General features: G+C 58.8%; 209 protein-coding genes, 3 tRNA genes, 3 rRNA genes, 4 pseudogenes, 1 CRISPR repeat array and 2 riboswitches (1 of these 222 cut by a window edge). Of the genes and pseudogenes, 94 read left to right on the top strand and 125 right to left on the bottom strand.

What is annotated here, in order from left to right; all coding sequences use genetic code 11:
- Both CGERO_RS01080 and CGERO_RS01075 read left to right on the top strand, forming a co-directional pair.
- Positions 1–1,431, top strand: the 3' portion of a protein-coding gene (locus CGERO_RS01080; RefSeq protein ID WP_123932970.1) for a YhgE/Pip domain-containing protein. It extends 714 nt beyond the left edge of the window; 1,431 of the gene's 2,145 nt are visible here — the last part of the coding sequence; its start codon lies beyond the left edge, outside the window; the stop codon is at positions 1,429–1,431.
- A gap of 18 nt (positions 1,432–1,449) precedes the next feature.
- Positions 1,450–2,232, top strand: coding sequence for a potassium channel family protein (locus tag CGERO_RS01075; RefSeq protein WP_123932968.1), 783 nt, complete (start codon positions 1,450–1,452; stop codon positions 2,230–2,232).
- Here the strand turns inward: CGERO_RS01075 and CGERO_RS01070 are convergent.
- Positions 2,229–3,845, bottom strand: coding sequence for a VanW family protein (locus tag CGERO_RS01070; RefSeq protein WP_245998845.1), 1,617 nt, complete (start codon positions 3,843–3,845; stop codon positions 2,229–2,231). The two genes, CGERO_RS01075 and CGERO_RS01070, sit on opposite strands and share 4 nt — an antisense overlap.
- A 21-nt stretch (positions 3,846–3,866) precedes the next feature.
- Here CGERO_RS01070 and CGERO_RS01065 point away from each other — a divergent pair, with 21 nt between their 5' ends.
- On the top strand, positions 3,867–4,067 hold the full coding sequence (locus CGERO_RS01065; RefSeq protein WP_123932966.1) for a DUF2613 domain-containing protein: 201 nt from the start codon (positions 3,867–3,869) through the stop codon (positions 4,065–4,067).
- Entirely contained in the window at positions 4,022–6,709 is a 2,688-nt protein-coding gene (locus CGERO_RS01060; protein ID WP_342768157.1) for an alpha-(1->3)-arabinofuranosyltransferase domain-containing protein, read from the top strand. The genes CGERO_RS01065 and CGERO_RS01060 overlap by 46 nt, the downstream gene beginning before the upstream one ends.
- A 168-nt stretch (positions 6,710–6,877) precedes the next feature.
- Here the strand turns inward: CGERO_RS01060 and CGERO_RS01055 are convergent, their stop codons facing one another.
- Positions 6,878–7,249 (bottom strand): hypothetical protein, encoded by a 372-nt coding sequence (locus CGERO_RS01055; RefSeq protein ID WP_123932963.1) that lies wholly within the window; start codon positions 7,247–7,249, stop codon positions 6,878–6,880.
- A 435-nt stretch (positions 7,250–7,684) separates the two neighbouring features.
- On the opposite strand from CGERO_RS01055, the gene CGERO_RS01050 reads away from it, so the two are divergent.
- Entirely contained in the window at positions 7,685–7,879 is a 195-nt protein-coding gene (locus CGERO_RS01050; protein ID WP_123932961.1) for a hypothetical protein, read from the top strand.
- 238 nt (positions 7,880–8,117) lie between these two features.
- Here CGERO_RS01050 and CGERO_RS01045 read toward each other — a convergent pair whose 3' ends face one another.
- The 5 genes from CGERO_RS01045 to CGERO_RS01030 form a co-directional block, all read right to left on the bottom strand.
- On the bottom strand, positions 8,118–9,263 hold the full coding sequence (locus CGERO_RS01045; protein WP_245998843.1) for an MFS transporter: 1,146 nt from the start codon (positions 9,261–9,263) through the stop codon (positions 8,118–8,120).
- Positions 9,244–9,573: a thioesterase, FlK family gene (locus tag CGERO_RS10860; RefSeq protein ID WP_425455490.1), complete on the bottom strand. Its 330-nt coding sequence runs from the start codon at positions 9,571–9,573 to the stop codon at positions 9,244–9,246. The genes CGERO_RS01045 and CGERO_RS10860 overlap by 20 nt, the downstream gene beginning before the upstream one ends.
- A 17-nt stretch (positions 9,574–9,590) precedes the next feature.
- The gene (locus CGERO_RS01040) at positions 9,591–10,019 is read right to left on the bottom strand and encodes an acyl-CoA dehydrogenase family protein (protein WP_245998842.1); all 429 of its coding nucleotides are present in this window, start codon (positions 10,017–10,019) and stop codon (positions 9,591–9,593) included.
- Complete coding sequence (locus tag CGERO_RS01035; RefSeq protein WP_123932957.1) at positions 9,956–10,303, bottom strand: beta-ketoacyl-[acyl-carrier-protein] synthase family protein; 348 nt, start codon at positions 10,301–10,303, stop codon at positions 9,956–9,958. Before CGERO_RS01035 ends, CGERO_RS01040 begins: the two co-directional genes overlap by 64 nt.
- 965 nt (positions 10,304–11,268) lie before the next feature.
- Positions 11,269–12,270: an acyltransferase family protein gene (locus CGERO_RS01030; protein WP_245998841.1), complete on the bottom strand. Its 1,002-nt coding sequence runs from the start codon at positions 12,268–12,270 to the stop codon at positions 11,269–11,271.
- A 30-nt stretch (positions 12,271–12,300) separates the two neighbouring features.
- Here CGERO_RS01030 and CGERO_RS01025 point away from each other — a divergent pair, with 30 nt between their 5' ends.
- Together CGERO_RS01025 and CGERO_RS01020 are read left to right on the top strand one after the other, a co-directional pair.
- On the top strand, positions 12,301–13,023 hold the full coding sequence (locus tag CGERO_RS01025) for a porin PorA family protein (protein WP_164470207.1): 723 nt from the start codon (positions 12,301–12,303) through the stop codon (positions 13,021–13,023).
- Positions 13,008–14,267: a hypothetical protein gene (locus tag CGERO_RS01020; protein ID WP_123932951.1), complete on the top strand. Its 1,260-nt coding sequence runs from the start codon at positions 13,008–13,010 to the stop codon at positions 14,265–14,267. Before CGERO_RS01025 ends, CGERO_RS01020 begins: the two co-directional genes overlap by 16 nt.
- On the opposite strand, the gene CGERO_RS01015 is transcribed toward CGERO_RS01020, so the two are convergent.
- Positions 14,168–15,238, bottom strand: a complete 1,071-nt coding sequence (locus CGERO_RS01015) for a glycosyltransferase family 4 protein (protein WP_123932949.1) — start codon at positions 15,236–15,238, stop codon at positions 14,168–14,170. The two genes, CGERO_RS01020 and CGERO_RS01015, sit on opposite strands and share 100 nt — an antisense overlap.
- 19 nt (positions 15,239–15,257) lie before the next feature.
- Here CGERO_RS01015 and CGERO_RS01010 point away from each other — a divergent pair, with 19 nt between their 5' ends.
- Positions 15,258–15,938, top strand: a complete 681-nt coding sequence (locus CGERO_RS01010; protein WP_123935818.1) for a class I SAM-dependent methyltransferase — start codon at positions 15,258–15,260, stop codon at positions 15,936–15,938.
- Here the strand turns inward: CGERO_RS01010 and CGERO_RS01005 are convergent.
- Complete coding sequence (locus CGERO_RS01005; RefSeq protein WP_123932947.1) at positions 15,916–17,703, bottom strand: phosphoenolpyruvate carboxykinase (GTP); 1,788 nt, start codon at positions 17,701–17,703, stop codon at positions 15,916–15,918. The two genes, CGERO_RS01010 and CGERO_RS01005, sit on opposite strands and share 23 nt — an antisense overlap.
- Positions 17,704–17,922: 219 nt before the next feature.
- Between CGERO_RS01005 and trmB the strand changes: the two genes are divergently transcribed.
- The 5 genes from trmB to CGERO_RS00980 are packed head-to-tail and all read left to right on the top strand — an operon-like array spanning position 17,923 to position 22,755.
- Positions 17,923–18,648, top strand: a complete 726-nt coding sequence (gene trmB / locus CGERO_RS01000) for a tRNA (guanosine(46)-N7)-methyltransferase TrmB (RefSeq protein ID WP_123932945.1) — start codon at positions 17,923–17,925, stop codon at positions 18,646–18,648.
- On the top strand, positions 18,645–19,247 hold the full coding sequence (locus CGERO_RS00995) for an NYN domain-containing protein (RefSeq protein WP_342768123.1): 603 nt from the start codon (positions 18,645–18,647) through the stop codon (positions 19,245–19,247). Before trmB ends, CGERO_RS00995 begins: the two co-directional genes overlap by 4 nt.
- Complete coding sequence (locus CGERO_RS00990; protein ID WP_123932941.1) at positions 19,237–21,414, top strand: MMPL family transporter; 2,178 nt, start codon at positions 19,237–19,239, stop codon at positions 21,412–21,414. The genes CGERO_RS00995 and CGERO_RS00990 overlap by 11 nt, the downstream gene beginning before the upstream one ends.
- A 25-nt stretch (positions 21,415–21,439) precedes the next feature.
- Positions 21,440–22,453, top strand: a complete 1,014-nt coding sequence (locus tag CGERO_RS00985) for a lysylphosphatidylglycerol synthase transmembrane domain-containing protein (protein ID WP_123935816.1) — start codon at positions 21,440–21,442, stop codon at positions 22,451–22,453.
- Complete coding sequence (locus CGERO_RS00980; RefSeq protein WP_123932939.1) at positions 22,450–22,755, top strand: DUF3054 domain-containing protein; 306 nt, start codon at positions 22,450–22,452, stop codon at positions 22,753–22,755. The genes CGERO_RS00985 and CGERO_RS00980 overlap by 4 nt, the downstream gene beginning before the upstream one ends.
- Here the strand turns inward: CGERO_RS00980 and CGERO_RS00975 are convergent.
- Positions 22,685–23,554 (bottom strand): SLAC1 family transporter, encoded by an 870-nt coding sequence (locus CGERO_RS00975; protein ID WP_123932937.1) that lies wholly within the window; start codon positions 23,552–23,554, stop codon positions 22,685–22,687. The genes CGERO_RS00980 and CGERO_RS00975 overlap by 71 nt on opposite strands.
- 79 nt (positions 23,555–23,633) lie before the next feature.
- Between CGERO_RS00975 and CGERO_RS00970 the strand changes: the two genes are divergently transcribed.
- Positions 23,634–24,449: a LysR family transcriptional regulator gene (locus CGERO_RS00970; RefSeq protein WP_206423906.1), complete on the top strand. Its 816-nt coding sequence runs from the start codon at positions 23,634–23,636 to the stop codon at positions 24,447–24,449.
- On the opposite strand, the gene CGERO_RS00965 is transcribed toward CGERO_RS00970, so the two are convergent.
- The 21 genes from CGERO_RS00965 to glf all read right to left on the bottom strand — a co-directional run bounded on the left by CGERO_RS00965 (position 24,446) and on the right by glf (position 50,650).
- Entirely contained in the window at positions 24,446–25,729 is a 1,284-nt protein-coding gene (locus CGERO_RS00965; protein ID WP_342768122.1) for an MFS transporter, read from the bottom strand. The genes CGERO_RS00970 and CGERO_RS00965 overlap by 4 nt on opposite strands.
- Before the next feature lie 139 nt (positions 25,730–25,868).
- A complete protein-coding gene (locus CGERO_RS00960; RefSeq protein WP_123932931.1) occupies positions 25,869–27,422 on the bottom strand; it encodes an acyl-CoA carboxylase subunit beta in 1,554 nt (517 codons plus the stop codon).
- A gap of 47 nt (positions 27,423–27,469) precedes the next feature.
- A complete protein-coding gene (locus CGERO_RS00955; protein ID WP_123932929.1) occupies positions 27,470–32,083 on the bottom strand; it encodes a type I polyketide synthase in 4,614 nt (1,537 codons plus the stop codon).
- 27 nt (positions 32,084–32,110) lie between these two features.
- Positions 32,111–32,944 (bottom strand): prenyltransferase, encoded by an 834-nt coding sequence (locus CGERO_RS00950; RefSeq protein WP_123932927.1) that lies wholly within the window; start codon positions 32,942–32,944, stop codon positions 32,111–32,113.
- Positions 32,941–33,198: a lycopene cyclase domain-containing protein gene (locus CGERO_RS00945; protein WP_123932925.1), complete on the bottom strand. Its 258-nt coding sequence runs from the start codon at positions 33,196–33,198 to the stop codon at positions 32,941–32,943. Before CGERO_RS00945 ends, CGERO_RS00950 begins: the two co-directional genes overlap by 4 nt.
- Positions 33,195–33,494: a lycopene cyclase domain-containing protein gene (locus CGERO_RS00940; protein ID WP_123932923.1), complete on the bottom strand. Its 300-nt coding sequence runs from the start codon at positions 33,492–33,494 to the stop codon at positions 33,195–33,197. Before CGERO_RS00940 ends, CGERO_RS00945 begins: the two co-directional genes overlap by 4 nt.
- Complete coding sequence (crtI, locus tag CGERO_RS00935; RefSeq protein ID WP_123935812.1) at positions 33,494–34,963, bottom strand: phytoene desaturase family protein; 1,470 nt, start codon at positions 34,961–34,963, stop codon at positions 33,494–33,496. Before crtI ends, CGERO_RS00940 begins: the two co-directional genes overlap by 1 nt.
- Positions 34,964–34,965: 2 nt before the next feature.
- Positions 34,966–35,829 (bottom strand): phytoene/squalene synthase family protein, encoded by an 864-nt coding sequence (locus CGERO_RS00930; protein ID WP_342768121.1) that lies wholly within the window; start codon positions 35,827–35,829, stop codon positions 34,966–34,968.
- Entirely contained in the window at positions 35,781–36,467 is a 687-nt protein-coding gene (locus tag CGERO_RS00925; protein WP_123932921.1) for a glycosyltransferase family 2 protein, read from the bottom strand. Before CGERO_RS00925 ends, CGERO_RS00930 begins: the two co-directional genes overlap by 49 nt.
- Positions 36,468–36,509: 42 nt before the next feature.
- Positions 36,510–38,288 (bottom strand): FadD32-like long-chain-fatty-acid--AMP ligase, encoded by a 1,779-nt coding sequence (locus CGERO_RS00920; protein ID WP_123932919.1) that lies wholly within the window; start codon positions 38,286–38,288, stop codon positions 36,510–36,512.
- Positions 38,289–38,350: 62 nt separating this feature from the next.
- Positions 38,351–39,250: a cutinase family protein gene (locus CGERO_RS00915; RefSeq protein ID WP_123932917.1), complete on the bottom strand. Its 900-nt coding sequence runs from the start codon at positions 39,248–39,250 to the stop codon at positions 38,351–38,353.
- A complete protein-coding gene (locus CGERO_RS00910; RefSeq protein ID WP_123932915.1) occupies positions 39,247–39,699 on the bottom strand; it encodes a hypothetical protein in 453 nt (150 codons plus the stop codon). Before CGERO_RS00910 ends, CGERO_RS00915 begins: the two co-directional genes overlap by 4 nt.
- Positions 39,700–41,601: an alpha/beta hydrolase-fold protein gene (locus CGERO_RS00905; RefSeq protein ID WP_123932913.1), complete on the bottom strand. Its 1,902-nt coding sequence runs from the start codon at positions 41,599–41,601 to the stop codon at positions 39,700–39,702.
- A 98-nt stretch (positions 41,602–41,699) separates the two neighbouring features.
- The gene (locus CGERO_RS00900; RefSeq protein ID WP_123932911.1) at positions 41,700–42,722 is read right to left on the bottom strand and encodes an alpha/beta hydrolase; all 1,023 of its coding nucleotides are present in this window, start codon (positions 42,720–42,722) and stop codon (positions 41,700–41,702) included.
- Between the two features lie 104 nt (positions 42,723–42,826).
- The gene (locus CGERO_RS00895; protein WP_123932909.1) at positions 42,827–43,801 is read right to left on the bottom strand and encodes a decaprenyl-phosphate phosphoribosyltransferase; all 975 of its coding nucleotides are present in this window, start codon (positions 43,799–43,801) and stop codon (positions 42,827–42,829) included.
- Complete coding sequence (locus tag CGERO_RS00890) at positions 43,802–44,305, bottom strand: phosphatase PAP2 family protein (RefSeq protein ID WP_123932907.1); 504 nt, start codon at positions 44,303–44,305, stop codon at positions 43,802–43,804.
- Complete coding sequence (locus tag CGERO_RS00885; RefSeq protein WP_123932905.1) at positions 44,298–46,217, bottom strand: glycosyltransferase; 1,920 nt, start codon at positions 46,215–46,217, stop codon at positions 44,298–44,300. The genes CGERO_RS00890 and CGERO_RS00885 overlap by 8 nt, the downstream gene beginning before the upstream one ends.
- A gap of 99 nt (positions 46,218–46,316) precedes the next feature.
- Positions 46,317–47,465, bottom strand: coding sequence for an alpha/beta fold hydrolase (locus CGERO_RS00880; RefSeq protein ID WP_123932903.1), 1,149 nt, complete (start codon positions 47,463–47,465; stop codon positions 46,317–46,319).
- A 134-nt stretch (positions 47,466–47,599) separates the two neighbouring features.
- On the bottom strand, positions 47,600–48,103 hold the full coding sequence (locus CGERO_RS00875; protein WP_123932901.1) for an LppP/LprE family lipoprotein: 504 nt from the start codon (positions 48,101–48,103) through the stop codon (positions 47,600–47,602).
- Entirely contained in the window at positions 48,100–49,434 is a 1,335-nt protein-coding gene (locus CGERO_RS00870) for an LssY C-terminal domain-containing protein (RefSeq protein WP_123932899.1), read from the bottom strand. The genes CGERO_RS00875 and CGERO_RS00870 overlap by 4 nt, the downstream gene beginning before the upstream one ends.
- Positions 49,435–49,483: 49 nt before the next feature.
- Positions 49,484–50,650, bottom strand: coding sequence for a UDP-galactopyranose mutase (gene glf, locus CGERO_RS00865; protein ID WP_123932897.1), 1,167 nt, complete (start codon positions 50,648–50,650; stop codon positions 49,484–49,486).
- Positions 50,651–50,841: 191 nt separating this feature from the next.
- Between glf and CGERO_RS00860 the strand changes: the two genes are divergently transcribed.
- On the top strand, positions 50,842–52,866 hold the full coding sequence (locus tag CGERO_RS00860) for an N-acetylmuramoyl-L-alanine amidase (RefSeq protein WP_123932895.1): 2,025 nt from the start codon (positions 50,842–50,844) through the stop codon (positions 52,864–52,866).
- On the opposite strand, the gene CGERO_RS00855 is transcribed toward CGERO_RS00860, so the two are convergent.
- The 3 genes from CGERO_RS00855 to serS are packed head-to-tail and all read right to left on the bottom strand — an operon-like array spanning position 52,859 to position 55,664.
- Positions 52,859–53,674: an HAD family hydrolase gene (locus CGERO_RS00855; protein ID WP_123932893.1), complete on the bottom strand. Its 816-nt coding sequence runs from the start codon at positions 53,672–53,674 to the stop codon at positions 52,859–52,861. The two genes, CGERO_RS00860 and CGERO_RS00855, sit on opposite strands and share 8 nt — an antisense overlap.
- Positions 53,671–54,402 carry a lysophospholipid acyltransferase family protein gene (locus CGERO_RS00850; protein ID WP_123932891.1) on the bottom strand — a complete coding sequence of 244 codons (732 nt, stop codon included), beginning with the start codon at positions 54,400–54,402 and terminating at the stop codon, positions 53,671–53,673. Before CGERO_RS00850 ends, CGERO_RS00855 begins: the two co-directional genes overlap by 4 nt.
- Positions 54,403–54,404: 2 nt before the next feature.
- Positions 54,405–55,664, bottom strand: a complete 1,260-nt coding sequence (gene serS / locus CGERO_RS00845; protein WP_123932889.1) for a serine--tRNA ligase — start codon at positions 55,662–55,664, stop codon at positions 54,405–54,407.
- Positions 55,665–55,701: 37 nt separating this feature from the next.
- Here serS and CGERO_RS00840 point away from each other — a divergent pair, with 37 nt between their 5' ends.
- Positions 55,702–56,679, top strand: a complete 978-nt coding sequence (locus CGERO_RS00840; RefSeq protein ID WP_123932887.1) for a septum formation family protein — start codon at positions 55,702–55,704, stop codon at positions 56,677–56,679.
- A gap of 1 nt (position 56,680) precedes the next feature.
- Positions 56,681–57,022: a metallopeptidase family protein gene (locus CGERO_RS00835; protein WP_245998840.1), complete on the top strand. Its 342-nt coding sequence runs from the start codon at positions 56,681–56,683 to the stop codon at positions 57,020–57,022.
- Here CGERO_RS00835 and CGERO_RS00830 read toward each other — a convergent pair.
- On the bottom strand, positions 57,019–57,630 hold the full coding sequence (locus CGERO_RS00830; RefSeq protein WP_123932883.1) for a histidine phosphatase family protein: 612 nt from the start codon (positions 57,628–57,630) through the stop codon (positions 57,019–57,021). The two genes, CGERO_RS00835 and CGERO_RS00830, sit on opposite strands and share 4 nt — an antisense overlap.
- Positions 57,631–58,542, bottom strand: coding sequence for a prephenate dehydratase (gene pheA, locus CGERO_RS00825; RefSeq protein WP_123932881.1), 912 nt, complete (start codon positions 58,540–58,542; stop codon positions 57,631–57,633).
- Between the two features lie 24 nt (positions 58,543–58,566).
- On the opposite strand from pheA, the gene CGERO_RS00820 reads away from it, so the two are divergent.
- The 3 genes from CGERO_RS00820 to CGERO_RS00810 are packed head-to-tail and all read left to right on the top strand — an operon-like array spanning position 58,567 to position 61,683.
- A complete protein-coding gene (locus CGERO_RS00820; protein WP_123932879.1) occupies positions 58,567–59,703 on the top strand; it encodes an amidase in 1,137 nt (378 codons plus the stop codon).
- A complete protein-coding gene (locus tag CGERO_RS00815) occupies positions 59,700–60,380 on the top strand; it encodes a CPBP family intramembrane glutamic endopeptidase (protein WP_123932877.1) in 681 nt (226 codons plus the stop codon). Before CGERO_RS00820 ends, CGERO_RS00815 begins: the two co-directional genes overlap by 4 nt.
- A gap of 4 nt (positions 60,381–60,384) precedes the next feature.
- Entirely contained in the window at positions 60,385–61,683 is a 1,299-nt protein-coding gene (locus tag CGERO_RS00810) for an LCP family protein (protein ID WP_123932875.1), read from the top strand.
- On the opposite strand, the gene CGERO_RS00805 is transcribed toward CGERO_RS00810, so the two are convergent.
- From CGERO_RS00805 to betA, 3 genes are all read right to left on the bottom strand, one after another.
- Positions 61,667–63,214 (bottom strand): alanine/glycine:cation symporter family protein, encoded by a 1,548-nt coding sequence (locus CGERO_RS00805; RefSeq protein WP_123932873.1) that lies wholly within the window; start codon positions 63,212–63,214, stop codon positions 61,667–61,669. The genes CGERO_RS00810 and CGERO_RS00805 overlap by 17 nt on opposite strands.
- A gap of 80 nt (positions 63,215–63,294) precedes the next feature.
- On the bottom strand, positions 63,295–64,188 hold the full coding sequence (locus tag CGERO_RS00800) for a DUF5926 family protein (protein WP_123932871.1): 894 nt from the start codon (positions 64,186–64,188) through the stop codon (positions 63,295–63,297).
- 33 nt (positions 64,189–64,221) lie between these two features.
- Complete coding sequence (gene betA, locus CGERO_RS00795; protein ID WP_206423924.1) at positions 64,222–65,994, bottom strand: choline dehydrogenase; 1,773 nt, start codon at positions 65,992–65,994, stop codon at positions 64,222–64,224.
- A 271-nt stretch (positions 65,995–66,265) separates the two neighbouring features.
- Here betA and betT point away from each other — a divergent pair, with 271 nt between their 5' ends.
- Positions 66,266–68,416: a choline BCCT transporter BetT gene (gene betT, locus CGERO_RS00790; protein ID WP_123932869.1), complete on the top strand. Its 2,151-nt coding sequence runs from the start codon at positions 66,266–66,268 to the stop codon at positions 68,414–68,416.
- A gap of 28 nt (positions 68,417–68,444) precedes the next feature.
- Positions 68,445–70,013: an aldehyde dehydrogenase family protein gene (locus CGERO_RS00785; protein WP_123932867.1), complete on the top strand. Its 1,569-nt coding sequence runs from the start codon at positions 68,445–68,447 to the stop codon at positions 70,011–70,013.
- Here CGERO_RS00785 and CGERO_RS00780 read toward each other — a convergent pair.
- Positions 69,991–70,644, bottom strand: coding sequence for a glycerophosphodiester phosphodiesterase family protein (locus CGERO_RS00780; RefSeq protein ID WP_123932865.1), 654 nt, complete (start codon positions 70,642–70,644; stop codon positions 69,991–69,993). The genes CGERO_RS00785 and CGERO_RS00780 overlap by 23 nt on opposite strands.
- Positions 70,645–70,732: 88 nt before the next feature.
- On the opposite strand from CGERO_RS00780, the gene CGERO_RS10740 reads away from it, so the two are divergent.
- On the top strand, positions 70,733–71,515 hold the full coding sequence (locus CGERO_RS10740; protein WP_123932863.1) for a phosphatase PAP2 family protein: 783 nt from the start codon (positions 70,733–70,735) through the stop codon (positions 71,513–71,515).
- Here the strand turns inward: CGERO_RS10740 and CGERO_RS00770 are convergent.
- Together CGERO_RS00770 and CGERO_RS00765 are read right to left on the bottom strand one after the other, a co-directional pair.
- Positions 71,444–71,758, bottom strand: a pseudogene (locus CGERO_RS00770) (GtrA family protein); the annotation flags it as partial. The gene CGERO_RS10740 and the pseudogene CGERO_RS00770 overlap by 72 nt on opposite strands.
- A gap of 11 nt (positions 71,759–71,769) precedes the next feature.
- Positions 71,770–72,723, bottom strand: a complete 954-nt coding sequence (locus CGERO_RS00765) for an L-lactate dehydrogenase (protein WP_123932859.1) — start codon at positions 72,721–72,723, stop codon at positions 71,770–71,772.
- 133 nt (positions 72,724–72,856) lie between these two features.
- Here CGERO_RS00765 and CGERO_RS00760 point away from each other — a divergent pair, with 133 nt between their 5' ends.
- Positions 72,857–73,495, top strand: a complete 639-nt coding sequence (locus CGERO_RS00760; RefSeq protein ID WP_164470205.1) for a phosphatase PAP2 family protein — start codon at positions 72,857–72,859, stop codon at positions 73,493–73,495.
- Here CGERO_RS00760 and CGERO_RS00755 read toward each other — a convergent pair.
- From CGERO_RS00755 to msrA, 8 genes and pseudogenes are all read right to left on the bottom strand, one after another.
- A pseudogene (locus CGERO_RS00755) lies at positions 73,460–73,627 on the bottom strand (peptide-methionine (S)-S-oxide reductase); the annotation flags it as partial. The gene CGERO_RS00760 and the pseudogene CGERO_RS00755 sit on opposite strands and share 36 nt — an antisense overlap.
- Before the next feature lie 31 nt (positions 73,628–73,658).
- Positions 73,659–74,851: direct repeats of the CRISPR family, unit length 36 nt; unit sequence GCCTCAATGTAGGACTGCAGCCGAAGCTGCAGCGAT.
- 181 nt (positions 74,852–75,032) lie between these two features.
- Entirely contained in the window at positions 75,033–75,335 is a 303-nt protein-coding gene (gene cas2, locus CGERO_RS00750; RefSeq protein WP_123932855.1) for a CRISPR-associated endonuclease Cas2, read from the bottom strand.
- A complete protein-coding gene (gene cas1 / locus CGERO_RS00745) occupies positions 75,332–76,948 on the bottom strand; it encodes a CRISPR-associated endonuclease Cas1 (RefSeq protein ID WP_123932853.1) in 1,617 nt (538 codons plus the stop codon). Before cas1 ends, cas2 begins: the two co-directional genes overlap by 4 nt.
- A complete protein-coding gene (locus CGERO_RS00740) occupies positions 76,938–77,993 on the bottom strand; it encodes an aldehyde dehydrogenase (RefSeq protein WP_123932851.1) in 1,056 nt (351 codons plus the stop codon). Before CGERO_RS00740 ends, cas1 begins: the two co-directional genes overlap by 11 nt.
- Complete coding sequence (gene cas3g / locus CGERO_RS00735; RefSeq protein ID WP_123932849.1) at positions 77,993–80,737, bottom strand: type I-G CRISPR-associated helicase/endonuclease Cas3g; 2,745 nt, start codon at positions 80,735–80,737, stop codon at positions 77,993–77,995. The genes CGERO_RS00740 and cas3g overlap by 1 nt, the downstream gene beginning before the upstream one ends.
- Entirely contained in the window at positions 80,737–82,281 is a 1,545-nt protein-coding gene (gene csb2 / locus CGERO_RS00730; protein WP_164470203.1) for a type I-G CRISPR-associated protein Csb2, read from the bottom strand. The genes cas3g and csb2 overlap by 1 nt, the downstream gene beginning before the upstream one ends.
- A 1-nt stretch (position 82,282) precedes the next feature.
- Positions 82,283–83,488: a type I-G CRISPR-associated RAMP protein Csb1/Cas7g gene (gene cas7g / locus CGERO_RS00725; protein WP_123932845.1), complete on the bottom strand. Its 1,206-nt coding sequence runs from the start codon at positions 83,486–83,488 to the stop codon at positions 82,283–82,285.
- Positions 83,489–83,868: 380 nt separating this feature from the next.
- A complete protein-coding gene (gene msrA, locus CGERO_RS00720; protein WP_123932843.1) occupies positions 83,869–84,528 on the bottom strand; it encodes a peptide-methionine (S)-S-oxide reductase MsrA in 660 nt (219 codons plus the stop codon).
- Between the two features lie 137 nt (positions 84,529–84,665).
- Here msrA and CGERO_RS00715 point away from each other — a divergent pair, with 137 nt between their 5' ends.
- The 3 genes from CGERO_RS00715 to CGERO_RS00705 are packed head-to-tail and all read left to right on the top strand — an operon-like array spanning position 84,666 to position 89,117.
- Positions 84,666–85,268 (top strand): superoxide dismutase, encoded by a 603-nt coding sequence (locus CGERO_RS00715; RefSeq protein WP_123932841.1) that lies wholly within the window; start codon positions 84,666–84,668, stop codon positions 85,266–85,268.
- 42 nt (positions 85,269–85,310) lie between these two features.
- Complete coding sequence (locus CGERO_RS00710) at positions 85,311–86,498, top strand: MFS transporter (protein WP_123932839.1); 1,188 nt, start codon at positions 85,311–85,313, stop codon at positions 86,496–86,498.
- Positions 86,499–86,531: 33 nt separating this feature from the next.
- On the top strand, positions 86,532–89,117 hold the full coding sequence (locus CGERO_RS00705) for a multicopper oxidase domain-containing protein (protein ID WP_123932837.1): 2,586 nt from the start codon (positions 86,532–86,534) through the stop codon (positions 89,115–89,117).
- A gap of 2 nt (positions 89,118–89,119) precedes the next feature.
- Here CGERO_RS00705 and CGERO_RS00700 read toward each other — a convergent pair whose 3' ends face one another.
- Positions 89,120–90,571, bottom strand: coding sequence for a TM0106 family RecB-like putative nuclease (locus CGERO_RS00700; RefSeq protein WP_123932835.1), 1,452 nt, complete (start codon positions 90,569–90,571; stop codon positions 89,120–89,122).
- A 72-nt stretch (positions 90,572–90,643) separates the two neighbouring features.
- Between CGERO_RS00700 and CGERO_RS00695 the strand changes: the two genes are divergently transcribed.
- On the top strand, positions 90,644–91,276 hold the full coding sequence (locus CGERO_RS00695) for a DUF6474 family protein (RefSeq protein ID WP_123932833.1): 633 nt from the start codon (positions 90,644–90,646) through the stop codon (positions 91,274–91,276).
- Between the two features lie 39 nt (positions 91,277–91,315).
- Here CGERO_RS00695 and CGERO_RS00690 read toward each other — a convergent pair whose 3' ends face one another.
- Both CGERO_RS00690 and CGERO_RS00685 read right to left on the bottom strand, forming a co-directional pair.
- Positions 91,316–91,954 (bottom strand): response regulator, encoded by a 639-nt coding sequence (locus CGERO_RS00690; RefSeq protein ID WP_123932831.1) that lies wholly within the window; start codon positions 91,952–91,954, stop codon positions 91,316–91,318.
- A gap of 62 nt (positions 91,955–92,016) precedes the next feature.
- Entirely contained in the window at positions 92,017–93,207 is a 1,191-nt protein-coding gene (locus CGERO_RS00685) for a sensor histidine kinase (RefSeq protein ID WP_123932829.1), read from the bottom strand.
- On the opposite strand from CGERO_RS00685, the gene CGERO_RS00680 reads away from it, so the two are divergent.
- Positions 93,206–93,727: a DUF2020 domain-containing protein gene (locus CGERO_RS00680; protein ID WP_123932827.1), complete on the top strand. Its 522-nt coding sequence runs from the start codon at positions 93,206–93,208 to the stop codon at positions 93,725–93,727. The two genes, CGERO_RS00685 and CGERO_RS00680, sit on opposite strands and share 2 nt — an antisense overlap.
- Here the strand turns inward: CGERO_RS00680 and CGERO_RS10655 are convergent.
- The 5 genes from CGERO_RS10655 to CGERO_RS00660 form a co-directional block, all read right to left on the bottom strand.
- Entirely contained in the window at positions 93,724–93,876 is a 153-nt protein-coding gene (locus tag CGERO_RS10655; RefSeq protein WP_164470201.1) for a hypothetical protein, read from the bottom strand. The genes CGERO_RS00680 and CGERO_RS10655 overlap by 4 nt on opposite strands.
- Entirely contained in the window at positions 93,877–94,632 is a 756-nt protein-coding gene (locus CGERO_RS00675; RefSeq protein ID WP_123932825.1) for a class E sortase, read from the bottom strand. It lies immediately after the preceding gene.
- Entirely contained in the window at positions 94,632–95,273 is a 642-nt protein-coding gene (locus tag CGERO_RS00670) for a TetR/AcrR family transcriptional regulator (RefSeq protein ID WP_123932823.1), read from the bottom strand. The genes CGERO_RS00675 and CGERO_RS00670 overlap by 1 nt, the downstream gene beginning before the upstream one ends.
- Before the next feature lie 124 nt (positions 95,274–95,397).
- Entirely contained in the window at positions 95,398–95,658 is a 261-nt protein-coding gene (locus tag CGERO_RS00665; protein WP_123932821.1) for a GlsB/YeaQ/YmgE family stress response membrane protein, read from the bottom strand.
- A gap of 235 nt (positions 95,659–95,893) precedes the next feature.
- Positions 95,894–96,784, bottom strand: a complete 891-nt coding sequence (locus CGERO_RS00660) for a universal stress protein (protein ID WP_123932819.1) — start codon at positions 96,782–96,784, stop codon at positions 95,894–95,896.
- A gap of 72 nt (positions 96,785–96,856) precedes the next feature.
- On the opposite strand from CGERO_RS00660, the gene CGERO_RS00655 reads away from it, so the two are divergent.
- Complete coding sequence (locus CGERO_RS00655; RefSeq protein WP_123932817.1) at positions 96,857–97,855, top strand: pseudouridine synthase; 999 nt, start codon at positions 96,857–96,859, stop codon at positions 97,853–97,855.
- A gap of 57 nt (positions 97,856–97,912) precedes the next feature.
- Here the strand turns inward: CGERO_RS00655 and rrf are convergent.
- From rrf to CGERO_RS00635, 4 genes are all read right to left on the bottom strand, one after another.
- Positions 97,913–98,029 (bottom strand): 5S ribosomal RNA (gene rrf / locus CGERO_RS00650).
- Positions 98,030–98,159: 130 nt separating this feature from the next.
- Positions 98,160–101,298: ribosomal RNA gene (locus CGERO_RS00645) — 23S ribosomal RNA — on the bottom strand.
- Positions 101,299–101,838: 540 nt separating this feature from the next.
- Positions 101,839–103,354: ribosomal RNA gene (locus CGERO_RS00640) — 16S ribosomal RNA — on the bottom strand.
- Together the 16S, 23S and 5S rRNA genes form the textbook arrangement of a ribosomal RNA operon.
- A 483-nt stretch (positions 103,355–103,837) precedes the next feature.
- A complete protein-coding gene (locus CGERO_RS00635) occupies positions 103,838–104,212 on the bottom strand; it encodes a GntR family transcriptional regulator (protein ID WP_123932815.1) in 375 nt (124 codons plus the stop codon).
- A 203-nt stretch (positions 104,213–104,415) separates the two neighbouring features.
- On the opposite strand from CGERO_RS00635, the gene CGERO_RS00630 reads away from it, so the two are divergent.
- Positions 104,416–105,606 (top strand): NYN domain-containing protein, encoded by a 1,191-nt coding sequence (locus tag CGERO_RS00630; RefSeq protein WP_123932813.1) that lies wholly within the window; start codon positions 104,416–104,418, stop codon positions 105,604–105,606.
- Here CGERO_RS00630 and CGERO_RS00625 read toward each other — a convergent pair.
- On the bottom strand, positions 105,603–106,346 hold the full coding sequence (locus CGERO_RS00625) for a PspA/IM30 family protein (RefSeq protein ID WP_123932811.1): 744 nt from the start codon (positions 106,344–106,346) through the stop codon (positions 105,603–105,605). The genes CGERO_RS00630 and CGERO_RS00625 overlap by 4 nt on opposite strands.
- Positions 106,347–106,403: 57 nt before the next feature.
- The gene (trxA, locus tag CGERO_RS00620; protein WP_123932809.1) at positions 106,404–106,769 is read right to left on the bottom strand and encodes a thioredoxin; all 366 of its coding nucleotides are present in this window, start codon (positions 106,767–106,769) and stop codon (positions 106,404–106,406) included.
- A 100-nt stretch (positions 106,770–106,869) separates the two neighbouring features.
- On the opposite strand from trxA, the gene CGERO_RS00615 reads away from it, so the two are divergent.
- Entirely contained in the window at positions 106,870–107,067 is a 198-nt protein-coding gene (locus tag CGERO_RS00615; RefSeq protein WP_123932807.1) for a heavy-metal-associated domain-containing protein, read from the top strand.
- Positions 107,068–107,174: 107 nt separating this feature from the next.
- A complete protein-coding gene (locus CGERO_RS00610; protein WP_123932805.1) occupies positions 107,175–109,358 on the top strand; it encodes a heavy metal translocating P-type ATPase in 2,184 nt (727 codons plus the stop codon).
- 15 nt (positions 109,359–109,373) lie between these two features.
- On the opposite strand, the gene CGERO_RS00605 is transcribed toward CGERO_RS00610, so the two are convergent.
- From CGERO_RS00605 to CGERO_RS00585, 5 genes are read right to left on the bottom strand one after another with little or no spacing between them, the layout of a single operon-like run.
- Positions 109,374–112,679, bottom strand: coding sequence for an arabinosyltransferase domain-containing protein (locus CGERO_RS00605; protein ID WP_123932803.1), 3,306 nt, complete (start codon positions 112,677–112,679; stop codon positions 109,374–109,376).
- A gap of 27 nt (positions 112,680–112,706) precedes the next feature.
- A complete protein-coding gene (locus tag CGERO_RS00600; RefSeq protein ID WP_123932801.1) occupies positions 112,707–114,605 on the bottom strand; it encodes an arabinofuranosyltransferase in 1,899 nt (632 codons plus the stop codon).
- 31 nt (positions 114,606–114,636) lie between these two features.
- A complete protein-coding gene (gene dprE2, locus CGERO_RS00595; protein ID WP_123932799.1) occupies positions 114,637–115,395 on the bottom strand; it encodes a decaprenylphospho-beta-D-erythro-pentofuranosid-2-ulose 2-reductase in 759 nt (252 codons plus the stop codon).
- Between the two features lie 12 nt (positions 115,396–115,407).
- Complete coding sequence (gene dprE1 / locus CGERO_RS00590) at positions 115,408–116,874, bottom strand: decaprenylphosphoryl-beta-D-ribose oxidase (protein ID WP_123932797.1); 1,467 nt, start codon at positions 116,872–116,874, stop codon at positions 115,408–115,410.
- 56 nt (positions 116,875–116,930) lie between these two features.
- On the bottom strand, positions 116,931–117,179 hold the full coding sequence (locus CGERO_RS00585) for a hypothetical protein (protein ID WP_245998839.1): 249 nt from the start codon (positions 117,177–117,179) through the stop codon (positions 116,931–116,933).
- A 35-nt stretch (positions 117,180–117,214) separates the two neighbouring features.
- Between CGERO_RS00585 and CGERO_RS00580 the strand changes: the two genes are divergently transcribed.
- The 3 genes from CGERO_RS00580 to CGERO_RS00570 all read left to right on the top strand — a co-directional run bounded on the left by CGERO_RS00580 (position 117,215) and on the right by CGERO_RS00570 (position 119,490).
- A complete protein-coding gene (locus CGERO_RS00580) occupies positions 117,215–117,655 on the top strand; it encodes a hypothetical protein (RefSeq protein WP_123932795.1) in 441 nt (146 codons plus the stop codon).
- Between the two features lie 9 nt (positions 117,656–117,664).
- Positions 117,665–118,108, top strand: a complete 444-nt coding sequence (locus CGERO_RS00575; RefSeq protein ID WP_245998838.1) for a GtrA family protein — start codon at positions 117,665–117,667, stop codon at positions 118,106–118,108.
- 119 nt (positions 118,109–118,227) lie between these two features.
- Positions 118,228–119,490 carry an HNH endonuclease signature motif containing protein gene (locus CGERO_RS00570; RefSeq protein WP_123932793.1) on the top strand — a complete coding sequence of 421 codons (1,263 nt, stop codon included), beginning with the start codon at positions 118,228–118,230 and terminating at the stop codon, positions 119,488–119,490.
- Here the strand turns inward: CGERO_RS00570 and CGERO_RS00565 are convergent.
- From CGERO_RS00565 to CGERO_RS00555, 3 genes are all read right to left on the bottom strand, one after another.
- Entirely contained in the window at positions 119,487–120,356 is an 870-nt protein-coding gene (locus tag CGERO_RS00565; protein WP_123935804.1) for an ABC transporter substrate-binding protein, read from the bottom strand. The genes CGERO_RS00570 and CGERO_RS00565 overlap by 4 nt on opposite strands.
- Before the next feature lie 85 nt (positions 120,357–120,441).
- Positions 120,442–121,335, bottom strand: coding sequence for a PrsW family intramembrane metalloprotease (locus tag CGERO_RS00560; RefSeq protein WP_123932791.1), 894 nt, complete (start codon positions 121,333–121,335; stop codon positions 120,442–120,444).
- Positions 121,332–121,886 (bottom strand): hypothetical protein, encoded by a 555-nt coding sequence (locus CGERO_RS00555; RefSeq protein ID WP_123932789.1) that lies wholly within the window; start codon positions 121,884–121,886, stop codon positions 121,332–121,334. Before CGERO_RS00555 ends, CGERO_RS00560 begins: the two co-directional genes overlap by 4 nt.
- A 44-nt stretch (positions 121,887–121,930) precedes the next feature.
- On the opposite strand from CGERO_RS00555, the gene CGERO_RS00550 reads away from it, so the two are divergent.
- Together CGERO_RS00550 and CGERO_RS00545 are read left to right on the top strand one after the other, a co-directional pair.
- Positions 121,931–123,871, top strand: coding sequence for a M13 family metallopeptidase (locus CGERO_RS00550; protein WP_123932787.1), 1,941 nt, complete (start codon positions 121,931–121,933; stop codon positions 123,869–123,871).
- A gap of 6 nt (positions 123,872–123,877) precedes the next feature.
- A complete protein-coding gene (locus CGERO_RS00545; protein WP_123935802.1) occupies positions 123,878–124,744 on the top strand; it encodes an alpha/beta hydrolase in 867 nt (288 codons plus the stop codon).
- Here CGERO_RS00545 and CGERO_RS00540 read toward each other — a convergent pair.
- The 9 genes from CGERO_RS00540 to CGERO_RS00500 all read right to left on the bottom strand — a co-directional run bounded on the left by CGERO_RS00540 (position 124,689) and on the right by CGERO_RS00500 (position 132,109).
- Positions 124,689–125,012, bottom strand: a complete 324-nt coding sequence (locus CGERO_RS00540) for an MGMT family protein (protein WP_123932785.1) — start codon at positions 125,010–125,012, stop codon at positions 124,689–124,691. The genes CGERO_RS00545 and CGERO_RS00540 overlap by 56 nt on opposite strands.
- Positions 125,002–125,802 carry a VOC family protein gene (locus CGERO_RS00535; protein ID WP_123932783.1) on the bottom strand — a complete coding sequence of 267 codons (801 nt, stop codon included), beginning with the start codon at positions 125,800–125,802 and terminating at the stop codon, positions 125,002–125,004. Before CGERO_RS00535 ends, CGERO_RS00540 begins: the two co-directional genes overlap by 11 nt.
- Complete coding sequence (locus CGERO_RS00530) at positions 125,802–126,092, bottom strand: RNA-binding S4 domain-containing protein (protein ID WP_123932781.1); 291 nt, start codon at positions 126,090–126,092, stop codon at positions 125,802–125,804. Before CGERO_RS00530 ends, CGERO_RS00535 begins: the two co-directional genes overlap by 1 nt.
- Before the next feature lie 18 nt (positions 126,093–126,110).
- Positions 126,111–126,827: an SDR family oxidoreductase gene (locus CGERO_RS00525; protein WP_123932779.1), complete on the bottom strand. Its 717-nt coding sequence runs from the start codon at positions 126,825–126,827 to the stop codon at positions 126,111–126,113.
- Entirely contained in the window at positions 126,827–127,429 is a 603-nt protein-coding gene (locus CGERO_RS00520; RefSeq protein ID WP_123932777.1) for a DNA-3-methyladenine glycosylase I, read from the bottom strand. The genes CGERO_RS00525 and CGERO_RS00520 overlap by 1 nt, the downstream gene beginning before the upstream one ends.
- Positions 127,430–127,483: 54 nt before the next feature.
- Positions 127,484–128,521 (bottom strand): hypothetical protein, encoded by a 1,038-nt coding sequence (locus CGERO_RS00515; protein WP_123932775.1) that lies wholly within the window; start codon positions 128,519–128,521, stop codon positions 127,484–127,486.
- Positions 128,522–128,599: 78 nt separating this feature from the next.
- A complete protein-coding gene (merB, locus tag CGERO_RS00510) occupies positions 128,600–129,163 on the bottom strand; it encodes an organomercurial lyase (RefSeq protein ID WP_123932773.1) in 564 nt (187 codons plus the stop codon).
- A 25-nt stretch (positions 129,164–129,188) separates the two neighbouring features.
- Entirely contained in the window at positions 129,189–130,172 is a 984-nt protein-coding gene (locus CGERO_RS00505; RefSeq protein WP_123932771.1) for an LCP family protein, read from the bottom strand.
- A gap of 17 nt (positions 130,173–130,189) precedes the next feature.
- Positions 130,190–132,109, bottom strand: a complete 1,920-nt coding sequence (locus CGERO_RS00500; protein WP_123932769.1) for a GNAT family N-acetyltransferase — start codon at positions 132,107–132,109, stop codon at positions 130,190–130,192.
- A gap of 128 nt (positions 132,110–132,237) precedes the next feature.
- Between CGERO_RS00500 and CGERO_RS00495 the strand changes: the two genes are divergently transcribed.
- Genes CGERO_RS00495 through CGERO_RS00450 form a run of 10 tightly spaced genes read left to right on the top strand, consistent with a single transcriptional unit; the run spans position 132,238 to position 143,322 of the window.
- Positions 132,238–133,407 carry a DegT/DnrJ/EryC1/StrS family aminotransferase gene (locus CGERO_RS00495; RefSeq protein ID WP_245998837.1) on the top strand — a complete coding sequence of 390 codons (1,170 nt, stop codon included), beginning with the start codon at positions 132,238–132,240 and terminating at the stop codon, positions 133,405–133,407.
- The gene (locus tag CGERO_RS00490) at positions 133,408–134,034 is read left to right on the top strand and encodes a sugar transferase (protein ID WP_123932767.1); all 627 of its coding nucleotides are present in this window, start codon (positions 133,408–133,410) and stop codon (positions 134,032–134,034) included.
- Positions 134,031–135,161 carry a polysaccharide biosynthesis C-terminal domain-containing protein gene (locus CGERO_RS00485; protein ID WP_123932765.1) on the top strand — a complete coding sequence of 377 codons (1,131 nt, stop codon included), beginning with the start codon at positions 134,031–134,033 and terminating at the stop codon, positions 135,159–135,161. The genes CGERO_RS00490 and CGERO_RS00485 overlap by 4 nt, the downstream gene beginning before the upstream one ends.
- A gap of 3 nt (positions 135,162–135,164) precedes the next feature.
- Positions 135,165–136,298, top strand: coding sequence for a non-hydrolyzing UDP-N-acetylglucosamine 2-epimerase (gene wecB / locus CGERO_RS00480; protein WP_123932763.1), 1,134 nt, complete (start codon positions 135,165–135,167; stop codon positions 136,296–136,298).
- Entirely contained in the window at positions 136,295–137,377 is a 1,083-nt protein-coding gene (locus tag CGERO_RS00475; protein ID WP_123932761.1) for a glycosyltransferase family 4 protein, read from the top strand. The genes wecB and CGERO_RS00475 overlap by 4 nt, the downstream gene beginning before the upstream one ends.
- Positions 137,377–138,594 carry a hypothetical protein gene (locus CGERO_RS00470; RefSeq protein WP_123932759.1) on the top strand — a complete coding sequence of 406 codons (1,218 nt, stop codon included), beginning with the start codon at positions 137,377–137,379 and terminating at the stop codon, positions 138,592–138,594. The genes CGERO_RS00475 and CGERO_RS00470 overlap by 1 nt, the downstream gene beginning before the upstream one ends.
- 18 nt (positions 138,595–138,612) lie before the next feature.
- On the top strand, positions 138,613–139,935 hold the full coding sequence (locus CGERO_RS00465) for an oligosaccharide flippase family protein (RefSeq protein WP_123932757.1): 1,323 nt from the start codon (positions 138,613–138,615) through the stop codon (positions 139,933–139,935).
- Positions 139,936–139,966: 31 nt separating this feature from the next.
- On the top strand, positions 139,967–140,884 hold the full coding sequence (locus CGERO_RS00460; protein WP_123932755.1) for a glycosyltransferase family 25 protein: 918 nt from the start codon (positions 139,967–139,969) through the stop codon (positions 140,882–140,884).
- 3 nt (positions 140,885–140,887) lie between these two features.
- Positions 140,888–142,246 (top strand): phenylacetate--CoA ligase family protein, encoded by a 1,359-nt coding sequence (locus tag CGERO_RS00455; RefSeq protein ID WP_123932753.1) that lies wholly within the window; start codon positions 140,888–140,890, stop codon positions 142,244–142,246.
- Positions 142,246–143,322 carry a glycosyltransferase family 4 protein gene (locus CGERO_RS00450; RefSeq protein WP_123932751.1) on the top strand — a complete coding sequence of 359 codons (1,077 nt, stop codon included), beginning with the start codon at positions 142,246–142,248 and terminating at the stop codon, positions 143,320–143,322. Before CGERO_RS00455 ends, CGERO_RS00450 begins: the two co-directional genes overlap by 1 nt.
- Before the next feature lie 1,003 nt (positions 143,323–144,325).
- On the opposite strand, the gene CGERO_RS00445 is transcribed toward CGERO_RS00450, so the two are convergent.
- From CGERO_RS00445 to CGERO_RS00430, 4 genes are read right to left on the bottom strand one after another with little or no spacing between them, the layout of a single operon-like run.
- Positions 144,326–145,264 (bottom strand): glycosyltransferase family protein, encoded by a 939-nt coding sequence (locus CGERO_RS00445; RefSeq protein ID WP_123932749.1) that lies wholly within the window; start codon positions 145,262–145,264, stop codon positions 144,326–144,328.
- Positions 145,261–146,529 (bottom strand): nucleotide sugar dehydrogenase, encoded by a 1,269-nt coding sequence (locus tag CGERO_RS00440; protein WP_123932747.1) that lies wholly within the window; start codon positions 146,527–146,529, stop codon positions 145,261–145,263. Before CGERO_RS00440 ends, CGERO_RS00445 begins: the two co-directional genes overlap by 4 nt.
- A complete protein-coding gene (locus CGERO_RS00435) occupies positions 146,529–147,647 on the bottom strand; it encodes a polysaccharide biosynthesis protein (RefSeq protein WP_123932745.1) in 1,119 nt (372 codons plus the stop codon). Before CGERO_RS00435 ends, CGERO_RS00440 begins: the two co-directional genes overlap by 1 nt.
- A complete protein-coding gene (locus CGERO_RS00430; RefSeq protein ID WP_123932743.1) occupies positions 147,647–149,425 on the bottom strand; it encodes a nucleoside-diphosphate sugar epimerase/dehydratase in 1,779 nt (592 codons plus the stop codon). Before CGERO_RS00430 ends, CGERO_RS00435 begins: the two co-directional genes overlap by 1 nt.
- A 30-nt stretch (positions 149,426–149,455) precedes the next feature.
- Here CGERO_RS00430 and CGERO_RS00425 point away from each other — a divergent pair, with 30 nt between their 5' ends.
- Positions 149,456–149,971, top strand: coding sequence for an arsenate reductase/protein-tyrosine-phosphatase family protein (locus CGERO_RS00425; RefSeq protein ID WP_123932741.1), 516 nt, complete (start codon positions 149,456–149,458; stop codon positions 149,969–149,971).
- A 124-nt stretch (positions 149,972–150,095) separates the two neighbouring features.
- Here CGERO_RS00425 and CGERO_RS00420 read toward each other — a convergent pair whose 3' ends face one another.
- Positions 150,096–151,655, bottom strand: a complete 1,560-nt coding sequence (locus CGERO_RS00420) for a tyrosine-protein kinase domain-containing protein (RefSeq protein WP_123932739.1) — start codon at positions 151,653–151,655, stop codon at positions 150,096–150,098.
- Positions 151,656–152,140: 485 nt separating this feature from the next.
- Here CGERO_RS00420 and CGERO_RS00415 point away from each other — a divergent pair, with 485 nt between their 5' ends.
- Positions 152,141–153,226, top strand: a complete 1,086-nt coding sequence (locus CGERO_RS00415) for an S-(hydroxymethyl)mycothiol dehydrogenase (protein ID WP_123935798.1) — start codon at positions 152,141–152,143, stop codon at positions 153,224–153,226.
- Complete coding sequence (locus tag CGERO_RS00410; protein WP_123932737.1) at positions 153,223–153,864, top strand: MBL fold metallo-hydrolase; 642 nt, start codon at positions 153,223–153,225, stop codon at positions 153,862–153,864. Before CGERO_RS00415 ends, CGERO_RS00410 begins: the two co-directional genes overlap by 4 nt.
- 19 nt (positions 153,865–153,883) lie before the next feature.
- Here the strand turns inward: CGERO_RS00410 and CGERO_RS00405 are convergent, their stop codons facing one another.
- On the bottom strand, positions 153,884–155,449 hold the full coding sequence (locus CGERO_RS00405; RefSeq protein ID WP_123932735.1) for a DUF885 domain-containing protein: 1,566 nt from the start codon (positions 155,447–155,449) through the stop codon (positions 153,884–153,886).
- A gap of 103 nt (positions 155,450–155,552) precedes the next feature.
- On the opposite strand from CGERO_RS00405, the gene CGERO_RS00400 reads away from it, so the two are divergent.
- Positions 155,553–156,851 carry an ATP-binding protein gene (locus CGERO_RS00400; protein WP_245998836.1) on the top strand — a complete coding sequence of 433 codons (1,299 nt, stop codon included), beginning with the start codon at positions 155,553–155,555 and terminating at the stop codon, positions 156,849–156,851.
- Positions 156,852–156,904: 53 nt separating this feature from the next.
- Here CGERO_RS00400 and CGERO_RS00395 read toward each other — a convergent pair whose 3' ends face one another.
- On the bottom strand, positions 156,905–157,561 hold the full coding sequence (locus CGERO_RS00395) for an 8-oxoguanine DNA glycosylase OGG fold protein (RefSeq protein WP_123932733.1): 657 nt from the start codon (positions 157,559–157,561) through the stop codon (positions 156,905–156,907).
- A 111-nt stretch (positions 157,562–157,672) separates the two neighbouring features.
- Positions 157,673–158,362: a type 1 glutamine amidotransferase domain-containing protein gene (locus tag CGERO_RS00390; RefSeq protein ID WP_123932731.1), complete on the bottom strand. Its 690-nt coding sequence runs from the start codon at positions 158,360–158,362 to the stop codon at positions 157,673–157,675.
- A gap of 130 nt (positions 158,363–158,492) precedes the next feature.
- Between CGERO_RS00390 and CGERO_RS00385 the strand changes: the two genes are divergently transcribed.
- The 4 genes from CGERO_RS00385 to CGERO_RS00370 are packed head-to-tail and all read left to right on the top strand — an operon-like array spanning position 158,493 to position 161,751.
- Positions 158,493–159,221 (top strand): amino acid ABC transporter ATP-binding protein, encoded by a 729-nt coding sequence (locus tag CGERO_RS00385; RefSeq protein ID WP_164470312.1) that lies wholly within the window; start codon positions 158,493–158,495, stop codon positions 159,219–159,221.
- 11 nt (positions 159,222–159,232) lie between these two features.
- Positions 159,233–160,111, top strand: a complete 879-nt coding sequence (locus CGERO_RS00380) for a glutamate ABC transporter substrate-binding protein (RefSeq protein WP_123932727.1) — start codon at positions 159,233–159,235, stop codon at positions 160,109–160,111.
- A 15-nt stretch (positions 160,112–160,126) separates the two neighbouring features.
- Positions 160,127–160,813, top strand: a complete 687-nt coding sequence (locus CGERO_RS00375; protein WP_164470199.1) for an amino acid ABC transporter permease — start codon at positions 160,127–160,129, stop codon at positions 160,811–160,813.
- A complete protein-coding gene (locus CGERO_RS00370; protein WP_123932725.1) occupies positions 160,813–161,751 on the top strand; it encodes an amino acid ABC transporter permease in 939 nt (312 codons plus the stop codon). The genes CGERO_RS00375 and CGERO_RS00370 overlap by 1 nt, the downstream gene beginning before the upstream one ends.
- A 65-nt stretch (positions 161,752–161,816) precedes the next feature.
- On the opposite strand, the gene CGERO_RS00365 is transcribed toward CGERO_RS00370, so the two are convergent.
- Complete coding sequence (locus tag CGERO_RS00365; RefSeq protein ID WP_123932723.1) at positions 161,817–162,029, bottom strand: hypothetical protein; 213 nt, start codon at positions 162,027–162,029, stop codon at positions 161,817–161,819.
- Between the two features lie 450 nt (positions 162,030–162,479).
- Between CGERO_RS00365 and CGERO_RS00360 the strand changes: the two genes are divergently transcribed.
- Together CGERO_RS00360 and CGERO_RS00355 are read left to right on the top strand one after the other, a co-directional pair.
- Positions 162,480–163,601, top strand: coding sequence for a CE1758 family FMN-dependent luciferase-like monooxygenase (locus CGERO_RS00360; protein WP_123932721.1), 1,122 nt, complete (start codon positions 162,480–162,482; stop codon positions 163,599–163,601).
- A 2-nt stretch (positions 163,602–163,603) separates the two neighbouring features.
- Complete coding sequence (locus tag CGERO_RS00355; RefSeq protein WP_123932719.1) at positions 163,604–164,161, top strand: CE1759 family FMN reductase; 558 nt, start codon at positions 163,604–163,606, stop codon at positions 164,159–164,161.
- Here CGERO_RS00355 and CGERO_RS00350 read toward each other — a convergent pair.
- Positions 164,130–164,426 (bottom strand): hypothetical protein, encoded by a 297-nt coding sequence (locus tag CGERO_RS00350; protein WP_123932717.1) that lies wholly within the window; start codon positions 164,424–164,426, stop codon positions 164,130–164,132. The two genes, CGERO_RS00355 and CGERO_RS00350, sit on opposite strands and share 32 nt — an antisense overlap.
- 249 nt (positions 164,427–164,675) lie before the next feature.
- Positions 164,676–166,397, bottom strand: coding sequence for a phosphomethylpyrimidine synthase ThiC (gene thiC / locus CGERO_RS00345; protein ID WP_123932715.1), 1,722 nt, complete (start codon positions 166,395–166,397; stop codon positions 164,676–164,678).
- Positions 166,395–166,514, bottom strand: a riboswitch (TPP riboswitch). It overlaps the preceding gene by 3 nt.
- Before the next feature lie 106 nt (positions 166,515–166,620).
- Positions 166,621–166,725: riboswitch (TPP riboswitch) on the top strand.
- Between thiC and thiO the strand changes: the two genes are divergently transcribed.
- From thiO to CGERO_RS00325, 4 genes are all read left to right on the top strand, one after another.
- A complete protein-coding gene (gene thiO, locus CGERO_RS00340) occupies positions 166,718–167,752 on the top strand; it encodes a glycine oxidase ThiO (protein WP_164470198.1) in 1,035 nt (344 codons plus the stop codon). It overlaps the preceding riboswitch by 8 nt.
- Positions 167,749–167,949 (top strand): sulfur carrier protein ThiS, encoded by a 201-nt coding sequence (gene thiS, locus CGERO_RS00335; protein ID WP_123932713.1) that lies wholly within the window; start codon positions 167,749–167,751, stop codon positions 167,947–167,949. The genes thiO and thiS overlap by 4 nt, the downstream gene beginning before the upstream one ends.
- A gap of 4 nt (positions 167,950–167,953) precedes the next feature.
- Positions 167,954–168,724, top strand: coding sequence for a thiazole synthase (locus CGERO_RS00330; protein WP_281271033.1), 771 nt, complete (start codon positions 167,954–167,956; stop codon positions 168,722–168,724).
- Positions 168,711–169,388, top strand: a complete 678-nt coding sequence (locus tag CGERO_RS00325) for a HesA/MoeB/ThiF family protein (RefSeq protein WP_123932709.1) — start codon at positions 168,711–168,713, stop codon at positions 169,386–169,388. The genes CGERO_RS00330 and CGERO_RS00325 overlap by 14 nt, the downstream gene beginning before the upstream one ends.
- Here CGERO_RS00325 and CGERO_RS00320 read toward each other — a convergent pair.
- Positions 169,354–170,022 carry a thiamine phosphate synthase gene (locus CGERO_RS00320; protein ID WP_123932707.1) on the bottom strand — a complete coding sequence of 223 codons (669 nt, stop codon included), beginning with the start codon at positions 170,020–170,022 and terminating at the stop codon, positions 169,354–169,356. The genes CGERO_RS00325 and CGERO_RS00320 overlap by 35 nt on opposite strands.
- 20 nt (positions 170,023–170,042) lie before the next feature.
- The gene (locus CGERO_RS00315) at positions 170,043–170,729 is read right to left on the bottom strand and encodes an alpha-ketoglutarate-dependent dioxygenase AlkB (protein ID WP_245998835.1); all 687 of its coding nucleotides are present in this window, start codon (positions 170,727–170,729) and stop codon (positions 170,043–170,045) included.
- Positions 170,730–170,808: 79 nt separating this feature from the next.
- Between CGERO_RS00315 and CGERO_RS00310 the strand changes: the two genes are divergently transcribed.
- Positions 170,809–171,699: a ketopantoate reductase family protein gene (locus CGERO_RS00310; protein WP_164470197.1), complete on the top strand. Its 891-nt coding sequence runs from the start codon at positions 170,809–170,811 to the stop codon at positions 171,697–171,699.
- On the top strand, positions 171,696–174,059 hold the full coding sequence (locus tag CGERO_RS00305; RefSeq protein WP_123932701.1) for an ATP-dependent RNA helicase: 2,364 nt from the start codon (positions 171,696–171,698) through the stop codon (positions 174,057–174,059). Before CGERO_RS00310 ends, CGERO_RS00305 begins: the two co-directional genes overlap by 4 nt.
- A 16-nt stretch (positions 174,060–174,075) precedes the next feature.
- Here CGERO_RS00305 and CGERO_RS00300 read toward each other — a convergent pair whose 3' ends face one another.
- Together CGERO_RS00300 and CGERO_RS00295 are read right to left on the bottom strand one after the other, a co-directional pair.
- Positions 174,076–174,507: a hypothetical protein gene (locus CGERO_RS00300; protein ID WP_123932699.1), complete on the bottom strand. Its 432-nt coding sequence runs from the start codon at positions 174,505–174,507 to the stop codon at positions 174,076–174,078.
- Between the two features lie 237 nt (positions 174,508–174,744).
- On the bottom strand, positions 174,745–175,503 hold the full coding sequence (locus CGERO_RS00295; protein ID WP_123932697.1) for a TSUP family transporter: 759 nt from the start codon (positions 175,501–175,503) through the stop codon (positions 174,745–174,747).
- Positions 175,504–175,534: 31 nt separating this feature from the next.
- Here CGERO_RS00295 and CGERO_RS00290 point away from each other — a divergent pair, with 31 nt between their 5' ends.
- Entirely contained in the window at positions 175,535–176,614 is a 1,080-nt protein-coding gene (locus tag CGERO_RS00290) for an AbrB family transcriptional regulator (protein ID WP_123935791.1), read from the top strand.
- Here CGERO_RS00290 and CGERO_RS00285 read toward each other — a convergent pair.
- Complete coding sequence (locus CGERO_RS00285; protein ID WP_123932695.1) at positions 176,611–176,967, bottom strand: MarR family winged helix-turn-helix transcriptional regulator; 357 nt, start codon at positions 176,965–176,967, stop codon at positions 176,611–176,613. The two genes, CGERO_RS00290 and CGERO_RS00285, sit on opposite strands and share 4 nt — an antisense overlap.
- 88 nt (positions 176,968–177,055) lie before the next feature.
- The gene (locus CGERO_RS00280) at positions 177,056–178,123 is read right to left on the bottom strand and encodes a TIGR00730 family Rossman fold protein (protein ID WP_123932693.1); all 1,068 of its coding nucleotides are present in this window, start codon (positions 178,121–178,123) and stop codon (positions 177,056–177,058) included.
- A 161-nt stretch (positions 178,124–178,284) separates the two neighbouring features.
- On the opposite strand from CGERO_RS00280, the gene CGERO_RS00275 reads away from it, so the two are divergent.
- Both CGERO_RS00275 and CGERO_RS00270 read left to right on the top strand, forming a co-directional pair.
- Positions 178,285–179,169, top strand: a complete 885-nt coding sequence (locus CGERO_RS00275) for a formate/nitrite transporter family protein (RefSeq protein WP_123932691.1) — start codon at positions 178,285–178,287, stop codon at positions 179,167–179,169.
- A 128-nt stretch (positions 179,170–179,297) separates the two neighbouring features.
- Positions 179,298–180,257, top strand: coding sequence for an ROK family transcriptional regulator (locus CGERO_RS00270; RefSeq protein ID WP_123932689.1), 960 nt, complete (start codon positions 179,298–179,300; stop codon positions 180,255–180,257).
- A gap of 33 nt (positions 180,258–180,290) precedes the next feature.
- On the opposite strand, the gene CGERO_RS00265 is transcribed toward CGERO_RS00270, so the two are convergent.
- The gene (locus tag CGERO_RS00265; protein ID WP_123935789.1) at positions 180,291–180,845 is read right to left on the bottom strand and encodes a gamma carbonic anhydrase family protein; all 555 of its coding nucleotides are present in this window, start codon (positions 180,843–180,845) and stop codon (positions 180,291–180,293) included.
- A 152-nt stretch (positions 180,846–180,997) separates the two neighbouring features.
- Here CGERO_RS00265 and CGERO_RS00260 point away from each other — a divergent pair, with 152 nt between their 5' ends.
- From CGERO_RS00260 to thiD, 3 genes are all read left to right on the top strand, one after another.
- A complete protein-coding gene (locus CGERO_RS00260; protein WP_123935787.1) occupies positions 180,998–181,768 on the top strand; it encodes an esterase/lipase family protein in 771 nt (256 codons plus the stop codon).
- Positions 181,769–181,885: 117 nt separating this feature from the next.
- The gene (locus CGERO_RS00255) at positions 181,886–182,599 is read left to right on the top strand and encodes a VIT1/CCC1 transporter family protein (protein ID WP_123932687.1); all 714 of its coding nucleotides are present in this window, start codon (positions 181,886–181,888) and stop codon (positions 182,597–182,599) included.
- Positions 182,600–182,645: 46 nt separating this feature from the next.
- Positions 182,646–183,485, top strand: coding sequence for a bifunctional hydroxymethylpyrimidine kinase/phosphomethylpyrimidine kinase (gene thiD / locus CGERO_RS00250; RefSeq protein ID WP_123932685.1), 840 nt, complete (start codon positions 182,646–182,648; stop codon positions 183,483–183,485).
- Here thiD and CGERO_RS00245 read toward each other — a convergent pair.
- From CGERO_RS00245 to bioB, 4 genes are all read right to left on the bottom strand, one after another.
- Positions 183,462–183,929: a methylated-DNA--[protein]-cysteine S-methyltransferase gene (locus tag CGERO_RS00245; protein WP_377017493.1), complete on the bottom strand. Its 468-nt coding sequence runs from the start codon at positions 183,927–183,929 to the stop codon at positions 183,462–183,464. The genes thiD and CGERO_RS00245 overlap by 24 nt on opposite strands.
- Before the next feature lie 7 nt (positions 183,930–183,936).
- Positions 183,937–185,349 (bottom strand): hypothetical protein, encoded by a 1,413-nt coding sequence (locus tag CGERO_RS00240; RefSeq protein WP_123932683.1) that lies wholly within the window; start codon positions 185,347–185,349, stop codon positions 183,937–183,939.
- A 100-nt stretch (positions 185,350–185,449) separates the two neighbouring features.
- A complete protein-coding gene (bsaP, locus tag CGERO_RS00235) occupies positions 185,450–185,701 on the bottom strand; it encodes a biotin synthase auxiliary protein BsaP (protein WP_123932681.1) in 252 nt (83 codons plus the stop codon).
- Positions 185,701–186,699, bottom strand: coding sequence for a biotin synthase BioB (bioB, locus tag CGERO_RS00230; RefSeq protein ID WP_123932679.1), 999 nt, complete (start codon positions 186,697–186,699; stop codon positions 185,701–185,703). Before bioB ends, bsaP begins: the two co-directional genes overlap by 1 nt.
- A 98-nt stretch (positions 186,700–186,797) precedes the next feature.
- Here bioB and CGERO_RS00225 point away from each other — a divergent pair, with 98 nt between their 5' ends.
- Together CGERO_RS00225 and CGERO_RS10650 are read left to right on the top strand one after the other, a co-directional pair.
- Positions 186,798–188,129, top strand: coding sequence for a M20/M25/M40 family metallo-hydrolase (locus CGERO_RS00225; RefSeq protein ID WP_123932677.1), 1,332 nt, complete (start codon positions 186,798–186,800; stop codon positions 188,127–188,129).
- 688 nt (positions 188,130–188,817) lie between these two features.
- The gene (locus tag CGERO_RS10650; RefSeq protein ID WP_164470195.1) at positions 188,818–188,976 is read left to right on the top strand and encodes a hypothetical protein; all 159 of its coding nucleotides are present in this window, start codon (positions 188,818–188,820) and stop codon (positions 188,974–188,976) included.
- Positions 188,977–189,506: 530 nt separating this feature from the next.
- Here the strand turns inward: CGERO_RS10650 and CGERO_RS00220 are convergent.
- Positions 189,507–190,016: a DinB family protein gene (locus tag CGERO_RS00220; protein WP_123932675.1), complete on the bottom strand. Its 510-nt coding sequence runs from the start codon at positions 190,014–190,016 to the stop codon at positions 189,507–189,509.
- Positions 190,013–191,218, bottom strand: a complete 1,206-nt coding sequence (locus tag CGERO_RS00215) for an MFS transporter (protein ID WP_123932673.1) — start codon at positions 191,216–191,218, stop codon at positions 190,013–190,015. The genes CGERO_RS00220 and CGERO_RS00215 overlap by 4 nt, the downstream gene beginning before the upstream one ends.
- A gap of 118 nt (positions 191,219–191,336) precedes the next feature.
- Here CGERO_RS00215 and CGERO_RS00210 point away from each other — a divergent pair, with 118 nt between their 5' ends.
- The 4 genes from CGERO_RS00210 to CGERO_RS00195 all read left to right on the top strand — a co-directional run bounded on the left by CGERO_RS00210 (position 191,337) and on the right by CGERO_RS00195 (position 194,514).
- Positions 191,337–192,143 (top strand): ABC transporter ATP-binding protein, encoded by an 807-nt coding sequence (locus tag CGERO_RS00210; protein WP_123932671.1) that lies wholly within the window; start codon positions 191,337–191,339, stop codon positions 192,141–192,143.
- A complete protein-coding gene (locus CGERO_RS00205) occupies positions 192,140–192,775 on the top strand; it encodes an ABC transporter permease (protein ID WP_123932669.1) in 636 nt (211 codons plus the stop codon). Before CGERO_RS00210 ends, CGERO_RS00205 begins: the two co-directional genes overlap by 4 nt.
- Entirely contained in the window at positions 192,772–193,425 is a 654-nt protein-coding gene (locus CGERO_RS00200) for an ABC transporter permease (protein ID WP_123932667.1), read from the top strand. Before CGERO_RS00205 ends, CGERO_RS00200 begins: the two co-directional genes overlap by 4 nt.
- Positions 193,426–193,626: 201 nt before the next feature.
- Positions 193,627–194,514 carry a replication initiation protein gene (locus CGERO_RS00195; RefSeq protein ID WP_123932665.1) on the top strand — a complete coding sequence of 296 codons (888 nt, stop codon included), beginning with the start codon at positions 193,627–193,629 and terminating at the stop codon, positions 194,512–194,514.
- Positions 194,515–194,784: 270 nt separating this feature from the next.
- Here CGERO_RS00195 and CGERO_RS00185 read toward each other — a convergent pair whose 3' ends face one another.
- Positions 194,785–195,027, bottom strand: a complete 243-nt coding sequence (locus CGERO_RS00185; protein WP_123932661.1) for a hypothetical protein — start codon at positions 195,025–195,027, stop codon at positions 194,785–194,787.
- Positions 195,028–195,040: 13 nt separating this feature from the next.
- Positions 195,041–195,499, bottom strand: a complete 459-nt coding sequence (locus CGERO_RS00180) for a hypothetical protein (protein WP_123932659.1) — start codon at positions 195,497–195,499, stop codon at positions 195,041–195,043.
- Positions 195,500–196,761: 1,262 nt separating this feature from the next.
- Between CGERO_RS00180 and CGERO_RS10855 the strand changes: the two are divergent.
- Positions 196,762–196,920, top strand: a pseudogene (locus tag CGERO_RS10855) (DUF6440 family protein); the annotation flags it as partial.
- 75 nt (positions 196,921–196,995) lie between these two features.
- Here CGERO_RS10855 and CGERO_RS00175 read toward each other — a convergent pair.
- A tRNA-Leu gene (locus tag CGERO_RS00175) sits at positions 196,996–197,080 on the bottom strand.
- A gap of 206 nt (positions 197,081–197,286) precedes the next feature.
- Here CGERO_RS00175 and CGERO_RS00170 point away from each other — a divergent pair.
- The 8 genes and pseudogenes from CGERO_RS00170 (at position 197,287) to crgA (ending at position 206,533) form a co-directional block, all read left to right on the top strand.
- The gene (locus CGERO_RS00170; protein WP_123932657.1) at positions 197,287–198,162 is read left to right on the top strand and encodes an FHA domain-containing protein; all 876 of its coding nucleotides are present in this window, start codon (positions 197,287–197,289) and stop codon (positions 198,160–198,162) included.
- Between the two features lie 77 nt (positions 198,163–198,239).
- On the top strand, positions 198,240–198,713 hold the full coding sequence (locus tag CGERO_RS00165; RefSeq protein ID WP_123932655.1) for an FHA domain-containing protein FhaB/FipA: 474 nt from the start codon (positions 198,240–198,242) through the stop codon (positions 198,711–198,713).
- Positions 198,713–200,155 (top strand): PP2C family protein-serine/threonine phosphatase, encoded by a 1,443-nt coding sequence (locus CGERO_RS00160; RefSeq protein ID WP_123932653.1) that lies wholly within the window; start codon positions 198,713–198,715, stop codon positions 200,153–200,155. The genes CGERO_RS00165 and CGERO_RS00160 overlap by 1 nt, the downstream gene beginning before the upstream one ends.
- Positions 200,152–201,471 carry an FtsW/RodA/SpoVE family cell cycle protein gene (locus CGERO_RS00155; protein WP_123932651.1) on the top strand — a complete coding sequence of 440 codons (1,320 nt, stop codon included), beginning with the start codon at positions 200,152–200,154 and terminating at the stop codon, positions 201,469–201,471. Before CGERO_RS00160 ends, CGERO_RS00155 begins: the two co-directional genes overlap by 4 nt.
- On the top strand, positions 201,468–202,910 hold the full coding sequence (locus tag CGERO_RS00150) for a penicillin-binding transpeptidase domain-containing protein (RefSeq protein WP_123932649.1): 1,443 nt from the start codon (positions 201,468–201,470) through the stop codon (positions 202,908–202,910). The genes CGERO_RS00155 and CGERO_RS00150 overlap by 4 nt, the downstream gene beginning before the upstream one ends.
- Positions 202,911–203,877, top strand: a pseudogene (locus CGERO_RS00145) (serine/threonine-protein kinase); the annotation flags it as partial.
- Positions 203,878–204,244: 367 nt separating this feature from the next.
- Positions 204,245–206,218 (top strand): Stk1 family PASTA domain-containing Ser/Thr kinase, encoded by a 1,974-nt coding sequence (pknB, locus tag CGERO_RS00140; RefSeq protein ID WP_123932645.1) that lies wholly within the window; start codon positions 204,245–204,247, stop codon positions 206,216–206,218.
- A gap of 45 nt (positions 206,219–206,263) precedes the next feature.
- Positions 206,264–206,533 carry a cell division protein CrgA gene (crgA, locus tag CGERO_RS00135; RefSeq protein ID WP_123932643.1) on the top strand — a complete coding sequence of 90 codons (270 nt, stop codon included), beginning with the start codon at positions 206,264–206,266 and terminating at the stop codon, positions 206,531–206,533.
- A 72-nt stretch (positions 206,534–206,605) separates the two neighbouring features.
- On the opposite strand, the gene CGERO_RS00130 is transcribed toward crgA, so the two are convergent.
- The 3 genes from CGERO_RS00130 to CGERO_RS00120 form a co-directional block, all read right to left on the bottom strand.
- On the bottom strand, positions 206,606–207,199 hold the full coding sequence (locus CGERO_RS00130; protein WP_123932641.1) for a hypothetical protein: 594 nt from the start codon (positions 207,197–207,199) through the stop codon (positions 206,606–206,608).
- Between the two features lie 335 nt (positions 207,200–207,534).
- Positions 207,535–208,203 (bottom strand): rhomboid family intramembrane serine protease, encoded by a 669-nt coding sequence (locus CGERO_RS00125; protein WP_123932639.1) that lies wholly within the window; start codon positions 208,201–208,203, stop codon positions 207,535–207,537.
- Between the two features lie 81 nt (positions 208,204–208,284).
- Positions 208,285–208,821, bottom strand: a complete 537-nt coding sequence (locus CGERO_RS00120; RefSeq protein WP_164470311.1) for a peptidylprolyl isomerase — start codon at positions 208,819–208,821, stop codon at positions 208,285–208,287.
- A 71-nt stretch (positions 208,822–208,892) separates the two neighbouring features.
- On the opposite strand from CGERO_RS00120, the gene CGERO_RS00115 reads away from it, so the two are divergent.
- Positions 208,893–209,579, top strand: coding sequence for a hypothetical protein (locus CGERO_RS00115; RefSeq protein WP_123932635.1), 687 nt, complete (start codon positions 208,893–208,895; stop codon positions 209,577–209,579).
- Positions 209,580–209,646: 67 nt separating this feature from the next.
- On the opposite strand, the gene CGERO_RS00110 is transcribed toward CGERO_RS00115, so the two are convergent.
- From CGERO_RS00110 to CGERO_RS00100, 3 genes are read right to left on the bottom strand one after another with little or no spacing between them, the layout of a single operon-like run.
- Complete coding sequence (locus CGERO_RS00110; RefSeq protein ID WP_123932633.1) at positions 209,647–210,408, bottom strand: ATP-binding cassette domain-containing protein; 762 nt, start codon at positions 210,406–210,408, stop codon at positions 209,647–209,649.
- On the bottom strand, positions 210,405–211,442 hold the full coding sequence (locus tag CGERO_RS00105; protein ID WP_123932631.1) for an ABC transporter permease: 1,038 nt from the start codon (positions 211,440–211,442) through the stop codon (positions 210,405–210,407). The genes CGERO_RS00110 and CGERO_RS00105 overlap by 4 nt, the downstream gene beginning before the upstream one ends.
- Positions 211,439–212,428 carry a sugar ABC transporter substrate-binding protein gene (locus CGERO_RS00100; RefSeq protein WP_123932629.1) on the bottom strand — a complete coding sequence of 330 codons (990 nt, stop codon included), beginning with the start codon at positions 212,426–212,428 and terminating at the stop codon, positions 211,439–211,441. The genes CGERO_RS00105 and CGERO_RS00100 overlap by 4 nt, the downstream gene beginning before the upstream one ends.
- 324 nt (positions 212,429–212,752) lie before the next feature.
- Here CGERO_RS00100 and CGERO_RS00095 point away from each other — a divergent pair, with 324 nt between their 5' ends.
- Positions 212,753–213,901: an alpha-amylase family glycosyl hydrolase gene (locus CGERO_RS00095; RefSeq protein WP_123932627.1), complete on the top strand. Its 1,149-nt coding sequence runs from the start codon at positions 212,753–212,755 to the stop codon at positions 213,899–213,901.
- A 231-nt stretch (positions 213,902–214,132) separates the two neighbouring features.
- Positions 214,133–214,549, top strand: a complete 417-nt coding sequence (locus CGERO_RS00090; protein WP_123932625.1) for a hypothetical protein — start codon at positions 214,133–214,135, stop codon at positions 214,547–214,549.
- Positions 214,550–214,605: 56 nt separating this feature from the next.
- Here the strand turns inward: CGERO_RS00090 and CGERO_RS00085 are convergent, their stop codons facing one another.
- Positions 214,606–214,980 (bottom strand): hypothetical protein, encoded by a 375-nt coding sequence (locus tag CGERO_RS00085; RefSeq protein WP_123932623.1) that lies wholly within the window; start codon positions 214,978–214,980, stop codon positions 214,606–214,608.
- A gap of 225 nt (positions 214,981–215,205) precedes the next feature.
- Between CGERO_RS00085 and CGERO_RS00080 the strand changes: the two genes are divergently transcribed.
- Positions 215,206–215,391 carry a hypothetical protein gene (locus CGERO_RS00080; RefSeq protein WP_123932621.1) on the top strand — a complete coding sequence of 62 codons (186 nt, stop codon included), beginning with the start codon at positions 215,206–215,208 and terminating at the stop codon, positions 215,389–215,391.
- A gap of 307 nt (positions 215,392–215,698) precedes the next feature.
- Here the strand turns inward: CGERO_RS00080 and CGERO_RS00075 are convergent.
- The 4 genes from CGERO_RS00075 to gyrA form a co-directional block, all read right to left on the bottom strand.
- Positions 215,699–215,771: transfer RNA gene (locus tag CGERO_RS00075), tRNA-Ala, on the bottom strand.
- A 10-nt stretch (positions 215,772–215,781) separates the two neighbouring features.
- Positions 215,782–215,855, bottom strand: a tRNA-Ile gene (locus CGERO_RS00070).
- A gap of 109 nt (positions 215,856–215,964) precedes the next feature.
- The gene (locus tag CGERO_RS00065) at positions 215,965–216,309 is read right to left on the bottom strand and encodes a DUF3566 domain-containing protein (protein WP_123932619.1); all 345 of its coding nucleotides are present in this window, start codon (positions 216,307–216,309) and stop codon (positions 215,965–215,967) included.
- Positions 216,310–216,312: 3 nt separating this feature from the next.
- Positions 216,313–218,877, bottom strand: a complete 2,565-nt coding sequence (gene gyrA / locus CGERO_RS00060) for a DNA gyrase subunit A (RefSeq protein WP_123932617.1) — start codon at positions 218,875–218,877, stop codon at positions 216,313–216,315.
- A gap of 413 nt (positions 218,878–219,290) precedes the next feature.
- On the opposite strand from gyrA, the gene CGERO_RS00055 reads away from it, so the two are divergent.
- From CGERO_RS00055 to CGERO_RS00040, 4 genes are all read left to right on the top strand, one after another.
- Positions 219,291–220,082: a hypothetical protein gene (locus tag CGERO_RS00055; RefSeq protein ID WP_123932615.1), complete on the top strand. Its 792-nt coding sequence runs from the start codon at positions 219,291–219,293 to the stop codon at positions 220,080–220,082.
- 234 nt (positions 220,083–220,316) lie between these two features.
- Complete coding sequence (locus CGERO_RS00050; RefSeq protein ID WP_123932613.1) at positions 220,317–221,030, top strand: Abi family protein; 714 nt, start codon at positions 220,317–220,319, stop codon at positions 221,028–221,030.
- 196 nt (positions 221,031–221,226) lie between these two features.
- Entirely contained in the window at positions 221,227–221,442 is a 216-nt protein-coding gene (locus tag CGERO_RS00045; protein WP_123932611.1) for a CopG family transcriptional regulator, read from the top strand.
- The gene (locus CGERO_RS00040; RefSeq protein WP_123932609.1) at positions 221,439–221,714 is read left to right on the top strand and encodes a hypothetical protein; all 276 of its coding nucleotides are present in this window, start codon (positions 221,439–221,441) and stop codon (positions 221,712–221,714) included. Before CGERO_RS00045 ends, CGERO_RS00040 begins: the two co-directional genes overlap by 4 nt.
- A gap of 122 nt (positions 221,715–221,836) precedes the next feature.
- Here CGERO_RS00040 and CGERO_RS00035 read toward each other — a convergent pair whose 3' ends face one another.
- Entirely contained in the window at positions 221,837–222,751 is a 915-nt protein-coding gene (locus CGERO_RS00035) for an SDR family oxidoreductase (protein ID WP_206423903.1), read from the bottom strand.
- Positions 222,752–222,966: 215 nt separating this feature from the next.
- Between CGERO_RS00035 and CGERO_RS00030 the strand changes: the two genes are divergently transcribed.
- A complete protein-coding gene (locus CGERO_RS00030) occupies positions 222,967–223,407 on the top strand; it encodes a DUF6918 family protein (protein ID WP_123932605.1) in 441 nt (146 codons plus the stop codon).
- 51 nt (positions 223,408–223,458) lie between these two features.
- Here CGERO_RS00030 and gyrB read toward each other — a convergent pair whose 3' ends face one another.
- From gyrB to dnaA, 5 genes are all read right to left on the bottom strand, one after another.
- Positions 223,459–225,504: a DNA topoisomerase (ATP-hydrolyzing) subunit B gene (gene gyrB / locus CGERO_RS00025; protein ID WP_123932603.1), complete on the bottom strand. Its 2,046-nt coding sequence runs from the start codon at positions 225,502–225,504 to the stop codon at positions 223,459–223,461.
- Positions 225,505–225,649: 145 nt separating this feature from the next.
- A complete protein-coding gene (locus CGERO_RS00020) occupies positions 225,650–226,225 on the bottom strand; it encodes a DciA family protein (protein ID WP_123932601.1) in 576 nt (191 codons plus the stop codon).
- On the bottom strand, positions 226,218–227,387 hold the full coding sequence (gene recF / locus CGERO_RS00015; protein ID WP_123932599.1) for a DNA replication/repair protein RecF: 1,170 nt from the start codon (positions 227,385–227,387) through the stop codon (positions 226,218–226,220). Before recF ends, CGERO_RS00020 begins: the two co-directional genes overlap by 8 nt.
- Before the next feature lie 14 nt (positions 227,388–227,401).
- Positions 227,402–228,586 carry a DNA polymerase III subunit beta gene (gene dnaN / locus CGERO_RS00010; RefSeq protein WP_123932597.1) on the bottom strand — a complete coding sequence of 395 codons (1,185 nt, stop codon included), beginning with the start codon at positions 228,584–228,586 and terminating at the stop codon, positions 227,402–227,404.
- A gap of 579 nt (positions 228,587–229,165) precedes the next feature.
- On the bottom strand, positions 229,166–230,686 hold the full coding sequence (gene dnaA, locus CGERO_RS00005) for a chromosomal replication initiator protein DnaA (RefSeq protein WP_123932595.1): 1,521 nt from the start codon (positions 230,684–230,686) through the stop codon (positions 229,166–229,168).

Genomic DNA, 230,686 nt, shown 5'->3' with positions numbered 1-230,686 from the left:
AGCCAGCTTTCCGACGGCGCCGGCCAGTTGGCCGGCGGCACCGCGCAACTCAATGCTGCGGTGGACGAAGCCTCCGGCAAACTCGGTGAGCTCACCACTGGCGTTGGTGCACTTGCAGGTGGCATCGATCAAGCAGGGCAAGGCGCCTCCGCGATTAATAATGGCGTGCAGGCATTGCAGGCAAAGGCCAATGAAGTCACCGAACTGCAAACCTTGAACTCTCAAACGGCCCGCGATATTGCACGGCAACTACGCCTGATCCCCGGAAAGCAAACCAACCTTTTGGCAGATCAACTGGATCAGCTCGCAGTAGCGATCGACACCAATGCGCTGGGTAAGGATTCGATTTACACTGCCCAAATCCACCAGCTTTCCGATGGCACCGCCCAACTTGCCTACCAGCTTTCTGATCCAAACGCACCGCTGCGCGGTGGCGTGGAACAACTACAGGCTGGCACCCAGCAGCTTCCCGGAAAATTGGGAGAGCTCCAAAGTGGCGTCAAGCAACTCAACGACGGTGCGCAGGCACTGAGCCAGGGCGCCCAGGCAGTGGACCAGGGCGCTCACCAGCTTTCCTCTGGCGCCAATGAGCTTTCGAGCGGCATCACCCAACTGCACACCGGTGCTGGAGAGCTTGCCGCCAACATGGGCACCGCCGCCGACGGATCCCAGAAACTTGCAGCGGGCGCAGGCGAGCTGCACACCAAGCTGGCAGAAGGAGCAAGCCAGGTTCCCCAATGGAACGAGCAGCAGCGCCTCGACACCGCAACCGTGGTCGGTGGTCCAGTTATGCTCTCGGCAATGAACGATGCTGGTGATAACACCTTTGGTGCAGGTCTAGCGCCGTTCTTCTTCTCGCTCGCGCTCTACATCGGCGGCTTGATCGTCTTCCTGCTGCTGCGCCCCATGCAGGCTCGTGCCGTAGCCAGCGGCGTGGCCCCGCTGCGTGCAGCCCTTGATGGCCTGTGGCCAGCCTTCCTGATTGTGGCACTCCAAGCCACCGCCGTCTTGCTCGTCACCATGTTCGGCGTGGGTCTACACCCCGTCTACCCCGTGGCGCTGTGGCTATTCTGCGTGCTCATCTCCGTGGTCTTTGCCGCTATGAACCAAATGTTTAACGTGCTCCTCGGCCCTGGGCCCGGCAAGGTTTCGGCCATGGCGTTCTTGATGTTGCAAATCATCGCCTCGGGCGGCCTTTACCCCGTAGAAACCGAACCGAAGATCGTCCAATGGTTCTCCCCCATCAACCCCATGACGTACACGGTCAATGGCCTGCGTCAGCTCATGTACGGGTCCTTGGATGAACGCCTCCCCATCGCCATAGTGGTACTGCTCTTGGTGTTGGCCGGTTGCGTGACGGCCACAGCCTTGGGCGCACGCAGGGATCGCACCTGGACAATGAAGCGCTTGCATCCTGCGATCAACCTCTAGGGCATTAGTATCTAGGCAATGAAGGAATCGCTGCGCGAAAGCATTGTCCATGCCTACCGGATCGTCTTCCACCCGGAAATTCCCGAAGACGCAACCCGCTTGCAAAAGTGGGAGTTGCGGGTGGAAGGCCCCATGCTGCTTACATCAGTTGGGTTCCTCTTCCTTTTCGCGTGGACAACGCTGGGCGATTCCAGCGCCACCACCAAAATTGCCGAGGTCGGCCTTTCCCTGACATGGATTGCCTTCATTGGCGATTACGTGGTGCGCCTTTACCTCACCAAAAATAAGAAACGATGGTTCTGGCGGCACTTCCATGAATTTCTGCTAGTGGTTCTTCCGATGTTCCGCCCGCTGCAGATTCTGCGCATTGTGCCCATGCTGTTTGTGCTGCAGCGCTTCTCGCGCCAAAATCGCTCCATCACCGTCGCCATTTACACCGGTGCCAGCGCGGTGCTGCTGATCTTTGTGGCCTCACTGTCCATCTATGGCGTGGAATCCACCCAAGCTGAATCTCAAATTAAGACCTTTGGCGATGCCCTCTGGTGGTCCATCGTCACCGTCACCACCGTCGGCTATGGCGACATCGTTCCAGTGAGCATCGCTGGACGCTTCATTGCCGTATGCCTCATGCTCGGCGGCATCGCCATCGCCGGTGTAGTCACAGCCACCATCGCTTCCTGGCTGATCAAGCAGGTGGAAGGCGAACAACAACAAGAAGATCCAGTGCAAGCAGAGCTGCGTATGCTCCGCCAAGAAGTAGCGGAGCTACGCAAAAGCCTCAAAGACGAGCAGCAGGATTAGCTACAGCGCACGATCGGCTGGGGATCGTACACAGTAGTTTGAGTTTCCCTGGAAATCTCAGCCCCAGAGAGGTTCTTAATAATCCGAGTATCGCTGGTGCTAAAACCTTGGGCACCCGAAGATGGTGTGCAATTAGACCCAGATACCTGCATCACCTGCGGCGAGGTATAGGCCCAACGCCCACCATTGACCGACTCCACATTCACCGTTTTTACCCCAAGCAACTTCACCGTTACCTGACCCCCACCTGCGGAGGTTTGGATAATCACCGGGTTGGGTGAATCATTCTTAAACTGCAGGTCAATGGCACCCTCGTACACGGTTGCCTCACGTCCGGCTGGGTAACGCGAAATGTAGTAGCTATGCGGGGTGTGGGCCACATCCTGCATCCCGGCAAAGTAGGCAGCGTTATACAACGTGGTAGCAAACTGTGAGATGCCACCGCCCACGGCCTTATCGGCACGACCGTTGAGGATCACCCCAGATTCCACAAAACCCTGTGCAGTGCCACGTGGCCCGGTGTAGCCATTGAGCGAAAACGTCTCGCCCGGTGCAACAAACGCACCGTTGACCATCTGGGCTACGCGGGCAATATTCACACCCGAGGCATCGCTATACCCGCCGGTGGTGAATTCACCCACCACGTCGTCAAAGCTCGCCTGCTGCGCCATCTCCGTGGTGTACGTAGCTTTTTCATCCTTGTACACGGCCTCACGCTCACGCGGTTGATCCGTGGTGGGATCAAAACCTTTAAGTGTTGCCTCCCATTCAATGCTCACCCCATCGCTATGCGGGGTGACCTCCATGCTGGGATAGCTCACTTTGGCATTACGCAAGGGCCGTTCAGTAGGTCCAAGACCTTCTTCAAAAATGTGCTGGGCTGCTTCTACATTGATCTTGGGTTCGAGGCGCTCAAAGCTCACCACCTCTGCCATACGCTCCGGGGGAATCACCCCATCGGCATCGCGGCCATGAATCACATACGGGCTACTCACGGCCTGCTCGGCGGCGGGAAGCGCTTTTTCTACGGCCTTTTGGTCAAGTTCAGGGTGCGTGACCTCAGGTTCCAGCTCAACACCTTCTGGCCACTGCTCAATCAAGGCCTGCTCTACCCCTTCGACCTTCTGGCCGTTTGCAGGCTGCGGATCCACATTGACCTTCCCACCTGCAAGGTTGAGCTCTGCTTCTACCGGTTCGGGCGATAATTCGGCGCGAATCCGATCCACCTGCGGGCGAAGCAGCGCCTCATCAACGGTGCTGGTAACGGGAATTTCATAGGTGCTAAAGAAGCTTCGTACTCGCGTAATCGGGTTCAGCGCTTGTTTTCCAGCACCGTCAATCGTGGCCTGCCAATCAGGCATCACACCAGACGCTGCCGGGTTAAAACTGGAGCGCAAATCGCCCGCTTGCACCTCAACGGGTGCCGAGGGATCAATTTCGCGTTCTAGCAGCGCTTGAGCTTCCGAGGGATCCATCCCGCCAATCTCAACTCCACCCACCGTGGCACCCCGAGGTACCTGCCCTTGGGTGAGCAAAAGATCCGCGCCGTAGAGCACACCAATACCCACGACGATGCCCGCGCCTGCTAATACTGCTTTCTTCACTTCAACCAATCTACCTGTAAGCTGGTTGCCATGGCTTTTGACTCCGACTCTCTCAACGCTCGCACGTTGGGCCCCACGATCGCCAGCGCGATAGTCGGTGTTGCTATTGGCGTCGCCGCGATCTTTGGCATTTCGATGATCAACGATTCCTCCCAGTCCAACGCTGTGGATGCCGACCAGGCACTATTGGGCGACCCAGAATACGGCTCCCGCGAGGGCGGATCACGCTAAGTAGGCGCCTGGCGCACCTGTGGGGCTGGCTTGGGGCGCTAGCCATCGCCTTCTTGCAGCCCTGGGGCAAGGTGGCCGCAGACACAAAACACGATCTAGCGGCAGACCCTTCTGGCTTTCTCGCCCAAGCCCTGCACGCCTACTCCCCCATATTCCCCCTGGGTCAGATCCAAAATCAGGTCTACGGTTACCTCTTCCCGCAAGGCCTATTTTTCCTGCTCACCGACTGGATGCCGGACTGGGTTGCCCAAAGGCTGTGGTGGACCATCGTGTTGGGCGTGGGCTATTCGGGCGCGCTGATCCTCTTCCAGCGCCTCGGCTTGGGCGTGCAACCCCTGGCCGCGGCCTTGTATGCGCTTTCCCCGCGCGTGCTGACCGCACTTACTGCCATCTCTTCTGAAACCTGGCCCGTGATGCTCGCCCCGTGGGTGCTGTGGCCACTGGTGGCCAAGAAGCCCTGGGTGGGCGGATCCTTGCTGGCAGTGGCGATGATGGGCGCGGTCAATGCCGCAGCTACCCTGGCCGCCCTGGTTCCGGCGGGCCTGTATTTAGCTTATCGACGCCGCGCGCTCATCCCCTGGTGCCTGGGGGTCATCGGCGTCTCGCTGTGGTGGATCATCCCCCTGCTCGTCTTCGCCCGCTACTCAGTGCCCTTTGTGGATTACATCGAAAACGGCCAAGTAACCACCTACTGGCTCAACTTCGCCGAAGTGTTGCGCGGCACTACCTCCTGGACGCCCTTCGCGGACGTGGAACGCCGACCCGGCGTGCTGCTAGTGCACCAGCCCGTCTTCATCCTGGGCACCTTGCTGGTGGCAGGCATCGGCCTGGTGGGACTTTTGAAGGTGCGCGGCTTTTGGCTATGGCTGTTGTCCTTGGGTCTGAGCATCTTCGTGTTCGCCGCACTCTTCCCCTCGCTGCTGGACGGCCCGCTGGTGATGTTTCGCAACGTGCACAAGTTTGATCCCCTCGTGCGCCTGCCACTGGCAGTGGGCATTGCTGCGATCCCGGCGCGCCACCGCATTGCCGTGGCATTGGCGGGAGTGGTTGCTGTGGGGCCGATCTTCGGCCGCCTGCTGCCCATCGGCGCTTATGAGAAGGTGCCCGACTACTACCACGAAGCAGCCGACTACCTGAACGGCCTGGATACCCGCGTGCTGATCCTGCCCGAGGCCAGCTTTGCCCGCCAGGATTGGGGTTGGACCCGCGATGATCCCTTCCAGCCATTGTTGGATGTGCCTTGGTTATTACGCGATGGCATTCCCCTGGTTCCGCCCGAGGCAATCCGCAATCTGGACGGCCCGGTAAGTAAGGCCAATTTGGAGCGCCTGGGGGTGGGCGCGGTGGTGGTGCGCCACGATTCCGCCCGCCGCATCAGTGAGGACGCCAAGGCTGAGCTGGGCACACCCGACCACCATTTTGGCGAATTAGACGTTTATACGCTCCAGCCCGGCCGCGGCATGTACGTGGCCGACTCCATCACCACGGTCGCCGGTGGCGGCGAGGCCCTGGCCATGCTTGGGCCCGGCACTTTCAAGCTTGTGAGCGGCGACGCGCAGATCGTCACCGACACACCCCTTGCCGTCAACCGCAATTTTGGCACCCTGGACAACGCGGCTTCGCAGCCACTGATGGAGCCGGGGCGCGACTATGCCTCGGTGGGCAATCCGGTGAAGGTGGTAGAGCGCGGCGGGCACGCCAGCACCCCTGACTCCTCGGCTTTTGATGGGGATACCTCCACGGTGTTCTTTGGCAAGAGCATAGATATTCACGCCGATCAACCCCAACAGCAGCTCCTGCTGCACGTGTCCAAGCCCGGCAAAGTAAAGATCAGTGCCGATGGTTTTGAGCAAGAGGTGAAGGTGGAACAGCAAAAGGTAGTGGATGTACCGAACCTGCAAGATATTCGCCTCGAAACGGATACGGGTCTAGTTGAGGTGGGCTTTGGCGTGCGCCGCGTAGTGCATGTGGATGCAGGGCCTTCGGTGCAGCAATACGTGTTCAATGGCAACCGCGAATTCACCGTGCCACGCACCATGACCCTGCAGATGAGCCGCGCCGCGTGGATTGATGGAAAATTGCAGGCGGGCGAGGTCACACTCACCGCAGGCACCCATGAGATTCGCACGCGCAAGACTGTCACGCTGGGCAAGGCCACCCCGGTGCCCATGGATCCAGTGCTGGTGACCACCCTGGCCACCAATCCCGGGCTGCGGGCAACACAGAACGGGCAGGAGCTTGAACCGGTGAAGGTCAATGCTGCATCCCAGGGCTTCAAGCTCAACGGCGATGACAAGGTTGAGATCACCTTTGCAGGTGAACGCCCCTACCAAGCCGGATTGATCTTCGGTGCATGTGCAGGTTTGATCACGCTGTTGTTCTTTAGGCGCCCACGCTATGAGCCCGTCCCCGCCGATGACGGCGAGTTCCCCCTCGGGCTGCTTGCGCTGGGACCAGGACTGGTGATGGTGCCAATTACCTGGGCGGTGCTCAAGTTCAGCCGCTTTGGCCGCGAGGCTTGGATCTTCACCTGCCTGGGGCTGTGCGCCATGTGGATGATGCGGGCACCGGCGGCGTACCCGCAGGCACTCACGTTGGTGGCTGCGGGCGCCGTGGCGGCGGTGCTGTTGCCGAAGCGCTAATTGCCTAGTTAGAGGCCACATCTATCCAGCGCCTCACAAGTGTGCGGGGAAGTAACGCGACTATCAACCCTGCAACTATGAGAACCGTGATGATCTGCGGGTCTTGGAAAAACACACCTGCACCCAGCCAGACTGAAATTGCCGTTGCGAAGCTCGTGGCCAAGCGAGTCATCGAAGCCGTCTTCCCTCGGTGCTGTTGCTCCCAAAACCAAATTGCATCTCCATCGCCAACATCGTGGCCACCGAGAAAGCGAGAGACGCACCAACCATGGCAAACAAAAGCAGGAAAGACTGCGCTGCGAGCTGTTGGATATTAGTTGCGAGAACCGTAACCCCAATCGACGTGAGCATCAACCCTGCGCCGACTCTGGGCATCCAACTCCAAGCCTGAGTATTGCGCGTCAGGTATTCACCCAGCTTACGAATAAAGAGGAACTCTACGAGCAGCGTCCCAATTCCAACCACAGAGATGAACCAGGGCTCAAAATGCGGAGAAACAAGTACCCACGCGCTCAATCCAACCGTTGGCATCGCAGACACCAGCCCCAGGATACAAACGGTGAGCAGCCCAAGCGAAAACCAGCGATCGAAATGAAATCTTGAAATCGCTTGTTCCCGGGGCGTCCGCTCTCTCGCCTCCAAATGTTTAGCAAGTAGTTGCGTAACTGCGAATGAGACAAAGACGAGCAGCAGCGCAGGGACGAGCAGTGCAAACCAGGCTCCTTTCGGCAGAATGCTGAGGAGGACCGTTGCACCGGCGATGACGAGCTAGTTGAACAGGAGAAAGTAGCGTCGAACAAAGGCATTAAACCTCGTCCGATTTTCCCTGGATACCACGCTCGAGCGGATCTTATCCTTCGCCGGTCCTACCGATCGAGCGATCCCAAGACTAGCGGCAGACGCTAATGCTAGAAGGGCATAATTTTGTGCCCAGCTCCCATATAGAGCCGCACCAATGCAACCGGCCTGCAGAATTTGAAGTACCTGCAAAAGGCGAATGAAGTCCACTCGATCCACCAGATAGCCTATGACCAGGGTGCCGACGAGCCCAACGCCAAAGCCGATTCCAATGGGTGTCGCGTCGATGAGGCTAAATCCATGATCGAGCGCGCGACCAAATATCAGAAACGGGAGCACCGTTACGAGGAGACTGACCTGCATCCCATCTAGCAGAACTAGCGTGGCTACCTGTTTAGCTGCTGAATCCCTCATTCCAGGACACAGCCTTCAGCGACAAAAGGATCTGAGATGGTGTCTACGGCGAGAGGTTTGACCATGTCTGCTCCTCCCAGCGCTCCGCTTTCTTTAGATTCCCAAGTTAATGTGCTCCATCGCACGTTTCAATGGCATCTGGCGAACACCGCCGCGTTCCGAATCGCCTTCGGAGCCCAACTCCTTAAAGGTTGGACTAATTCCCGCTGCGCTGGATCTTCACAGCAACAGCGAGCACGCCCAGGCACAGTACGGCGGTAATCACGGACGCGAATTGCGCCGAAAGCATTGATGCCATCCAGGGCGTCACAGCCGCAGAAGCTGCATATCCCACGCCACCTGCGGCGTAGAGCATCGAAAATGCAGCGGCCTTACGCTGATCCGGCACCACATCGGAGACGATGACTTGCCTGAGCACCATCGATGGAGCCTGGACCACACCAATGAATCCAGCGAGCACCAACAGCAACACATAGTTAGGTGCGCTGCCCACCACGCCGAGCAGCAGGATCATCATGACCGTGGAGGCCATCGCAATGCTCTCAGGACGCGACCAGCGCTGCTTAAGACCAAACACGGCAGAGGTGAGCACACTGCCGATGGCAAGCACGGCCAGCACAAAGCTGGTGCGCTCATCCGAACCAAACCACTCTTGCAGGAGGCCTGGCACAAGCGTGTCAAAGGCTGCTGTGACCGCCATGATCACGCCCGACGCCACCACCGGCACCGCGATGGGACGGAACTTCGCCTTGCCGGACGTTCCCGATTGATGCTTGTAATTCTTAGGGATCGCCGCGAACACCAGCACAACGGATGCCAGCATGAGCGCAGCCAGGCAGAGGTAGGCGGCAAAAGTGTTGAGCTTATGTACAAGCATGACGCCGATAACTGGGCCGATCACCCAGCACGCCTGGTTGATCACGTTGTCGATGGAGAGGATCCTCGCTGGCTTTTCACTCAATTGGGTGGCAGAAGATCGCAAAACTCCGGGAAGAGGTGAAGAGACCATGCCGAGCAGCAGCACCGCGATGCCTGCAAGCGGCCACCAGTCGGGTGCGCTCCAGAGGGTAAACCCTGCAAGTCCAAGTAGCGCGGCGCTGATCGCGCAGATGAGTGCGCACTGCCGTTTGATCGCCGCACCGTTGAGTCTGTGCGTAAGCAACACCGCCCCGATTGCTTCACCTGCGGCGTATCCGCCAGAGATCAGACCACCCGCGACGTAGCTCTTGCCTACGGCTGAGGTACCAACCACCGCCACCATCGGGATAGTGGTGACAACTAAACGGGTCAGCGGGGTTATCAGCAGCCATGCCGTTAGGGGTTTAAGAAAAGTCTTCATCATCTCGATCCCGCTGAACAGCCTTTCTTATATGTTTCGAGCTCAAAAGTGTCTTCGTGCCGTGCCGAGCAATGCAGTCGAAAACATAGTCGCTTTCGGATTGGGAAACCAGCCTGGCCTCGACTTCGACAACCTCGCCAAGTCCACAAGCGCCCACGTGCTTGCATTCATGCGAAAATCCAACGGTGAAAGCGTCACAACCCTCATTTTCCAATTCCCTCATTGCTGCGAGTTCACACAACCAAATGAGGATTGGAGTGGCAACCACTGGGATGTCGTTCCTCCATTGAGTTGCCAAGTCCGACTCTGCCACTGTGTGCTGAAGGACAGTCACTCCGAACCTTTCGACAATTGAGAAAAAATATTTTTCTTTTGCATTTCAATCGTGCCACCCGCGATGACCAAACCCTGTGCGTCTGACAGTAGCTTGGACACTTCACCGGTTTCATATCCTGAGTGGCCGAGAACCCGCATGGTATCCTGCGCAGTCTGGAGCACTGCTTCTGCTCCAAGCATTTTGGCAATAGAGCTAGTCATCGAGACTGTCGACATTTGGGATTGCATCTCCGTCAACGCCTCACGAGACAGCGCTTCAACCGTCGTAGCATTCACCCGAGCTCTCACGATGCGATCTTGAACATACTGGTAATTATCGATCGTTTTTCCAAAAGCAGCACGGTGGTTAGCAAATTCCATCATTTGATTTTCCATGAGCCTGAGGAAAGGCAATGCGATGATGCCGTATAAAAGTCGATCCAAGCAAATTGTGTCATAAATAATTTTAAGACCATTCCCCGCAGGTTGAATAACATTTTTCTCGGATCCACCCTCAACGAAGAGTTCCGGATAGCTTTTTTAGCCACCACCGCGCCCAAATCATCCAGAGAAGCCCCATCGCTCAGGTAAAAGCGATTCTGGATACCCGTTTTGGGAATGACCCACTCTTCACCTTTGCCAGTCCATTCGCCGATTTGATCGTTTCCAATCGCCTTTCCCGGAGTGGCCAGCGCCGTACCCAATAACCAGACTTTTTGACTATTCATTTGGTAGCCATTCCTTCCTGATCAACCCCTACATCACGTACAAATCAAGTCCCCACCCCGCCGAGGATTTAAATGCAGGTATAACCATGTTTGCATTTATCCTCAAGTATCTGGCGTGCGTTTCATACTTTGAGATCGATGTTAGGAACGGGTAAATCGCAGCGCCATGGTGACAAGTTCGAAGCGTCTTCATATGCCAGCGCGACCGCCTTCCCCAAGCCCATTCGTAAGCACTTCGAGTAACCGAAAAGGTGATCGCACGCCCTTCCTGCGGGTCTGTCTAGGAGGCGATAGCTTTCCTAAAGGAAGCCCGTAGAGCCCGGGTTCCCCAATCGCAGGATCTCATGGCCGGCGGCCAGCTTAAATTAACCAGTTCACCAGCGAGTTCATTACCAAATCCTTGCAACCGAACGGCCGCTGGCGTACCCGATGCTGAATGCCTGCTCAATTTCTAGGCCGGAACTCGCCAGGATTGTGGGCTCAATGGCTGATGGCATTGACCTCTTACAGCCCCAGCGCTCAGCCGTCACCGCAGCCGCCGGATGGATTGTGGCTCGATCTGAAGGTCCTTCGAAATCGTCTCCACAGCGCTTCGAAAAGGTCGATCTAAACATCAATGTGACCGAAGACAAATTTCAAGGAACAAAACCCGTGGCACTTCAATTCCACACATACCACTGACTTATCGGCTACATCTAATACTCCGTCAGCAGGGCATTGGAAGACTATTCGCTCAAAGGCTTCTCCTCTAACCTCGGTGTTTTTGACTGGTAATGTGGGTCTCGATAGGCCTCGGGACGGTCAATGCCGCGAAACATCGGTATACCCCCGAGGTCATTGCTTTGCTTGAACTCCCAAGTAGCCTCGTTACTGCACACCTAAAACCCTGGCCATCATGCGTAAGCCGTCACCCTCCATTGCGGAAACGCCGCGATTCCAGTCAATCGGAAGCGCAGCTCCCCATCTCACAGACGACTTGCAGCAACCTTCCGCCTACCCCGCGCGCTGAATTTGCTCTCCACGTAGCGGTAACTCAGATCCGCCACGGCAATGGACATCACGATGGTCACGGCACTCACCAGCACAAAGTGTCCGCTGAAAGGCTTGATGCCCAGCATGGGCAGGACAATCGACAGTACCGGGAGGTGCCAGAGGAACAGCGAATAACTGATGCGCCCCAGCCTCTGCAACGGCTCGGTACGCAGCAGCTTGGAGTTCCAGGCCGCCAGCATGACGAAGAGCCCGAAGAGCGCGCCGAACAGGATTTTGCGGAAAAACTGCAGGGGGCTTGGGTGATCCAGCCCCAGCGGGCCGAACCACATCTGGCCTGCAATCCACGCCACCACCAGTGCCGGAACCCAGAACCACACACTGGCGCGCTTGGGCTCGTATTCGGCAAGCAGCAGCCCCACCCCAAACCAGGGTAGGTAGGAGAAGGGGAAGATCTGAAAGTTCACCCCTCCCTCAGGCCAGGGCATGAGCGTCCAGGCAAAACCGAACATCATCAGTGCCACGATCGCGCCCACGCGCACCTTCTTCTCCCGCTTGCCCACGGCCCAAAATAGCACCGGCAGCCCCAGGTAGAACGCCACCTCCACGCACAGCGACCACATGTGCGTGAGCCCACCGGCTAACCCATTGGGCAGATAAATTTGACCGAAGAAGAAGGTGGCGAGGATCGCCTGGGGTGGGGTGCGGAAGGCGTCGAAAAGCAAGGCAAACGTCAGACCCACGCACACCCAATAGGCTGGGACGATGCGCCAGAAGCGGCGGCGCAAATAGCCTTGGGGGCGGAAATCGCGCCAGAGCAGGAACGCGGAGAGGGCGAAGAAGACGGCCACGAAGTAGTCGAAGCGCGCCAGGACGGCACTCTGAGTACCTGTTTGGAAGGCGGTGTGAGTCAGCAGCACGCCTAAAGCTGCGACACCGCGCAATCCCTCAAGCTGCGGCAGGTACGATGAAGACACTAATTTCAAGATTCTAGGTTGGAGATCGGATTGCGCAAAGTAATCGCTGCCGCGGTATTACTGGTGCTTGCCACGGTGGTTCCCCCGCTGATCACTAGCCGCATCATGCCCATCCCCCTCAATTCTTCGCACACATATGTTGCCCACGGCGACCACACCACCTTGACCCGCCAGATTGATACCTCAGATCCTGGCATCAAAGACGAGGTGAAAGTGCATGTGCAGGACACGCTCAAAAATGATGCAGGTAAAACACTGATTAGCGTGGATGATCACCTGCAACTGATTCGTCACTCCACCTATCCTGTGTTGGACAATAATTCCAGTATCACTGTGACCGTGCTGGGCAAAACGGACAAACGCGAGCGTTTCACCCGCAACGGACTGCAGTATTTCTTCCCATTCAATACTGAGCGGCGCTCCTATGATTTCTATGATGTTTTCGCCGGCGATAGCGCACCGCTGGATTATGTGCGCCAAGACGGCGACGCGTATGTCTATCACCAAAAGCGCGAGCATGTAGAGCGAACCATTTGGGTGGAGCCAAAAAGTGGCACCATCCTCAACGAGGTGGAGCACCTCACACTGCCTGGGATCGACACCACGCTCGAATGGGATCAAGCCACCCAGGACGCGGCCCGAGCACACGCTGATCGCACCAAACACACCTTGCAGGCGCTTCGAATCGCAAGCTTTATGCTCAAGCTGTGTGCCGTGCTCCTTATCGCTGTAGCGCTATGGCGTCGCCGCTGATTCGTTGGCCAGTGCTGTGGTCGGCACTGCTGATTACACTCCTGCTCTGGCCCTTCGCCACCCCAGGCATGCTGGGACTTCGCGACATGGTCGTGGTTCCCCACCCCGCCGTCTCCTTCGGCGATCTTCCGGCGCGCAACTTCCCCCAAGACGGCATCCTCGCGGTTCTTGGCAAGCTTTTCGACGCCTCCTACGCCGCCCGCCTCATGCTGCTTGCAGGGGCAATCGCGGGTGCGTATGGGGCGAGCCGCTTTGGGCAGCGCACCTGGGGCAAAATCGCCGCTATCACTTTGTGCCTGTGTAACCCCTTCACCATCGAGCGCCTGCACCAAGGCCACTGGTCTTTGGTGATTGCTGCCTGGCTGCTGCCCCTGCTGGTGGCTACCAAGAATCCGCTGGTGCTGTGGGCCTGTTCGCTCACACCCACCGGTGCGGTGATCGCCACGGTCGTGGGGGTTGCCACCGGGCCGTGGAAGAAGATGCTGCTGGTTGGCGCCTTGAGCTCTTTGAGCTGGCTTGTGCCCAGCTTGCAGTCCGTGCCGGGCAGCAGCACGCATGCCTACCTGGCAAGCCACACGGGCAATATCTGGAACGCGGAGGTGGCGGTGTGGCTGCCTATGCTCGCGCTGTTTGGACTGCTGCTCCTTGCACCTAGGCGCCTGCAGATCCTCGCCTGGTCCGGGTTGATACTCATGCTGGCCATACCCTGGCTGCTGTGGTTGCCGGGGGCCTCGCTGTTTCGCGATTCCAATAAGCTGCTCATGCTCGCACTGCCCGCCATGGTGGCCGGTGCCGCGCGCATTCCTCCCCTAGCCTTAGTGTTCGCCGCCCTGAGCTTCCGCCCACTTCCCGACGTGACCGTACCCACCCCTGATCTGCCCCAATCCGAAGGCGACCTGCTCATTGTGGACAGCCGCGGCATCGTCGAATACCAGGGGCGTGTGATGGTGGACCCGCGCCTGAAAGCAAACAGCTCCGTGCAGGCAGGCGAGCTGCGCGTGGATGGGGAGATCACCGATCAAGCCTCGCCCCGCTATACCGAAGCACTCAAGCACCTAGACGATGATGCCTGGCTGCGCGAACACCATATCGGGCTGGTGATTGACGGCGACTCCCAGCGAGAAATCGGCGGTATCACGAAGCCTCACCCCTTGGGCTGGGCGCTCATCTTCTCCTGGTTCGCAGTGCCGATGATCTGCATAAAGCGCCGGCCAGTCTCCTCCCAGGAGAACTGCTGCGCATAGTCTCTTGCAATGGCGCCAAGGGTTTGGCGGCGTTGTGCGTGGAAAAGCAAAAGACGCGTAGCGGCAAGGAAATCGGCGTGGGTATCCACCAGGAGGCCGCCGCGGACGGAATCACGAAGCCCACCTGAACTGCGATAACCAATGGTGGGCACCCCGTGCAGGCCAGCCTCAATCACGGCCAAGCCCCAGCCTTCCTTGGCAGAGGGCATAAGGTGCAGGCAGGCTCGCGCGAGGAGTTCATGCTTGCGGCGCTCGCTCACGTGGCCGTGAAAATGCACGCGATCTGCAACATCGGCGGCATAGGCGCGCAGGCGATCGGACCACCAGCCGGAACCAATCACATCCAGGTGCGCCTCGGGGATGGCGCGCACGGCGTCGATGGCGTGCTCAATGTGTTTATGTGGCACCAGCCTGCTCAGGGTGACCATGCGGAAGGATTCCTGGGCCGCGCTGGCATCCACCCGGTCCACGCCATTGCGGATGATGGCTACGCGGTGCACCCCCAAAGCGCGCAGTTCAGCAGCACTGGGTTCAGACACCGTCACCCACTGGGCATTGCGATAGACAAAGGGCGCGACCTTCGATTCCAGCCACCAACCCACCCGGCCAAGGAGGCGTCCTGCCACCGGCCACTGCTCGCGGTGGCAATGGTGGCTAAGCACCACCACCGGTGCGCGCGTGGCCAGACGCGCGAAGAAGGGGATGCCGTTTTGGGTATCTACCACCACATCAAAACGCCTGCGCCACAGCCACAGCAACGCGCGCGGGTACACGCTGAAGCGTCCGCCCGCGCGCGAGAAGGTGATACCGCCGCGCTGTTCTTGTTTGAGTGATCCGGGATAGCAGGCGGTGCGAAACGTCACCTCGTGCCCGCATGCGGAGAGGTATTCGCCTACTCGCTCAAGGTAGCGCTCGGAGCCGCCACCTTGGGGGTGGCTGGTATCGCGCCAGCAGAGCAGGAGAACCTTCATGGCCGTTATGCTATCGCGCATGGGCTTTTTCACTTTGCGCCGGTCGCTGAAATTGCTGCTTTCCTTCCCGCAGGAGCAAAAGGATCCCGAGCGCTTCTACACGGATCTCGCGCGCGATACCCGGCGTATGCTGGAAGAACTCTTAGGCCCAATTAGTGGCAAGCGCATCTTGGACGTCGGTGGTGGCCCCGGTTATTTCCGTGAGGCCTTCGCCGATTGCACCTACATCTCTTTAGAGCTCGACGGCGGCGATGTGCGCGGTGATGCCCAGGCTCTGCCCTTTGCCGATGGGGCTTTCGACGTAGTGTTTTCCTCCAATGTGGCCGAGCACGTCCCGCACCCTTGGGTGATGGGTGATGAGATGCTGCGCGTTGGCGGCGATGTGGTGCTCAGCTACACCATCTGGTTAGGCCCATTCGGTGGGCATGAGACGGGCTTGTGGCAGCACTATCTTGGCGGTGAATTTGCGCGCGATCGCTACACCAAAAAGCACGGGCATCCGCCCAAGAACTCCTTTGGCACCACCATGTTTGCGGTCAGTTGCGCCGAGGGGCTGCGCTGGGCTGATCGGGCGATTCCGGATAGCGAAAAGCTCGCGTTTCCCCGCTACCACCCACGCTGGGCGTGGTGGATGGTGAAGGTGCCGGGGTTACGCGAGCTTTTAGTAAGCAACCTGGTTATCGTGCGACGCGCTGCTTGAGCGCCTCGAACTGATCAAAGATCTCCTTTGGCACACGATCGCCCAAGGTCTTGAGGTATGCCTCATTATCTTCAACCTCTGCCTGCCACTGCTCGGCAGGTGCGCTGAGTGCCTCGCGCACGTCTTCGAGCGGGGTGTCCAGGCCGGTGAGGTCCAGGTCCTCGGCGCGGGCGGTGTGGCCTGCGGGGGTCTCGTCGGCTTCGACACGGCCTTCGAGGCGATCCACGATCCACTTGAGTACGCGGGAGTTATCGCCAAAGCCAGGCCAGAGGAAGCGACCATCATCGCCGCGGCGGAACCAGTTGACCAGGAAGATCTTGGGCATCTTCTCGCCGCCCTTTTCGCCCATGTCAATCCAGTGCTGCAGATAATCGCCCACGTTGTAGCCGATAAAGGGCAGCATGGCCATTGGGTCGTGGCGCAGTGCGCCAACCTTGCCCTCGGCAGCGGCGGTCTGGCCGGAAGATAGCAGGGCGCCAACCATGGTGCCGTGGTTCCAGTCGAAGGTCTCGGTCACCAGCGGCACGGTGTCGGGGCGGCGTCCGCCAAAGAGGATTGCGTCGATGCGCACACCGTTGGGGTCCTCGAATTCCTCTGCCGCGATGGGGCACTGATCAATTGCCACGGTGTAGCGGGAGTTCGGGTGAGCGGCGTCCGTGCCGGACTCCGGAGTCCATTCATTGCCCAACCAGTCGATGGCGTGCTCGGGCTTGTTTTCCAGCTCTTCCCACCACACATCGCCATCGTCGGTAAGCGCAACGTTGGTGAACAGGGTGTTGCCGGGCTCCATGGTGCGCATAGCCTGGGGGTTGGACTTGTAGTTGGTGCCAGGGGCCACGCCGAAGAAGCCGTTTTCTGGGTTGAAGGCATACAGGCCGTCCTCGCCGAAGCGCATCCATGCAATGTCGTCACCTACAACCTCGGCCTTCCAGCCTTCGATGGTGGGGTTGATCATGGCGAGGTTGGTCTTACCGCAGGCAGAGGGGAATGCGGCGGCAATGTGGTAAGTCTTGCCCTCAGGGGAGGTGAGCTTCAGAATCAGCATGTGCTCGGCAAACCAGCCCTCTTCCTTTGCCATCACGGACGCGATGCGCAATGCGAAGCACTTCTTGGCCAGGATGGCGTTGCCGCCATAGCCGGAGCCGTAGGACCAGATTTCCTTGGTCTCTGGGAAGTGGGTGATGTACTTTTCCTCATTGCAAGGCCACGCCACGTCCTTCTGGCCAGGCTCCAGCGGGGCACCCACGGAATGCAGGCAGCGCACGAAGTCGCCGTCGCCCAGGCGCTCAAGCGCCTTGGCGCCCATGCGGGTCATGATGCGCACAGAAAGTACAACATAAGGGGAATCCGTAAGCTGCACGCCGATCTTTGGATCCTCGGCGGCCAGCGGGCCCATGGCGAAAGGCACCACATACATGGTGCGACCCTTCATGGCGCCACGGAAACGCTCGGTGAGTTCCTTCTTCATCTCTGCAGGATCCGCCCAGTTGTTGGTGGGACCTGCGTCCTCTTCCTTTTCGGAGCAGATGAAGGTGCGCGACTCTACGCGGGCAACGTCATCGGGATTCGAGCGTGCGAGGAAGCTATTGGGGCGCTTTTCCTCGTTGAGCTTGATCAGAGTGCCGCTTTCAACAAGCTCAGACGTGAGTCGATCCCACTCTTCTTGGCTTCCGTCTACCAGCACAACATCGTCTGGCTGGAAGAGTTCTACGTTTTCCTCAATCCAGCTCAAAAGTGCCTGATTCTTAATGCGGTCGTCGAGCATCGCGTCTCCTTGTCGTTGATTCCTCAATCCAGCGTAGCCACTCACTTTGCCCCCGAACATGGGCACGTTTGTAACCTGCACCACAAAATAGGCTTACCTGCAGATCTACCCCCGATTAGCAGCAGGACACCCCCGTTTACCCTGTGGCATTACCCACCCCGTTTGGGGGTACTTTTTCTTCGTTGCTCTTTTGGGGTGCAAAAGGGCAAAATTGAGGGGATGCCTAATTCTCAAACCAATTTCAATGAAACTTTCGAAAACGACCTGGACTACCCCCGCCTCGGCTCGGTGAGCTTCCGCCGCGGCACGCTCACCGACAACCAAGAAGCCAATTGGAACGAGCACTGGCCGCACCTCGGCAAGGAGCTCTCCAAAGAGCTTATCGACGTCCCCGCGTGGTTCAACCGCCAGGACGCCCCCACCATCCTCGAGATCGGCTCAGGCACTGGTACTTCCACGGCAGCAATGGCACCGCTCGAGGCCGACACCAACATCATCGCCGTTGAGCTGTACAAGCCGGGCTTGGCAAAACTGCTGGGCGCAGTGGTGCGCGGAGAGATCGACAATGTGCGCATGATCCGCGGCGATGGCGTAGAAGTACTCACCCACATGTTCGCGCCCGAATCACTCGACGGCGTGCGCATCTTCTTCCCCGACCCCTGGCCCAAAGCGCGCCACCACAAGCGACGCATCATCCAATCCGGCGTGCTCAACCTCATCGCATCTCGCCTGAAGCCGGGCGGCGTCTTGCATGTGGCCACCGACCATGCCGACTATGCGCAGTGGATTGAGGAACTGGTGGACGTCGAAAAGCAACTCGAATATATGGGGTGGCCCTGGCAGGAATGCCCGCAACTGACCGACCGTCAGGTCATTACCAAGTTTGAAGGCAAAGGCCTGGAACAAGACCACACCATCCGCGAATTCCTTTGGAGGCGCAAGTGAGCAAGAAACTCCTGCTGGTTTGGGACGCACCAAACCTAGATATGGGACTCGGCGCCATCATCGGCGGCCGCCCCACCACCGCACACCGTCCCCGCTTCGACGCCGTGGGCCGCTGGCTTTTGGCGCAGGCCGGACGCATCAGCCACGAAACCGGGATGCACACCGAGGCCGAGGCCACCGTGTTCACCAACGTCACCCCCGGCGCCGCAGACCAAGTCAAGCCCTGGGTAGAGGCACTGCGCAACGTGGGCTTTGCCGTGTTTGCCAAGCCCAAGATCCACGAAGACACCGACGTGGACCCGGACATGGTGGCGTTCATTGAAGCCAACCGCGAGGAACTCTCAGGCGTTGTGGTGGCCTCCGCCGATGGCCGCAACTTCAAGGAGCTGCTGGAGGGACTCGATTGCGAAGTCACCGTCCTTGGCTTCCGCGAACATGCCACCTGGGCCATCAACTCCGAATCCATGAATTTTGTGGACCTCGAAGATGTACCCGGCGTGTTCCGCGAACCCCTGCCGCGCGTAGACCTGGACAATCTGCCGGAAGAAGGTGCCTGGCTGCAACCGCTGCGCCCGCTCAGGAGCCTCAATGTTCAATAAATGGGGCAGCGCGGCCTACCGCTTCAGAAAAGTCATCCCACTGGCAATTCTGGCCATCATCTTGGCCATCTACGGCATCTTCGGCACCAAGCTGGATGAACGCCTCAGCCAAGAAGGCTGGGACGATCCAGGATCCGCCTCCACACAAGCGGCAAAGATCGAACAGGAAATGTTCGGTCGCGATTCCAGCGGCGATGTGATCCTCATGTTTGAAGGCCTTGACAGGGAAACCGAGATCAAGGCCTATTTGGACACACTGCAATCCGAACACCCCGATGAGATCAAGCAGGTGGTGAGCTATTTTGATAACCACCAGGAACTCATGCGCAATGGCGATACCGCCTTCGCCGCAGTGGCCCTGAAAGGCGATGGCGAGCAAACGCTAAAGGACTATCGCAAGATCAAACCCGACCTTGAATTTGAGGGCATGGAAGTAGCCGGCGCTACCGCTGTCGCCGACGCGCTTGATGAGGGCATGGCCGGTGATATCCACCGCGCCGAAATTTACGCGCTCCCCGCAGTGGGACTGCTCCTGCTGCTGGTGTTTGGTTCCATCGTGGCGGCCCTCATGCCGCTGCTCGTGGGCATTCTCTCCATCCTCGGATCCATCGGCGTGCTCTCCGTGCTCGCCGGGTTCACACAGGTCAATGTCTTTGCGCTGAGCGTGGTCACACTGCTTGGCCTGGGTTTGGCCATCGACTACGGACTGTTTATGGTGTCACGCTTCCGCGAGGAGCTCGACCGTGGCCAAGCCGTCCCCGATGCCGTGCGCATCACCACCGCAACCGCAGGCAAGACGGTGGTGTTCTCCGCTGCCATGGTGGCCGTGGCGCTCTCGGGACTCTTCGTCTTCCCCCAAGCCTTCCTCAAATCCGTGGCATATGGCGCGATTAGCGCCGTTGGCCTGGCAGCCCTACTCTCCATCACCCTGCTCCCCGCCATCTTCGGCCTGCTGGGCAAACGCATCGACGTGGGCACAATACGCAAGACCCGCCGCGATGCCCGCAGGATCCAAGACACCTGGTGGTACCGCGTGCCAGCCTGGTCCATGCGCCACGCAAAGGCGCTCACCGTTGCCATCGTAATCGCACTACTGGCACTGACAGTGCCGCTATTTGGCATCAAGTTTGGCGGCATCAACGAAACCTATCTTCCGCCGAATAATGAGGTGCGCCAGGCGCAGGCGCACTTCGATGAAACCTGGCCCACCCTGCGCACTGATCCCATCAAGCTGGTGATCGCTGGCGCCGACAATGCTGAACTTGCGCAGGTGTACCAGCAGGCAAACCAGGTCACCGGCCTTGCCGACCGCTTCAAGCCAGTGCACCCCACTAAAGATGGGGTGACGGTACTGGCTGCGGGAATCAGCAATCGTGATGATAATGGGAGCGTCGTCAAGCAATTGCGCGCCATCGACGCCCCCGAAGGCGTTGAGGTCTACATCGGCGGCACGCCCGCCATGGAAGTGGAGTCCATCGAGGCCTTGTTCCATAGGCTGCCATGGATGGCGCTCTACATTGTGGTGGCCACCTTCATCCTCATGTCGCTGGTGTTTGGTTCGCTCATTCTGCCCGCCAAGGCCGTGATCATGACCATCCTTGGCATGGGCGCGACGCTGGGCGTACTCACCGCAATGTTCGTAGACGGCGTGGGTGCGGAACTGTTCAACTTCTCCCCCGGCCCGCTTATGAGCCCCGTGTTGGTGCTCATCATGGCGATCGTCTACGGCCTTTCCACCGACTATGAAGTCTTCCTGGTCTCTCGCATGGTGGAGGCGCGCGACAATGGCGCCACCACCGACGAAGCCATCAACTACGGCACTGCGCGCACCGGTGGCATTATTACCGCGGCCGCGCTCATCATGATCGTGGTGTGCGGCGCATTCGGGTTCTCTGAAATTGTGATGATGAAGTACATCGCCTTCGGCATGATCGCGGCGTTGCTTTTCGACGCCACCATCATCCGCATGATGCTCGTGCCCGCAGTGATGCACCTGTTGCGAGAGGACAACTGGTGGGCACCCAAGTGGGTAAAGAAAGCATCCGCAGCGCTTGGGCACAACCAAGTTGTGGTGGCACAACCCGGCCGATCGGGCCGCCCCGCAACCGGCAATAATGAGCTCGTCCCCTTCAACGAGTTGATCAATCGACTCCAGCACGAGGACTAAGAGGACCAAAAACGTGAAGCAGTGGTTGCGCTTTCTCGGCCCCCTGGCAATCCTTGCCATCGCGGCCTTTTTGTTGCGCGACAAAATGCCCTTCCTTGCCGAGGGCTACCAGCAGGTGCTCGACGCCAACAACGTGGGGCTCGTGCTTGCGCTGATCGTGACCATCGGCTCCATGTTCGCCATGGCTGAGGTGATGCGGCTGCTTCTAATGGCCGGCGGCACCAAGGTGTCGCTGTGGAAAACTGCAGAACTGACCTTCGTGGCGAATGCTTGGTCCTCAACCTTCCCCGGCGGCGCCGCCATCAGCACCGTGTATCAATACCAAACCATGCGCAAGTGGGACGTCTCGGTAATTGTGAGCTCCTGGTTCATTGTAGTTTCCGGAGTGCTTTCCACGCTGTGGCTAGTGGGCCTGGGCATCGTGTCCATCTTGTTCCTCGGCGCCTCCTTCAGCATCTGGCCGCTGCTGGGATCTGCGACCGTGATGCTCGGGATTGCCGTGCTGGTGTACCTTGCCACCACCCACCCGAAGGCCACCTCCAGGATTATCTGCAGCGAGGTGCGAACCTTCAACCGGCTCATGCGCCGCGACCCCGAACGCTGGATCCCCGCCATCCGCAAACACGTCCGCCAACTTCACGCAGTGCACTTGCCCAGGCGGCGCTTTGCCCTGATCGCAGCGCTGAGCCTCGCCAATTGGATGCTGGAAATCTTAGGGCTCTGGCTATGCATCTGGGCAGTCACCGGCGCACTGCCCGGGCTTGAGCGAGTAGGCGAAAACCCCTCCTTCTTGGGGGTAATCCTGGCCTTCGTGACGGCTAAAATTGTCGGCACGGCCCAGGTCACACCGGCGGGGTTGGGGCCGGTGGAAGCGGCGATGACCGCCAGCCTGGTGGCAGTGGGCATGACCGCCTCCAGCGCATTCGGCGCCGTCTTCGTGTACCGCATTCTTGCATTTGCACTCATGACCATCCTTGGATGGATTATCTACCTCATCTCGGTTGCCCGAGGTGGAATGAAAGCAGGAGAACAATCATGAAAACTCTCGGCATCGACCTTCTCGCCGTGTTCATCTTCGCCATCCTGGCGCGGCTCGCCCACGGCGGCCTATCCGTTGTGGAGGTGCTGAACACCTTCTGGCCTTTTGCCATCGGTGCGATCATCGGCAATGTCGTAGCCCATGGTCGTGGCGTTCCCGTGTGGTTGAGCACCGTCATCTGCGGGCTCGGCATCTGGGGAGTACGCCACGATGCCTTCCCCCACTGGAGCTTTATCCTGGTAGCAAGCGTGATGAGCGCGATCTTGCTGCTTGGATGGCGCCGCCTGTGGCAGCCCAAGTAAGGTGCAGCAACAACAATCCCAGCAGCACGTGGGCGGCACCGTCGAATCCGGTGAGATGCGCGCCCAGGCACACGGTGCCCACCGGGAAGGTTGAAGCGAACCAGCTCGGGTTATAGGGCATGGCGAAGGCCACGGACCAGTGGCGGTACAGCGCATACGCCACGAGGGGAACCCCGATGCTCAGCATGATAACCCCATAGGTGTGCGCTCCCCACAGCAGATGCGCGGCGGCGGTGGATTGGCCGACAATACCCAGCGGAATCCAAGTAGTGGTACGCAACGCTAGCGGCACCTCGGCGCGCAGATACGCCACCACAAAGGTGGGAACGCCAGTGGCCCACGCCAGCGCAAACATCGCCATGCCGATGTGCATGATCAGATCACTGCCTACATGAGCACCTAATTGCGCGGAACTCGTGGCCGTCACCATCGGCGCCACCAGCGGCAGGCCCCACGTGAAGGCTGCGGGGCCTGCCTGCCTACGCAACAACGCAAGCGTGTACCAGATGCACGTGACCACGCTGAGCGCACCGCCGATCGCCCACAACACCGCGTGCACCCACCACAGGCCCAAGGTGGCCGAATACGCCGTGCCTAACGCCAGCAACCCCATCGAATACATGCCCCAAGCCGGCATGGTGCGAGTGCAAAATGCTTCCCGGCGCGTGACTAAAATAGCCAGCACAGATGCGGCGAGCAGCAGCGCGTGAGACAGCCACGTCAGACCGAAGGTATACGTCAGTGTTGCCGTAATTGAGGTGCCCATCAATGCACCAGACCAAGCGGGACCAAGTTTCATAGTGCCAAGCCTAAACCTCCGCCCGGCCGAGCGGGAGAGCGTTTTTCCCTGTAACAGCTACAATGAAACAATGTACCTCGTGCCTGATCAGCCCACCCTCGCCGCTCTTCTAGCGGTATATCGAGAAGGAGGGATGGCCGCCGGTGCCCGCGCGCTGGGCGTATCCCAGCAAAGCGTGAGCGTGCGCGTGGCCAAGGCGGAGGATGCCTGGGGCTTTGCTGTTTTTGAACGCTCGGCGCAGGGCTGCAAGCCGAGCCCCAAGGGTCAAGAGATTCTTGTAGCTCTGGAACGTCTCGAGGCCGCCACCAACGCTTGTGCCGCTGACATTGCGCGCGTGTGCGATCCGGTGTTGCGCATCGCCGCCTCCCATACCGTCGCTGAATATGATCTTCCCCATTGGGTCAGTGGCCAGGTGCGCGTGTTGCTCGCCAATAGCCACGAGGCTCAGCAGTTGGTACTCGAGGGCGCGGTGGACATCGCATTCATTGAAGGCATTGAGCTTGTCGACGCACTCAGCTCCCGCACCATCAAAGCGGATCCACTATCAGTGGTGGTGCCGCAGGATCATCCCTGGCCGCAGCGCATTACTCGGGAGGAATTGCGCCGTGTGCCCATGGTGTTGCGCGAACGTGGCTCCGGCACCCGTGAAGTGATTGAACAGGCGACGGCCCTGGCGAAACCGGCGGCGGAATTTGCCTCGCTTGCCACGCAGCGACGCGCCATCCTGGCACTGGGCGCGCCCGGGGTGTTGCCGCTGAGGACCATCACGCCGGATCTTCGCGCCGTTGAGGTGGAGGGAGTGGATCTGCAGCGCGATATCCGCGCGGTGTGGCGAACACTCAGCCCGGCCGCCGAGCAGCTTCTCAACCGAGCCCTGGCGAATCCTGAGCCTTAGGCCACCATGCGCCCGCGTTGCTCTGGGAGCAAGAATGAGGCTGTGGCGGCGATAATGAACGCCGCCGAGAACACGAAAAAGAGCGCACCCCTTGGAATCAGCGGCACTGCTAAGGGCGCCACGATCGAAGCCAAGCGTCCGAACGCCGCCGCCTGACCGGTGCCGGTGGCGCGCAGATTGGTTGGGTAGAGCTCCGGGCCGATGGCGTAGAGCGCGCCCCAAGCACCCAGATTCATCATGGAGAGGCAGCAACCCGCCACTACCACTTGCCAATCGGTGCTCGCCAATGCGAAAGCCACTGCCGAAAGCGCCGAACCGATCAGCATGGTTGCCAGCGTGGGTCTGCGGCCCCAACGTTCGATGAGCAGGGCAGCAAGCGCGTAGCCGGGCAATTGCGCGATGGTCATGATGAGCGTGAATCCGAAAGATTTGACCAGGGTGTACCCGTCGGCGTGCAGCAGCGAGGGGATCCACAAAAACGCGCCATAGTAGGCGAAATTGATGCACAGCCAGACAGTCCACAATGCGATAGTTCGCCTACGCAATACTGGGGCAAAAATGCTGTTGGCCTGAATGTCCTCGGCTCCGCTGGCCTCCCGCTCGACGGGGCGGAAAAGCACCTTGGAACTGCGTATCTTGGCAATCACCTCATCTGCTTGCTCATGGTGACCTTTGGCGCGCAGGTAGCGAACAGATTCCGGCAGCCCCAATCGGACCACGAAGGCATAGGCCGCCGGCGCACAGCCGATCAGCAGCGCCCAGCGCCACCCCTGCTCGGATTGCCCAACCACGAAGGTGCCGATTACCGCAGCCAGGATCCACCCAACGGCCCAGAATGCCTCCAGCAGCACCACCATGCGCCCGCGCACTTGTCGGGGCGCAAATTCACTCACGTAGGTGGAAGCGACGGGCAGCTCCGCGCCCAGCCCGAGGCCCACCACAAACCTCAAGGCGATGAGCATGCCAAGGCTTGTCGACGCCGCCGAGGCACCAGTGGCGACGCCATAGACCAAGAGGGTGAGCGCGAATATATTACGTCGGCCGAACTTGTCTGCCAATAAACCACCCAGGGAGGCGCCGATCGCCATACCTACAAAGCCGATGGAGCCCAACCAACTACTTTGGGTTGGCGTGATCCCCCAATGCGCCACGAGGGCTGCCATGATGAAGCTCATCAGCCCCACGTCCATGGCGTCCATAGCCCAGCCGAGGCCTGACGTTCCCAGAATCTTTGCGTGCGCCCGCGTGACGGGCATGGTATCGAGTTGTGCTTGACTCATGCTTCCCATCCAAAAACACTTTTAGCTTTTTGCATGCCAAGCGTCACTCAGCATTGATTAATAATTACGCAATGGGAACATTAAATCTAGAGCCGCTGCCCCCGTTTGGGAGTAGCGGCTCAACGATTCCAAGGCTTAATCACATCGGCATGATGGTGTGCTTCTTGGGCAGATCATGCTCAACCTTAGTTTCCATATGGCGAAGCGCCTGGCGCAACGCGATGCGGGTATCGCGCGGCTGAATCATGGCATCGATGTAGCCACGCTCGGCGGCCACATAGGGGCTGGTCATGTTCTCGTCGTAGAAGTCCATGAATACCTTCTTCATGTACTCACGCTGGGCTTCATCTTCGATCATGGCGAGCTGCTTGCCTTGAATCATCACCGAAGCAGCCGCAGCACCCATCACAGCGATCTGTGCGGTGGGCCAGGCAAGGTTGATGTCGCCGGTGAGGTTTTTCGATCCCATCACCGCGTAGGCACCGCCATATGCTTTGCGCACAATCAGCGAGATCTTTGGCACCGTCGCCTCCACCAGCGCGAATGCCAGCTTCGCGCCGCGGTGAATCAAACCGGAAGTCTCCTGCTCAACGCCTGGCAGGTAGCCGGGCGTATCCGCTACGAAGAGCACCGGGATGTTGTAAGCGTCGCAAATGCGGATGAAACGCGCGCCCTTATCGGCGGCGTCGGCGTCGATGCAGCCAGCAAACTCCAGTGGCTGATTGGCAACCACGCCCACCGATTTACCGTCGATACGCGCAAAAGCCGTAATGAGGTTTGGGGCGAAGCCCTCCTGGATCTCCAGGATGTCGTCGTTATCGAAGAGCAGCTTCAGCAGATCGTGCATGTCATAGCCCGCGTTCGTGTCATCGGGCATGAAGGTGTCCAGCGCCTCGGCATCAGCCACCTCAGCATCCGCTGGAGCCCAATAGCTAGGGTTTTCATCCTGGCAGGTCAGCGGCAGATGCTGCAGAAGATCGTGAACGAAGTTGAAGGCATCTTCCTCGTCGGCGGCCACGTAGGAAACGTTGCCATTCTTTTCCTGCTGCCGTGCAGAGCCAAGCTCCTCAGAGGTGATCTCCTCGCCCGTGACCTCCTTGATCACTGCGGGCCCAGTGACGTACATTTCTGCACGCTTATCCACGGCAATCACAAAATCCGTGGTCACGGGGGCGTATACGGCGCCGCCAGCAGACTTGCCCATCATGATGGAAATCTGGGGGCTGCGGCCAGACAGCGGTAACTGGCGCCTGGCGATCTCCGAATACATCGCAAGGGAGGTCACGGCGTCCTGAATACGGGCACCACCCGAATCCTGAATACCGATCACAGGACAGCCGATCTTGATGGCCATATCCATCACTTCACAGACCTTGCGCCCAAACGTCTCACCCACCGATCCGCCATAGACCGTTTTATCGTGGGCATAAATGGCCACGGGGCGGCCATCAATGCGGCCATAGCCAGTGACAACGCCATCGCTATAGGGCGCGTCAGCGTCGTCAGGCGTGCGCCCAAGAGCACCGATTTCCACGAAAGAACCGGCGTCAAGGAGGCGGTCGATGCGCTGGCGAGGGGAGGTGAAACCGGCGGCGTCACGCTTCGCGCGAGCCCGCTCAGAACCTGGGTCCTGCGCTTTTTCTAGGCGAGCGCGCAGGTCAGCGAGCTTTTCCGCCGTGGTTTCCAAAGTCACTCCCTCATCGATGAACTATCCAACTCATCTACGATAGTGGAACCACCCTACAAGTTGATAATGCGATTGCTCATTGCCACGCCCACCTTGCCAATTTCCGGTTCATCAACCACCGCCAAGTGATCGCCATTGAGGTGGATAATTTCCAGATCCTTCACGATCTGCTTCCAGCCGCCGTCTTCATCGATCTCCGCGTAGGAAGGCTCCAGCTCAATGGCCCCATCGTGCATGCGCTCGGCACGGAAGAGCATCACGGGAGCATCCACGCTTTCCCAACGGCTGAAGTCCAGGCGGTCCAGAATGCGATTATCCACAAAGGACGCGCGCTGATGCTCCAGCACACCGGCAGAAAGGCCATGCTCTGAGGCATCGGTGTTGGCAAGGAACTCAGCCATCATCCCAAGCAGCGCGTCTTCACCGGCAGATTCCAGCAGCTCATAGGGCACCGGGAAGTCCAAACCGTAGGTCTTCTTGGCAAACGCCGAATAGCGCTCCCAGCGTCGCTTCGTTTCTTCCGGCGTATCCGGTGCGGGATGAGCAGGACGAACCGTGTCCAACAATGCGATGAATGCCACGTCCACGCCCTCAAGCTGGTGTGCCACCTCATACGCCAGTGCGCCCCCGAAGCTCCAGCCGCCCAGCACGATGGGCAAACCGTCGGAGTACTGCTTGATCTCCTCCAAATAGCTGGCAGCGCGATCTTCCAGCGATCCTTCCAGGCGCTCCACGCCGTAGACGGGCACGTCTTCAGGCAAACGACGCATCAGCGGTTGATACACCACGCTGGATCCGCCAGCCGGGTGGAACATGAATACCGCTGGCTTGGTGGAGCCCTCCGGGCGGGCACGCAGCACGCGGATATTGCCCTCGACATCGGTTTCGAGGCCTTCGCGCACCAAATCGGAGAGCGGCTCAAGCGTGGTTGCTTCCAGAACCTGCTGTGCGCTCACCGCAACTCCGGCGCGATCCGAGAGCCTTTCGGCAATCGCCTGGGCGTGATCCTCACTGATCTTCGGCAGCTCACTGGTGACACCCGCGGGTGCCTTGCCCACGATGCCCGACCACGTGGCGAACACCAGGCGTTCGGAGGCGTCGCGGGGCGCTACGCCAACGCCTTGCGGCTTCGAATCTTCTGCAGGAGCTTCTGCCTGCTCAGGCGCGGACTCAGGTGCGGGCTCGCCGGATTTGCCGGCAACGAGGTCTTCTACCAACGTCACCACGTCGGCCACGGAGGCGTCGCGAAGCGCCTGCACCTGCAGCGGTGGAATCTGGAACTCGTGCTCAATGCGGTTCTTGATGCGCATGCCCATGAGCGAATCCAAGCCGAGGTCGATCAGCGGCAGTTCGCGGGGCAGATCTTCGACGTCATAGCCCATGGCCTCAGAGACGATGGTGCGCATGCGCTGCTCTACTGACTCGCTGCCATCCCACACCGGCGCTTCGGGGACAGCCTCCACTTCGGACTCGGGGGCGCTGTGGGTGGGGGCTGCGGTGGTGGCGAAACCTTCGGCCAAAGCGATGGTCTGCTCCCCCATCACGCGGAATACCTGCACGGTAATGCCCGCGACGTTCCTGATCACCACGGTGCTCAGCTCTCCAGATGCGGGCAGCGGTGCTTGTTCTTCCATCGCCAGCAAAGTGGCACCGGGCAACACCGCTTCCACTGCGGATTCCACCAGGGCTTCGAGGCTCGGGACCTGCTCGGCAACGGTGCTGAAGGCGATTTGGCCGGGCAGCGTCACCTTCGCCCCTGGAAGATTCACATGCTGCGATTGCGGACGCGCGGCCGTCCAATAGCGCTGGCGCTTCCAGGGCACACCCGGTGCCGCCTGCACGGGGCCGGATCCATAGAGCTTGGAGAAGTCAATGTCGCTTCCCTGCACATACATCTTGGCCAGCAGATCGCGGATGGTGTCGCCGGCATCGAGCTTGCGCTTGAGCGCGAAGAGCAATTGCGCGTCTGCTTTGCCCACGCTAAAGGCGGTATTCATCATGCCCATGAGTGCTACGGGGTTCGGGGAAATCTCCACGAGCATCTCGTAGCCATCAGCGAAAGCGCGCTCGGTGGCGCTTTGGAAAAGCACCGGCTGGCGGGTGCAGCGCAGCCAGTAGTCAGCATCGTGCACTACCTCGCCCGGCTGATAAGTGCGCTCCTCCACGGAGGAATACAGCGGGATGCGCAGCGGGCGTGGTGTAATCATGGAGGTTTCTGCGGCGAGTTCGCCCAGCAACGGCTCCACGGCACTAGTGTGGCCTGCGCCTTTCACGTTGAGCATACGGGCAAACTTGCCCTCCTCCTGCAGGCGCTCAACCAGTGTCTCCACAGCGGCGCGCGGGCCGCCCACGGTGGTCATACCGGGACCTGCAAATACGGCAGGCTCGATGCCATCCTCAAAGCCGGTATCGGCTGGCAGCTCCACCACGGCCATGGCGCCAAGCTCGTCCTCGGGCAATGAAGCCTCGCCCTCTCCCATGAGACGGGCGCGGTGGATCGCCACCATCATGGCGTCCTCGGCGCTGAGTCCACCGGCGGCGTAGGCCGCGGCGATCTCGCCCATGGACATGCCCATCACAGCCTTAGGCTTGGCACCGAATGCTGCCAGCAGATCCGTCAGCGCGATCTGGATGGCGGTGATGGCCACCTGCGCCGTTTCGGTGTTGTAGGTCTGCTCATCGTCTTCGACAATGTCCAGGATGGACCATCCGGCCTCGAACTCGACGAGCTGATCCAGCTCGCGAAGGCGCTCGGCAAAGGCCTCCGATTGACTGCTGAGGTCCTTGACCATCTTGCGGTGCTGCGAACCAAAGCCAGAGTAGACGAACACTGCGCCTTGACCCGGCGCGTCTGCAGCGGCAATGCCGACGCTGACCTTGCCTTCTGCCACCTGCTTGAGACGCTTGATCGCCTCATCCTTGGTGGCGGCCTGCACGACCGCGCGCGAGCGACCATGGTTGCGTTTGGCCAGGGAACGCGCGAGCGCGGGCAGATCATCGCCCACCGCTTCTGCCACGGCGGCGGCAGCTTCTCGACGTCGCGAAGGCAGCAATCCAGAAACGGCGAACACGCCCGCTCCGGTATTCAGCAGTGCAGGCTCTGTTTCCGCTTGGGCGTCGTAGGACTGCAGGACGACGTGCGCATTGGTGCCACCGAAGCCAAAGCCGGACACACCGGCAACCTTGTGGCCGGAGTATTCGGGCCATTCGCGGGGATCTTCTACCACCTCGATGTGTTGGGCATCGAAATCAATGTAGCGATTGGGCGCGCTGAAGTGCAAAGAAGGCGGCAGCACATCGTTGTTCATTGCCAGCACCGTCTTGATAATGCCCGCCACGCCAGCGGCTGATTCAGTGTGGCCGAAGTTGGTCTTGGCGCTGCCCAAAAGCGTTGGGGTGGCGAAGTCGCGTCCAGCCCCGAGAACTTCACCAATCGCATTGGCTTCGATTGGGTCGCCCAAAATGGTGCCGGTGCCGTGCGCCTCCACATAGTCCACGGTGTTGGGGTCCACGCCCGCGTCGGCGTAAGCGCGCTGCAGCACATCCACTTGCGCGTCGGGGTTGGGGGCGGTGATGCCATTGGAGTGGCCATCGGAGTTTACCGCCGAGCCCTTAATCACTGCCAGGATGTTGTCGCCATCGCGTTCTGCATCGCTGAGGCGCTTGAGCACCACCACGCCCGCGCCATCGCCGCGCACGAAACCGTCGGCGTCGTCAGAGAACGCATGGATTTTGCCAGTTGGGCTAAACACCCCGAGTTCACCAAAAGCGGTGGTGACGAACGGGGCTGCGAGGATATTCACGCCACCGGCAATGGCCACATCAGCGTCGCCGTGGCGAAGCGCACGCACTGCCTGGTGCGTGGAAACCAGCGAGGATGAGCAGGCGGTGTCAACGTTGACCGAGGGGCCGCGGAAGTCGAAGGCGTAGGAAATGCGGTTCGCGATCACGGAGCTCGCCGTGCCGGTGAGTGCATAGGGATGAGATTCGGCGGGATCGGAAGTGATCAGCATGCCGTAGTCGTTATTGGATGAGCCCATGAACACGCCCACCGAGGATCCGCGCAAGGTATTCGCGGGGATATGCGCATGTTCCAGGGCCTCCCAGGTGAGCTCAAGCAAGATGCGCTGCTGAGGGTCAATATTGACGGCCTCAAGCGGGGAAAGCCCGAAAAATTCGGCATCGAAGCTGGCGACATCTTCCAGGTAGCCGCCGATGGTGTTGGTTTCTTCCAAGCGTTTCGACGTCACCTCATCGCCCGCATACTCGCTCCAGCGACCAAGGGGCGGCTCGCCCAGACCGTCGCGGCCTTCGACCAGCATCGACCACATCTCATCCAGGTTGTTCGCCCCCGGGTATCTCGCCGCCATGCCAACGATGGCCACGTCGTGTTCTTCTGAACGCTGGCGAGGTTGAGTAGCGGCAGCGTTGCGGGCAGGGGTGCCGTGGACAAGCCTACGAGCAAGGCCACTGATGGTTGGGTATTCGTAGGCGATGGTTGGGTCCAGGCGGGTGCCTAAGAGGCGTTCGAGCTCGCCGGAGAGGGCAACCACGTCTCGTGAGGACAGGCCGAAGGATTGCATCGGGAGGTCATCGTCGATGTCTTCAGTTCCCGTGGTTTCGCGAACCCAGTCGCGTAACCAAGCGCGCAGTTGCTCTACCGTCATCAAATCTTTCACCTTTCTTTTGCCCTCCTAGAGTAGCGGCAACAACACCATCGTCAGCATCGCACCCACCACAAAGTTCAACACCAGAAACACGCGCCACGCGCGATTCACGCTAGGGGAAGTCTGCCAGGTGACGCCCAAGAAGCGCGCCGCGTTCAGCGCATAGCCCGCGCCAGCCAATGCAATCAGCCACGAAGGCGAGGGAAGCAACAGTAGCAAGAGTGCAGAGACGCTATACGCCAACACCACAAGCTGAACCGTATGCCTCGGGCCAAGCTTGGTGGCAATAGAGTGCAAACCACCCGCGCGATCCGACTGCACGTCCTGCACCGCCCCCAGCGCATGGCTTGCCATCCCCCAAAGAAAAAAGGATGTCATCGCGATCCAGAAACCGCTGGGTGCTTCGCCGTACGCAGCACCGACGATCGCCGGGGTAACAAAGTGTGCCGCCGACGTTGCCGAATCGACAATGGGGCGTTCCTTGAAGCGCATGGGTGGCGCCGAATACGCCACAACGAAAAACGCAGAGATCAACAACCACCACCCCGCACCCTGGGCGGCCATGATCGCCAACAGCGGCACAGTGCTGAGGGCGGAAGCCCAAAGCAGCGGCTTGTGCATGGACTTGGGCAGTACTGCGCCCTCAACTCCGCCCTTGCGGGGATTGCGAATGTCCGATTCATAGTCGAACACATCGTTAATGCCGTACATCGCAATGTTGTAAGGAATCAGGAAGAAGAAGGTGCCCACCAGGAACAACCAATCCACTGCGCCGCCAGATAGCAAATAGGCAGCGGCAAAAGGAAACGCCGTGTTCACCCAGCTCAATGGCCGCGATGCGTGCAGAATCGATTTGATCATCGGCGCACCGCCGGCACAATCAGCGCCACAGCCAGGGCGTAGAAAAAGTCCTCAATGGGCGCGAGCCCAATACTGAGCCCAAGGCGCTGACTCTCGCCGTATCCCACCAAACCGGCGGCAATCATCAGATTGTCGAACACCGCAGTGAGCAGCAGCAATGTCGCCACGGTGATCGCCGTTGCCTTGGGCCAGCGCCCCCTATTGATCACCACCGCAGCGATCAGGAACGGCAGGCTAATCAAAAAATACGTCATCGCTGCACCCACCCCGCGATATTCATGGTGAGATACACCAGGAAGCACAAGAAGATTGGCTCCTCCACCGGCATTTCTGGGGCGAGTTCAATGCCAAGCATGTAGGGGGAATCACCGCGATAGAACGTGCCCGTGGCAATCCCCAAAGCGTCCCAGCACAGCAGCATGGCCAGTAGCGCCAGAAGGATGACTGCGCTGCGCCTCGGCGCGCGGAAGAAATTGAGCTTCCAGCGCCAGTCACACAGCACCATGCTGCCCAGGCTGAATAGTAGGAAGAGAAGATAAGCTGCGGACATCAGTGCTCCAGAGGGCCGCTGCTGGTATCGCCACGAAGACGCTTCACCACGTTTTCCGCCGAGATCAAACACATGGGAACACCGACACCGGGCACCGTCGTGGCGCCAGCGTAATACAAACCATTTACCTTCTTCGAAGCATTCGAGCCGCGCAGCATCGCGGATTGGCGCAGCGTATGCGCAGGCCCGACCGAACCACCCGACCAAGCGTAGAACTGCTCAGCAAAGTGCTGGGGGCCGATCACGTGGCGTTCGACGATCCGCTCACGAAGGTCTGGAATGTCGGCCCATTGGGCGATTTGGTCAATCGCCGCCTCCGCCACTTGTTCTTCGCGATTAAAGTTTGGCTGCGCGGGCACCGGCACCAGCACAAAGAGGTTTTCGTGACCCGTCGGTGCCACGTCTGGATCTGTAGCTGAGGGCTTGGAAATATACAGCGAGCGCGAAAAACCATTGGGGCGATCAAACACAGCCTCAAAATCGGCGTCCCACTCCCGGGAAAACAGCAGGTTGTGGTGCAGAAGTTGCGGTAGTTCGCCACGCACACCAAGGTAAAGCAAGACCGTGCCGATGCCCGGGTTGCGCTTGGCAAAATACTGCTCGGGATATGTACGCAGATGCCGTGGGAGCAGCGCATTCTCGGTGTGTTTGAGGTCCGCTGCTGAGACGACGACGTCTGCGTCGAGGAAGGTGGCGTCGACAAGCTCTACGCCCTGAACCTCCTTGTTGCTGCACACGATCTCGGCAACCTCCGCGCCGAGGCGAATCGTGGCGCCCTGCTCGCGAGCGACATCGGCGATGGCATCCACCACTGCAGCGAAACCACCCTGCGGATACAACACTCCCTGCGTGAGGTCAGTGTGGCTCATTAAGTGATACATCGCGGGGGTGTTCTTGGGAGAGGAGGAAAGAAATACCGCGGGATAACTCAGCATTTGGCGCAGACGATGATCCTGGAAACGATCATTCACGAAGTGCTCAAGACTGGTTCTCAGCAGCGTACTCAAGAAGAGCAGTTTCGAGGTCACGTCCTTGTGCAACGGCAGGCGGGTGAAATTGTTGTAAAGGAAATGCTGAACCGCTACCTCGTAGGTTTCTCTGGCGCTTTCGAGATAACGATCGAGCTGCTCACCAGCGCCCGGCTCGATCGACTCGAAGATCGCACGCGCATCGCTCACATCGATAGGATCCAGTCCCTCGGGGAAAAAGCGGTAGGCGGGATCTAGCTCCACCAAATCAAGGCGTTCCGCGGTGCTGGACCCGAAGAATTGGAAGAAGTGCTCGAAGGCGTCCGGCATGAGATACCAGGACGGCCCGGTATCCCAGCGGAACCCGCCGCTGCTGAAGGAACCAGCGCGCCCACCGATGTGGTTGTTCTTTTCCACGACGGTGACCTCGTGGCCTTCATGGGCTAGATATGCGGCGGTGGCGAGTCCCGCCACCCCTGCACCAATGACGACGGCTTTCATACTCATACCTTTCCTACTGCCGCGCTTGCGGCGAGCATCAGTTTGCGCCAATTCGGCACACGCACCCGGTGCGCGCGGATATCCTCCAGGCTCGCCGCTTCGAGCCTGTCGGTCAGTTCTTCATAGAGCCGCAGCGCGGCGGCCACGCCCATCCGCGCCCCGCGAGGGAGGCGCTGCATGGATTCTTTCGCCAGGGCAAGATCCCCACGTACACCCTGGATGATCTGCTGCTTTTTCGCCTCATCCAGGCCGGGATAGTAGCGCCTGTCCAAAGCCTGATTGTCCTCGTGGAGATCTCGGAGAAAGTTGATGTTTTGGAATGCTCGACCCAAGGCCTGCGCACCTGGGTCTAGTTGGGTTCGGTCCACGTCGTGCTCAAGCAAGAACGCGTCCAGGCACATCAGGCCGATCACTTCTGCGGAGCCGTAGATATAGCGCGCGCGTTGCTCATCGCTGAATTCCTTGCATTCCAGGTCTGAGCGCATCGAAGCGAAGAAGGCTCGCACATGCTCATCGGCAAAGTCACATCGGCGCGCGGAAATGGCGTAGGCGTGGACCACGGGATCGGTGTGAAAACGCCGCTTTGGCGCGCTGAGAATCTGTTGTTCGTATGCGTCTAGCGCTTCTCGTTGGCCGCTTTCCGCAGCGCCATCGACGATTTCATCTGCGATGCGAACCATTGCGTATAAATTGCGGATATCGCAGCGCACCCGTGGAGCAAGGAGTTTGGTTGCCGCTGAAAAACTGGTGGAATATTGCGCCATGACTTCTGCGGCGGCAGCATGCGCCATATCGTCATATCGCTCGAGCATCAGGTTCATCGCAATCGCTCCGGGAGTCGTTTCCAGGGTGGCTGGTGTTGCCAATTCACCCTAATGGTGTGCCAGCCACGCGCGAAACGTGTTCGGATGCCACCTTCGAGCGCTCGAGGATCCATCACGACGGGGTTCGCGAAAAACTTCACCTTTTCACCTGGGCGCACACGGAAAGAAAGGTGCATGTCATCGTGGACGAATGTGTCGCTGGGATCCGGGCGCACTTCGCGCCACCACTGGGTTCGCATGGAGCAGTTGGAGCCAAAGAGCGGCCAGTGCCCCAGCGCGGCTCCCACGCTGCAGTAGTAGGCCCCCAGGTAGAGCAGTGATTGCCGGGCAGGGCGGTGGTCAAACCAACCCCAGCCGCTCATGGCAACCACGTCCTCATCGGCGCGCTCCCAAGCACGACGTACCCTTTGGATAAAACCCGCGGGAGGCAGAATGTCGGCGTCGATACGGACGGCGATCTCCCCACTCGCATGTTGCATTCCTGCGTCCATCGCGTGAGTGATGCCCAGAAGAGGCTGATCGACCACGGTGGCGCCATATTGACGGGCGATCGCGGCGGATGCGTCACTCGAGGCGTTGTCCACCACGATGATTTCATCAGCGTCGCCCAGGTGGTGCAGCGCCCTTCGCAACAGGGCGGCATCGTTATGGCAGGGAAGGATCACGGAGATCGAAGGCATGATCCTTCTAACTTTAGCGGGTAATAGCGGTGCTAGCTGGAACTAGCTGGAAAGATAGCGCTTCTTTGCCACACGACGCGCGATCTTGCCAGAGGACGAACGTGCGATCTCATCGGGCCCCATGATGCGGATATCCTCAGGTTGCACGCCGTGAGCCTCCGTGACGGCGGCGCGAATGGCCTCGATGGCGGCTTCGTCGCCGGAAGGATCCTTATCCAGGTCGCGTTCGGCGAGGATAATGAGCTTTTCCACATCATCGCCTTCGATGGCGAATGCCGCCACCGCATAGGGACGAACCTGCTCGCTGGCGTGGTCCACGGTGTACTCAATGTCTTGAGGATAGTGGTTCCTACCAGCGACGATGATGAGATCCTTCAGTCGGCCAGTGATATACAGTTCACCGTCGACGATCATGGCGAGGTCGCCGGTGGCCATCCAGAAATCATCCTCGGGCAGGCCATCGCTGAGGCGCTCACCCAGGGTGTTGCGGAAGGTCTCTTGGGTCTCCGCCTCGCGGCCAAGGTAGCCGGCAGCCATGTTGCCACCGTGCGCCCAGAGTTCACCGATTTGACCTTCGGGCAGTTCCTTGCGGGTTTCCGGATCCACGACCACCATCTTCTGCGCGTTCACTACCTGGCCAACGCCAACCAGCGGCACGCCTTGTTCCACGACCTCCGCGCGATTTTCAGCGAGCGCCTCTCGGTCGAAGTGGGTGATGCGTGGGCGGTGCTCCGTTTGAGGAGTGGAAACGAGCAGTGATGCTTCCGCCAGCCCATAGGAGGGGCGCAGCGCTTGGCGGTCCAGCCCCATCGGCTCAAATTTTTCCAGGAAGTTCTCAACGGCCTTCTCGGTCACCGGCTCCGAACCAACGATCAGGCCAATCACCTTGGAGAAGTCATAGCTTTTCGACGTCTCAACCCGCGCCGACATCTCCAACGCAAAGTTGGGGATGGCGGTGTAGACATTGCCTTCGCCCTCGGCAAGCTGGCGCAACCAACGCTCGGGCTGTTGGATGAAGTCCCGGGGGCTCATGAACTCGTACTGCATGCCCAGCACATTCACCAAAGCAGCGGTGATGATGCCCATGTCATGGTGCAGCGGCAACCACGTGACCATGCGCAACGGCATCTGAATCTGGATGGAGCGGAAGATCTGGAGCACGTTGGTGATCACCGAACGGTGCGTAAGAATGACGCCGGCTGGGGTGCGGGTGGATCCCGAGGTGTACTGCAGCAAGGCTGGGGTATCTACCGGGTCGGCCTTGGGCGCGCCTTGGGGCTGCTGCCACTGGGTGGCCAAGGAATCTGGAAGCGCGTCGACGGAAAGGATTCGCGGGCGTTGCGTTCCGGGTATCGCCGCGAAGAACTTACGAGTGGCGGCAGCGGAAGTGCTGTTGGTCAGCACGACGGAGGGTTGCGCGTCGCCAATCACCGCATTGAGGTGATCGGCGTGGCCCGGCTCAGTGGGATCATAGAGCGGCACTGGGGTCATGCCGGCATACATGGAGCCCATGAAGGAGAAGATGTATTCGGGGCTGTTGTTTGCCAGAATCGCGATGCGATCCCCCGGCTGCGCGGTTTGCTGCAGACGAGCCGCGACCGCCTTAATGCGGGTGTTGATCTGCTGGCGGGTGAAGTCTATTGCTTCGCCTTCACGGGAGCTGGAGTAATCCCAGAAACGCATGCAGTGTCGATCCCCCTGTCCGGCGGCGAGATCCATCTGAAACAGAATCTCACTGAGCGCGGCAAGTGTGAGCTCGGGCGGCAGTGCAATATTGCCCTGCTCATCAAAGAATCGTCCCATCGCTGCTTGGATATCCATGGTGCTCCTTCGTGCGTTATTTTGGTAGCGAAACCTTAACAATGTTAAGGAAGTGACGCAAGTTAATTGCGGATCAGGTCCCGAGCCCAGTTCACGATCCACTCCGGAGCCGTAGTTCCGGGAATCACGTTGGGGTTGGTCAAATACATGCCGTGCACCCCGTTCGCTTCCACCAACTGGCGCGCACGAGCCACACCATTAATCACGTCACGCGGGGCGTCACACACCGTGTCATCCGGGGCGCAGATCTCAAAGACGCGATCATTCAAAGTACCAAAGCCACCCTCACGGGGGCCGCGCATCGTCGCCCCCGGAACAATGGGCTGCACCAGCAGATTCACGGGCTCAAGCGCCACCTCAGCGCCGACTCCGGCCACGGGATTACCCACGAACTGACCCGCATCGGGCACGCGGCGACCGTCGGCAAGCAAAGCAACACCACGGATACGGTCCGGCGGGATCACTCCACCCTGCACCCCGATCTTGTTCGCGACATCGCCCAAAAGCACTGCACCCTGGGAAAAACCGGCCAAAATGAAATCGGTCTGAGGGCATTCAGCGTGAACGCTTTGGAGCTCTTGCTCCACCTTGGCGGTGCCCTCGTTGCGAGAATCGTCATAACTCATCTCGCCCTGGGCATTCACATTGCGGAACTGCGCGGTGTAGGGCAGAGTCCAAATCTTCACCTTTTGGCCCTGGAATTCCTGCTGCAAAGGATTGGTCACATTTAGCATCAAGGAATTGGGATTCGCCTTCGGCGCAAATGGATCATCCACCGCGCTGGACTCCCACGTGCCAGGGGCCGAAATAAATTCAACATCCACACAGTGCTCCGGCTGCGCAGCCACGGGACCATTCGGTGCAGGTGCGGGGCCTGGATCAGAACTCATCCAGCGCGAAATGCCCAGCACGATCACCACAATGATGACCAATGCGGCGGCGGCCATCAGAAGCTTTCTCATGCGCAGTACGCCTTCGCGGCTCCGGATTCGATTGCCTTCGCGGTCTCCTCGAAGCTCTTGTCACTCCTGCCCTGCTCAACCAACTGCCCAGCCACAGCTTGCACCGTGGCAGAGTTCACCGGATTGTCGTCCTTGGTGCACACCAGGCTCGCCACATTGAGCAGCTCTCGTTCAACACCTTCAGTGTTCACGCCCTGATCCTTGAGCCCAGAAAGATACGCTTTATCCTCCTTGCTCAACACCAATTGTTGATCTGGAACATTATCGATTTCCTGCGCGGGACGATCCTGATTTTCCTCGCTCGGCTGCTGCTTTTTCTTAGGAGCCTTCGAGGTTGATGAGCTCGCCGTCTTCGAAAGCGGGGCCACCGAGGTAGGAGAATCCTCCACTGTGGCAGACCCACAAGCAGTCAAACTCAGTGCGAGAGCCAGGGCTGCCAGGCGCTTCATTTATTTCTCCTCCTTGATTTGGCCATTGATCTGCTTAATCTTGCCGCGTTCAAAGCTGATCTCTTGGCCGCCCGCTGGGATTTCGGACTGATCACTGATTGGGTAACCGAACTCGCCCTGCTCATAGCCCTTCTTGCCCCAGGCGTCGAAAATGTCGCCATAGTAAATGGCGTGAGCGCCCGTGGGGAATGACCAGTACAGGTTGCCGCGCTCAAATTGTTGGAACGCACCGCCCTTGATCGGGATCTCATTGGACTTTGGGGCGCCCAATGGCGATTCCACGGTGCCCATCTCTAGGTACTTCTTCGCGATCACGCCCTTGAGCCAATGCCCGGGCTCGCCATCCTTATTCACCACAATGCCGTCTTGGAATTGCTGGATGCGATAGCCGTTCTTTTCTTCCATCTCCTTGACCGGAAGGCCAAGATCGCCACGCTCGTAGCCCTGGGTGCCCCAGGTGGCGATGATGTCATTCGGCACGGCCACAGGACCGGTTTCCACGGACCAGTAGATGTTGCCATGTTCGAAGGTGACCATGCGGCCCTTTTTTAGCTCAATCTCGCTGGAGGTTGGGTACCCCAGCCAGGACTCAGGCCCACCCATTTCCGCGTAGCGCGATCCGATGCGGCCCCACAGCGGATGCGCGCCCGTCTTCGGCGACCAATACGCGCGGCCAGAAACGAAATCTTCAGCCTTACCACCGGGCACGTCGTACTCGCTGTTCACGCAATTGCCGATTACACCGTTCTTGGTGGCCTCGGCAATGGCTCCGACGGGCAGGCAGGATGCGCCACGGTCTTCGTCGGCAAGCTTCAAAGCATCCGCCATGTGCGGCCATGCCTGCACCATCTCAAACTGCCAGTACGGCCAATCGTGCACACCAGAGGGGCGGAAGGAAACGATGGGCTCCACACCTGCCCGCTTCGCACGGTCCACAAAGGTCTGCGAAGTCATTCGAGAGATGACCTCAAGGCCCATGCCCGCCGGCTTTGCGGGCCCCTTCGCCACCGAGTCCGGTGTGCCGAAGTCATCGTTGCCGGACCCTGCCGAAACGTAGACGGTCTTGCCCTTCAGGCTTTCGATACCCAGCTTGGGGTCGTGGTCAATCCAGTCCTGGGAGCCGTAGGGACCCCACATAGCGGTAGCGTCATAACCGCCCGCCTCAGTGAGCGCCGCCTGGATCGCTGGAGGCATGCCAAGGCTCGTGGTGTCCAGATAGCCGGAGAAAGAACCCGCGAAGGTGAACAGATCAGGGCGACGCTCCGCCAAGTTGATCGCGGCGGTACCACCCATGGACAAACCGACGACCGCGCGATCCCCGTTGGTTCGGTAGCCCTCGCTCAGCACGGGAATAAGCTCCTGGGTCAGGAAGGTCTCCCACATGTAATGCTTGCCGTTATCGGGGCGCTGCCAGTCCGAGTAGAAGGAAGATTCGCCACCCACGGGCAGGACCACATTGACGTTCTTATCGGAAAAGAACTGCTCGATATTGGTGTAGAGCGTCCAGCCATTCTCGCTGTCCACAGCACGCATACCGTCAAGTGCCCACACCGAGGGGAAAGTGCGGGAGGGGTCCTTGTACCAATCGCGAGCGAGCAACACCTGCACCTGGATCGGCTGCTCGGGCATCGCCTTGGAGTTGATGAAAATAGCGATGCGGCGCGCGCTCAACCACTCAACGCGGTTGATGGATACGCCATCGGGCAGACCCTCAATTTTGGGATAATCGGTGCGGATCGGTGTGCGCTGTGGGTTGTCTCCTTGCAGAAAGTCGGAGACACCGGGGATGTCGGTGCTGCTCTGCGCCACGGCCTGGGGCGCGAGGGTGATGCCCAATGCAGCTGACATGGCCAGCGCGGCTACCTTGGTTGCATGCTTCACGTGATTCTTCCTTCCGTTCATCACAAGAAAGCTTAAAGTTCCACTTCAACTTTCACGATAGACACTCCGGCAAAAAGAAAAAACTCCCCGTAGGGAGTTGTTCTTTTGCGGCCTAGCGATTACCAGGCGTTCATCACATCAAGGATGCGATCATGAGTAATAGCGAGCTGATAATCCCACTGCGGCCAGTTGTGAATACCGATGAGCGGATAGTTGGAGGTCACGTTCAGACCCATAGCGCGAGCCTTGGGCTCCCAGTAGCGGGTGGAAGCGTTCGCGCTTGCCTCCAGCGCACTGCCAACCATCAGCCCCTGAATTGGCTGACCAATTTCAGCCGGACCCCAGATACCGGAAGCTGCGGATACGTAGACATCCTTGCCACGAAGGCCTTCAAGATTGGTGTAAGGGTCAAGCTCTGCGCGGCGCGGGCTCATGATCGAGCCGTACATGTTATTCACGTTGAGCTGAGCCACGTCCCACATCACCAAGCCCATGATGGCGAAAGCACCGGGAACGGCGGTGGTGAGGTACCCGGAGTAGCTGAGCACCTGGCGGAACTTTGCCGGGTGATTTGCCGCCAGGTTCATGGCCGCAGTAGCCCCCATGGACAGGCCACCGATGGAGTTATTATTCGGGTTCACCCCGAAATGAGCCTGCAGATAAGCGGGCAGCTCCTGCGTGAGGAAGGTCTCCCACTTCGGCGTCGGGCCACCAAGGAAGCCCTGGGGGCCAGCCCAGTCCGTGTAGAAGGTTCCGGCGCCACCAACGGGCATCACCAGGGTGATGTTGTTGTTGACGAACTTCTCCATGGCGCGAGCGTCCACAGCCCAAGCGTTATAAGTTTCGGGAGCACGGGCACCATCGAGCAAGTAGAGAGCCGCGTTGCCGCCACGCTGGGAGGGCTGAATCTGGACGGTGATGTTGCGGCCATTCGCTGGCGACCAGACATCACAACGCTGAACCCAGAATTGCACACCGTCCCAGTCACAGGTACCGGTGGCGTCGGGGCGCAGCCAATCACGGTGGCCAGCAGCACTTGCGGTGCCAGCGCCAACAACGGAGATGGTTGCAGCGGTGGCCACTGCCGCAAGGGTGGCGGTGGACTTCTTAGCGAGCGCCTTCAGGCGAGACACGAACGTCATAGTTCTCCTTAATTACTCTAGCGAGAGACCTATCGCGGTCCCGAACCTAGGCGTTACACTTCCGTGATCTTTCCAGGCCTACCCTAATGCATTGAGATTCAAAACTACAATGCAGGAACGATATACACGGCGATGGCGATGCAGAGGATCCACAAGAACGCCAACACTTGCAGTGGACGATCCTTCAACGCGATTTCGTCTGGGGCGCCGCCCTCACCACGGTCAACGTCGGCGGCATAACGCAGGATGGCCACGGTCACCGGCACCATCGATACCTGATACCAGACCTTGGCAGCCCCATCCACGGCGGAAGCCATTTGGAAGCCCCACAGCGCGTAGGAAATCACCACGGCGGTTGCCGAAAGCGTCCACACAAAGCGCAGGTAAGTTGCGGTATAGCCCTCCAGGGCCTTGCGGATCTTCGCGCCACTGCGCTGAGCCAACAGGATTTCTGCATAACGCTTGCCAGAGGCCATAAAGAGTGAACCGAACGCCGCCACCAGCAAGAACCACTGCGAAAGATTAATGCCAGCAGCCACACCACCGGCCATCGCGCGGAGCATGAAACCGGAGGACACCAGCGCAATATCGATCACCGGCATGTGCTTCCACCCAAAGCAATAGCCCAACTGCAGCACAATATATACAGCCACCACGATGGCGAGCCCCTTGCCGGAGGTGGCCAGGAAGCTTAACGCAACGGCGCCAACGATGAGCGCCACCGCCATGCCGTAAGCCAACCCAATTGGCAACATGCCGGAGGCGATTGGTCTAAAGCGCTTCGTCGGGTGCTCCCGGTCCGCTTCAACATCGCGGGCATCGTTGACCAAGTAGATCGAGGAAGCAGCCATGCAGAACACGAGGAATGCGAGCGCGACGTCGAGAAGCGTAGAGGTGTGGAACAACGTTTCTGCGCCGGCGGCCATTGGCGCGGCCAGCACCAGGACGTTTTTTACCCACTGTTTGGGGCGCAAGCCCTTGATCACAGCATCGACGATATTCTTGGGCGGCTTGGGTGCCTTGGTTTTGCTGAGCCCTTCGGTATGGGGCTCAGATTCCAGTAAAGCTTCGTCGCTCACCTAGTGTCCCTTCATCATCATGGCAGTGGTGGTGCCGATCGCGGCGCCGGCGGCCACATCGGTGGGGTAATGAACTCCGAGAACCATACGCGAGAACATCATGATCGGCACACCCACAAGCGGCAAACTACTCCCGCTCAGGTACGCCAGGCTCACCAGCGCAGCACTTGTCGAGGTCGCGTGCGAGCTGGGGAAGCTCAACTTTGAAGGAGTACCGACGCCGATCTTGATGCGAGGGTCATGTGGCCGTTTTCTGCGAACAATGCGCTTGATCACCACCGAGGCCGCGTGGCTGAGAAAAGCCGAGGCTCCCAGACGAACCCACGCTTGCCTCCGCGAACGGTCAATTGCTGCACCACCGGCGCTCAATGCGAGCCAGCCCAGGGCGTGCTCACCAAAGTGGCTCAAAGCTCGCGCGCCCTTGAATACCGCTGGGCGGTCCCCAACAGCATCTTGGATGGCTACTAGAACGTCTGCTTCGCTTCGGATCGATGCCTTAGGCATCAAACACCTCGCTCCAAGCCGCGCGGCTGGTGAGTCGGGGGTGCGCCGCGCGATATTCGCCGCGCAGACGATCGAATTCCTCCGCCACTTGCTTTTGCAGCTTCAGGGATTCCTTGAGGAGCTCCTTGGCCAAGTCGCGGTCACGCTTGCGGAACACTACGCCCGAACCATCGGCGGTGGTGACAGTGGCGGAATCCATTTGACCCAGCGAGAACCAACGAGCGTTGATGGGCGCGAGGTTTGCCTGCGGCACTTCGTGGTGCTCTCGATTTTCCTTGGTTACCGTGTGCTTGAGGCTCTTGGCCAGCCACACTACCTTCTTTGCCCCTGCTAGCGGGCCGTTGATGGTCCAGGTGGTGGGCACGCCCGGCGCGCCGGAGGGCTTGGGCAATTCGCTTGCCGACGCCAGCACCTGCGCATCACTGAACTGCTTTCGCATCGCATTGATGCGCGGCAGCGAGGTCTCCAGAATGTCGAAGAGGTGATCGGGGCCTGCCAGGAAGTCCTTCATTGCCTCGTTTTGGATGGCAACGGTGGAATATTCCATGCACACGAGATGCTTTGCGGTGGCCTTTTGCATGGAGCGCACGAGCCCCTTGGTATCGCCGTCGTGCTGGAGAGCGGCAACGATGAGGCGATTGCGAAGGTGGAAATACGCCTGCCAGTCAATCGCGTCGTCCTTATCGGACCACGCCATGTGCCAGATCGCGATGCCAGGCCAGGATGCGGTTGGGAATCCTGCCTTGCCTGCGCGCAGGCCGTATTCGCCGTCATCCCACTTGATAAACAGCGGCAGCGGTTGGCCGATCTGCTCTGCAACTACGCGCGGGATGGTGCACATCCACCAACCGTTGTAGTCCACGTCGATGCGACGGTGCATGTCTCGCACATCGAAGTCGGGGTTCTGTGGCCAGCGGTTTTTCAGCGGAAACTCGGCGAAGTCGTGGTCGTAGTGGGTGTGCGCGGCCGCAGTCCACATGAAGGAGTGACCGTCGATCACTTCCCCCATGGTGTGCAGGTGGCTGCGCTCTTGAAGGTTGAGCATCTGGCCGCCGATGAGCATCGGGGACTTGGCGTAGCGAGCTGCCTGCAGTGCGCGCAGGATGGAGTCGGGCTCGATCTGAATGTCGTCGTCCATGTAGAGGATGTAGGGGGAATTGGGAGTCTTGTCCCCCAGCGCTTCGTACATGATGCGCGAATAGCCGCCGGAGCCGCCGAGGTTACCTTGGCGGAATTCATAAAAGCGATCACCGAAGTGCTTGGTCACCGCCTCGTACCCAGGTTCGTCGGCGGGGTGCTGATTGCCCTGGTCGGGCATGATGATCGCCTCGATCACGGCATCCACTTCAGGATCGCTCGCCAATGCTTCGAGTGCAGCTACCGCGTCGGCGGGGCGGTTAAAGGTTGGGATGCCGATGGTGGCCTTCGCCTCGAAGGGGCCCACTTCGCTGCCATCGGGCATGATTTGCGGCTTTGGCGCGTGTGGCGCGTACCAGCCTGCGGTGATGGTGGCATCACTATCGGCGGTGACTTCGAACCAGAGCCAGCCGCCATCTTCGAATTGTTTAAGTGAGAGTTCGAACTCCAGCGAGTCATCGCTGACCACATCGCCCACGACGGCGAGGCGGGAGGCATCGATCTTGGAGCGGAAGACGTCTACACGCGCGGCGCCCTGCACGTCGACCTTGAGAATCACTGAGTCGAGTTGCGACCAGCGCCGCCAATAGCTTGCAGGGAAGGCGTTGAAGTAGGTTTGGAAACTTACCTCATTGCCGGCAGGGATGGTGATGCTATTGCGCTCGGTCCAGCGAGAACGTTGCTGATTGTGCTGCGATTCGATGAGATACAGCATGCGAACGTCGTGCGGCTCGCCGGCCTTCGGCAGCAGGAATCGCTGCAGTTGCGCGTCCATAAAATGACCTTCCCTTTGGGCGAAAACTTTCCCATCCAGGTTACCCGCTCATGCGAGCTATCTGGGGGTGACGCCTCCGGGAAGGTCAAAGAGCTAGCGCTAGTGACTATCGAGCCAGTTCACCACACGATCGATGACTTGATCGCGCGCGGGTTCGTTCATGGTTTCGTGCATCATGTCTTTCCACAGGATCATGTGCTTATCGGCGCTACCAACTGCGTTGTACCAGTTGATATCCAGCGGATACGGCACCAGTCCGTCCGTATCCCCGTGCATAATCAGTGTGGGCCCCTGATAGTCCTTGGCGTGTTGCCCGGTGTAGAGCAGTGCCTCAAGGATCTGCAAGCCGGTGGACATGTTCACCACCTTGGAGTTCAAGGGGTTATTGGCGAGATCCTCGCGTACATCGGGGTCGCTGACTACGCCGATTTTGAAGGCATTGGGAATTTCCATTTGTTGCAATGCTGCGGGCGATTCATGCGGTGCCACACCGGGGAGCTTTTCGACGTCCACTCCAGCCGATTGCAACGCCCCGTTGAGATTAACGCCAAGGAATGAATCGAAGGGCTCCAGCGGGCGGGCGTCTTTTTGAGTGAAGGGGTCCAGCAGGCTGGTTGCAGACTGACCATCGGCGTGGATGTATTCGGGCTGCAGCTCATTGGCGCCGTAGAGGTTGGCTGGAACACCGCCACCGTTGGTGACCAGGCCGTCGATATCGCCGGGGTGATTAACGGCGTAATACTGAGCTGCCATTGCGCCCATGGAGTGCCCCATCATGAACAATTTGCCCGGTTGCTCGGCACGGGCCATGTCGACGAGGTGCTTCATGTCCGAGTCAACGAGCGCGAAGTTGTTAATGAGGTTCTTGCGCACATTGTTGTAGGGCTCGGCCGAGCGACCGTGGCCACGGTGGTCCAGGCGGTAGACGTTGTAGCCGGCCATATTGAGCCGATAGGTGATGTAGTCGTAGCGCTCTTGATTTTCGGCCAGGCCGTGGATGAGCGCGACGGTGGCCTTGGCTCCGGGGACGATGTTCTTTTTGAAGTAGATCTGCGTGCCGTCTACGGAGGCGAAGTGGCCGTCACTGACTTGAGCCTGTGGAGCAACCATGCCGCTCACGAGCCCTGGGTAGGTGTTAAATTCTCGGACGTAGCCTGCGGGATTTGGTTCCGCCATTGCGGGCGTGGTGGCGGCGATCGTCGAAATCGCAATGCCTGCTGCCAAAAGTGCACCGATGCGCTTGTTCATGATGAACCTGCCTTTCCTGTCGATGCTTAACAAGAGTAATCACCCTGTTAATTTCAACCCACCGACAGCAAGGCACCCACCCCCATGTGGGGCTATTTTGATACCGGATGTAACATTTCGGAAATTAGCAATTTTTAGTTCTTGAGCTGCTCCAACGACAAACGGGGCGCAGAGAAAATCGCCCCTTGATCCAATGAATTGTTTTGAAGAGCTAACACATCACCATCGAGCGTAAAAGTGGCAGATTCCTCTCCGCGATAGTGGATCACCACGGTGGATTCGTCAATGCGCTCAACGCCGTCGAGCGATTCCAGGAGCAGCGGATCAGGCTTCGTCATCACCTTGCCATAGTGAAAGAACACCACGGCCTTGCCAAAGGTTGGTCCGGCAACGCCAGACAAAACAGCCCAGCTCAACGGTTCACACGCATCGAAGTGGTCACTTTGGACGGTGAAGTCATAGGTGATTGAGGGGTTGGAACGCAACGGCAGCGGCCGCACACCCCATAAGGGATTACGCTCTTTCGCACACGCGGCCACCTCAGTGCTCGAGGGCGTTGAAGAGGGCTGTGGTTCTGGTGACTCAGCACACCCCACCAAAGCAAGTGCGCAGGCTAGGGAAATAACGAGGCGTTTCATACCACTCCTGAACGTCGACGAAGCGCAAAGACCCAGGCGCGCACCGCAGGTGCACTGAGAGACAGCACAACGAGTACCGATAAACCAACATTGAGCGAGGCAAAGATGCCGTGATCCTCAGCCATGGTGAGTCGCCACATTTCATCAATGGCGCCAATGCTGACGATGATGAGCAGAATCAACCGTGCCCAGCGGCTTCTCTTGATAGTAAAACCAAACAGCACACCCTCGAATACCGTCAGAGCTATTCCGCTCAACGCATTGGGCAGGAGGTTGGAGTACTCAGGATCATGGAGCAAACCCAAGGTCACGATGGCGAGCATCTGCACGATGAATTTGCCTGCAATGGCGAGACCAACGAAGCCGAGCTGCGGCGGTGGGATTTCTTTATCCAGCTTCTTGTCTATGCGCTGGTTGCTCAAGTGCATGAGGTGATCTTCTTGCCCCAGCTCCATGCCTTGCGCGCGATCCGCCGCACCCGTCACATCAAGGATGGGTAAATTACCGTCAGTGTGCACCGCGTCGCCGCCACCGTTTTTGTCGTGATAGGCAGTGGAGAAATTTTCAATTACTTCTACCTCGCACTCGGCATCTTCGAAGCGCACGGAGTCAATCACGTAATCCCGCTCTGCGTCGGTGTTTGCGTCGATCTTGTGGGTGATTTGCAGCGTGAGCGAGGACAATCCGACAGATTTGTCGTAGGTGCCGGCGGCGAGCCAGTCCACCTTCTTCGATCCAGGCAGGAGCCAACCTGAGGGCACTTTCCAAAAGCGGATGTGGTGGCGCTGCGAGGCATTGCCGTCGACCTCTTGCTGATAGGCAAAATCGTGCTTCTTGCCAAACAGGAAAAGATTGGACACCGGTGCCGCTGGATAGGAGGTTCGCTTGAGCGAGCTCATGATGATGCCCAGTGAGGATCGAAGGGTAATCGGGTCAGCTTTCACCCAGCGCGCACGCCGCATCGCCGCGTGCAGATCTTCCTCGCTACCCACCACCGCCAGGTTGACGGGGTCACCCAACACGCCATCGCCTGTTTTGGTGCGGGCCATGAAGTAGTCGGGAATGTAGACGGTGGTGAAAAGCTGGTGCATACGCGGCAGCGCCAGATAGGTCAGGGTAAACCAGAAGATCAGCAGCAAAATGACGCTGCGCCAGGTGAGCTCCAGCCCAGAGAGCAGCAAAACGAGAACGTACCAAAACACCAAAGCCAGCCCAGTGGCCACGAATACGCTATCGAGCAGCGTGTACACGCGCCCGATGCTCGGCTTCTGAGCTGGCTGAAGTTGATAGGTGGGATACTGCGTTGGCGCAGGATAGGGATTCGGGCTCACCTAGTTAGTAAAACACGGCTTGCCCTTCTTTTCGACGTCCCAACGCGGTCTATCCCCCGAGTTGATCCTTGAGCTTATTGTCGAACATGCTCAGCGCCGAGGCGATCGCCATGTGCATATCCAGGTATTGGTAGGTGCCGAGGCGACCACCGAAATACACGCCATTTTCTGCAGTTTCCCGCTCGGCGAGTTCGCGATACTTCAGAAGCATCTCGCGATCATCGGGTGTATTGATTGGGTAGTAGGGCTCGTCGCCTTCCTCAGCAAAGCGGGAGTATTCCTTCATAATGACCGTCTTGTCTTTGGGGTGACGATCCTCGCGCTCAGGGTGGAAGTGACGGAACTCGTGGATGCGGGTGTAGGGGTACTCGGCATCGTTGTAGTTCATCACCGGGGTTCCTTGGAAGTCGCCTGTGTCCAGCACCTCGGTTTCAAAGTCGAGGGTGCGCCAGCCCAGCTTGCCCTCCGAGTAGTCGAAGTAACGGTCCAGCGGGCCGGTGTACACCACAGGCGCATCGGGGTTGGCGGCGCGCAGTTCATCACGAACCTCAAACCAGTCGGTGTCGAGGCGAACTTCAATGTTCTCATGCTCTGCCATGCGCTCAAGCCAGGCAGCGTAGCCGTCGACAGGCAAGCCCTCATAGGTGTCGTTGAAGTAGCGGTTGTCAAAGTTGTAGCGAACCGGCAGGCGGGTGATATTGCCGGCGGGCAGTTCCTTCGGGTCGGTCTGCCACTGCTTCGCCGTGTAATCGCGAATGAATGCCTCATAGAGGGGGCGGCCAATGAGCGAGATGGCCTTCTCTTCCAGGTTGGTGGCATCTTCAGAGTTGATTTCGCTGGACTGCTCAGCGATCAGTTCGCGCGCTTCATCCGGGGAGTAGTAGCGGCCGAAGAATTGGTTGATCAGACCCAAGCCCATTGGGAATTGATAGGCGGTGCCGTCATGCATGGCAAACACGCGGTGTTGGTAGCCGGTGAAGTCGGTGAACTGGTTGACGTAATCCCACACACGCTTGTTGGAGGTGTGGAAGAGGTGGGCTCCGTATTTGTGGATCTCAATACCGGTTTCCGGCTCGGCCTCTGAATAGGCGTTGCCTCCCAGGTGGCTGCGGCGCTCAACGATGAGCACCTTTTTGCCAAGCTGAGAAGCTGCGCGTTCGGCAACGGTGAGGCCAAAAAGGCCGGATCCAACGACAAAAAGATCATAAGAACTCATAGGTTGAGACTAGCAACCTTTCTATTGCCATCTCGGCCTGCACACGCCCGAATGCACGCGACTTGGAAGCCATTCCAAACCATTAGTCACACGAATAACACAAGTTTCTCGTGTCGCAATAGTTTCTTCTTTCACTGCAATGCTCTAGGCTATACAGCAGTTACGTGACAAATCACCACTAGGAGAACTTCGTGCAGCAGCGACGCCGCCTCATTTCCACCAAGCAGCGCCCGGTCATAGCGCTCCTATCTGCCCTGGCAGTAGCAGCTTCCGGCGTGGTGGGCCTCCAAGCTACCCATGTGATCAACACCGACGGTGAGGGCATCGCACCCGTCACCGCCTCATTGGACACCCAAAGCCTCGCCGACGGCATCAACGTCGCGATCGACGACGCCGCCATCGCCGCGCAGGGCGGCGCAGGCAAGCGCACCGTCAAGGAGTTCCACCGCGATGAGACCTTCTCGCAGTTCGCGCTGACCTGGGAAGGCGATCAAGACATCGCCGCATTCGTCCGCGCACAGCGCCCCGACGGAAGCTGGTCCGAGTGGTATGACACTGAACCGCTGAACTTCGGCGCCGGTGGCTCCGGCAAGCGCGGCACCGACCTCATTTACATCGAGCCAACGAACACCGTTCAGGTAGCCATGAGTGGCGTTGAGCTCGTGGCGGAAACCGCCAAGACCGAGGTGAATAAGGCAGCAAAGGCTGTTGAGAGCGCACAGCAAGAGCTCAAAACCAACATTGGCGACATCAAGCCCGTTGCCGAGGTCGCGCCAGCCAATGCCGTAGACGTTGTGTTCGTCGACGGCGGCGAGTCCGCACTGCCGGAAAACGGGATCAACCTTGCTGCCGATTCCGATGGCATGCCCAAGATCATTTCCCGCAAAGGTTGGGGTGCAGATGAGTCCATGCGCTGCCAAACCCCCGAGTATTTCGACGGCGTTTCCGGCCTGGTCGTGCACCACACCGCTGGTTCCAACAACTACAGCCCCGCACAGGCCCCGGGAATTGTGCGCGGCATTTATCAGTACCACGCCCAAACCTTGGGCTGGTGCGACATCGGATACCAATCGCTTGCCGATAAGTACGGCAACCTTTATGAAGGCCGCTACGGCGGACTGAACAAGGACGTGTGGGGCGCCCACGCAGGTGGCTTCAACGAGAACACCTGGGCTGTGTCCATGATGGGCAACTATGAAACCGTGGCTCCTTCCGCCGCCACCATCCAGGCCGTAGGCGAAATCCTCGGCTGGCGCGCCGCTGTGGCTCACCTCAACCCGGTCGGTTCCGGTGTCCACACCTCCGAAGGCACTAGCTACTCCAAGTACGCCTATGGCCAGCAGGTCACCCTGCCGAACATCTTCGCGCACCGCGACGTTGGCACCACCACCTGCCCCGGCAATGCTGGTTATGCAGCGATGGGCACCATCCGCTCCATTGCCAAGAAGAAGTACGACGAGATCAACTCCGGCAAGTCCACCACGGATCTTGCCAGCGAGGCCAACAAAGTGGTCAAGGCCGTGAAGCCCTCAACTGCGGAACAGAAGACCAGCACGAAGCCATCCACGAAGACCACCACTCAAACCACTGCAGAGAAGACCACCTCCCAGGCAGCTCCGGCGCCGAAGCCAGCAGCAGAAAAAACCGCGACGGTGAACACCACCGCTTCTGCCGAGGATTACTTGAAGTCTCTGGCAGCGATGAACCCCACCCAGGCACTGAACTCGCTGCTTGGCCTGGCGTTGGATCTCCAGCAGGGTCAAACCCCCAAGAACTTCGACCTCGCCACCCTGGGTGACGTGACCATTGCCAAGGGCCTCAAGCTTTCCGACGTCCCCGCGATCGTCAATCAGCTTGTGCAGGCCTCCGACAATGACGAGATTGCCAAGGCTTGGAATAACCTCCAGAAGCAGTACGGGCCAGTGCTCGGCAACCCGCGTTCCGGCACCACCAAGTACGCCTCAAAGACTGGCGAAGACGTCAGTTATGCGCTCTTTGACAAGGGCATCATCGTCTCTTCACCCAGCACCGGCGCACAGGCTCTCTGGGGCAAGATCGGCGACGCTTGGGCGGCGCAGGGCTTTGAAGCAGGCCCCCTTGGATTGCCGGTGAACATGGAGCACCGCACGGACAATGGGTTGATCCGCGTAGATTTCCAGCACGGTTACATCACTTTCGACCCGGCAACGGGCGCGGTGGATATCCAAGCTAGCTAAAAATTCGCTCGAGTACTCGAGCAACACCAAAGTCATCATTGGCGGCCGTTACCTCATCGGCCGCCTTTTTCACGCGCGGATCCGCGTTCGCCATGGCGACGCCGTGACCCGCCCACCGCAGCATCTCAATATCGTTGGGCATATCGCCAAAGGCCAAGACGTCTTCACGATCGATGCCGAGATCCTCAGCGAGGATCTTCAAAGCATGGGCCTTCACAACACCAGGCGCGGATACCTCCAGCAAACCGCCGTCAAAAGAGAAAGTCACGTGCGCCAGTTCAGCGGGAATATGCGGCCCAACCGCTTCAAGCATCTGGGAGGCGGTGAGGTGCTCAGAGCGCAGCAGCAGTTTCATCGCAGGCTTGGCTAGGATTTCTTCTTCCTCCGCCACGCCATGCTCTGAGCTTTCCCAGGCGTGAATGTATTCCGGGGTCACCACGAATAATGTTTCAGGGTGCTCAAACGCGGACTCCCCCACCCGCTCCACCGCCACACTGCAGCCGCCCGGAAGAGCTTCGCGGGCAGTACGCACGATGCTGCGCATGGCCCCTGGCGCAAGGTTTGTTGCATGCAGCACCTTGTCGTTCGCGGAGTCATACAGCACCGCCCCGTTGGCGCACACGCACACCGGCCGCAGCGGCAATTGTTCAAGGATCGGAAAGATCCACCGCGGCGGCCTGCCCGTGGCCAACGCAAATTGGGCACGCCCGTCCAGCAGCGCAATGGCGTCACGCAAACGCTGAGTCACTCGCTCCTGGGAAGTAATCAGCGTTCCATCGACGTCACTGACAACCAACCGGGGAGTCATCGGGCGAGCTTCACTTCCCCATGCGTTGCGTGAAAGTCACGTTGGACGTCGTCAAGCAAAGCCTGCATAGCCTCGGCGAGTCGATCGGTGGCGCCTTCAATGTCACCGGCGATGTCGATGGGCTCGCCCACCTTCATCCAAATGGCAAACTTGTGGCGTCCGAGGCGCTTCTTGTGACCCTTCGTCCAAATCTGCTGCGCACCCCACATGGCCATGGGAATCAGCGGCGCATCCGCGCTTTGAGCGATACGCACCGCGCCAGTTTTTAGCGTGCCGAGCTCGAAGGTCTTAGAAATGGTGCCTTCTGGGAAAATGCCCACCAGCTGCCCCATTTCCAGCCTGCGCACGGCCTCCTCTCTGGAGGAAGCACCCGCGTCCCGATCCACGCGGATATGCTTCATGGCGCGCATCAAGACACCAACGCCTTTGACGTCGAAGATTTCGCGCTTCGTCATGAATCGAACGAGCCGATTGCCGCGAAGTTGAGCCGGGATACCTGCGAAAATGAAATCCGCGTAACTGGTGTGATTGCATGCGATCAGCCCAGCACCCTGCGCTGGAATGTGTTCTGCACCTTCAATGGTGATCTGCAGGCCTTGCGCTTTCATCGCCGCCCTGATGGCCGGAATAATGATGCGCGAATACACCAACTCTCGGGACTCGGGATGCTTGGGAAGCTGCTCTAATCCCTCGGGGATGCGAAAACCCATGCGACTCGTCCAACCCATGTTTAGCTCCTTGGTTCTAGAACTTCCTTGCCCACGAATGGACGCAATGCCTCTGGCACCACCACACTGCCGTCGGCCTGCTGGTTGTTTTCCAAGATAGCGACGAGCCAACGAGTAGTGGCCAACGTGCCGTTCAACGTGGCACAGGTTTGGGCCTTACCCTGCTCATCGCGGTAGCGGGTTTGCAGGCGACGCGCCTGGAAGGTGGTGCAATTCGAGGTGGAGGTGAGCTCGCGGTAGGTGTTCTGCGTTGGCACCCACGCCTCAGTATCGAACTTGCGGGCCGCTGAAGAGCCGAGGTCGCCACCGGCAACGTCGATAATGCGATAGGGAACCTCTACCGCAGCGAGCATCTCACGTTCCATCTCCAACAGCGCCTGGTGCTGTGCCTGAGCCTCCTCGGGCTTGCAGTAAACAAACATCTCAAGCTTGTCAAACTGGTGAACGCGCAGGATACCACGGGTATCTTTGCCATAGGATCCGGCCTCGCGGCGGAAGCAGCTAGACCAACCGGCGTAGCGAACCGGACCGTTACTCAGATCAATAATCTCGTCCTGATGGTAGCCCGCCAGCGCCACCTCCGAGGTACCTACGAGGTAGAGATCGTCGCGTTCTAAGTAGTAGATCTCCTCAGCGTGCGCGCCCAGGAAACCGGTGCCCTGCATCACCTCGGGGCGCACGAGCACCGGGGGGATCATGAGCTGGAAGCCGCGCGCACGAGCTTTCTGCGCGGCGAGGGTAAGCATGCCCAATTGCAGCATGGCGCCGTCGCCGGTGAGGTAGTAGAAGCGCGCACCGGACACTTTGGTGCCGCGCTTCATATCAATAAGGCCGAGCGACTCACCCAGTTCAAGGTGGTCCTTCGGCTCAAAGTCGAACTCCGGCGGGGTGCCAACATGCTCCAGCACCACGAAATCGTCTTCCCCACCGGCAGGTGCGCCCTCCACCACGTTGCTCAAACGCATCTGCGTTTCAAAAACCTTGGCTTCGGCTTCCTTTTGTGCTTCCTCTGCCGCCTTCACCTTTGCTTTAAGCTCGTTCGAGCCCTCAAGTAGGCGAGGACGATCCTCCGGCGAGGCCTGACCGATCTTCTTGCCAAAGGCCTTTTGTTCAGAACGCAGCGCATCTGCTTCCTGGATGGCTTGGCGGCGGGCATCATCGGCCACCAGCAGTTCATCAACGAGGGCCGGATCCTCACCGCGGGTGCGCTGAGATTCACGGACAATGTCAGGGTTTTCGCGCAGGAATTTCAGATCAATCACATCTCCAACCCTACCGCGTGGCATGATGGAAGCCACTATGAATCAATCGTGGCGATCCGCATCCGCAGCACGCGCACTCTTGGTTGGCGCGCTGATTGCCTGCGCCGGTCTTGGCGCATACGAAGCAGGCAGCGAGCCCACGCCAATGAAGCAAGTGGAAACCAAGCAGGCTGCCTCTTTCACCACCGCAGACGTCGGGGCGTGCCTCACCTGGACGGATAAAGACGGCCAGGTAGCAGATTTCGAGCAAACCGACTGTGCCAGCCCGCACCGCTTCGAAGTATCGTCCCGCGAAGATTTGGCAACCTACCCAGCCGCGGAGTTTGGCCCCGATGCGCAGCGCCCAGACCTCACCCGCCAAGCGCAATTGCGTGAGGAGCTCTGCTTCAACCCCACCGTTGCTTACCTGGGGGGAACCTACGACCCCAACGGTAAATACTCCATCGCCCCGATCCTGCCGCCGCAGGAGTCATGGGATGCAGGTGATCGCACCTTGTTGTGTGGGGTACAGAGCACCGATGATTCCGGCAACGTTCTGAGCACCACGGGTAAGGCCGCCGAGCAAGATCAGGCGAATGTGTTCGAGGTGGGTCAGTGCGTGGCCACCGACGCAGCAGGTGGCGCCCACGCCGTTGACTGCAAAGATCCCCATCAGTTGGAAATGACCGCGGTGGTGGACTTGGCTCCTGTGTTCCCGGATCGGGTGCCGAACCCAGAGGAGCAGGACAAGCATCTGCGCACCGCGTGTACCCAAGCAGCTCGGGATTATTTGGGCAGCGATGATCGCCTTTACGAAAGCACCCTGCAGCCCTTCTGGACCACGGTGCCCTCCAACTCTTGGCTCGCCGGATCCCACAGCGTGAATTGCGCGCTGGTGTTTGGCGATCAAGGCAAGTTCGCCACGCTGCAGGGTTCCGCCAAGGATCAGTTCACGATCAATGGCCAGCCGCCGGCGCAGCGTCCCAAGCGCGCGCCGATCGTGAACCCTGATGAACTGCAGAAAGTGGAACAGTAGCGTGGTCAGCGACGAGGAGTTCGAAGAGCTTGTCGACGCCGCCCTGGCGAAAATCCCTACGCATATCACCGATCGCGTGCGTAATCTCGCCGTTCTCATCGAGGACGCCCACCCCAATTCCCCCTACACGCTGGGGCTGTACACCGGGGTGCCACTGACAGAGCGCACCTTCGACCACGCGGGCTTTCTGCCCGATACCATCACGATCTACCGCGAGTCGCTGAAAAACTACTGCTCCACCAGGGAGGAATTAGTGGAGCAGATCCGCATTACGGTGCTGCACGAAATCGGCCATTACTTCGGCATGGATCACGAACAGATGCACCGCCTGGGCATTGCCTAGAGGGCGCGGTTCACCCACCACTCGCAGCGGAAGTTCTCTCCCAAGACCACCGAGGTTGAGTTCTTGACGGGGACTTGGGCGATGAGTTCGGCCGGCACACCCCCAATATAGTGTCCGAGGATCCGCATCACCCCGCCGTGGGTGACAACCAACACGTCATGTTCCTGCTGCGCCAACACTTCGAGGGTGGGCATCATGCGCTCGATGACTTCCTCGGCGGATTCACCACCGGGCATGCGCGCGTCCTTATTGCCACCGAGCCAGGCGTGCATGGCGTTGCCGTAGGCTTCGTGCGCTGCTTCGCTGTTGGAGTTTTCAAAATCTCCTGCGTCTACTTCGTGCAAACCTTGCAGCACCCGCAGTTCCAATGCACGGGCGGTGGCCTGTTCATAAGTGTTCGCGCAGGCCACCAGGCTTTGTTGGGCACGGATCGCGACTGAGGAACACCCCAGCTCAACTGTGTTGCTCAGGCGCGCAAGTTCAAATCCGGCGGCGGCGGCTCCTTCACGGCCTTCGTCGCAAAGCTCTGCACCGGGCGGACGGGTATCCAGTTTGCGGGCGATATTGCCGAAGGTAAGCCCGTGTCGCATGAGGATGATGCGTGCCATCTAAGCTCCTTTTCGAATGTGCTCAAGCCACTGACGCGCCTGCTGCAACGCGGCTTCATCGGGGCGCCCCGAAACTCTGGTGAGCCCCTCTGCAGGCCATGATCCCAGAAAGCTCAGCGTTTCGCTTGCCATGTGCAGTGCTTGGAGCGCCTCGCCCACCGGGGCATCGTCAATGTGGCCCAAAATATCCACGTGGAAGCGGTAGGTGCCCAGGCCGCTGCGCGTGGGGCGCGATTCGATGCGTGTGAGGTCTACCCCGCGCATCGCAAATTCACCCAGGGCAGACACGAGGGAACCGGGACGGTTTGGCAACGTAAACACGGCACTGGTCCGATCCGCTCCGGTACGCGCCGGTGGCTTGCCGCTCCTTCCCACGAGCACAAAGCGGGTGCGGGCATCGGGCACGTCGGCAACGTGATCCGCCTGCACGTCAAGGCCGTAAATCTCCGCAGCGTGCACCGGGGCGGCCGCCACATCGGCGCGTCCTTCCGCCACCGCCTGCGCCGCAGCCGCATTCGAGCTAGCTGCAATGAACTCGATGCCCGGCGCGTGCTCACCCAACCACGATTGGATCTGCTGATACGCCACGGGGTGCGTGGTGATGCTCTTGGCCTGCGCAAGGGTGCAGCCTCGCGTCATTAGGGCGAACTCAATGGCAAGATCCACCTCGGCGTAGATCTGGGCACCCTCCGCCTCGGCGAGCGCATCGAAGGTGGGAGTCACTGGTCCATCGACGGAATTTTCGATGGCAACGCACGCATAATCCACCTCGCCTGCGCGAACGGCCTGAATTGCCTCGCGTGGGTTCGCCGCCGCCACGGCCTCCGCCTCAGCCACCACTCCCCTGGCTTGAAATGCCTTCAATGCCGCTTCGGTGAAGGTTCCACTGGGGCCTAAAAACGCGATCCTCATAACGCTAACTAGTACCATGATCCCATGCACGAGGAAGTCGAAGCGCTTGCACAGTCCATCGCCGCCATGGACCCAAGCGAGCACGGATTCGCATTCTTCGACGCCGAAGCCGCACACCGCCAAGTAGGCGCGCAGGGGGACTTAGCCGGATGGATCATCCCCGCCAAAGACCTCGCCGACGTCGCCGGCATGCCCACCAGCTTTGGCAGCGTGCACCGCACCCGAATGGCAACAGAAACGGACCCCTTTCTCCACGCACTCCAAATGCGCGGCGCCATCATCCCCGGCAAAACGCTGACCTGCGAACTCGGACTCACCGCCTACACGGAACCTGTGGGCCAAGCAGCACCCATCGCCCCCTCGGGGTTCACACCCGGCGGATCCTCCGGCGGCGCGGCAGTAGCGGTGGCCAGGGGGCTCGTCCGCGCCGCCCACGGATCAGACGGCGGCGGCTCCATCCGAATCCCCGCGGCCTGTTGCAACATCATCGGCTTCAAACCCGCCCACAACATCGCCCGCGCCAACCCCGTCGCCCAAGGCTTCCTGTGCACTTCGCTTGCCGACGTCCACCGTCTCCACCGCATCCGCCCCGAGTCGGCGCAACCGCACCGCATCGGAGTGCTCACCGAACCAGTACACGCAGAAGTCACCGTGGCCGAGCACATGCTCGAAGCCGTCGACGCCGCCGCCAGCCAACTCAGCGCCGCAGGCCATGAGGTCACGAGCGTACAGCGCCCCTACGGCGACGCACCCTTCCAAGCCTTTTCCGAGGTCCTTGCCCTACGCTCAGCAAAAATCCAAGGCGAAGCATCACCACTCGTGGCATGGCTACGCGAACGTGGCACCCACATCAGCCGCCATCGCGCCCAAGCAGCCACCGCCGAATTCCTCAGCGTGCACCAGCAACTCCTGCGCGCCTGGGACATCGACATCCTGCTCACCCCCACCATCGCCTTCAACCCTCCACCAGTAGGGCACTTCTCCGCCATGAGCCCAGAAGAAGACTTCCACGCCCAAACCCAATGGACCCCCTGGGCCACCATGTGCAACATGGCCGGCATCTCCGCCATCGCGCTCCCAGGCAAAGGCGCATCCATCCACCTCGCCGCCATCCGAGCCACAACCCCACAACTCCTCGCCGTCGCAGCCCAAGCAGCATGAGCCGAACCAAACGCGAAATCCTCATCGTCCTCGCCATCACCTTCGGCATGTCCGGAGTGCGATCAATACTCAAACTCATCGACACCCTCCTCCAACCCGAAGCCCTCAACCAGCAGCAGACCACGCTGTATTCAGGCGACGGTGGGTGGCTGAATTTTGGGTTGCAGGTGTGTTGGGTGCTCACGCTAATCGCCTGGGGCATGTTAGCCCTCCATCTTCTAGATATATATCCAGCAGTGGGGAGGAAAGACGTCCTTCCCGGCATCGGATTGGCTGCGCTGATCGGCATACCAGGCCTGGTTTTCTATCTCGTGGCTCTTCACTTCGGCCTCAGCAGCGAGGTGGTTCCTTCTGCTTTGCAGGCGTGGTGGTCGGTGCCCGTGTTAATTGCTTTGGCGTTTGCGAATGGCTTTGCGGAGGAATCCGTGGTGGTGCTTTGGTTTATCACTCGCCTGCGGGAATTAGGGTGCTCGGCTTGGGTAGCGATGACGGCGCAAGCAGTGCTCAGGGGCAGTTACCACTTGTATCAGGGGCCGTCGGCAGGCTTAGGAAATCTGGTGATGGGCTTGGTGTTTGGGGCCTACTTTTATAAGACGGGGCGGGTGTGGCCGCTGATCATTGCTCATACATTGATCGATGTGGTGGCGTTTGTGGGGTACCAGACACTACTACTCTAGAGCTATGGATTATGAGCACGACGCTGAAGGCAAGCCGATCCGTGATCGATACGGCCGCCCTGTTCGCCGCCGTTCGCAAGGGTTCCAAATTGACCCAGAGCGCCTAGAGCAGGCCCGGCGCGAACGGATGCGGGCTGAACGGCGACAGCGCCCTGCTCATCGTCAGCAGCCGTCCCGCCAGGAACCACCACGGCAAGTGCCCCCGCGGCAGGAACCGCCAAGGCAAGTGCCCCCGCGCCAGGAACCACCAAGGCAAGTGCCCCCGCGGCAGCGTTTTGTTGAGCCGAGCCAATACGTGCCGAGGCGCGAATACCGCAGGCCAGAGCCAGCACAGGCGGTACCGATGGCGCAGCCTACGCGACGCTCAACGCCGCCTCGAGTCAAGCCACCCCGGATGAGAAAGCCCCGCATGGGATGTTTCTCCATGCTTCGCTGGGCACTGGCTTTTGTGCTGGTGTTCGTTGTTGTTGGTGGCCTGTGGATGGACACAAAGTTGAATCGCGTGGACGCTCAACCCCCACAACACATCGCGAACACCGCAGGCACCAATTGGTTGCTGGTTGGCTCGGATTCTCGTACTGGTTTGACGGAAGAGGACGTGCAACGCTTGGGCACAGGTGGCGAGATCGGCTCCATGCGCACCGACACCATCATGGTGCTACATCTGCCCACGTGGGGCAAAGCGACCCTACTTTCGATTCCCCGCGACTCATATGTGAACATCCCCGGCTATGGGATGGACAAAATTAATGCCGCTTTTTCTTTGGGGGGCGCGCCTCTGCTTGAGCAGACGGTGGAGGAATCCACTGGTCTGCGCATAGACCACTACGCCGAGATCGGTATGGGCGGGCTCGCAAATGTGGTGGATGCTGTTGGCGGCATCGAGGTGTGTCCGCCTGAGCCTATCGACGATCCCCTGGCCAACCTCAACATTCAGGCTGGCTGCCAGAAGGTCGATGGCCCAACTGCGCTTGGATACGTCCGCACCCGCGCCACATCGATGGGCGATCTAGACCGCGTTCAGCGGCAGCGAGAGTTTTTTTCCGCGCTGGTAAACAAGCTCACGTCGCCGGCAACGTTCTTGAACCCTTTTAGGCTACTGCCGACGATTTCCACTGTGGCAGGTTCCTTCACCGTGGATCAAAAGGATCATATTTGGCACCTGGCGCGCGTTGGCCTAGCCATGCACTCCGGAGTTGAAACAACCACGGTGCCCGTCGGTGGCTTTGCCGATACCGAGGTGGGCAACGTGGTGTTGTGGGATGAAGCTGCTGCGCAGGAGTTGCTTAGCGGGCTTCGTTGATCACGCTGACAACCGCGCCATTGGGTAGGTTCTGCTCACGCATGATGCGCTTGCGCTCTACCCAGTAGTCGGCGTTGCGGATGCCCAGGGCCTCGGGGTCGAAGTCCGGCTCAAGGCCCGCCTTCTTCTGCTTACGGTAATCCCACAGGCACTTTTGGGCCGGCACTTGGATGATGAGTATGGCGATGACGTTGAGCCATGCGGTGGCGCCGGCGCCGATGTCGCCGAGTGCCCAAGCAGCACCGGGGGTGGTGATCGCGCCAATAATGACGGAGATAATCACGAGGATTCGGACCGCGAAAATGATGCCGCGACGAACACCGGCGTTGTGCACTTTGCGGATCAGGTAAGCAGCATTGGTTTCAGCCAAATAGTAGTAAGCAAGCACGGTGGTGAAGGCGAAGAACATGATCGCCAGTGCCACAAAGCTCGGCCCCAAACCGGAGGCGAAAGTATCCAACCCCGACTGAACAAAGCCTGGGCCTACCGGTACGCCCTCGGGCAAAGATCCCTGGTAGCGCACTGCGCCATCTTCTGCGCCGCCTTCGAAGACACGGAACATGTCGGTGGAGATGATGATGAACGCGGTGGCGGAGCACACGAACAAGGTGTCCACGTACACGGCGAAGGATTGCACGAAGCCCTGCTTGGCAGGGTGAGAAACCTCGGCGGCCGCAGCAGGCTGCGGCCCGAAGCCCTGGCCAGCCTCGTTGGAGTAAAGGCCTCGCTTCACACCCCAGAGGATCGCCATGCCAAGGAAACCAGAGAAGGCGGCTTCCTTATCGAAGGCCGAATTGAAGATCAGGCCGAAGACGTGCGGGATCTGCTGGTAGTTAGTGAAGAGGATTATCAACGCCACAATGATGTAAATGGCGGCCATGAACGGCACCACCATGGAGGCGAAGGTTGCGATGCGCTTCACGCCACCGAAGATGATGACAGCCAAGCCAATGGCCAGCAGCGCTGCGGTGATCTTTGGATCGACGTTCCAAGCATTCTCGACGGCAGCGGATACACCATTGGCCTGCACGCCAGGCATGAAGTAGCTGGTGGAGACCATGATGACGACGGCCAAGATAATGGCGTAGATGAGGAAAACGGGCGCTGCCTTGGTGTGCTTGTACGCCTTTTCCACGTAGTAGGCGGGGCCGCCGCGGTACTCGCCGGTATCACGGTCTTGCTCCTTGAAGATCTGCCCCAAGGTGCACTCAATGAAGGAGGTAGCAGACCCAAGGAGAGCCACTGCCCACATCCAGAACACAGCGCCCGGCCCACCAAACGCGATGGCAGTGGCCACACCGGCGATATTGCCAACGCCGACGCGCCCGGCCAGGGACATCATGAGGGATTGGAAGGATGAAACGCCGTTTTCAGACTTTTCGCCCTGACGAATCTGCCGCATCATGTCAGGGATGCAGCGGATCTGCATGAAGCCGGTGCTCAGGGTAAAGAATGCCCCCGCACCGAGCAGCAGAAAAATGAGGCCTTTGGACCACACCAGCCCATTGAGAGCATCGATGAATTCCGCCATGCGCTTTCCTATCTACTAGTCGAATTGCAGACGACTATAATCCGATAGGCTTTGTGACGCACATCTCGCGGGGGTGGGAGTTAGCGAATTGTCACTTGGCGGGAATTGATCGTCTCCAAGCGTCGACGCTCCTCCGCGTTCAGCTCAGCATCGTTAGCGAGTTCTGCTTGCAACTTAGCGTCCAGGGTTTCGAGGTCCTTGGAGTAGCTCTCCGGGGCACGCTCTGGATCCAGATCCCACACGGGCACGATAACGCCGTGGGTGCGGAACACGCCTGCGAACTTCGAACCTTCGCCAAGGTGCAGTTCCTCCCTGGCGGCCACTCGAGCCAAAGCCTTCATCAACACGTCTTCAGCCTCTGGGCGAACCCAACGGATATGGGCCTTTTCGCCGGGGTTGATCCACCAAGCGGTGGCAGGCGCATCGATCCGCTGCGAAGGCAGCACGGAATCGTTGGCCATCTGGAGCCCTTGAGCATACTCAGGAGTGATCGCACTCGGGTCCGGAACCCACCAGTTGAAATCGTGAAATTCCTGGATTTCAAGCTCAGCATCCTTAGCAATGAGCTCTTCCAGCTTGGGTTGCGTACCATCAGCGACACCCACTTCAAGCACGCTGCCCGGCTTGGCATCCAGCGCCCAAGACAGGGCGAAGGCGAGGTCGCGGTGCGGGTTCTGTGAACGCTGCTGCGTCTGCAGCGCAACAAAAATGTCGCCGTCCTCGCGCACCAGCGCCGCGCCACCACCAGGCAGCACTGTGCAGAGGTTCACGTCCTTGTCCTTAGCATTGACCTTTGCCACTGCCGAAGGCACAAATTCCTGCAATGCCACCAAATCAGTTTCGAAGGCATAGCCCTCGTAAGGACGCGGATCCTTCTCAAACTTGGCACGCTCTGCAGCACGAGCCGCCAGCTTCGCCTGCCTGCGGCTCATACCCTCGGGCAGTTGTTCCTTTTGCTTCTTCTTTTTCGCCATGCTTAAAGAACATACCGCCTCGGTGCTACGCGTCTAGTGCCACGCACCTTCGATTCGGTCTACGTGATCACGAACCTTCTCACCTTCGGCGTACAACGGCATACCCTTCTTAGCCTGATAGAAGGGCACATCCAGCGGGTCCAAAGGCTTACGGCCACGGATCAAATCGGCTGCCTTTTCGGCCATCATGATAACCGGCGCATAAATGTTGCCGTTCGTAATGATGGGCATCACCGACGCATCGCAAACATACAGACCATCGAGGCCATGCACCTGCATCGTTTCAGGATCCACGACTGCCATTTCATCCTCCACTGGACCCATCTTGGCTGTGCAGGATGGGTGTAGCGCTGTTTCAGCGTCGTTACGAACCCATTCCAAGATCTCTTCGTCCGATTGCACGTCCATGCCTGGCGAGATCTCACCGTCCGTGTATTCCTTCATTGCTGCTGTGTCTAGCAGACGACGGGAAACGCGCACCGCTTCAACCCATTCGCGACGATCCTGATCGGTTGCCAGATAGTTGAAGATAATCTCTGGCTTTTCTTTCGGGTCGGCGGACTTAATGTGCACATGTCCAAGGGTGTCTGAGTACATCGGCCCCACGTGGAACTGGAATCCGTGGGGACTGTCAATCACGGTGCCGTCGTAGCGTACTGCCATCGGCAGGAAGTGGAACATTAGGTTTGGGTACGCCTCATCATCATTGGAACGGGCAAAACCGCCCGCCTCGAAGTGCGAGGAAGCAACTGGCCCCTTCTTGCTCAACAACCATTGAAGACCGATGAATGGGCGACGCCACATCTGCAAGTAGGGCTGTGAAGACACCGGTTGCGTGACGTTGTACTGGACGTAGACCTCGAGGTGGTCCTGGAGGTTCTCACCCACGCCTGGCAGGTGCTTCTTCACTGCGACACCGGCATTTTCGAGTACTTCTTTATTGCCGATGCCCGATAGTTGCAGAAGTTGCGGTGTATTAAAAGCGCCACCGCACAGGATGACCTTTTCGGCATATACTCGACGCTTCTTGCCTTTCCACTCATACTCAACGCCTGTAGCCCTATCGCCGTCGAAGAGAATCCTGGTGGTGAACGCACGAGTGCGAACGTCAAGGTTCTTACGATCCATCACCGGGTGTAGATATGCGCGAGCAGCAGAGAGGCGCTTGCCACCGAGAATGTTCCGATCGAATGGGGCGAAGCCTTCCTGTCGGTAACCGTTCACATCGTTGGTCAGGTTATACTCAGCTTCCTGTACAGAACGGAAAAACGCCTGGAAAAGGGGGCTGGTGGCCGGACCGCGGGTGAGTTTGAGCGGGCCGTCGTGTCCACGACGTGGATCATCAGGATCTGCTCCTAGCGCCGTTTCCATCTTGTTGAAGTACGGCAACACGTGCTTGTAATCCCAGTGCTCCATCCCGGGCAGCGCTCCCCACTTTTCATAATCCATGGGGTTGCCACGCTGGAAAATCATCCCGTTGACGGAGGAAGATCCGCCCAACACTTTGCCACGAGCATGATAGATTCGGCGCCCGTTCATTTCCGGCTCGGGCTCAGACTCATATCCCCAGTCGTAGTGCTTGTTGCCGATAGGGAAAGAGAAAGCAGCGGGCATATGAATGAACAGATCCCACAGGGAATCCATGCGACCAGCCTCCAGCACCAGCACGCTTGTTTCACCGTCTTCACTGAGCCGATTCGCGAGCACAGATCCGGCTGAGCCACCGCCGACGATCACCACATCCCGCCGGCGATCTTCAACCACCTCACCGTCAGTGTCGTGGCGAGACGCAGCTCCGTCTTTGATCGCCCGGATTGCCTTCTTCAGCAAAATGCCACTTCCTTTCTTGCAATTCACCGCAAGCAATTGCCCGCGCCAAATTCAATTTCAAATCCAAAACAAATGCCCGAATCGGAACGCAGAATACCCCTGCTACCCCTATCCATTCAGGCACTTTCTGACCAACTTGATCAATTCTGCCAAAAAATGAGAAATAGGGCTAAAAACTCTCGGTTACCCCCGCATGTGTATTGTTAATTCGGATATATGCAAAATCGATGAAACCAACGGGAAGGTGATGCCAGTGGCTGAATCGAGCCCAAGAAGCACACAGCCAGAAACAGAAGTGATCGTCGGCTCTTTTCGCGCAGGCAGTCAGCGCACACAGCCGGAGCACTCAGCGGCCACGAATTGGCCAGTGTTTATCGCTTCTGCAGCGGGTATTCTCGCCGTCACCCTCTGGGCGTTTTTCGGCGGCGATAGCGCCGAAGCGGTTCTGGGAAAGGTGACAGGATGGATCGCAACCAACCTCGGCTGGTTTTACATTCTGACCGGCACCGTGGTGATCATTTTTGTGCTTGCAGTCGCATTCGCGCGTACCGGCACCATCAGACTTGGGCCCGACCACTCCCGTCCACAGTTCCGACTCTTCTCATGGGCAGCCATGCTCTTCGCAGCAGGCATCGGTGTCGACCTTATGTTTTTCGCCGTCGCGGAGCCAGTAACTCAATACTTTGCGCCACCAGTGGGCGGCGGAGAGACACGAGAGGCGGCTCGCGAGGCAGTGGTGTGGGCGCTGTTCCACTACGGCTTCACCGGGTGGGCAATGTATGCACTCATGGGCATGGCCTTTGGCTATTACGCATACCGCCTGAACATGCCACTAGCGATTCGATCTGCGCTCTATCCTCTTTTCGGCAAGCGAGCCAAGGGTGCGATTGGTGATGCTGTCGACGTTGCAGCGATGCTCGGCACCGTGTTCGGGGTAGCTGCGTCCCTTGGTATCGGCGTGGTGCAGTTGAATTACGGCCTAAAAGTCATGTTCAACATTCCCGAAGGCCAAGCAGCCCAGATTGCATTGGTCATTCTTTCGGTCGGCGTAGCCACAATCTCTGCGGTATCGGGTGTGGACAAGGGCATCAAGATGCTCAGCGAAATTAACGTCGGCCTCGCACTTTTACTCATGGCGTACATCGTGATCGCGGGCAGGACCGCCTTTCTTATGGACGGTCTTGTGATGAATATCGGCGACTATGTTTCTTCCCTGCCTGGAATGACCATGGACACCTTCGCATTCTCCGACGATGCCGAATACACAAAGCAATGGATGGGCTCTTGGACCCTCTTCTTTTGGGCATGGTGGGTAGCTTGGGCCCCCTTTGTTGGGCTTTTCCTTGCACGTATTTCACGCGGGCGCACACTGCGACAATTCGTCTTTGGCACCCTCAGCATCCCCTTCGTCTTCATTCTGTTGTGGATGAGCTTCTTCGGAAACTCCGCTCTGGATTTGGTCCGCGGTGGCGATAGCGCCTTCGGCGATGCCGCAATGGCGGAACCTCAGCGAGGTTTCTACGATCTACTGGCTACCTACCCAGGCTCCTTCTTCCTTATCGGGCTTGCAACGCTCATCGGTTTATTGCTGTATATCACCTCAGCAGACTCCGGTGCCTTGGTGATGAGCAACTTCACCTCCCGTACTGATCACAACGCACAGGACGGTCCAATTTGGTCCCGCATTTTCTGGGCTGTACTGGTCGGACTTCTCACAATCGTGTTGCTGCAGATCGACGGAGTCACCACCGTGCAGTCCGCAACTGTGGTAATGGGTCTGCCGTTCTCGATCGTGATGTACATGATCATGATCGGGCTGATCCGATCCTTCAGAATGGAAGGAACACAGTCTGCGGCCCGTGGAATTGCGCTTCACGCAGCAATGTCTGGCAGAAGTGACTCCGGCTCACACGCCGTTTCCTGGCGTAAACGCTTAAGCCGCGCCAACACTTGGCCGAGTGCCGCGCGCTGTCAGCAGTATCTGGAAAAGACGGTTCAGCCAGCGCTCGAACAAGTGGCGGAAGAGCTTCGCCAAAGGGGCCTGAATACTACCCTGGTGGCTTCTAGTGTCTGCGATATTCCCGTCCGCTCTTTGGATCTCACAGTGGACCTAGAGGAGGAGCAGAACTTCAGATACCAACTCTTCCCGGTTGAAAATCCGGTTCCTTCTTTCACCCGAAACACCACCGGCGGGGAGGTCTACTATCGACTCGAGGTATTCGATCACACAGGATCTCTGGGATACGACGTTTTCGGCTATACCCAGGAGCAATTGATCGACAACGTGCTGGACTTGTATGAGCGCCACCTAGAATTCTTGCACATGCAAAGAGATATCCCAGGCCGTTCTGACATGTCCGGAGGCGCAGCCCCGGTCATGGACTGGCGCCAAGATTAATGCGACTTATTCACTAAGGAGAACACTCGTGACTTCTAAGCTTTTCGACCCAACCACCTGCGAACTTCTGCGTGGAGTGCACTCGAATGAAGGCCCCGCGTCACTGTATATTGATGGCAAGTGGCAGCCCGCTGCCGACGGCGCGACACGCACCATTGTTTGCCCCGCAAATGGCACGGAAGTGGGCTCAGTATCCGAAGCCAGTGATGCCGACACAGAGCGGGCAATCGAGATTGCTCGACGTACCTTCGATGCGGGATCTTGGTCTGCAACTCCGGCTGTTGATCGCGGAAAAATCCTCCTGCAAACGGCAGCGCTCATTCGCAAATACAAAGATGAGTTCGCCGCGGCCGAATCCGCAGACACCGGCAAGCGACTTCCGGAATCAGAGGCGGATATGGACGACATTGCGAATGCCTTTGAATACTTCGGCACGCTCGCGCAGCACGCTGCAGGACGGGTGGTAGATCCAGGTGACCCATCAGTTCGCTCACGCATCGACGCCGAACCGATCGGCGTATGCGGCTTGATCACTCCATGGAATTATCCGCTGCTGCAGGTTTCTTGGAAGGTGGCTCCAGCGATCGCCGCGGGCAACACCTTCGTCCTGAAACAGGCGGAACTCACCCCACATACGGCGATGATGCTGATGAGCGTCCTAGAACGCGCTGGCTTGCCCGCTGGCGTTGGCAATTTGATCACGGGCGCAGGTGCGAACTGTGGTAATCCGCTGTCGAAGAGCCCGCTGGTAGACATGGTTTCCTTCACCGGCGGTTTGGAAACCGGCAAGCTTATTGCGCGCAATGCATCAGAAACGATTAAGCGCACCGCACTCGAACTCGGTGGCAAGAACCCAAACGTTATTTTCGCAGATACTGACTTCGATGCGGCTGTGGATAATGCTCTCAATGGCGCATTCGTCCACTCCGGTCAAGTATGTTCGGCGGGTTCTCGCATTATCGTGGAGGAATCTATCCGGAATAAGTTCGTTGCGGCACTGGTAGAGCGAACAAAGCAGATCAAGTTGGGTGGTCCGGAAGACACCGCGGCTGAGACAGGCGCGCTCATTTCAGAAGAACATCGCCAAAAAGTAGCTGACTACGTCGACCATGCCCGCGAGCAAGGTGCAAAGGTGTTGTGTGGCGGCCGTATAGCGAGCGCGGAAGACAATGAAGGCAGCCACGGCACCGGCAACACGGATCTCAGCAAGGGCTGGTTCTACCTTCCCACGGTGATCGATGAGTGCACTGGCGAAATGGATTGCGTTCACGACGAGGCTTTCGGCCCCACCGTCACGATCGAAACCTTTGAAACGGAAGAAGAAGCGATCAAGATCGCCAATGACACCGAATACGGTCTCGCCGGTGCGGTATGGACGCAGGATGCCGGCAAGGCTGAGCGTGTCGCCCGAGGAATGCGCCACGGCACCATCTGGATCAATGATTTCCATCCTTATCTCCCACAGGCTGAATGGGGCGGAATGAAGCAATCGGGTAACGGACGCGAGCTGGGGCCAACTGGGCTAGCCGAATACCAAGAGCTCAAGCATGTTTATCAAAACATTGCACCCGCGGTTACTGGTTGGTTTGCTGGCTAAGAGCCACATCCGGCACGTCGGTGGCAAGCATGGCGATGCCCCGGCGCTCGGCCCACCGGATATCTTCGGGTTCATTGACCGTGTACAAGTAGGTGTTGTCGGTAATTTTTTCCGGGTGCGCCTTGGCGTGCTCTAGTGACAATCCTTCCGCCCGTCCCCACGGCTCCCAGTCGCGCAGGAGGCGGACGGTGTGCATGTTGGGGGCCATACGAGCTATTCGACGCACCCCCGTGGCTGAAAAAGAGATGTAGTGCATGCGGGGGTCGTCGACAAGCTTGCGATAGCGCAGTTTGAGCACGATCTGTTCTTCGAGCATTCGACCGAAGCGCATGGGGTGTTTGCTTTCGATGTAGAGGTGCCGATTGTTGTAGTCGAGCACCATATTGAGCAGTTCGTCGAAGCTGAGCACGCCGAGTTCGCGTAATTCGGCGGCGGTGACGGTAGACACCCGGCGAGAATCCTTGAAGATCCGCAAGAGGGTTGGGTCGTGGAAACACATCAACTCACCATCACTGCTGAGGCGGACGTCGCATTCCACACCATGGATAGGCAGTTCGAGGGCCTTTTCAAAAGCGACCTGGCTCATTTCGGGATAGCGGGAGCGGAATCCCCGGTGCGCAATGATGTGCATAATTCCAAGCTAACCGGTGGCAAAAGTCTCAGCAATTCGAGTCAAAATCTCAGCACTTTGTCAGTTTTGCGGGCAAGAATCCTGACCCATGCACAAACAATTCCTCGGCATCGGCATGCTGTTGCTGGCCATCGCTATCGGCTGTCTCACACTCACCTCCGCGCTGAGTTCCATCGATTTGGCGGGAGTGACGTGGCTCAGCGATCACCGCACCGAGCGGATCACCGGGGCAATGTTGGCGCTGACGAACCTCTTAACGCCGGTGAGCATCGTGCTGCTGGCATTCATCGCTGGCGGCCTTTCGTGGTGGATGAGCAACGATAAGCGCACTGGGGTGTACGTGGTGGGAGTGGTTGGATTCGCCTCCGTTGTCACTCAGCTACTCAAGCACCTCTTCCAGCGCTCACGGCCCGATGCTGCGCTGCAGGTGATCCCCGAGTTCGACTTCAGCTTCCCTTCGGGGCACGTCACGGGCATGGTGGCGCTGTGTGCGGCGATCGTGGTGGTGGTACTGAAGTTTTTGGGCAAGCAGGTTGCACTCGTAGCCGCGCTGCTGGGAATCGCGCTTTCCCTCAGCACTGCCTTCGCCCGCGTGTACCTGGGGGCCCACTACCCAAGCGACACCCTCGCTGGCGCCCTAGTAGGCATGGGCACTGCATTGATTTGCCTGCCGGCGCTCAGGATGGCGTGGGGCAGGCCATCGACGGGGACTTCCTCAGCGGTCCGCACCACCACGGCTAAAGACCCACACGCTTTGGAGCAGGAAGTTGGTCACGGTCGCCACAGCTTGGGAGAAGAACCAAGACCAGAACAGCAGGTGGTGGATGCCAGGCAGACCATGCCGAAACACAGCGTCCACCAGCACAGCTAAGCCAAAGCACAAGCAGTACACGCTAGTGGCGCGCAGTTTCTCGCCCGCAGATCGATCTCCGGCGAATGTGAAGAAACTATTGAGGTAGTACGCAACTGTGCTACCCACAATATAACTGCAGGCGCGAGCCAACCACGGCGCACCATCAAGCGATAGCAAGAGGCTTCGAGTACCAAAATCGCAAACAGCTCCCACAATCCCAACGAGGAGGAATGCGGAAGCTGTGCGAAAGTTTGCGGGCATAGGGCCCCAGATTAGTTGGCGGGGAAGAACTCTTCCTGAATGTCGCGCAGCACCTTGGCGGAGTGGCGGAAGCGCTCGAGCTCGTGCTCGGTGAGTTCCAGCTCGATCACGCGGTTGATGCCGCCGCGGTTAATCACGGCAGGTGTACCGATGTAGATGTTCTCTTCACCGTACTGGCCTTCCAGCAGTGCAGAGACTGGCAGTGCCACTTCCTGGTTGTGGATCACGGCGCGGGTGATGCGGGCAAGGCCCATGCCGATGCCGTAGGAGGTGGAGCCTTTGGCGTCGATGATCTTGTAGGCGGCGTCGCGGGTTTCCTCGAAGATCTTTTCCAGCTCGGATTCGAGTCCGGGGTTCTTTTCCAACTGCTTGCGCATGGACACACCGGCGACGGTGGCGGAGCTCAACACCGGCAGTTCAGTATCGCCGTGCTCGCCGATGATGTAAGCGTGGATCGAGGAGGGGGCGACGTCGTAGCGCTCGCCGAGCATGTAGCGGAAACGCGCGGAGTCCAGCACGGTGCCGGAGCCGATGACGCGGTGCCAGTCCAGGCCCGAGTACTGCCACACGGCGTAGGTGAGGATGTCCACGGGGTTGGAGGCCACCAGGAAGATGCCGTCGAAGTTGTTCGCCATGACTTCGTCCACGATGGACTTCATGATCTTCATGTTCTTACCCACGAGCTGCAGGCGAGTCTCACCTGGCTTCTGGGCGGCACCGGCGCAGATGACCACCATGGCGGCGTCTTCGCAGTCGGCGTAGGTGCCCTTGGTTACCTTGGTGCGCGATTGAGCCCACACCACGCCGTGGTTGAGGTCGTGAACGTTGCCTTCGAGCTTCTTTTCGTCGATGTCGATGATGGCCAGGTGATCAACGGTGCCTTGATTGACCAGCGCATAGGCGTATGCAACTCCGACGTCACCAGCACCAATCAGAACGACCTTATTACCGACAATCTTGTTCATGCTCTCTCCTAAGCAGTGTGAGGAAGCGTCGCATCGAGCGGCGATTTTTGTTTTCCCCTTAAGTATGCCCGTTTCATGTTGCTTTATGTCCGCTTTGAGGGGATTTTCACACTGTAACTACACTGCATTCCCGATGAACATCAAAAATCCCAGCCTCCGCCTCCTCATCGCCGCACTACTCGTCGCGCTCACCGCCTTGGTGTATCTGAGCGCCACTCGCCAGGGCGTTCTTTCGCTTTTCGACGAAACCCTGCTCGACATCTCAGCCAACGATCGCAACACCACCGCAGCACAAACAGTCACCTGGTTCACCAACATCGGCACCACCGCCTTCACCGCGCCGATCGCCACGGTGCTGGTGCTGTGGCTCTCCTGGAAATTGCAGCAGTGGTGGCCAATCGCCATCACCATCGTGGCCGCCACCTGCTCGGTGCTCACCACCACACTGGTGAAAGAGTGGCTAGGACGTCCCCGCCCCGAGCATGTCTTTGCCGTAGCCCCCTTCGAATACGCCCCGAGCTTCCCCTCCGGTCACACACTGAATGCCGTGGTGGTCTTCGGCATCATCGCCATGCTCTACGCCAGCCGCCGCGCCTATATCGCAGCCGGCATCTACATTGTGCTGATGGGCGCCTCACGCATTTGGCTCGGCCACCACTGGTTCAGCGATGTGCTCGCCGGCTGGCTGCTGGGCATTGCTTGGTTGCTCGTGCTCAGCGTCATATTTGCCAAGCCGCTACACACCATCCGCGCCGCACGCCACGCCCGTTGAGTGATGCGGGCAGTAGCCACCCGGATTCTTGTGCAGATACTGCTGGTGCTCGTCTTCGGCGAGGAAGTACCTGCCAGCCGGGGTGTCGGCGAGGCGTTTGACCTCGGTAGTGATCGTCGAAAAGCCGTGGGCGCATTCATCCTATCCACGCATCACTTGACGAACCGCCATGTGGGACTGCAGCCGAAGCTGCAGCGATCCGGTGCCGATTCCGGTGCGCCCATCCCAAATACGCATGCCTCAATGTAGGACTGCAGCCGAAGCTGCAGCGATCGATGACAGGCCATCAAGATCCGACGATGATTGACTAGCCTCAATGTAGGACTGCAACCGAAGCTGCAGCGATCCCGGCAATGTGGGGTAGTTGGTGCATCAGGGCGCGGAGGCCTCAATGTAGGACTGCAGCCGAAGCTGCAGCGATTCAGCCATGTCATGCCAGCTCTTCATCCTTGAATGCAGGCCTCAATGTAGGACTGCAGCCGAAGCTGCAGCGATATCACCCTGCGAAAACTGCGTGTGCTCGCAGACGGCGCCTCAATGTAGGACTGCAGCCGAAGCTGCAGCGATTACGTCGTGATGAACGGGCAACCAGTGATGATGAGCCTCAATGTAGGACTGCAGCCGAAGCTGCAGCGATGTTCTTATACCCGAGGGCGACGGCCACATCCTTGGGCCTCAATGTAGGACTGCAGCCGAAGCTGCAGTGATTCAATGGATAGGCCACGGCCTGTTTTATCGGTGCGTGCCTCAATGTAGGACTGCAGCCGAAGCTGCAGCGATGTCTTGCTGATGCTGCACAGGTGTCACGCAATCACGTGCCTCAATGTAGGACTGCAGCCGAAGCTGCAGCGATTCTGCCACGGCGAGCAACCCGCCCCACAACCACTGGCCTCAATGTAGGACTGCAGCCGAAGCTGCAGCGATATGTATGCCAATAATGCGGTGCCGGAGTCGCTGAAGCCTCAATGTAGGACTGCAGCCGAAGCTGCAGCGATATCTGGGGCGTGTTGCTTGACGCGCCATTTTTGCGGATGCCTCAATGTAGGACTGCAGCCGAAGCTGCAGCGATGCGCGTAAAAATCCGGCTCCACATTTTGGTAATCCGCCTCAATGTAGGACTGCAGCCGAAGCTGCAGCGATTCGACGCGAAGAAATTCAAGGCCAAGCACCCCGACCTGCCTCAATGTAGGACTGCAGCCGAAGCTGCAGCGATCTGCGGCGCGTGAATAACATTACCATTACCGATATAGGCCTCAATGTAGGACTGCAGCCGAAGCTGCAGCGATTCAGGAGGGGGCAGCAGCAGCGCACGGTTCTGGGGCCTCAATGTAGGACTGCAGCCGAAGCTGCAGCGATGGCTACCATCATAACAGCTGGTTGAATGGCCTATTTCAATGCAATTGCGAGCGAGAACGCAAAAGGCAACCATCCCCTGTCCCGATCTCCGATTAGTGCACGAGATACTATACTCACCAGGCATTTTCACCGCGAGCGACATTCGGAGATACCGAAGATCTGGGTGCCTCGCGGGTGGGCATTAGAAGACAAACACCTCGTCGGATGTAACCTCCCGCCCCTGACCTAAAAAGCTAAAACGAGCTTCGCTCAGTTCGGCAAGACGCCCCAAGTCACAGAACAACACCGAGTCTTTCTGAAGATCCAGGACTTCTTCGATCTCCGACTTCATCCGGAGCAACTTAGCGGGCGACGCATCAACCACAAATACCGAGTACTGCAACCGATCTCCGTATTTTGCCAGCTTGGTGGATAGTCGGGTGCGCCTGCGATCATCCGGGATGTCGTAGGCGACGAGCGTTCTCCGGGCATCATCACGGCTCATCGCGTTCTCACCGCTCGGTAGTTGCGCTGCGTACCGTCAATACATCCCAACACCAGGCGGGCTTGAATTTCGAGAACTCGTCTCCATGTGGCTATATAACCAAAGGTCGGGTGCGTGATTTGCGTACTCATTCGCCGTTCAAATGCCGTAACCAGCACTTTACGCCCTTCCGGTTTCAAGCGTGGAGTGCCGCTGACCGTCGAGAAGTGTTTCTCCGTGAGCATCCCTCGGTTGACGCACGAAACAACAACCGAGTCACTGATCGAAGCCCGAAATTCTTCCATAAGGTCAAGCGCCAGAGCCGGTTTGTTCCGGCCACTACTGTGAAGGAAACCCGCATGCGGATCCAGACCACAGCTCACCAATGCTTTGATCGCCTCAGCAGTCAAGAGCGCATACGCAAAGTTAAGTGCGGAGTTCAAAGGATCCAGAGCTCCGCGACCATGCCTTCCTTGCCACTTTGCCAAAAAGTATTCGGCTCCGTTTCCGCGGAGCATAAGAGGAAATCCTTGGAAGTAGAGTGCTGCGGCTTCTCCCTCCACCCCAAAGAGCGCTCCTGTTGAGGTGCAGCGTTCAGCTTCTCTTTGTAGCGACCGAAGTCGGCTACTCAAATCGGACGCAGCTTCGCCTCCATTACGCCGAAGAAAAGTGGCTTGCCCGGCAATTTTGCCGGCAATGAACTCGCGCGCGATATCGATTCGACCGTCGGCGGAAGCCACATGTTGTTGCACACGAGCTGCCCCGTTTGGACCATCGGCGGGGCGCGACCAGCCATAAACCCTCCCCGCGCCGGAACACCACACGACCGTAATGTCGCGCCAGAACAACTCGCGCAACAGTGCACTCGAAATATCCACATTCCCGTGAACAGTCACGCCTTGCACCCGTTCGATCGGGACATTACCGAGTTCCTCGTCAGCAGCTTTCACCACGACTCGGCCACGGCGAATGCTCGCGCGTGAGCCGGGAGTGGTCAGGTGTAAAACTTGCCCATCAGGATTGGCCACCACGACGCGACGATGGATCGTCGATAAGCTCCGCTCATCGGGGAGACAAACTCCAATGTGGGAGCAACGACGACACCGCGCATCGTCTTCCAGCGGTGGAGGAGCTTGCGCATCCGAGCAAATCTTGCGTGTTCGTTCCAAGAACTTAAGTGCCCGTGTCCGTTCCTCTTCTCCGATCTCGACATCGACGCAGCGATGTTGGTCGGTGAAGTACACACTATATCCAACAACTTCTTTACCGGCTTCCTCAAGGCAGATGCCCTGCAACGCCAACTGCACAATGGTCGCCTCAGACACCTCAGCGCGGTTGCGAACCGGAGTGGCCTTGTACTCAACCACATGTGTGCCATCAACGTCACCCTCAACCAGGTCTGCACGCCCTAGAAGGCCGTAGCGCTCGGAAGAAAGTGTCATCGAGCGGTGAGCTTCTGGGCGCGAAGCTCTGGGGTCGTCTACCCTACGGTGCGCTCGAGAACCTGCCTGCATTTGCGCACTATGACTGCGCTCACCTACTGCCTCTAACCAAGCCCGGCGCTCACAAAACACTGTGTGCGAGACCAGGCTAATGGGGATCGAATCCCGAACCTCCCCTCCTTTAACGGACATTGAGATGCACTTCGCCTTCGAGGACCTGACGCTCCGGAGCCGAATCACTTCCAGCCTTCAAGATGGGGAAGCGGACCACCGCACGACACATTCGAGCAGCAAGCCAGGCTCGAGCCGCGTCTGCTTCGAGAGCTAATGGCTCTCCATTCTTCTGGTTAGAGTCTGCTGCCATCATCGCCGTGTGTAGATCTGCGAGCTGCGAAGAAACGAGCACGCTGCGCAGACGCGCAGGCGTAACTGGTGCGGTAAGCACCGGGAGTAACATGCTCTTCGGATGCAGTACTGTCGCTGGCCAGGCTCCCGGGGTCGCATTAATTTCCTCAACTCGGTTCGCAAGCGGAAATGCCGCAATGCCACGAAGAGCACAGAACACCAAGGCGTTGTCGGCTGGACCTGGTCGGGTCAGCCCTGTGGAGGAACGCGAATCGGCCTTCTGCTTGCCAATCACGTCCTGCACCTGCATTCCCATTAAGCCATTCAGTACTTGCTTTATCGACCACTGCTGAACTTCTTGACACAGCGGACGGTAGCGTTCACTAATGAATTCTTCGCCCCGGTTACGGGTTTTCATCTCCCACCGGGAAGCCCCTCGGTCGGGCTGACGTGCATTGTTCGCAACGTGCCAATACGAAGCCTCGCCGAGCGCATTGAGCCATCGGAGCTCGGTCCAGTCTCCTGCTTCAAGCAGTGCATCAAACGCAATGTGCCGTGCGGCCTGGTGCTTTTCCCAGTCGCCAGGATGCTTGTCCGTGTCGATGGCTTTAATACGCGGAGAGAATGGTGAGACGGTCGCCCCACTGGCATATGTCAGCCGCACTGACGGCCAATCCCGCGGTGGCTCAGTCCGTGCAGCATCCAGCACTGCCTGAGCAACCTCATCCTCAGAAGCTCCGGGCACATCAACCCAAGCGCGCGGCACGGCGGCGTCAGTCCAACCGAGCGTCACACCAGCGCCGAAGGTGCTTTCAGCGATTTCGGCAAGACCGACAAGTGCGAAGTGTGTCAGAGCGGAGTGAATTGAACCCCCCAACATCACAGTGGTCATCAGTGTCCTTCTTTCGAAACTTGGTTGTCAGCAGCCCGAACGAGCGCTTCCAGGAATGCCACCGCGTAGTGGCCGTACTCGGTCTCGGTGCGTTCGACCAACTCATCCCAAGCCCCAACGGTGAAGAGGTCTTCCGCTAGTCGAGCTTCAATTTCAGGAGTACCGGGGGGTAGGAGTTCTGCACCAACGTGGGGGAATCCTCGTCGACCGTGTCCGTGGCTGGTGCCGATGAGACGGAGCACCAACTCGTCCTCGATCTGTTGCGCCGCGCGGATCACTGAATACTGCTCATGCCTCCACCCCACGGGAAGGCCACCGCGTGGTGATGTGCTGGTGGCAACCTTCAGACGCATTCCCGTGCTCTTCGCCAGAGGTTTCTCCAACGCCTCTCCATTGTTGAGCATGCGCTGGAAGCGCAAATCAGCCTTGCCATCATCATGGTGAAGGGCGGCACTGACCACAGCGGCCTCGAACTCAGCGCCTAGTCCGACCGCTGCGGAGAGTCGCTGCGCACGTTCAGCAACATCATGGCTATGGTTTGTCAGCGTTACCGGTTTGGCCGAGGGAGTCCATTGCTGGCGGATGGGCGCGTCGTCCGGAAGATGATCTTCGCGCAGTACGAGAAACCATGGCACTGCCTGTACATCATCCGAACTAGCTGCAGGCAGCACTACTGTGTCGGTTGCACGATCTGGCGCGCTGGCGCGCCACGACTCCGTCGCAGCTTCGGCGTCGAGCCCGAGGAAGTCTCGGCGTAAGCGCGGGGCATCCGGCAGGCTTGAACGGCTAGCTGCGTTATGCCGATGATCAGCGTTGGCGTAGAGGACCGGCATGCCTTCGGTGACGGCTCGAGGCGCCGAGTCGGCATCCACAGGATCGACGGCCACCTGAGCCTTGGTGAATTCCGCTCCGTAGTCCACGATGAGTACATCTCCCGGGCGGATTCGGGAAGTGGCATGGCCTGGGCGGACCAGCAAGTAGGTGCCGTCGCGGAAGATGAAGGCTCGTGCAACAGCGTTGTCGCCAGCTTTTCCTTGCATCAATGCTTCAAGTAACAAACGAACCGTTTGTACCTTCGCAGGAAATTCCTCTATGGCTCGTGGCGGAACTGCCTGCAACACTGACTGTGCTTCAAGATCGTCAACAGGTAACCCCTCGCGCACAACGATGCCTGCATGAGCCTGCTCCGGTGCGAGGTCATCGCGAAGCCATAGGGAAAGGTCATCATCCGCAAAGAGCGCATCGCCAGTTCGCGACCACTGGTGGACGTTGGCCCACTCGGGTCGTTGATAGAGCGCCCTGCGCCGGGATGCTATCGGGGCCGGATGAGCCATCAGTGCGGACGGACTCAGCGCCCCTCCGGCAGCTTCGAGCGACTCAAGCCAGCCCAATCCGTTGACAACGTCGGTCAGAGTGTATGGCAATGCATCCTTGCTGGGATTTTCTTCGGGTACCATCACGGTGATTGGAGCCGAAGTGCGCTGACCGAGGCGGTTGACCCTGCCAAAGCGCTGAGCCAGAGCACTAGCAGAGGCAAGTTCCGTGGCCATCGCGGCAAAGTCGACATCTATTCCGACTTCCAGCGTCTGAGTGGCAATCAGCAGATCGATGCGCTCATCGCCCTCAACCGTAAATAGCGCTGGGTACTCCCTACGCAACTGAACAAGATCTGCTGGACGCATTCGCCCCACCAGCACTTTGATGCTGAGTTCCGCGTTGGCCTTTTGGAGCGTAGATGCAAGATCCACCGCTGTATTGACTCGATTCACGATACAGCCGACCGTCCGAGGTTTAGCTGATTCGAGCGTTTTCGTCTGCTCCAGCAGACCCAACACTGTGTCGCAGAGTTCCTCAATGTACTGCTTCTTTGATCGCTTTCCTGTTGCCTGTGCCTGCCAATGGGCTGAAGGCTTGAGTGTCAAGGGCTTGGAAGCATTGAGTCGGGCTGCCAGAACTTGGTCATCTGCAACGTCCTCTTCTTCGATCGACACCTGGTACTCACTGGTGGTGCTCGGTGTTGCTGTGGTTTCCACAACCTGAAGCTTGGGCACCCCGAGATCGGCCTCGCGCTTTGCAAGCTCAGCGATTCGGCGAGCGGTGACGAGCAATTGAGTATTGAGATGCGATTCATCAAGAACCATGACCGAGTCATAGGCGGCCATCGCCGCCTCGCGGGGGCGAGCACGCCAGGAAGCGCCGTAGCCACGGAACAGGAGGCGCGAGCCCCACATGTCCGGCGTGGCACTCACCACCGCACATGCAGCGGGATCCAGCAGCGTGGGGTTATCCCGGAGCGCACCACCGCGAAGCAGCCCGACATCAATCGGCACCGGCGCTTCGTCGTTCGCTTGTGCCGTACGAAATGAAGCCAAAGCACCGGCTACTTTTACGAGAATGTCTGGGCCTTGTCCGCTAATGGCAGCTCGGAGCAGCTCGGCGATCTTGAGCGCACGGTCATGTTGGTTGTCTACGAGCGCTCGGCGATTAACCACCGTGAACAGACGACGTGGCACGCGGGGCGCAGCTCCGATCGCCGCCAGCGCGTTGACGAAAACGTGGACATCGACCACTGCAGACTTGCCGGTGCCGGTAGGAGCGATGACCTGTTCGGGCCAGTGCCCGTGGGCAACGATAAAGTCAACGAGTCTCTGCTGCCAAGCAAAAGGCACATATCCTGGGTTTACCGCCTCAAAAAACTTGTGGAAGTCATCTGGTGAAAGTACCGGTGCAGAAACGCTAGTCATTAGTTGCCTCCCATCAGCGTTGTCACAAGGGCTTCGGGGACGTCTACAGGCACCAGCAGCCCCCCGCCGAGGTGTCGGCTCTGTCCGATGGCGGCCATGACAGTCGTCGGTGCCAGTTCGCCCAAATCGATAAGGCCTGTCCACATCTGGGGCACACTGCCTTTACGGGTCTTGTAAATGAAATGCTGTGTGTTCGCTGCGCGAAGCGTAGTTCGAGCCACGCGCACCCCATAGTTACGAGCTTTCTCGTGGCGGGCGATATGCCGTTCATCCGAGTTGCCTTTCACCTTCGGCAGAAATGCGCTCCACGCCAAGGCGATCGAAACCAGGCCCGCATCCGCCAAACCCCACGGTCGCCCACCAGTCCTTGATCGCTTGGGGCTTCGGACTTCGGTCACTGCAAGCGGGGTTGGCAACCATAGCCGGTATGATCCCGGCTTCGGCGCTTCCCAAAACTCTTCTGCCCTGACCGCGACGCCGTTGAATTCGAGACGTCGCCTGCCGTATTTGCAGCGTAGGGTTCGAATACTTTCAAGGCCTTGAGCGAGCCGTATCAAATCCTCTGCTGTGGCGTCATTTGGAAGCAACAAAGCAATGGCATGATTCTGCAGCCCATGACGTTCCACCTGTTCCTTGGTTAAATACTGAATGCTGAGGTGATTCGAGGGACGATCAGGCATGGTCTTCGGATATTGCCCCGTCACCATCGGCGGTACACCGGATTGGATGGCAGCAATGATGGCTCGGTGCATCGCAACACACCACGCCTGACGATGCTGTTCGGGGATTACATCACCATCGAGCTCGAGCAGGAGCACTTGATCCCACGGGGTACTAGACGCTGGCGCATCCGGTCGGCGATATCGCAGATCACGCAAACCAGTGGTTGTCGCCTCGGCTGTACGTGAATCTTCTTTTTTCGCGGTCTTTTGCGCCTTCCCCTTCCCCGGGTTTGCTGCTTCGAAAGCCTGGATGAGCGCGTCGGTACGTCCAGGTGCCACACCGCGAATATACTCGCCACCTGGGGTAAACATGGAGGCCTCAGTATCTAGCACCAGCGTTGGTGGTAGCGAGCGGTGCTCGAGCTTGACTAGGCTGCCACCTTCACCAAGCACCGCAACGTCACTACACAACTCAAACACGGTTTCAACGACCGCCTCGGGCACATCGTCCCAGCTGTAAGCTATTGGACCATCAAAGGTTGTTCCTTCGGACATCCTGCGGGCGGACACTTTGAACTTAGATTTCTCAAACCAACCTTCATTGCGATAGGTAATTCGGTTTTCATCATTTGATTGTCTCCGGTGCGTTGGAACATGCAGCCTGCTGGGAGGATGTTCCTCCAGCCAACGCAACGCAGCCAGGCCGTCTTCGCTCGGCTGCACTCGTCCATCTTGTTCCTTTGCTGTGGTACCCGTGGCCGCAGCATGCAGCAACGCCGAGTGCAGTCGTGCAATATCGGGGAAAGGATCGGGTGAACCATCGGCCCGATGCCCCAAGTACACCCCCAACGGGAAGGTCGCGGAGATATCGAGCGTCGGCATCCTATGACTCCGCTTCCTCTGCATCGACGGCACCGTGGATGATGGCGGGATTGCCCACAAAACGGAGCTCCTGGCCATTCCATTCCACTCCCGCCTTTTCGCGCGCATTCAGAATCGCTTGCTCCAACAATTCATCTGCGGCTTCGACGCTGAACGGATTCAAAGTGCGTTCCTTGCCGAATCGTTCATCCAGGGTAACCACCGGTTCGCCCGATTCTCGAAGATCACAATTGGCGCGGAGGTTGAGTTCCTCTTCCGAACGGGCAATTGCCGCAATCGCGAGCGCGGCAAGCAAGGCGCGGCAGGCGGCATCACCTTCGGTACCGGCACCAAATCGGATCTGGCGCAGAGCAGCAAAGCTCAGGACCCAGGATCGAAGAATCCTGGAGCAGGACACCCCACCGAGTGCATCCAACTGTGGCGGAATGGCACCGAGGCCTAGGTTAGAAGCTGAAGCCCTTTCCCCCTTCTTAAGCTTCTTGATCTTCTTTTCAACCGTTTCAATGCTTCCAGGGCTGAGCTCGTCGCGTTGCGCATCGAGGATTTCCTGCAACTCGGGGCCCGTCAGCTGCACACTGAGCGCCACCGGATCAACTCGGGCACCTCCGCGCCGCGAAGCGAGATCTCTGGCCGGAGTTTCTTGGTTACCGAGTACACCAATGATCTCACCGACCATCACGCTGCGGAAACGAACCTGATCCTCTCTGCGGGTGGAGTCCCACACACCGCCGACGAGACTGAAAGGCGAAGCCTCCAGGAGTGGCCGCGCATTGCCGGGAGTGGAATTGCGCAACGCTTTAAATTCCTCAGTCTGTGTGACCGGCGTGCCATCGAGGTTGGCAGCCCGGATATGGCCATCGAATGCACGGTGTGGCAGTTCAAGATCCATCAGCTCTTTCTTCGCCTCGTAGCTAACGACCAATCGTGGCACACGACTCACTACCGCTTCACCATCCCTGATCGACTGGGCGAGGGCGGACTCCGCGCGGTTGATCTGGCTTTGTTTGCTGTCAATGACAACTACCCCGACAGCTTTGCCATCAACGAAGCGTTCTTCGAAAGCAAAGGTGGAAGTGTTGCCGCTCACAAACTTGGCTGGCGCCACCGAAGCGTGGGGTCCAGCCGCAGGCTGGAGCTCGGTGACCGAGGTGAGGGTGCTTGCACCGCCGCGCCGACAGGCTTTCAACAAATCGTCGTAGGAGATCATGGCGATCCTTTCTAAAGGAGTAATGCGAACAAATGTTTAGCAACAGAACGGGGGTGATCTGCCCCCTGATGCTGAAATGAAGGGCGATAACGGGCGATAGACCGAACAGGAAGGCTGTTAACACCGACCCTACACCTAACCTCAAACACTCGCAATCTCTCTCAAACTCACACAACCACTCAGTATCATTAATTTTGCGTCAATGTCGCTTCCCCTACCCCATTCGGAAAGGGCGCAGCCCTCCGCTACGCTGGTGCAGCAGTGCAGCGCGGACCTTCATTCAGGCTGAGTCGTCGTGTGAGTAACCACTCCGCCATCACCATCTCCGCGCTGCACCCTCTTACTTAATGATTGCGTGTTTTTATCCTCAGAGTTGCGCTCTACTCCACGCCGCACGCCACTCCCGTTGAGTGATGCGGGCAGTAGCCACCCGGATTCTTGTGCAGATACTGCTGGTGCTCGTCTTCGGCGAGGAAGTACCTGCCAGCCGGGGTGTCGGCGAGGGGTTTGACCTCGGTGGTGATCGTCGAAAAGCCGTGAACCGCAAGCTTTGCACCATAGGCGTCCACCATCCGCTGCGCTACTTCAGCTTCCTCTGAGGTTTGGGTATAGATCGCCGATCGGTACTGTGTCCCCACATCATTGCCCTGGCGATAGCCCTGCGTCGGGTCGTGCGCTTCAAGGGCGACGGCCACGAGCTGTTCAAAGCTCACCTGCTTTGGGTCATAGACGATATGCACGATTTCCGTGTGATTCGTGCGCCCCGAACACACCTCCCGGTAGGTGGGGTTTTCCGTGATACCTCCGGCATAGCCAACCGAGGTCACTTTCACGCCCTCTGTCTGCCAAAACAGCTTCTCAGCGCCCCAAAAACACCCAAGGCCCACGTAGAGTTCGCGAAGTTCGTCATCCCAAGGTCCGGTGAGCGAAGTCCCCAGTACCGCGTGCGGGCGTGGATGCTCCAACACGGGGTGCCGTCCACCTTTTAGCGCGCGATCAGCGTCTACCAATTCGGGTTCCCTTGCAAACAGCCATCCCATGATTGAGCCTCCTAAAGATTCATAGAGTCGATAACAATAACGGATTATCGCCTTGAATATTCCCAGCAATCTCCTATGGTGGAGGACACGCCGTTTTGGTACGGTGGCTAAAGAATCCAACGAAAGGACTTTTGAACATGGCTAAGTACGAACTTCCTGAGCTCGACTACGCATACGACGCTCTTGAGCCCCACATCTCCGCAGAGATCATGGAGCTCCACCACTCCAAGCACCACCAGAATTACGTCAATGGTGCAAACAAGGCTCTCGAGCGCCTCGCAGACGCGCGCGAGCAGGGCTACATCGGCGACGCCGTCACCGCCCTGACCAAGGACCTCGCCTTCAACCTCGGCGGCCACACCAACCACTCCATCTTCTGGAAGAACCTCTCCCCCAACGGTGGCGGCGAGCCTACCGGCGCGCTGGCAGATGCCATTAAGGAAGAGTTCGGCTCCTTCGAGGCCTTCAAGAAGCACTTCTCCGCTGCAGCTCTGGGCCTGCAGGGCTCCGGCTGGGCAGTCCTCGGTTATGATCACATCGGCGGCCGTCTCGTCATCGAGCAGCTCACCGACCAGCAGGGCAACATCTCCGCCAACCTCACCCCACTGCTCATGCTCGACATGTGGGAGCACGCCTTCTACCTGCAGTACAAGAACGTGAAGGCTGATTACGTTGAGGCCGTGTGGAACGTCTTCAACTGGGATGACGTTCAGGCTCGTTTCGAGGCCGCTTCCAAGTAAGCCTCTCCCCCTTCTAGATATATTTCTAGAAGGGGATTTTTTATGTCTACATCCGAAGGCCTCCGCAGAGGCACCCCAACATACCGCCGCGCCGTCCTTGCGCTGCTTGCGGCTGGGTTGGCTACGTTCGGGGCGTTGTACTGCACGCAGGCAATGTTGCCGGTGCTGGCTCAGGAATTGGCCGTGAGCCCAACCACGGCGGCGTTGACGATCTCGGCGCCCACGGGCGCGTTGGCGCTGTGCATTGTTCCGGCGTCGATTCTTTCGGAGCGTTTTGGTCGCGGCAGGGTGTTGGTGGTGGCGGCATTGGCGGCAACTACGGTGGGTTTGTTGCTGCCGCTGGCGCAAAGTAGTACTACTTTGATCATTTTGCGCGCGTTGCAGGGCGCCTGCATTGCTGGTGTTCCTGCGGTGGCGATGACGTGGCTGAGTGAAGAGATTTCGGGCCGCGATCAACCTCATGCGATGGGGATCTATATTGCTGGCAATGCGTTTGGGGGTCTGCTTGGCCGCATGATTCCTGCGTTGCTGCTGGAGGTCACGTCCTGGCGTTGGGCGCTGTTTGGCGCTTCAATCACGGCTTTTCTGATGGCGGTGATCATGGTGTGGTTGTTGCCAAAGCAGCGTCGTTTCCAGTCGCGCGCTCTGCACTTGGGGGATGAGCTTCGTGCGATGGCGGATCATTGGCGCACGCCTGAGCTTGCGGTGTTGTTCTTCTTTGGTTTCGTCAGCTTGGGTGTGTTCGTCTCCTTGTACAACTACGTGGGCTTTCGAATGATGCACACGTTCGGGCTTTCCGAAGCCCTCGCCGGCTCGGTGTTTTTGCTGTACTTGGCGGGTTCGTGGAGTTCGGCGCGTGCGGGCAAGTGGGCTGGGCGCCTCGGTCGGGGACGGGCGCTCACGCTGGGGGCGTCGGCGATGGTCGCGGGCCTGATCTTTACGGTGCCGACCAATCTGCCGTTGACGTTGCTGGGCATGCTGCTGTTTACCGCAGCGTTCTTCTTTGTGCATTCAACGGCTTCAAGCTGGGTTGGGCGATTGGCCACCCATCACCGAGCGGAGGGCGCGAGCATGTACCTGCTCAGTTATTATGTGGGCTCTTCGGTACTGGGGTGGCTTTCGGGCTATAGCTTTTCGACGCTCCCGTGGCTAGGTTTCGCGTTCACGCTCGCGCTTTGGCCATTGGCTTTGGTGGGGGCGTCGTGGGTGCTGCGTCGAAAAGCTAGTTGATCCGGAAAAATCCGGGGTTTAATCTTAAACCTTATGAGCGATCAACCTTTTGGACGATTTTCCCGCGCAGCTTGGCACCGCAAGGCGTCCAAACCGGTCTCCCTATGGTTGATCGCATTGGTGCTGGTCAGCCTCGTGCACTGGGCGATCCCCAACTATCGCTGGTTACTCATTCACATGTTCACCCTGGGCGCCCTGTCCAATTCGATCATGTTGTGGTCGCAGCACTTCACCGAGAAGTTCTTGCACCAACAGCTTGAAGACGACACCCGCCCCCGCCAGCTCCTTCGCTTTAGGATCTTGAACGCGGGCATCGTGGTGACGCTGATTGGGCAAGTGGCAAAAGACGTGCCCTGGCACTGGGTGCTCACGGCCATCGGCGCCACCGTGGTTGGCCTATCCCTGGCGTATCACGCCTGGTTCTTGGGCAAACAATATCTACGGGCGGACAAGACCCAACGCTTCGCTCCCTGCGTGTTAGCCTATATCGCTTCCGCCTCCTGCCTGCCCTTCGGCGCCCTCTTTGGTGCGCTCATGGCCGCAGACATCGGGTGGAAAGATGAGCTGAAGTTCGCACACCTCATGGTGAACATGTTGGGCTTCGTCGGTTTCGCGGCGATCGGTACCCTCATGCTCCTCTTCCCCACCATCTGGCGCACCAAATCCTCCGGGGAGCGCCCCAAGATCGTGCTGGCGCTCATGGTTGTGGGCGTGGCCGATGCGGTTATTGGTGGGTTGCTCGGGGCCGGGCCTTTCGCCGGCATCGGCGTCATGGTCTTCCTCTGCGGTGTGCTCATCGCCGCCTTCGATTGGGCGAAGATGATCCGCGAGGTTGCCAAAGCCCCACGCGATCGCGTGATCTTCGCAAGCCTCTCAGTAGCTATCGCTCCGCTGTGGCTGCTCGGCGCGCTCATCGTGCTCGCCGTGCGCTGCGTGACCGCCTCTAATATCAATGAGGTCACCCTCCCCACCATGGCGCTGCTCATCGGCTTTGCCGCCCAATTGCTCATCGGCGTCATGAGCTACTTACTGCCCTCCAATATCGGTGGAGGCCCAGCAGCCACGCGCACTGGCTTGGCCATGTATGACACAGCGGGCATCTTCCGCTCCACCTTGCTCAACGTTGGCCTCGGCATTTGGCTCTACACCGATAACTCCTGGCTGCGCGTGGTCACGTCCATTCTGGCGCTCGGTTCCCTGGCAATTTTCGCCGTGCTCACCCCACTGGCGGTGAAAGCGCAGCTCGGTGTTATCCGCAAGCAACGCGAGCCCGTAGAGGCGAAGGCTCGCCCCGCCTGGGGTCAGGCCACCGCCGCCCTCGCCGTCTTGGCGCTCGTGCTCGCGAGCTTCGGAGGTCTGGGCAGCGGTGGACAAACCAGCACCGTCGCAGCGCCCGCCGCCGTGGACGCCACCGGCGAGGTCACCGAGATCAACGTCGAGGTCGAAGGCATGAGCTTCGTTCCAAAGGTGCTGGAGGTGCCCAAGGGCAACAACCTGCGGGTGAATTTCACCAATACCGGCGATCAAGCGCATGATCTCAAATTCGCCAACGGCGTGGAATCCGGGCGTCTCCAACCGGGCGAATCCAAAACGCTAGAAGTAGGCACCATCAGCGAGCCCATGCTGGGCTGGTGCACCGTGGCGGGGCATCGCCAGATGGGCATGGAGCTCGAAGTGCGGCCCTCGGGAGAAGCAGTGGCGGCGAAGCAGACGGGCGGAATGCAACACGAGGGGACGTCGACAAGCAAAGTGACAGACCCCAAGGATCTGAACAAAGACCTCATCGTGAACCCCGAACTCAAGCCCGCCGACGGCCAGAAGGTGCACAAGGTCACCCTGGACGTTTCGGAAATCGCCATGCCCGTATCCGAGGGGCACAATCGTGGGCGCTGGACCTTCAATGGACAGGTGATGGGTCCAACGCTGCGCGGAAAAGTGGGCGACCGCTTTGAAATCACGCTGGTGAATAACGGCACGATGAGCCACTCCGTGGACTTCCATGCAGGCATGGTGTCCCCCGACGAGGTAATGCGCTCCATAGAACCTGGCGAATCCCTGCAATACAACTTCACCGCCGAACACGCCGGTGCCTGGCTCTACCACTGCGGCACCATGCCCATGAGTCTGCACCTTTCCGCAGGCATGTACGGCGCGCTCATCGTGGATCCGCCGGACCTGGCACCCGTAGATCACGAATACTTCCTGGTGCAATCCGAGGTTTACGGTCTGGACACCAGCGCCGAGGACCCCGTCGACACCGACAAACTCGCCGCCAACACCCCCGACGCCGTAGTGTTCAACGGCCTGGAAAACCAGTATCTAGCTGAGCCGTGGAAGATCAAGAAGGGCGAAACGGTGCGCATCTGGCTCGTCAACGCGGGTCCAAATGACTCGCTGAGCTTCCACATCGTGGGCTCGCAATTCCACACCACGTATAAGGAAGGCGCCTACTTGCTTCGCGACGCAGAAGGCGGCGGAGCCTCACAAGCCCTCGACCTGCTCGCGGCCCAAGGCGGCTTTGTAGAAGCGACATTCCCAGAAGCGGGAACCTACACCATGGTCAATCACCAATTCATCGACGCCGAACGCGGCGCCAAAGGCCAGATCATCGTGGAATAGCGCTACATCCGGGGCACACCCGGCGCGCCAGCATCAAGCCATCGCCGCACTGCGGCGGTGGCTTTGCAATCGTCGGCGTTGTAATCCAAAAGCACCTCGCGCGCCCCGGCGCGGTAAAGATTCACGCTCTCCTCGCCATCGATATCGTCTTTCCAGTGATAGCCCGCCACCGGCGCCACCACCTTCAACCCCAAACCGAACGGCCCCTCAAGCTGGGCACTGACCTGCTGAAACACATCGATCCACTCATCCGAGGCGATGAACGCCGCCACTTCCTCGGGGCTTGGCACGCCCGGATACTTGCCGTGGAAACGCCGCGCCGAGAACTGCAGCCAGTGATTCTCCCCGTGCGCCGAATAGCAAAACACCCCGAAGGAGCCTTCGGCAGCTTCTCGACGCCCCATGAGCCACGTCCAAAACTGCGCAAAATTGGCGGCCTCCGCTTCATCATCAAGACCCTCCCACGTAACGAAGGGCCGATACTGCTCGCCGTCGAACGTGCCCCACAGGTACGCGCCCTGATCCAGGTACGCCTCCACATCCACATCGATTTCAACGTCGCGGCGCGGATGGTGAGTACGCTCCACCTTCGACAGCACCGGCACACCCTCGCGCCATGCCTGAGCCAGGCGGCTGGGGCGGCCGAGGTTGGCGTCGATAAGCTGCTGGACGCTGCTAATCCCCTCTTCTAGATATATTTGGCTGCGGCCACCCGGGAGCATGAGTGAAATATCGTCTCTGGTCTGCAGTTCTTCCTCACAAAAAGGCCAGAAACGGCAGCTTGCGCACTCCTTAACGCGATGCGCTTTGGTGGGGGTGGGGGCGTTGAGGGCGCTGTCCAGGCTGTGCTGAATCGCGGTGGCGTCCACGAGGTAAGCGAGTTCCCTATTCTGGCCGATGAGCGCTGCTTGGGGGCAAGAAAAACCGAGGCGCTCCAGGGCTCGGGAGGCCATGGCGGCGGCGTAGGTGTCGGCGGCGTGTCGGCGCAGCTTCGCGCCCACTTGCAGGGGCACTCCAAGGCCCAGACGCTGCGTGTGCAGGACCTGCGCCTTCTTGCGCGCATCGGGACGAGCCACGCGGTGATTATTCACAATCACCGGCAGATAGGTGCCGTCATCCCGGCGCACCAGCACATCCACGTGCACTTCCCAGTACTTGCCGGAGTCATGGCCATCCAGTACCGCGTCGGTGATGAGGTTGGCGCCGCTGGCGAGCGCCTCCACGGTGGCGAACCAGTCGCCCCGTGCGTCCACGCGCACCAGACGGCGGCGATCCCCCTTTGCAGGAGCCGTTGGCAGCAGGGCGAAGACTTCCGCGCGGGCGTCGACAAGCCTCTGGGCACGCGCCTGCGAAGCTTCTGAAGGAGGGGTCAGTGGATGACGCGCCTGCTGCACTCGGCGGTAGCGGCAACCCACAAGATCGTGCGGCGCCCATGGCTTTTCCTCTTGATACACAATGAGTCCAGACTATTGCACCAAAACAGGTAGTGTTGAATTGATTCGACGGAAAGGGTTGTGACACCACACATGGGACTTTTGAAAAAAATCCGCAAGGCCCGCCGCAAGGCCAAGGTTGAGGCGAAGGCAGCAAAGACGCGCGCCAAGCATGAAGTAAAGCAAGCTTCCAAGCTCAAGCACCACCAAAACAAGCTGTTGGCTAAGCACGAGCAGAAGCTGGTCAAGGCAGAACAAAAGGGTCTCAAGGCCAAGCGTAAGCATGAACGCGAGCTGGCAAAAACCAAGCTTGAACAGATGAAGGCCGGCAAGTTTAACAAGGACAACGTGATCCGCTACACCGGTGCCGCCCGAACCCTAGCCCCCTTCGCACTGCCCCTGGTGTACAAGGGCGTGGTGTGGCTGCGTGAACAGCTTGATAAGCAGCGCGCACAACAGCTCGGGGTGAAAGTTGAGCACCTGGACCACTACACCGGCCACGGCGCACCGCTACGCGCCCGCATCGCCGGGATGCGCGAAACCCTCGACGAAGCCGATCTACCGCGTGGATTCGAGCAAGACGCAGAGGAACGCCTCGACGACCTCGAAGCTGCCGTCAACAATGCAGAGAACATGACCACCGAGATGCGGACCCGTTCTCACCGCAGCATCGCCCAAGACCTCGACGAGCTTGCCCGCAACATCGAGTTGAAGCTGCGCGGCTGAGCAACACCTCTACCCAAGGCGTGCCCTGAGTCCAAGCGCTTAGAGCACGCCTTGTTCGCGCGCCATCGCCACCGCAGAGGTACGCGAACGCACACCCAACTTGTCATAAATGTGCACCAAGTGGCTCTTGACCGTGGCCTCAGACAAGAGCAACGTATGCCCGATATCGCGGTTCGAGGAGCCACCGGCAACCAATTTAAGCACCTCAAGCTCGCGGGGGGTCAACGAAGTGCGTGGGGTACGCACGCGGGTCATCAACCTGTTGGCCACCGTGGGCGAAAGCGTTGAATCGCCCTCAGCAGCAGAGCGCACAGCGGCGATGAGTTCCTCCGGTGGCGCGTCTTTGAGCAAGTAGCCCAAAGCACCGGCCTCAATGGCGCCGAGGATATCGGCGTCCGTGTCATAGTTGGTCACCACCAGCACATGCGGTGGCTTTTCCATCGTGCGCTTGATTTCTGCGGTGGCGTCAGCACCATTGGTCATGCGCGTGCCGGTCATGCCAGGGCCGAAGCGAAGATCCATCAGAATCACATCAATGCCCCCAGCCTGCGCTGCGGCAACCGCAGCATCCGCCGTGGCGACCTCACCGATCACCTCAATGTCACTTTCGCTTTCCAACACGGCCCTCAAACCAAGCCTGACGATCTCATGATCATCTGCAAGCAACACGCGGATCATGTGCCATCCTTTCAGTGCAATTCATCAGCGCACTTCCTCAAGCGCCACAACTTCGCCCAAGTTTACCCCGTGCCCCCAGGCTTCTCGCTGATCGGCAACACTACTGAAAGAGCGCAACCCCGCCCAGGCTCAGCATCCACGATCAACGCACCGCCCTGCTCCCGCGCGCGCGAACGCATCGCGTCGATACCAATGTGCCCCAACCCCGCAGGGCGCGCCGCCACAGCCGAAGGGTCAAAACCAACCCCGTTATCAACCACATCCAAACGGACCTCGTCTTGTCCGTAGGTGAGGGTGACGCGGCAGCGGGTAGCCTGCGCATGCTTTTGCACATTGCCCACAGCTCCTTGATATATACGTAGAAGAGAGGCCTCGGTGCTCATGGGTAGCTGGCGCTCATCGCCCTCAATATCAATCTCAATGTCCACCCCCTCCACCTGGGCGGCCACGCGGTGGAGTGCTCCGTCGAGGGAGGTTTTGGATAGGGCGGCTGGTTGGAGGGCGGCGATGATCGCGCGCGCTTCGCTGAGATTGTCGGCGGCGGTGTGGCGCGCAAGTTCGATGCGCCCGAGCGGTCGGGCTTTGGCTTCGTCACCAACGTCGAGGTTGTTGATGTCTTGTTCTGCCACGCGCAGCAGCATTTGGATGCTGGAAAGCCCTTGGGCGAGGGTGTCGTGAATTTCGTGGGCGATGCGTTGGCGTTCAGCGGCAATGCCGGCGGCGCGTTCACTGTCGGCGAGTTGGTGACGCGTTTCGAGGAGCTCTTCGATAAGCGCCTCGCGTTCTTTTGCGCCACGCCAGATGGCCTGGAGTGCGATATTGATGCCGATGACCACGGCAGCCGAGACGGTGGGGCCCATGACCGCACCGATGGTGAGGTTGGGATATTGGCTGAAGATCGCCACCACGGTGATGCCAAACACCGCAAAGACGCCACGAATGTCCGGCAGTGCTCGCAGGTAGAGGAAGAAGAGCGGGAACACCATGTAGACGGCCACGGGCAGCACCGCGAGCATGGCGGCCCACACGATGGTGAGCACTGCCAGCCAAGCCATCTCGACCCAACCGCGGCGAATCGGTTTGAGAATCCCGAAGCTGTACACGAGCGAAAAGATGGTGGCCAGCACCACCGCGAGGATGGCGTCGTGCCGGTGCAGATCCACCACACCGACCAGCGCCACGAACAGGAGCACGGAGGTCAATACGTTGACGGCTCGCAAAAGTCGGCGATCTGTCTCTAGGCTCGGGTACATGAAACGTACTTTAATCGCTTGCGCCCTCTCCCTTGCCGCCTGCAGCCAGACCCCTGAGGCGCCGGAAGTGACGCAGGCGGAGGCGTCGAAAAGCCCCCTTGCCGCCATCGCCCCCGCAACGTTGCCCGAGCTTGTCGACGCCCCATGCCCCTATTTGGACAACGAATTCATCGCTGAAACCAATGGCCAAAAGGTCACGTCGACCGGCGCCGACGCCCGCTTTGATCCCCCAGCCTGCGGTTTTTGGGGCTATGGAGAAAACCCCCAAGCAACGGTGCTGGTGCGCCACATGCCCGATGAGCAGCAGGCGCGCGAAGTAGTGGACTGGGCCGCCCCAATTGATAGCACTGACCCCGCGAGCCTCGAAGGCGGATGGGAAGGTGGGCGCAGCGGCGGGGAAAGCGGCGCCGTTTTCGCGGTGCAGAAGGGCCCGACCGCCGTTGTGGTGTGGAGCGACCAGGCACAATCACTGAAGGCGCAATTGATTGCCGAGCAAACCATCGCCTCGCTGGGGCTCTAGACGGCTACGTCGTTATAAGGCATCTGCGCTGAAACCCAGGGGAAGACGACTTCCATCAGCAGGAAAAACACCGCTACCGCGATGAGCAGCGCAAGCAGGGCTTTGACTGGCTTGGGGCCCGGTAGCGCCCTCCAAAGCGTCGAATACATTTAGGCTCCCTCCATAACAGCCGGCTTGGGGCCGTCCTTAGGCAATGATTCGGTCAGCATGCCGTGAATAATCATGCGTTCAGCATTCGAGAACTGCGGGTGGCAAGTGGTGAGCGTAATGACAGGCTCCAGGTCCGGCCGTAGTTCAATGCTGTCAGTATTTGGCAGAGGATTGATGACGCTGACATCACCAGGCGTGGTAATCGTCCTGCCCTGCACGCCCGCGTAATCGCCGCCGGCAACACGCCCAATCTGCTGTTCGCTCAGGCAGTCGCGAGCCTCATCGCTTCGAGTGGTTGGATCTGTGCCCATTGGCAGAACGCGATAGACATCCCAGGTGTCGTGGGTTTCGATGACGATGGCGTCACAAGCGTTGAGGTTGCCAAGATCGTTGAAGGGGGCTCCCTTACCAACGCGGTGGCCTGCCACGGCAAAGTTGCCGGCCTCTCCCGGCATCTGTGTGTCCACATAGTGCCCGGGCCCCGCCAACAGCGACTCATCATCGGCGCCCTGCACGATGGCGAAAGCGAAGTCGGATCCGAACGCTGGGATATACATGTTGGCGAAAGCATCTCCTAGCTCAAGGCTGTGCGCCGAGCGAGGATTTTTCCAACGTTGTTGCATTTCAGCGCTGACCTCGTCCTGAGCACGGCCAGCGGCGATGTTTGTCCAGTACGCCTCATAGAACGCAAAAAGCAAGAGGAGCACGCCTACCGTGAGCAGGAGCTCACCAAAGAAAGAAGTTACTTTAGACACTAGATTGAATAATCCGCCGGAGGTACAGAAAGTAGTTGCTGGGCAAGGTCACGAGCCGTGTGAAGGCTCTCGGTTGATTGACTCAAACGCGAACCGGCCAAACCGCCGTCGAGGAAGATCATCAACTGCTGCGCCTGAACATCGCCCGGGTAGCCGTTCTTCTCAGTCAGCAGGCTCGTGAGCGTATCCTGCACCCAGCGCCGGTGCTGCTGCACCGCTTCCACGATCCCGCGCTCCGAGTCCGTCTCCGGCCGCGGATACTCATTCGCGGCGTTTTGGAAGTGCGAACCCCTGAAGTCAGCCTCTGGGGCTTCATCGATGCACTGATCAAAAAAGGCGAGGATCTTCTGCTCCGGCGAGCTCATCTCCGCCGTGCGTTCCGCATAGCGGGTGCGCCACTGCTCATCGAGCGACTCAAGGTACGCAATGACGAGGGCATCTTTTGAACCGAACAAGCTATACAGGCTCGCCTTCGCCACATCGGCCTCACGCAAAATGCGATCAATGCCGATCACGCGAATACCCTCAGTACTGAAAAGGCTCGTGGCGCTAGCGAGAAGACGCTGCCGGGGACTCGGCCTGTTTTTCCTTGACCGGCCCGTCGTGCGTTTTTCGCCTGCCACTGAAGCATTTCCTTTCATCGAAGATGGTGTACCCCCACACTATAACTGAACAGGTTGGTCTAGTCCACGGTCTAGCCACGCAAAAGAGGCGGTGGGATACTTCACCACCGCCCCTTAAGGCATTGTTATCGCTTCAGCGCGATTACTTCTTGGTCACCATCTGCACGATGCTGATAGCAATCACAGCGCCGAGCAGGCAGGTGAGGAAGCTGAAGATCAGTCCGCCACTCTCGACATCAACGCCGAAGATCTTGAGCAGGAAGCCACCAAGCAGACCGCCAACAACACCCATGACGATGTTCAGGCCGATGCCCTGCTGAGCATCAGTGCCCTTAATCTTGGATGCAATCCAGCCAGCGAGGCCGCCGATAACGATCCAACCGATAATTCCGAGACCGAGCATGTTGTTCTCCTTCTAGATATTTATTGAGAAGACGCCGAGAGATTAGTCGGCGTTTATCTGTGCGGAGCTAACTTTAACCCTTTTCGCGCAAAAAGCAATACAGAAACGCCAAAAGTTCGGGCCAAAACGGGCATTTATGCCGTTTTGTTACCTTCCGAACGTACCCGGATATGCGAAAACGCGCCAAACATAACAATTCTGGCAATTGTTGTTTGGCGCGTTGTTTTCGACGCGGCTATTGCTCTCTTGGTCGCACAACCACCATCGGGCAGGGCGCGGATTGCAGCAGCGCACGCGAGGTGGAACCCAGCAACATGCCACGGAATCCGCCACGTCCGTGGGAGCCGACAACGAGCAACTGTGCATCGCGGCCGTTTTCTACCAGGGCGCGCACCGGACGGTCGCGGGTGATCACCATGTCCACAGCAACGTCCGGGTACTTATCCAGCATCGGCGCGAGGCGCTGCTCGAGCAGTTGTTGCTGCTCATCTTCGATGGTGTCCCACTCCTGCTGTGCGGCGGCAAGGCCCGCTAGGGAGGCCTGCACCTGCATGTCCATCCAGGTGTGAATCGCCACAAGCTTGGCGCCGCGTGCCTTGGCCTCCTCAAAGGCGAACTCGGTAGCGCGCTGGGAAACCTCGGAACCATCCACGCCGACCACCACGGGTCCGTACTTGTTGGCGGGAGTGACGTCATTATCCTCGCGAACCACCACTACCGGGCAGTGCGCGTGGGAGACAACTGCTGCAGATACAGAACCCATCACCATGCCAGAGAGACCGCCGAGGCCACGAGAACCCATCACGATCATGGTCACGTCATTGGAGAGCTCGAGGAGCATATCGATTGGGGAGCCCTCGGCAATCACGTAACCGACCTTCAGATCCGGGGCCACTTCCAACGCGAGGCGTTGAGCCTCCTCGATGTAGCTCATGGTTTCGGCCTGGAGCTCGTCGAAAAGCTCTTGAGGCGGCACCATTCCCTCCGCGTAAAGGAACTGAGGCATGGTGTAGCTGGCGGCGAGCTTCAGGGGGACACCACGCTTGGCTGCGGTATTGGCGGCCCAACGTACCGCGTTTTGTGAAGCATCTGAACCATCAACTGCGACAACAACCAAGTCTTGCATGATTGCAACCCTTTCTCGCCACGGACTCTCCGAGGCACACTTCCATGGTAGCGATTACTAGAATTTGTAGCCATGGATCAAAGGCGAATCACAGTGCCGCGGGGGCAACCACCACTCGGAGTTCGAGATGGGCTCACCGCCACGAGGGTGCGTGTTCCTCAGGAACTGGACGGAGTGAGCGCCTTCGATTTTCTGTGGCACCTTGTGAGCACCCAGCGTCATCGCCACCCCGCAGATGACGAGCACGCAGCGCGAAGGCGATTTGCTGATCGCTTGGTCGTTATTGGACCCAAGTTTCGTTGGGCGCTTCCGGATGAGCGTCTAGTTGCCGGCGAGGACTTGTGGTTTTATCGAATGCCCGCCCCCGAACGAGAAGCGCCCTACCGCTGCGAGATCATTTACGAAGACGACCTCATCATGGTTGTGGATAAACCTCCATTCTTGGCAACGATGCCCCGAGGTATGCACATCACACAAACAGTCACCGTGCAGATGCGCAAGGCCAGCGCCAACGACGAACTGACGCCTGCCCATCGCCTCGACCGAAACACTGCAGGGGTGCTACTGCTCACGAAGAAACGAGCGGTGCGTGGGGCGTATCAACAACTCTTCTCCGCACGATCGGTGCAGAAAACCTATGAGGCAATTGGCAGCCAGAGCGATAGTCAGCCAGGCGACATTTGGAGATACCATTTGCTCAAGAAAGCTGGAGAAGTTCAAGGCAGTATCGGCCAAGGGCCGCCGAATTCGGAAACTCTCGTCCACGATATACGCGGCGTGAATGCCCAGGAACAGACACAGTTGGAAACCATGCACGGGCCTCTACCTCCGCAGGCGGTGTACGCGCTCAAGCCACACACGGGGAAGACCCATCAGTTACGGTTGCATATGCTCGCGGCTGGCCACCCAATTCTTGGCGATCCCGCCTACCCCAACGTGCTTCCGCTTGGGCAGGAAAAATTTGATCAGCCCATGCACTTGCTAGCCTCACGACTTTGCTTTGAAGATCCTGTAACCGGCGAATGGCGTGACTTTGCTTCTCGACGATCCGTGGTGCGGATGGAGGTATAGCAAGATATAGAAAACGCCCCCGAGGGGTTCTCGGGGGCGTTTGTGTTTGAAGTTGTTGGTCGGCGGTGTCTTACTCTCCCACACCCTCCCGGGTGCAGTACCATCAGCGCTGTCGGGCTTAGCTTCCGGGTTCGGAATGGGTCCGGGCGTTGCCCCGATGCTATAACCACCGACACGTTCTTGTGTGTGTTGGGTGTGCATGCACAGGCGGTGTTGTGTCAGTGACTGCATAGTGGACGCGGGTGATTGTGTGTTGTTCGCGGGGTGTGTTGTTTTTTGGGGTTTGGTTGTTTTGCGGGTTGTGTTTGGTGTGTTGTTCGGTGGATTAGTACCAGTCACCTGCATGACCTTGCGGTATGTCCAGTTCTGGCCTATCAACCCGGTGGTCTACCGGGCACCTGATATTGAAACCTCATCTTAAAACAGGCTTCCCGCTTAGATGCTTTCAGCGGTTATCCCTTCCGTACGTAGCCAACCAGCCGTGCCACTGGCGTGACAACTGGCGCACTAGAGGTACGTCCGTCCCGGTCCTCTCGTACTAGGGACAGCCTTCTGCAAGTTTCTACGCGCGCGGCGGATAGAGACCGAACTGTCTCACGACGTTCTAAACCCAGCTCGCGTGCCGCTTTAATGGGCGAACAGCCCAACCCTTGGGACCTACTCCAGCCCCAGGATGCGACGAGCCGACATCGAGGTGCCAAACCATCCCGTCGATATGGACTCTTGGGGAAGATCAGCCTGTTATCCCCGGGGTACCTTTTATCCGTTGAGCGACACCACTTCCACTCGTCGGTGCCGGATCACTAGTCCCGACTTTCGTCCCTGCTTGAGTTGTCACTCTCACAGTCAAGCTCCCTTGTGCACTTACACTCACCACCTGATTGCCAACCAGGCTGAGGGAACCTTTGGGCGCCTCCGTTACTGTTTAGGAGGCAACCGCCCCAGTTAAACTACCCACCAGGCACTGTCCCTGACCCAGATCATGGGCCGAGGTTGATAGATACCCAATTCGATCAGAGTGGTATTTCACCTGTGACTGACACTCCCACTGGCGTGGTGTGCTGATAACGTCTCCCACCTATGCTACACAAACCGAACCGAATATCAATACCAAGCTATAGTGAAGGTCCCCGGGGTCTTTTCGTCCTGCCGCGCGTAACGAGCATCTTTACTCGTACTGCAATTTCACCGGGCCTGTGGTTGAGACAGCAGGGAAGTCGTTACGCCATTCGTGCAGGTCGGAACTTACCCGACAAGGAATTTCGCTACCTTAGGATGGTTATAGTTACCACCGCCGTTTACTGGGGCTTAAATTCTCCGCTTCGAACCCCACAGGGGTTCTAACAGGTCCTCTTAACCTTCCAGCACCGGGCAGGCGTCAGTCCGTATACATCAACTTCCACGTTTTCGCACGGACCTGTGTTTTTAATAAACAGTCGCTTCCCTCTATTCTCTGCGACCACCAAACACCAACCAACCGCATGGGCTGGTGATCTTCGGTGGCCCCCCTTCTCCCGAAGTTACGGGGGGCATTTTGCCGAGTTCCTTAACCACAGTTCACCCGTTCGCCTGAGTATACTCTACTTGACGACCTGTGTCGGTTTGGGGTACGGGCTCACAACATCCTCGCTAGAGGCTTTTCTCGACAGTCCAGGATCACCACCTTCCCCACTCATAGTGGGATTCGTATCACGCCTGACCCATGATGCCTACCGGATTTGCCTAGTAGACGGGCTGCACGCTTACACCACGAAAACCAACCTCGTGGCGTGGCTACCAACCTGTGTCACCCCATCGCTTGACTACTACCAATGAAGGTCCCACGCACACCCAACACCACACAACCACAAGTGGTTGTTGCGGGTTGGGGTGGGTGGTTAGTACCACTGCTTCGTCATGGACGGCTGTTGTGAGGTACCAGAATATCAACTGGTTGTCCATCGACTACGCCTGTCGGCCTCGCCTTAGGTCCCGACTCACCCTGGGAAGATTAGCTTGACCCAGGAACCCTTCGTCATTCGGCGGAGCAGGTTTTCACTGCTCATTCGTTACTCATGCCTGCATTCTCACTCGCGCACACTCCACACCACGATCACTCGGATGCTTCCACGCAGTGCACGACGCTCCCCTACCCAACACACCACAACAGGTGTGTTGCCGCGGTTTCGGCGGTGTACTTGAGCCCCACTACATTGTCGGCGCAGAACCACTCGACCAGTGAGCTATTACGCACTCTTTCAAGGATGGCTGCTTCTAAGCCAACCTCCTGGCTGTCTTCGCGATCCCACATCCTTTTCCACTTAGTACACCCTTAGGGGCCTTAACCGGCGATCTGGGCTGTTTCCTTTCGACCAACGGAGCTTATCCCCGCAGTCTCACTGCTGTACTAGCATTCACTGGCATTCGGAGTTTGGCTGACATTGCTAAGATGGTAGTCCCGCTCAACCAACCAGTCGCTCTACCTCCAGGAAGCACCATACAACGCTGCACCTAAATGCATTTCGGGGAGAACCAGCTATCACGGAGTTTGATTGGCCTTTCACCCCTACCCACAGCTCATCCCCTCAGTTTTCAACCTAAGTGGGTTCGCGCCTCCACAACCTCTTACAGCTGCTTCACACTGGCCATGGGTAGATCACTCCGCTTCGGGTCCAGGACATGCCACTAACACTCACCCTAGTTAGGATTCGCTTTCGCTACGGCTACCCACACTCATGGTTAACCTCGCGACATGCCGCTGACTCGCAGGCTCATTCTTCAAAAGGCACGCCATCACCACCCACACACCCCACAACAGGGCACGCAAGCACGGCTCTGACGGTTTGTAAGCACACGGTTTCAGGTACTCTTTCACTCCCCTGGGTGCTTTTCACCATTCCCTCACGGTACTACATCCGCTATCGGTCATTTCGGAGTATTTAGGCTTACCGGGTGGTCCCGGCAGATTCACAGCAGATTCCACGAGCCCGCTGCTACTCGGGGTATAACACATGGCCCAACACCACCAACACTGCATTCACGTACAGGACTCTCACCTTCTCCGGCAGGCGATTCCACACCACTTCCGCTTACAGCATCAATCATGCTCTCGTGTCATGCCACCACGAACAGCCACGCCCCACAACACCACACACGCAACCCTGGCACAGGTATCACACGCATACGGTTTAGCCTCATCCACGTTCGTTCGCCACTACTAGCAGAATCACAATTGTTTTCTCTTCCTGTAGGTACTGAGATGTTTCACTTCCCTACGTCTACCCCCACTAGCGCTATGCATTCACACTAGGGTCACCACCAATCACAGTGGCCAGGTTTCCCCATTCGGACACCCTCGGATCAACGCTTGATTGACAACTCCCCGAGGCCTATCGCGGCCTTCCACGTCCTTCATCGGCTCGAAATGCCAAGGCATCCACCGTGTGCCCTTCCAACACACACCAACCACCACAACGGCAGCCAGTCATGCCGGACACACGAATCAACCACACCTGCCACAGCAAGCGCGGTCACACACAAACAAACAAACCTTCACACACCACAACCACCACACACAGTGATGGTCATAGCACAACAAACAATACTTAATTCACAGAATAAAGAATTACTCGCGTCCACTATACAGTTCTCACACAACACCACCACACACCAACCAACCACCACACGGCAGCCAGCACAGTGTGCCATGATCCAACAAGGACAATCGTGTTGCCCCAGACACCCAACAGTGCACCAATACCCACACACCCCAACCACACCGGCGGGACGACAAAACTTTTGTTGCTCGACTCATACTGCTTGCCCATTGCGCACACGCTGATCCATCACCACCACATCCGTGCATCCGGTGCACACGCGGTGATCATGCCCATGTGTGATCTCCACCCGGGTAGCACACCACACACCAACTACTGGCGCGCGGGGCATCAACCTGTGAGCACCACATTCAACAAAAAAGAGAAAAAATAAATACTGCTCCTTAGAAAGGAGGTGATCCAGCCGCACCTTCCGGTACGGCTACCTTGTTACGACTTCGTCCCAATCGCCGATCCCACCTTCGACCACTCCCCCCACACACGGTGGTTGGGCCATGGGCTTCGGGTGTTACCAACTTTCATGACGTGACGGGCGGTGTGTACAAGGCCCGGGAACGTATTCACCGCAGCGTTGCTGATCTGCGATTACTAGCGACTCCGACTTCATGGGGTCGAGTTGCAGACCCCAATCCGAACTGAGGCCGGCTTTCAGCGATTCGCTCACCCTCACAGGTTCGCTGCGCGTTGTACCGACCATTGTAGCATGTGTGAAGCCCTGGACATAAGGGGCATGATGATTTGACGTCATCCCCACCTTCCTCCGAGTTCACCCCGGCAGTCTCTCATGAGTCCCCACCATCACGTGCTGGCAACATAAGACAAGGGTTGCGCTCGTTGCGGGACTTAACCCAACATCTCACGACACGAGCTGACGACAACCATGCACCACCTGTACACCAACCACAAGGGAAACTACATCTCTGCAGCGATCTGGTGTATGTCAAGCCCAGGTAAGGTTCTTCGCGTTGCATCGAATTAATCCACATGCTCCGCCGCTTGTGCGGGCCCCGTCAATTCCTTTGAGTTTTAGCCTTGCGGCCGTACTCCCCAGGCGGGGCGCTTAATGCGTTAGCTACGGCACAGAAGTCGTGGAAGACCCCTACACCTAGCGCCCACCGTTTACGGCATGGACTACCAGGGTATCTAATCCTGTTCGCTCCCCATGCTTTCGCTCCTCAGCGTCAGTTACTGCCCAGAGACCTGCCTTCGCCATCGGTGTTCCTCCTGATATCTGCGCATTCCACCGCTACACCAGGAATTCCAGTCTCCCCTACAGCACTCAAGTTATGCCCGTATCGCCTGCACGCCCGGAGTTAAGCCCCGGAATTTCACAGACGACGCGACAAACCACCTACGAGCTCTTTACGCCCAGTAATTCCGGACAACGCTCGCGCCTACGTATTACCGCGGCTGCTGGCACGTAGTTAGCCGGTGCTTCTTCTCAAGGTACCGTCACAAAACGCTTCGTCCCTTGCGAAAGAGGTTTACAACCCGAAGGCCGTCATCCCCACGCGGCGTCGCTGCATCAGGCTTGCGCCCATTGTGCAATATTCCCACTGCTGCCTCCCGTAGGAGTCTGGGCCGTATCTCAGTCCCAATGTGGCCGTCCACCCTCTCAGGCTACCCGTCGCCGCCTTGGTAGGCCATTACCCCACCAACAAGCTGATAGGCCGCGGGCCCATCCCACACCGAAAAAACTTTCCACCACAATCACTACATCATGGTCCTATCTGGTATTAGACCCAGTTTCCCAGGCTTATCCCAAAGTGCAGGGCAGGTCACCCACGTGTTACTCACCCGTTCGCCACTCGAGTACCTTGCAAGCAAGGCCTTTCCGTTCGACTTGCATGTGTTAAGCACGCCGCCAGCGTTCGTCCTGAGCCAGGATCAAACTCTCCACAAAAAAAACAAGCACAAAACACTCGTTCCAAAGGCTCGTGAAAAGCCCAAACCTAACCAAACAAACGATGACACAACATCATCATTCAAAAAAAAACAACAGGGCAATCAGTGCATCAAACGCGCAGCGGGTCTTGACGAGACAACCAACCACACACACCAACCACCCCAGCACTACCATCACGCACCACCAACAAGCAGCACCATGACACCAGCACACAACCGGCACCACACACCACCAACGATGCGCAACAAGCAGCACAACAACAAAAATAAAAGTATTGGCACACTATTGAGTTCTCACACAACACAACACCACCACCAACCAAGGCGACAGCATCACATCAAACTTAGCCAACCGCACGTTTTCCTGACCGCCATCTCCACAACCACTGTGGGGGCGCTGTCGGTCGCGGCGACCCACATAAAGTTACACACCCCCCACCAACAACACAAACCCCCAGGTCAAGCCTAGAAAATAGAAAGACTATTGATATAAGCCGCGGCTTGCTGCCACTTGATCAATCAGCGAGTGCAATGTGGCACGGTCAATTTTGATCCGCACGGCTTCGTCGACAAGCGGGGCCAGATAGGTTGCTGCGAAATCCCCGGCTCGACGATCCCTAATCCTTTGGGTTGCGCCGGCGGTGACGAACATGCCCAGGCCACGACGCTTCTCGAGGATCCCGAGCTCGACAAGCAAGAGGAGGCCTTTTCGTGCGGTTGCGGGATTGATCGAGTGGAACTGAGCAAGCTCGTTAGTAGAAGGTGCGCGTTGGCCTTCGAGGAGGACGCCATCAATGATCGAATCTTCGATCAGCGTTGCGATCTGTCGAAACAGCGGCGCTGTCGCTTCGTTCAACACGGCCCCTTCCGCCACGTCGGTTCGTTACCTATGTAATGAACCCTAGCGTTTCCCGTCGAACCTTCACAAGAGATCAGCGCGTGAGCAGCAGTTTTGCGACTCGCTAGTGAAGTGTATCGACGTGTCACGCTTTTTCAGGCAAACTAGGTACTACTCGCAATTGAAACTTATTTAGCAATGAACGGAAAAGCCCAGGAGCCATGCTTGAACGCACACAAATTTTTGTCGACACCTCTTATTTACTCGCGAGCTTCTACAACTCGTGGGAAACAGGGGCGCGCGCGCAATTAGAAATTGACCTCCCCGAAGTAGTGGCCACGCTCGCCACCATGGCACAGAATCATTTGAGCCAGCCCGTGCATCGCCAACTATGGTACGACGGCATCCCCGATTCTGGCCCCCACCGTTATCAGCGCTCGCTGAGGACCTGCGATGGTGTCCAGCTCCGCGCCGGCCAATTAATCGAGTGGGGAGACCGTCGCACCCAAAAGGCGGTGGACACACGGCTGGTAGCGGACCTCGTCCTCACTGGCGTACGCCGCGAATTCAGCGATGTCATCCTCGTCTCCGGCGATGCCGACATGATCCCCGGCGTCCAAGAAGCCGTGGCAAATGGAGTTAGAGTCCACCTCTACGGCTTCGGCTGGGATTCCATGAGCGCGGCACTGCGCCAAAATTGTGATTCAACCACCATTTTGGACCCACGCGAAGACTTCGCCGACTGCATGCAACTCGAAGTGCTCGAAGGCCCACTACCCCCAGTGGTTCGCACCCCCTCAGAAGACGAGGAATCCGAACAACCAAAGCATCCCCACGATGCTGAACCCGTGCACGAAACCGACGAGCCCGGCCCGCAGCTTCACGACGAAACCGACGCCACGCACTCCGAGGTGATCGAAGCGGAACCAGTTGCTACCGAAGAAAAGGCGGAGCCTTCCGCACCTGCCCCCGAGCCAGAGACGGCTACCGCACCCGAAGGCGACCGGCGAATCAGGGTGACCTCCAAGATTGAAGAATCCGTCGAAGTCACCGTGAGCAGCGAGAAGCCGCGCCCCACGCCGAACCCCTCCATGATGGCACCCCGGCGTAAATTGCGCTCCCGCTACGTGCCCCTCCCCAATGAAGTGTGGGCATCGGCGGGCAATCAAACGCCTTTCGACGTCGGCCAGCAATACGCCCGCTGGTGGTACGAAAACGCCGCCACCAGCGAACAGCGCGACTCCGCGCACTTGCTCTCCGGTGGCGGACTGCCCCCAGAAATTGACAGACCCCTGCTGCAATTCGCCTGCGAGACCCTGCACGAATACACACTCACGGAATCGCAACGAGTGGGCCTGCGCGACGGATTCCACTCGGGAATCCGCGGCGTGCTGCTCAACGGCGCAAACTAGCTCTCAATTTCTTTCTTAGCGGACTCCGGCGCCGACAATTCGGCCCGGATCTGCTCAAGCCGAGCCTGCGCACGCATATCCCCCGCACTCGACTCAATCTCAGCCATACGATCCTGCATCGAATGCTCGGTGAGCTCCTGCGAACCCAAAGCCTGAGCGTAACGACGCTCAATCTTCTCCCGCACCTGATCCAAAGAGGGAACATCCCGATCCGGGTCCATGCTGCCAATTTGATCCATCGTCGCAGCCGAAGCCTCTTGCATCTTCGTTTGCTGCACCTGGGAACGTAACTGATCAATCTGCGCCATCTGATCCTTCAGCCGCGCCTCAGACTGCTGCAACTGCCGAGTAGCCTCATCAGCCGCAGAAGAAGCCTGCGAATGCAAAGTCTTAGCGTTTTCCAGCTCCTGCTCAACGCCCACAAGTTGCGTGGCATAAATCTCCGCAGCCTGCTGCAACTCGCTGGCGCGAGCCGAATCTTGCTCCCCCTCAGCCAAAGACAAAGCCTGACGAGCCTTCTTCTCAAGCTCGTCACGCTCCCCCACCAAGCGATTCAGCTTCATCTCCAACTGATTGCGGTTCCCAATCACCTGGGTAGCCTGCTCACGAACCTGCTGATGCTGGCGCTTCGCAGCCTCACTCGCCTGCTGAATCTGCACCAGAGGATCAGCGTTCTCCTCAATCTTCTGATCCAACGAGGCAGTGAGATACTTCCAACCTTTAGAAAAAGGATTAGCCATGGCAAACGTTCCTTGCTGTATGGACGACAACGTCACCACACAGTCTACGCAGCCACACTAGCCCTGCTGCTGCTCCGCGATCTGACGCTTCACATCATCCATATCCAGGTCCTTCACCTGCGAAATCAGATCCTCCAGCGCCGCCGGCGGCAGTGCCCCAGCCTCGCGGAACACCAAAACGCCATCACGGAACACCATCAACGTCGGAATCGACTGAATCTGCAGTGCAGCAGCCAAACCCTGATTCGCCTCAGTGTCCAACTTCGCAAACGTTGCATCCGGGTGCTGCTCAGAAGCCTTCTCAAACGTCGGCGCAAACGCACGACACGGGCCGCACCAGGACGCCCAGGCGTCGACAAGCACAATGCCGTCAGCCGTGACAGTTTGCTCAAACGTATCTTCAGTTACATCAATCGTGGACATAGTTACTCCTTTTCTCTGTGTTACGTATAACCCCAACCCTATCGATAGTCCGCTTATTCCACCGCTACACTTCTAGATATATATCTAGAAGGGATGGATTATGAGCAAAACCTATACCGTTTCAGGAATGACTTGCCAGCACTGCGTCGCCTCGGTTACTGAGGAGATCCAGGAGATCGAGGGCGCTCAGGGCGTGGACGTTGATTTGGCGACGGGCCGTGTGACGGTGATTGGTGAGGATTTCAGTGATGATGAGGTGCGTGCGGCTGTTGAGGAGGCGGGGTATTCGCTGACGTAGGGTCGTTTTCGCGCGCCGTGCCACCGCTCCGTTTGGGGCGGTGGCTTTTTTAACGGAATTTTTAGCGCCTTTGCCCGTTGTGCAAAGTAGGTCTGGTTTGGAAAGGGATGATGACCATGAAGGAAATCGACCTCGGTATCACAGGAATGACGTGTACTTCCTGCTCGGGTCGTGTAGAACGCAAACTTAATAAAGTTGAGGGCGCGCAGGCGAGCGTCAATTTTGCCACGGAGACCGCGAGTGTGCGTTTCGATCCTGAGCAAACCAGCGTCGATTCGCTTATCGACGTCATCCGCGGCGCCGGTTACGACGCCTTCGCCATCGGCGACGACGCTCACAATAGCGGCACCGCCGAAACCAACACCGAAACAGCGCGCGACGCGCACGCCGAGGACCTCAAAAAGCGACTGCTGATCTCAGCGGTGATGGCACTACCAGTTTTCATGCTCTCCATGGTGCCGGCACTGCAATTCGACAACTGGCAGTGGCTGAGCTTCGCCCTCGCCAGCGGCGTCTTTTTCTACGGCGGCTTGCCCTTCCACACGGCGGCGTTGCAAAACCTGCGCCACTTCTCATTCACCATGGACACGCTGATCTCCTTGGGCACCACCGCCGCCTACCTATGGTCGGTGTGGGCGCTCTTCCTCGGCAATGCTGGCACACCTGGCATGCGCATGCACATGAGCTTCAGTGCACACAGCCACAACCAGATGGACGAAATCTACCTCGAATCCGCCGCGATGGTGATCGTCTTCCTGCTACTCGGCCGCTGGTTCGAAACACGCGCTAAAGGCAAAAGCTCCGAAGCCCTCCGCACCCTGCTGAACATGGGGGCCAAAGAGGCAGCTTTGCTTGTCGACGGAAAAGAGCAACGCGTGCCCGTCGAAAAGCTCGCCACCGGCGACCAATTCATTGTCCGACCAGGCGAAAAAATCGCCACCGACGGACGCATCGTCGACGGCGCCTCCGCCATCGACGAATCGATGCTCACCGGCGAATCACTCCCACGCGAAGTCACCGAAGGCGACACCGTCACCGGCGCCACCCTCAACACCTCCGGGCGACTCATCATCGAAGCCACCCGCGTCGGCTCCGACACCACACTCGCCACCATGGCCAAACTCGTCGCCGACGCCCAAGCCAAAAAAGCGCCCGTCCAAAAACTCGTCGACAAAATCGCGCAAATCTTTGTCCCCGCGGTCATCCTGATCGCCATCATCACCCTCATCGCACAACTCGCCCTCGGCGCCCAAACCAGCGACGCATTCGCCGCCGCCGTCGCCGTCCTCATCATCGCCTGCCCCTGCGCCCTCGGCCTCGCCACCCCCACCGCCCTCCTCGTCGGTACCGGCCGCGGCGCACAACAAGGCCTCCTCATCAAAGGCCCCGAAGTCCTCGAATCCGCACGCAACATCGACACGATCGTTCTGGACAAAACCGGAACCGTGACCGAGGGGCGGATGGAAGTCATCGACGTCAAGACCACCACCCCCCACCTTCTAGATATATGTGCAGCAGTGGAGGAGGGATCGGAGCACCCCATCGCTCGCGCGATCGTGGAAGCAGCCACAACGCACTACGAAGCCAGCGATTTTCAAAGTGACCCTGGTTTGGGCGTTTCGGGCGTGGTCGAAGGAAAAAGGGTGCGCGTCACCCGGCCGGACGGTTCCATGCAGGAGGAAGTTGACGCCGCCGAACGCCGCGGAGCGACCGCGGTGGTGGCTTATATCGACGAAGAACCTGCGGGCGTGATCGTAGTTGCGGATCGTGTGAAAGAGGGGGCGCGGGAGAGCGTCGAAAAGCTTAAAGAGCTGGGGCTCACCCCCTATCTGATCACCGGCGACAACGAAGGCGCAGCGCGGGCAGTGGCGAAGGAAGTCGGCATTGAGCACGTCACCGCCGGCGTAATGCCCGAAGACAAAGTAGACCTAGTTTCGCGATTGCAGTCAGAAGGACGGCGCGTCGCAATGGTCGGCGACGGCGTCAACGATGCCGCCGCACTCGCTCAAGCCGAACTCGGCATCGCCATGGGAGCAGGCACCGACGTCGCAATCGAAGCATCAGACATCACACTCATGCGATCCGAACCAATCGGCATCGTCGACGCCATCCGCCTCTCCCGAGCCACCCTGCGCACCATCAAAACGAACCTATTTTGGGCCTTCGCCTACAACGTCCTACTCATCCCCGTCGCCGCCCTCGGGCTTCTGAACCCGATGTTTGCGGGAGCCGCGATGGCGCTCAGTTCGGTGTTCGTGGTGAGCAACTCACTGCGGCTCCGCACCTTCTAGATATATATCTAGAAGTTATTCAACGCTGATGTTCATCAGGCCTGGTGTCCAGGTCCCGGCCCGCCGGACTTCTTCGAGCTGAATGTCGGCGTTGTCGGGTTTTTGGTCTTGTGAGTCGGTGCGGGGGTTGTAGATTTCGATGGTGCCCCAGTCGCGACGCCAGTCGTTTTTGGCGTAGCTGGGGAGTTGGAAGGAGCTGTCGATGGCTTCGACTGGTCCTTGTGCGCCGCCGCCGAGGGCGTCTTGGAATCGGGATCCTGTGACGCGGCCGACGTGGTCGGGTGAGATGCGGTAGCGGGGGTTTTCGATGACGCCGGCGTAGTGGCTGAAGGGTCGTTGGCAGGGGAATTGGAGTGGTACTTGCCAGTCCATGAGGACGGGGGCTTCGGAGCCGACGACGTTGTTGAGTGTGTCCATCGTGGGTACGCGGGGTGGGGTGAAGGCGATCCACTGGTCGGGGTCGAGGCTGGCGTCGATGGCGTGGAGGCGTACGACGTTGGCTTCGGCGGGGATTTGGTCGAGGGGGAGGCGGAGGTTGCGCCAGACGGGTCGGGGGCCTGGGTCGTCGAAGCGGGCTTGGCCGAGTTCGGTGACGGTGCCGTCGTTGTCGCGGCGGCCGTATTCGGCGACGAAGCTTTGGCCGTATTGGTCGATGCCGTTGATGTCGGTGTGGGCGATGCGGCCGGCTGCGCTGACGACGAGTAGGGGTTTGTTTTCGGAGCGTTCTGGCATTTCGTACCAGTCGCTGATGGCTTCTGAGTAGTATTGGTCGCCGTTTTTCCAGGAGCCGAGGATTGGTACGCGCTTGTAGTCGAGTCCGAAGGGCAGGGGTACACGGGAGCCGTTGATGCCTTCTTCTTTGCGCAGTCCTACGCTTGTCGACGCATCCAGCGCCGTATCTTCATCGGAGACTTCATTGGCGAGGGCGGTTGAAACTCCGTTGATCTCTTCTGAGTTCAGTACCGGTGGGACGCGGCCGGGCTCAAAGTTGTTCTGCTTTTCTTCACCAATGGAGTCCCTGAGGTCCGTGTTGACGGGTTTGAGGAAGGACTCGTTGGTGTCCGTTTCCATGAGGATGTAGTCGGCCATGGCGCAGGTGTCGCCCTTGAGTGTCCGGAGGTTGCCCAGGCCCACGGAGTAGGCGGGGTATTGGGCGGCGAACGCTTTGCCGAAGGACAGCGACTGGAAGACTACCGCGAGGATGCAGACCACGGCGATGGGCGCGGATGCGAGGCCGTTGAAGCGGTCGAGGCGCCCGCGTCGAATAGCTCTTGGGTCCTCTCCCCTTTCTTCCGCCTGTGTTTCGCGCACGTCGATGATGAAGCTTTGGATCGTGCCGAGTAGGAGCACAAGCAGGGCAATGCCCAGCATCACGGTTGATGCCTCGATGCCCTTGAGCTGGATCGTCTTGTCAAACCATGGAACGCCGTAGCTGGAGACGTACCACCAGCCGTTCACACCCGCCAGGGCGAAGGCGAACACGAACAGGATGCCGCCGAACATCAGTGTTCTGAAGCGGGCGGAGCGCATGGCCATGTGCGACATTGCGACCGCCGCCAGGGCACCGAGTGCGGCGCCGATGCCGGCCCACACGCCGAAGTGGTGGGTCCACTTGGTGGGGGTGAACATGAGGAAGAAGAGGGTGCCGAGCATCATGAGCATGAGCCGCTGCGATGGCATCTGGTTGCTGCCGGGAACCTTGCGGAAACGCAGCATGGCGGCGAGCACCACAGCGATGGACACGAAGGCCATGAGTACTGAGAAGCGACGAGCGAAAGATCCGTCGACGGTCTGCTCGAACAGCGACTTATAACGGATGTATTCGTTGTACCACTCCAGCGAAGGCCCGACTGCCGAACGGACAGTGATGGACTCGCGGACACTCGCAAAGGTTTGATCGCCAAACACCGCCACCAGCACCGCAGTACCCGCGGCCAAGAAGGGTGCCACCATTGCCGCCACGGAAACCCACAGGTTGCCGCCGAGCAGTTTGGTGCGCTGATAGACGATGCGGATCACTGAGGACAGCGCAGCCAGAAGTGCCGCGACCGCCATGAGGCCAGTTGGGCCGCACGCCAAGGTAAATGCTGCGATGAGGGTACCTACAGCGGCGGGCAGGAGACGTCGATTAGCAATGGCGACCTCGAAAGAAACCCAGGTCAGCAGGGCACCAAGCGCAATGATGGGCTCGGGGCGCAAACCATTGTTGTAGGGCAGCCAGAAGGCGAGCATCACAAACGCGGCGGTCCAATGCGCGACGCGGCGCCCATCGATCTTCGCACCAAGGCGCGGCAGCACCTCGCGCGAAAGCACAAACCACGTAGCAATCGCCGCGAGCAGAGAAGGCAGGCGCATCCACGTAGAAGCGGTGCTGACCTGCGCCATGAATCCCAAAAGATCATAGTAAGGAGCACCGAAGGGTGACTCCGGCACACCGAACCAACGGTAGTAATTGGCCATGTAGCCGGACTCGTGGGAGGCACGCGCCATGGTCAAGATGAAACCATCGTCGGAGGTGTTCGCGCCGAAGATGTACCAAAAGCCAAGGAAGGCCAAAACGACACCGTCGAGGAGGCGCGGACGCAGCGAACGGCCTGCCAAAACGATGGGGTGCTTATTGCCGTCGAGGCGGTCCATCAGCGCCAAGCACGCCAGCGAGGCGACCGTCATCAGGCCGCCTAGCCACATCGCCGCCGTCTTCAACGCCGTGGGCGTGGAGGTGAATCGAGAATTGATCTCCATGTCCACACGCAAACCAGCGTTTTCCAACGCGGCCGAGTTGCCCTCGAGCTCCGTGTAAATGCCACTGACGATCGGGCGGTGATCACCGTCTTGCTCAGACTCTACCGTCACACCCTTCGCCTTGGCGTCGGAAGGCAAGGTGGCGGTGGTGCCGTCGAAAGTAGAGTCGATCTGTATCACAGCATCCGGGCTGAGCTTCGCCAGCTCATCCTTCTTCAACTGCAACAACACCTGGCTGCGGTTGCTGACCTCAAGTGAGCCGTCCTGCGTGCGCACAAACAAGCCGCGCGCCGTGGCGTTCGGGCTATCCGACGGCAGCGTGGACAGCAACAGCGACTCTCCCTCGCGCACATCATTCACGGCCTTCACCGGCACAGTCGCATGGAAATCAACCGGCGTGTAACTCTCCAGGGGAGCGTTCACAGAGTTGAGATTCCCACCTTGAGGCCACTGCAAAGAGGCCTGCGTCTGATTCACAGGCAGAAAGGGCGTGAGGATGAACAGCAAAAACCCCAACAGACCAGTGATAATGGCAGCGGGTTTCAGCCAGGGCTGTGGTTTCGCGATCGACGTAGACACAACCCTGCAGTCTACTATGAGCCCCCGCTACTTCCTCACTACCACCACGTACGGGCCCACTCGCTCCACATCCCACAGCGAGCCATCAAACACCGCCGGATTAAACGCCACGCCCCGGAAACGCACATTCGGCGAATTCGGATAAATGTCCTCCGCCAAATCAAACGTCCAGCCTTGCGCCTCTTCGCTTGTCGACGCCCCACGCTCCCCCTGGCCCTCGCCCACATGGAACACAAACGCATCCGGCGCCTCCCACGGCACCTCCTCCAACGCCTTCACAAACGCCCGCGGATCCTTCAAATCACCCCAAGAACCATTCGCCCACGTCTCAATCGCCTCATTCCGGCGCTCAAACTGCCCCAAAGGATTCGCGTAGTGCGCCGTAAACGCCTGGAAACCCCGATAAGGGAAATACGAAAGAAACGACAGCTCATCCGTCAACACAATCGTGTCCCGGCGCTCCTTCGGAATTTGCGACAACACCTCATCCAACTGCGGATAAAACTTCGCCGAATTCGCCGGAAAACGATCCGCCCGCTCACCAAAACCATCAGTGGTCGAATACGCCAAATCAATCGACTCAGCATTCCGCGCCGGAACCTGCTGACCATACGCCACCAACCCCAGCGCCATCACCACAACAACACCAGCCGACACCGAACGAGCCGACGCAAACCGCACCAACTTTGCCGCCCCCACATCACGCAAGCGCAACACACCCAACACACCCGATGTCGCCAACACCAACGCAATCAGCACATCCACACGGAACCCCAGAAGCGTCGTCCCCAACAACGTCACCACCATCGACAACAACACCCACGCATACGCAACCACCAACACCACACCCAACGCCCCCACATCAGGCTCACGCCAACACACCACAACAAACACCACACCCACCAAACACAACACGCCCAAAATACTGGCCGCGAACATTGGGAGCGGAACCGCGGTGCCCGCCAGCGGCAAATAATGCGCCGCAGCTCCCCTATCTTCTAGAGATATCTCTAGAAGATAGGGGAGCCAGACGGTCGCGGCGATGAGCACCGAGCCCAAACCAACCCCGATAAGCCTCCACACAGCTTTCGTTTCTTTGCGAACCAAGGCGTACGAAAGCGCGATGACGACAACGCTGCCGGCGATGATCGCTGTGTAGAGCGTGTACATCGAGGCGGAGGCCCCAAGGTAGATGGTGAGCGCGAGAAGGGCGTTGCGCCGTCCTTGCATGGCTCGACGGGCGATCACTGCGGCGGCGGGCACGCCGAGCGCGACGATCGCAGCGTAGGGTTCTTCAGCCGACATGATGAGCACCACAATGGTGCTGACTAGCGCGATAGTGAGCGCAACGGCAAGGTTGCGGGTGATCCGATGCCAGACGGGCACCAGCACGCAGGCGGCAGTGGCGATCGACACCAGGGCCCAGGGCTGGAAGGCCTCCCAGCCGGGCATCCCCAGAAGCGTCGCAAAGCGTCCGCCGAACCAGAACCAACCCGCCGGGTAGAAGGCGGGCAGACCGAAATAGTTCATGTCGGAAAGCTGCGGAGAATCCGCCAACCGAGTCAAGTACTGCGTGCGGAACTCCTGATCCACGTTCAAGCCGCCCAGATACAAGCGCGTACCGGACAAAGGAATCGCCAGGGTTGCCAGCACGATCAACGCCGGCGCCACGTACGCAAAACCCACCACACCAAACCGCACCCACTTTGCCCCAGCTTTTCGACGCCTCCACGCCAACACCCCGACCGAAGCCAACACCACCAACGCCACACCCGCCGTGGACAACGCGCGCATCACATTCGAAGTGCCAAAGGAGGGGAGGTTTACTGTCTTGAAGGCGAACCAGCCCGCCAGCGTAATGAGTGCACCCCCCACCGCTGCTAGACATATATCTAGAAGGTGGGGGGTGTGTTTGGTGTCGTTCATGCCTGCTAGTTTCCCACAGGCCCCTGCCTGATTAGAAAGGCAGCTTCCTGAAAATGCTTTGTGGGATGAATTTGAAGGCGAGACTGACGTATTCGAATAGTGGGTGGACGTAGATGGATTGTTTGCCGTTGAGGATGGCTTTGACGGTGGCGTCGGCTACGTCTTCGCGGTTGACGGTGAGGGGTGCTTCGCCGGCGTCGGCGGACATTTTGGTGCGTACTTGGCCGGGGCGGACGACGAGGACGTTGACGCCGTGTTCGCGGAGGGCTTCGCCGAGGTTGACGTAGAAGCCGTCCATGCCGGCTTTGGAGGCGCCGTAGACGAAGTTGGAGCGGCGTACGCGTTGGCCGGCGACGGAGGACAGGGCGACGATGGTGCCGTGTCCTTGGGCTTTGAACTTTTCGCCGAGGAGGACGCCGAGGGATACGGGTGCGGTGTAGTTGGTTTGGGCGCTTTCGACGGCGAGTTTTTGGTCTTGCCAGAGGGCTTCTTGGTCGCCGAGGGTGCCGAAGGCGACGATGGCGATGTCGACGTCGCCGGCGGCGAAGGCGAGGTCGATGGTTTCGGGGTGGGATTCGAAGTCGGTGGCGTCGAAAGGCAGGGTTTCGACGGTGCCGCCTTTGGCTTCGAGTTGTGCTTTGGCGTCGGCGAGGCGTGGTGAGTCTTCGCGGGCGGCGAGGGTGACGTGGGCGGGGCCGCGGTCGAGGAAGGCTTCGACGATGGCGAGTCCGATTTCGGAGGTGCCGCCGAGCAGGAGAATGTTTTGGGCTTGGCCTACAGCGTTGAGCATGTGGTGGTCCTTTTAGTTGAGTTCAAGTCGGCGGGACATGTCGGATGCGAACACGCCGGTGGGGTCGATCTTGCGGCGCGTTTCGAGCCAGCTTTGCATCTCGGGGTACATCTTGTGGAAGTTTTCGGCCGAGGTGCGTGATTCTTTGGCCAGGTAGAGGCGGCCGCCGAATTCCATGACGCGCTTGTCCAGGTCGTCGAGGAAGTCGCCGAGGCCGGGCTTGATTGGGAAGTCGACGCAGACGTTCCAGCCGGGCATGGGGTAGGACAGGGGTGCCTTGTTGCCTTCGCCGAAGAGCTTGAACACGTTGAGTGCCGAGTAGTGCCCGGAGCGTTGAATGTCGCGGACGATGTCCTTGAAGGGCTCAACTGCTTCGCGCGGCACCACGAACTGGTACTGGAGGAAGCCGCGCTTGCCGTAGCCGCGGTTCCACTCGCCGATGAGGTCGAGGGGCTGGTAGAACTGCGTGAGGTTTTGCACCTGGTTGCGGTAGGTGCCGGACTTCAGCCACCAGAGTTCGCCGATGGCGATCATGGACAGCTTGTTCATGGTGAAGCTGGGGAAAATGTCTGGCACGGTCACCAGTTGGGGTGCGTTGAACTTCAGTGGGTCCTTCGCCAGCTTCGGGTTGAGTTCTTCAAGCTGGGCCAAGGTAGCCAGGGAGCCGCGGGAAATTGCGGCGCGGCCGAGTTTCGGTTCGGGCGAGATGGCGTCGAACCATGCAGAGGAATAGGTGTAGTTGTGCTCGGAGCCGTCGGAGTGGAACTCGATGGTCTCGTCGAGGGAGCCGGTGAGGTCACCGTCGGCGATGAAGTACGCCGTCTCGGTCTTGGTCATGCGGATCGTGGCGCGCAGAATGATGCCGGTCAGGCCCATGCCGCCCACAGTCGCCCAGAAGAGGGATCCATCCGGGTCATCGGCGCTGCCCTCAGGCTCGAGGTGCAGCACACGGCCATCAGCCACCAGCAGTTCCATGCTCACCACGTGGTCGCCGAAAGAACCAGCCGAGTGGTGATTCTTACCATGAATGTCCGGGCCAATCGCGCCACCGATGGTGACCTGTCGAGTGCCAGGCAGCACCGGTACCCACAGCCCATAGGGCAAAGCGGCCTTCATGAGCTGGTCAAGGGTCACGCCACCGTCGACGTCGACAAGCGCCGAATCGGGATCAATGGAATGGATCTTGTTCAGCGGCTGCATATCAACCACCAAACCACCCGCATTCTGCGCAGGATCGCCATAAGAACGACCCATGCCGCGCGCAATCACGCCACGCTTGAGGTGGGCGGGCTTGCCATCATTTTGCTCAGCAACCCGACGGACCGCCTCTTGGAGCTTTTCGACGTCATCCGTCGCCAAAACCTCCGCAGTCGTAGGAGCAGTGCGCCCCCAACCAGTAAGTTTCTTCGCTTCTGTTGTGAAGGCCCCGGAGGCACCGTTCGAAGCAGCGGTGCTGGACGTGCCCAAATTTTTGGTCATATCGCCCTCAAGGCTACCCGCCCAAACCCCAAAAACTCACACAATCGGGCAGCATGTCACAAATCCATCAACTCCCGGATCTCCGCAGGCAGCTCCTCCTGCGAGGTGATCTGCGGCCCCTCATAACTGTTAAGAATCTCATACACACGCACCCGATCCGCACTATCCAGCAACGGCAATTCCTGCGCCACCAACAACGTCATACGATTATCCAAAGGCGTATTCGTACGCTCCGCCGCAATCCGCGGCGCAGCCTCCGCCTTCCGAGCCCGACGCTTCGCACGAGAAAAACCAAAACCGACCATAAACCCCATCCTAGACGCGGTAACCTAAAGCAACTATGAACAACGCCAACCCACTCGACGACACCCAAATCGGGCGCATCACCCAAGCCCTCGCCATCACCACCTACACCGCCACACCCGACTACATCCACAACAAAGCCCTGCGCACACTCGCCAAACTCGGCATCACCACCACCGCGCTCGGCATCATCAGCTACGCCAACCTTCAAGACGACAACCCCGACAACGACCCCCAAGCCATCATCGGACGGCTCGAAGCGGAGCTGGCTGCGGACGACGAAACCCTATCCCCCACCGAAACCTACCTCCACCTTCTAGGTATATGTCTAGCAGTATGGGCGTTAGGCACAATCGATGCCGCTTTGACCCAAAAACTCACCAAGCTCCTCCGCCGCATGGGCGTGCGCAAACCACACACGGTTTTGGGCGCGATCGCCGGAGGACTGGTGTACGTGACGTCGAAAAGCGAAAAGTAAGGCTACTTTGTGAAAGCGGAATACACAGCCGACCCGATCGCCGGGGCGCTCGCCGAACCTCAAAACGGACTCGCGGCGCAAGGCACAAAATTTCTGATCTCCGGGGCAATCTCAGCCGTGGTGGACCTCAGCATCACCTTCTTCTTTCAAACCATCATTGGTTTCGGCGCCTTCGGTGGCCGTACCGTCGGCTTCATCTTCGGCACCACCACCGCCTACCTCATCAACAGGCGCTGGACCTTCCGCGCCGCCCCCAGCACCAAACGATTCCTCCAAGTCGTCGTGCTCTACACCATCACATTCTTCATCAACGTCGGCGGACACAAAATCCTCTACAGCTTCTTCACCGAACACCACATGGCTGAAGCTGTAGCGATTGTGGTTGCGTTTGTGATCTCGCAGGGTGTGGCGACGGTGATCAACTTTGTGGTGCAAAGAACCCTCATCTTCTAGCTATATATCTAGAAGATGTTGTCCACAGGGGGCCGAGTTATCCACAGAAACTCGGCCCCCGCGATCTTTTTCCCACAATTCATTGCTTCATTATCGTCGCGCCTCTTAGCGTCTGGCTTATGGATGTTGCACAGGCGTTTTCGGTGTTTTGTTCTCAGGGTGTTGTGGTGGCGCGTTGGGTGTTTGAGCAGGTTGAGGACTTGGTGGCGCGGAAGGGTCGGCGGCGGGCGGCTGAGTGGTTGTCGGTGGAGTTGGGTGTGCCGTTGTCGCGGGCGCGGGGGTTGTTGGCGTTGTCGTTTGATTTGTTTGGGCCGCGGTGTGTGGAGCCGGAGGTGCGGGCGGCGGCGGTTCAGGTGGCGCGTGAGGCGGGGTTGGGTTTGGAGTTGTTGTTGGCGGTGAATTCTTCGGTGCGGGCGTTGCGGAATAGGGGCGCGGTGAGCGTCGATAAGCTGAGGTTGGAGATTTATGAAGCTTCGCGCGGTTTGACGGTTTCGGAGGCTAAGGACTTTGCGACGTCCCACGTCCGCGCCTTAAACGCCCAGCTCAGGGAGGATCCGTCGCAGCAGGCGTTGCGCGTGTCCGCCACCCCCGACGCCCTCGGTTTACGCCACGTCCACGCCGCCTACCCCGATGCCGATGCCGCCGCCATCGAGCACGCTCTGCGCCAAGCCGCCAATTTGCTTATCGACGACCCTGCCTGCGACCTCACCCACACCCAAGCCATGGCCGAAGCGCTCAAACGGGCCGTATTCGCCACCACCAACTGGGCCAGCAACCGCCGCGGCGCGCACCCCAAAAAGATCGAACACATCCTCCGACACCCCATGGTGGTCATCCCCGCCATCGGCATGCGCAACCTCGGCGACGGGATGCTCGCCACCACCGACGGCGCCACCATCCACTACAGCGAACTCTGCGGACGCATCGCCGAAGAATACGGCTACATCATGATCTACGCCGAAAACGCCGAAGGGAAACCCCACACCGAACCCGTCGGCGGCGCCCTCATCAAACGCAACCCACGCTTCGCCAGCCCCGCCCAACGCCTCATGATCAGCGCCGACCAACAACTCTGCGCCGACCCCACCTGCCACCGACGCGCCACCAACTGCCACATGCACCACATCCAAGCCTGGGCCGACGGCGGCGAAACCACCCTCCAAAACCTCATCGCCTGCTGCGCCACCCACAACCGCCAAAACGACGACAACCCAACACGCCACAACAACGGCCGCTACATCCGACATCCCCACACCGGCCAAGCCGCCCACCAAACACCCGGCGCCCCACCCGAACAAGCCACAACCAACAAACGCAACCTCAGCAAAAAATCAGCACGCCAACAGATGAACCAACACCTCCAACGCGCCCGAACCCCCTAAAACTCACCCACCGAATCCAAAAAATCCGAAGCAATCACCGACGCCGGCAACTGTTCCACCACCGAACGGCGGTTGAGATCCATGAGGATTGGGGTGGTGAGCAAAGCGTTGGCTCGTTGCACCACATCTGCTTCTCCTAGAGATATATCTAGAAAGGCGAGCGGCACAACATTTGAGGAGACAAACTGGCCTTTGGGGTCCTCAAGACTCACCAGATCGTTCTCGGCAATTGCTGGATCCGCGGTATACATGATGGCTAACTGGATATCGCCATCCTTCAGTGATTTCACCGTTAAAGGACCGCCGGAATCTTCAATTGGGGTGAAACCAACGTCGATTCCATAGGTTTGCTCGAGCCCCCTCGGGCCATTAGGTCGGTTTTCTGCCTCGGAGTTGGCACCTAAGACCAAATCACCAGGGACTTTCGCCAAATCAGCAATGGTTTTAACGTCGTATTTCTCCGCAAACTCCTTTGTGACCACGTAGGAGTCCTGATCAGAAGCCTCCGCTGGATCTAACACCACCAAATTCTTCGGCGCAGCCTCACGCAAGCCTGACAAAACCTCCTCTGGTTTGCGAGCGGAAGTCTCTGGGTTCCAATACTGCAGCATCGGCCCGGTGTACTCAGGCATCACATCGAGGGCACCCGACTCGATCTCCTGCATGTACACCTCACGCTGCCCAATTTGAAACTGCCGGTCAACCTCGTACCCAGAACGCTCAAGTGCCTGCGCATAGATCTCCGCAACGATCTCGTTCGAGTAATAAGCCTGGGAACCAACAATCACAGGTCGATCAGCACCAGCCACACCAGCCACACTGTCCACCGAGCCGCACGAGGCGAGGATAGGGATCAGAAGCAGCATTGGGGCGAAACGGTGGCGTCGAAAAGCTTTCACACCACACCTCCTAGGTATATATCGAGAAGATGGGGACTACCGTACCCACATTTTAGGTACGGGGCGGCTGCAGATCCGCGAACCGAACGCTCGGTTCCACCACACTCACCGTGTCGGCGCCGCTCTTGATGGCGCGGCGGGACCACCACCAAATGGCGGCAGCAGTGCCATACAGGAAAGTGGCGGCCACGAGCATGCACACCACCTGCATCCAGGGACGAGACCACTGAATATTCCAGCAGAAGTGCAAAACGAACGACCAACTCACCGACGCCAGGGTCGCCTGGACGCGCTGGACGGTGTCCATTCGATAGGCATACAGCGCCACACCAATGCCGAAACCTGCAATCGCGGTGAGGAAAACGTGCAAACCGAAACCAGCCACGGTTCGAAGCGACCACATCTGTAAAGCGCCAACCAAATCACTATTGGGATCCAGCAGAGCCCCAACGCCGCCGTACAGAATGTTCTCCAGAACCTCGAAACCGAGCCCCACCAGACCACCAGTAACGAAGCCATGCCACGGTCGCGAGCACGCAGGGGTTGCCAACAAAATCAGCAGCACACCAAATGCCTTCGACAACTCCTCAGGCCAAGCCCCAGCAAAACTCGCACTCACCGCCTCCCAACCGAGATTGTCAGTCAGCGTCATCCACGCATCACCCGAAAGCATCACCAAACCAAAAGCAACACCACCACCCCACAACACGCACGCACCAAACCACCACCAGTGGGCGGCATGGGGCCAGAGGCCACTGAAGCGGAAGATTGCCCAGAACACCACAAGATATCCCCCTCCTAGACATATACCTAGAAGAGTGGCGGGCGTTGAGACCATGAGGTTGCCGACCACGCTCAACCCCGAAATCAGCAACCCAACCCCCAGTAGCATCCCGAGTGCGATGTGGATTGGGGTGAGCTTTATGGTGTTGGTTGGGTTTTTCATGCTGCGGTTTGTGCTTCCTTTTGGGGCTGTTCAGCGACGTCGGCGCTGAGTTGTTCGAGGACGGTGGTGTAGAGGGGTTGGAAGTTGTTGCCTTGGAGGTAGACGCAGAGGGTGTATTCGGTGTCGTTGATGGTGCGGGCGAGGCTGACGGCTCCGGCGTCGGTGTCGTTGTGGGCGGCGCGGAGGTGGCCGCGGTGTTGGACGTCGCTTGGTTGGAGCGCTTTGAGCCGTAGGTATCGCTGGAAGGTGTTGTTTTGGTCTTCGCTTCCGGTGTAGAGCATCGTTGAGATGGTTGTTCCGTCGCAATCCCATTGCTTTTCGACGACATCACCGACCGTTTGCAGGCATTTCACTGGCGCACCGGTGGCGTCGTGAAGCTGAATGGACCATCCTTCTTCTTCACTGCCGAGCAAAACCGGGGTTGGTTTGGTGTCGATGACGGGCACGAGTTTGGCTGCGATGACCGGCCCTCCTAGACATATAGCTAGAAGAAAGAGAGTGAGGGCCCAGATTCTTTTGGGCACGGCCGGCCTGAACTGGTAGTACGCCATGCTTTTAAGATACCGGTTCTGTTTTCACCGCTATTGTGGTGCGTATGACTGTTGTTTTGAGTGATTTGTTTGGTTTGGTGAATGGTCCGTGGTTGGAGTCGCATGTGATTCCGGAGGATCGGGGTGTGGATGGCACGTTTTATGCGTTGCGGGATCGTGCTGAGGATGATGTGAGGGCGTTGGTGGAGTCGGATGAGGCTTCGCGGGCGGGGTGTTTGTTTGCTTCGTTTATGGATGTTGATGGGGTTGAGCGCGGTGGTTTGGGGGCGCTTGATGGGGATTTGTTGGAGTTTGGCTCGGTTGATGAGTTGCTTGGGGTGCTTGGTCGTTTGGATCGGGTGGGTGTTGGTTCGCCGCTTGGGTGTTTTGTGGCGAAGGATGCTGGCGCCGAGGAAGCGATTGCTTGGGTGATGCAAAGTGGTCTTGGTTTGCCGGATGAGGCGTATTACCGGGATCCTGCGCATGCGGAGTTGTTGGCTGAGTATGAGCGTCATGTGGCGAGGATGTTGGGGTTGTTGTCGCTGCCTGAGGGGGTGTCGGCTGAGGCGATGGCGGGGGACGTCGTCAAGCTTGAAAAGGATATCGCTGCTGGTCATTGGGATGTTGTGGAGTCTCGTGATGCGGTGAAGACGTATAATCCGCGTGAGTTGGGGCAGCTTCCGGCGCGTGTTCAGGCGTTGTTGCGGGCGGCGGGTTTACCGGATTTCCGTGTGAATGTGATGATGCCTTCGTTTGTGGAGCATTTGGAGTCGTTGCTGGTTGAGGAGCGTTTGGGCCAGTGGCGGGCGTGGGTGTATTGGCATGTGTTGCATGCACGCGCGGGCGCGTTGGCGCCTGAGGTGTCGAGGGCTGATTTCGAGTTTTATGGCAAGAGGCTTTCGGGTGCGACGCAGCAGCGTGATCGGTGGAAGCGCGGTTTGCAGCTTGTCGAGTCGATGGTTGGCGAGGAGCTCGGCCAGTTGTTCGTGGCTGAGCATTTCCCGCCTTCTTCGAAGGATGAGATGGTGCGTTTGGTGGATTACTTGATCGCCGCGTACCGGGAGCGCATTGGCCAGTTGGAGTGGATGACGCCGATTACTCGCCAGAAGGCTTTAGAGAAGTTGGAGAAGTTCCAGGCGAAGATCGGGTATCCGGATCAGTGGCGCAGTTTTGAGGGCCTGGAGTTTTCTTCGAAGGGCGAAGATCTGCTGGCCAATGTGCGCGCTGGTGCGGCGTTCAATCATGACTATGAGCTGGGCAAGATCGGCAAGCCTGTTGATCGTTCGGAGTGGGTGACGACTCCGCAGACGGTAAACGCTTTCTACAATCCCGTGGTCAATGACATCACGTTCCCTGCGGCGATTCTGCGCCCGCCCTTCTACGCGCCTGAGGATGATGCGGCGGAGAAGTTCGGTGCCATTGGTGCGGTGATCGGCCACGAAATTGGGCACGGTTTCGACGATCAAGGCAGCCAGTACGACGGCGACGGCAATCTCAATTCCTGGTGGACGAATGAGGATTGGGAGGCTTTCAATGACCTCACGGCGAAACTCGTCGAGCAGTTCAATGGCCTCGTGCCCAGCGTGCTCGAAGAATCAGGCATTGAGACCACGGGCGTGAATGGCCGCTTCACCTTGGGCGAAAACATCGGCGACCTCGGCGGTCTCGGTATCGCCGTGGTGGCGTACCGCAAATATCTAGAAGACCAGGGGCTGGACTTCGACTCCGCACCTAAGCTGCTTTTCGACGTCCGCGACGGCGATCCCTCCCTGGAAGGCAAAGAGTTCAGTGGCCTTCAGCGCCTCTTTATGGCGTGGGCACGAGTGTGGCGTTCGAAGATTCGCGCCGAGCTGGCGCAGCAATACCTCGCAGTGGATCCCCACTCCCCTGCTGAGTTCCGCTGCAATGTCATCGCTGGCAACATCGGCGAGCTCTACGAGGCTTTCGATGTAGAAGAGGGATCCAAGATGTGGATCGACCCCAATCAGCGCGTCACGATCTGGTAGGCGATGATGGACGAGCAGCAAATGCGTCAGGAGTGGCAGGTAGGTGGGCATGAGCGGGAGCTCAGCGCGGAGGAGCAACTCGCCCAACTCTCCTCCTACATATATGCCCACTATGAGCAGCCGGAGAAGAACCCGCCGTGGTCCGAGAATCCCAGTGACCCCGCCGACGCCGACACCTACGATGCACGTTTGGCGGATCGCAGCACCCACGCCGCGATGATCATGTTGGGTGCGGCGGTGGATCACTCCACTCCCGGCGTTGCCTTTGCTCGGGGCGTGGATACCACCGATGTGCCGGAGGTGGGTGGAACGATCATCCGCCCGGAACAGCCCAGCGGGGCATGGGGCATCTCCCTGCACCCCGGTGGTTGGTGGAAAGGTTCAGGCGTTGCACTGGAAAACGCTTGGCGCCCTGAGGTTGCTGCGGTGGCGAACCTTTCCGGTGTGACATTCCTGGACTTGGATTATCCCCTGGTCCCCGAATACTCACTGCCGGATGTGATCGCTTCGGTGCGTAAGGCTGCCGAATGGATCAAACGTGAGCAGGAGCCATCATCGCTCGTGGGGTGGGGATATTCTTCCGGTGGTGCGCTAGCTGTGTTGTCGGAGGTGCCTTTTGACCGCTTGGCGCTGACTTTCCCTCACCTGGATCTTTCGATGCTGCCGGGGGATGTTCGCCAAGAGGTTAAGTTCCCGAAACAGTTGGCGGCGGGCTCAACGCTGATCCAGGTGGCTTCCCAGGACGCGATCGCCGGGCGCTACCAGTGGGCTGAGCAGCAGGCAGAGGTGCGCGAATACGTTTCGGAACATCGCTTGTCTACTCCAGCGGTGGCTCGGGAGCGTGTGCGCGACGTCGCAAAATTTTTGGGCTGACACGCCGACCGTCATTGGGAATCGCTTCCGCGTTCCAGTGCGTGCGCGCCCGCTCGGCCACGGCTGAGGTGCCGTCGGCGCGCACTACTCGCCACCAATTGGTGCCCGCGCCAAGGCGAGCCATGATGGCGCCCACCCAGCGAGGGTCGCAGCCCACTTGCTCGGCGATCTCTCCATAGCTGCGCACTTGCCCAGCCGGGATGGCGTCGACTGCTTGGAGCACCGCTTCTTCGGTGTCGCTGAGCTCGAATGGCTGGCTAGAGCTCAATGCCTTCGAGGGGGTCGGATTCGCGTGGTTCTTCTACGGGCTCATCAACCTCACACAGGGTGCAGGTGGCTCCGGTACTGTCGGCGATGATGGCCATGCGGCCGAAGGGGGAATCCCAAGGCTCACGGATGACTTCGCCGCCGAGTTCTGGCACCTTGGATACGGCCTCGTCGATGGAGGCCACACCCAGGTAGCTTTGCCAGAAGCTGGGCACCTGGGGTGGGAAGTGGCCCTTGGCGTTGAAGATACCGGCGAAGGCTGCGCCGTCGACAAGCGCCGTGGTGTATTCCATTTCATCCATCGCCGCCGTCACCCAGTCAAAGAGGCCGCGGTAGAACGCCACAGCCTCCTCATAGCGGGTGGTGCAGGTGAGTTCATGCCACACGGGGGTGCCGGGTTCGCCTGCGGCAATGAAGCTATCTTCGCCAGCGGGTTGGATGATGCCGAGCAGAGCGCCGGCGGAATCCACGCAGAGCGCCATGGTGCCCAAGCGCACTGCTTGCGCCTCGGCGAGTACTCGCCCACCGAGCTTCGTTACTTCCTTGCAAGTGGCGTCGATGTCATCGCTGAGGAAGTAGGTGATCCAGGTGTCGGGCTGTTGAGTGTCTTCTGGGGCCGGAACGAATCCTGCTACCGGCAATCCCTGAAGGCGTGCGAGGCGGTAGCCGTTGTCGAGCTCTTCAATTTCCCAGCCCAGCAGCTCAGAGTAGAAGTATGTGGATTTGCGGATATCGCTCGTGGTGAGGTCAATCCAGTAGGGCATCCCGGGTTCGGCTTGAAACGCTGGCATTACATGTTCCTCCACACTTCGGGGTCGAAGTCGTCGTTGGCGGTGGCTTCATCAAAGTAGTCATCTTCTTCTTGGCCGGTGACTACGCGGGCGCAGAGCTCACCCACGCAGACCACGTCGCCATCGCGCAGCGTTTTGCCGCGACGGCTATCTACTTCACCGTTGACGGTGACCTCGCCTTGAGCAATCGCCTCTTTTGCCGCGCCGCCGGTTTCGACCAAGCTGGCGAGCTTGATGAATTGGCCGAGTTTGATCGATTCATCGCGGATGCTGACTTCTGCTGCTTGCATGAGGGTCATTGTATCGGGTCAGATCACTTGATCTTGCGGGGTGATTACCATGCGGTCGATATTCATGTGTTTGGGCATCGACGCCGTCCAGCGCACCGCCTCAGCAATATCCACGGCGCTGAGGTTGAGCTTGTCCGCATACACCGCGTTAGCCTGCGCTTCATCACCACGGAAACGCACCAGGGAAAAATCGGTGGCCACACGACCGGGGTTGATCTCCGTGATGCGAAGCTGCGATTCCGCCAGCTCAATGCGCATCACCTTCGTGATCGCCGAAACGCCGAACTTGGCCGCGTTGTACCCAGCACCACCGGCGTAGGGAGCAATGCCCGCGATCGAACTCATATTGATGATGTGCCCGGCACTCGCTTCAAGAGCGGGAAGCAACGCCTTGGTCACGCGCAGCGTGCCCAACACATTGACTTCATACATCCACTGCCATTCCTCTACGTTGGCCTGGGCGATGGGGTTCAAGCCGATAGCGCCTCCGGCATTATTGACTAGAAGATCACAGCGCTGCACCTGAGTGGCAAAGGCATCCACACTGGCTTGATCAGTCACATCTAAGGCAATGGCCTCACCCCCGATTTCTTGGGCGATGGCCTCCATGCGTTCAAGCCGGCGCGCACCGAGGATCACACGCCATCCATCGGCTGCCAAGGCGCGCGCAGTGGCTTCACCAATACCCGAGGATGCGCCCGTCACTACTGCTGTGCGTTGATTCATGCAGCTCATTATTGCGCATCCTCCAGCAATCCAGATGCCCCCAGGGGGCGATCGTCTACAAGTCCTGTGGCTTGCATGAGGGCATAGCAGGTGGTCGGCCCCACGAAGGTGAAGCCTTCAGCTTTGAGCGCCTTGGCCATTGCCTTTGACTCCGGGGAGCTCGAAGGCGTTGCCGCTACCGTTGGCGGACGTTGATGCTCTAAGGGGCGGAAGGACTCGATCAGCGCCACTAAACCACCATGTTCGCGCAGGGCAATAGTGGCGCGGGCGTTCGTGATGGCAGCGCGGATCTTCTGCGGATTACGAATGATGTCCTTGCACTCCAGGAGTGCTTCTACCTGCTCCTCGCCGAACGTGGCGAGTTCGTCGGGGTTGAAGTGCGCTAGGTGACGTCGAAAAGCTTGGCGCTTTTGCAAAATAGTTTTCCAGCTCAGGCCTGCCTGGAAACCCTCCAGAATCAGGCGCTCAAGCATGCCCGATTCGCTGGTGATGGGGCGGCCCCACTCGTGGTCATAGTAATGGCGCAACTGGGCGTCCTCGGAAGCCCAGGCGGGGCGCAGACGGCCATCATCGCCACGGATAAGGTCTGGAGCAATGTGTTGATCGTTCATGACTCGAACGCTACAACATGACCCCCGATTTGGTGGCTGAAGTGCGAAAACGTACTAGTTCGCCTCGGCGTCTTCGGCGCTTTCAGCGGCTTCAGTAGCCGATGCTGTAGACGCCTGGATTGCCGGGCCGCTTTCTTCGGCAACACTCGTGGTGGAAACTGCCTGCGAGGCAGCGCCCTGCGTCACGTTATCCGAAGGGTCGGCTTGAGTAGTGGCTTCATTCGTGGGCGAACCTGAGTCCGCCCCATTTTCCGGCGTTGGATCAGGCTGCTGGGTGGGGTCGGGATTGGTTGTCGTCGGCGGGTTGGAAGTGGTTGGATTCTCCGGAGCTGGCGATTGCGTCGGTTGTGTTGGTTGGGCCGGCTGAGCATCGCTGCCGCCATTTGCCGGGGGCTGCGTTGGGCGCGGAGCTTCCGTCGGCTCAGTTCTGGGCGGCTCAAATGTGGGCGCGGGGCTCTTCGCGCTTGGGCTTGCATTGTTTTGGAGAATCGGAATCGAAGGCTGCGAGGTCCGGGCACGTTCGGGGACGTTGAACACGCCCGTATCAGCACTCGGTTTAGCAGACTGAAGGGCAAAGCTCGGGGTGGGCGTCTCCCCTTTAGACTTGGAGCTGTCCGTTTTCTTTGGCTTTCCGGAGTCAGATGTACTATCGATTTTGCCCAGCGCCTGGGGCGGATCTACTGGGCCGAGACGCTCCAACCCGGTGAGCGTAAAACACCCAGCAATGAAGGCCAGCGCGGCGGTGGGAAGCACGAATCGCCACTTGCGATCCACTGCTTGGGCGTAGGTGCCTGGATCCATCGCCATGCGATTTCGGCGGTTCATGTGCCAAAACCACCAGCCCGAGGGCAAAATGAACATCGCGCCAAAGAGGAAGGCGGGCAGAAGTCCGGTTTTTCCATAGATGAGTGGGAAGCCGATGAGAACTGCGTACCCAAGCAACATCGATACCGCTGCAAACACCACCAGCGCAACATGTTTAGGGCTCGGGGCTTCACCCAGGGCAAAGCCCACCCGCTGATACATTCCACGCATCAAGCCGTTAGAAGAGCCAGTTCCGCCCCGTTCATCTTTGGAGTTACGCCGATTCAAACGCGCTGCCCCTTTCGCCTCAAAATACTGCCGATAACCTTCAACAGCATAGATCTTTAGAAGCTATGGCACTAGCCGCTAGCTGGCCATTCCCCCAGCTTCACCTTGAAGCAGCAGATCTGCCACCCTTCGAGCAATCTCTCGAGCCTCCGCCAGGGACACAAAGCACACCCCTTCTTGCAACTGTGCCGCTTCCGGCAATTGAAGATATGCACGAGACTTACAACAAAAACTTTGCCTCAGCCCAACGCCTTCCTCAAAGCGCCAGGGCAGACTCACCCATACCCGTTGAGCTGCCGTTTCGTTCACGATCACCGGGTCGCCGCTGGCCACGCAACTAGTACGCAAATTGGACGCTTCGCCGAATACTGCCTCGCAGAGCAGCGCATCAAAAACGCACCATGTATATCCCCAGCGCGTGTGGTGCGGTGTTTCATTATGCGTGAGCAGAAGCCCCTGAACGTGCGTTTTGTCACTTTCAATTTCCTGCGCGCGGTTCACAACCCAGCGTTGCTGCACGTTGAGTTCGGCAAGAGGAACCGGACCTGATCGAAGCCGCTTGAGCAGTTCATAGAATGCCCGGCGCGACTGCCGATCATTCAAATTCAAAGCATCGCGGATGCGCGTAGCGAGGATGTCCATACCCCCACACTACTGCAAATGGTTATCATTTAGTGGGCAGCGGCGCACCCTCTGCCAGCGCGCGCCACCACGCCTTCGCCGATTCAGACACCACCACATTGTTGCCATCCGCCGTGAGATTCACAGGAACAGTTTCGGTTTGGATCTTGCCCTTCTTCAACGTAGACAGCACCATCGACGCATTCCCCAAGGAAATCACGCCCTTTGTTGCCGTGACGTGACTGCCCAAATCATGCGACATCGACAACAAAGTGGGCACATCACCGGGAATTGACAGCCCGCGCAACTCGGTTGCCACCGCTTGCAAAAGCTGTTGCTGACGCTCAATACGCGCCAGGTCAGAGCCATCATCCACGCCATCGCGGGCACGGGAGAAGTCAAAGGCTGTCTGCCCATCCACCACATTGCAGCCCTCAGGCATGCCGGGAATAGCGGCCGCCTGCTCAGCAGTGGCGCAGAGTTTGACGCCACCAAGCTTATCGACGACCCCCTCGACGCCCTTAGAATCCAGGACGATCGAGCCGCCCAAGGTCAATCCCGTCATCATTGAGACAGTTCGAGAAGCACACTGCATGCCCGCTTCTGAGGCAGACTCGTTAACAACAGCGCTGGCACCATAGGCGTAGGCGGCGTTGATCTTGGTGTGCGCCGGCTCAGACTTGGAACCATCCGAGCGCTCGCAAGCCGGTATGTCTACCACCGTATCGCGCGGGATCGATACCAAATCAATGCTTTCATCAGGTAAAACGCGCGCCAGCACCATCGCATCCGTGCGCCCAACATCCGACGCCGACGCATCGCCTGATTTCAACAGCTCAGCGTTGCCACCCGCGCGGGTGTCACGGATCATCACAAGATAAACAGCTTCGTCGCGCTGGTCAGCATCGGGATTTGCTTTGGTAATCCCGATGCCGGAGGTTACCCAGAAAAACCCTGCAACTGACGCCACTCCCAACACAAGAAACAGAGCCAGCAGACTGAATAACACCCGACGGAGAGTTTTCGACATAGGGCGGATTCTAGCAGCTACTTCGCTACATCGAATCCCAATTCTTCCAGCTCATAGGCATACTTATTCATCTTCCTACCCCGAGACGTGGTATAAGAATCCACCAATTTTCCACCAAGGCGCTGATACATCGTGTTCACGGCATCATTGTTCTCAGCGTCCGTTGTTAACACCACGGTGCCCGCACCCCGGCGCGCACATTCGCCAAAGAAATCGCGGATCATCTGCTTACCAAGCCCACCTCCACGCTCCTCGGGATCAAGGCACACGCTTGCTAGCAGCGCTGCACCGGGAATCTCTGCGGCCTCTTCACCGCGATAGAACAACCCTTGAAATAATCTGCCGGCCGCCTTGGGATTTCTGAGCGCAGCCATCGCTGCCGTCCATCCAAATCCAAAAAGGTCACGTTTGAGCAAACGTGAGTAAAAGCCGTTGGGGTCGGTGGTACCAACCACTGACCCAATAACCCGTCCACGCTTGCGGTAGGTGATACCAACAGCAGAAGGATCGTGGGCGTAGCCACGGTAGAAGCGCGAAAGGAACTTTGGTCCAAGCTGCGCCAAGAAGAATCCCGGAAACGCCCTCACGTGCAGATGCGCTAGGGCGCGCGCGTCCCTGGCGGCAATGCCAGCGACTGCCTCCACCTCATCTGTGGGAGCGTCGATGGCTTTACCGCCGTCGGCCACCTCACGCAGCAGCGTGCTGGTGCGCTCGCCCACAATACTTGCCGAAAAACGCTCGCGGTGAGCCTTCGCCGCATTCGCACGCCAAGCCGCCAGCTCAGAGTCAGACGCGGCGGCAAAATCGCGCAGCGTTTGTGCCAGCGCATCAACATCGCCCGGGGCGCTGACCAAACCAAGGTCGTTTTCCAACACCACTGCCGCCACATCGCCAAAGGCGCAGCACAGGATCGGCGTGTGCGAAGCGATAATAGACTGCGTCTTCGACGGCATCGTGATGCCCGACAAGGGGGCATCCGCCAAACCGATATACGCGGCATCCGCGGCCGCAAGCAGTTGCGTCATTTCTTCTTGAGGAACACGACCCAAGAAACGCACCGGCGCACCGAGATCTGCGGCAAGCGCCATCAATTCCTCTTCTTGCGTACCCGAACCCGCCAGCACCACCTCCGGGCCTTCAGCGCCAGCGCGTGCTGCGGCTCGAATCAACGTCTGCAGTTCCTGGGCCTCCCCCATGGCTCCCGCATAGAGCAATACCCGACGCTGCCCCTGAGTGCCATAGTGATCTCGCGCCTGCGCACGCTGTTGAACACTGCAAGGTTGAAAGACCTGCTCGTCCGGGGCCACCGGAATGAAGTGCACCTTGTGTTCAGGCACCCCGCGGCTGATGAGCACTTCGCGGACACCCGGAGAAATCACCACGATAGCCTCAGCTTGGGCATATAAAAGATTGCACCAGGCATGCATCGCCTTACCCGCAAGCCGCATGAGCCCACGAGCGCCCTCAAGGCCAGACACCCCGACGGTATCGGGCCACAAGTCCCCCACCCACACCACCGTCGGGGTGCCATCAATAGCCCGCGCCACCAATTGCGCAATCCCCACTGTCACCGGCGAGTAGCTCACCCATTGCACCTCGGGGCGTTGCAGCTTGCCACTCAGCCGCGCCCACGCGTAGCCCGCGGAGGCGCTCAGCCCAAAGGAGCCATAGTTTGCGATGCGTTTGATCGCTGAAGCGTCGTGGGAAGCAAACAACGGCACACGCCATACCCGCACCCCGTCACGCACAGAACGCTGCAGCCACGACATCTTCCACCCCTCAGGCAACCTGCCGGTGGGGTAGTTAGGAAATCCCGTCAGCACGTCCACATCCCAGTCGTTGTGGGCCACCGCTTGGGCAATGACGTGCGGAACCACAGCCGGTCCGGGCTCTGGTGGGTACCACTGGGTGATGAAAATTGTTCGCGGACGTGTCACGTTGGAGCTCCCAAATCAGATCTACTTCTAGAGATATATCTAGAAGTGCAAAAGCTTAGTGAGATAGTCTATCGTTACACCTTTCGTTATCCGCCGCTCCCTCCGCGGCATTTGAGGAGCTTTTGATCGTGTCCCATATCGAGCCGATTCCGTTTGCAATCCCGGACATCACAGATCGCGAGGTGGAAGCAGCGGCGGAGCGGGTGCGTTCTGGTTGGCTGACCACAGGTCCTGCTACTCGCGATTTTGAGCGGGATATGGTGGCGTTTTTGGGCGATGATTCGCTTGAAGCGATCGCGGTGAACTCGGCTACGGCGGGGTTGCATTTGGCGCTTGAGGCCGTGGGGGTGGGCCCAGGTGATGAGGTGCTGGTGCCCGATTGGACGTTCACCTCTACTGCGGAGGTGGTTCGTTACTTGGGGGCTACGCCGGTGCTTGTCGACGTCTCCTACGACACCCTCAACATCTGTCTTGAGGCGGCGGAGCGCGCCATCACTGAGCGCACGAAGGCTATCGTTCCCGTGCACTTTGCCGGTCTTGCGGTTGATGCTCAAGCCTTGGCCGATTTTGCCCGTAAGCACGCGTTGAAGGTCGTGGAAGATGCGGCACATGCGTTGCCGTCGACAAGCAATGGGGCGCTGGTTGGCACGAGTGAATCCGATGCCATTGTGTATAGCTTCTACGCTACGAAAACGATTACTACCGGCGAGGGCGGCATGGTGATCACACGCGATCCGGAGCTGGCGAGTCGTATGCGGGTGATGCGTCTGCACGGTATTAGTCGCGATGTGTTTGATCGTTATACTTCCACGCGTCCTTCTTGGGAATATGACGTGGTAGCGCCCGGTTTTAAGTACAACATGGGCGATGTTGCGGCGGCGATTGGTCGCGTGCAACTTGATCGAGGCTGGGAAATGCAGCGCAAGCGTCAAGCGATTGCACAGCGCTACGATCAAGCGTTTGCAGATCTACCTCTACTCCTGCCGGCTCACGCACCGGAGGATGAAACCCACTCTTGGCACCTCTACGTTGTGCGCATCGCCGATGGCTCCCCCATCAGCCGCGATGAGCTTGTGCAGGCACTTTCTGATGCGCAGATCGGCACTTCGATGCATTTCATTCCTTTGCACCGCCACAGTTATTGGGCGCAAACGTGCGCACAAGATGCTCAGGTGTTGCCCAACGCGGAAGCTAGCTACCACCGGGCGATGAGCTTGCCGCTATTTTCGGCGATGAGCAACGAGCAGATTGAGCGTGTGATCGCGGCGGTTCGTCGAGCGTTTGGCAAGGAGAACTAGGTGGCTATCAATATTTCTCGCGTGGAAGATGCTGCCCGGCGCTGCATCGACGTTGCGGCCTCAGCCGTGGGTCTGACCCTACTCGCGGCACCGATGGCGGCTATTGCGCTTGGCATCAAGGTGAGTTCCCCAGGCCCGGTATTCTTCACTCAGGAGCGAGTGGGCAAAGGCGGCGAGCCTTTCAAATTGATCAAGTTCCGCTCCATGCGCCCGGCGCAAGATGGCAAAGCAGCCCAAGTGACTGCTGGTGGCGATCCTCGTATTACCAAGATCGGGGCATTCTTGCGCGATTGGAAACTCGATGAGCTCCCGCAACTGATCAACGTGCTCAAGGGCGATATGTCGCTGGTGGGGCCGCGCCCCGAGGTGCCTCGCTACACACAGCACTGGCCACAACAACAGGCAACAGTGATCCTTTCGGTACGCCCCGGCATCACCGACCCCGTTACCGTGCAATTGCGCGATGAAGAAGCGTTGCTTGCCGCCCAGGAAGATCCCGAGCGCTACTACATCGAAACGCTGCTTCCTGAAAAAGCGGCGCGCTACACCAAGTATGTTCGCTCGCGCACCCTGCTCCAGGACCTCCAAACCATCCTTGCAACTGTAAAGGCGGTGGTGCGCAAATGAGCACCGAGCAACAACCCGTCCTCTGCATCATCGGCGCCAGCGGCTTCCTTTCCTGGCACGTTGGCCTGCACGCCTGGGCCCAGGGGTACGAAGTACACGCCTGCTCCACCCGGCGCGACAGCGTCGAGGACATCAGCGAAGCCATCGCGGGTGCAGACCTCGTGGTGCACCTGGCAGCATGCAACCGTCCCGCCGAGGGGGAAACCCTCGACGATGCGGCCGCAGCTACCCACAAGGCTGGGAACATCACCGCTGAGGCCATTGCACTGGCTGCAGATCGCGGCCAAGCACCAAATGCAGTGACCATTGCGGGCACCACCCAAACGGGCACCGCCTATGGTGACGCGAAAGCGGCGGCGGGCCAGGCTATCCTCGACGCAGCAGAGCGGGCACAAATACAAGCCACCCAGTGGCTACTGCCCAATCTCTTCGGCGAACACGGCACGCCGAAGCACAACATGGTCACCGCCACCTTTATCCAGGCACTCCTGGATGGGGAGCGCCCCCAGGTCAATGGCAATCATCCGCTCACCCTGCTGGCCGCACGCCACGCAGCAGAGCTTTTGCTGGATCCAACTCCGGGTGGCACCCAACAGGTGCCCACAGACCACCTCCGCCACACCACCGTGCCGGAACTTCTCAAACGCCTGGAGCACATCCACGAGGGCTATCAGGAACACGGTGCCCTGCCCGATACTGCCGATGCCTTCACCAACGAGCTGTGTGCCGCCTATCTTTCGCACGCCGTGCCTAAGCGCAACGCCGTGGAGCTGATCAAGCACAGTGATGAGCGGGGAAGCTTCGTAGAAACCCTGCGCGCCGGCGGCCAAGGCCAGGTGAGCTTTTCCACCACCGTGCCCGGTGTGACCCGCGGCAATCACTTGCACCTGCGCAAAATTGAGCGCTTCGTGGTACTTAAGGGCCAAGCCACCATTGAGATGCGCAAGCACGGCAGCGAGGAGCGCATCCGTGTCCACGCCAGCGGTGAAGCACCCAAGGCCGTGGATATGCTCTGCGGTTGGACGCACAACATCACCAATATCGGTAGCGATACGTTGTACACGCAATTCTGGATCAACGAACCTTTCGATCCATCAGATCCCGACACGTTCTTCCAGGAGGTTTAGGCGATGAGCAACGGCAAATTGAAAGTCATGACGGTAGTGGGCACCCGCCCAGAGATCATCCGCCTGGCCTGCATCATCAAGGCGTTTGAGCAGCACTTCGATCACGTCTTGGTGCACACCGGCCAAAACTGGGATCGCAATCTCAATGAGGTGTTCTTTGAGGACCTCGAGCTGCGCCAGCCAGACGTGTACCTCAATGCCGATACTTCTTCCCTGGGTGCGGTGCTCGGCGATGTGCTGCGCGGCACCGAAGCCGCCATTCACGAGCACAAACCGGACGCCCTCGTGGTTTTGGGTGATACGAACTCTTGCGTTGCCGCAGTAATGGGCAAGCGCTTGAAGGTGCCGGTGTATCACCTAGAAGCTGGCAACCGCTCCTTCGATCCGAATGTGCCGGAGGAAATTAACCGCCATTTGGTGGATCACGTCAGCGATTACAACCTCACCTATACCGAACATTCGCGCAAGAACCTCCTGGCAGAAGGCCTGCACCCGGCGCGAGTAGTGATTATGGGTTCCCCAATGCGGGAGGTGTTGAGCACCTTCAAAGAACGCATCGACGGCTCTGACGTGCTTGATCGCCTCGGTCTTGAGCCCGGCAACTATGTTCTTGCCTCCACGCATCGCGAGGAGAACGTGGATCGCGAAGATCGCCTCAATCATGTGGTGGCGAGCCTCGCTGCAGTCGCCCGTGACCAGCAGTGCCCGGTGCTGGTTTCAACGCACCCGCGTACCCGCAAGCGCCTTGATGCTTATGGAATCCAGGCCGATGAAGACGTGCGCTTCCACGATCCTTTGGGCTTCCACGACTACAACAAGCTCCAGCAGCACGCCCGCTGTGTGATTTCCGATTCCGGGACGATCAGCGAGGAGTCAACCATGCTGGGCTTCCCGGCCGTCACCTTGCGCGATGCCATTGAACGCCCGGAAGCCATCGATACCGGCTCGATCATCACCACCGGTTTGCACCCCGACGATGTGGTGGATGCGGTGCGCATGACCATCGCGCAGTGGGAATCGTATGGGCCCACTGTCTGCCCGGTGGATTACCAGATCACGGACTCATCGCGGCGTGTAGTGAACCTCATCCGCTCCACGGCGAGCACCCACCATCAGCGATTGGGTATTCGCCGATGACTAGGCCCGTGGTGTTTTGGCAGCCGATTCTTTCCATCCACCAAACGCCGCTGTTGGAGGAATTCGGCCGTATCTATCCCGGTCCGGTGTACCTGGTGGTGGATAAGCTGATTCCGGAAACGCGCGCGGATGCCGGCTGGAACGTGCGTCCGCCAAGCAGCGTGCAGCTCATTTCACCCGACGAAGATGTGGCAGGGGTTCCTTCGCGGGCGATGCATGTGGTCAGTGGCTACGTTGGCCCCCGGCGGTGGGTGCAAGAACGCAAGCGGGTGCTTTCCGACGACCAAGCCGACGTGATCGTCATGGTTGAGGGATTCTCCCGTCTCGGCGGCCCACTCAAACGCGCGGCGCGCTTTGTCAAACAATGGCGCGGCCGCATGCACTTGCGCCATCATTTGCGTGGGGTCCTCGCCATCGGCCAACGTGCAAGGCGACAAGCGAAGCGCATGGGAATGCCGGTGGAAAGAATTTATCCCATGCTTTACGCCACGGCGCTACCAAGGACGAAGCAACAACAGCAGATTCCTCAAGGTGCAGCAGTATTTGTGGGGAGACGCAGCGAAAGGAAAAACACTGCGGAGCTGATCCGCGCGACCGCAGGTCTTTGCCCATTGGTGCTCATAGGCCCAAAGGAGAAGGGCTACGACGATGGTGCGGACACCCGAGAACACGTTCACGTTCTGGGGCCCATCGCGAATGAGAGCTTGGCCGATTTTCTCAGGGAAGCTGCAGTGCTTGTCTTGCCATCTTGGTACGACGGCTGGGGCGCGGTGGTGAATGAGGCGCTGGCGTGCGGCACCCCCGTGGTGTGCTCACGGTATGCGGGAGCCGCTGACCTCATCACGTCCTTCGGCCCATTCCGTGGCGTGGTGGTTGATCGCCCGGACGAGGAACAATTGCGGGAAGCTATCGCTCAGGTGCTGCATGCGAAACAGGAAAGAGCAGTCATTCGCGCTTGGGCTGAGCAGAGTATCAGCCCGGCGGCCGTGGCTCCCTACCTGCAGGAATGCCTGCTAGCCGCGGCGGGTAATCACGCGGCCCGCCCCACTGCGCCTTGGCACGCGGGAGTGGTGCGCTGATGCTGACGTTTTACTCAGTCATCGCGGCCTTCGTCGCGGCACCACTGAGCATCTGGTTTGCGATGGTGTGGTTCCGCCGTCCGGCGTTTGCCATGGGCACGGGTGTTGCACTCTCTGTTCTTTCGCTCACGCAGTTTTTCCCAAACTCGCTGCGCTTCGCCCTTGCTGCTTCCTTGGTTCCTCACGCGGTGACCGCCCTGTACGCCAGTTCTCGTGGCACCTCGCCGAATAGGCACCTCGTTTTCCCTGGTGTGGCGCCAGTTTTGATCTACGTCGGTATGTGCGGCCTAAGCACTATTTGGTCGCTTAATCCTAGGCAGACGGTGATTTCCACCATCGCGTGGATCGTGCTCTTAGTCTTCGCACTCTCCTTCCGCCAATTGTTGAGCGTCCACGAGTTACGCACCATCATGTTTCGCATTCTGTTGGTGTTTTTCCTCGTCTCCTGCGTCACGCTGGCAACTCCGTTCGGATGGGCTGGTGGGCGCGCCCGAGGGGTATTCCAAAACGCCAATGCCGCGTCCATCTTCGTATTCCTACTGGCAGGTCTCAGCATTTGGATGGGCAAGAAATATTTCCGCTGGCTGCTGCCCATGTGCGTGGTGTTCACGTTCCTCAGCGGTTCACGTGCAGGCATGTTGGCGCTGATCATCACCCTGGTCGTGCCTTTCTACGGTCAGATGAGTGTGCGGCAAAAGGCGCTGTCCGCATTCGGTGGTTTGTTGGCACTCTTTCCCATCGGTGGGGCTGTTATGGACTTCTTATCCAAGAATTCCAGTGACGCTGCGTTGCTGCGCACGGATAATACGCGCGAAGATGCCGTCATCGTTGCCGCCCAATTCATTGCTGAGCATCCTTGGCTCGGCGCCGGATACCGTGGGACCCCGCCCGGACTTGGTTCTAGCTCGTTTTTGAAAATGTTCGCGGAGTTCGGTTTCGGCACCATCTTTGCCGCCATCATTTTGGTCGTCGCGTACATAGTCTGGGCAAAGGCAGACTCGGTGATGTTGGCACTTTCGCTTGCCACCATTGTGGACTGCTTGTTTGAAGATTGGCTACTCACTGCCGGCGCGCCGATGCTGTTGATCTTCTTCACGCTGCTGATGTCTACACCGCAAAAAGTTCGCGAAGGTGTTACTCCCCCAGCTCCTGAGCCCAAGCCTGCTTCTGCGCTTCGTCGAAGAATTGCCGGCACGAGCACTCGCGTGCGGGCATAGGAATAAACGAAGGCGAAGATGAAAAACCCAACTGCACTGCTGCGCTCGACGTATTCGCGCTCATTGATGATCCGCTTGACCAATGCTGGTCTCGCCTTTGGCGTGTCCATCCTGCTCGCCCGCCTCATGGGGCCTGAGGATTATGGGGCCTACGGGGTCATTTTGTCCGTAGCGACCCTGCTGGCGATTCCCCTGACCACCGGCCTTCCCCGCACCATCTCCCGCGACCTCGCCAGTGCGCGTGTGAACGAGGATCCGGGCAGAATGCGCGCGATCATCACTATGGGGCGGCACATGTTTCTCATCACGCTGGTGCCGCTGTTGATCGGCGCGGTGATCGCCTGGCGATTCGGGGTGAGCGTTGCCGGTTTGAGCGCTGGTGTCCTCATTAGTGCCGCTCTTGCTCCCTTGCTCGCAGCAGACGCTAACCGAATGGCCATCATGCAGGGACTTGGCCAGGCCTTGCGTTCACAGATCCCGGATCTCATCGCCCGCCCTCTGGGCACGGCAACGATCGTGACAGTGCTGCTGCTCACCCTCGGCACCACGGGGCCGGTCTTGGGCGCATTCGCCTACGCTACCGCTACCCTTTTTGGTTTCTTGGTTGGCGCGCTGATGGTGCGCTCCACGCTTCGCGAGATTCCCCACCAAGCACCGCTGCAGGCCCCAACATGGCGGGCATTTTTGCCTTCGGTGCTCACCCTGTCAATCCTCGGCGGGTCCAAGATCTTCACCGGCAATATCGACATTTTGCTGGTGGACCACCTGGGTAACCTCCGCGAAGCCGGGTACTACAAGGTTGCGCTGGCCGGCATGGCCATCGTGGCTCTTGGAACGAATTCAACCACCCACGTTGCCTACACCCGCTTCGCAGAAGCTGTGCCCAAGCGCAATCTGAAAGTGATTGCTCAGCAGTCCGATAAGGCCATGCTGTGGAGCTTCGTCACTTCACTGGTGGTGCTCGCAGCCATTGCGGTGTTGGGGCGCTTTGCCATTCTGATTGCCTATGGTGAAAGCTATCTGCCCGCTTGGGAGGTGGTGATGGTGCTCGCCGGAGGTTTTACCCTGACACAATTGCTTGGGCCTGGTGAAAATATCGCCATGTTGTCGGGCAAACAACTGCTTGCTGCTGGCGCCACCATTATCGGGGTGGTCTGCACGATCGCAGCGGCGTTTCTTCTGGTGCCCTCCTTCGGTTCGGTGGGCATTGCCCTTGCCTCGGCCCTTGGCTCCTTCGTCCGTCAATTGTTGATCGCCGTGATTGTGTATCAGCAATTCGGCATCAACATCACCGCCACCGGTATGGCCGCGCGCACCTTGCGCAGCAGCAATAGCGAATAATCATCCAGAACACTTGCCCGAAGGATCGTTCATGAACTCAGCCGAGACCGCACCCTTTGCCTACTGCGCCATCATTTCGCTGCCGCAGGATCACCAACGACGCGATAAAGCGCAGGCAAGCGCGCCCTATCCTCTTGAACACCTCCCCGCCGTCCGCGGCGCCGACCTGAGCCCAGGGGAGTTGGCTCAGCTTTTCGACGTCCCCCGCGCCACCCGTCGCTACGGCCGAGCACCAAAAGCGGGCGAGATCGGCTGCACGCTCTCTCACCTCCAGGCGTATCGAGAATTCCTCGCACGCACCGAGGATCCACAAGCCCTCGCCCTAATTGTTGAAGATGACGTGGAGTTCCTGCCCGGAAGCAAAGCGGTGCTCGACGCCCTGGCGCAGGAACCCCACGGCTTCACGCTCCTTTTCAGCAACGCCGACCGCCTCCGCAACGCCCCCAGCGCCACCGTCTATCCACGCGCACTGGACCCCCAGCACGAGATCCGATCCGCCATCCCCTACCCGCTCACGGCCATCGCGTACATCATCTCGCGCGCCGCAGCGGAAAAACTCGTGCAAAGAGCAGAACGCGGACCAGTGGATTGGTTCGCGGACGAAAGCTCCATATATGTAGAAGAGCACATCAGCTTCCGCATGCTCACACCGGGCATTGCGTGCGAGGGGGAGGCGTCGAAAAGCTCTGCAATCCACAGCGACTACATCAGCCTCCAACAACAAGCGCGGCGAAGCCCCCTCCAGCGCATCAAAGACGCAGGCTTGAAAATTCCCCGCATGTCGCTGCGCAGCCCCCTCACCCACCGCATCTGGCACGCCTACTACAAGGTCATCCAGGCGCTGCCGCAGGCCATCCGGGAACACGCGGCAGCGAAAGCGCTCACTAAAGCTATGCTCGCCATCCTCGGCACCAGCAGTTTCATCGAATCACGTTTGAGAAAGAGCTAAGCCATGCTCGGATACCCAAGCCACATCATTCGCGCCACCATCGGAGCCAAACGAGCCCGGCCCGCAGCCGAAGCCGCCCAGCAATGGGCTGCCGACGCCATCAAAGCGCCTGAGGTGATCGCCGAGGAGCAGTTGGCGCGCTTCAATGCGCAGTGGACAAAAGCCCAGCACCTCCCCTTCTACATATATTGGCAGAAGGAGCATGATCTCCCCGCGCGTATTGAGCGCCTTGAGGACCTCGACAACTGGCCGGTGTTGAGCAAGGATCACCTGCGCGAACGGGAAGATTTGGTTCGGGATACTCCTGGCACCACCGCCGCCTACCGCACGTCTGGTTCTACTGGCAGCCCTTTTTCCTTTCCCCGTGGCGGGCAGGAGCTTATCGACGGCTACGCGCGAACCTGGGCCTACCGTGAAGCCCATGGACTGCGGCCTTTCGATTCCTTCCTGCTTGCCGCTAATACGCTTGGTCACCAGGCCCACACGCGAAAAGGCTATGTGCAGGCGCGCGCTAAGCGCATTGCAAAGGATGTCGCCGGCAACTCCTGGACGGTGCCCGGCCTCATTGCCAACCCCGAACAAGCCGATGCGGCACTGAGGGCCATCCGGGTTCTGCGCCCCCGCTACTTGGTCGGCTACACCTCCGCGCTGGTGATGATTGCTCAGCGATACCTCGACACCGGCGCACGGGGGCTCGGCAGCGTCACGCATGTCATTCCCACCAGTGAGACAGTGACGCCCGCTGACGCAGCAGTGCTCAGCAACCTCGGTGAGGTGATCGTGGAATATGGCGCGGTGGAAACCGGCGTGATCGCGGCTAGTATGCCCGGCGCGAATCTGCGCCACGGCTGGCCGATTCAGGTGCTGTGGCCCTGGATTCTGTTGCGCGAACACGCGGTGGTGAGCACCTTGAGCCAGCGCGTATTCCCCCTCGTGAATTATTCGCTTGGCGACGACATCACGGCCTCCAAGCAAGGCCCCGGCGGCACAATTTTGGAGCTCGCCGCCGTGGAAGGGCGCACCCGCGACGTCATTACCTTGGCCAGCAATCACGGCAGCATTGACCTGCGCGCCTGCGAACTTTCCATGCTGGTCCGCAACATTGACGGGGTGCTCTCCGCGCAGGTGGCCCCCACCCAAGGCGAGGGCGCCGACATTGCCGTGGTGTGCGCCCAAGGCACCCAGCACGAAGCCATCGCCGCCCAAGCCGAGCGCTCATTGCGCATGCACCACCCCGGGGTAGCGAAAGGGCGGGTGCGGCTCAGGTTCGTGGACGCTTTTGTGCCGCTTGCCCGCGGTAAACGGGGTGTCGCCATCGAGGCGAACCGAATCCCGGAGCACGCCCCGACAAAGGAGATCTGATGAAACTGCACCTCATCACGTCCATGTGGCCCTCAAAGGACAACCCTATCAGTGGCATTTTCGTAGCCGAGCAGGCCAGCGCGCTGGTCGATGCGGGGCATGAGGTGTGGGTGACGGTGGCGTCGCCAAGCAAAAAGCAATGGAGCGTGATTGAAGATATCGAACCGCGATTCATGCGAACCCTGTATCTGCCTACACGGTTTGGCACCATTCACCGCGTGGCCAACACCAAGGTGGCGGCTCGGGTCGCGCGGTGGACGCTGCCTAGGCATGAAGCGGACGCGGTGATCGTGCACAACCAACTGCCGCTCGGCTTCTGCGTTCCCTGGTGGCAGACCAAGGAAGTGCCCACTGCAGTGGTGGTGCACGGTGCGGCCCCACCACTCGCCGCGAAAGGCTACGCCAACTGGCTCAAGCAGCATCTTCCTGAACTTGGCTCAAATGTAAACGTTATCCCGGTGGGCACAACGCTGCTACCTTACCTGCAGCAACTGGGCGTGCGCCACGACGCGGTGCTGGGCAATGGCACAAACTATGCGGACGTGGCGCAAGGATCGTCAGTAAGCAAGACAGTGGTGTGCATTGCCAATCTGCACAAGGAAAAAGGCGTGGACGTGCTACTTTCTGCCTTCTCGCACCTGGATTCCCTATGGCAGTTGCGCATTGTCGGGGACGGCCCCGAACGCGCCGCCTTGGAGCGGCAGGCTCTGGCATTGGGGCTGGATCGGGTGGAATTCCTTGGGCGGCTGGAACGTGAAGCCACCCTGAAGGTGCTCGAACACGCCGACCTCTTTGCCCTGCCCTCGGTTCGCGAATCCTTTGGCCTGGTGTTTCTAGAAGCCGCCATGCGGGGCATTCCTGCTGTGGGGTGCCTCGGCACCGGCGCCGAGGAGATCATTCGCGATGGCGTCAGCGGCAAGTTAGTCGCCCAGGGCGATCCGCTTGCCGTGGCCGAGGCACTGGAGCAGATGCACCTCAACCGCGATGCATGGGGGGCAGCAGCGCGCGAAAATGCACTTGGCAGAACTTGGGAGCGTTACAACAAAGAACTGCTAGCGATCCTTGGAGTGGGTTAGGCGTCCGCGAGCAAGAAATCGAGCACGGCACTCTGTGAAGCTGACGCAGCCTGGAAAAATCAGCAACACTGGCAGCGTCACTGAGTCCTAAACTCGCAACCGTCACATCACCTGGTTCGCCCTCAGCAAATTCGTTGCTAAGGCACTGCCACTGCAGGTCTTGCTTCGATGGGAGACACACGTACAGTCGATCTGTACCCCCAACCTGGGCTAAAAGATTAGAAACCAGGTCATCAGGGAGCGCAATAGTCGCCACAATGTCTCCGGTCGAAGCGGTACCAAAAGCAAAAACATCGTAGTATTGGGGATCAGTCACCAAGGTTTCAGCAATGATCTCGCGAATCTCTCGCCGAAATTCATCCCGGCGCGGTGATTCCTCATGCAAGGTTCGCACCCACACAGCGGGATGATCGGGAGTATCCACCGCCACCTGATGTTCATGAAGCTCGGTGAAATAGATATCATCTGCGTTGCAGTCAAGATGAAGTCCGAGTGCCTGGCGGGCATCCTCACGGGTTTCGCTAAGTGAGTCTCCAGATCCATATACGGCATGGTTGATCCCATACGCCTCCCATTTCGGGGACTGCTGAGGATAGCAACGAAACGCAATGTAACCAGCGTCTTTCACGTTCATTTCACCGCCTTCAATGCTTCTTCTAAGGAAGGACCAAGATCTTTCACTAAAACCTTCCGAACTAATTGAGTCTTAAAATCCTTCGATCGTATGGCAAAGGTGAAGTTTCGACGTTTGTAGGGTGAATAATATGTCGCGTGACTACCTCTTTGAGGAATCGGCTCACCACAGTGTTGTTCAATAATTTTGCGGAGCTTCTTTGCTGAGCGGGTAGGGAAACCATCCGGCACCACATACCCCTCATCGCCGTTGAAGCTGACTCACCTCAAAAGGCTAGCGGCTGCGCTCAAGTCTCGCTCTTGATGCCCCCATTTATAGTGAAGTCTCACGCGCTCATCGTGAGCGGTCACCACACCACCGGACGAGCCCCTAGCACTCCAGCAACCATTCAAAATAGGCATCTGGGTCCAAGGGACCGGGGTCTGCGCTGATGTCCGCTTCGAGTGCGCGACGTGCGGCGTCGGCAAGCGAATGTTCCTTGCCGTAGGCGCACAGTGCCCCACCAGCGATCTCGCGATTTTGGGACGTGTCGGGCGCAATGACAGCGCGGCCACCGCAGCGGGCTTCTGCCAGCGCGTAGCCGAATGATTCCAGCGTCGGCGGGAAGAAAATTGCCTTGGCTTTTCCCCACCATATGGCAAGGTCTTCCGCTGGCATGAGCCCGATGGGCTGGTAGTTCGGGTGTCCGTCGGCCTCGGGGATATCCCCCACAGAGGCGGTAACAACCACCTTCGTCCGCGTCCCTTCCACGGCTTGCAGCAGCGCGGGAACGTGCAGGTCGAGGCGCTTATAAGACTGCGGCACGATCGGCACCAGGATCAGATCACCCTCGGGCTGCACCTGGGCCCAGCCACGGGGTGAGACTGGGTGCATGCGAACCTCGATGCGCTGTTGCAATTTTGGGGTGTGTTCGGCCACGCGCTCGGCCATCGCGGTGCAGGGCACGACAATGCGATCCGCTCGGTGCGCCAGCGCGCGAATGATGGGGATTTGTTTGCGCATGTGATCACTTGGCGTATAGCCAAGCTGCGAAAACTCTTCCTCACTGGCAAAATGCAGCGCGTTGCGCAACAACACCGTGCGCTCGCCGAAGGGACCGAAGAAGGAGGCGTTGTTCAACGCGATTTTCCTCGCCCCGCGGGCATGCCATTCGCGTTCCAGTAGCCACTTGGATGACAAGCGATCGCCGCCAATGAGACGCACATCTTCGCGCGGGTGGCGCTGCAAATAGTCCTGCAGTTCTAGCAGGAAACGCCTCGCACCACCGGCGGTGGCGCCCGCGGTATCAATCACCGTTGGCTTGCTCATAGGCGCGTCACCGAATCGCTGGCAGGCACAATGTTGCGGGTATCAAACACCGGCACACCGATGGTGGAAAGTTCAGAAAGGTCAAAACCATCGTGGTCATTAATCACGACCACAACATTGGCTTCACTAGCCTGCCCCAGCTCCCAGCGCTCCACACCTTTAGGCCAGAGGTGCTCGGGTACGAATGGGTCGGCCGCCACTACTCGGGCACCGCGGGCTTGCAGCAACTCGATGATGCGCAGCGAGGGCGCTTCACGCACGTCGCCAGTATTGGGCTTGTATGCCACACCGGCGAGCATGACGGTGGAGCCTTTGAGTGATCGTTCTTCATCGTTGAGCAGATCCTGAACTCGCTGCACCACATAATCAGGCATGTGATTGTTGATGTCATTGGCCAGATCCACAAAGCGGAACGGGTGCCCAAGCTGGGATTCCACCTGCCAGGAAAGGTAGGAGGGATCAATGGGCAGGCAGTGTCCACCGACTCCAGGCCCTGGGGTGAACTTCATAAATCCAAAGGGCTTCGTGGCGGCGGCGTCGATGGCCTCCCACACGTCGATGCCGAGCTGCCCTGCAAACTGCGCGAGCTCATTGACCAGCGCTATATTCACATGTCGGAAGGTGTTTTCCAGCAACTTGGTCAGCTCCGCCTCGCGTGTACCCGATACGGGCACGGTGCGCTCGATGAAGCTATCAAAGAACCCCTGCACCTTCTCCAGCGAATCTTCGTCGATACCGGACACCACTTTGGGCGTCTCTTTGAGGCCATAGCGGGTATTGCCCGGATCGATGCGCTCAGGAGAATAGCCCACATAGAAATCCACTCCCGCTTTCAGCCCGGAGCATTCCTCCAGAATGGGGATGAGCAGTTCCTCAGTCGTGCCTGGGTAAGTGGTGGATTCCAGGATGACGGTAGACCCCTTGCTCACATAGGGCGCCAGCGCACGTCCGGCGTCCTCAATGAAGCTCAAATCGGGTCGGGTTTCCCGCAGTGGGGTGGGCACGGAGATAACAGCAACGTCGAAGTTCCTTGCCGCTTCATAGCTTGTCGACGCCTCATAGCGCCCCGCATCTTGAATCGCCTGCAAGCGGGCGTCTGTGATGTCCTCGACTGGGGATTGTCCCTGCTGCAGCATGCCAACTTTGCGCTGATCCAAATCAATGCCGGCCACGTTCCAGCCAACTTCAGCGGCGCATACCGCCACCGGCAAACCAACGTAACCTTGGCCAATCACCACGGCTTTGCCGCGTGCCTCAGTCGCCATTATTTCCAGGTTCCTTTCTCACGGCTCGGGTCACCCACGAGCTGGGTTGCGTCCACCCCAAAGCGGGCGTCGAGTTTGTCGATGTCGCGGCCTGCTGCTCGCAAGTCGCCGCGCAATTCCGGCACTTCAAGCAGCTTCGCTGCAAGCTGCTTGTGGCTCATGCGCTCCACGAGATCTGAATCGAAATCTTGATCCGTTTCCAGGCCTGCAACGCCGCGATCAACGAACTGCTCATAGTTCAATCCACGGTTGTCCACGGGCAGGCGCAGATGTGTACCCAGGTCCTCAGCGAAGGCGAGTTCCTCGCGGGTAGCCAGTGTTTCGTGCAGTTTCTCACCGTGGCGGACACCGATGGTTTTGATGTTCGCGGGGACATTAAAAAGCTCGCACATTACCTCGGCCAAATCACCAACTGTGGTGGCAGGGGCCTTCTGGATGAAAATATCACCGTCTTTGCCCAGGCGGAACGCGCGCTCCACCAAATCAACTGACTCCGCCAGGGTCATCATGAAACGAGTCATGCGTGGCTCGGTGAGGGTGAGCTCTTTGCCCTCGCGGATCTGGTTCACAAACAGCGGGATGACCGAACCGCGCGAATACATCACGTTGCCGTAGCGCACGCAGCTCACCGTGGTTTCCGCGCCACCGACCCGGCGCGCATGCGCCCTGGCCACCTTCTCCATGAGCGCCTTGGACATGCCCATCGCGTTCACCGGGTACACGGCCTTATCGGTGGAAAGGCACACCACGCTGCGAACGCCTGAGGTTTCGGCGGCCTCAAGCACGTTCTGGGAGCCGAGCACATTGGTGGCAACGGCCTGGTCGGGGAAGAACTCACAGCTCGGCACCTGCTTCAAAGCGGCAGCGTGGAACACGTGATCCACTCCGCGCATTGCCCGATGGAGCGAGCCGGCGTCGCGGACGTCGCCGATGACGTAACTAACGCGATCATCGCCGAGGCGATGGCGCATGGCGTCCTGCTTGGCCTCGTCGCGGGAGAACACGCGCACTTCCTTGGCCTCAGTGTTGAGGATGCGCTCAACCACGGTGTGCCCGAAGCTGCCGGTGCCGCCGGTCACGAGCACGGTGCGGCCGTCGTATTCAGATTGCTTGGTCATTAGTGTGCTCCTAGCTGTTGTTCAGCGCGGGCGTACTGTCGCATCAGTTCGCCCACGTTTTCTCCTTCGGGCAAGGCATTCAGTGGCTCCACGGATACTTCGCTCACCAGAGGGTGGCGGTCGCCGTGGGTGGCGGTCTCGCGGTCGTCGAAAAGCTCTTCCGACATCTTTTCCCCTGGGCGAAGGCCCGTGTAGACGATGCCCAAATCATTGCGCCCCGCCATAGACATCAACCCGCGCGCAAGATCCTCAATGAACATCGGCTCACCCATATCCAGCACCAACGTTTCCCCGGACCGTCCCACGAGCGCCGCCTGCAATACGAGCTGTGCGGCCTCCGGAATCGTCATGAAATAGCGACGCACCGATGGATCAGTGATCGTCAAAGAATTGCCGCGCTTGATTTGGCCCATGAAGGTCTCAACCACGGATCCGCGCGAACCCAGCACGTTGCCAAAACGCACCGAAACCCAACGCCCAGAGGCACCATCGTGCGCGCGGGCGGCAGTAAGGCGCTCAGCAACGCGCTTAGAATCACCCAACACGCAGCAGGGATTCGCCGCTTTGTCAGTAGAGACGTTCACCACGATTGCGGCGCCACAGGCTTCGGCAGCGCGCAGCACAAACTCCGTACCCAGCACATTCGTCTTCCAAGCCTGATCGGGATAGCGCTCGAGCAGTGGCTGATGCTTCAAGGCCGCCGCGTGGATGACCACCTCAGGCCGAAGCTGCTCAAACAACTCGCGGATATTTTCTTCATCGCGAATATCCGCCAAAATCACCGTGTCATCGTCCAACAACGCTTTGCCGGTGAGCGAGAGTTGCGTATGGTGCAACCCGCCCTCATCGCGGTCCAGCATGAACAACTTGGCCGGGCCGAAGCGGTACACCTGGCGGCAAAGCTCAGAACCGATGGAACCGCCAGCGCCGGTCACCAGCACTCGCTTACCTTCAATGATGCCGCGAATACCTTGCTTATCCAGAGTGGCCTGCTCGCGATCCATGAACTTGGACACGTCAATGTCTTCGAGATTACCAAGCGATAAGCCCTCCATGTGCGCCATGGAAGGCACCGCGAGCACCCTCAATTGCGCTTCACGCGCAGCCTCGCGGATCCGGTCCATGGTCAGATCACTGAGTCCAGAATCCGCAATCACAAGGGTTTCCGCGCCGGTTTTCTCCGCTACCTGGAGCAGATCATCGAGCCCACCACGCACGCGCATGCCGTGGATCAGGCCGCCTCGACGCTGCGGATCGTCATCCAAGACAGCCTTAACAATGAACTCTGAATGTTCAGATTCTGCGAGCTGGGCAATGAAGTGACGGCCAAGCTGGGTAGCGCCATAAAGGACCACCGGTTCCCGGCCCTGCTCCCGCACCTGCGCCACCAACATTTCCGTGGCGCGCAAGAAGAGCACCAGGCACACGACGATCGGTGCCGCGAGCATCGGCACGGTTCGGGGCATACCCGAATTGGGGTACAACGCCACCGCCACGACAAAGCCAAGCACACCGGCGATCAGCGCTGCAGCCGCCGCAAGAATGACATTGGTGCGGCTGATGTGGACGTTATTTTCTCCACCTCGGCGATACACGCCGAAAGCCCAGCCCAAAGCACCGTGGGAGATCATGATCACCGCCATGATGAGGGGCCAGTAGGAGTGACCAAGGTGGATAACAATCGGATCGAAATCTAGGCGTAACCAGATTGCCGCAAGAATGGCGGGCATCCACATCATCACATCGAGGAGCATTCGCCTCCAGGCGAAATTTTTCATCGCTGCTTCCTCCCAACGTAGGCTTGATCTATGACTTCGGTGCTCTTTGTCTGTACTGCGAATATCTGCCGCTCTCCCCTGGCAGAGGCCCTATGGCGCCATCGAGGTTTCCAAGCATCAAGTGCCGGAGTAGCAGCACGAAACGGCTTGCCTATGCATGAACTGAGCCTGGCGGAGCTGCGGCGACGCGGGGTACCAGCAGCCCCGCAATCCGGGGATTCTTCGGGATCCCAACCTGGGACTTCACGACTCGCCACGGCCCGGGAAATCCGAGAAGCCGACGTGGTGCTGTGCATGGAGGCTGAGCACCGAGCAGCACTGACCCGAATTGCACCGGCAGCCATTGCAAAAACGTTTACGTTGCCTGAATACGCCGCCATCCTGCGTGACCACCCAGGTTCGACCCCAAGGGAGGCGCACCGAAAGCGCCGCGGATACCAAGAAAGCGATATTGCGGATCCGATCGGTGGGACCGCCGAAGACTTCAAGGAGTGCGCAGATCGCATCGATGCCTTATTGGATGTGATTGGGCAGCACATGGCATAGTGGCGCTTCGCCGAGCACGCCATGGCGCGCTCTGAAATCCCCGCCAAAGAAGACCCCAGTGGCAGCTTGGGATCACCGTGAACGCTAATGCAGAAGCGTTGCGTGTACATCACGAATCTTCGAGTTAGCGCTGAGCGCCGTCGCGCTCAGCGGTGTCGCCAGCGCTGCGGAGAGACTGCTCGGGCTGCGACGGTGCCGGGGATTCCGCCAGCATCTTGTTTTGCGCAACTGCTGCCTTCGTGGCATCAGTGGAACTTGGCTGATTGCCGTAACCATATCCGTAGCCGTATTTGCCATAGCCTGAGCTACTGCCGGTGCGCACACCGTTAACAATCACACCAGAAGGCTTGACGTTGGCGATGGAGAGGTTCTCCAGGGTGCGCGCGAGTGCGGTGCGTGTAACAACATTGACGCGAGCCACCAAGACCACGGCGTCCACCGCCGGTGCCAGCACGACGGCGTCGGTGACAGCATCTACCGGAGGTGTATCGATAATGATGATGTCGTAGTGCTCCCGTCCCCAGTCGATCACTGCCTGCATGCGCTTGCTGGACAGCAACTCAGACGGGTTCGGCGGGGTGGGCCCGGAGGGCACAACGTCCGGTTCGGATTCGCCCCCTGGGAACACCACATCTTCGATGTCCACCTGGCCTGCGAGCACGTTGGAAAGCCCCACGTCTTCCGGCACCTCGAAGGCTGCGCCGATCTTCGGTGAGCGCAGATCCGCACCGATGGCGAGCACTCGGTTGCCGGCCTCCGCGTATGCGCGGGAAATGTTGGCGGACACGAATGTCTTACCTTCACCGGGCAATGCCGAGGTGATGAGGAAGACTCGGGAATCGCGGTCGCCGCCCACGAAGCTCAGCGAGGTCCTGGCACTACGGATCGCCTCGGCCGATGCTGAATGACCAGAACGGAAGTCCAGGAGTACACCCTTCTTTTCACCACGGGAGCGCGACTGGGGAACCTCACCAAGCATCGGCACACCAGGAGCCAGGTTGATGAACTCGTCGACGCGGCGCACGCGGCGGTCAACCAAGTCCGCAAGGATGCCCATGAGCAAACCGGCGATAATGCCGATGAACAGGCCAAGTGCGATCATCTGCGTGCGGGTGGGTGGCACAATGCCGGGATTCTCGGTGTTATCCGACACCACAGTGGCGAAGGCTTGGGGCCCGGTGCGGAATTGGATGGGCTTGCCGTTTTCATCAAAGACGACGGGCGGGCCTTCCGGACCCCACTTCGGCGTTTCGAGTTCTTCAATCACCTTGGGGTAGACGTCAGCGAGGGCACGAGCCACCTTCGATGCCTGGTCGGGAGATTTCGCGGTAGCGGAGACGTCGAAAAGCACCGTGTTCTTTATGCCAGCGGCGCCGACCATGCCGCGGAGCTGGCCTACCGTCATGCCGGTTTGCTCGGACACAGGGTCGAGCACAAGGTTGGAACGGACGAGCTCTACATAAGAAGCAATGCGCGTTTCCGCGGCGAGGTTAGATTGATAAGACCCTCCCCCGGAGCTTGAGGCCTCGCCAGTCATGGTGACCGTGAGACGCGCGCTTGCGCGATATTCCTGCTGCCGCAGTGTGCCCCAGCCACCGACGACTCCGGCGATGATTACTGCGGTGAGGAAGATGACCCACCACTTGCGGCGCAAAGCTCCCACAAGCATTGCCAATTCGCGCATGTCTTGCCTAACTCTATGGTGCGCACGTTGTTCACGCGCGCTGTTGTTCACATTTCTAAGGAACGACAATCCTTAGCTTTAAGTGTCTATCAGTGTTGCTGCAGGGGCAAACGGTTGCCCGTTTGATAGCAAAACATTTGCAGAAACGCATGCGGTTCTTGCTCTCTCGGGCGCCATTCGCGCATGCAGCGCACTTATGGATTGTCGAGAACTCGACAAAGGGCGTTACCCCCCACCACTCAATCCCTACCCCCATTTGGGAGTGCTTTCTCTATAAAAAGAGCTCTTTCTCCTCGCCCGGGCGTCGCCCAAAACAAATGGAAGTGAACGCTATTTTCCTTAGGCGGGCTGAGGTTATGCGTGGGTAGCATTGCCCCCAAACGCCGGTTTCCTCTCCGGCCAATCGCACCCAACCCGCGGTTTCGCCACCAGGGCGTCCGCGAAGATGAAGGAGCACAGTGTCTGAATACACACGAGTCCAAGGCATCATCGCTACCGAGGCCAACGCCCCCACTACTTCCACCACCATCTGCATTCCCGAACCCGGCGCCAATGACGTTGTAGTGAAGATCCAAGCATGCGGCGTGTGCCACACCGACCTCGCCTACCGCGACGGCGACATCAGCGATAACTTCCCCTTCCTGCTCGGCCACGAGGCGGCGGGCGTGGTAGAGGCCGTCGGCTCAGCGGTGGAGCACGTCGCCGTCGGTGACTTTGTGGTGCTCAACTGGCGAGCCGTGTGCGGTGAGTGCCGTGCCTGTAAGAAGGGCGAGCCCAAGTACTGCTTTGATACCCACAATGCCTCCAAGCCCATGACATTGGAAGACGGCACCAAACTTGAGGCCGCACTGGGTATTGGCGCTTTTGTAGAAAAGACCTTGGTGCATGAGAAGCAGTGCACCCGCGTTGATGCTGGGGCTGATCCCGCCGCTGTTGGTTTGCTTGGCTGCGGCATCATGGCTGGTCTTGGTGCCGCCGTGAATACCGGCGCGATCCAGCGCGGCGAATCCATTGCCGTGATTGGCGCAGGCGGGGTGGGCATGGCCGCGGTGGCTGGTGCCGCGCTTGCGGGTGCCACCACCATCATCGCCATCGATATTTCCGATGAGAAGCTCACCCGCGCCCGCGAGGAATTCGGCGCCACACATACCATCAACTCCAAGGGTTTGAGCCGCGAAGATCTGGTGGAAAAGGTCCAGGAACTCACCGGCGGCTTTGGCGTAGACGTGGCTGTTGATGCGGTGGGCCGCCCCGAGACCTATGAGCAGGCGTTCTACATCCGCGACCTCGCCGGACGCGTGGTGCTGGTGGGTGTTCCTGCCCCCGACATGAAATTGAAACTGCCGCTGCTGGACGTCTTTGGTCGCGGCGGCGCGTTGAAATCCTCTTGGTACGGCGACTGCCTGCCGGAACGCGATTTCCCCATGTACACCGCACTGTTCCAACAGGGACGCTTCCCCCTAGACACCTTTGTGGACGAGCGCATCGGCCTGCACGAGGTGGAGCAGGCATTTGACACCATGAAGCAGGGCAAGGTCCTGCGATCCGTCGTAGAAATGGAGCACCCATGAGCACTTCTGAATCCGGACTCCGCATTGATCGCGTGGTCACCCACGGCATCTTCGCGCTCGACGGTGGCGAGTGGGAAGTAGACAACAACATTTGGGTGCTTGGCGACGACCACGATTGCTACATCATCGACGCCGCCCACGACGCCCAACCCATCATCGAGGCAGTTGGCAATCGAAATGTACTCGGCGTGCTCTGCTCCCACGCACACAATGATCACGTCAATGTGGCACCGAAGCTCGCCGAACACTTTGACGCACGCATCTTCCTCCACCCCGGCGACAAGCCCCTATGGCAGGAAACGCATCAAGACCTGCCTTTTGAGGAGCTTGATGACGACACCACGTTCCACATCTCAGGCTCCGAGCTGAAAGTGATGAATACGCCAGGCCACTCCCCCGGCTCATGCGCCTTTTATCTGCCAGACGCCAAGGTGCTGTTCTCCGGCGACACGCTCTTCGCCGGCGGACCGGGTGCCACTGGACGCAAGTACAGTTCATTTGAGACGATCATCGACTCGATCCGCCACAAACTGCTCACGCTGCCCGGCGACACCGAGGTGTACACCGGCCATGGTGACGCCACCGAGATCGGGAAAGAGGCACCGCACCTAGAGGAGTGGATTGCCCGCGGGCACTAGACCCACCGGCCCAGGGCTTTTACTTACCACCCAGCACTGCCTCGCGCAGGATGCTCATGGGCACACTCCCCACCGCCAGTGCCTTGCTGTGGAATTCGCGAAGGCTCATCCCCTGCGCAAGGGCGTCATCACGCAGTTGCTCCCATAGGCGCTGGCCTAGGGCGTAGGACGGTGCCTGGCCGGGCCAGCCTAGGTAGCGCATGAGCTCAAAGCGTCGGTTTGGCACATCCATGGAGGAATGCGTGGCCAAGAATTCCCAGGCGTATTCGTAGTCCCATTCACCACCATCCGGGTTGGGCAGGCCCAAGTGGAAGCCGATGTCCAACACAACACGCGCGGCGCGCAGACGTTGTGCGTCGAGAAGCCCCATGCGGGTAGCAGGATCTTCGTGATAGCCGAGCTCCGCCATGAGCTGCTCCGCGTAGAGCGCCCAGCCCTCGCCGTGGCCGGAATTCCAGCACGCGATGCGGCGGAATGTGTTGAGAGGCTGCTGCATGGCGGCACTGCACTGCAAATGATGGCCAGGAACGCCCTCGTGGTAGACGGTGGTGAGCTCCTGCCATGTATGAAACTCTTCTTGGCCTGCAGGAACAGACCACCACATGCGTCCGGGGCGCGAAAAATCCGCGCTTGGCGGGGTGTAGAAGATGCCGCCGGTTCCAGCCGGATCGATGCAGCATTCAAGCTGCCGCGCGGGGCCTTCAATATCGAAGTGCTCCCCGGCAAGCGCGTTGAGTGCCTCATCGGAACGTTCTTGCATCCATGCTTTCAGCGCTTCCACACCATGGACGGTGTAGCGTTCCTCCTGGTTGAGGCGCTGCATCGCCTCCTGCACACTCGTGCCTTCCCCGTAGAGTTTTGCTGCGATGCGCTCCTGCTCGGCCACGATTTCAGCCAGGCGCTGCTTGCCCCACGCATAGGCCTCCTCCAGATTCACCGTGGCACCCACCCACTGGCGGCTGGCGAGCTCATAGCGCTCGCGCCCGACGGCATCTTCCTCCGCACAGTCCAGCGTGCCCATCCACCGCGCGAATTCATCCAAGAAGGCGCTCACCTCGGTGTTTTCTACTGGCAGCTTCTTAGCGAAAGCACGTAGATCCTCTTGCACACCGACAACCTGGCGCGCAGCGGGCAGCAATCCCCGCGATTGCCCCAGCTCCAGGCACTGCTTGTACCCACCAAGAGCAGCGGGAATATTTGCCACTCGGGCGGCTATCACCTCGCACTGCTGCTCCGTTTCCGCTGGCATTTGCAGCAGGGTGTCTCGAATCCACTGCACCGGGCAGGTGATGTTATTCACGTGACGCAAATGCTCACCCGTCTCAAAAGCCTCCAACTCCACACCTAGGCGATCAATCAGCGTGCTGCGCGTGACCTCATCCTGCGGGCCTTGCGCCGTGTAACTTTGGGCAAAGTCGCGCAGCTCACGAGCAAGATCGGCCATCTGCTGGTGATACTCGGGAGTGAAAGCGTCGATGTCAGTGGCGTTGTCCTGATCCATTCCCCAGGCTGTAGCAGTAAGCGGGCTGAGCTGAACCAGTGCTTGAACGTAATCTTCGCAGCGTTGATCGAGAGCAGTATTCATAGCCCCAAAGTACAGTGAAGTCATGAGTTTGGTGCAGCTCGATCACACCATTTGCCGTTTCGCTTCGGGAGAACTCAGCTCCGAACAGTGTTAGAGTTAGAGCATGTCTGTGCGGCCAAATCCTTCCCCCACAAGCCTGTCTGCTCAGGCCGCGCGCGTGGTCTCTCAAGGCAAGAAATTCGCCAGCGCTGAACTGCCAAAACTTCGCGAAAGCCAGTGGTTCTCAAAACTGCCCGAATCCACCACTGCTCGCGAACTCGCGATCACCCTCCTCTCCTTCCATAACGCCGAAGGCGGCACCATCATTTACCCAGGTGGTAGAGAGCTTTTCGACGAAGCCCGCAACCTCATCCACCCCGATGTTCGCGCCCACTTCCGCGACTACCCCGACTTTTCGCTGGTGTACGTGGATCCCTGGCACTACTTCCACGAGCTCAATAATGGTGATTGCTTTATGCGCGTGGGCACCCGGAATAGAAAACTGAACTTGAATCAGCGCCAGGAATTGGCGTGGGACCGCGAGGTTGAAGGATTTACCGCACGATCTGTAGGGAACACCGCCTACTTCCGGATCCTCTTGGATCAAAAGCTGCTGGGTGAGTTTCAGCGGGCTTTAGGCACGTCCTCTCCTAAGAAAGCGCTGCGTGCGCGTGACCTGCTCACGCAGGAAGGCCACGTGTGCATCGCTGCGTACCTGCTGCTGGCGAAGCGCCCACAAACGATGTTCCCCTACGCATTTGTAGAGGTTCGTGGAGAGCACGAGGTGATTCGCTGCGAAGGCTCCATCCCGGAGCAGATTCGGGCGGCGGCGAGGGGCGTCGAAAAGCTAGGAACCGCCGTTCCGCCTGAGGCGTGGTTGGAGGGGCTGCGCAACGCTGTGATCCATCGTTCTTATGCCATGGCCGGGGATCATGTGCGGGTGCGGGTGTTTGATAATCGCATTGAGATCACCAGCCCTGGGCGCTTTCCTAATAACACCAATCCACACACTGCGAGCAGACTGTTTCGTAATGCGCGGAATCCTCGGGTGGCGCGGGTGTGCGCGGATTTGGGCGTGAGCGAGGCGCGGGGAGCAGGGATTCGTCGGATGTGCCAAGCCATGCGCGACGCGGGCTTTGCCGATCCCCAATACCAACAATTCACAGAGGCAGTGCGCCTCACGCTCTTCAGCGAAACCACCACCGCGCAGGCCCTGCCCAAAAGCATGAGCGCAACCGCAACCCGCATCGTCAATGAACTCAAACTCGCAGACAAGCCGCTTGGAACTGGGCAGCTCACCGCCTTGCTGGGGTTAGCGCGACCCACGGTGCTGCGGCACCTCAATGCCCTACGCGAGCAAGGCCTAGTGCAATGGCATGGGCGCAGCAAGCGCGACCCTCTGGCAACTTGGAGCGTTCGCTGAGCTGTGCACCACGGCGCCGGTGAAGCAGGGGCAGCTTTCCCATTTGAGTGCGCTCAGGGTTGTTTCCCCACGGCAAAGAGTTGGTATTCAACCACGTCAAGTGGCAGATCGGGACGCCAACGCGCACGCAGTTCCTCCGCCGCGTCCAGGTAGGCGCGGTACTCAGCCAGCGACCACGACGCCGTCTTGCGCCACCCCAGCGCCTGTGCCACTCGTGAATCCAAAATGAGCGGCGGGCGCACGTCGCCCACCTCCGGCGGCGGCGCCATGAAGTGCATGAGCTTGCTAAAGAATGCAGGCCCTAGAAAACGCACGCGATGTTCTCCGCTCAGCGCCTCATACGCACCGAGCGCGTCACCTCGCTGAGCGCGACGAAGCCCTGCCCAAAGGTGTTCTTCCAGTTCAGGTTCCGCAAGGGGACGCGCCAGACGATAAGCGCTCAGCGCACTTGTTCCCGCACCCCAGGCACACACCGCAACGTAGAAATTGCGCATGTCCTCCGGCCCGCTCGCCGCTGCACCCAGCGCAAAGAGATCCTCGCGGCAGAGTTCGCGGCGCCCAGGTTCACCGGAAAGAACCGGCAAATGTTGCTCAGTTTCAGGCCAGTGGTGCGGGAAATAATGTTCTGGGAGCATGCGTACTTCTGCCACTCCCGGAGCTATCGCAGGCGCCCCGAGCCGGACGATGACGCGCTCTAGATCGATCTTCATGCACCATGTCCCGTCGTCTTATATCTTTTTGATAACTTGGCCGCAGTCATCAAGAGTTATCAAATGCGAGCCCTTCTACCCGCACAGCGCCGCACACCACGGGATCAATTCTTAGCCCATCGTCTCTACCACGGCCTCAGCCACTGCTTTTGCAGAACTCGGATTCTGCCCAGTGACCAGGCGTTCATCCACCACCACATTGGAGACAAACGGGATCGGCTTCTTTGAGTACTCTGCGCCTCGTTCTTTGATGCGTTCCTCTATGTTGTAGGGCACGATCTTGGATACGCCCGCAACTTTTTCTTCCATCCATGAAAAACCTGTGAGTTTGCGTCCGTTCACTAGCAGTTCTCCGTGCGTGTCTCGCACGTTCACGAGTCCGCAGTAGCCGTGGCACACCGAGGCAACCACACCGCCACGATCGGCGATGTCGCGAATCAGGTGTTGCAGGCCTTCGCTTTCGGGGAAGTCGAACATGACGCCGTGGCCACCCGTGAGGTAGATGGCGTCATAAGCCTCGGCGTCCAAGTCCGCAACGGCTGCTGTGTCGCCGAGCAGTTGCATGCGTTGGATGTTGGTGTACCAAGCCTTGGCCGATTCGTCGAAGAATGGGAACTTCAGCGATTGCGGCTCGATTGGGCAGAACCCTCCCTTAGGGCTCGCGATATGTTGCTCGTAGCCTTGTGCTTCAAATTCGTCCCAGGCGTGGGTGAGTTCGGAGAGCCAGAGTCCGGTTGGACGTTCGGGTTTCGTTTCATACTTGGCAACGTTGGTGACGATGTGCAGGATCCGTTTAGTCATGCACCAATCCTAATACTTTCGCGGGAGGGGTTGAGCGGGGGTCGTCGAAAAGCAAAAAGCGAGCATCGCGCTTTGACTGTGAATCGTCATACTCTATGATTCCCGTATGACAGACACCACATCAACGCCGATGATTTCCCTCAAGGGCGTGAACAAGCACTTTGGCGACTATCACGCGCTGCGCAACATCAACCTGGAAATTCCAGCCCGCCAGGTTGTTGTGCTCCTCGGCCCCTCAGGTTCCGGCAAGTCCACCCTCTGCCGCACGATCAACCGCCTTGAAACCATTGATGAAGGCGAAATCCGCATCAACGGCGAACTGCTGCCGGAAGAAGGCAAGGAGCTGGCGAAGCTTCGCGCAGAGGTAGGCATGGTGTTCCAGCAATTCAACCTGTTTAGCCACATGACCATCCTCGACAATGTGACCCTCGCACCCATGAAAGTACGCGGTCAGTCCAAAGAAGCCGCCCGCAAGCGCGCCATGGAACTGCTCGAGCGCGTGGGCATCGCACAGCAGGCCGAAAAATACCCCGCGCAGCTTTCCGGCGGGCAGCAGCAGCGCGTGGCGATTGCGCGCGCCCTGGCCATGGATCCGAAAGTGATGCTTTTCGACGAACCAACCTCTGCCCTCGACCCCGAAATGATCAACGAGGTCCTTGAGGTGATGGATGACCTCGCACGCGAAGGCATGACGATGGTGTGCGTGACTCACGAAATGGGCTTTGCCCGCAAGGCAGCCGACCGCATCCTGTTCATGGCCGACGGTGAAATCGTGGAAGATCGCACGCCCGAAGAGTTCTTCACCAACCCCGAATCGGATCGTGCCAAGGACTTCCTGGGCAAGATCCTCGGCCACTAGAAGGTGCAGCGATGAAACAACTGTTCAAAGGCGGACTCGCCGCCATCCTCGCATTCACCTGCACCGCTGGGTTGAGTGCGTGTTCCAACTCAGGGCCGCGAAACTTGCTGGACGATATTGAAGGCGGCCACGTGGTACTAGGCACCAAGTACGATCAGCCGGGCCTGGGCGCACGCACACCCGAGAAGGAATTTGTGGGTGTAGACCCGGATGTTTCTCGCTTCGTGGTCAGCTACATTGCCAACAAGCACGGCTGGGAAGAACCGGAGATTACCTGGCGCGAGACCCCTTCGGCGCAACGCGAGACGCTGATTAATAACGGCGAAGTAGACATGATTGCCGCTACCTACTCCATTAGCGCATCGCGCCTTCGTGCCGTGGATTTTGCAGGCCCCTACCTGCTCACGCACCAGGCCATTTTGGTGCGCGCCGATGATCCGATCAGCGGCCTGCAGGACATGACCTCCGAAACCAAACTCTGCTCCGTCACCGGCTCTACCCCTGCACAAAAGATCAAGAAGGCCCTGCCTGAAGTGCAGCTTCAAGAGTTCGACACCTATTCCGCCTGCGTTGAGGCACTCGCGCGCGGCAAGGTGGATGCCTTAAGCACCGACGCCACCATCCTCGCGGGCTTTGCCCAGCAGTATCCGGGCACCATGAAGGTGATCGAGCTGAAGAAGGAAGACGGCGCCTACTGGACAAACGAAAATTATGGCATTGGCATGGCCAAGGGCCAGCCGGATTCTGTGGCGGAAGTCAATGAGGCGCTCAACGCCCTTCACGATTCTGGTGAGTACGAAAAGATCATCAAGAAGAACCTGGGCGATGCCATCGAACCCGGAGCCAAGCCGAAGATCGGTGATTTGTCTTTCACCGAAGAGAAGAAATAGGAAGGAGGACACATCATGAGCGCAGAACTTTGGGCCGATATGGCCCCCAAACTGCTCCCGGCTTTTTGGATGACGATCAAGCTCACCGTGGCATCCGCTATCGGTTCCATGATCCTTGGCACCATTTTGACCGCCATGCGCGTTTCTCCCGTTGCCATTTTGCGCACGATTGCCACCGTGTACATCGACATCACGCGCAACACGCCGCTGACGTTGATCGTGCTCTTTGCTTCCCTTGGCTTGTACGTGAATCTTGACGTCACGCTCGCCGCCGAGGGCCCGAGCTTCACCAGCCAAAATAACTTCCGCCTGGCGGTGCTGGCTTTTGTTATTTACACCTCCAGCTTCGTGGCGGAGTCCCTGCGTTCCGGCATCAATACGGTGCCTTTTGGCCAGGCAGAAGCAGCTCGTTCACTGGGCCTGACCTTCATACAAAACTTCCGCCACATTATCTTCCCGCAGGCACTGCGCGGGGCGATCGTTCCCCTCGGCAACACGCTCATCGCTTTGACCAAGAACACCACTATCGCCTCGGTCATCGGCGTAGCTGAGGCCTCCTTGCTGATGAAATCCTCCGTGGAAAGCCACGCCGACCAGGTGTTTGTGATCTTCGGCGTGATCGCCCTGGGCTTCATTATTCTGACCCTGCCCACAGGCCTGATCTTCGGTGCCGCAGCCAAGCGATTGAAGGTGAAGCGCTAATGAGTACACGCGCAACAGTTCTCTATGACACTCCAGGCCCTAAAGGCGAACGCTTTAATAAGATCCTCACCGCCATTACCGCAGTCATCCTCCTGCTGGTGGCGTGGTGGGTGATCTCCACCATGAACGCCAACGGGCAGTTCGCCGCCGAACTGTGGAAGCCCTTCACTACCTCCGAGATGTGGACCACCTACCTGCTGCCAGGCCTGGTGGGCACGATCAAGGCCGCAGTGGTCTCAATCCTGCTGGCGCTGCTGATCGGCGGTTTGCTGGGCATTGGACGCCTGAGCCACAACAAGGCAATCAGCATCGTATGCGCCGTGATCGTGGAATTCTTCCGCGCCATCCCCGTGCTGATCCTCATGATCTTCGCCTACCAGCTTTTTGCCATCTACGGCCTGGTTCCCACCAAACATCTTGCGTTCTCCGCCGTGGTGTTTGGCCTGACCATGTACAACGGTTCCGTCATCGCAGAGATCCTGCGCTCGGGCATCAACGCCCTGCCCAAGGGTCAAAGTGAAGCGGCGATGGCGTTGGGTCTGTCGCGTTCGCAGACGATGATGAAGATCCTCCTGCCGCAGGCCATCGCCTCCATGCTGCCCGCATTGATTAGCCAGATGGTGATCGCGCTGAAAGACTCCGCACTGGGCTACCTCATCGGCTATGTCGAGGTCGTGCGCTCTGGCCTGCAGGCCGCCTCCTGGTATCGCAATTACCTGGCGGCGATGGTGGTAGTGGCGATCATCATGATCATCATTAACTTCCTGCTCTCCCGCCTGGCCGAGCGTGTGGAAAGCCAGCTCCGCGCAGGCCGCGCCCGCAAGAACATTGTGGCCAAGGTTCCCCACCAGCCCGACCAGGGCCTGGCCACCAAGGACGAGGTCAACGTGGACTGGCACGACCCCGCCCACAAGGATCTGCGATCTACCTTCGAGTAATTCGCTTTTCGACGCACCAACGCCCCTCCCCACAAACGTGGTTGGAGGGGCGTTGCGCTTGGGGATTAGCTCTCGGGCTTTTTTGAATTACGAGGCTTGTAGATTTCCCAAAGAACGAACAACGACGTGAAAAGGCCGGAAAACTCTAGCCATTTTTCTGTCACGTTGGTGTGTTCGTCTCCGAAGCCGAGGTAGTTCACGGAAACCCACGAGTACGCATACAGGGCGAGAATGCCGATGATCCATTTCAGCAACAGTCCAATGGGTCGATTCTTCATACTGAAACACCTGTCGTGACTTGCAGATCCCAAATATGGGATCGCGATGGTGATTCGAGGGAGCGAGTAAGGGCCCGCTTTTCTTCCTCATCCAAAATCTCCTTCAAATTTGGGGAGCATGGTGTGCTTCACTTGATCAAAAACGATCGGATCAATCCCAGGGCGTTTTACCCAATGTGTTTTGGTTAATGCCTCTTTGCTTAAGTTCAGCAACGCAGAGGATTTGAAACAACAAAACATCTGTCGCCTCAGGGGCTTGCCCAACGCTCAATGGACCGCCGTGGTGCGCAACAATCACGCGGCAGCCTCACTCGATCTGCACTCACCCCCTTAGAAGAATGGCTAAGTCGAAGGCGTGGGACGTCGAAAAGCTTTTTGGACCAACTCTTGACAAATTAAACCATCAGGCTTATCTTGTTGTCATATCAACAACCATACAAGGAGCACACCATGCAATTCGGAATTTTTAGCGTCGGTGACGTCACCAAAAACCCCGTCACCGGGCAAACCCCTAGCGAGCACGAGCGCATCAACGCCATGACGCAGATTGCGCTCAAGGCCGAAGAGGTCGGATTAGACGTATTTGCCACCGGCGAACACCACAACGAACCCTTCGTGCCCTCTTCGCCCACCACGCACCTGGGCTATATCGCCGCGAAGACCAAGAAGCTGCAGCTTTCCACCTCCACCACGCTGATTACCACCAATGATCCGGTGAAGATCGCCGAGGATTACTCCTTCCTGCAACACCTGGCCGATGGCCGCGTGGACCTCATGATGGGCCGCGGCAACTTCGGCCCGGTCTACCCCTGGTTTGGCAAGGACATCACCCAGGGCATCCCACTGGCGCTGGAAAACTACGAGCTGCTGCGTCGCCTGTGGCGCGAGAAGGACGTGAACTGGCAGGGCAAGTTCCGCACCCCGCTACAGGGCTTCACCGCTACCCCGCGCCCGCTGGACGACGTAGCCCCCTTCGTCTGGCATGGCTCCATCCGCTCGGTGGAGATCGCCGATCAGGCCGCCTTCTACGGCGACGGCTTCTTCCACAACAACATCTTCTGGAACAAGGAACACACCGCCAAGATGGTGCAGATCTACCGCAAGCGCTTCGAGCAATACGGCCATGGCCAAGCTGATCAGGCCATCGTGGGCCTGGGCGGGCAGACCTTCATCGCCGATACCGAGGCAGAGGCAAAGAAGCAGTTCCGCCCCTTCTTCGATAACGCACCCGTCTACGGCGGCGGCCCCTCCCTAGAGCAGTTCACCGAGATGACCCCGCTGACGGTCGGCACCGTTGAGCAGGTGATTGACCGCACCATGCAGTTCGCTGATTGGGTTGGCGACTACCAGCGCCAGCTCTTCTTGGTCGATCACGCTGGCCTGCCGCTTGAAGTGGTGCTCAACCAGATCGAGATCCTAGGCACTCAGGTCGTTCCGGAGCTTCGCCGCCGCATGGAGGAGCGCCGCCCCGATCACGTACCTTCCGATCCGCCCACCCACTCCAGCCTGGTGGCCGCACGCGAGGCTGGCGAGCAGAACCCCCACTTCCAGATCCACCCGGCACAACACTAAGCATGAGCACTATCACCATTCTGAGCGCAGGCCTCTCGCAGCCTTCCTCCACCCTGCGACTAGCCGAAGCCATCGCCGCTGAAGTTACCGGCGCGCAGGTCACCACCGTGGAGATCCGCGAGCTCCTGCCGGCTTTGGCCCAGGCGATGGCCGGTGAGGGGATTACTCCCCCACTTGAGCAGGCCATTGCCAAGCTTGTCGACGCCCACGCGCTCATCATCGCCACACCCGTCATGAAGGCCAGCTACTCCGGCATGCTGAAGTTGTTCTTTGACGTGCTAGACCCAAGCTTGCTGCAGGCTAAGCCCGTGGTGCTCGCGGCGACTGGTGGTTCAGGCAGGCACGCGCTCATGCTGGATCACGCGATGCGTCCGCTGCTGAACTTCATGCGCGCCACCGTGGTACCCACCGGGGTGTTCGCCACCGGCGAGGACCTGGCAAGCCTCGGCACCGGCGGGGAGCTGGATACACGAATAGGGCGTGCCGCTGAAGAACTGGGCGCGCTGATGCCAATTTGCAGTGCGCGGGCTAGTGCTGAGGTGGTTTCTGCTGACGCTTAAGCGCTGCGATTGCCTCAGTGATTGACGAGCCCGGGTGAGCTTCGCGATAGCGCTTGACCTCATCCAGAGTCGGATTCTCTCGATGGCGAAGCTGCTCGAGTTCCTTGATTTCCTTAGAGCTAGGCACAGAGCTAAAGAGGTTCCACGCAGCCGGAATAAGTAACACCCCGGCTGCTGCAAGATGGTGGCCCTGCATCCACAACCACCCAGCGACGAGCATGCCAAGCACGAAAGCTACGGTGGCGATGATACGGCGTTTGCTCATGCTCTTTCCTTCTCGCGGTGGCTTGTACAGGTTGCGCTGTTATGCACGCAGATGGAGCTGCTGGAGTGTAAGACTCCACACTACCCGCATCGCATCCTCTACGCTCTTCCCCGAGGAATTCAGCCTGAGCTCTGCTTTGGAACGCAGGGCTGGCGATCCTCCCCTTGGGCCTTGGCATTAACGCGAAGTCCGGCAAGGCCATCTTCGCCGCGATCCTCGCCGGACTCTCCCCGATCCTCTCAAACCAAACTAATCCGCTGGCTTTTCGGTCAGCGGCACGTAGACCTTGGAGCCTTCGGCCACGAATTCTTGGGACTTTTCCTTCATGCCCGCCTCGATGGCCTCCACGGTCTCCAACCCGTGCGCCGCCGCGTAGTCGCGAACGTCCTGGCTGATGCGCATGGAGCAGAATTTCGGGCCGCACATGGAACAGAAGTGCGCGGTTTTGGCAGGTTCTGCCGGCAGTGTTTCATCGTGGTACTCCAGCGCAGTGTCTGGGTCGAGAGCCAGAGCGAATTGATCGTGCCAGCGGAACTCAAAGCGTGCGCGCGAAAGCTCATCATCGCGATCTTGGGCACCGGGTAGCCCCTTGGCCAGATCTGCCGCGTGAGCTGCGATCTTGTAGGTGATCACACCCACCTTTACATCGTCGCGGTTGGGCAGACCCAGGTGTTCTTTGGGGGTGACGTAGCACAGCATCGCGGTACCGGCTTGGGCGATCATGGCCGCACCGATAGCGGAGGTGATGTGGTCATAACCTGGAGCGATGTCGGTGGTCAGTGGTCCGAGTGTGTAGAAGGGGGCTTCGGCACAGTATTTTTCTTCCTCTTCAACGTTCACCGCCACCTTGTGCATGGGCACATGGCCTGGGCCTTCGATCATCACTTGTACGCCGTGGTCTTGGGCGATCTTGGTTAGCTCGCCAAGGGTGCGCAGCTCGGCGAATTGCGCCTCATCGTTGGCATCGGCGATGGAACCGGGGCGCAGGCCGTCGCCAAGCGAGAAGGTGATGTCGTATTTGGCAAGGATCTGGCAAAGCTCAGCAAAGCGCTCGTAGAGGAAGGATTCGCGGTGTTCTTTGAGGCACCACGCGGCCATGATGGAGCCGCCGCGAGAGACGATGCCGGTGATGCGCTCGGCGGCCAGGGGCACGTAGCGCAGGAGCACGCCGGCGTGCACCGTCATATAGTCCACGCCCTGTTCTGCCTGCTCAATAACGGTATCGCGGAAGATTTCCCAGGTGAGTTGGTTCGGGTCGCCCTTGACCTTTTCCAGTGCCTGATAAATCGGCACGGTGCCGATGGGCACAGGTGAATTGCGCAAAACCCATTCGCGGGTTTCGTGGATATCTTTGCCGGTAGAAAGGTCCATCACGGTATCGGCACCCCAACGGGTAGCCCACACCATCTTCTCTACTTCCTCGGCAATAGAAGAACTCACGGCAGAATTACCAATATTGGCATTCACCTTCACCGCGAAGGCCTTGCCAATGATCATCGGCTCGATCTCCGGGTGGTTATGATTCGCACAAATCACCGCCCGACCTGCGGCAACCTCATCGCGAACGAACTCAGGGGCAAAACCTTCGCGCGCGGCAATAAACGCCATCTCTGGGGTGATGTGGCCTGCACGAGCCCAAGCCAACTGTGTACGCACCAGCGTTTCCGGCTGCGCCTCGCTTGCAGGCGAAGCAGGCGGGTAATTCCATTGCGCTCGAGTTTTTGGCAGACCGCGCTCAAGATCAATTTCGGGCGATTCCTCGGTGTAGATACCCGAGGTGTCATAGACATCGAAATGATCGCCGGTGGTCAGCTCGATTCGACGACTCGGAATACGAAGCGTTTGGCCATCAAAGGTGACTTCTTCATAGTGCTTGTGGCTGCGGTAGATCGGCCCGGTAGTCACCGTATCTGGAGCGGTGTCCTTGGTAGTGGCGTTCTTCTTTGCTGATTGTGGGGTCACTGCACCCATGAGAGGTTATCCTTTCCCTTCGCCGGCATTACCCGGACAGGTTCATCCGGTCGACGCCTCGTATGCTCCAGCGTCCTCTCAGCTCCTCGCATGATCGGAGCTCCCGGTTACTTTCCTCCACGAGTGTAGGCACGTCGCCTCCCGCTCGTGCACGCAACGGGGGTACTTGGTGGGGGTACCTGGGGGCTGGCGCAGCGAATACCAAGGCGCGCTATGCTGGCAATCGCACACCTACGGGAGCCCGCCAAGGGCTGAGAGGGCAATGCTATTGCCGACCGTTCGAACCTGATGCGGCACCCCCGCCGGAGGAAAGGTATCTGATGTACACCGTTATTGGTGCTGGCCTCATCGGCCTAGCTACCGCTGCGCTCTTGCAGCAACGCGGTCATGAAGTCCGCGTGATTGACCCCGATCCTGCCTCGCAGGCCTCGCATTTTGCCGCGGGCATGCTGGCTCCAACAGCAGAAATGCAATTTGAGCAGGATCCGTTGTATCCGCTGATGTTTCGCTCTGCGCAGGAGTACCCGGCATTTTTAGAGCTTGTCGACGCACCAACCACCCTCATCCGCTCCGGCACGCTGGTGGTGGCCGGTGACCGCGCCGATCTAAGCCACCTGCATGACGTACTGGATTTGCAGCAGCGATACGGAGCACAGGCGGAAAGGCTCACAGCCAGCCAAGCACGCACCTTAGAGCCTGCTTTGACACCGGGCATCGCCGGAGCTGTATCGGTCCCTGGGGATCACCAGATCAATCCCCGAGCCCTCATGGCACACCTGCTTGAGCAGGTGCCGGTGGAGCGCAGAAAAGCGGACGCGGTCGATCTTGGGCCCAACACGATTGTGTGCGCAGGACTGGGGGCGGCGGAGTTCTTTGACCTGCCGCTTCGGCCTGTGCATGGCGACATTCTGCGGCTACACATGCCCGCTGATCCGGCTGGGGAACCGCTGCTGCGGCGCGTGGTGCGCGGTTTTGTGCTGGATCGACCGGTGTATTTGGTGCCTCGCGGTGATGAGCTGGTGCTGGGCGCTACGAGCCGTGAGGATTTGCAGCCCGATCCCCTCGCCGGTGGTGTGCTCGATTTGCTGCGCGATGCCGCGCGCATCCTGCCAGATATTCAATTATTGGGGATCAAAGAGGTCTCCGCTGGCGCGCGCCCCGGCACCCCCGATGACGTGCCACTTTTTGGACGCGACCCACGCACAGACGCACTGATTTCCACCGGCTACTTTCGCCACGGCATCTTGCTCGCTGCCCTGGCCGCGCGCCTTGGTGCCGATCAGCTCAGTGGCGTGGAGCCGAGTCCCGATGACCAAGCATTGATCCAAGCAATGAACCCGGAGCGTTTTTCATGAACATTCAACTCAACGGCCAGCCCACACTACTCAACGCAGATGCGACCCTCGCACAAGCGGTGGCGCTGATAGTGCACGACACCGCAGGAACCGCCGCCGCAGTCAATGAGCGCGTGGTCCCGCAAACAGATTGGGCACAATACACCTTGCACGATGGCGATTCGGTGGAAGTGCTCACCGCAGTACAGGGAGGCTAAGGACGTGAGCTGGGAACTCGCAGGGCGCACACTCAACTCCAGGCTATTGTTAGGCACCGGGGGCATGAGCAGCGTGGATGCCATGGAAAAAGCACTTATTGCATCCGGGGCGGAAGTGGCCACGGTGGCGATGCGCAGACACACCCCCGGCAAAGGGGATCTGTACTCGATGCTGCGCAATCAAGGCGTGCATATTTTGCCCAATACCGCCGGGTGCCACACAGCGCGAGAAGCAGTGCTCACCGCGCGCCTTGCGGCTGAGGCTTTGGGCTGCGATTGGGTCAAACTTGAGGTGATCGCCGATGACGACACCCTCCTCCCAGACACCAACGAACTGCTCATTGCCTGCGAAACATTGGCGGCCGAAGGCATGCAGGTCCTCGCTTATACCTCCGATGATCCAGTGGCTGCACGAAGGCTCCTCAGCGCCGGCGCCGCCGCAGTCATGCCCGCCGGGGCGCCCATCGGCACGGGTATGGGGATTTTGAACCCGCACAATATCCAGTTAATTACCCAGCTCGACGTGCCGGTGCTCATCGACGCCGGCGTTGGCACCGCCTCCGAGGCCTGCCGAGCCATTGAACTCGGTTGCGATGGTGTTCTCCTGGCAAGTGCCGTGACCCGCGCCCAACACCCCGAAGCCATGGCCCACGCCATGCGCCTTGCCATCGAGGCGGGCGAATACGCAGCACACGCTGGTCGAATCCCCGTGCGCGATCATGCACTAGCAAGCACCCCGATGGAAGGAAGGGCCTGGCGCGATGCAGTCCTCTAATCACCTCCCTCCCACCGAAGCCGAGCGTCTGCAACGCACCACCGTGCTTCCGGGCTGGGACGCACAGAAAGTCGCCAGCACCCACGTTGCCGTGGTGGGCAGCGGTGGATTGGGGTCCCCACTGCTGATGGGATTGGTTGCCTCTGGCATTGGGCGGATCACGCTGTATGAGCACGACACTATCGAGCTGCACAATTTGAATCGGCAGATTTTGTACGGGCGCGGGGACGTCGACAAGCCAAAAGCACAGACCGCCAAGGAGAAACTGCAGACCCTAGGCAATACTGCAATCGATTTGGCCGGGAGCTTTGGCGAAGATACAGAGCCGCAGGCGGACATTGTGGTGGACGCAAGCGACAATTTCCGCACCCGCTATATGATCGCGGACGCTTCGCCGGAACTGCCCTGCGTTTGGGGCAGCGTGTTGCAGTACGGCGGCCAAGTGGCGGTGTTTCCGCCAGGTTCATCCTTGCGCGACCTCTACCCCGAGCCGCCAAGCAATCCGCCCTCCAATGCCATTGGGGTCCTCGGCCCAGTGGCGCATGTGATCGGTTCCATGATGGCGGTGGAAACTCTCAAACTGGCGCAGGGACTCGGCCAGCCAGCGCAGCTCACCGTCTACGATGCGCTCAGCGCCACCACCAGGCAGTTCCAGTTGCGATAGTTCCCTGCTCAAAAGCCTCACGTGCTTGACGAACCACCTCGGCCGGATCCTCAGCCTGCATGATTTCGCGGACCATCGCCACCCCAGCAACTCCGGTTTCGGCAAGCTTTTCGACGTCCCCCACGCGCACATCACCAATCGCGACGATGGGGAGATCCGTGGCAGCAAGCAAGGGCGAATAACCCGCGAAGCCGAGCGGTGGGCGCCCGGAGTTCTTCGTAGGGGTGGGACGAAACGGCCCGGCGCCCAAATAGTCCAGCACGCCTGGGTGTTGCTTGTGGTAGCGCTGTGCTTGCTGCACCAATTCGAGCGTGCCGGTGGTGAGTCCGATGATCGCCTGCTCCCCCAGCAGGGCGCGCGCATGATGGGCTGGAAGATCGTCCTGGCCGAGGTGAACCCCATGGACGTGCGCTTCTTCTTGCATGGCGGCGTAGGCGACGTCTGCGCGGTCGTCGACAAGCACCCTCGTTCGCGGATTGGCCTGCTCCACGGCGCTGGCAACTTCAAGGGTGACGGTCAGGAGTTCGCGGGTGCTCACGTCCTTTAAGCGCACCTGAACCAAATCTGCCCCACCCGCGGCTGCCTGGGCTGCCTGCTCAGCGGGGTGGTTACCCATAGTGATTGCGTAGATCATGGCTCTACTATTGCACGTCTTCACACTTCAACCTGCCGAAACGTGATGTTGATTCTCCCCGCGCTCAGCCCGCAACCACTCGGTGCGGTGCAGGGAAAGAGCTTGGGCACACCATGAAACATCGCCCTCGATGGGCCGCCGAAGATCACAACATCGCCGCTCATCAGCCGCAGATCTTCATAGGGCTTGGTGCGGGTTTCATTGTTGCCCGCGCGGAAAATGGCTTCATCACCGATCGAGAGGGAAATGACCGGCGCGTTGGAATCTTCAAACGCGTCTTGGTGCATGCCCATCGAGGCGTCATCTGGGTAATAGTTCACCAACGCCGCTTCCACTCGGTAATGCTCAGCCCACGCGGCAAGCGACTCGTCCAATGCTCCAGCTTGAGCAAGGAGGTGGTGTGCCAGTTGCGTCCAGTGTTGCGGCACCTGCGGCACTGCCACTCCACCCCAGGACCGCACATACTGTTGCGATCCGTACTCCCAGTGCCTGCCCAAAGACAGCATGTGCACTTTCATCTCGCCCGATTTGAGCCTCGGTTTGCGCATGGCGAGCGCGCTGCCCTGTACCGTTCGCGCTAAATCACGGGCTTGCTGCACCAATTTGGATTGCACGGGAAATTTGAGCGCCCCGGGAAGATGCACGAGCCCTTCCCGAAGCCGGGCGGGTTGGCGTGCGGGGAGTGGGGCGTCGAAAAGCGTGGGCACAGCGACGATGTTATGGCCGCCTCGTGAAAAAATCGAGGAAAGAGCCGCGGGCCGCGCGACCTGGACTAGCCTAGGCCTCATGAGGATTCTGGTGTACGGCGCAGGCGCGATGGGCGTGTACTTTGCGCTTCGATTGCAACAGGCAGGCCACGAGCTCACGCTGAAGGCTCGCCCAAACACCCCAGCAACACTGCGGCTGAGCACCCCATCGGGGCAAACGTCCGCTGAGGTTCGCGTGCTCGATGAACTGGAATCTGAAGATTTCGACCTCGCACTCGTTTGCACCAAGGCTTGGCAGGTTCCCCAGGCCGCCACAGAGATCGGCAGGCATTGCCCCAACACGCCGATTGTGACCATGCAAAATGGCGTGACGGCACCCGAGCACGCGCACCGGGCTGCATCCAATCAGATCATCGCTGCGACATGCGTGGTGATTCTGGAGCGCACTGCCCCATCCACCGTCTCCTTGCTCGGCAACGATGCCCAGCTCACCATCGGCGAATTCACCCCCGGCAACATCACCATTGTGCTCAATGCTTTTGCATCTACGCCAATAACCGTGCACACTACCACCGACATTCGCCGCGCGCTGTGGAAAAAGCTCAGCCTGATCGGCCCCTACGGCGGTATTGGCGCCATCACGGGTCTCAGCGTCGGCGAAACGCGCGCTCACCCCAGCACACGCGGGCTCGTGCTCACCCTCATGGAGGAATTGCGGCAGGTTGCCAACGCCCAAGGCATTGAGCTTTGCGACGCCGACGTGAACGACTCCAAACGCCTCTACCTGGAAGTTCTCGATCCCAACACCACCGCCTCGATGCAACGCGACCTCGCCGAAGGCAAACCATCTGAGCTGGACGATCAGCTTGGCGCCGTGGCGCGCATGGCCAAGCAATCGGGCGTAGACACACCGGTGCTCAACGTAGTGGTGGGCGCGCTCGAGGCGAGAGAGGCAATCGCTCGCGGATGAACGCATTTGATCTTCGCGCCATTGGGCTCGGCCTGCCCGTTTCAGACGTCCTACACGACGTTGCCGATGCGTGTTCCCAACATCATGCAGCCGTGGTGCAAGCACCGCCTGGCACCGGTAAGACAACCCTGGTGCCACCAATGCTTGCCAACCAAGTTGAAGGCACCGTGCTGGTTGTTGCCCCGCGCAGAGTGGCGGTACGGGCGGCGGCGAAACGCCTAGCGACACTCGATGGATCGCGTATTGGTGATCGCGTTGGCTTCCGAATCCGAGGTGAATCCCATCCGGGTAGTCAGGTTGAATTCTTAACACCTGGCGTGCTGCTTCGCCGCCTGCTCAATGACCCGGAACTCGAAGGTGTGGGCGCGGTGGTGCTCGACGAGGTTCACGAACGCCACCTAGAAACCGATCTTGCGCTCGGCATGCTGATCGAGCTAAGTGAATTGCGTGAGGATCTCGTCCTTGTGGCAATGTCCGCCACACTGCAAGCAGCAACCCTCGGCAGGCTCATGGGCGCACCGATCATCCAGGCACATGCGCCAATCCACGACCTCGAAATCCGCTACCAAGCAACAAAACACCCACGAAGCTCGGTCAGCAGGGAGTATCTTGCAGAGGTCGCTGAGGTCACAGCGCAGGCAGCGTTGAGCACCCAGCACAGTGTCCTCGTGTTCGTCCCAGGCAAGCGCGAGGTGAATATCCTCAGCGAATTCCTTGAGCAACGCACCACCGTGCCCGTCTTTCCACTGCACGGCCAGCTTCGCGGCATAGAACAGGACGCCGCGCTATGCCACGAAGCCCAGCGCATCGTGGTAGCCACAAGCATCGCGGAATCCTCCATCACAGTTCCAGGCGTGCGCACCGTGATTGACACTGGATTATCCCGGCTGCCTAAGCGCAACACCGCCCGAGGCATCACCGGTTTAGTCACACTCAGCACGTCTCAAGCCTCCGCCGAACAGCGGGCCGGACGCGCCGGACGCGAAGGCCCAGGTACTGTCATCCGTTGCTTCAGCCAACAGGACTTTTTCCGCTTCGCACCTCACACAACACCGGAGATTAATTCGGCAGACCTCACCCCTGCACTGCTCACACTGGCGTGCTGGGGCACCACAGATTTGGCCACATTTCCCTTCCTCAGCCCGCCTCCCACTCGCGCGGTTGAGGACGTGCGCGCCGCGCTGTGCAGGCTCGAAGCCCTCAGTGAATCCGGTGCCGCCACTGAACACGGACACGCGCTCGCAGCGCTCCCCCTTGCCCCTCGGCTAGCCCACGCACTTCTGGTTTGCGGGAAGAACGCAGCAGACACGATTGCTGCCATCAGCTTGGAGGCGCGCGGCGACATCAGCAGGCTTCATAGCAACGCCGATATCAACAAAGAAAGCAAACGTCTCCGCGCACTCGCGCCACCATCCACACACCAGCACAGCGCTGGCGAAATCATTGCCAGAGCCTTTCCGGAGCGTATCGCCCGTGCCAGCACCGGATCATCAGGCGAATTTCTGCTGGCATCCGGCACCCGCGCCCGCCTAGACACGATCGAGTCATTGTCCGGGTGCCGGTGGATTGCAGTGGCGGGCCTACGCCTCACAGTAAAAGGCGAAGCGCTCATCAGTTCAGCCGCGCCCCTGCAACAATCGATAGCCGAACAAATAGTGGGCGTGGAGGAGCGCACCACCGCGAGTGTGGAAGACGGCCGCATCAAGGCCACACATGTACGCAGACTCGGCGCGATTGTGCTTAGCAGTACACCCACCAGCGTCGATACGAAAGAAGCTCAGGCGGCACTCTCTGAGCATGTGCGCGAGCATGGCTTAGACCTCTTCCAATTCGAACCGGCGGCCGAATCATTAAGAAAACGCCTGAAGTTTCTCCACCTTAACGTCGGCAAGCCATGGCCCGACCCGGCGCTGCTTCCGGCCGAGCTCTTCGAACCTGAAATCGCACAGCTTGCCCAAGGTGTTCCACCTGCGAAAATCCCCATGCTGCCTGCACTCAAGCGCGCTTTGCCTTGGCCCGAGGCTGCGGACATGGATGAGCTCGCGCCCGCCGCGCTGCGGTTGCCCAGCGGCAGAGACGCCGTGATCGACTATCAAGATCGACCCGTCGTGGCGGTAAAACTGCAGGAGTGTTTTGGGCTGACTGATTCACCCACTCTTTGCGGGCACGCAGTGGTATTCCACCTGCTTTCCCCCGCTGGCCGTCCGCTCGCGGTGACTGACGATTTAGCCAGCTTCTGGGCTGGGCCCTACCAAGGGGTCCGCTCGGACATGCGCGGGCGCTATCCCAAACATCCCTGGCCCGAAGATCCATTGCAGGCACAAGCCACCGCCAAGACCAAGCGCGCAATGCAGTCCTAGAAAGAGTCGGACGCTTTCAGAGTTCAGCGAGCCTCAGCGCACGAGCGGATTGACCATTGAAGATAGTCTGGAAGGCCAACGCAACAAAAGCCACCAAAACGGTGAAAACTATGTTTGGCCATCTCATCCGAGGACCGGCATCGCGAAAGGTAGTGAAGGGCCAGAAGCCAATACGCTCATCGAGCTCCATCACTAAACCAACGTACAAGAGAATATAGATCAGAAGTGAGTGAGCAACACCCCTGCTGAGTCCCAGCCAGACCATCATGAGTGTGGCGAGCCCGCAGCAAAAGAGCACGTTATTGTAGATCAACTCATAGGCGGGATAAGGACCGTCACCATATTCTGGGAACACCTTGAGCCTGAATATATCGACCACCGGTAGTACCAGTAGAATCGGCAAGTCGCCGGCCAAAAGAGAGAGTAGCTTCGCACGAGGAAGTCGCATTTCCTAAACGCCTTAACGGGTGCGAAACAGCACAATCAATGCCAATGCCCGAAGGACACCAACGATTTCAGAAAATGTGAGTGCGTAGCTTCCCTGGTCATTTGTTCTCGCGCCTCCTAGAGCTATCACGACTGGTGCAAAGAGATACGAGCAAAGCATTGCTGCCACAGTCACTGGAACACTAACGATAGAGAAGCGTATAAATTACAGTCCACTTCAATTAATTTTTCTTTCCCTCTAACCCCACTGTTGTAAAGCCAACACCGCACTCATCACTACTACCATCACAAGCAGCGCAATGCGCAGCAAACGATCGCCGCCGCGCAGCACAGTGCGCGCACCCAATTGCGCCCCGCAAATATTGGCAACCGCCAGAACCAGACCCAAACTCCACCACACCTGCCCCTCAATAATGAATACGCAGAGCGCACCGAAATTCGTGGCAGCATTCACTGCCTTCGCCATTGGTGCTGCGTGCAGCAGGTCGGCACCCAGCCAAGTGCTAAACGCCAAAAGGAGAAACATACCGGCACCGGGGCCGAACGCGCCGTCGTAAAGCGCAATGGCCACCGCCACCAGTAGCGCAAGGCGAGGCCGAGTTGTGCCCGGGCCGGATCCGAAGCCTGGTTTACGCGCGACAATCATGCCTACCAACAACAGCAAAGCGATGATCGCCGGACGCATGACGTTTCGGTCGAGGGAGCTTGCAATGAGCGCTCCCCCACCGGAGGCGAGAGCCGTCAACGGCAGGAATCGAAGCATAAAGCCGCGAGGAGGCGGCAAACGTTTCGCCAATCTGAGTGCCGCCGAGGTGGTTCCGGAAAAGCCTGCCACCTTATTCGTGGCCAGTGCCGCGGCGGGTGCCAAACCCGGGCATACCGCCAGCAGCAGCGGAATCAGCACGAGTCCACCACCGCCGATTACGGCGTCAATCCATCCCGCAACGCCAGCACCAGCAATCAGCGTGGCCCACGCCCCTACGCTGAGCTCCAACATGGTCACCTCCTTGATCGCTATTGTCGAGCATATGCCCTCTTTTCCAGCGCCACCGGATCGCAATCTCGCCGCACGCTGGGCCATCGTTGTCCCCGCATCGGTGGCCTTGGGGTGGATTTTGCAGCTATTCGACGTCCCCGCGGCATGGATTTTAGGCGGCATCGTGGTATCAGCATCGATGGCATTGGGCACGAGGAAAGAGCTGCCGATGAACAAGCGATTGTTCAGCTTCGGACGCGGCTTCATCGGGATCATCGCCGCACTCCCCCTCTTAGCCACTGGTGTAGGCACGTTGTTGACATTTGTTCTGCCTGGCATGGCGGTCACCGCCATTACCTTGGGGATTGGGATTATCGGCGGCCTGCTGCTTGCCCATTTCCAAACCGCGATTTCTAAACAGACGGGCATTCTGTCCATGCTGGCCGGCGGCGCGTCGATCATGCCGTTGCTGGCCAGGGAGTTTGGTGCCGACTTCCGATACGTCGCATTGAGTCAGTATCTAAGGCTTTTGGCTGTCTCGGTATCCTTGCCTTTTGTTGCCCATTGGCTGCTGCAAACAGGTGAGCATCCGCAGTACACGGGCGGTGCACTGAGCATGCACGAACAGCCGTGGTGGGCCATCACCGTCGTGGTGCTGATTGCCGCCTTCGGCGAAAGCCTGGGCAGAAAACTACACGTTCCCGTGCCTTCTGTCTTGGCGCCACTGCTGTTGATGCTGCTGGTGGGAGCCATCGCGCCGCCGGCGGACTTCACTCCACCATATCCTCTGCGCGTTTTTGCGTTCCTAAGCATCGGGTGGATGTGTGGCGGCTCATTGTCTTTTCCCACGTTGAAATCTTTTGCACGCTTGCTTCCCGCCACCCTCGCATTTATTGCAGTACTACTGTTTGGCTGCGCCGCAAGTGCTTGGCCGCTGACCCACTGGCTAGGCATCACGTATTTTGAGGCGTACTTGGCTACTTCGCCCGGCGCTTTAGAAACGGTCCTGGCCCTTTCCGCTGAAGGTGGAGCGGGCCCGGCAGTTGTGGCGATTCAGATTATCCGTCTCCTGGGCGTGTTGTTACTCGCGAGCGCGCTACCGAAGTTGCGGCGCAGCAACAGCGGAACCTAGCGCGCCATGAGCTTGTTCACCAGCGATTCCAAGGCATCAACTTCTTGATCGCCGAGCTGCAGTTCCTCGGCCATTTCAGCGTTCATTTTGGCCACCTGGGGCTGAATATCCTTCGATCGTTGGGTGAGAAACAGCCGTTTGAGGCGATAATCCAAATCCACCACTTTGCGTTCAATAAGGCCAGCATTTTCCATGCGCCGCAGCAGGGGTGAGAGTGTACCCGAGTCGAGATCGAGCGGATCTGCCAACTCGGTCAGTGTTTGACCATCGCGTTGCCAAAGCTGCCGCAACACCAAATACTGCGTGTACGTGATGTTCCATTCATCTAGGTAGGCATGAAAGATCCTTTGCATCACTCGGGCACCTTGGTAAAGGAGAAATGCCGCGCGATCTTCATTGCTGCTTCGGGCCAAAGCTTGTCCTTTCAACGAAAAGTCTTTTTTACCACTTCAACCCGGGGCTTGCCCATCGTTGGAAACCATCAAAAAGATCATCCACGTTCTCGGCCACAACGATTGCATCCAAATAGCGTGCTGGAATGAACCCCTCATCCGCCATGGAACGCAAAGCGGTGAGCAGCGGATCCCAGAATTCTTCCGTATTCAAGAGGCCAACGGGGCCAGTGTGTGGGCCCAATTGCTGGCGCACGAGAACTTCAAACAGTTCTTCAAGCGTTCCCATGCCTCCGGGCAAGGCCACGAAGGCGTCGGCCAGCTCCTCCATGCGGGTTTTCCGCTCGGCCATTGTCTCGGTGATATCCAACTCACTGAGATCTGGGTGCGACAACTCCAGGTCCACCAATGTCTTTGGCATCACGCCATGTACTCGCCCACCCGCTGCAAGGCAAGCGTTAGCTGTCTCGCCCATGAGACCCACGCTGCCGCCGCCGAACACCATCTTCACGCCCCTGTCCGCCAAGCCCGCCCCCAATGCGCGCGCTGCACGGGTGAACTCATCGCGGGCTCCATGGGCGGAGTCGCAGTAGACTGCCACGCTTCGAATCTCCGGCGCCAGGGCCTTCAGCATGATCGAGGAATCATCAGTGGAGTGCGTCTGGGTGACGAAGTCGTGGCGGGCATAGAGCTTCCGCGCGGGGCTTTGCTTCTCGACGTTCAACGTGATCCCAGGCCAACCGTGGTGGCGGCCGTGTGCGGTGGCCTCCTGGATGAGCCAAGAGCCTACGCCACGTCCCTGCCAAGTGGGATCGACGTTGAGCACCATTTCAGGCACATTGTCAGCAACATAACCCAGCCCCTTAATGAAGGTGACCCACATGGTGCCAACCACTTGATCTTCGGCGTCGTAGAGCACGATGCCGATGTCACCGCGATCCGGAACAAAGCTCAAGTACTCGCTATAGGGAGCTTGGGCAATGTCCTCAGCACTGTACTGTGCACCAAATCGGTTGATGTTAGCCAGGTACGCACGAGTACGCAGATCAATGTCCTCCGGCCGCATTGGGCGGGCGCGCAATTGGGTGACCGGTGGTTGTGTTGCTGGAACGCTCATGGAGACAGAGTGTAACGCTCCTGTAGTGCTGCTGAAGAATGCCACCAGGGAATTCCTGGCATGATCTGTACTGCTCTTTGTAATGCCCGTGTGCGCGCTTATGATGTCCCAATTGCTTCAAATGAATAACGAAGACCGCATATCCACAAAGGAATTCTACAATGAGCACTCATCACGCAGGTTCGCACGATGCTCGTGTAACCAAGAAGAAGCCTATAGCCCACGCCGTGAACTCGGAAGAAAGCTCCGTTTCAGAGGCTACGGAGCGTCTGGTGGAAGAGGGCACCACCCGTATTCGACGGCCTTTGGTGGCACTCATCACTACCGGCGTTATGGGTGGGCTAGAGATCGGCATCGGCCTGCTTGCCAAATATATCGTGGTGCGCGAAACCGGTAATGAACTGCTAGGAAGCATCGCCTTTTCCATCGCCTTCGTAATTTTGTTGCTGGCGCATTCAGAGCTGTTCACTGAGGGCTTCTTGGTGCCTGTTTCTGCTGTGGTTGCCGGTAAGGCTTCACTCAGAGGTCTTTTACGTTTCTGGGCTGGAACCGCCCTGGGCAACTTGATTGGCGCGGCCATTATCATGTGGATTCTGGTGAAGGCCTATCCCGGCGCGCATGAGTACTTTATTGAGGAAGGCACGCATTACTCGTCGATGGGATTGAGTCTTTCGGGGTTCCTCTTGGCCGCACTGGGCGGCATGATGTTGACCCTGGTCACGAGGATGCACCAGCATTCTGAGGAGACAATGCCGCAGGTTATTTCTTCCATGATCGGCGGTTCCATGCTCGCGGGTACGGGCATGTTGCACTCGGTGCTGGACACCCTCTACATTTTCGGCGGTATGTTCGCTGGCGCGGACATTTCGATCGTGAGTTGGTTGGGCTTCGTCTGGTGGGTTGCTTTGGGCAATATGGCAGGCGGCTTGCTGTTGGTATCGGGTATCCGCTTCGTCCGTGCTCGTGGAAGTATCCAGAGTTCCTCTTCGGGATCTGATCGCGAGAAGGCCAAGAAGCGCGCTTCGGCGCTTATTCAGAAGCATTAGACCTACTTGTCTAGCTGTTCAAAAACCGCCACGAGCCTGGAGTTTTCTGCCCAAGAACTAGGATTCATGGACTGCTAGGTGCAGCGCTTCTAGACAGAGACGTCTATCTTTGACTAGACTCTCGGTTTATGCACACCCTCGCGCGCTCAGCCCCCGTGTCCTACTTTGCGCGCCCAACGCTGCCCGCAGCGTCTTGCCTGCACTTCATCCGTCACTTTCAACCCATCACCCGTGGCGAATTGGTGCAGTACACCGGAAAGTCGCAGCCCACAGTCACCCGCGCTGTCGCAGCATTGCTTGACGCCCAACTCATCCGGGAGCGAAACGATCTCGCCATCGTGCAAGGGCCAGGCCGTCCAAAGATTCCGCTGGTGCTCGCCCCAAGCCCATTCGTGCAAGTTGGCGTAGCAATTGGTACGCACACCACCTATGTTGGCGCCTACTCCATTCGCGGGAATGCCTTGCAGGAGCAACTGGTGCACACCACTGCAGCCAAGCAGAGCCCCGAGCAATTCATCGCGACCATCGCCGACGCCATTCGTCACGTCGCCGCCGCAACCAATCTGCGCCTGGCCTCAATCGGCGTATCCACCTCCGGCACCATCGGCAGATTCGGCTACGTTAACGCCCCAAACCTCGGATGGCGCGGCGTTCCCCTGCACGAATTGCTGAGCACCCACTTCGATGTCCCCCTCAGCGTCAGCACCGCCATCCAAGCTATCGCCGGCGCAGAGCTGCAAAGTCAGACTCCCGATGAACCCCACACCACCTTGGTTCTGCACTCCGATGACTCTATCGGCGCAGCCCTCGCAGACGCGAAAGAGGTGCGAACCCTAGAGGTTGAGCGATCCTCGCTGCTTGAGGCCTCAATCCAGCTCGTCAGAAGCTACACCCCCAGCGCGGTCGTGCTGGCTGGCGACACCTTCGGCTCCAAAGCCGAGGCACGGCTCTTCCACCAAAGCCTCCTTCAGGAGGCGGCGCAGCCAGTGCAGGTGCGCATCTATCCGGCGCACCTGGAGAACGCTCGCGCCGCTGCACGCGCTGTCGCCATGGAACGCCTCATGCACGACCCCCTCGAACTCGCCTAGGAACGTCCGCCGGGGGCGTCGAAAAGCCAAGCTCTAGCTAAAACGAACATCCTGCAAATTCAATACCTCCGCATGCCCCGCATGAACCTTGGAAATGTCCACGTAGCGGCCCGCGTGCGGAATGAAGGACTGGGATTGCTCATCGCTGAGCTCACGACGCACCTTCGCCGGAATACCAGCTGCCAGCGACTTTGCAGGAATCTCTTGCCCCTCCAGCACCACGGCACCCGCAGCGATCAGGCTTCCGGCACCCACTCGGCTCCGAGAAAGCAACGTAGCCTTCATACCAACCAAGGTGCCATCGCCAACCTGCGAACCATGCACCAACGCCATGTGCCCAACGGTGACATCATCGCCCAGAGTGCAAGCGGCGTCGCGGTCCACATGGAGCACGCAATTGTCCTGAATATTCGTGCGCGCCCCCACCCGAATCGCTTGAATGTCCGCGCGCAACACGCAGCCATAAAACACCGAAGCATCCGGGCCGATCTCCACATCACCAATGATCGTGGCACCCGGCGCAATGAAAGCGGACTCATGAATTTTTGGTGTCTTCCCGTTCACCGCAATAATCAGTGGCTCTTGCATCATCGGACCTTCCTGTAGCACCTGGTTTCCTTGCACTTTTCGACGATAGCGCGGCCAAGCCACCAACGTCCGCTTTCCCTGTTTCCGTCATGCACTCGTCGGGCTAAGCTCTTTGACAATAGGAAGGAGCGCACAGCTTGCCAAAGCGAATCATGGATCACACCCTCCCACTCGCTGCACGTCTGCCTTCCCGCAGGATTTTTGAAGACGATTGGCGTGCCCGCCCCACCCCAGAACATCCCTTCTCCGTCGTGCTGATCCACGGCACTGGCGTCACCAAAGGCGATTGGATGGAGCTGGGCGAGGACCTGCGCACCCTCGGCTATGCAGTTTTCGCCCCCGATTTCGGCTATCGATCCACCACCCTGGTGGAAGAATCCACAGCTCAGGTTGCCGCCTACCTCGACGTGGTCCTGCAGATCACGGGGGCGCAGAAGCTCATTCTCGTAGGACATTCCCAGGGTGGGATCATCGCCCGGCGCTGGTTGCACCACCTGGGCGGGGCTCAATACACCCACCAACTCGTTTGCCTGGGAGTGCCCAATCACGGCACCACGCACGGCGGTGTCATGAGCCCACTGGGCAAGTCCAAGCGGGGCGGGGCGGTGCTGGACACGCTAATCCAAGGCTTTTTTGGGCAGTCGGGCTTCCAGATGCTCAACGATTCCGACATCATCACGGCACTCAACGCCCGAGGTGAAACCTGCAAAGGGGTGCACTATTCCTGCATCACCACCTTGTCTGATCGAATCATTCAGCCGGTGGAGTCTTGCTTCTTGCTGGGCGCCAATAATCTCTATGTGCAAGACATGGACAGCAAGATCTTCGTGTCACATGAAGATCTGCCGCATCACCCCTTGGTGCGCGAAATGGTGGTGGATGAGATCGTCGCCGCCGAGCCGCAACTGCCCCACGAAGCCTAAGAATCCAGGCCTGAAAGCAAAGCCTGCCTTTACTAAGGCTTGGATGTGGTTGCTTGCAGGGTTTTGCTCAACCTGTGAGCATGATGCAACACCAACCATTTCCTCAAAGGGGCAACAATGAGCATCAGCGAATCAGTACTCGAGCACTACGAACCGCACGATTCCAACCTAAATTCCAGACTGAACTGGCTTCGGGCTGGAGTCCTGGGCGCTAATGACGGCATCGTCTCCGTAGCTGCCCTACTTTTAGGCGTTATTGCCGCGGGCAGTTCGGATGCTGCGATCTTTTCCGCTGGCATTGCGTCCACGGTGGCGGGTGCAGTGTCGATGGCGCTCGGTGAATACGTTTCTGTGTCCGCCCAGCACGATTCTGAGAAGATGCTCATTGCCAAAGAACGCAGCGAGCTTCAAGAATTCCCTGAACAGGAACGCGACGAGATGGCCCAGATTCTCGGCTCTTACGGCATCTCGGAGAGCACTGCGCTTCAAGCCGCAGAAGAAATCAGCGCGGGTGATCCCATTCGAGCCCACCTTCGCTTAGAACTCGGTATCGATTCTGAGGACCTCACCAATCCAATCCACGCCGCGTTTTCTTCTGCCATTTCTTTCGCCTTGGGCGCGCTGCTTCCCCTGCTTGCGGCCTGGTTAGCACCTCATGCAGCGATCGCCGTAGCACTGGTGACCTTGCTGGCATTGTTCATCACCGGATTTGTATCCGCCAAGCTTTCAGAAACCTCACCCTCGCGCTCCTGCATGCGTTTGGTGATCGGCGGCATGGCGGGCCTTGCGCTCACCTACGGTGCGGGTGCACTCTTCGGGGCAGCCGGATAAGCCATTAGCCCTGCACCTTCGGGGGAGCTGATGTAGCGTCACATCCATGTGCGCCTCAGCTCCCCTTTCTCATGCACCCAGCCGCCCTCGCGTACTCTCCATCGCCGGTACCGATCCCACCGGTGGCGCAGGGGCGCAAGCGGACATCAAGGCGATCAGCGCAGCAGGCGGTTACGCCTTATCCGCTATTACCGCGATCGTGAGTCAAAATACGCAAGGCGTGCGTGAGGTTTTTACCCCACCAACGTCGGTGTTGGCCTCGCAATTGAACAGCATCAGCGAAGATGTAGCCATCGATGCCATCAAGATTGGCATGCTTGGTCAGAGCGCCACCGTGAAGTGCGTGTGCGATTGGCTCACGCGGCAACTGCCGAACAATGTGGTAATTGATCCGGTGATGGTTGCTACCAGTGGGCATCGGCTACTCGATAACGAAGCTGAACATGCGCTACGTGAGCTGCTACCGCTAGCGACGCTGATCACCCCAAATATCCCTGAACTTGCGGTGCTCGCCGGTGGTGAACCTGCCACTTCCTTGGAGGCGGCGATCGAACAGGCTCAAGAACTGCAGCAACACTGTGACACTGCCGTGCTTGTGAAAGGCGGCCACCTCGGATGCAAACCACTGAATGCACTGGTGAGCGCGCAATCAGTGGCGATTATCGACAATGAGCGGGTGCACACCCTCAACACCCACGGCACTGGTTGCTCACTTTCCTCCGCCATCGCTACCCGCCTGGGAGCCGGAGACGATCTATTGCGGGCATGCACCTGGGCCACGCGATGGTTACACGGCGCGTTGGTTCACGCCGATGCGCTGCATGTAGGCAAGGGCAATGGCCCGGTGGATCACTTCTATTATCTAGAGCCTCCAGTGTTCGATTAAATTGCCCGCTTCCAAATCCAATAGTGCCTGCTTCCACGCCACTCCACCGGCATAGTTGCCGATTCCACCCGAAGCAGGAACAACGCGATGGCACGGCAGAAGCACCGGTACAGGGTTTGAAGCACATGCGCTGCCCACCGCGCGTGCCGCGCTCGGCTTCCCCAATGCACCGGCAAGCTGTGAATAGGTCCAGCGCTCACCGTAGGGAATACGATCCAGCATGCTTTGGGCCCGTCGCCGGAAAGCTGGCCCCGGCTCAAGATCAAATGTGAGCTCAAATCTATGGCGCTTGGCGGAAAAATATTGTTCAAGCTGCTTTTTCGCGGCGGCGGTGTGCTGATTCGGCTGTTCTTCGAGCGCCTGAAAAGACACAAAGCGCACCCCCATGTCAGTGGCTTGAATACTCAACGGGCCACAAGGGGTGCGCAGCGTGCTGCAGTACAACCTCAATTTACTGATAAGAGACGAACCAGGGTCGCGGTTTCACGTCATTGTAGGTCTGCTCTGGGGTGAACATGGGCTGATCTTCGTCAAAGAAGTTCTTCCATGCCATGAAGATTTCCGGCTGGAGGTCCTGGCGAATAACGTTCCAGGTGTCGAACTTCTGCTCCGGAGTGCCGTGGCCATCAGCGTGTAGGACAAAGGCAAGCTCAGGGTGATCCACGTTCAGATCTTCGCGGTTCTGAATCATTTGCACCTGGAACTGGTGGAGCACCAGAGCCTTTTGCGGCAGGTTGTTCTCGCGGACGAAGTTTGCCAACCACTCGGAGGTCTCATTGATTTCCGAAGCCTCCACGTTGCCCACGCGCTGCATGGGTACCTCGCCAGGCTTGATGCGCCACTCAGGATCCAACGCCAGACCCACGTTCGGGTTCTTCAGCAATTCTTCATAGCGCTTGGCCTGGCTGAGGAAGTCTGCCTGGCCCGATTGCAGGTCAAGTACCGCGTAGCCACCGGCATTGGTGATGGCGTCAATGTAGGGCTTGAGTTCTTCCGGATCAGCCTCGTTGGAGTAATCCCCATCGGGGCCGGGTTCCGCGGCGGCCACGGTCGCGATGATTTCAAATGCTGGAATCACAGGCTGGGATTCCATCGGTTGATACTCTGCAACCAATTCCTCCGCCTTCTTCACGGCATCTTCGGGCTTGTATTCGCCCATCACGCCGAGAGCGCCACCAGAGGGATGCCCATAGAGAGCGATCATTCGCCTGCCGGGGAATACCAGTCCGCCGCCACCGGCGACCTCACCGTTTTTCGCTAGTTCGAGGCGCTCGTCAAAATTGTTTTCCTGCACAAAGCCCTCGCCCACGGCCAGCACTTCGGTGTCGGGGTTTTCCATGACGTGCTCGGATTCGCGAGGATCGCTTCCCTGCAGCAGATCAACCGGGGATCCGAGGGCTCGTGCCGTGGCCGCGGACGCAATGGAGGTAGTGCTGTTGAGCAGAATCGGCTCGCCCTCGCGTTCCTTCTTCGGCTTCAACTCAACAATCTTTTGCAAAATATTGTCTTTGTTGACGTCCTCAGGCAGGTTTTCCTTGGCCTTCTCGGGATCCACGTGTTCCGCCTCGGCACCGAGGCGATCGATTTCCTTTTGGACTTCCTCGGAATCTCCTTCGAGCATCGGAATGCCCTGCTCTACGGCCTGCTGCGCACCGGCCCACTGCTCGGCCAGGCTGTCGCCGGCAACCACAACTTTCTTGCTTTCCTTGAAAAGCTTCGCAGAGGTGGCAGTGCCATCGGCGCTGGCGATGCGTTCGGTTTCCTTGAAGTCTACCGAGGTGTCATTGTCTGGCGTAGCACCATTGCTGCAGGCTGCGAGACTCAGCGTTGCTGCCGCAGCGAGGATTGCGCGAGAGAGTTTCATACAAGCCACCTTATATGAGGGTGTTGGTCGTGGTGGACACCAGGACTTTTCCGACGCCCACGTCACAGAAGTTTCACGTGAAACGTCGAAAAGCTACTGGCTAACGCCTGCCCAAGTACACGGAATCGACGCTGCCGTGGCGCGAACAGCGCGCATCCCATCCGTCGGGGCGAACCTGCACCACCATGCGGCGACCGCAGATCTGGCAAAAACGGGGGGCTTCAAAGCCGGCGCGGGCAGAGGGGGAAAGGCGTTGTTCCTGCTCAACGGGCTTTCCAGTGTTAGGATGAAACTTCGGCGCGTCACCGGCGAGCAGCGCCTCAAGCAACTCAGTGGAATCAGTCTTCGCCATTAGACACTCGTGTTCAGCGCCTTGATGGGAAGACGCAGCTTGCCCAGCATGTCCAAGTCCTCTTCCATCGGGCGGCCCAGCGTGGTGAGGTAATTGCCAACGATTACCGCATTAATACCACCGAGGAGCCCCTGCTCAGTGCCGAGATCACCCAGTGTCAGCTCACGGCCGCCAGCGAAGCGCAGGATGGTCTTGGGCAACGCCAGACGGAAGGCACCGATGGCGCGCAGGGCGTCGGCGGTTTCCATGAGTTCTTTATCCTCAAACGGAGTGCCCGGGCGTGGATCGAGGAAGTTCATGGGCACTTCGGTGGGATTAAGTTCTGCCAGGTCAGCGGCAAATTCTGCGCGCTGCTCCAGGGTTTCACCCATGCCGAGGATGCCGCCGGAGCACACTTCCATGCCCGCTTCGGCAACCATGCGCAACGTGTCGCGGCGCGATTCCCAAGAGTGTGTAGTCACAACGTTGGGGAAGAAGGAGCGCGCGGTTTCCAAGTTGTGGTTGTAGCGGTGCACACCGGCGGCAGCCAGACGATCCACCTGCTCTTGGGTGAGAATGCCAACGGAGGCAGCAACCTCGATGTCCACCTCAGACTTGATGGCAGCGACGGCCTCTTCAAGCTGGCTCATGAGACGCTCGTCCGGGCCCTTAACAGCGGCCACGATGCAGAACTCGGTGGCACCGGATTTCTGAGTCTGCTTCGCGGCTTCCACCAAGCCAGCGATGTCGAGCCATGCGGAACGCACCGGCGATTGGAACAGTCCGGACTGAGAGCAGAAGTGGCAATCTTCGGGGCAACCACCGGTTTTCAGCGAGATGATGCCTTCCACCTCGACTTCCTCGCCGCACCACTTCAAACGCACTTCGTGGGCGAGTTCAAGCAGCTCATTGATGTGCGAATCGTCGAGCTTGAGCACCTCGAGCACTTCGTCTTTGCTCAGGCCCTCGCCCTTTTCCAGCACCTTCTCGCGTGCAAGTTCCAGAATCGCTGCGCTCATCGCGTCTCACCTTTCGACGTGTGTGATTACTCCCTGGCAATCCTAGTCCCAAACTTGAACAGTGTTTAGCTTTTCCGCTTCGCGTTAGGCTTCAAAGCATGCAGCACAAGCTTTTCGACGACACCCTCGCCCTCCTCACCTCCCTGATCCAAGGGGCGTGCGTGAATAACCTCACCCCGGAATCCGGGCAAGAGGTCCGCAATGCGGACACGCTGGAGAGATTCTTTGCAGACTCTGGGGCACAGGTTCAGCGCTTCGAACCTGTACCGGGACGGGTGAGCATCGCGTTCACCGTACCCGGCAGCGATCCGCAAGCTGCCCCAATCACATTGCTGGGGCACACCGATGTGGTGCCGGTGGATGAGGCTCGTTGGAGCTTGGATCCATTTTCCGCCGAGGTGCGCGATGGCAAGATCTACGGCCGCGGCAGCGTAGACATGCTCTTCATTACCGCCGTCATGGCCGCAGTTACCCGGGAAGTTGCGCGCGAGGGTGGACTGCCCGGCACCGTGACCTTTGTCGGGCTTGCCGACGAAGAAGCCCGTGGCGGACTCGGGGCCGCCTGGCTACGTGAACATCATCCCGATGCGTTCTCCTGGGAGCACTGCCTTTCAGAAACCGGCGGTGCCCACCTGCCCACCGCCGATGGTTCCGATGCAGTAACGGTGTACGTAGGTGAAAAAGGTGCAGCCCAACGCCGCATTCACGTGCGAGGTGATGCTGGGCATGGCTCGGCGCCCTATGCCAAAGATTCCTCAATTGTGAAGATCGGCGAGGTAGCACGCCGAATAGCTGAGATTCAACCCAAGGTGAGCGACGATGATGTGTGGCGCGGGTTCGTGCACGCCTTCCGCTTTGATCCACAGACCGAGACCGCGGTATTCAGCGGCACGGACTACACCCCGCTTGGAGAACTCGCGGCGTTCGGTGACGCCATCTCGCATCTGAGCATTGCCCAAACGGTGCTGCGAGCAGGGCAGGCAATCAATGTGCTGCCCAGCCACGCCTGGCTGGAGCTAGACATTCGCACCCTGCCCGGCCAGAGCGATGAAGACGTTGATGCACTGCTATATGAAGCCCTGGATGGCATCGACGTTGAAATCGAGCACCTCATCTGTGAAGAAGCCACCGTCTCCCCTATCGAGCATCCCCTCTATGCAGTGCTCTCGGAAGTGTTGCAGGAACTGTTCCCCGGCGCAGCAGTAGTACCGACGATTGCCGCTGGAGGATCCGACCTGCGCTTCGCGCGGCGCGCCGGTGGCGTCGGCTATGGCTTTGCCGCCCACGCCCGCGAAAGAACGCTCGGCGCCGTCCACGCGCAACTGCATTCCCACGACGAATACTTGCACCTTGAGGATCTTGACCTCACCCTCCAGGCCTATGACGCGGTAGTTCGAAAGTTCTGCGGAGATTCCAGAGGCTCAGAGTGATACACAGACTGAGACTTTTATCACTGAGAGGGTGCGTCTGAAAAATCGAGAAAGGTGGATACTGCCTGGTCAGAAGGGCATTTGCCAAAATGTGGGCATTTCACACTGATAAACCTGTGAGCTTCAATCACACTTCAGTTTTATTCAAACTGTGGAATTCACCAAGAAGCAATTACATGAAGTTCTCGAGAGCTTCCGAAGGCGCCATTGTTATTGCAACTGTGGGGCCACTCCCCTCAAGCGAACGCCCAGCCACTTGGCGTGGTTCAGCGTATTTGCGGCAAGCGGAAGGCGTTTACAGTATGCAGCCGCATGAGCTGCGGATGATCGAGGTACCCAAGGCCGCTTCAGAACTCGCATGGGATTTTGACGCACGAACCCCACCAAATTCCACGTTCGATCTGCTGGATCAGAACCTGGTTGATGAATGTATCAACCGTTCCCGCGAGACGAGCCAGAGGTTTCGAAGCCTGGACGACGACAAACTTCTACGCTCCCGCAGCGTCCTCGACGCCGAGGACAACCCCACCCTCGCGGGACTGTACGCGGCTTGGCTTCTTTCTCCAAGGTGTGTACCCCTTCCCTTTCCGTTACCATCGCCGAGCAGCTCGACACCACACAAAGCCCACACCGAGTGCGCGACCTGGAACCGCTGAAAGGACCTGTTCCTTTTCTCCTCAATGAGACAATGCGATGTCTCAAGCATCACCTTCACGAAGATGAGGTGTATCAGGCTGATGGTCATATGCACCACGTGGAAGAGATTCCGCTCACCACGATCAGGGAATTCGTCGCGAACTCCCTTGTGCATAGCAATCTGAGCCCCAAACACTTTGACTATCGGTAAATCCATCCACATCAGGCTGCGCAAAGATCGCTTGATCATTCAGAGCTCTGGTGGTTTGCGGGGCGTTGGCGTTGAGCAGCTCACAAGCTCCTCACATGTTCAGGCAGCGGTGAATTAGCGACTCTACGACATTGCCAAGCAGCTCAAAACCACCTCCGGGGCGAACGTGATCGAGGGTGAAGGCGGCGGTGTTGCCATGGCGTTGGAGCAACTCAAGCAGGCAGGCTTAGCTCAGCCCCAACTCACCGATACTGGTACGTAATTTACTGTGGTTATTTGGAGAAACTCCAACAACCCGGCCCCTTTGCATCCTTTTGAGCGGATCACAACCAATGGCTCGACGATCGCTGAAGTATTGTCCCAAGCGTCTTCTACGATGACAATCAGCGAGATTGCACAGCGTAGCGATCTATCTGTGGCAAAAACCGCTATGCAATCAATGCGTTGTTAGAACAAGGCTTGATTATCCGCAAGGGCGGCCATGGCAACCGGGCCACCACCTATCAACTGCCCCGCTAAGCTGCGCAACCCTACCTCAGCTCGGGCGCACCGAGCACATATTGGATCTGTGCCAGGTGTTGGATCGCATCGTCAATGATCGATATGAGGCGGACGCCAAAGGTCACGTTGGCGTCGATAAGCTTTTTGGCTTCTACGGCGCTGAGCTGGGCGGTGTATGCACGGGTGGCCGTGAGGCTCTGGCGCACGTAGTCCAGTAGCGCTTCGAGCTGATCCTGCGTTTCCACCCGCATAGCGCGTGCCTCGGCCTCGCTGTGCCCATAACCCATGGGATCTCCCGTGGAGCCGAGCCCTGTGCGTTGCGCAAACTCCCCGCGCGTCCACACTTGTTGACCCCCAGAAAGTTCAATGAGCTGCATGTCTAACTCGCGACCAGTGTGCCAGAGAAGCCAGACAATGGAGTTGGGGTGACCGCCGAGATGCGCATTGGCGCGTTCCACGCTGAGGTGCTTGTTGGCAATCTGATCCAGGACGTACAGCGGACGTTCGGAGAGGTCGATGAGGAGTTCGTGAAAAGTCATGGCTTCGACTGTAATTGCGCACGCACCCACAATGGCCCGGCGATGGCTAGCGCCAGCACGAGTATACCCATGGCACCGGCGAGGATGGGCAAGCCGAAAGCGGCAACGATGGGGCCTGCAAGGATACCGCCGCTGGCACCACAGATATTCATGATGAGGTCGTTGCGTCCCTGGAATGCTGCGCGTTCGGCAGGCTTAGTCACGCGAACCAGAAGCGCCGAGCCTCCCACGAGGGTGGCGGACCATCCGAAGCCCAGCAGGATCAGCCCGACAAGAACGCCCACCTGACTTTGGGCGAAGATCACCACCACCGCCGCGGCAGTGACGTTGAGCAGCACACCAAGAACGATGGCGCGCGATGCCCCGGCGCGGTCAGAGATGATGCCGAAGATCGGCGCAAGGGCATACATGGCACCCACATGCCCAGAGATCACGATGCCGATCCACCCCAGGCCCGCGCCGTGGTGATGCAAATGCACTGCCGTCATGGACATGATGCCGATCATGGCGAAATGCGAGGCAGCCACGGTGACCATGGCAAATACGGCCTCGGGGTTGCTGCGTACCCGGATCCTCTCACGCTGCGGCTTGTCACTGGGGCGCAGCTCGGGGCGTAGCCCAAATTGCAGTAAGAGGATGCCTAGGAATTGCACAGTGATGCACAGCAGGTACGCGCCTGCGAATTGCACAAGGCCAAAGTGGGCGCCGATGCCCTCGGTGAGGCCGATGAGCTGCGGCCCAACCACCGCACCCACGGTGGTTGCCCACATCACCAGGGAGAGGTCGCGACCCCGGTGCTTGCCCACTGCCACGTCGACGGCGGCGAAGCGAGCCTGATAATTAGTGGCCACCTCACCGCCGAGCAGCAGGAAGCCCAGGAGCACGAATGGCGCGAATCCAAGTTGCGCGCCCGTCAGTGCGCTGACAGCACCGAGGATGCCAAGGCTTAGGCCTACCGTGAGCGAGGCGCGCCTGCCTCTGGCTGCCACCACGCGCCCCAGCGGAACCGCCCACAATGCGGCACCGCCCATGGTCAGCGCGAGTGCGGTGCCTCCCCAGGCGGATCCGAGCAGCTCAGAAATGAGCAGGGAGCCCATGGAGAAGGTCACACCGTGGCCTAGTCCGGCCATCACTTGGACGAACATGAGGGTGGCGATGACGCGGCGTCGATAAGCTGGGGCGACGGTGGCGGGAGTAGACATGCGCTTTAGCCAAGCACGAAACATACCGCTTTGTCTAGTTTACGCAGACAATTTATTCTTCTCCCCCTTCGAACAAATTCCACTACGCTTATAGTTTGATCTTCCGAAGGGACAAGCCGTGATCGAATTTCAGCAGGTTAGCAAGCACTACGGCCAAGCCCGCGCCGTGGAAAACTTCACCTACACCTTTCCCGAGCGCAAAATTACCGTGCTCGTTGGCTCCTCCGGCTGCGGCAAAACCACCCTCCTGCGGATGGTAAACCGCATGGTCACGCCAACATCAGGTCGAATCACGGTGCGCGGCGAGGACATCTCAAGCACCGACCCCGTGGCGCTCCGGCGCTCCATCGGCTACGTCATCCAATCGGGCGGCCTCCTGCCCCACCGCACAATCCTCGCGAACGCCAAAACGGTGCCGCTATTAAATAAGGAATCCAAGCAAGAAGCCTATCGACGCGCCACGAACGCCCTCCAAGCCGTTGGCCTTGGCGAGGAACTGTATAAGCGCTACCCCGCTCAGCTTTCCGGCGGCCAGCAACAGCGCGTTGGCGTGGCCCGAGCCCTGGCAGCCGACCCCGACATCCTGCTGATGGACGAACCCTTCGGCGCCGTGGATCCGATCGTCCGCGACTCACTCCAGACCCAGCTCCTCGAACTCCAAGAGCGCCTGCAAAAGACCATCGTGCTGGTCACCCACGACATTGACGAAGCCTTCCGCCTCGGCGACGAAGTGATCGTGCTGGAAAAAGGCGGGCGCATCGCCCAAGCCGGCACCCCCGCTGAGCTGCTAGCCAATCCAGCAAGCGAATTCGTGGCTGAATTCGTGGGTGCCAAGAACAGCCAGCGCAAACTTTCCACCACCACGCTCAACGGACGCACCGTTGTAGTGGACGCCTCCGGCAAACCGATCGGAGTGATCGAATGACCTGGCTCTCTCACGCCTGGCTCCAAGTGTGGAGTCTGCTCTTACAGCATCTGAGCCTCGCGTTACCGGCGATCCTCATTTCCATTGTTGTAGCAACGCCCTTGGGCATGCTCGCGGCACGCACCAAACGCATAGGCAACCTCTTGGTGGCCAGCACCGCGTTGCTTTATACCGTTCCCGCGCTGGCAATGTTGGTGATTTTGCCGTTCATCGTTGGCTTTCCGCTTCGCTCAGAAATCAACGTAATGACGGCGCTGTCGCTCTATGGCATCGCCCTGCTGGTTCGCACCGCCACCGATGCCTTCAAATCCGTCCCCGAGCACGTGCGCACCGCAGCGCTTGCACAAGGGGTAAGTCCTCAACAATTGCTCTGGAAAGTGGATCTGCCACTGGCCATACCGGTGCTCATTTCGGGCATCCGAGTAGTGAGCGTATCCACCATCGGCCTGGTCACGATTGGCGCGCTCATTGGTGTGCCAAGCCTCGGCTCCCTCTTCACCGACGGTTTCCAGCGCGGCATTAACGCCGAAGTCTTAACCGGCATCGTGCTGGTTGTGCTCTTGGCCTTGCTTTTCGACGTCCTCGCGCTCGCCATCAAGCGCGTGCTCGCCCCCTGGGAGGCAAAGGCATGACCTGGATCGACGATCTCTTCGCCTCACTCACAGACGCCTCCGCTTGGTCTGAATACTGGCTCAGAATCACACAACACCTCGGCATTTCCTTCCTCGCCGTCTTTATTGCCGCGCTGCTGGCCCTGCCCGCTGGCATCGCCATCGGTCATACCGGGCGCGGCTCCCTGTTCGTAGGTGGCATCTCCGGTGCCGCTCGAGCTTTGCCCACCCTGGGCCTACTCACCATTTTTGGGTTGATCTTTGGTATCGGTATCAAGGCACCGCTGATCGCGCTTGTCATTCTTGCGATCCCTTCCCTGCTCGCGGCCACATATTCGGGCATCGCCGCAGTGGATCGCAACACTATCGACGGCTCCCGGGCAATGGGCTTTACTGAAGCGCAACTGGTGAGGCGCATTGAGCTCCCACTGGCGGCACCCGTGATTGTGGGTGGCTTCCGCAACGCTGCACTGCAGGTGATCGCCACCGCCACGCTCGCCGCATACACCGCAGACGTGGGTTTAGGCCGCCTAATTTTTCACGGACTAAAAACCCGCGACTACATCGAAATGCTCACCGGATCCGTCCTCGTCATCCTATTAGCGTGGCTCATCGACCTGCTCTTTGGGCGGGTAGGCACACTGCTGAAAGGAAAAATCCACGGTTCTTGAGGGTCGGTAGTAAACAACTATCCAAACAACTCACAACAACTCGAAATAACTACTTACATAGTGATTGACCTAGGCTTTCAGTCGAGAGCACCGTCATCTCAGACCCAATAGCTATCGAATAATTGATTCGATTATCGGTAACTTTGAACACGCCGGTGGAAATGCCGGGGTTTGGACTACCCCCGTGCGACAGTGGTCGCTATGAACCCACACGCCGACTTTCTCAACGCCTGTTGGATGCCCCGCGCACCCCTGTCGTCCGATGCGAAAGACGGCACCTACAAACGCACCACGCGAGCCAAAGCACTCACGCTGGCGTACATCGAAGCCAACCCGCTGGTTTTGCAGTCGCTGATCATCACCGACCACGACGGCGGCATGGCAGACGAACTTCCCGGGCTTCTCGGGCTTCCTGCGCCCTCCTGGACGGCGTTAAACCCCCACACCAACTCAGGACACATCGTCTACGCCCTCGCAGCCCCTGTGTGCCTCACAGACGCCGCAAACCGACGCCCCATCCGACTGCTCGCACGCATCGAATCAGGACTCGCAACGATCCTTGAGGGCGACCCAGCTTTTACCGGCAGGATTACCAAGAACCCCCTCAGCGAAACCCACCTGCCCATCTGGGGAGAAGACCAACACCGCTACGGACTCAAAGAACTCGCCACAGCACTAAGCAACCTCGGCGCACTCCCCCGCTACGACGACCACAAAGCACTCACCACCAGCGGCGTTGGACGAAACGTCGATCTCTTCGACTACCTACGCAAATGGGCATACACCAGGCGAGGCTCCTACCAAGACCAAGCCGAATGGGAAGCCATCGTCCTTGACCGCGCCACACTGCGCAACGAAGACAAAATCGCCAACGACTACACACGCGGAGCACTCAACCACAACGAAGTCATCCACATCGCCCGCTCCGTCGCCAGATGGACATGGCGCAACATCGCCCCCATCCCCACCGACGAATGGCTCAAACAAAAACAAGCCGAACGCGGACGCAAAAGCGCCAACAAACGCTGGGGAAAAAATGATGCGAAAAAAACGGTTAAGAAGCTAATAGAGGTTCCTAAAAATGCTTAAACAACATCCAAGGAATGGCTGGTCAGTGAAGGAACTTCATGAGAGAACTGGCGCTGCCAAAAGTTCAATAATTCGCTGGACTTCAGAGCCTCGTGAGGACTATCTAGCTAAAGCAAAAATGAAAAGAAACCGAGTAGCGAGTCTCAGGGCAAAAGGACTCGGTATTCGAGCTATTTCCGCCGAGACCGGCTTTTCGGTTGGGACTGTCCATCGGTATGCAAAAGCCATTCAGGTAGAAGCACCTAACGCTTAAGAAATCCTCTTGAACATTTAAGTCATTCGCCTCTTTTGAATGACGCCTGGCATGCCACCAAAGAAGAGAGCAAGCAAAAGCGCTCCCAACACTAAATACGGCGACATGTCAGCTTTGTAGCTGGTCACGACAAAGCTAATAAGGCTTAGAACAAAGACAAAGGCTGCAAGAAGTCTTTGTCCTGTGGAACCAAGCTTTGCAAAGGCCTTTGGCGCTATAAAAGCCGCGAAACACACGCAGATAACAGCAATTATCGTCATGATCATTATCTTTCTAGTCGAAGCAAGACTGTGCGGCACCTGCTGCCTCTCCGCCGAGCGTCGCAGCAGCAGTGCCAGCCATGAGACCGGTTCCGGCCGCCCCTAGAGCGCACTTCCAATTAATGCGCTCCTGACTCAGAGCGTGTGCAGTTTTGTCAGAAATCGAGACCTGCGCCGTCGCGTCATTGATCTTCTCGACATTCACGAACGGATAGTCAGACAGCTCTTGAGAAATATTCTCTTCCTGTCCACCAGCTCCAACCAGAACCACGTCATCGCCACGTTGCTCTACATGTGCGTTATCAACCTTGATCTGAGTGACATTCTCCGAAGTGCGCAGAAGCGAGTACGTTCCGGTGTTTTCATCCGAGATTGATGCTCGATCAACAGCGAAAGCTTGTTGCGGTGCTGCAAATGATGAGCCAATAGCTACCGCAGCCAACAGTCCAGAAGTCCACTTACGAAGATTCATAACACTTCCTTCTGCTTGGGTAGAGGTCCAGGAAAAGCAAAACGGACACCACCAAAAATATGATCCCCGTTACATCGCTTAGTGACAAGGGTAACCATGAAGAACGTTTCCATCAAGAACGGATCATCAATTCACCGCCGATATGTTCCGCTATACGTCCCGCTATACGTTCCCGTATATGCGCGCTTTCAACGTCTTAGAGTTGGGCGTCTTGTAGACAGTTCTACAGCGTGAAAACACCCTGTTTTTCGCTGTTCAGGGCTTGAAAACGGGGTGTTGTTCTTTTTCTGTCGTGGTTCGCTCGGGGTTGGTGATCGGAGTGGGGTTATAAGTCTGGCTATAAGTCGTTGGATAAGTTCGCGCGGTTTTTATTCATCACACAGGGGACGTACCACCCCACCGGGCAGTCTCAAGCGATCACCGGGTGTTTGCCAACGGGGTGTGTTGTCGCGGCGTAAGCAGCGGCTGTGACCGTGGATTCTCAGAGAGCATAAAGTGTATTGATTTCGCTGCGTGACGCAACGAAACAGCAGCAAGACAGCGCGCGACTACGAAAGTTGGGCGTGTGCTGCCGATCGGGGTGAGGGGTAAGTGTGCGGTTCGGGTACGGGTAGGTGGGTTCGATGCCGAACATGCGTAGTTGTTGCTCAAGGTGTTCGATGCGGCGTTGTTGCGCGTTGACCTGTCTCCGTAGTGCCGCCATGTCCCGCAGATCGCGCTCTAAGCCCGTTTGCGACGTTTCCACACCCCGGATGGGTTCGTGGTTTGTGCGCTCCTGGCGCTGTTTTTGACGCTGCGCAAGCGAACGGCTCGACGACACCGCCGTGGCTTTGTTCACTACACCCGCGGCGACCATGCGGGCACGTAGCCGCGACCGGTACGACTGTTGCCGACACCAAGCCGAGCAGAACCTCGCACACGCCCGGCCGACGCGCACACGAATGTTGCCCCCACAGACCTCGCACGCACCCACGACCAAAATCCACTTCCCTTAGTTCATCACGTGACGAAACCATGCGCTTTATGCACTCTGAGTGATCGACGGTGCGGGACGGTCAGCGGGGTAGTAGAGAAACACCCTACGGTTGTGCTGTAGACCACTTTTGCGCCCCGCAGAACCGGAATTATCTGTTTAAGAATTATTGTGGAGTTGTTTCAGAGTTGTTTTAGCCACTAAACAGCGAGTTCTTCATGAAGCACACGATGTCCCGCTGCGAACAACCACAGCTACCACTCTTGGCCGATGCTCCGCAGTCGCTACAGTGGTTACCAGCACTAATGAAAATCGCTTCGAAATCATAGAAGAACAAGAGCACTGTCGACGCGAACTGTTGCGCGTCTGGCGCGATACCAAAACTGGAGTCTGCCACCTCCGGACCATCAGTGGTCCCGCGGGTGGCTTGGCAGTGCTCGTGGACTCCCCGGGGCCGCCCAATCAGCAGCTAGCGCAGCGAGCAACAAAAAACCGCAACCTCTCGGTTGCGGTTTTTATTTTGTGCCCAGGGGGGGACTTGAACCCCCACGTCCGTAAAGGACACTGGCACCTGAAGCCAGCGCGTCTGCCAATTCCGCCACCTGGGCCGGTGGTGCAATTTTCATGCGACTGGAATAACCTAACACGTCCGACTGAGAATTTGCCAATGTGCAGGTCATTCCGCAAATTTTCTGCATTTTCAGTGCTTTGCAATAGGGCATGTGGCACCGAGGACCCTATACTGGGGCTTGAAGTGTGGCCGAGTGGCGTCGGCAAGCAAGCAAACCTAAGCGGATTGGAGGAGGCGAACGCTATGTCTCTTATGGGCAAGATCGCCAAGCTCGACAGCGCTATGCAGCGCGGTTTGGACAACAGCTTCGCCTTCGTCTTCGGCGGGCGCGTTGTTCCAGCAGAAATCGAAGAACTGCTCAAACAAGCAGCGGAAGACGAAACGGTGCACACCTACGAGGGCACAATCGAGGCTCCCAATGTGTTCCGCATCGAAGTGAGCGCCAAGGACTACTCTAATCTGCAGCAAGAACACCCGCGACTGCCGGAGAACTTTGCGGATCAGCTCGCGCGTTATTACAGAAACCAAGGTTGGCAACCTGCTGGGCCAATCACTGTGGCTGTGGCTCTAGACAAAGGCCTACGCACAGGTCAGCTTCGCGCCAGCACAGAATCCACCGCAGCAGGTGGCTTCATGGGCTTTGCCCAACAAATGGCCCCACGGCGCAAGCCAGCGGCAGACACCCCAGCACATCATCAGCAACCAGAAAGCGAGGCTGCCGTGGAGGCTCATCCTCAACAACCGAGCACGCAGTACATGTCGGCCGCACCGGAACATGATCCGAACGTGCCGATGGGCGAACCCGAAACTTCAGCATCCGGGCTCACCATGACGCTACTGCTGCAAGATGGATCCTCACGTACCTACCTGGTTCGTATTGGCTCCAACATTATTGGCCGCAGTAACGACGCGGATCTGCGGTTGCCGGACACCGGGGTTTCTCGCCAACACGCGGAAATTGAGTGGAATGGCGAGGACGCGGTGCTCACCGATTTGCACAGCACCAACGGCACAACGGTCAATGGCACCCCGGTGGAGAATTGGTTGCTTGCCGACGGCGACGTGATCACCGTCGGGCATTCCCACATCGAAGTGCGTATCGTCGATGCCCAACCCTGAACCAATCCGTCTCATACCCCAGCGCGCCTTTGCGCACTGCGCCCCAGCCCCATCGAGGAAGAACTGAAAGGTCCACCTTGGATTCCGTGATTCTGCTTGTACTGCGCATCGCCTTGCTCGTGTTGCTGTGGTTGTTCATCCTATTTGCGTTGAACACCCTGCGCCGCGACACCAAAGCAGCGGCTGCCCAAGGTATGCCCGGCGTCCCTGTGCAATACACCCAGGCTCCACCGGCACCCCCGGCCAAGCGTGGAGCGGTTCCCCAGGAAATCGCCGTGGTCGATGGCCCGCTCCTTGGCTCGACTCTTGCCCTCACTCAGCTCAATGAAGTGATCATCGGCAGGGCTCAGGATTGCCAATTTGTGTTGAGCGACGATTACGCCTCTTCGCACCATGCCCGCCTGTTCAAGCGCGGCAATGAATGGTTTGTGGAAGATCTCGATTCACGCAACGGCACTTTTACCGGCGGTTATCGCATTGACCAGCCCGAACGCGTGGGTGTTGGCAGTGATATCAAGATTGGACGCACAACGATAAGGCTGAACGGCTAATGAAACTCAACTTTGCCGCCGCCTCCGATCGCGGTCTGGTCCGAGGCAATAACGAAGACTCCGCCTACGCAGGCCCGCACCTTCTTGCGCTTGCCGACGGCATGGGTGGCCACGCCGCAGGCGAGGTTGCTTCCCAAATCATGATCCGTCACCTGGAACCGCTCGACGCTGACCCGGGCGACAATGACATGCTCGCCCTCCTGGCCACGGGGGCCGATGACGCCAACAACGCCATTGCACAGGGCGTGCGCGAGGTGCCAGAAACTGATGGCATGGGCACCACTTTGACGGCGCTCATGTTCAACGGCGAGGATCTCGCCATGTGCCATGTCGGCGATTCACGTGGGTACCGCCTGCGTGGAGGCAAACTGCAGCAAATCACGGTGGACGACACCTATGTGCAGTCGCTCGTGGAAAAGGGAGAGCTGGACCCCGAAGATATTTCCACTCATCCTCAACGTTCCATGATTTTGAAGGCCTACACCGGTAGGCCCGTAGATCCCACGTTGCAGATGATTGACGTGCAAATCGGAGATCGCTACCTCCTCTGCTCAGACGGGCTTTCTGATCCAGTCACGCACTCCACCATCGAACAAGAACTCGCAAATGGCACGCCCGATGAAGCGGCGCGCCGCCTGGTGGAATTGGCTCTGCGCTCTGGGGGCCCGGACAACGTCACTGTCGTTGTGGCAGACGTGGTGGAAGGAGACACACCCGAAACCGCACTGCCCCAAAAACCGGCCACTGTTGGCGCGTTGCTCGGTGGCGTGTTTGAGGCGCCCAATCCTGACACTGCTGCTGGCAGAGCTGCCATTGCGCTGTCGAAGCCGATTGAAGCTTCGGGTGCGCAACGGCCGCGAGAATCGCAGATCATCGAACCCGATCCAGCAACGGTGCCAGAGCAAAGCACCACCATGGCGAAGAAGAAAAAGCCAAAGAAATTCCTGGGGTTCCTCAGCGTGCTCGCTGTACTCGCCGTCCTCCTCGGCGGCGGTTGGTGGGCATCAAACGCCATCGAGAAGAACTACTACGTATCCACCAATGAGGATCAGATTGTGATTGAACACGGTGTGGATTACAGCGTGTTAGGGAAACAATTGCACGAGGAATACCAACGGGCGTGCCTGAGCCGTGAAGGTGAACTCACGCTCATCGCCAGCGACGCCTCTGAGCCATGTACACCATTCAAGGTCAGTGACCTCAAAGAATCGGCACGCAGTTCCGTAGGCAACTTGGAAAGCGGGAGCTACGACAAAGCACTTGCCCAGACACAGCGGCTCGCTCAAGAAGCGTTGCCGGTGTGCGTGACTCGACAGGCCGAAACAAAAACTAGCGCAAGCAAACCATCGCCAAGCAGTAGTGCTGCGCCCAAGTCCACCACGTCTGCCGCTCCCGGTGACCTCTCAAGTCCCGGTGTGAACTGCAGGGAGGTGCGCCAATGAGTTTCGCTCAACGTCTCGCTGCACGGCGCACAGAATTCGGACTCCTGCTCGTTGCGGCTGTCCTTATGGCCGTCACGCTGCTCAACCTCAATCTCGCCCAAGGCGAAGGGGTCAACAGTGAAGTGCTCTGGGTAATTGGCGGCTTCATTCTCGTGTTCACGATTGCCCACCTGGCGTTGTGCATGACGGCACCGCACGCAGACCAAGTGATGCTTCCGGTGGCGTCAGTCCTCAACGGCTTTGGTTTGGTCATGGTCTATCGCCTTGACCTGGCGCTCGATCAGAACCTCGCCAATAAGCAAGTGGTCTGGACGCTGGTTGGCGTGGCGCTCATGGTGGCGGTGCTCGTTCTCATTCGCGACCACCGGGCACTGAGTCGCTACTCCTACATTCTTGGACTTGTTGGCTTGGTGCTGCTCGCCCTGCCGCTTGTGTGGCCCACCTCTATGAACGCGGACGCCAATATCTGGATTTCCATCGGCCCGTTCTCGGTACAGCCCGGCGAGTTTTCAAAAATTCTGCTGCTGCTCTTTTTCGCCCAACTGTTGGTGAATAAGCGAGCACTATTTAACGTAGCCGGTTATCGCATTTTGGGTCTCGAGTTCCCACGCCTGCGCGACCTCGGCCCCATCCTTGCAGTGTGGGCGGTGGCCATCTTGATCATGGCTGGCGAAAATGACTTCGGCCCCGCGCTGTTGCTGTTTGCCACGGTGCTCGCCATGATGTTCCTAGCTACCGGGCGTGTGTCCTGGCTGCTCATCGGCGCTGTGCTGGTGGTCGTCGGTGGCTCCGCTGTGTATCAGATCTCCGACAAGATCCAAGCCCGCGTGCAGAACTTCATCGATCCGGTTTCCAATTTCGACACCACTGGCTACCAGCTTTCACAGTCACTCTTCGGACTATCTTCTGGTGGCATTGCAGGGTCCGGTCTTGGCAAGGGGCATCCCGAGCTCATTCCGGTGGCCGAATCCGACTTCATCCTCGCTGTGGTTGGTGAGGAACTTGGATTGATTGGCCTTTCCGCAGTCATCGTGCTCTTCGCTATCTTTGTCACTCGCGGACTACGCACCGCCCTGCGTTCGCGCGATTCCTACGGCAAGTTGGTTGCCGCCGGTCTTTCCTTCACTATCGCAATCCAGGTGTTCGTTGTAGTAGCTGGCATCACCGCACTCATGCCCATGACTGGTTTGACCACACCCTTCATGTCACAGGGCGGATCCAGCCTGATGGCCAATTACATTCTCCTCGGTCTTATTTTGCGCATTTCTGATTCCAGCTATTCCAATGACTCCGCAGGATTGGAGGCATCACGATGAATCGATCCATTCGTTTCACTAGTATCTTCACCCTGCTGCTCGTGCTGGTGTTGCTCATTAACCTCACGATTATCCAGGCGTTCAGCCGTGAGAAGTATGCTGAAAACCCATTGAACAAGCGCGCCTTCATTGAGATGAAGCAGCAACCGCGCGGCCAGATCTCCGCTGGTGGGCAGATCCTTGCTGAATCATTCCAGGATGAAAATGGCTTCTATCAGCGTCGCTACCCAACCGACCCGATGGCTTTCGGCCCGGTGGAAGGGTATATCTCCGATATTTATGGCGCCGCCGGCATTGAGGCGAGCTACAACAATGTGCTCAATGGCACCGATCCGGCCCAGAGCCTGAGCGGCATCTGGGATGATCTATTGGGCAAGGAACAGGTTGGTGCCAACGTTGAGCTCACCTTGAATCCCCAGGTACAAAATCTTGCCTATAGCCAACTTGCCAATGCTGGCTATGAAGGCGCGGTGGTGGCGATCCGCCCTTCCAGTGGTGAGATCCTCGCCATGGCATCCACCCCCAGTTTCAACCCTCAAGACATTGTGGATCCCAATGTTGCCGAACAGGCTTGGGAAAACTACAACGCCGAGCCCGGCAATCCCCTGCTCAACCACGCTACCCAGGAAACGCTTCCACCCGGTTCCACCTTCAAGGTGGTTACGACATTGGCGGGACTCAAGGCGGGCTTCAGTCCGGATTCCCAGCTCACCGGCGCAAAGAATATTACCTTGCCCAACACCAATACGACCTTGGAAAACTACGGTGGCGAAGTCTGTGCTGGCCAACAAACCGTGACTCTTGCTACCGCTTTCCAATACTCATGCAACACCGCCTTCGTGCAAATGGGCATTGAAGCCGGCGCGGATAATTTCCGTCAGGCGGCTGACGCCTTTGGAGTGAGTGACACCTACGACCTCGGCATTCCAATGGCCTCTGGCACCATCGGCGACATTCCGGACGATGCTGCGCTTGGCCAGTCTGCCATTGGCCAGCGCGACGTGGCCATGTCTGTGCTCCAAAATGCCGTGGTTGCAGCAACCGTTGCCAATGGTGGCAAGCGCATGGCTCCCCATATCGTTTCCAAGGTGGTGGGTCGCGATCTCAACACCATCAAGGAGATCAAGCCCAAGGAACTCAACCAGGCACTTACTCCCGAGGAGGCCTCCACCCTGACGGATCTCATGCGCCTGTCAGAGCAACACACTGCGGGTTATGCGGGTCAGAACATCGCCTCCAAGACGGGTACGGCGGAACACGGTGAGGATTCGAGGAACTCCAACCCGCACGCCTGGTACATCGCTTTTGTTCCAGACGCCGATGTTGCCGTCGCGGTGGTTGTGAAAAATGGTGGCGACCGTGGACAGGCCGCTACGGGCGGATCCGTTGCCGCGCCGATTGGCCGCGCCGTCCTTCAAGCAGCTCAGGGGGCGGCATAGATGACAACTGATCAAGCATTGCAGAACTTGTTGGGTAATGATTATCGCCTGCAGTGGGTTGTTGGCCAGGGCGGCATGTCCACCGTTTGGCTTGCCGACGACCTACGCACCCAACGGGAAGTGGCCATCAAGGTTCTGCGGCCGGAATTCTCGGACAACAACGAGTTCCTCTCCCGCTTCCGGAATGAGGCGCTTGCCAGCGAAAATATCCACTCCGAAAACGTGGTGGAAACCTACGATTACCGCGAGGCAACCGACGCAGCCGGAAGAACCATGTGCTGCATCGTGATGGAATACGTTCGCGGTGAGTCCTTGGCAGACATGCTCTCGCGCAAAGGCAGCTTGGATGAACCCCTGGCGCTCGATGTACTTGAGCAAGCCGCACATGGTTTATCCATCATTCACCGAATGGGTCTGGTGCACCGCGATATCAAGCCGGGCAACCTGCTCATCACCGAGGCCGGCCAAGTCAAGATCACCGACTTCGGCATTGCAAAAGCAGCAGAAGCCGTGCCGCTCACACGCACGGGAATGGTAGTGGGCACCGCCCAATACGTCTCCCCCGAACAGGCTCAGGGGAAGTCCGTTAGCGCCGCAACCGATGTCTATTCCCTGGGCGTAGTGGCATACGAGATGTTGGCTGGGCGCCGGCCTTTCAGTGGCGACTCTTCTGTGTCGGTAGCCATCGCGCATATCAATCAGGCTCCTCCGGTGCTGCCCACCACTGTCTCCGCTCAGGCGAGGGAGTTGGTAGGCATTGCGCTGCGCAAGGAGCCGGGTCAGCGTTATGCGGACGGTAACGAATTGGCACTGGCGGTATCGGCGGTGCGTATGGGTAGGCGCCCCCCGCAACCCAAATCGGTCCAATTGCAACGCGTGGCGCCTCAGCCTCCGCGAACAGCATCAACGCAGATGCTCGGCCAGGTGGCTCAGCCCACCACAGTTGTTCCGGCAACTCAGCAAGTTCGGCAAGTGCAGCCGCGTTATGTGCCCGCCCCTGCGCCGCGGCGGTCTTCTGCGCCGTGGGTGATGCTGGTGTTGATCCTCGCCGCACTCGTTGGGGGTGTGGTGTGGGCGGCGTCCCAAGGAATGTTCGATAGCATCCTGAATCCCGAGACGAGTACACCGAAGCCGCCGGTGGTGGTGACAGTGGAGGAAACCACGGTGGAGGAAGTCACGCCGACGACTGTGGTGGAAACACCTGAACGAACTGCGCCGGAACTACCCACTCCTACGCCCGAACCCACGCAGAGCCCGTCCATTTTGGATAAGCTTTCGGATCTCGCTAGCGAACAGAACGCAACACCCGAACCCAGCCAAGGAGGCGAAGCACCATGATTGCCAACCGCTATGAGCTGGGCGAAATGATCGGCACCGGCGGAATGTCGGAAGTGTTTGCTGCAAGCGACACCCTGCTAGGCCGCCAGGTGGCGGTGAAGATGCTTCGGGCCGACCTTGCTCGCGACGTCAATTTCCGCGAACGTTTCCGCAGAGAAGCCCAGAATTCGGGACGCCTGAATCATCCGAACATCGTGGCAGTGTACGACACGGGTGAGACGGAAATTGCGGGGCTCAACACTCCGTATATCGTCATGGAGTTGGTGCACGGCAGAACGCTGCGCGACATTATCCGCGAAGACGGTGCGCTCACTCCCGCCGAGGCGGCATCCACGCTCATCCCCGTGTGCCATGCGCTGCAGGTCAGCCACGAGGCTGGCATTATCCACCGCGATATCAAGCCAGCCAATGTCATGATCACGAACACCGGGGCAGTAAAGATCATGGACTTCGGCATCGCCAGGGCGCTTGACGACGCCACCAGCGCCATGACTCAAACCTCTGCGGTCATCGGTACGGCGCAGTACCTCTCTCCTGAGCAGGCGCGCGGCAAGCTAGCCGATGCACGCTCGGATGTCTACGCACTCGGTTGCGTCATGTATGAGACGATCACCGCTCATCCACCATTCGAAGGTGAAACCCCCTTCGCAGTGGCGTACCAGCATGTGCAAGAGGATCCGGTGAAACCCAGTGAGTACATCCGGGATCTCACGCCCACCGCAGCGGTGAATGTGGACGCTGTGGTGCTCACTGCCATGGCAAAGCACCCCGCCGATCGCTACCAGACGGCCCTGGATATGGCCGCTGATCTGGAACGACTCGAACGCCATGCAGTCACTAACGCCGCTCGTTCCTATGTCGATCCCGTGGACAGCGCCTCACAAACGCAGGTAGCTCCGGTGGCACCTGTACCGCCGACCCGCACCAACGTCGTCCCCCAACAGCAGCCCACTGCTCAAGGCGAGCAGGCACCCGCGGCGCCACCGGCGCGGCATCAACGTGGGGCGTCGAAAAGCAATAATAAGGGACTCAAAATTACTGCCGCCGTCCTCGCGGCGCTTTTGCTGGGCGTGGGTGGCGTGTTTGCCTATGACTACCTCACCGGCTCGAGCAGCAGCCCCACCAAGAATATGGTTCAGGTTCCCACCCTCGATGGAAAACCGCAGGTAGAGGCCGTACAGCAGCTGGAGGGGCTGGGCCTGCAAGTGCAGGTGATGGAGGAACCCAATCCTACGATCGAGCGGGGCAAGGTAATTCGCACCAACCCGGGCGCCGGCTCATCTGTGCCTCCCAGCTCGACAGTGACGCTCACGGTTTCTTCAGGCAAGGAAGTCACCGAGGTGCCGGATCTGCGCGGCAAAACCACCCAAGATGCCGAACGTTTGTTAAAAAAAGCTGGGCTGGAACTGGACTCCACCGTGCGCGAAGACACCTCAGATGAGGTGAAGAAGGGCGAAGTGATGCAGCAATCGCCTTCCGCGGGCGCCCAGGTATCCAGAGGATCGAAGGTATCGATTACCGTTTCCACCGGTGCGGCAACTCAGAAGGTTCCCAATATCACCGGGATGGAGTGGTCGCAGGCCGAGCCGATGTTAACTCAACTCGGATTCCGCCCGCGTATGGAAGAAGTGGATTCCTTGGAGCCTGCGGGCACGGTGGTCTCTGCAAGCAACGAGGGCCAGCAGCTTGCAACTGATGCCGAGGTGGTTGTTCAGGTTTCAAATGGCCAGCTCATGCGCATGCCTGACATTCGCATGCAAACTCCACAGCAGGCCGTGACCACACTTCGTGGAGCCGGCTGGACAGGTGATGTGACCAAGCTGCCCGAGCAAGGAACGGTGGCGACGCCACTGATTACTGATCGCGGCAAAATCGCTGGATCAACGCCGGAGGCTGGGCAAGAAGTTCGCAAGGACGCCACGATCACCATCCGCACCTATGAATTCGATCTCGGAGCCCTCACGGGCTAATCTGTGCCAAAGACCCAACGTTGGGCATAAGGAGAAAGCGACAGTATGCCAAAGGCAAAAGTAAACAACAGCAGCGAATACATCCCCGGTAGTGCGGGCGAAAACCGCACACCGGTAAAAATTAACGCTGCTGGAACCCCCGTATGGTACAAGACCATCATGTTTGCCTTCCTGCTGGCCGGCCTGGCGTGGCTGATCATTTATTACCTCGCCGGACCGCAAATCCCGTTCATGGTGAACCTAGGCAATTGGAACTATGGCATCGGCTTTGGCTTGTTCACCCTAGGACTACTTATGACAATGGGTTGGCGTTAATCCTACGCACGATGACGCCGGGCATGTCACACTCGTGACTCATGCCCGGCTTTGTGCTTTCCGGGATAACTCTTAAGAGGCGAGCTTCTCCCTTTGAGCCTGTGCCACCTGCTGTACCAAATCTGGCTGCTGGCCGCGGGGGTCTACTACGACGAAGTGGTATCCGCCCTCGTTTCCGATTTGCACGATTTGTTGGTACTCGAAGCTCCCTCCCAAACGTTTTTGCAGCGTTCCTCCCCCTTCAAGCTGAGTCACCTTGTACGCATGAGAATTAGGTGTTCCAGCCGTTTCTCCCATGGTGACAACATAGGGGCAATCGCCAACTTCGACGGGCTTTTTATCCACCATCACCAAAATGACCCCATCAGGGGTATTAAAGCCGGTGCTCGCCATCTCGTCACCGTCGGCTCTACCCCAAGCACGGGTTTCGGAATCGTCCCAGCCAATGCCTGCACACTCCTGTGGTTCGTAAGAGGTAGCCTCATGCACGCCTGCGTTACCCATGTGCAAAATCTCTTCCTCCCGGAAGTCGAGCTCCGGGATGTCAGCGCTATGAATAATTACGTCAGCGGCAGGACCAAGTGACTTGGGTGTGGGATCTCCGGACAAAGGATTTGCACATCCCGCGAGGGCACCCATCAACAGCAAGCTCAGCATTTTCTTCATAGCTTTTACTCTATCCACATTCGCAGTTATCCACAGCTGTGGATAAAGATGTGCACAAATCACACTTTTAGATTGATCACAGCCCCTTCCACAGGCTGTGGATAAGTTTTTCCCCGTGATGCCCAAGCTGCGAATTGTTCGAGCTATTCGGGCTCATTCCCTGCTCAAATCCATCGAACACGAGCAAAATCCGAACACCTGTGGGAATCTTACAAGAATGTAGTTATCCACATTGTGGATAACTCCTGTGGACAACTCTTCCCTTTTCTCACACCCCCGCGAAGCACCCATTCATCCACAGCCGCAGTGGAGAACCCCGAACAATCCCCGCATGCTCAAACCGCCAAGGCGTTCCCCACCATCGCCACCCCGAAGACTTCCACGGCCATTACGCCCCATACCCACAGACGAAAACGCAGGCGTGAAAACATCAGTGCGCCCAGCAACACACCTACGGCGAATCCCCCGATGTGTCCCCACAGAGAAACATTGGGAGTAATCAGTGAATACCCGAAGTTCACAGCGATGAGCACGAGGGCGGCCGTGACCTGAGTGCGGTTTCTGATGCTGAACGCCAGCAGGATCGCCATGAGCCCATAAAGCGAACTTGAGGCCCCTACGGTGGGCGATAAGGGTGCTTGGAGCATCACCGCCAAGGAGCCACCCATCCCGCAGGCGAGATATGCACCCAGGTAAGGAATGGAGCCCAGGCCGCGTTCAACCTCGCGGCCGATGAGAAACAGCATGAGCATGTTGAACCCCAGGTGCGTGGGATCAATGTGCAAGAACAATGCGCTGAGCGCGCGGAGCCACTCGATCGGGGCGTGCATGTACGGCGCATACAAGATGCCGTGCTCGGCAAATGAGGATGCTTGGAGGGGGTGCATCAGCGAGCGTGATTGCAGCACGGTGATTGCGAAGGCCAGCACATTCAGAAGCAGCAGCGTAGCGGTGACGGGTGCTGGGCGCGCGAAGTTTTTGACACTGCGGGCAAGAGAAGACATGGTGTTCCATTCCTTGCGTTGGGTATGCAAAAGGCCTTCGTCGAAAAGCTAAAGAAGACGAAGGCCTGGTTGAAGCGGAGTTTAGTTCTTGATCTCCACGGATTCGATCACGACGGGCTCGACGGGGCGATCCATGCGGTCGGTGGCGGTGCCAGCAATGTCAACCACAACCTTCTGGGAATCCGCGTCGGTGACCTCACCAAAGATGGTGTGGTGGTTGTTCAGGTGCGGGGTGGGTGCCACGGTGATGAAGAACTGGGAACCGTTGGTGCCGGGCCCTGCATTCGCCATGGCCAGCAGGAAGGGGCGGTCGAATTGAAGCTCGGGGTGGAACTCATCGGCGAACATGTAGCCGGGACCGCCACGGCCGGTGCCGGTTGGGTCGCCGCCCTGGATCATGAAGCCGTCGATCACGCGGTGGAACACAGCGCCATCGTAGAAGGGGCCTTCGGAGTTGCCTGCGGCGTTTTCCGTCTTGTAGTCGGCGGTGCCATCAGCCAAGGTGACGAAGTTTTCCACGGTCTTTGGGGCGTGGTTGCCGAAAAGATCGATGGTGATGTCACCACGGTTGGTGTGCAGGATTGCGGTTGCAGTCTTTGCAGTCATGGTGGGCATTATACGCGTGGGCTTCATGCAAAGCAGCGCACGGACACATAGACTAAAGCGCAAACATCTACGAAGGAGCGATTATGAACCCCACCACCTTGCGTATGGGTTACCGTGGCGCGAAGGCCGCTTGGCACAAGTTCCAGGAACTGAAAAATAAGGCGGCGTCCGATGCCTACGACGGCCTGCTGGAGGCAGCTAACTCCGCCGAGAACCTCAGCGACGATGCTTCGGGCAAGCTCGCCACCGTGCTGGAGCAGTCCAAGAAGCGCCTGGAAAAGGCCAAGGCTGAGGCAAGCGACACTGCAGAGGATCTGGAAAAGCGCGGGAAGAAGACCTGGAAGAAGCTGAGCAAGCAGGCCAATAAGCAGTCGAAGAGCGCGCGCAAGAAGGCCGAGAAGGCCGCCAAGAAGGCTCAGGCGAAGGCGGACGCCAAGTTGGGTCGCAAGAAGTCTTCCAAGGGCAAGAAGTTTGGCATCTTCGCCCTGGTGGCGGCCATCGTTGTGGCGATCGCCTACGTTGTGGCACGCATGACCAAGCAGGAAACCGAGACTGAACCGCCGCGCGTTGAGGACTATGGCACCGCCCCAGCCGATTCCAAGCTGGTGTACTCCACCTCCACGGAGGACGATGAGCGCCTGGACACCGCCGCCGATGCAGCTGCAGCCGCCAACCCTCTTGAGGGCACCCCGGAGCGCGACGAGGAGCTGCTGAAGTCCATCGACGAGCAGATTGCCAAGCACCGCCTGCGCGAGGACGACGAGTCTTAAGCTTTTCGACGCCCCCGTCACCCCTTGCAAACGCAAAAGCCAGCCTTTCGGCTGGCTTTTTTTGCTGCTAACGGGCGAGTTCGTGGGAAAGAGCTTCGAGTTCCCCGCCACCTGCCATCTGTTGCGTGAGTTCCTCAAGGGTGACTTCGCTGCGATCCGCATCCAGAATCTGACGCCCCAGGTTCAGAATGCTGAAGTGATCCCCCACCAGGTAGGCGTGGTGGGGATTGTGGGTAATGAGCACCACGCCAATGCCGCGCTCGCGGGCAGCGGCAACAAATTTGAGCACCATACCTGACTGTTTCACGCCGAGCGCGGCCGTGGGCTCGTCGAGGATGATCACGCGAGCACCGAAGTACACGGCACGGGCAATGGCCACCACCTGACGCTGGCCGCCTGAAAGGCTATCTACTTCTACGTCCACATCCGGAATGTCAATGCCCATGGAGAGCAACTGCTCCTTGGTGATGCGCTTCATCTCATCTTCACGCAGACGGCCAAAGCGCCCGGTGAGTTCTTGGCCGAGGAAGAAATTGCGCCACACCGACATCTGACCCACCACGGCCAGGTCTTGGTACACGGTGGCAATGCCGTGCGCTAGGGCGTCACGCGGGCCTTGGAATTGGGTCTCGGTGGCGTCGACAAGCAGGGTGCCTGAGGTGGGTTTGTGCAGGCCTGCGAGGATTTTGATCAGGGTGGATTTGCCGGCGCCATTGTCGCCGAGCACGCAAACGACCTCGCCCGCGTGGACTTTCAGGTTGACGCCACGCAGCGCTTCGAAGGTGCCATAGGACTTGGTCACCTGCTCCAGTTGAATGATGGGGTTCATCGGCGGCCTTTCGTGAAGCTGGCAAAGGAGGTGTTGGTGAACACGGCAAAGAGCAGCATGGCGCCAAGGAAGAACTTGAACCAGTCGGGGTTCCATCCGGCGTAGACGATGCCCTGGTTAGTCATGCCGAAGATGAGTGCGCCAATCGCGGTGCCAATGGCGGTGCCGCGGCCACCGGTGAGCGCACAGCCGCCAATCACAGCGGCAATGATGTAGAGGAACTCGTTGCCCACACCCTGGCCTGCTTGGATGGAATCGAAGGCGAAGAGGTTGTGCATGCCCACGAACCAGGCGGCAAAGCCCACGAACATAAACAGGATGATCTTAACGCGAGTTACCGGAACGCCCACCGCGCGAGCAGCATCTTGATCCCCGCCGACGGCGAAGATCCAGTTGCCGAACTTGGTCTTAAACAGCAGGAATGACGCAAGTGCCACAAAGAAGATCCACCAGAACACCGTGGCGCGCACGCTGACCCCGCCAATGTGGACAGTGCCCGCAAAGACTTTTTGCGCAGAGGGGAAACCTTGCATGTCTGCGATGGTCGGTGTTGCTACTTGGCCGGTGACCAGCTTGGTGATGGCAAGATTGAGGCCCTGAAGCATGAGGAATGCCGCCAGGGTGATCAGGAAGCTGGGAATGCCGGTGCGGGTGACTAGAAATCCGTTGAGCGCACCGATGCTCAGAGAGATCAGCAGCGCTAAGCCAGCACCCACCCATGAATTGAGGTGGAGGTTGTAATTGAGCATGGTGGCTGCCAGCGCCGCGGTGGTCACAGCCACGCCCGAGGAAAGATCGAACTCGTCGCCGATCATGAGCAAACCCACGGCCAACGCCACGATGCCAAGCGTGGAGCTGGCATAGAGCACCGTGGAGAATGCCTCCAGGGAGCGGAAGGCGGGCGCTACTGCCAAAAAGAGGATGAAGATGGCGATGGCACCAAGCAGGCTGGCAAGCTCCGGGCGGCGGATCAGCTTGGCCATGCGGGTGCGCTCAGGAAGACGATCATCGGTGCTTGTTTCAGTTGGGCTCATCGCAGACCCTCCGTTGCCGCCTCGGCGATCTGATCCACGTTGGAGGCATCCACAAAGCTCGGTCCGGTGTACACAGGACGGTTGCCACCGATCACGCTGCCGTTGCGCTTGGCCAACCAGAGAGAATCTACCGCCAGATAGCCTTGCAAATAGGGCTGTTGATCGATGGCGAATTGGATGGCGCCGTCTTTGATGGCCTGCACCAACTGTGCGTTGGTGTCGAAGGTAGCGATCTTGGCTTGGCTTCCGGCGTTCTTGACCGCATCCACGCTGGTCAACGCCACGGGAGCCACAAGGCCCATGACCCAATCGATGCTCTTATCCTGCGAAAGTTTTGCCTGCACCGTGGACTGCACACTGGTGAGATCCTTGCCGTTGACGTAGAGGATCTCCATCTGGCCGCCCTTGAGCCCATCTTTGACACCGCCACAGCGCTGCTCCTGGGAAGAATTGCCTTGTTCGTGGATCACACACAGGACGTGCTTGGCACCTTCCTTATCCAGGCGCTCACCTGCGAGGGTGCCTGCCACCTTTTCGTCTTGCCCGAAGAAGGAGGAAATACCGTATTTCTGGTATTCGTTCATCCCCGCGTTCAAGCCAACGGTTGGGATGCCGGCGTCCACGGCTTTCTGCGCCGCGGGTCCGATAGCCTGCGCATTGGGCATGGTGACAGCAATGCCATCCACTTTGGCGTCGATAGCTGATTGCACCAGGTTTGCTTGGTTGGGGGCCTCGGGGTCGGAGGAATAGCGCAGCTCAATGTTGTCTTTCTTGGCTGCATCCTCGGCGCCCTTGCGCACCAGATCCCAGAAGGTATCGCCCGGCGCGCCGTGGGTGACCATGGCTACTACATAGCGGGGGGTATCAACGCCACCTGCTTGGCCGCCTTCGCCATTGCTGCGGGGCGCGCCGCCGGTGGCGGAGCAGCCGCTGAGCGTGACGGCGGCGAGTACACCTACTGCGAGCACTTTTTGGAAGATTTTCACCTCGTTATCGTTTCCTAAGTGGATAGGGATGGTCAAACCCTCGCGACGTATCTGAGCTGCTTGTTTATCGATTCAGTAGCGTTGAGCAGGGCGCATGCCCGCCCCTAGATTGGGGTGCATCTGCTCTGGAGGGCATGTCCGATTATGTGGGAACGCGCAAAAGTGGGTGCATTCCCAAACTCAAAGTGTGCTTGGCGGGCAGTGGGTTTACGTGGTGGCAAGGGCAGGCGCGGCGGCTAGCGTGGGTTCACGGCGGCAACTACAGATGAGCATGATGGCAAGTGCCTAACATGGAAGTGCCCCCTATTTTGATCGGAGAAGCTCATGGCCTGGATCGACCACGCAATTTTCTGGCACGTATACCCGCTTGGATTCGCGGGGGTGGATATTCGAGGTGAGCAAGAAAAGGGTGACGGGCTTACACGCTTGCGCAGCAGCCTGGATTACTTGATCGCTTTGGGCTGCAATGGCCTGCTGCTCGGGCCAATTTTCGCATCACAGACGCATGGATATGACACCATCGACCACCTGCGCATTGATCCGCGTCTGGGCACCGAGGAAGACTTCGATGCCCTGGTCGCTGACTGCCAGGAAAAAGGCATCGCCTTGGTGCTCGATGGGGTATTTAGCCACGTAGCGGAAGGTTTTGTGCGCCCGGAGCTGATTGGTGAAGGTGTGTTTGAAGGCCACGGCGATCTCAAGCGCCTGCGCCATGAAGATCCTGCCTGCCAGGCGTACGTGGCTGAGGTGATGAGGTATTGGCTGGATCGAGGCGCCAGCGGTTGGCGTTTGGACGCGGCATATTCGGTGAGCAATGAATTCTGGGCAAAGGTGCTCCCACCGGTACGTGAAGCACACCCCGATGCGTGGATCCTCGGCGAGGTGATCCACGGGGATTATCCCGCCATCGTCGAAGAATCCGGCATGGATTCCGTCACCCAATATGAGCTATGGAAGGCGTGCTGGTCCGCGCTGCATGACGCGAACTTTTTTGAGCTGGAGTGGTCAGTTCGCCGCCACATGGAGTTCTTGGAGCACTTCATTCCCAATACCTTTGTGGGCAATCACGATGTCACGCGCATTGCTAGCAAGGTGGGCCAAGATAAGGCAGTGCTCGCAGCGGTGCTGCTATTGACCATGCCGGGTATTCCTTCCATCTACTATGGCGACGAGCTGGGTATGGAGGGTGTAAAGGAAGAGCGCATGGGCGGCGATGATGCTGTGCGTCCTTCATGGACCGAGCCTGGCGAGTCCTCAGTCTTGGGCGTGTGGAAATCCCTCATCGCCTTGAGGCGCCAGCACTCTTGGTTGGTGAACGCCACGGTGGAGACCCTTGAGTTGGAAAACGAGCGCTACTGCTACCGCGTCCAACAGCGCGGCGGCCAGGATTTCCTGGAGGTGGAGCTTTCGCTTTTCGACGCCCCCACGGCCATCATTCGCAACGCTCAACAGGAAGTAATTTGGCAGCGCTAAATGCCTAAATCACCCCCGAATGGGTGGACGCTTTGTGAGTGTCACCTTTGGCTTTGTGGCTGAAAAAGCAGCGCACAGCTTTAATGAGAACAGTGTAACGAGCACCACATTCAAGGAGGCGTTAGAAACTTAGCTACATGGCAGTTGCTGGGCTTATTATTTCATCTGTTTTTCCGCCTACCTGGCAAAACCCATCGTTTCCACCCCAGCGATTTTCCTAAGGATCACACCATGAGCCAACCCGCTTCTTTGCATGAAGCGAACACTCAGCGCACCGTCGGAGTGCCTGAGCGTGCCACGAAGGCACAACCTTTGATTAAGTCAGTTACCCCCATTGCACTGGTGTGCGTTGCAGTGGCTGCTGCCGCCTATTTCTTCGCCCCGATGCTCAGCGTGATTGCCCTGCTAGCTGCTGCATTCGCGGTGGTTGCACGCGCCACCGTCGCCCACAATGTGGCAAAGGATCTGGCAGACATGCAGCAGGCACGGGCTTCCCACGCGGCAGGCAAGAAGCCGGCAGAATGCGCCGAATTTGTGTTCCTGCGAAGCGGCGAGATGCTCGCCCGCCCGCACCTGTTCACAAACTACGCCCTCGCGCAGATTCAGGAACTGCACGCCTGGGCAAAGGTGGAGTACGAGCACGCCTGATCAGTGCTAAAAACGAACACCGTCACAGTGATGCACCGTGACGGTGTTTTTGTTTCTTATTCCATCGCCGCTGCACACTGCTCGGTCCAGCCGGACGTCCCATCGGTGAAGAAGGTCGTGCCTCGCTCATGTAGCCCTTTTTGGCCACAACTTTGAATGACCTTATTCATGGGCGTGGGAGTGGTCTGTCCCGGCGCCTCGGTATATCCCATCACTGGTGCGGGTGCTGGCTCCACCGTTTCTGTTACTGTCTGCTGCTCTACGGTCTCCCTGTCCTGGGTCACTGTGACCGTCGTGGTTGGTTCTTCGCTTGTCGACGTCACCGTTTCCGTTACCTGTGACTTGGTTGAGGGTGCTGAATCCTCAGAGTCTCCTGAGCATGCCACCACCGAGAGACAAACAACAGCAAGGGCTGGGATAAGACGTTTCACGTGAAACTACCTCCTTTGAGAAGTTTAATAAGGATCTACCCTCCACTATTCGGTCTTTCACGCGGTCCCGAAAGGCTCCGTGCACCCCTTCTAGGGGTGTTTCCTTTCACAACCTCAAAGCTTTTCCCCATCGGCCGGATGTAGGCGCATGGCCAAAATCTCAGAGGAATACGCTGTAGATTGGCCTTAGGTTTTCCTTGCCGGTACTGAGAAGGGTTGCTCACCATGTCCGATAGCACGCGGGTGCTGCTGTTTCGTTTGCTCTATGCGCTGCTAGCGATCGCGGGCATCGTCTTGGTCCTGCTTGAGCATTACGTCTCCGGGATTGTGGCTATCGCTGCTTCAACGCTGGTGTATCTCTTAGTGCTCTACCCCACCCGCCGCCAGGAGATCGAGAAGCGGCAGCACTAACTCCGCTGCTCGTACTTGATCACGCGGATCGAATTCCACGCTAACGCCGCCATGTAGGCAGGCGCCAAACTAAGCATGAGCCATACGAGGGTCATGCTACTTAGAAGACCTCTTTCCGTTAGCACTACAGCCAGAATTAAAGCAGCCATGATCAGGCTAGGCACCACGCTGTAGCGAATGTGCCACGGCACTTGGCTGTTCATGACATTCCTTCCTCTAGCGGGAGCTTATGTGACGCAGGTTACCAAGAGTGCGCACTGGGCACAAGAAAATCCCGACCACCATCGGTGGCCGGGATTTTGGGCTGTGGAGCATAGGAGAATCGAACTCCTGACCTTCTGCTTGCAAAGCAGATGCTCTACCAATTGAGCTAATGCCCCTTTGTTCCTGTGGGCCTAGCAAGAATCGAACTTGCGACCTCATCGTTATCAGCGATGCGCTCTAACCGACTGAGCTATAGGCCCTGGGAACGAGATAGAACTTTACACATCCCGTTCCCAACTAAGCAAATCGCCTGTTCAGTAGCGGTTTTTAGCGGTCACGTTGGCGTCGAAAAGCTAAGCAAGTTTCAGCTTAGTCCACTTCTTCGCGCACGTACACACGTAGACCACCAAAAACGTCCACAGAGGCGTTGTAAATGATGGCAGCCACCGGGGCGAGCAGAGTATTCAGCACCGCCACCACTGCCCCCAGCATGGCTGCGGTTGTGATGACGAGGCCAAAGGTGATGCTCTGCTTGCCACCTACGCCGCCGATCACGGAATTTGCTTTGTCCAACACGCCCGCAGCGTCCATGCCGAAGTACAGCAGGCTCACGCAGATGATCCACGCTGCAAATCCAACAAGCGAGAGTGCCAGTGCGCTGAGCAACGCTGATTTCGGGGAGACGCGCACAAGGCTGCTGCGCTTGATAGCCACGGCTTACTCCTCACCCTCGACATCAAGAGCCTGCTGTGCCTTGTCGGCCACCTTGTCCTTCGGGCCTTCCTTCTCGCCCTTAGCCACGGCCTCGGCTTCCTCTTCGCCCTCGCCTTCAACGTTGCGGTCGATGGCGAGCAGGTCTACGTCATCAGGCAGATTGACCAGGCGCACACCCATGGTGGCACGGCTGCTTGGGCGAATCTGGTTCACCTCGGTGCGGATCACACCACCGGCGGAGGTGATGGCGAAAATCTCATCGTCTTCGTCCACCACGAGTGCGCCAATGAGCTTGCCGCGCTTCGGGGTGTACTTGAAGGTGAGCATGCCCAAGCCGCCGCGCCCCTTGGTTGGGTACTCCTCAAGGGCAGTGCGCTTGCCGTAGCCGCCAGAGGTGGCCACCAGCAGGAAGGCGTCGTCGCGGACCACGGTCATTTCCAAGAGCTGATCGTCGCCACGGAAGCGCATGCCCTTCACACCGGCGGTGGAGCGGCCCATGGGGCGCAGTTGCTCGTCGTCGGCGCGGAAGCGCAGCGATTGGCCTTCCTCGGACACCAGCAGCAGGTCATCATCGCTGGAGCACAGGGCGGCGCCGATGAGCTTGTCGCCTTCGTTGAGGTTGATGGCAATCAAGCCGCCGGAACGGTTGGACTCGTAGTCGGACAGGCGCGACTTCTTCACGCGACCCTGAGCGGTGGCGAGCACCAGGTAGGGGGCGTCCTCGTAGCTTTGGAGCTGGATTACCTGGGCAATGCGCTCTTCTGGCTGGAATTCCAGCAGGTTGGCAACGTGCTGGCCGCGGGCAGTGCGTGACGCCTCCGGCAGCTCGTAGGCCTTGAGGCGGTAGACGCGGCCGAAGTTGGTGAAGAACAGGATCCAGTCGTGCGTGGAGCTGACAAAGAAGTGGCGGACCACGTCGTCCTGCTTGAGCTCGGCTCCGCGCACGCCCTTGCCGCCGCGACGCTGCGACTTGTAAGCGTCCACCTTGGTGCGCTTGGCGTAACCGGTGGAAGTGATGGTGACCACCACGTTTTCGCGGGCGATGAGGTCTTCCTCGCTCACCTCGCCGGAAGCAGCAACGATCTGGGTGCGGCGCTCGTCGCCATACTTTTCGACGATCTCACGCAGCTCATCACGGACGATCTCACGCTGGCGCTCCGGGCGCGCCAAGATGTCCTTGAGATCCTCGATTTCCAGCTCGATTTCAGCCAGCTCATCGATGATCTTTTGGCGCTCCAGGGCAGCCAGGCGGCGAAGCTGCATGGCGAGGATGGCGTCCGCTTGGATCTCATCAATATCCAGCAGCTCCATCAGCCCAGTGCGGGCGATGTCCACGGTCTGGGAGGCACGGATCAAGGCGATAACCTCGTCGAGCATGTCCAGCGCTTTCACCAAGCCGCGCAGAATGTGTGCGCGCTTTTCGGCCTCGTCCAGGCGGAACTGGGTGCGGCGCACGATCACGTCGATCTGGTGAGCCACATAGTGGCGCAACTGCTGGTCCAGGCGCAGGGTGCGGGGCACGCCATCGACGATGGAGAGCATGTTCGCGCCAAAGTTGGTTTGAAGCTGGGAGTGCTTATACAGGTTATTCAGCACCACGCGCGGCACAGCATCACGCTTGAGCGTAATCACGATGCGCATACCCACGCGGTCGGAGGACTCGTCCTCGATGCGAGAGATGCCGGCAAGCTTGCCGTCGCGGATCTGATCAGCAATGTTCGAGATCAGGTTGTCCGGGTTCACCTGGTAGGGCAGCTCAGTGATCACGATGGTCTGGCGGTTGCCCTCCTCCTCGATGGAGGTGACACCACGCATGCGGATTGAACCGCGGCCGGTGGTGTAGGCATCCTTGATGCCTTGAGTACCAACGATGAGTCCGCGTGTCGGGAAGTCCGGCCCCTTCACGTACTCCATGCAAGCCTCGAGGGCCTCGGACTCGTCGGCGTCGGGATTGTCCAACAGCCAGTAGATAGCGTCGGCCAGCTCGTTGAGGTTGTGCGGCGGAATGTTCGTCGCCATGCCCACGGCGATGCCGCCGGAGCCGTTCATGAGCAAATTCGGGATGCGCGAAGGAAGCACGTCCGGCTCTTGCGTCTTGCCGTCGTAGTTCGGTGAGAAGTCGACGGTGTTCTCACGAATATCGCGCACCATCTCCATGGCGAGCGGGGTGAGACGACACTCCGTATAACGCATGGCAGCAGGGCCGTCGTTGCCGCGGGAACCGAAGTTACCTTGGCCGTCGACAAGCGGGTAGCGCATGTTCCAGTCCTGGGCGAGGCGCACCAGGGTGTCATAGATGGCGGAGTCGCCGTGGGGGTGGAACTGACCCATCGTGTCCGAGACGGGACGCGCGGACTTCACATAACTGCGATCCGGGCGGTAGCCGGAGTTGAACATCGCGTAGAGGATGCGGCGGTGCACGGGCTTGAGGCCATCGCGGACCTCCGGCAACGCGCGACCAACGATCACGCTCATCGCGTAATCGATGTAGCTGGTCTGCATCTCCTCGTTGAGGTCGATCGGTTTGATGCGATCGTACTCATCCGAGGTGAAGAGATCGTCGCTCATAAATCACCTTTTCTTGTTGGGCAGGATAACAGTGCCAGTTTAGTCGCTTGAGGGGCGTTTTCAGGGGTTGAGCGCGAAGAAGTGGTATCAGACTGGTAGCAGTGATTGATATTTGGTGGGTTTTAGCGAGAGTTTGGGAGTGTTCAGTGGAAAATGTGGAATGTTTATGTGTAGTAGCCATACGCAGACATATAAATGTATGCTCGGCCAGTGCTGGCCAAATGTCCTACTAAAGCGCAGCTAACGCCGGGCTCGCTGGCCCGCCCCGCATTGTTATAACTGTTTATGTGCTGTATCTGACTTGATTATGTGTTGTATTTAAATCGTATATGTGATTACATATCCATATCGGGCAAGAAACGGACTCGCAATTTCAGGCCCGAAAGGGCAAACAACAACCCAAGGAGCGAAAAATGGGGCATTCATTGACTCTTTCCAAAGCAGCCCTCCACTTGGCCGATTTGCTTACGGATCCAGAAGGGCGCAAGCCTTCCGTCAACATTGGCCGTATGCGCCAATTGCTGGCGGTCCGTGCTCTGCACGATGTATCGGTGGAGGGCGAGGCCCCGAGGATCGACCAGCGCGAGATCGAGCAACTGGCAGCCAACACCACCTACATTGCTGACTACGCCGAATACGGTGTGGAAAACCCCGTCTTTCGCGTAAGCCTGCGCGAAAGCCAAGAAAATCCCGTCTACTCCGAAGAAGATGGCCACGAACTGCGCACCCACTCCGGCTACGACTACGACAATCTGGCCAACCTCAGCCAAGACATGCTCTACGGCACCTTCGAAGGTGTTTGGCCAATCAGCGACGAAAACGCAGACTTCGCCGTGGACGCTGAGGCCTACCTGCTGCCATCCACCGTGGGCCTGGTCAAGGCAGACAACATTCGCCGCATCACGGACTGGGAGCCGGTGGCGGGCTCTACTCGCAAGTACTTCCACACCGAGGAACTCACCCCTGATGATCCCCTCTTTATGGAATCCAAGAAGGCCTTCTTTTGGGTAGATGTCCCGCCTGGCCGGATCTGTGGCTTCGATTTCGACCCGAACGTTGAAACGCAGATTGAACAATTCGAGCTCAACGACGCCCAGGCGTCCGACGCCGACTCGATCGACGAGCTGATCGCGCTGAAGATGAAGCAGCTCAAGATCCTCGACGAGCTTGCCGAACTCAAGCGCCTCAAGTTCGGACTTTCCTAACTCGAACCGCTCCCCCAGTCACAGTGCTGCGGGGAGCTTTTGCCATTTTCCGCTGAGCCACTTTGCCACTCCACTTAAGCCACCCGGCTTCATGCGCGCGAAATAACCGTTTGGCAGGTAAATTTTGCGCTTAGGGGATCTAATTACAACGACCCCGGGCACTAGGCGCGGGGTCGTGGGGTAAGGTGCGCCGACCTACATCGACGCTCACTGGAAAAAGGGTAACAGATATCGATGGAATCCAAAAGCAGGTTGGAAACGATGCTCGGGGCTGCTCGATTCGAGACTTACTATTTGGCGGCTGGTGAAGATTTGGAAAAAGCGGTGGACCTGTATCGATGGAATACCCGGATGGCTGGAGCCCTGCATTCCCATTTGTCCTATTTCGAGGTACTCATGCGCAATGCCATGAATCTGGCACTTCAAGATTGGAACGAAACGATAACCGGGAGCAGGAATTGGTGCCTCGAACACCAATCAGCGGATCTTTTGTACTCAATGTTGAAGCGTCCAATGATGCAAGCTCGACGGCATGCTATGAAGGAATCACGACGAAGGCATCGTCTTCACCCCCGCAAGAATCACCCACTGACCCATGATGATGTTGTAGCGCAACTCACTTTAGGAAATTGGTCGAATTTGCTTGGGGAGGCACTTCCGGATCTCCGCCCAAAAGCCAAAGTTCTTTGGGCGGACTGCCTACACAACGCGTTTCCGAATATCGATCACCACGATGAATCGCGCGTGGATTTGGGGAGAAGGGTTGAACGACTCACCCGACTACGCAACCGGGTTTCGCACCAAGAAAATCTTTTAGGCACCAACTTCCGTGGCCGCCTGAATGACACGCTTTCAGTGCTCAAAGCTATTGATAATAGTTATCCGCAGTGGGCTCTTGTTGGAAGCCAAGTCCGCCAGATCGCTCGAGAAGATCCCCGAAAGCATTAAGGTAAATACCTAGGCTCCGGGCCACACCCGTGCGACTCCAGCGAGTCCTTTCACCGCGTTCCGCTGCGCCATCTTTTACTGCGTCATTTTCCGCTGAGCCACTTTGCCACTCCACTTGAGCCAAGTTGCCAACTTCATTTGAGCCACTTAAGCAACCCGGCTTCATGCGCATGCCCTCCCGTGCTACCAATAATTCATGGCCATGACGCTCAGACTCAGCGAGGACGAAGACCGCGCCCTCACACTCCTCGCCCAAACTCAAGGCACCAGCAAACAAGAGGCAGCGAAGCGCGCAATTTTGGCTCAGGCTTCGAGGCAGCTTTTCGACGCCCACGTGGCCGAACTTGCCGCCATCCACATCCCCGAAGTGCGTGCCATGCGCAGCCGCCTTCGTAGTGTGCGTAGACCATGAGTGCCTCTGGGTTCGTTGTGCGCGGTCTCACCCCGGAGCAGGTGCTCATCATCGCCGACCAGCTAGAACAACCCGTTCGAAACTATGCCGGCATCGTGGCACTTGCCGCCGCGAGCGCTGGACAAATTCATGGGGTTTCAGTTCACGCTGATATTCAACGAGCAGCGGCATCGCTGCGGGAACTGACGTTGAATATTGCTCCCTTAGGAGCGGAAAATGACGTCTTTGCTGAGGTGCTGGCTCGCGTGTTTATGGATCTCCAGCTTCAGTAGCTGACGAGCAAACTCTACTGGAAAATTTTCCAGTACGTTTCTAGTAGCTGGAAAAACACCAGGTCAAACTAGAAATCTACTGGAAACGCAGTGTTTCCAGTAGATTTCAGTACCTCATCCAGCTAGCTCTTCGGCGCAGGATTCTTGCGTCCTACGAATTCATCCATGGAGCTCGAAGTGCCAATCAATTTGGCAATGGCGTCATAAGCGCGCACTGGGAGCAGGCGCCCCACGTAGGCGACTCGGGCGGTCCAGGGCAGCACCAATTGATGGCGCCCTGCTTCAATCGCGTCGATGACGTGGACGGCTACCTGCTCTTGCTCCAGCACGGGCAGCAACCAGGGGGCCTTGGACTTTGCTCCCTCAAACATGCCCGTGTTGATGTAGAAGGGGCAGACCACCAACGAGTTCACGCGGTGTCCCCGTTCTTTCATTTCCACTCGCAGTGATTCCGCGAAGCCAACGGCAGCAAACTTGGAGGGAGAATAGTCGGTCTGCTTTGCCACGCCGGTGAGTCCTGCGGCAGACGCGATGGTGACCACCGTGCCACGGCGCCGCTTGATCATTCCGGGCAAGAACGCGCGGGTGGTCAGATAGAGAGACCGTACATTGACCGCGAAGGTGCGGTCGACGTTTTCTTGGGGGTTATCCAGGAAATCTTCGCCAGAGACGATCCCGGCGTTGTTGATGAGGATGTCAATTTCTCCTGTCTCATCGGCCGCCGCCTCCACAGCTTCTTGATCTGTCACATCCACCACGTAGTAGCTGGCTCGCGCGCCTGCTGCCTTGAGTTCTTCCACCACGGCTTGAGCACTCGATTCGGAAAGATCCCACACCACTACCTCAGAAGCGCCACGATCGGCGCATTCCAGAGCCATGAGCCGGCCGATTCCCGATCCCGCTCCGGTGATGAGCACGCGGTGACCACGAATCCGGTGTCGGTAGGGGTTGGGCACTAAGTGGCTGGCCTTGTTCACTAGGGCGGTGGCGTAGTTGTGCATTGAGTCCTCTTCTTCTTTGATTGTGTTGCATACCACTATGCTTCCCACCGCCCGAAAATCGCAAACCTCCGGCAGCTACACCCCTTTTTGTGTGGCTGTAGTGACTACTGATAACATCTGTGACTGTTGTGATTACGGTGGCGCGATCCCTCGACGTCACTGTGGAGGAAGAATGACAACGCCTCTCGCGGCCTTCGAACCCATACGGAGGCCGCTTCACCTTTTCTGCCCCATGCCACTACGCTTGTGCCATGTCTGAATTCACCGATCTTTTGAACAAGCGCGAAGCCGTGGCATCCGACCTCGCCACCTTCATCAACGAGGCAATCTCCCGCCAGTCGGGCATCACCGGTATCGCACTCAAAGGCGCGGTGTCCGCCGCGAAAAAGGCCAAGCCCGGCATCGTAGAAAAAGGCTCTAACGCTCTCCTGCCAGAGCTTGTCGACGCCCTCGAACCCCATTGGCTCCAGTACAAAGCAAATCTCGGCGAATCATTCGGTGACTACCTCAGTGCACACAAAAGCGATGTCACCAATTCTCTACTCGAGGTAGCAGACCGAAACGCCAAGAACATTGACGTCCCTGGCTTGGATAAGGCCTACAAATCGCTGCGAGGCAAGGCAGAAAAGATCTTGGGCCCAGAACTCCAAGGCTTAGGCAATCTGCTCGAAAGCCACGTCGAAGAACACTAGCGCAGCACAAAGGCCCGGAAAGTTTTCCGGGCCTTTGTTTCGTCGAAAAGCTTAAATGTCGAGGAAGCGAACGTCGCGCGCATTACGGGTGATGAAGCTGCGACGAGCCACCACGTCATCGCCCATCAGAATGCTAAACAGCTCGTCGGCGGCGGCGGCGTCCTCCAGGTTCACGCGGCGAAGCGTGCGCACCGTCGGATCCATCGTGGTTTCCCACAGCTCCTTGGCGTTCATCTCACCCAGACCCTTGTAGCGCTGGATACCGTCGTCCTTGTTGATCTTGCGGCCAGCGGCAAGGCCCTCAGCGAGCTGCTCATCGCGCTCACGATCAGAATAGGCAAAGCCAGGCTCGCCCTTCGCCCACTTCAACTTGTACAGCGGCGGCTGCGCCAGGAAGACGTGGCCGTCCTCGATCAGCTCAGGCATGAAACGGAAGAGCAGGGTCAGCAGCAGCGTGGCGATGTGCTGGCCGTCCACGTCGGCGTCGGCCATTAGCACAATCTTGTGATAGCGCAGCTTCTTGATGTCGAACTCATCGTGAATACCGGTGCCCAGCGCCGTGATGATCGCCTGAACCTCGTTATTCTTCAGCACCTTGTCCAGGCGCGCCTTTTCCACGTTGAGGATCTTGCCTCGCAGCGGCAAAATTGCCTGGTAGAGCGAATCGCGACCGGACTTAGCCGAACCACCTGCGGAGTCACCCTCCACGATGTAAAGCTCAGACTTCACCGGATCCTTGGAACGGCAATCGGCGAGTTTACCGGGCAGCCCACCCAGATCATTGACCGACTTACGGCGCACCAAATCGCGAGCCTTGCGGGCAGCCACACGAGCATGCGCGGAGGATACGGCCTTATTAATGATCGTCTTCGCCTCAGCCGGGTTCGCGTCCAGCCAATCGGAAACGTGCTCATTGACCATGCGCTGCACGAAGCCCTTGACCTCAGTATTGCCCAGCTTCGTCTTAGTCTGACCCTCGAACTGCGGGTCCGAAACGCGCACCGAAATCACAGCGGCCAAACCCTCACGGCAGTCATCGCCGGTGAGGTTCGGCTCCTTGTCCTTGAGCAGCTTGTGATCGCGAGCGTAGCGATTCATCAAAGACGTCAGCGCGGCGCGGAAACCCTCTTCGTGGGTGCCACCCTCAAAAGTATTAATGGTGTTGGCGAAGGTGTGCACACTCTGGGAATAGCCAGAGTTCCACTGCATCGCCACCTCAACCTCGTGCTCTTCTCCCTTGCCCTCGAAGGACACGATGGAGGGGTGGATCGGGGTTTTGGTCTTGTTCAGGTGCGCGACATAATCCTCAAGACCATTGGGATAGTAGAAGGTCTTTTTCTTTTCCTTCTTCTTCTCCGGCTTCGGCGCGTCGAGGTTCTTATCGCCGTCCTCGTCCAGCTTGTCCAGCGACACGTTCTCGGCGGTATCGCCGGATTCAGCCAGCGCTTCGAGCTCTAACTCTTCATCCGTGGCACGCTTATCCGTCAGCGTGATGGTCAGGCCCTTATTCAGGAAGGCCATCTCCTGCAGACGACGCGAGATCGTGTCAAAGCTATACGTGGTGGTCTCAAAAATCTCCGGGTCAGCCCAGAAACGGATCGTGGTACCAGTGCCACGCGCATTACCGCCCTCAACCAGGGGATCCGGCACCGCATTGCTGAAGTTCTGCAACCAGTGCTTGCCGTCGCGCTTAATGTCCGCCTCAACACGAGTCGACAGCGCGTTGACCACCGAGATACCCACACCGTGCAGACCGCCCGACACCGCGTAGGATTCGGAGTCGAACTTGCCGCCTGCGTGGAGCTGCGTCATAACCACCTGCACGGTGGGCGCACCCGTTGGGTGCATTTCGACGGGGATACCACGGCCGTTGTCCACGACCTCAATGCCGCCATCAGCGAGGATGGTGACGTCCACGCGGTCGGCATAGCCCGCCATCGCCTCGTCAACGGAGTTGTCTACAACTTCCCAGACAAGGTGGTGCAATCCGCGCTCGCCTGTGGAACCGATGTACATGCCCGGACGCTTGCGAACCGCCTCGAGGCCCTCGAGGATGGTGATCGATGAGGCGCCGTATTCATGCTGAGCGTTAGCCACGAAAGATTGCACTCCTTGTTTTAGGTGAATAACCTGTTCTAGCTTACACGTTCTAGGTGGCACGTCCCCTTCAGAGGTGGGGTTCAGCGCAAGTTTTTTCGCATTTTTCTTCTTCCCCACCACTGCCCGGGTCTTCCGCTTGGCGTTATCCGTAAGTATCGCGCGGCCCGCGCCCCTTCACGTGCAGCGGACCATGACGCCAACTCGGCGCCTGCGGGCCGAAAATACGCAGTTCAGTGATGATATCTGGCCCCACTTCTGCGTGAATCTTCTGCAAGATCTGCCGCTGCATTAGCCGCAGATTGCTCGCCCACACCGTGGAATCACAACTGAGAAACAGTTTGCGATCTTTCACCATCTCCACCTTGGTGTGCGCCGCCACCTGCTCCCCCACCAGCTCCTCCCAGTGGTTGAGCACCAGCGCGCTCGCCAGCTCCTTTTGCCAGCCGCGTTTGCGCACCTCCCGCTGAATCACTTGCCCGATGCCTTGCACATTATTGCGAGGCAACGCCCGTCCATCTTTTCCTGTGGGGCGGCCTATGCCCTTGCTTTTCGACGTCCCCCGCTCCCCACTTTCACCCTGTTCATTGGAGCTGGACGCGGCAAATCCATCCATGGAGCGCGCCTTCTGAGGCAGTTTGGGCAGGTAGCCGCTGCGTCGTTTGGCTTCCTGGCGCATATGCTGGAATGCCGCGGCGATCGGATCGTCAGGTTCATGCATCGAGCAACGAGATCCTTCCTTCTTCCGTATCTTCCATGCTCACCTGGTGCCGGTGTACCTCGGTGCTTTGCAGCCCATCGGGCAGATCATCACCTACTGCCGCGGTGATCAGGACCTGCTCTGCTTCCTGGGTGACCTCCACGAGCCGCTGGCGCCGCTTGGCGTCGAGCTCCGCGAATACGTCGTCCAGTATCAGTACCGGATCCGTTCCCATGGATCGCAGCACCTCAAATTCCGCCAGGCGCAACGCCAACGCCATCGACCAGGTTTCACCGTGGCTGGCAAAGCCTTTGGCGGGATAATCGCCGAGCAACACATCGAGGTCATCGCGATGAGGCCCCACCAGTGACATGCCTCGATCAATCTCTTTATCCCGCTTGACGCCCAATTCAGCCAGCATGAGCGCTTCAAGGATCTCCGGGCTCGTTTCATCGACCCCGACAAGGGATACCGACGGCTTATAGCTGATGCTAGCGGGACGCGATTCGGGAGCGATACGCGCATAGGCCTCGTGCACCAGTGGCTGAAGCTGCCCAATCAGCTCAATTCGCGCCTGCATCAGATGCCCACCGAGCGCTGCAAGTTGTGCATCCCAGGTATCCAGCGTGAGCAACGCCGACTCACCACTGCCCCCATAGCCCCTGCGCAGAGCCACATTTGCACTTTTGAGCAAGGAGTTTCTTTGGCGCAGCACATGGTTGTAGTCGGCCTTGATCCCGGCCAGACGCGGACGCTGAGAGGCAATGACATGATCCAGGTATCTGCGGCGCTCTTCCGGTTCGCCTCGAACCAGAGCCAGATCCTCCGGAGAAAACAGCACGCTTTGCACCACTCCGAGCAGTTCCCGTGGCGATTTGAGGCGGGTTCGATTGATCTGCCCCAAGTTCGCTCCGCGACGTTTAAGCAATAAGTGCGCGGTGAGTTCACGACCTTGATTCACCGCAGTGGCAGAGATTCGCGCCTGCTCTTGACCCTGGCGAACTAACGGCCCATCACCCGAGACTCTGTGGGAGCCCAGGTGCGAGACGTACCCGATGGCTTCGACGATATTGGTTTTGCCAAAGCCGTTGCGGCCAACAAAGAGGTGCACTCCCGGCTTGAGGTCGATGCGACAATCCTTCCAAGAGCGGAAGTTCTGCAATTCGAGGTGTCGTAAATACACGTTGTTGAAGCGACTTAGCCCGGCAAGCGCACTGGCATGAGCAGGTAGGTGTAGTCGGCGGCGGGGGTGGGGAACGCACCGTCTTCACCGCGCTGCGGCATCTGCTCTGGCTCGGGCACCAGGATTGCGGGGCGCGAAGGTTCATTGAAACCGAACACTACGTTTTCGCTGCCCAGGGAATTCAGGCCTGTCTGCAGATAACGGGCGTTAAACGCGATGATGAAGTCATCTTCGCCCTCATAATCACAAGCAATCGCCTCTTCCGCGTGGCCGGCATCGGAAGCGCCAGCAGACAAGATCAATTGACCCTGGCCAAATTGCAAACGAAGCTGAGCACCGCGATCAACCAAGGTCACGCGCTTAATAGCAGCAACGAGCTGGTTGATATTCACCCGAGCCAATCCGGTGTGCGCCTTTGGTAGCAGCGGTGCGACATTGGGAAAATCGGCGTCCAACATGCGCATGGTGGTCTGGCGATTCCCGTAATGCAGGCCAAACAGACCCTCGGCACCGATCTGCTCGCCGGTGCCGACGGCAATTTCCACCTGCTCATCACCGGAAACAGTGAGGGTGTGAGCATGATCGCTGAGGTTTTTCGCTGGAATCAGAAGCTTCGCCTTCGCATTTTCAACCTGCGGCAACCAGCGGAGTCGGCGCTGCGCCAGGCGGAAACGGTCTGTTGCGGTGAGGGTGACATTTTCACCGTCGATTTCCATATGAATGCCGGTCAGCATGGGCAGGGTGTCATCGGAACCTGCTGCGGAGGACACCTGGGAAATGGCGCGTTCGAAAAGCTCGGGGCTGAATTCGCCGGTAACCTCGGGCAACTTTGGCATCGGTGGGTATTCGTCCAAGGAAATCAGCGGAAGCTCGAATCGGGAGGTGCCGCACGTAACTTCCAACGTGTTTCCCTCGGACTTCATCTCAATGGTCTTATTGGGCAGGCTCGCGACAATTTCTGCGAGCAAGCGACCCGCTACTGCGACGGTTCCGCTGTGCTCAATATCGGCTTGAGCATGAACTTTAGTGGAAACTTCATAGTCGTAACCTGCGAGTTCCAAGCCGTCATCGGTTGCGTTAATCAGCATGGCGCGCAACATCGGTTGCGTTGGCTTGCTTGGAAGGTTACGAGCCACCCAGCTCACTGCTCCAGCAAGTTCATCTTTGCCAACCCGGAATGACACCTGTTGTGCATCCATGCTTATTCCCCACGGCTCCTTGAACAGATTTTGTAATTCGCGGGTGCGAAACGCTCCACGAAAATGACAAGACCTAACGTACCTGCACTTGCTGCCAAGCAAAACTTTTGTGATTACAAAAATCACCTGCTGCCGCCTCTCGGCTCGCAGCGAAGTCAAGATTGTCCCCAGCCCCTCTTTCTACTTATGTAATTACTTAGAAAAGAGTTGGTAATAACAGTAAGTCCTGTGCAATGTGTGGAAAACATGTAATTTCACATGCTCAAGACGAATTTTCGGGTTGTGGGCATTGCTGTGGAGGTTCTGTGGACAACTTCGCCCGCCTGTGGATAACTTTTTGGAGTGCCGATTCTTCCACAAATTCTCCCCAGGTCATGGCCTTGTTGTGCACAGTGAATCCTTAGTTATGCACAGGCGGGTAATTGTGGAATTTTGTTAGCACAATCACCAAATTACAAGGTTGTAATTACACGGTTGTGGATAACTCTGTGGAAACTGTTGAAAACACTGTTGTTGTGGGGTTTTGTGGATAAACGCCAACAGCCCCACGCAAAGGTGGGGCTGTTTCTCGCCTGTGCTCTATCCGTGTCCATTGCCTTTGATGCGGGCAGTGAGTTTCTGGATCTCATCGTAGGTATCGCGCTTTTGGGTGATTTCCTTGCGGATCTTATCCACCGCGTAGAGCACCGTGGTGTGGTCCTTGCCCCCAAACTGCTCGCCAATCTTGGGAAGGGAGAGGTCGGTAAGCTCGCGGCAAAGATACATGGCCAACTGGCGCGTGTGCGCAACCGCGCGCGTCTTGCGTGATCCGCGGATGTCACGTTCAGGAATATTGAACATCTTTGAGGTCTCGGCGATGATGCTGTCGGCCGTGACCTCCACAGATTCCTGCTCAGGCATGATGCTGCGAAGCGCGTGCTCAACGGTACCCATGGTGATCGGCTCGTTGTTGATCGAGGAATAGGCGTTGATGCGCACGAATGCGCCTTCGAGCTCGCGGATCGAGGTATTGAATCGGCTTGCAATGAGCTCTAGAACGTCACGTTTCATGGTGACATTGCTCGCCACAGCTTTCTTCTCCAGGATCGCGATGCGGGTTTCGAGATCCGGTGGATAGACGTCCACGATGAGCCCAGCTTGGAAGCGGGTGCGCAGGCGATCTTCCAAGGTAGTGAGCTGTTTTGGCGGCCTGTCGGAAGAGAGAACGATTTGTTTGGAGGCCTGTTCGAGCGCATTAAAGGTGTGGAAGAACTCTTCCTGGGTTCCCTCTTTACCCTGCAGGAACTGGATATCGTCCAGCATGAGGATGTCTACCGAGCGATAACGCCGTTTGAAGGATTCCTGGCGGTCGTCGCGCACGGAGTTGATGTAATCGTTGGTGAACTCTTCGCTGGAGACGTACTTGATTTTCAGGTTCTGATTAAGCAGCAGCGCATAGTTACCAATTGCGTGCATGAGGTGGGTTTTCCCAAGACCCGAGCCACCCCAGATAAAAAGAGGATTGTAGCTCTGAGCAGGCTGTTCCGCCACGGCATTCGCCGCCGAGAATGCAAGGCGGTTTGAATCAGAAACAACGTAGTTGTCGAAGGTGTAGTTGGGGTTGAGCAGCGCGAAGTCGTTGGGATCGTGCGCCGGCTTTTCCCGTTTACGCAGATGTTCGTGCTCATCAACGTGGGTAGTAAACCACCCCTTCGGCTCTTGGCTCACTGGGGGTTCAACGTAGCTCGGAGCTGGTTGAACATTCGGCGTCGGAGCTGCAGGCGGAGCAGGGGTAGGCGCAGGCGCTTCGGTAACGGGAGGCTGTTGAACAGCAGTGCTATCCACAGTGACGGCAATGCTGAAGGAGCGCCCCATCTTTGTGCTTAACACCTGGGTGATGTGCGGACCAAGCTCCTGTTCGACTGCACGTTTGGCACTTTCGTGTGGCACAGAGAGCACCGCGATTCCCTCAAGCATCGCCACGGGGCGGATCAAGTTCAGCGTGGCAAATTGGCGATGTGAAATCGGAGGAATGTCGCTGGTGGGGTCGGCTGAAAGAGCGGTGAGTTCTGTAACAACCTCGGTCCAAGTATCGCCGAGTGCTCCTGGGCCTTCCGACAC

Origin of the sequence: Corynebacterium gerontici (assembly GCF_003813985.1) — a bacterium.
Classification (GTDB): domain Bacteria; phylum Actinomycetota; class Actinomycetes; order Mycobacteriales; family Mycobacteriaceae; genus Corynebacterium; species Corynebacterium gerontici.
Note: the sequence above shows the minus strand (reverse complement) of the source record. Positions and strands in the feature narration are given on the sequence as shown.

Coding starts and splice junctions, on each gene's coding strand:
- dnaN (WP_123932597.1), bottom strand. CDS start 228,586: ATGGATGCACAACAGGTGTCATTCCGGGTTGGCAAAGATGAACTTGCT.
- CGERO_RS00400 (WP_245998836.1), top strand. CDS start 155,553: ATGTCTGTGCGGCCAAATCCTTCCCCCACAAGCCTGTCTGCTCAGGCC.
- CGERO_RS00915 (WP_123932917.1), bottom strand. CDS start 39,250: ATGAGAAAGCTTCTGATGGCCGCCGCCGCATTGGTCATCATTGTGGTG.
- CGERO_RS00395 (WP_123932733.1), bottom strand. CDS start 157,561: ATGAAGATCGATCTAGAGCGCGTCATCGTCCGGCTCGGGGCGCCTGCG.
- CGERO_RS00710 (WP_123932839.1), top strand. CDS start 85,311: ATGTCTACATCCGAAGGCCTCCGCAGAGGCACCCCAACATACCGCCGC.
- CGERO_RS00385 (WP_164470312.1), top strand. CDS start 158,493: ATGATTTCCCTCAAGGGCGTGAACAAGCACTTTGGCGACTATCACGCG.
- CGERO_RS01010 (WP_123935818.1), top strand. CDS start 15,258: ATGGGCTTTTTCACTTTGCGCCGGTCGCTGAAATTGCTGCTTTCCTTC.
- CGERO_RS00760 (WP_164470205.1), top strand. CDS start 72,857: ATGAACATCAAAAATCCCAGCCTCCGCCTCCTCATCGCCGCACTACTC.
- bsaP (WP_123932681.1), bottom strand. CDS start 185,701: ATGGCGAAGACTGATTCCACTGAGTTGCTTGAGGCGCTGCTCGCCGGT.
- CGERO_RS00240 (WP_123932683.1), bottom strand. CDS start 185,349: ATGAAACTCTCTCGCGCAATCCTCGCTGCGGCAGCAACGCTGAGTCTC.
- CGERO_RS00875 (WP_123932901.1), bottom strand. CDS start 48,103: ATGAAACGCCTCGTTATTTCCCTAGCCTGCGCACTTGCTTTGGTGGGG.
- CGERO_RS00050 (WP_123932613.1), top strand. CDS start 220,317: ATGGAATCCAAAAGCAGGTTGGAAACGATGCTCGGGGCTGCTCGATTC.
- CGERO_RS00390 (WP_123932731.1), bottom strand. CDS start 158,362: ATGACTAAACGGATCCTGCACATCGTCACCAACGTTGCCAAGTATGAA.
- CGERO_RS00630 (WP_123932813.1), top strand. CDS start 104,416: ATGCTTGAACGCACACAAATTTTTGTCGACACCTCTTATTTACTCGCG.
- CGERO_RS00155 (WP_123932651.1), top strand. CDS start 200,152: ATGAGTTTCGCTCAACGTCTCGCTGCACGGCGCACAGAATTCGGACTC.
- CGERO_RS00900 (WP_123932911.1), bottom strand. CDS start 42,722: ATGACGTTCGTGTCTCGCCTGAAGGCGCTCGCTAAGAAGTCCACCGCC.
- CGERO_RS00225 (WP_123932677.1), top strand. CDS start 186,798: ATGCAGCACAAGCTTTTCGACGACACCCTCGCCCTCCTCACCTCCCTG.
- bioB (WP_123932679.1), bottom strand. CDS start 186,699: ATGAGCGCAGCGATTCTGGAACTTGCACGCGAGAAGGTGCTGGAAAAG.
- CGERO_RS00885 (WP_123932905.1), bottom strand. CDS start 46,217: ATGGACGCGCAACTGCAGCGATTCCTGCTGCCGAAGGCCGGCGAGCCG.
- CGERO_RS00305 (WP_123932701.1), top strand. CDS start 171,696: ATGAACGCATTTGATCTTCGCGCCATTGGGCTCGGCCTGCCCGTTTCA.
- trmB (WP_123932945.1), top strand. CDS start 17,923: ATGCCTAATTCTCAAACCAATTTCAATGAAACTTTCGAAAACGACCTG.
- CGERO_RS00295 (WP_123932697.1), bottom strand. CDS start 175,503: ATGTTGGAGCTCAGCGTAGGGGCGTGGGCCACGCTGATTGCTGGTGCT.
- CGERO_RS00485 (WP_123932765.1), top strand. CDS start 134,031: ATGAGCACCGAGCAACAACCCGTCCTCTGCATCATCGGCGCCAGCGGC.
- CGERO_RS00095 (WP_123932627.1), top strand. CDS start 212,753: ATGGCCTGGATCGACCACGCAATTTTCTGGCACGTATACCCGCTTGGA.
- CGERO_RS00430 (WP_123932743.1), bottom strand. CDS start 149,425: ATGAAAAATTTCGCCTGGAGGCGAATGCTCCTCGATGTGATGATGTGG.
- CGERO_RS00185 (WP_123932661.1), bottom strand. CDS start 195,027: ATGACGATAATTGCTGTTATCTGCGTGTGTTTCGCGGCTTTTATAGCG.
- CGERO_RS00255 (WP_123932687.1), top strand. CDS start 181,886: ATGAGCATCAGCGAATCAGTACTCGAGCACTACGAACCGCACGATTCC.
- CGERO_RS00920 (WP_123932919.1), bottom strand. CDS start 38,288: ATGGATATCCAAGCAGCGATGGGACGATTCTTTGATGAGCAGGGCAAT.
- cas1 (WP_123932853.1), bottom strand. CDS start 76,948: ATGTCCGTTAAAGGAGGGGAGGTTCGGGATTCGATCCCCATTAGCCTG.
- thiO (WP_164470198.1), top strand. CDS start 166,718: ATGTACACCGTTATTGGTGCTGGCCTCATCGGCCTAGCTACCGCTGCG.
- CGERO_RS00045 (WP_123932611.1), top strand. CDS start 221,227: ATGGCCATGACGCTCAGACTCAGCGAGGACGAAGACCGCGCCCTCACA.
- CGERO_RS00570 (WP_123932793.1), top strand. CDS start 118,228: ATGGATGTTGCACAGGCGTTTTCGGTGTTTTGTTCTCAGGGTGTTGTG.
- CGERO_RS00670 (WP_123932823.1), bottom strand. CDS start 95,273: ATGAAAGGAAATGCTTCAGTGGCAGGCGAAAAACGCACGACGGGCCGG.
- CGERO_RS00805 (WP_123932873.1), bottom strand. CDS start 63,214: ATGGCGGAATTCATCGATGCTCTCAATGGGCTGGTGTGGTCCAAAGGC.
- CGERO_RS01020 (WP_123932951.1), top strand. CDS start 13,008: ATGGCGTCGCCGCTGATTCGTTGGCCAGTGCTGTGGTCGGCACTGCTG.
- CGERO_RS00940 (WP_123932923.1), bottom strand. CDS start 33,494: ATGTCCGCAGCTTATCTTCTCTTCCTACTATTCAGCCTGGGCAGCATG.
- CGERO_RS00200 (WP_123932667.1), top strand. CDS start 192,772: ATGACCTGGATCGACGATCTCTTCGCCTCACTCACAGACGCCTCCGCT.
- CGERO_RS00580 (WP_123932795.1), top strand. CDS start 117,215: ATGAACAACGCCAACCCACTCGACGACACCCAAATCGGGCGCATCACC.
- CGERO_RS00125 (WP_123932639.1), bottom strand. CDS start 208,203: ATGTCTTCTCTTGCCCGCAGTGTCAAAAACTTCGCGCGCCCAGCACCC.
- CGERO_RS00180 (WP_123932659.1), bottom strand. CDS start 195,499: ATGAATCTTCGTAAGTGGACTTCTGGACTGTTGGCTGCGGTAGCTATT.
- CGERO_RS00990 (WP_123932941.1), top strand. CDS start 19,237: ATGTTCAATAAATGGGGCAGCGCGGCCTACCGCTTCAGAAAAGTCATC.
- CGERO_RS00830 (WP_123932883.1), bottom strand. CDS start 57,630: ATGGCACGCATCATCCTCATGCGACACGGGCTTACCTTCGGCAATATC.
- CGERO_RS00505 (WP_123932771.1), bottom strand. CDS start 130,172: ATGTCGAAAACTCTCCGTCGGGTGTTATTCAGTCTGCTGGCTCTGTTT.
- CGERO_RS00040 (WP_123932609.1), top strand. CDS start 221,439: ATGAGTGCCTCTGGGTTCGTTGTGCGCGGTCTCACCCCGGAGCAGGTG.
- CGERO_RS00655 (WP_123932817.1), top strand. CDS start 96,857: ATGGATCAAAGGCGAATCACAGTGCCGCGGGGGCAACCACCACTCGGA.
- CGERO_RS00680 (WP_123932827.1), top strand. CDS start 93,206: ATGAAACGTACTTTAATCGCTTGCGCCCTCTCCCTTGCCGCCTGCAGC.
- CGERO_RS00560 (WP_123932791.1), bottom strand. CDS start 121,335: ATGAAAAACCCAACCAACACCATAAAGCTCACCCCAATCCACATCGCA.
- cas3g (WP_123932849.1), bottom strand. CDS start 80,737: ATGACTAGCGTTTCTGCACCGGTACTTTCACCAGATGACTTCCACAAG.
- CGERO_RS01065 (WP_123932966.1), top strand. CDS start 3,867: ATGGCTTTTGACTCCGACTCTCTCAACGCTCGCACGTTGGGCCCCACG.
- CGERO_RS00950 (WP_123932927.1), bottom strand. CDS start 32,944: ATGATCAAATCGATTCTGCACGCATCGCGGCCATTGAGCTGGGTGAAC.
- CGERO_RS00460 (WP_123932755.1), top strand. CDS start 139,967: ATGAACTCAGCCGAGACCGCACCCTTTGCCTACTGCGCCATCATTTCG.
- dprE2 (WP_123932799.1), bottom strand. CDS start 115,395: ATGCTCAACGCTGTAGGCCAAGCCCAAAACATTCTCCTGCTCGGCGGC.
- CGERO_RS01075 (WP_123932968.1), top strand. CDS start 1,450: ATGAAGGAATCGCTGCGCGAAAGCATTGTCCATGCCTACCGGATCGTC.
- crgA (WP_123932643.1), top strand. CDS start 206,264: ATGCCAAAGGCAAAAGTAAACAACAGCAGCGAATACATCCCCGGTAGT.
- CGERO_RS00380 (WP_123932727.1), top strand. CDS start 159,233: ATGAAACAACTGTTCAAAGGCGGACTCGCCGCCATCCTCGCATTCACC.
- CGERO_RS00890 (WP_123932907.1), bottom strand. CDS start 44,305: ATGCCTAAGGCATCGATCCGAAGCGAAGCAGACGTTCTAGTAGCCATC.
- CGERO_RS00815 (WP_123932877.1), top strand. CDS start 59,700: ATGAGCCGAACCAAACGCGAAATCCTCATCGTCCTCGCCATCACCTTC.
- CGERO_RS00665 (WP_123932821.1), bottom strand. CDS start 95,658: ATGCTCGGTCTCGGAATTATCGGTTGGATCGTTATCGGCGGCCTCGCT.
- thiC (WP_123932715.1), bottom strand. CDS start 166,397: ATGGGTGCAGTGACCCCACAATCAGCAAAGAAGAACGCCACTACCAAG.
- CGERO_RS00350 (WP_123932717.1), bottom strand. CDS start 164,426: ATGAGCAAACGCCGTATCATCGCCACCGTAGCTTTCGTGCTTGGCATG.
- CGERO_RS00265 (WP_123935789.1), bottom strand. CDS start 180,845: ATGCAAGAGCCACTGATTATTGCGGTGAACGGGAAGACACCAAAAATT.
- pknB (WP_123932645.1), top strand. CDS start 204,245: ATGATTGCCAACCGCTATGAGCTGGGCGAAATGATCGGCACCGGCGGA.
- CGERO_RS00300 (WP_123932699.1), bottom strand. CDS start 174,507: ATGCGACTTCCTCGTGCGAAGCTACTCTCTCTTTTGGCCGGCGACTTG.
- CGERO_RS10650 (WP_164470195.1), top strand. CDS start 188,818: ATGCGATGTCTCAAGCATCACCTTCACGAAGATGAGGTGTATCAGGCT.
- CGERO_RS00685 (WP_123932829.1), bottom strand. CDS start 93,207: ATGTACCCGAGCCTAGAGACAGATCGCCGACTTTTGCGAGCCGTCAAC.
- CGERO_RS00475 (WP_123932761.1), top strand. CDS start 136,295: ATGACTAGGCCCGTGGTGTTTTGGCAGCCGATTCTTTCCATCCACCAA.
- CGERO_RS00705 (WP_123932837.1), top strand. CDS start 86,532: ATGAGCGATCAACCTTTTGGACGATTTTCCCGCGCAGCTTGGCACCGC.
- CGERO_RS00600 (WP_123932801.1), bottom strand. CDS start 114,605: ATGAACGACACCAAACACACCCCCCACCTTCTAGATATATGTCTAGCA.
- CGERO_RS00320 (WP_123932707.1), bottom strand. CDS start 170,022: ATGATCTACGCAATCACTATGGGTAACCACCCCGCTGAGCAGGCAGCC.
- CGERO_RS00105 (WP_123932631.1), bottom strand. CDS start 211,442: ATGAGCCCAACTGAAACAAGCACCGATGATCGTCTTCCTGAGCGCACC.
- CGERO_RS01015 (WP_123932949.1), bottom strand. CDS start 15,238: ATGAAGGTTCTCCTGCTCTGCTGGCGCGATACCAGCCACCCCCAAGGT.
- CGERO_RS00470 (WP_123932759.1), top strand. CDS start 137,377: ATGCTGACGTTTTACTCAGTCATCGCGGCCTTCGTCGCGGCACCACTG.
- CGERO_RS00550 (WP_123932787.1), top strand. CDS start 121,931: ATGACTGTTGTTTTGAGTGATTTGTTTGGTTTGGTGAATGGTCCGTGG.
- CGERO_RS00925 (WP_123932921.1), bottom strand. CDS start 36,467: ATGCCTTCGATCTCCGTGATCCTTCCCTGCCATAACGATGCCGCCCTG.
- CGERO_RS00260 (WP_123935787.1), top strand. CDS start 180,998: ATGGATCACACCCTCCCACTCGCTGCACGTCTGCCTTCCCGCAGGATT.
- glf (WP_123932897.1), bottom strand. CDS start 50,650: ATGAGTTCTTATGATCTTTTTGTCGTTGGATCCGGCCTTTTTGGCCTC.
- trxA (WP_123932809.1), bottom strand. CDS start 106,769: ATGTCCACGATTGATGTAACTGAAGATACGTTTGAGCAAACTGTCACG.
- CGERO_RS00715 (WP_123932841.1), top strand. CDS start 84,666: ATGGCTAAGTACGAACTTCCTGAGCTCGACTACGCATACGACGCTCTT.
- CGERO_RS00530 (WP_123932781.1), bottom strand. CDS start 126,092: ATGCAAGCAGCAGAAGTCAGCATCCGCGATGAATCGATCAAACTCGGC.
- CGERO_RS00420 (WP_123932739.1), bottom strand. CDS start 151,655: ATGCGCGAATTGGCAATGCTTGTGGGAGCTTTGCGCCGCAAGTGGTGG.
- CGERO_RS00115 (WP_123932635.1), top strand. CDS start 208,893: ATGAACCCCACCACCTTGCGTATGGGTTACCGTGGCGCGAAGGCCGCT.
- CGERO_RS00355 (WP_123932719.1), top strand. CDS start 163,604: ATGAGCACTATCACCATTCTGAGCGCAGGCCTCTCGCAGCCTTCCTCC.
- CGERO_RS00375 (WP_164470199.1), top strand. CDS start 160,127: ATGAGCGCAGAACTTTGGGCCGATATGGCCCCCAAACTGCTCCCGGCT.
- csb2 (WP_164470203.1), bottom strand. CDS start 82,281: ATGCCGACGCTCGATATCTCCGCGACCTTCCCGTTGGGGGTGTACTTG.
- CGERO_RS00445 (WP_123932749.1), bottom strand. CDS start 145,264: ATGAGCAAGCCAACGGTGATTGATACCGCGGGCGCCACCGCCGGTGGT.
- crtI (WP_123935812.1), bottom strand. CDS start 34,963: ATGAAAGCCGTCGTCATTGGTGCAGGGGTGGCGGGACTCGCCACCGCC.
- CGERO_RS00160 (WP_123932653.1), top strand. CDS start 198,713: ATGAAACTCAACTTTGCCGCCGCCTCCGATCGCGGTCTGGTCCGAGGC.
- CGERO_RS01005 (WP_123932947.1), bottom strand. CDS start 17,703: ATGCTCGACGACCGCATTAAGAATCAGGCACTTTTGAGCTGGATTGAG.
- CGERO_RS00455 (WP_123932753.1), top strand. CDS start 140,888: ATGCTCGGATACCCAAGCCACATCATTCGCGCCACCATCGGAGCCAAA.
- CGERO_RS00405 (WP_123932735.1), bottom strand. CDS start 155,449: ATGAATACTGCTCTCGATCAACGCTGCGAAGATTACGTTCAAGCACTG.
- CGERO_RS00450 (WP_123932751.1), top strand. CDS start 142,246: ATGAAACTGCACCTCATCACGTCCATGTGGCCCTCAAAGGACAACCCT.
- CGERO_RS00090 (WP_123932625.1), top strand. CDS start 214,133: ATGAGCCAACCCGCTTCTTTGCATGAAGCGAACACTCAGCGCACCGTC.
- CGERO_RS00365 (WP_123932723.1), bottom strand. CDS start 162,029: ATGAAGAATCGACCCATTGGACTGTTGCTGAAATGGATCATCGGCATT.
- cas7g (WP_123932845.1), bottom strand. CDS start 83,488: ATGATCTCCTACGACGATTTGTTGAAAGCCTGTCGGCGCGGCGGTGCA.
- CGERO_RS00195 (WP_123932665.1), top strand. CDS start 193,627: ATGAACCCACACGCCGACTTTCTCAACGCCTGTTGGATGCCCCGCGCA.
- merB (WP_123932773.1), bottom strand. CDS start 129,163: ATGGACATCCTCGCTACGCGCATCCGCGATGCTTTGAATTTGAATGAT.
- CGERO_RS01045 (WP_245998843.1), bottom strand. CDS start 9,263: ATGATGAAGACTTTTCTTAAACCCCTAACGGCATGGCTGCTGATAACC.
- CGERO_RS00585 (WP_245998839.1), bottom strand. CDS start 117,179: ATGGTCGGTTTTGGTTTTTCTCGTGCGAAGCGTCGGGCTCGGAAGGCG.
- CGERO_RS00130 (WP_123932641.1), bottom strand. CDS start 207,199: ATGAAGAAAATGCTGAGCTTGCTGTTGATGGGTGCCCTCGCGGGATGT.
- CGERO_RS00030 (WP_123932605.1), top strand. CDS start 222,967: ATGTCTGAATTCACCGATCTTTTGAACAAGCGCGAAGCCGTGGCATCC.
- CGERO_RS00440 (WP_123932747.1), bottom strand. CDS start 146,529: ATGGCGACTGAGGCACGCGGCAAAGCCGTGGTGATTGGCCAAGGTTAC.
- CGERO_RS00780 (WP_123932865.1), bottom strand. CDS start 70,644: ATGCACATCATTGCGCACCGGGGATTCCGCTCCCGCTATCCCGAAATG.
- thiD (WP_123932685.1), top strand. CDS start 182,646: ATGTGCGCCTCAGCTCCCCTTTCTCATGCACCCAGCCGCCCTCGCGTA.
- CGERO_RS00840 (WP_123932887.1), top strand. CDS start 55,702: ATGAATCAATCGTGGCGATCCGCATCCGCAGCACGCGCACTCTTGGTT.
- CGERO_RS00880 (WP_123932903.1), bottom strand. CDS start 47,465: ATGAACAAGCGCATCGGTGCACTTTTGGCAGCAGGCATTGCGATTTCG.
- CGERO_RS00275 (WP_123932691.1), top strand. CDS start 178,285: ATGAGCACTCATCACGCAGGTTCGCACGATGCTCGTGTAACCAAGAAG.
- CGERO_RS00080 (WP_123932621.1), top strand. CDS start 215,206: ATGTCCGATAGCACGCGGGTGCTGCTGTTTCGTTTGCTCTATGCGCTG.
- gyrA (WP_123932617.1), bottom strand. CDS start 218,877: ATGAGCGACGATCTCTTCACCTCGGATGAGTACGATCGCATCAAACCG.
- CGERO_RS00465 (WP_123932757.1), top strand. CDS start 138,613: ATGAAAAACCCAACTGCACTGCTGCGCTCGACGTATTCGCGCTCATTG.
- CGERO_RS00910 (WP_123932915.1), bottom strand. CDS start 39,699: ATGAAGCGCCTGGCAGCCCTGGCTCTCGCACTGAGTTTGACTGCTTGT.
- CGERO_RS00615 (WP_123932807.1), top strand. CDS start 106,870: ATGAGCAAAACCTATACCGTTTCAGGAATGACTTGCCAGCACTGCGTC.
- CGERO_RS00285 (WP_123932695.1), bottom strand. CDS start 176,967: ATGCAAAGGATCTTTCATGCCTACCTAGATGAATGGAACATCACGTAC.
- CGERO_RS10740 (WP_123932863.1), top strand. CDS start 70,733: ATGCACAAACAATTCCTCGGCATCGGCATGCTGTTGCTGGCCATCGCT.
- msrA (WP_123932843.1), bottom strand. CDS start 84,528: ATGGGATGGCTGTTTGCAAGGGAACCCGAATTGGTAGACGCTGATCGC.
- CGERO_RS00955 (WP_123932929.1), bottom strand. CDS start 32,083: ATGACGGTAGAGCAACTGCGCGCTTGGTTACGCGACTGGGTTCGCGAA.
- CGERO_RS00170 (WP_123932657.1), top strand. CDS start 197,287: ATGTCTCTTATGGGCAAGATCGCCAAGCTCGACAGCGCTATGCAGCGC.
- CGERO_RS00535 (WP_123932783.1), bottom strand. CDS start 125,802: ATGCCAGCGTTTCAAGCCGAACCCGGGATGCCCTACTGGATTGACCTC.
- CGERO_RS00325 (WP_123932709.1), top strand. CDS start 168,711: ATGCAGTCCTCTAATCACCTCCCTCCCACCGAAGCCGAGCGTCTGCAA.
- CGERO_RS00310 (WP_164470197.1), top strand. CDS start 170,809: ATGAGGATTCTGGTGTACGGCGCAGGCGCGATGGGCGTGTACTTTGCG.
- CGERO_RS00610 (WP_123932805.1), top strand. CDS start 107,175: ATGATGACCATGAAGGAAATCGACCTCGGTATCACAGGAATGACGTGT.
- CGERO_RS00525 (WP_123932779.1), bottom strand. CDS start 126,827: ATGAGCTGCATGAATCAACGCACAGCAGTAGTGACGGGCGCATCCTCG.
- CGERO_RS00435 (WP_123932745.1), bottom strand. CDS start 147,647: ATGACCAAGCAATCTGAATACGACGGCCGCACCGTGCTCGTGACCGGC.
- CGERO_RS00820 (WP_123932879.1), top strand. CDS start 58,567: ATGCACGAGGAAGTCGAAGCGCTTGCACAGTCCATCGCCGCCATGGAC.
- CGERO_RS00370 (WP_123932725.1), top strand. CDS start 160,813: ATGAGTACACGCGCAACAGTTCTCTATGACACTCCAGGCCCTAAAGGC.
- thiS (WP_123932713.1), top strand. CDS start 167,749: ATGAACATTCAACTCAACGGCCAGCCCACACTACTCAACGCAGATGCG.
- CGERO_RS00905 (WP_123932913.1), bottom strand. CDS start 41,601: ATGAACGGAAGGAAGAATCACGTGAAGCATGCAACCAAGGTAGCCGCG.
- CGERO_RS00220 (WP_123932675.1), bottom strand. CDS start 190,016: ATGACTTTTCACGAACTCCTCATCGACCTCTCCGAACGTCCGCTGTAC.
- CGERO_RS00270 (WP_123932689.1), top strand. CDS start 179,298: ATGCACACCCTCGCGCGCTCAGCCCCCGTGTCCTACTTTGCGCGCCCA.
- CGERO_RS00360 (WP_123932721.1), top strand. CDS start 162,480: ATGCAATTCGGAATTTTTAGCGTCGGTGACGTCACCAAAAACCCCGTC.
- CGERO_RS00625 (WP_123932811.1), bottom strand. CDS start 106,346: ATGGCTAATCCTTTTTCTAAAGGTTGGAAGTATCTCACTGCCTCGTTG.
- CGERO_RS01035 (WP_123932957.1), bottom strand. CDS start 10,303: ATGAATAGTCAAAAAGTCTGGTTATTGGGTACGGCGCTGGCCACTCCG.
- CGERO_RS00290 (WP_123935791.1), top strand. CDS start 175,535: ATGCCCTCTTTTCCAGCGCCACCGGATCGCAATCTCGCCGCACGCTGG.
- CGERO_RS00690 (WP_123932831.1), bottom strand. CDS start 91,954: ATGATCCGCGTGTTGCTTGCAGATGATCATGAGATCGTCAGGCTTGGT.
- CGERO_RS00765 (WP_123932859.1), bottom strand. CDS start 72,723: ATGAACAAGATTGTCGGTAATAAGGTCGTTCTGATTGGTGCTGGTGAC.
- CGERO_RS00410 (WP_123932737.1), top strand. CDS start 153,223: ATGAGCACTTCTGAATCCGGACTCCGCATTGATCGCGTGGTCACCCAC.
- CGERO_RS00280 (WP_123932693.1), bottom strand. CDS start 178,123: ATGAGCGTTCCAGCAACACAACCACCGGTCACCCAATTGCGCGCCCGC.
- CGERO_RS00810 (WP_123932875.1), top strand. CDS start 60,385: ATGGATTATGAGCACGACGCTGAAGGCAAGCCGATCCGTGATCGATAC.
- CGERO_RS00020 (WP_123932601.1), bottom strand. CDS start 226,225: ATGCATGAACCTGACGATCCGATCGCCGCGGCATTCCAGCATATGCGC.
- CGERO_RS00565 (WP_123935804.1), bottom strand. CDS start 120,356: ATGCTGCTTCTGATCCCTATCCTCGCCTCGTGCGGCTCGGTGGACAGT.
- CGERO_RS00520 (WP_123932777.1), bottom strand. CDS start 127,429: ATGAACGATCAACACATTGCTCCAGACCTTATCCGTGGCGATGATGGC.
- CGERO_RS00555 (WP_123932789.1), bottom strand. CDS start 121,886: ATGGCGTACTACCAGTTCAGGCCGGCCGTGCCCAAAAGAATCTGGGCC.
- cas2 (WP_123932855.1), bottom strand. CDS start 75,335: ATGAGCCGTGATGATGCCCGGAGAACGCTCGTCGCCTACGACATCCCG.
- CGERO_RS00425 (WP_123932741.1), top strand. CDS start 149,456: ATGACTTCGGTGCTCTTTGTCTGTACTGCGAATATCTGCCGCTCTCCC.
- CGERO_RS00850 (WP_123932891.1), bottom strand. CDS start 54,402: ATGGGTTGGACGAGTCGCATGGGTTTTCGCATCCCCGAGGGATTAGAG.
- CGERO_RS00965 (WP_342768122.1), bottom strand. CDS start 25,729: ATGAGTCAAGCACAACTCGATACCATGCCCGTCACGCGGGCGCACGCA.
- CGERO_RS00660 (WP_123932819.1), bottom strand. CDS start 96,784: ATGCAAGACTTGGTTGTTGTCGCAGTTGATGGTTCAGATGCTTCACAA.
- CGERO_RS00980 (WP_123932939.1), top strand. CDS start 22,450: ATGAAAACTCTCGGCATCGACCTTCTCGCCGTGTTCATCTTCGCCATC.
- dprE1 (WP_123932797.1), bottom strand. CDS start 116,874: ATGACCAAAAATTTGGGCACGTCCAGCACCGCTGCTTCGAACGGTGCC.
- CGERO_RS00740 (WP_123932851.1), bottom strand. CDS start 77,993: ATGACCACTGTGATGTTGGGGGGTTCAATTCACTCCGCTCTGACACAC.
- CGERO_RS00695 (WP_123932833.1), top strand. CDS start 90,644: ATGGGACTTTTGAAAAAAATCCGCAAGGCCCGCCGCAAGGCCAAGGTT.
- CGERO_RS00855 (WP_123932893.1), bottom strand. CDS start 53,674: ATGACTCCCCGGTTGGTTGTCAGTGACGTCGATGGAACGCTGATTACT.
- CGERO_RS00150 (WP_123932649.1), top strand. CDS start 201,468: ATGAATCGATCCATTCGTTTCACTAGTATCTTCACCCTGCTGCTCGTG.
- CGERO_RS00055 (WP_123932615.1), top strand. CDS start 219,291: ATGGGGCATTCATTGACTCTTTCCAAAGCAGCCCTCCACTTGGCCGAT.
- betT (WP_123932869.1), top strand. CDS start 66,266: ATGCCAGTGGCTGAATCGAGCCCAAGAAGCACACAGCCAGAAACAGAA.
- CGERO_RS00545 (WP_123935802.1), top strand. CDS start 123,878: ATGGACGAGCAGCAAATGCGTCAGGAGTGGCAGGTAGGTGGGCATGAG.
- CGERO_RS00110 (WP_123932633.1), bottom strand. CDS start 210,408: ATGAACCCCATCATTCAACTGGAGCAGGTGACCAAGTCCTATGGCACC.
- CGERO_RS00800 (WP_123932871.1), bottom strand. CDS start 64,188: ATGGCGAAAAAGAAGAAGCAAAAGGAACAACTGCCCGAGGGTATGAGC.
- CGERO_RS00945 (WP_123932925.1), bottom strand. CDS start 33,198: ATGACGTATTTTTTGATTAGCCTGCCGTTCCTGATCGCTGCGGTGGTG.
- pheA (WP_123932881.1), bottom strand. CDS start 58,542: ATGAGGATCGCGTTTTTAGGCCCCAGTGGAACCTTCACCGAAGCGGCA.
- wecB (WP_123932763.1), top strand. CDS start 135,165: ATGAGCAACGGCAAATTGAAAGTCATGACGGTAGTGGGCACCCGCCCA.
- CGERO_RS10655 (WP_164470201.1), bottom strand. CDS start 93,876: ATGTATTCGACGCTTTGGAGGGCGCTACCGGGCCCCAAGCCAGTCAAA.
- CGERO_RS00215 (WP_123932673.1), bottom strand. CDS start 191,218: ATGTCTACTCCCGCCACCGTCGCCCCAGCTTATCGACGCCGCGTCATC.
- CGERO_RS00205 (WP_123932669.1), top strand. CDS start 192,140: ATGACCTGGCTCTCTCACGCCTGGCTCCAAGTGTGGAGTCTGCTCTTA.
- CGERO_RS00975 (WP_123932937.1), bottom strand. CDS start 23,554: ATGAAACTTGGTCCCGCTTGGTCTGGTGCATTGATGGGCACCTCAATT.